Raw genomic sequence first — 230,686 nt, 5'->3', positions numbered from 1 at the left:
GACGGTCCAGAACGGCACCGCCTGCCCGTCGATCGTGACGGTCGTCTGGTAGGCCGACTTCACCGTGACGACGTCGTTGTTCGTCAGGTTCTCGCCGTTCGTCGCCTTGACGACGTCGTGCGTCTTCGTCGTGATGCCCTGTTCCCGCAGCAGTCCGTAGACGGTCGTCGCGTACGTCGTCACCGTCGTCTTCTCGCCGTTGACTTCGAGCGCCACTGTCTTGCGGGCCGTCGCGAAGAAGGTCACGCAGCTCGCGAGCACGAGCGCGATGACGACGATCATCACGCGGATCCGGCGCATGACGACCATGTGCCTCGGTGTCCATCGCTTGGCCATCTGTCCTTCTTTCGTTGACGGCAGTGTTACGCACCATCTTCCCACAGCCTGCTGAACGCCGTCGAGGGGGCCGGGGTGGAATTGGAACGATTCTTCCCGAACTCGGGTGGCGTGCTGGCTGCCCGTCGACGTCGTCGATGTCGCGAAGCCGCCGTACCCGGGAACCGCGGATGGGGCGCAATGACGCCGCCGTCCCCGGTCGGCGCGGGCCGCCGCGCCCGGAGATGTTGGCCCGCTATGCCGGAGGCGGAAAATGCGGTAACATAGTTGACTATTAGCGATCCTTGGTTTTGCAAGGTCGGCTTCGCCAACGACGGCGATTGTGACAAGATGTTTTGCAAAATCGACACCGCGAACAATTTCACATGACGGATTTCCATGCCATTCGTAATCCCGTGACGCGGGAGGCATGGCGGCAGGCAATGGGGCTGGGCGGCCGGACGGTTGGGCGGCCGGCGGTAAACAAGGGAACGGCCACGACCTGCGGGGATCGTGGCCGGAACGCGGAAACGGAGCCGATGGACAAGATGCAGTGGGGGAGCGGGCTGGAAGGAAAACGCTCGGTGTCAATCGGCTCGTAGCGAACGCGTCCAAGAGCAAAAAGAGGGGGCGAGAGAGAAGGGGATGTTCTCGCCCCCGGGCAGGCAAGGCTGGTTGGGGGATTGCCTCGCCTGAACCGGAAGCCTATGGTTGGGGGAAGGCTTCCGGATACTTACACACGGTAAGACTTCTTCTTGCGCCAAAACGTCATTGGCTTGCCGCAACTTGTATGGTTCCAAGTATACGACGCCTCTTTTTTGGGCGCAATGGAGCCTCTTGTCGGGATCGAACCGACGACCTGCCGCTTACAAGGCGGCCGCTCTGGCCATCTGAGCTAAAGAGGCAAATAACCATGAAATGTTGAATTTTATGGAGTTTGTCCGACGTTCGCGGGCACCGAAATCCGCTCGCGGATGCAGCAAACGTGCAATAGCATAGCAGCACCAACCGAACGTTTTGGCGGGTGTGTCTTTGTGTACGGGGGTAACTATGCCGTCCCCGGGCCGCGACACGAAAAATTGTGAAGATTTTCAAAACCAGAGTTTCTCGCCAAATCTGTCGAGTTTTTCTATCGTCGCATCGAGTTTGATCGAGTTCGGAATCTTCTCTCTTCGGGCGAGGATCCTTCCTCCCGGTGTCCCGGATGTCACGATCCCGGGATCCGATCACGGGATCGTGACATCAAGAGACATCAGGAAAAAGCAAGAAAGAGCGAGAACCTACTTGCTGGAGCTGCTGGCCGTGCTGCTCGACGACGCCGTGCTGCTGGCCGACGACGAACTTTCCTCCGTCGACTGCGGCTCGCCGGTGGCGACGTTGATCGGGACGCCGGTCGCGCCGATGCCGGGCAGATCGCCGGCGACGCCGACTTCGTTGGCCGGCAGCTCGATCGCCTCGAGGAACGCGTCGGCGATCGTCATGTTCGCGAGCGTGATGTTGTTCATGTCCCAGAAGTAGCCGTTGATCGTCACCGTCGGCGTCGACATCGAGCCCTTGAGCGAGCCGGAGACGTTCCACAGCTCCTCGCGCTTCGGCGTGTAGGTGTTGATCGCCGTCAGCCAGTCGTCGTAGGTGTTGTCGAACGCGCCGTCGGCGACGCTCTCGGAGACGCCGGCGGCAATCGCCTGCTCCTTGATCTTGTCGTCGGAGACGGAGACGTACGACGATCCCTCCTCCGGCTGGAAGTCCTCGGCGTACAGGTTCGTGATGAACTGCAGCAGGTGGTCGGGATTGTCGTCGTGATCGGCGATCCACAGCGCCGCGTTCGCCGCGCGCGACGAATAGTTGTCGGTCGAGTAGCGGTCCATGAACGACATGAAGTGCAGCTCGAGGTTGACCTGGCCGGCGTTCATCATCTTGATGAGGTCCTGGTCGAGCTGGCGGTTGAGGTTGCCGCAGCCCGGGCACAGGAAGTCCATGTAGATCGCGACGGTCGGGACGTCGTCGACCGACGTGCCGTAGCCGTCCTTCGAGATCAGGATGCCGCCCTTGTCGTCGGCGCGCGTCGGCTTGACGGACACCTCCTGCAGCTCCTCGTACGCCTGCTCGACGGTCTCCGACGACGCCGTCTCGCTGGCCGACGGATGCGTCTTGTTCCAGACGACGACGCCGGCGACGACGAGGATCGCCACGACGACGACGGCGACGATGATGCCGATGATCGTCTGCTGCTTGCGCTCCTTCGCCGCCTTCGCGAGCCGCGCCTCCTGCATCCGGCGGTCGTACTCGCGCCGCTCGGCCCGGCTCATCCGCTTCGCGTCGCGCGCCGCCTGCTGGCGGTTGGCTGCGTTGGCGTTGCGCTTGTCGGTCGCGCCGTTCTGCTTCTTCTGATTCGGCTGATTCGGTTTGGCGTTCGAATTCGGAGCTGCGTTCTTCGAATTCCTCGAATTCTTGGGATTCTGGGCCATCCCAGTCCTTTCCTGGATGAACGCGGCGGTCTCTCCCGCGCGCCGGTGTCCTGTTTTCTGTCTCTCAAATATACTGACAGCCGTTCCGCAAGCGGAACATCATGCCGAAGCAAGTGTGTGGGCGCTTGCTGAAGGAATCATGGGAATCGTTCGTCGCCCGCCCAATTTCCGCCATTTTTTCACGATTCGCCCGGGGTTCAGGCGAGGAACGGGGTCCAGTCGACGGTGGGGGTGGCCAGGGCGGCGAGAAGGATGAAGGCGGTCAGGGCCAGCCAGATGCCGAGCATGACGGCGACATAGAGGCGGGTGGAGGAGCGCGTCGAGCCGGACTTGCCGCGCAGGGAGCCGGCGCCGGTGCGTACGATCTCGCCGCCGGGGCCGTGGCACGCGACCAGCCAGCCGCAGCCGCACGCCAGGCCAAGGATACCGGCCGTCAGCGAGGCGGTCGAATCGTACGGCAGCTTGACGGCCACGGCGAGGCCGGCGACGTCGAGGCCGACGGATTCGAGCGGCAGCTGGCCGAGCACCGTGCCGATGACGGCGACGCAGACGGCGATCAGCGTGTCCAGCAGCATCGCCGGAATGGCGCGGCCCAGTCCCTTGAGCAGGTGGGCCGGGAACGAGACGACGCGCAGCGCCGCGTCCGATCCGCGCGACTGGCCGCCGCGGCGCATCTCGCGCTGGCGCTGCGCGTTGACGTTGAGGCCGGCCGCCATCAGGATCCACAGCAGCACGAACGACAGCGTCAGCCCGGCGAACGGCATCGCCGCGCCGAGCAGGAAGATCGGGATCGCCAGCAGCCAGCATGGCAGCGCGCCTCGGCGCGGATAGTCGGCCCGCGAGTCGACGGGCGGTTGCGTGTACGGATTCTGCGGGTACGATTCGGCGCCGTACGGCTGCTGGCCGTACGGATTGTACGATTCGCCGGCGCCGGTCGGCTGCATGGGGACTTCGTTCCATTCGGGCTGCGTGGCGACCGGCTGCGGCTGTACCGCTGTCGGCGATTGCACGGCCGTCGCGCCGACTTCGTCCTGGCCGGCGACCGCGGTCGGCGCGATCGCCGGCGGCGCGGCGCCCCCGTTCCGGGCCGCCTCGGTGTTCGTGACGAGCCGGCCAAGCGCCGGCGACTGGTAGTAGTCGCCGACCGGTTCGGCGATCGTTGGCGGTTCGGCGGCATATGGTTCCGGCATGCGCGTGGTTGGCGGTTCGGCGGCATGCGGCTCGGCGACCGTCGGTTCAGCGGCCTCGTCGAGACGCGTCGTCGGCAGCGCGGTCAGCATCGGGCGGGTCGGATTGGCGGCCGTGTGCCGCGGCGGAGGGGGCGGCAGCGGACGCCGCCAGGCCAGGCGCGGATTGGCGATGGCCGCAGTTGACCCCCGGCGCGGGTCAGGAGAGCCAAAAGGGGGCATCGCCGCCCCGCTGGTGGACGACGGCGATGATGTTGCGGACGACGGCGACGTCGCGGACGGGGCCGCGGCGGCCGAATCGTCCAGGAATGACAAATCGTTCGAACTGCTCGACGCGGCCGGCGCGCCGAGCAGCGACGAGCCGCCGGCGTCCTGCCAGGCCGTCGAATCCCATGCGTCCTGCGTGATCGCGTTGAGCAGCTCCTGCGGCGAGCAGCGCTTCGAGCGGTCGGGGTTGAGCGCCGAGCGGAACGCCGCCATCGTGCGCGGCGGCAGGCCGGCGAGGTTGGCGTTGCCGCTCGCCTCGCGCTCGAGCACCGCCATCATCGGCGACTTGCCGAAGACCGGCTGGCCGGTCGCCGCGAACGCGAGCACCGACGCGACCGACCACCAGTCGGTCTCGTCGTCGCTTTCGGCGCCGTCGATGATCTCCGGCGCGATGAAGCCCGGCGTGCCCATGACGAGGCCGGTTGTTGTCACGTGGCTTTCGCCGGCGCCCATCGCGATGCCGAAGTCGACGAGGATCGGCCCCGACAGCGAGACCATGACGTTCGTCGGCTTGATGTCGCGGTGAACGATTCCCGCGTCGTGGACCGCCTGCACGGCGGCTATCAGCTTGCTCGCGAGCCGCTCGAGGTCCTCGGCGACGTACTTGCCGTTGTGGGCGACGTCCTCGCGCAGGTTTTCGCCCTCGATCAGTTCGGTGACGATGAACGCGACCGAGTCGTCGAGCTCCATGTCGTCGATCGCGCAGACGCCCGGATTGCTGATTTTCTTCAGCGCCATCGCCTCGCGGCGCAGGCGCTCGCGAGCCGTCACACGGCTGCGGTGCTCGGGGCTGTCGGGATCGTCGGCCGCGTCGTCGCTCAGCGAGTCGCGCAGGATCTTCATCGCGTGCGCCTGGCCGCCGTCGTCGACGACGCGCCAGACAGAACCCATCGCGCCGGCGCCCAGGCGGGACACCAGCGTGTATCCGCCGACGACGTCCCCCGGTTCCAGATTCAGCGCATGGATTTCACTCATGGCCACCATCGTAATGTTTCCCGCGGAAACAACACGGTCCGGCATGTGAAGTTTTCTTTCGGATCTGCCGCTGTTCCAATATGTCGGTGGCAAATTGTATGAATACTTATTGTTTGAATACTTACAGTTTCGTTCGGGAAGGCGGTAGCGACAGATGGCAAGCGACGTGGAGACGCCGGATTCCATCCACTACCTGCTGATGCGCGCGCACCTGGCGCTCTACCACCGCGTCACGGCCCGCGTGACCGAGCTCGGACTGACGCCCGGCCAGCCGAAAGTGCTCGATTTCCTGCAGTCGGCCGGCGAGGCCGACCAGACGACGATCGCGGAGGGCTGCCAGCTCGACCGCGCGACGATCGGCAGCATCCTCGACCGCATGGAAAAGGGCGGCCTGATCGTGCGTCGCCATCACGAAGGCAACCGGCGCTCGCTGTTCGTCTCGCTGACCGACGACGGCCGCGCCGTCGCCGCGCGGCTGACGTCGGTGTTCGCCGACGCCGAGCGGCCGATCCTCGGGGCGCTGGGTCCCGCCGAACAGGACGAGTTCAAGCGGCTGCTGCGCGAGTCGATCGACGCGATGGCCGCCGCGGACGAGCCGTCCGGCAAATAGGACGACAGCGGGAACGATTCGCCCGAAGAATTCGGGGAGCATCGTTTCGGCATCAACGTAAGTAGCAACACCCCACCAACGATGCGATGACGCCGTGCCGGGCGCAGGACCGACTGCGCCCGGCGAACCGCGCCTGCGCAGCCATGCGCGGCGGCGGCCGCCGGCGGTGGGGACAACGACGAAGAGACGACTATATAAAGGAGCACCCACGGAAACGGTGAACAAGGCGGCCGTCGCGGCCGGCGAACTGGAAGCGGAACTCAACGGGCTGGAAGCCGAAATCGAAGCCGGGCTGGAAGCCGGCGTGGACAAGGCGACGCGACGCCGCCGCAAGCCGGCGCTGGAAGGCGAGCATTTCGTCAGGCGCGGCATCCTGCTCGTCGCCGGCCTGATCATCTCGGCGCTCGGCGTCAGCCTGTCGATCAAGGCGGCGCTCGGCACGTCGCCGATCTCGAGCGTGCCGTACGTCACGTCGCAGATCTCCGGCCTGTCGGTCGGCACGACGACGATCATCATGAACACCTGCTTCGTCGTCCTCGAGCTGCTGATCCTGCGCCGAGACAGTAACTGGACGCACGTCGCGCAGATCGCCGTCGCCTTCATCATGGGCTCGATGATCGACGTGTGGGACGCGATCCTGCCGTTCTCGACGCCGTCCAGCTACCTGCTGCAGTGGGCGATGTGCGCGTGCGGCGTCGTGTTCGTCGCGCTCGGCATCTCGATGGAGGTGCGCGCGAACATGTTCCTCAACGCCGGCGAGGGACTCGTCATGGCGATGTGCCGCGTGCTGCCGTGGAAGTTCGGCAACATGAAGGTCGCGTTCGATGTGTGCTGCGTGCTGTTCGCCGTCGTCTCCGGCCTGCTGTGCCTGCACGGCCTGATCGGCGTGCGCGAGGGCACCGTCGCCGCCGCGATCTGCGTCGGCCTGTGCGTCAAGGTCTTCAACAGGATCATCCACAAGATCGACCTGCGCCGCTGGGAGCTGGCGGACTGAATCATTCCAAAGTAGAAAATCGCCGCGGGAAAAACCGGCGATTTCCTACAATGCTGTCCATGACCTTGACTCTCAAGAAATGGAACCACTATACCGACGGTCCGCTGCTCGTGCTGTCCGTCGTGTTCCTGTTCGCCTACTCCTGGGAGATTCTCGCCGAGACGCACGTGACGCTGTGCAACCGCGTCATCGACGTCATCTGGGCCATCTATGCCATCGACTACGTCGTCGAGCTGCTGCTCGCCGAGAACCGGAAAGTGTGGTTCCGCAAGAACCTACTGCTGCTGGTCTCGATCGCGCTGCCGATGTTCCGGCCGCTGCGGCTGCTGCAGCTCGTCGCGATGCTGCACATGTTCAACCACGGCGCCGGCTTCGCCGTGCGCGGCAAGATCACGCTGTACGCCGCCGTCATGATCTGCCTCGTGCTGTACGTCGGCGCGCTCGCGGAGTATTCCGTCGAGCACAACGCGCCGGGCGCGAGGATCACGAATTTCCCGACGGCGATGTGGTGGGCGTTCGTGACGGTGACGACGGTCGGTTACGGCGACATCTATCCGGTCACGTCGATGGGCCGGCTCATCGCGATCATCCTGATGCTGACCGGCATTGCGTTGATCGGCATCGTCACGGCGATGATCGCGTCGTGGATCATCGACCAGGTCAACCGCGAGTCGGTCACGGAGACAAACGCCGACATCGCCAACACCGACGCGCAGACGAAGCTGTTGCAGGGGCAGATGTACGCGCTGTCCGACAGCGTCGCCGAGCTCAACCACGAGATCGAGCGGCTGCGCAAGGACTCGAAGAAAGTCGGCAAGCGCCTGCGCGCACACGAATCCGGCCAGCCGATGCAGGCCGAGCTGCAGCATGCATCGCAGCATGCGCAGCAGCATGCCGAATCGCAGCATGCCCCGCTGCCGAATCCGCAGCATCCGACAATCCCGTTCCAGCCGCTGACCTACGGCCACGGCGGCTATGGCGCCTACGGCGGCTACGGTGCCGGTGGCGCGGGCCGTCCCTCGCGCCGCTACCATCCGAGCCAGCCTCACTACACCAGCCCGCGTAGGAAGAGGGGGGGGTAAATAAGCGGGATGGACGCACTGGATTTTTTGTCCCGAAAAATCCAGTGCGTCGCATTTTCTGGGACACCCTGAAAACGTTGGAATCACAATAGTCCCGATGTTGGGTTTTGTGCGAAAGCGCACTGGATTTTGTCGGGGCAAAAATCCTGTGCGTCCTTTCCCGGAAACAACGGTCCCGCGCCGCCTGAAGGACGATCCGGCGCCTTACCGCGTCGCCGGGGACGGCGTACAGTGAGAAGCAGCAAGCTTCAACGAGGAGAGCGAGCCGCAGACGGATGCGCGTGACGCATGCGCGAGGCGCACGTGAAGGGGGGATGCGATGGGGCTGGAAGACGACTTGAGGAAATGCTCGCCGATCGAGCTGGCGGCGCTGCTCAGCGGCGAGGACATGTGGACATCGCGCGGCAACGTGCGGGCGGCCGTGCCGAAATTCGTCATGAGCGACGGTCCGCACGGCGTGCGCTGCGCCGTCGGCATGGCGTCCGACCTGCCCGGCACCGAGTGCGCGAAGGAGGCGACGAGCTTCCCGTGCGGCGTCAACCTCGCGATGAGCTGGGACCCCGACCTCGCGAAGACGGTCGGCGCCGCGATGGCCGACCAGGCCCGCGCGCTCGGCGTCAACGTGCTGCTCGGCCCCGCCGTCAACATCCAGCGCAACCCGCTATGCGGCCGCAATTTCGAATATCTGTCGGAAGATCCGCAGGTCTCCGGCCGCATTGGCGCCGGCCTGGTCAAGGGCATCCAGTCGCGGGGCATCGCCGCGTGCCCGAAGCACTTCGCCGTCAACAGCCAGGAGCTGCGCCGCCAGGCCAGCGATTCGGTCGTCGACGAGCGCACGCTGCGCGAGCTGTACCTGACGGCGTTCGAGCTCGTCGTGCGGCTGAGCGGCCCGCTGACGATGATGACGTCCTACAACCAGGTCAACGGCGTCTACTCGCACGAGAACCGGCACCTGCTCACCGACATCCTGCGTAACGAATGGGGCTTCGACGGCATGACGATGTCGGACTGGGGCGGCTCGAACACGGCGGTCGGCGCGGCGCTCGCCGGCGGCTCGCTCGAGATGCCGTCGCCGGGCCTCACGTCGCTGCGCGAGCTGGAAGCGGCGTTCCGCGCCGGCACCGTCACTCACGACGACCTGCTCGCCCGCGCGCTCGAGGTCGCGAAGGTCGCGCGCGAAACGTACTACGACGTGCCCGGCGACGCGCCGGACCTGATGAGCCGCAAGAAGAAGCTGCAGATCGGCGACGACCTGCTCGACCGCGGCCACTCGCTCGCCTTCGACGCCGCCGTCCAGACGCTGACGCTGTTGAAGAACGATTCGGTCGCGCCATACGGCGGCAATACGCTGGACGATTCGTCCGCCGGTTCGTCCGCGACCCCGGAGCCCGGTGCGACTGGCGATTCGACCGGTGATGCGACTGGCGACACGACTGGCGCCGCCGCCACCACCGTCCCGGCCCTCCCGCTCCGTCCCGGCTGCCGCGTCGCCGTCGTCGGCGACCTCGCCGTGCACGCCCGCTTCCAGGGCGGCGGCTCGTCGGAAGTCACCACGCATCGCGCCGACACCATCCTCGACGCGCTGGACGCGCTCGCCGAACAGCCGCGCGAATCGTCGCGACTTGACGGGCGGGCCGCCGGCCAGCCCGGTCACCGCTTCACCGTCGTCGGCTACGCGGACGGCTACCGGCGCGACGGCAAGCCGGACGCCGGCAAGCTGCACGAGGCGACGAAGCTCGCGCGGCGCGACGACGTCGATGTCGTCGTCGCCGTCGTCGGCCTGACCGAAGCCGACGAGTCGGAGAGCGTCGACCGCGCGACGATGGCGCTGCCGAAGGCGCAGGACAACCTGATGGGCGCGCTCGCCGCGCTGCGCAAGCGCACCGGCAAGCCGGTCGTCGCCGTGCTCGTCGCCGGCGGCCCGGTCGAGCTGCCGTGGGCGGACGACGTGGACGGCCTGCTGTACACCGGCCTCGCCGGCGAGGCGGCCGGCGCCGCGACGGCCGCCGTGCTCGCCGGCGACGTCAACCCGTCCGGCCACCTCGCGCAGACGTGGCCGCTGACGTATGCCGACTGCCCGAATGCCGCGTGGTTCCCGGCGCCCGGCCCGCACGCCATCTACCGCGAGGGCCCGTTCGTCGGCTACCGCTACTTCGCGACGGCCGGCCGCCCCGTCCGCTTCCCGTTCGGCTTCGGCCTGTCCTACTCCCGCTTCACGTTGTCGGATCTCGAGGTCAACCAGTGGGGCGTCGCCTGCATTGTCTCGAACGATTCGCCCGTCGATGGCAAGGCCGTCGTGCAGCTGTATGTCGCCGCGCCGACCGACGGCGGCCCGCATGTCGCCCGCGAGCTCAAGGGCTTCGCGAAGGTCGACGTGCCGGCCGGCGGCCGGCGGGAAGCGCGCATCGAGTTCGACGAAATGACGTTCCGGCACTTCGACGCCGGCGACGGCGCCTGGCATGTCACGAGCGGCGCGTGGACCGTCATGGTCGGCACGAGCTGCGTCGACCTGCCGCTGTCGTCGCTCGTCCACATCCACGGCGACCGCTCGCCGCACCCGACCGATCCGGCCCTCGGCTCCCTTGCCTACGCCGACGTCCATCACGCCACGGCCGACGACGTCCGCGCGATGTTCCGGCTCGCGCGCACGCCGCTGCCGGGGGAGAGGGGGACGGCGCCGGACGTCGAGGATGCGGGCGGCGCCAGGACGGGCAAATCGTTCCGGGCGACCTCCGGTAGCGCGACAATGCCGCGGCCCGAGCACCGCAACCCGGAAGTCAACGGCGAGAACCTCGTGCCGAACGAGGATCCGAAGCCGTTCGGGCCGAACGTGCCGCTGTCGAGCTGGACGCGCGCCGACGGGCGCCTGGCGAGGCTGTTCGCCGGGTCGCTGCAGCGCAAGGCCTCGAAGCCCGACCAGCATGGCGCCCCGGACATGGGCGCGCTGTTCGTGCTCAACATGCCGCCGCGCGCGATGCAGAAGATGGCCGGCGGCAAGGTCGACCGCGCGATCGTCGACGACCTCGTCGACTTCGCGAACGGCCACGCCCTGCGCGCCGCCGCCCGCCTCGTCCACGACGTCCCGGCCAATATGTGGACCAATACGCTCGCGGCGAACAAGCTTCGCCGCGCCGGCCGCCGATAGCGGCGCCCCGTCTTGATGTCGCAAACCCGGGCCAGCGGCCCGGGTTTGCGACATCTGGCGGGAGAGAAGGACGGCCGAATCGTTTCAGTCAAAAAAATGAATTTAGTCTGTTTATTTTTTCGGGGCGGTTTGAAAAAAAGTGGAGAACGCGCCGGGTGCTGGCGAAATTCGGGGGGTGATGTATAGTAATCCACAGCTCAATGAAGAGACACCTCTCCACTGAACGAAACTCCTTCCGGAGAAAATTTTTCACGATCAGGAAAATTTGTTTCGGCCGGAGAAAAATTAAGAAAAATGTTGAACTCTGCAGCCGAGTCGAAGTGGACGGCCGTAGACGACGACACCACCAAAGTAATCCCCTCACAACGGATCGTTCGGCACGTACCTGCCGATGAAAGGATGAACAATGGCAGAAGTCATTTTCGATCACGTCACCCGTATCTACCCGGGCAACGACAAGCCGTCGGTTGACGATCTCAACCTCGACATCAAGGACGGCGAATTCCTCGTTCTCGTTGGCCCGTCTGGCTGCGGTAAGTCCACCACGCTGCGCATGCTGGCCGGCCTCGAAGAGGTCAACAAGGGCCGCATCCTGATCGGTGATAAGGATGTCACCACCATGCAGCCGAAGGACCGCGACATCGCCATGGTGTTCCAGAACTACGCGCTGTACCCGCACATGACTGTCGCCGACAACATGGGCTTCGCCCTGAAGATCGCCGGCACCCCGAAGGACGAGATCCGCAAGCGCGTCGAGAAGGCCGCTGAGATCCTCGACCTGACCGAGTTCCTGGACCGCAAGCCGAAGGCCCTGTCCGGTGGCCAGCGCCAGCGCGTCGCCATGGGCCGCGCCATCGTCCGCGAGCCGAAGGTCTTCCTCATGGACGAGCCGCTGTCGAACCTCGACGCCAAGCTCCGTGTCCAGACCCGTACGCAGATCGCCGCCCTGCAGCGCCAGCTCGGTGTCACCACGCTGTACGTCACCCACGACCAGACCGAGGCCCTGACGATGGGCGACCGCATCGCCGTCATCAAGCTCGGCATCCTGCAGCAGGTCGGCGCCCCGACCGAGCTGTACGATCGCCCGGCCAACGTCTTCGTCGCCGGCTTCATCGGCTCCCCGTCGATGAACATCAACACGCACCCGGTCGTCGACGGCAAGGCCAAGGTCGGCGAGGACACGATCGACCTGCCGAAGGACGCCGTGGCCAAGCTGACGCCGGAAGACAACAACGAGATCATCGTCGGCTTCCGTCCGGAAGACGCGACGCTCGCCACCCCGGACGACGAGAACGCCTTCTCGCTGAAGGTCGTCAACGTCGAGGACCTGGGCTCCGACGGCTACATCTACGGCAACATCCTGTCCGACGACGCCGTCTCCGACGATCACAACGCGATGATGTCCGACCAGAACAAGCTCACCACCATCCGCGTGAACCCGCGCGCCCTGCCGCAGGTTGGCGACGTCGTCAAGATCAAGATCAACCCGGCCAAGATGCACCTGTTCGCTCCGTCGACCGAGCTGCGCATCAACTGAGCCCCGCGGGAATCGTTCCCGCCAGCCGGCGGCGGTCGCTCCGACCAGCCGCCGGGACTCGCGAACGATTCGTCCGGCCCGGCCCAGATGGAAGATTTGGCGGGGTTGCTGTTCCCCGCCAGAGAGTAAACGAGGTTTTTCTTCCTCTCTTGTCGCCTCGTTGACAAAGACCCCGCATGGCTGCGGGGTCTTTGTTTTTCCCGCACGGGAACGTGGCGGTTTGTGGAAAACGGAAGCCGCGAGCGCAGAGCGACGGACACCCTGAGGTAAAGTGACGACTATGAGTATTGACGTTCCGCACATGGACCCCCGCGCGCTCAAGGCGACGTCGGTCAAGGCCGAGGACCCGGCCGCGCAGTCGCCGGAGCCGGCGTCGCTGAAGATCACCGCCGCCGCCACCGACCCGAAGATGTTCTCGCTGCCGTGGGAGAAGCCGCTGTCGACGTGGCCGGAAGACCTGCTCGTCAACTTGCCGCGAGGCATTTCCCGCCACGTCGTGCGATTCGTCCACGTCGGCGACGAAGTCTACGCGATGAAGGAAATCACGCGGAACGTCGCCGAACGGGAGTACGAGATCCTGCGCCAGCTGCAAAAGCTCGACCTGCCAACCGTCCAGCCGATCGCCGTCGTCACCGGCCGCCACGACAACGAGGGCGAGCCGCTCGAGGCGATCCTCGTCACGAAGCACCTGCGCTTCTCGCTGCCGTACCGCGCGCTGTTCTCGCGCACGCTGCGTCCCGACACCGCCGAGCGCCTGATCGACGCGCTGGCCGTGCTGATGGTGCGCCTGCACCTCGCCGGCTTCTACTGGGGCGACGTCTCGCTGTCGAACGTCCTGTTCGAGCGCGACGCCGACGCGTTCTCGGCCTTCCTCGTCGACGCCGAGACCGGCGAACTGCAGGCCCAGCTGACCGAGGGCCAGCGCGAATACGATATCGACCTCGCGCGCACGAACATCATCGGCGAACTGATGGACCTGAGCTCCGGCGAGCTGCTGCCGCCGGAAGTCGACGAGATCGAGATCGGCAACCGCCTCGTCGACCGCTACCACTCGCTGTGGAGCGCGCTGACCGACACCGAGGACTTCAACCCGAGCGAGATGTGGAAGATCGAGCAGCGCGTCAACCGCCTCAACGATCTCGGCTTCGACGTCGACGAGCTCGAGATGAACACGACGGAGGATGGCAAGCGCGTCCTCGTCCGCCCGCGCGTCGTCGACGCCGGCTACGCGAACCGCAAGCTGCTGCGCCTGACCGGCCTCGACGTGCAGGAGAACCAGGCCCGGCGCCTGCTCAACGACCTCGAATCGTACCGCGCGTCGACGTGGCGCGAAGGCGAGGACATCGAGATCGTCGCGACCGACTGGATGCGCGAGGTCTTCGAACCGACCGTCCGCATGATCCCGAAGGACTACCGCACGAAGATCGAGCCGGCGCAGTTCTTCCACGAGGTGCTCGACCACCGCTGGTTCCTCGCCGAGAACGCCGGCCACGACATCCCGATGGGGGAGGCCGTCAAGAGCTACATCAAGAACGTGCTGCCGAAGTACATGATCGATTCGGAAACGCTCGAGGAGCTCAACGCCGAAGCCGACTCCGGCGTCGTCGATGACACCGCCACCTACAACGCCCCGGCCGCCGGTCCGGCCGACATGCCGGACAGTCCGGACGATCCGTCCGCGTTCGGCGTCCCCAACGACGGCACCGACGAGGACGGCTACAACGCCGAAGACGACCCCGACGCCGCCGTCTGGGCGCAGTAAGTCGCAAGACCAGAAAGAGCTCCCTGGAAGGGAGCTCTTGTCTTTTGATGTCACAAACCCGAGTGAGTTGCCTAAATGAACCTGATAAGCTGGAAGGCACTACCGGGTCGCCTGTCCCTGTCCCCAAATGGCGGCGTTGGTGGGGTGGAACGTGGGCATTCAATGACGAATGCCCGAGGAGAACGTTCCCGAGGAGAATGGCAGTACATCACGTTGGCAGACGTGCATGGCGTCGGAGGAGGGCGTTATGCATCGGCACCGTCGGGGCGCGCATGCCGCGCAGGAACCCGCCGCGCTGCCGCGTCGGCCCGCCGAATGGTTGGGCTGCGCCCGCAGCGGCGGTACCGGCCGTCACCGCAATGACGCGGCGACGGCGCTTTTCCATGCCTCCGCATCGTCCCGCTCCGGCACCCGGGGTGCCGCTGTGTCGCCGTCCGGCGCGGCTGCCACGCCGTCCCGCCCCGCAAGCGCGGCTTCCGCGGCCTCCGCAACCGCCGTTCCGCGCCGTCGTTCCCGTGCCGTTGCGGCCGTCATTGTCGTCTTCGCGCTGCTGCTGGGCTGCCTGACGACGCTGGCGGCGCTGCCGGCGACGGTGGCGATGGCGGCGGAATACGACATCGGCGAGCTCGGCTGGGTGGACACGTCGTCGACCGAGCTGACGTTCGCCGGCCAGCCGTACAGCTCCGGCATGACGCTGCAGTACGGCGACGACGTCACGCTCAAGCTGCACTGGACCGTGCCGAACTCGGTGACCATCCACGACGGCGACACGTTCGTCTACGACCTGCCGGCGAACATCGAGTTCGAGGAAGGCAAGACATACACGCTCTACGACGCCGATGGCAACGCCTGCGGCACGTTCGTCGTCACCGGCGGCCAGGTGATCGTGACGTACAGCACCGCCGACGGCGGCGTGCTCGGCTCGAACGTCTCGGCCTACGTCACCGTCACCGGCACCGTCACGCAGGCGGCGACCGGCGGCGCCAACGGCGGCGGCGCCGTCTTCGAGTTTCCCGGCATCGGCACGATCGAGGCGACCGTCGAGCAGCAGCACTCGCTCGAGGCGTCGAAGAGCGGCGCCGTCAGCACCGACGACAACACGGTCTTCTATTTCGTCGTCGACGTCACGTCGACCGGCACGAACACGAACGTGCGGCTGGAAGACAGCATGGGCGACCTGCTGACATTGCTGGACGATCCTTCCATCGCGATCTATGCCGACGCCGACCTGACGCGGCAATATGCCGGAAGCTGGTACGTCGAGACGCAGGACAGCCATTCGTTCACCCTCAACATCGATTCGATGACGGATGGCCAGACGCTCTACGTCGTGTACTACGTCCGGATCGACCGGCAGGACGTCACGGCCGTCACGAAGTCGTACCAGAACTACGATCGCATCCGCAACACCGTGACGTTCTCGAGCGACGAGGACACGACGTCCGGCACCACGAGCCGCGAACTGTGGCTCGACAGCAGCTGGTCGGTCACGAAGTCCGGCGAGGCCAGCGACAGCGGCGTCATCACGTGGACGATCACCGTCGTGCCGGACGCCGACGCACAGGTGACGACGGCCTCGCTCGTCAAGGACACCGTCGGGTCCGGCCAGGACGTCGACGGCTCGGCGAGCGTCACGATCACGTGCATGCACTCGCGCTGGTGGGACGGCAGCCCGGACACCGTCACCGTCACGCTCGCCGACCTGCTCGCCGGCAACGTCTCGCTGCCGCTACAGTCGGACGGATCGTTGTATCCCGAATATCGGCTGAGCTACACGACGCAGGCGACGTCGGTGCCGGAAGCCGGCAGCGGCGAGAAGGCGACGTATTCGAACGCCGTCACCGTGACGCCCGGCGACGGCAACTCGCCGGTGACGACGACCGGCACCGTGACGGTCGGCAGCGACGCCGTCTCGCTGGCCAAGCGGTACGCCGGCTCGGCGACGGCGACCGACCAGCTGCAGTGGATCGTCACGTTCACGGCGCTCGTCGACCTGCCGGCCGGCAAGACCGTCGTCGACAGCGTCGACGTCGATTCGTCCGGCAACACGCTCGGCACGCAACAATACTTCGCCTCCAATGCGCAGGCTGTCGTCTACACCGACGCGAACTGCACGCAGCCCTATTCGGGCGGCTACTCGACGGCCGTCTCGGCCGGCCAGAAGACGCTGACCGTCACGTTCGACGACGCCATTGCCAGGAACACGACGCTGTATATCGCGCTCGTCAGCTACGTCAACGGCTCGCTCGCGACGAACGCGACGCTCTATAACACGGCGACGTCGATCAACAAGTCGGTGACGGCAACCTATTCGCCGGTCAGCGACAACATGACGAAATCGACGCTGTACTACTACAACCAGTGGAACACGGCGGACTCGTCGGCGAACGGCATCCTGGCATGGCAGCTGTGGGTGCACGACGTCGCCGCCGACGCGACATCCGTCACCATCGCCGACACGTTGCCGGCCGGCACCGCCTACGTGGCCGGCTCCGTCACCGGCTACGGCAACACGGCCACGTGGAACGGCAGCGCCAACGTCTATCCGGCCTACGACGGCGTGAGCGCGACCGTCAACGCCGACGGCACCGTGACGTTCACGATCGCGCCCGGCTCGGCCGCGTTCGCGCAGGCGCAGACGTCGTCCGGCCTCTACCTCGTCTACAACACGACATTCGACTACACGACCGGCTACGGCGAATACGGGAACACGGCCGTCATCAGCGTCTCCGGCACCGCGCAGGGGCCGGATACCGCGTCGGTCTGGGCCGGACCGTCGAACATCGTCGACAAGTCGTCGGTCTACGACGGCACGACGGCGCCCTACGTCACGTACACCGTCACCGTCAACGCGTCCGGCGCCACGCTCAACGGCGGCAAGACGCTGACGCTGACCGACGTGCTCGGCGACGCGCTCGAACTGCGCATGGACTCGGTCTCGATCGCGTCGAAGACGACCGGCGCCGAGATCGAGTCGGCCGCCTATTCCTACGATCCGACGACGAAGACGATCGTCTTCAAGGTGCCGGACGCCACGCCGATCGTCATCAGTTACAAGTCGCTCGTGCTGCTGCAGGCTGGCGAATCGATGGAGGGACTCGCGACGAACTCGATCGCGCTGGCGGGCTACGCCGACTACGGCAGCGACGCGACGACGGAAATCGACGACGTTATCGAGGCGAGGGCCGGCATCACGTCCGACAGCGCCGCGCTGCAGATCTACAAGTACGCCGACGGCGACACGACGAAGCCGCTCAACGGCGCCGTCTTCCAGGTCGACGAGCTCGACTTCGGCCTCGGCGACGAGGAGAGCGGCGCGGCGGTCGTCTCCACGTCGCTGTTGCCCGGCACGGCGCTGTCGTCGGCCGACGCGACCGTCTCGACGCTGACGAGCACGCTGACGTCGTCGACGAGCGGTTACGCGACGATCGGACTGGCGACCGACGTCATCTACCGCATCACCGAGATCACGGCGCCGGAAGGCTACTGCGACGTCGGCGCGGCTGCCGACAGCGGGAACGATTCCTCCGGCGATGCCGATTCCTCCGACGCCGCCGGCGCCGACGATCCGTGCGCCGACGTCACGCAGCCGGTCATCTATCTCGTCTTTCCGAAGAGTACCGAGGCCGCCGTCTGGACCGGCGTCACCGTCGACGGCGTTCCGGTGACGCTCGCGATGGCGACGACCGGCGCCGGCAAGACCGTCACGCTGCAGACATACCAGTGGTCCGTCAGCAACACCGGCAAGGTCAATGCGTCGTTCACGCTGAAGAAGACCGATCTCAACGGCACGGCGCTCGCCGGCGCCGTGTTCGAGCTGACGAAGGACGGCGATGCCACGTTCCTGGAGACGTGGACGTCGGCCGACTGCACCGGCAATGACGCCGGGAATTCCGACGATTCGTCCGGTTCGGACGCTGCCGCCGATGCCGCCGGGATGGCCGATGTCGATGATGGCACGGCCGTGACGTCGTGCACCACGACGTCGGCGACGTTCGCCGGACTGACGGCCGGTACCTACACGCTGACCGAAACGACGGCGCCGGACGGCTACGCGGCGGCCGATCCGGTCACGGTCGTCGTCACCGAATCGGGCGGTGTCATCGTCAATGGCCAGTCGATCAGGACGGACGATGGCAACGTGCTGACCATCGCCGACCAGCCGCTGACGACATCGGTGACGACGACGAAGACGTGGGACGACGGCGACAACCAGGACGGCGGCCGCGGCACCGCGACGTTCGTGCTGAGCCGCTCGACCGATGGTGGTTCCACGTGGAACGTCGTCACGAACCAGTCGAAGACCGTCCCGAATACCGCCAACTCGACAGTCACGTGGAACAATCTGCCGGTCAAGGACGGCGATCTTGACGTCATCTACAGCGTGTCCGAGGTCTACCGCGAGGTCGATGGCGTCGAATACGGCGTCGTCAAGGAATGTTTCACGGGGAACAGTGCGGCAGGAGACGGCACTGGCGGAAGCGCTGGCGGCGGCAATAGCACGGGAAACACTGCCGACCCGACCACGTCCGGCACGGTCGCGCTGACCTGCTCGTTCACGAACGTTCACGAACCGGCGACGACGTCGGTGCCGGTCACGAAGGTCTGGGCCGACGACGCCGACGAGGACGAGCTGCGGCCGGACAGCATCGTCGTCGAACTCTACGCCGACGGCGTCGCGACCGGCAAGACGCTGACGCTCGCGGGCGGCACCGGCAGCGGCACCGCCGACAACAGCTGGACCGGCGAATTCAAGGATCTGCCCGCATATGACAACGGCGTCATGATCTCGTATACGGTCCGCGAAACGAACGTTCCCGACGGCTATGTGGCGACCGTCGCCGTCGACAGGACATCCGGCGCCGTGACCGTCACGAACACGCACCACCCCGACAGCGACTACGTCTGGATCTCGAAGCGGGACGTCGGCGGCAACGAGATCGCCGGCGCCGAACTGACTGTCACCGGCACCGTCACGGCGACCGGCGAGGCGATCGATCCGATCTCGTGGACGAGCGTGGCGGACGAATCGACCCGACTCGAGCTCGAACCGGGCACCTACACGCTGGCCGAAACGGCGGCGCCGACCGGCTACAAGACGGCCGACCCGGTGCAGTTCACCGTCGTGCGCGCCGACAACGGCGGCCTGATCGTGCTCGTCGGCGGCAAGCAGGCCGACGACAACACCGTCGCGATGACCGACTACTTCACGACGACGACGGTCAAGGTCAACAAGACGAGCCTGACCGATGGCGTCGGCGAGATCGCCGGCGCGACGCTGACGCTCGGCGGCGTCACGCTCGCCGGCGAGACAATCAATCCGCTGACGTGGACGTCGACCGGCACGGCGAAGACCGTCACGCTCGTCCCCGGCACGTACCGGCTGCACGAAAGTGCGGCGCCCGACGGCTACGCGACCGCGACCGACATCGTCTTCACCGTCAACCTCGACGGCACCGTCAGCGTCGACGGCGAGCAGCTCGCGACGAACACCGTCACGATGACCGACGAGCCGAACCGGACGAACGTCGTTGTCTCGAAGACTGCCGTCGGCGGCTCGGCCGAGCTCGCCGGTGCCGAATTCGCGGTGACCGGCACGACGTTCGAGGGCGACGCGATCGCGCCGGTCGCCTGGACGTCGACGGCCGACGGGCCGGTGACACTGGCGCTCGCCGACGGCACGTACATGCTGACCGAAACGAAGGCGCCCGACGGCTACGACGTCTCGAACTCGCCGATTGCCTTCACCGTCTCCGGCGGGCAGGTATATGTCGGCGAGACGGCCGTCGCCGGCAACACGATCGTCGTCGAGGACGCCGTCAAGCAATACACGGCCGTGACGGCGACGAAGCGCTGGGAAGACGACCGCGACAACGACAACTACCGCTCGAGCCTCGTCGTCACGGCGCAGCTCTACCGCAACGGCACGCTCTACGCCGAGCAGGTCCTGAGCGACATGAACAACTGGTCGGTCGACTGGGCCGGTCTGCCGGTCTATGACGACGAGGGCGTGCGCATCAGCTGGACCGTCTCCGAGACACTGTCGACCGTCGACGGCGGCCGCAGCGACGCCGTCGAGGCCTACCGCATGTGGATCGCGAAGCGCACGGCGCTCAACGGCGCGAGCTACACGATCTACAACCTCCATTCGCCCGACAGCGTCGACCTCGGGATCGTCAAGGAGTGGGACGACGCCGACGACCAGGACGGCGTGCGGCCGGCGTCGATCGGTGTCGTCGTCTACGGCACGGCGACCTGCACGGTCGCCGGCAAGGAAGCGACGTGCACGGACACGCTCGTCACGACGATGCTGCGGCCGGACGACGGCGAGTGGCAGTGGACGATCGAGAACCTGCCGGCCAACAACGCGTACGGCAACCCGTACGGCTACACCGTCGTCGAGTCGCCGGTCGCCGGCTACAACGGCTACGATTCGTCCGGCACATGCTCCGCCGATTCCTGCTCGCCGGCCGTCGAGACGACCGACAACGACGACGGCGACACCGTCGTCACGTTCACGAACACGCACGTGCCCGAAACGACCGAGGTCGAGGTGACGAAGGTCTGGGACGACGCCGACGACCACAACGGCACGCGGCCCGAGTCGGTGACGGTGTGGCTGCTGTCGAGCCTGTGGGCCGAATCGAACGGCTGGCCGGTGCCGCAGTCGACCGGCGTCAGCGACGCCACCGGCCTGTGGACCGACGGACTGCCGTCGACGTTCGACGGCGACTGCGTCGACAGCGACGTCGCGACCGTCGTCGGCGTCAGCTGCGTCGTGCTCGGCGCCGACAACGACTGGACGTACACGTTCACCGGGCTGCCGAAATACCAGGACGGCTCGCTCGTCGCATACTCGCTGACCGAGCAGTTCGACGATTCGGCCGACGCCTCGGGCCTGGCCGCGGCTCGCTCGCTCGCCGAGTACACGGCGACATTGACGAACCTGACCGGCACGCCCGTCGTCGACGACGACGGCAATCCGGTGACCGGCGCCGACGGCTCCGTCGTCGTCCTCGGCTCGACCGACCACTACGTGCTGCGGCTGACGAACACGACGACGCCGCGCTACGGGCTGCCATCGACTGGCGGCGACGGCATCGGACCGTGGATGGTGGCCGCGGGAGCGCTCGCCGTCGCCATCGCGCTGGTGCTCGCGCTCGGCGTCCGCGACGACCGGTGGAGGAGGCTTGTTGCACGTGAAACTATCTCTCTTGACCGCAACCTTGGCCGAAAAGCACGTGAAACTACTAGCGTATTTCGAGAAGCACGTGAAACACCGATAGGTCATGACGGAAACGGCGAGGCCGGCGACAGCGGAAGGAGGGCCGCACGATGACGAGGATCAGGATCGACATGGCGCGCAAGGCCCACCACGCCGCCCGTCGCGGGCACCGGCTCGCGGCGCTGCTGTTCGGGTTCCTGCTCGTGCTGACGGCGACGGTGCCGGCCGAACTGATCGGCGTCGTGGCGGCAGCCGGCGAATCGCCCAACAGCACCGCCGAATCGTCCAGCAGCACCGCCGAATCGCCCAATACTTCCTCCGGATTCTCGACGACCGTGACGGCGACGAGAGACGTCACCGTCGTCGCCTTCCAGCAGTCGTGGAACACGATTGCCGACGAATGCGAGCGCGTCTACGGGCCGGAGGGCGTCGGGTACGTGCAGATCTCGCCGCCGCAGGAGAGCGTGCGCGGCACCGAATGGTGGACTGTCTACCAGCCGGTCTCCTACGAGGCGAACTCGCGATTCGGCACCGAAGCCGAATTGCAGTCGATGATCGAGCGGTGCAACGCCGTCGGCGTCGACATCATCGCCGACGTCGTCCTGAACCACACGACCGGCACCGACGTCTCGTGGGTCGACGACCAGCTCGGCGTCAACGGCACGGCCTACAACGGCACTTACGGCCGGTACCTCGGCATCGGCATCACGCAGTACGAGGAGAGCGGCAACAACTACCAGTACGGCGTCGCGAGCGGCGACTTCCACAAGTGCCGCTCGGCCATCGTCGACTATTCGAACGCCACCGAGGTGCAGGAATGCCGGCTGTCGACGATGTGGGACATCAACACCGGCAGCGAGAAGGTCCGCGAAATCCAGGCCGACTATCTCGCGTACCTGTGGAATCTCGGCGTGCGCGGCTACCGCGTCGACTCGGCCAAGCACATCTCGACGACCGACCTCGCCGCCATCAAGGCGAAACTTGCCACGAAGATCGGCGTCGACGCCGACGACATCATGTTCCAGCAGGAAGTCATCTACCACGACACCGACGCGGCATCGCTCGCGCCGTCGACGTACACCGGCACCGGCCAGGTCAGCGAATTCGAGTTCGCCTACCGCATGCTGCACTACTTCACCGGCTCGGTCTCCTCATTGCAGTCGATCGGCACCGACGGCGGCATGCTCGACTCCGACGACGCGACGGTGTTCGTCGCGAACTGGGACACCGTGCGCGGCTCGGAAACGCTGAACTATTCGTCCGGCTCGCGCTACGAAATGGCGACGGCCTTCATGCTCGCCTACGGCTACGGCCAGCCGCAGATCCTGTCCGACTACTATTTCCTCGACTACGACGAGGGCGCCGCCGGCACGACCGAGACCGGGGTGATCGACGTCGACCTCGACGCGGCCTGCGCGGCGATGGACGGCACGACGAAGTACACCGACGTCGCCGACGGCCAGTGGCTTTGCCAGCAGCGCTGGACGTCGGTGCGCGGCATGATCGGCTTCCACAACGCCGTCGGCGACGCGACCGTCTCGTCGTGGCAGGAGCCGGCGAACGCCAACGCCGGCTTCGCCAGGACCGACGCGGACGGCCAGGATGTCGGCTTCTTCGCCGTGAACAACGCGCTGCAGGCGCACGAGGTCACGTACGTGACGAACCTGCCGGACGGCGTCTACTGCGACGTCTACAACAGCTCGGACTGCTCGGCGACCGTCACCGTCGAGGGCGGCCAGTTCACGACGACGGTCGCCAGGCGCGGCGCCGTCGCGATCTACTACTCGGCGACCGTCGACAACTGGGCGACGCTGTGGGGCGCCGATTCGGCCGTCGGCGCGGACGGCGTCGACAGGAGCGCCGAGCCGGGCTACGACGACCAGCCGGCGCTCGAGCGGATCGCCGACACGTCACTGACGATCTACTTCTACCTGCCCGATTCGTACGGCTGGGACGCCGTCTACGTGCAGGTCGCCGACGAGGGCACGCTGCTCAACGACGAGCCGGTCCGGATGACGAAGTCGGCGGAGGTGGTTGGCGCCGACAGCCTGACCGGGAACGATTCGTCCGCCACTGTCTGTTCCGGTGTCGACGACGATGACGGCAGCTGGTACCAGGCGACGGTCACGGGCGTCGGCACGTCGAAGACATTGTTCAGGTTCACGAACGATCCGTCCGGAGGATCGGGCACCGCGGGCGCGGGCGGCACCACCGATGGCGCCGGCACCGATGACGATGGCACGCAAGTCGCCGGCGATGTCGCCGACGACGTTGCCGGCGACACGGCGGCCGGTGCCGGGGACACCGGCGTCGCAGTGGCCGACGTCGAGGATATTGACGACGAGGACGGCGCGACCGGCGTCGTCTGGGATTACGCGGACGGACTGTCGACGGAGGGCGGCTCGACGCCGTACGAGGCGGCGGCCGGCACGACGGCGATCGCCGTGCGCGGCCACGCGACGACGCTTGGCGTCCCGTATAGCTGCTCGACGGCCACGACGACGCTGTTCACCGTCCACTTCAAGGCGACGAGCGCGGCCGCCCAGGCCGGCGCGACCGGCGTCGTCGTCCGGGGCACCGACGTGTCCGGCGCCGAAATGCCGGCCACCTACTATCCGTTCGACGCGACCGCCGACTCGTGGGGCCGGCGGATGACGGCGACATTGCCCGGCGACTTCCTCGAGGTGAACTACCGGATCGTCAATGCGGACGGCCTGGCGCTCGCGGCCGGCGCGACCGGCGAGGACGTCGACAGTCTTTCGGCCGTGGCCGGGACGGGCGAATCGTACAACGCCGCCGTCCTCGACAATACCGACGACGAGAGCCGCCGCTGGACCGAGAAGGTGCGCGGCGCGATCGAAAGCTGGCTCGACGGCACCGTGACGACCGACGGCGCGGCGACGGCGTACGACCATTCGGAGGAGTACCGCAACGCCGCGAGCACGCCGTCGCCGAACGACGTCAAGAATCCGCAGACCGTCACCGTCATCGTCCACTACATGCGGCCCGACGGCGACTATCAGCAGTACGACCTCGACGCCGACACGTGGAACGGCTGGGACCTGTGGATGTGGACGAACGAGACGACGTCCGGCTCCGCGATCCAGTTCACCGGCCACGACGACTTCGGCGTCGTCGCGACGGCGACGTTCACCGAGCCGGCGAAGGGCAACCGCAACGTCATGTTCATCGTCCGGCAGGGCGCCGATTCGTGGACGGCGAAGGATCCCGACGGCTACAACCGCGCCGTGCCCGAGTCGGCGATCCGGGTCGCGGCCGGCGACTCGTCGTCCGGCGTCGCCGAAATCTGGGTCGTGTCCGGCGACCCGACCGTCTACACGTACCGGCCGGCCGTCGCCGGCGTGACGTTCGAGACCGGCTGCGACGGGTCGTGTGCCGACGTGGCCGGCCGCGCCGTCCCCGTCGGTGGCACCGTCGCCGGACTCGACGCCGACGAGACGCCGGTGCGCGACGGCTACCTGCTTGACGGCTGGAACACGGCCGCCGACGGCAGCGGCGACTGGTTCGTCTTCGGCGACGGCGGCACCGTCGTCACCGCCCGCACCGTGCTGTACGCGCAGTGGACGAAGGGCATCGTCGTGACGTTCGATGTCGGGGACGATTCGTCCGGAACAAGCGCGTCCGCGGGCGCAACCGGGTCCGGCGGGGCGAGTGCGGCGCCGGACGCCCAGACGATCCGCGTCGGGTCGACGGCGACGGAGCCCGTGACGCCGACGAGGACCGGGTACGAGTTCGTCGGATGGACGGTGGCAGACGGCACCGGCGAGTCCGGCGGGTCCGGGGCCGGCGGCTCCGGCCAGTCCAGCGATCTCGGCACCGTCGAGCTGTTCGACTTCTCGACGCCGCTGACCGAGGACACCGTGCTCGTCGCGGTCTGGGAGCCGTGCGAGTACGAGGTGAAGGTCGTGGTCGGCGACGGGACGGAGGAATCGTTCACGGTGAAGTACGGCGAGACCGTCGACGCGACGGCGCTCGCGAAGCTGGCCGACGGCGCGAGTGTCGACGGCCGGAAGTTCGTCGGCTGGACCGTCGACGCCGCCGGCACGACGCCGTACAACGTTGCCGCGGCGGTCACCGGCGAGCTGACGATCTACGGCAAGTGGGTCGACGACGACGTCGACGTCACGCTCGTCACGTTCCATGCCGCCTACGAAGACGGCGTGCTCGACATGTCCGGCGACGTGCAGCTGTACGCGGTGGTCGGCGAGACGATGGGCGAGCCGGTGCCCGACCCGGTGCGCGACGGCTACCGGTTCGCCGGCTGGACGACCGACTTCACGTCCCTCGAGCACCTGTTCGACTTCGGAACCGACGTCGTGACCGAGAACCTCGAGCTGTACCCGCTGTGGGTGAAGACGTGGCCGGTGACGTTCGACCTCAACTACGACGGCGCGCCGGCCGCCGTCGACGCCTATCCGGCGCTCGCGACGCAGACCGTCGATGACGGCGCCTGCGTCGCCGACCCCGGCGTCGAGCCGGCGCACGGTGACGACGCCGACCGCTACGAATTCCTCGGCTGGTACGTCGACGCCGGCCTCACGACGCCGTTCGTGTTCTGCACGGCGGGGAGCGGCGAATCCGACGGCACCGGCGGCTCCGGTGCCGAGTCCGGTGCCGAGTCCGGTGCCGATGATGACGAGTCCGGCGGCACCGCGACGTCCGGCTCCGGCGGCACCGCGGTGACCGGCGACCTGACGCTGGTCGCGAGGTGGGAGAAGGCCGGGTCGGTGTGGACGATCAAGTTCGACCTCAACGGCGGCTCCGCGCCGGCCGGCCATGACGCGGCGTTCGCCGACCAGAAGGTCTTCGACGGCGAATACCTGACGAAGCCGGCCGTCAACCCGGTGCGCGACGGCTATGTCTTCCAGGGCTGGACGACCGTCAAGAACGACATGCTCGCCCTGTCCTTCGCCGGCTCCGGCTCCACCTTCGGCTTCGACAGCTCCGGCCGCAGCCTGATCCCGATCGACCGCAACGGCACGCTGTACGCGTTGTGGAGCAAGGCATGAGGGTTGTACGTTGTACTGTTCCGGCACGAGGTGGCTCGGTTGAACTGTGCTGCGTGGGCTGAACGGACGCGGACATGTTGGAGGAAACCGGGGACGGGGGTTGAACTGTGCTGCGTGGGCTGAACGGCAAGAATCGTGCCAAATTGGCGGTGGCCTCACGCTGACCCAACGTCGGCGTGAGGCCACCGCCAATTTACGTCCCCTGTGGCAGCTGCCTCACGCCAAGGCGACCCTGGCATGTGACAGTTGCCAAATAAGCCGCCAGTTGGTAGCTGCCTCACGCCAAGGCGCCCCTAGCGTGAGGCTGCTGCCAATATTGCCTTCAAAATGTCAGGTGCCTCACGCTGGCGGCTTGCCAGCGTGAGGCACCCGACTGGAATGATTCGTCCGCGTCACCTCAGACATGGACGAATCGTTCCTGATAACGGAAGGATCGTTCCAACTACTCGTACGATTCGTCCGGGGCGATCACTCGCCGACGGCTTCGCGGCGGGCGCGGGCGACGGCGTAGAGCGTGATGCCGGCGGCGACCGACGCATTGAGCGACTCGACCATGCTGCTCATCGGGATGCCGGCGATCGCGTCGCAGGCCTCGCGGGTCAGGCGGCTGATGCCCTTGCCTTCCGAGCCGAGCACGACGACGAGCGGGTCGGTCTCGAATCCGGTCTGGCCGACGAGCTTGTCGCCGCCGCCGTCGAGGCCGACCGAGTAGAAGCCGCGTTCCTTGAGCGCCTCGATGGCCTTCGTCAGGTTGACGACGCGGGCGACTGGCATGTGCGCAGCGGCGCCGGCCGAAACCTTCCATGCGGCCGCGTTGACGGACGCCGAACGGCGCTCCGGAATGATGACGCCGTTCGCGCCGAACGCCGCGGCCGAACGGATGACGGCGCCGAGGTTCTGCGGATCGGTGACGCCGTCGAGCGCGATGAACAGCGGGCGCGACTGGATCTTCGCCTTTTCGGAGACGTTCTCCATCGCCTTCGCCTTGCGCTCGGCCTTGTCGACGAGCTGGTTGAGCGGCGTGTACTGGAACGGCTGGGCCTTCATGATGATGCCCTGGTGGTTGCCGGAGCGGGCGATGCGGTCCATCTCGAGCCGGTCGGCCTCGAGGATGTGCAAGCCCTGGATGCCGGCGAGACGGATGATCTCGCGCGTGCGGTCGTCGTGCTCCAGGCGCGCCGCGACATACAGCGTGCTCGCCGGGACGCCGACGCGCAGCGCTTCCAGCACGGCGTTACGGCCGATGACGAGGTCGTCGGAGTCGGACGTGAACTTCGCCACGCGGCGGGCGGCCGCGAGGCGCGGATCGGAGCGCTTGCGCTTGTCGGCGGCCTTCTTGTCGCGATAGGCCTTGTGATAGACGCGGTCCTCGGCCTTCGGCGTGGGGCCCTTGCCGCGCAGTGCATTACGGTGCTTGCCGCCCGACCCCTTGGTCGGGCCTTTCTTCTGTGCCATAGGTTCCATCATCCCTGTCGCGCCGGACTTCGGCAAGCCTGTTCACGGCCTCTTCGCGTGACCGTCGCGCCATTTCTTTCATGAAATTGACGCGGCGGTCACGCGCTGGCGAGTTGCCAGCGTGAGGCACCTGCCAATTGGGTGTCGCTATAGTCGGCCAGCTCACGCTGGCAAGCCGCCAGCGTGAGGCACCTGACATTTTGAAGGCAATATTGGCAGCAGCCTCACGCTAGGGGCGCGTTGGCGTGAGGCGCCTGCCAACCGGCGGCTTATATGGCAACTGTCACACGCCAAGGTCGCCTTGGCGTGAGGCAGCTGCCACAGGGGACGTAAATTGGCGGTGGCCTCACGCCGACGTTGCGTCAGCGCGAGGCCACCGCCAATTTGACACGATTCCCGCCGTTCAGCCCACGCAACTGCGTCAGGGGCCGTTGCCGGGCGGGGTTCGTTTCGGCTGCTTCGGCCCGGCTGCTTCGGCCCGGCTGCTTCAGCCCGGCTGCTTCAGCCCAGCTACTTCAGCCCAGCTGCCTCAGCTCAGTTGCTTCAGCCCAGCTGTGGCCTAGTCGAGCCGCTTCATGCCGCGGCGGGCGCGCAGGTAGATCTTGCGCAGCTCGCTGGCGATGAGGACGAACACCGACAGGCAGATGCATTCCAGCCAGGCGCCCGGCTCCAGCGGCACCGTGCCGAACGCCGTGTTCAGGAACGGCACGTAGATCACCAGCAGCTGCAGCACGATCGACAGCAGGATGGCGCCCCAGAGCCACTTGTTGGCGAAGAAGCCCTTGAAGGCGCTCTCGTAGTGGCTGCGGGAGGCGAGCGCGTTGAACAGCTGGGCGAACACCAGGATCGTGAAGCCCATCGTGCGGGCTTCCGTCATCTGGGCCTCGTGGCCGACGGCGTCGAGCGACCGGTCGGTGAACAGGCCGCCGGACAGGTGCATGTCCATGCCGATCAGCGTCACGAGCGCCATGACGATGCCGATGAAGATGATGTCGCTCCACATCTCGCCGTCGATGACGCGGTCGGTCAGCTTGCGCGGACGCCGGTTCATGACGTCTTCGGTGGACGGGTCGACGCCCATCGCGAGCGCCGGCGCCGCGTCGGTCAGCAGGTTGATCCACAGCAGCTGCGTCGCCAGCAGCGGCACCGTCACGCCTTCGGAGCCCGGCACCGAGATGCCGAGGAAGCCGGCGAGCATGACGCCGCCGAACACGGTGAACACTTCGCCGACGTTCGAGGACAGCAGGTAGCGCAGGAACTTGCGGATGTTGTCGAAGATGTTGCGGCCTTCGCGGACGGCGGCGACGATCGTCGAGAAGTTGTCGTCGGCGAGGATCATCTTCGCCGACTCCTTCGTCACTTCGGTGCCGGTGATGCCCATCGCCACGCCGATGTCGGCGGACTTGACGGCCGGGGCGTCGTTGACGCCGTCGCCGGTCATCGCGACGATGTTGCCCTGTCGCTGCAGCGATTCGACGATCTTGAGCTTGTGTTCCGGCGCCACGCGGGCGTAGACGGAGACTTCCGACGTCGCCTTGTCGAACGCCGCGTCGCCCCTGGCGGCGAGCTCGTCGAGCTCCTCGCCGGTGAGCGCCGCGCCGTCGCGCCTGATGATGCCGAGGTCGGACGCGATTCGGGCGGCCGTGAGCGGGTGGTCGCCGGTGATCATGACGGTGCGGATGCCGGCGCGGTGGGCTTCGGCGACGGCGTCGCGCACTTCGGTGCGCGGCGGGTCGATGATGCCGACCATGCCGTTCCAGACCAGTCCGGTCTCGATCGCGTCGGCCTGGTCGGCGATGTCGGTGACCTGGCCGGCGGCGTTCGCCCTCACGCCGGGGACGTCGGCGAGTCGGTTCGTCTCGAGCGGACGGAACGCCTCGCCGAGCGTGCGGTAGGCCTCGCGGGAGAGTCGTTCGACAGTGTCCAGGATGGTCTGCCGGTCGCCTTCCGTCAGCGGACGAATCGCGCCGCCGTCGACGGCGATCCTGTTGCAGTAGCTGAGCAGGACGTCCGGTGCGCCCTTCGCGAAGACGGTGAGTTCGCCGCCTTCTGTCGTGTCCTGGCAGATGACCGACATTCGCTTGCGTTCCGACGTGAACGGAATCTCGGCGACGCGCTGGAAGTGGCCGTACTGGCGGCCGGCCCTCACCTTCTTGCCGGCGACGATCAGCGAGACTTCCGTCGGGTCGCCGACGACGTCCCACTTGCCGGGCCGGTCGCCCTCGCGCAGTTCGCCGTCGTTCGCGAGGATGCCGGCGCCGAGCGTCGCGATGACTTCGTGGCGGACGTCGTCGGAGACGGGGCTGCCGTCGAGGTTGATCATGCTGCCTTCCGGCGCGTAGCCGGTGCCGGTCAGCTCGACCTCGCCGGACGGCGTGACGACGCGCTCGACGGTCATCTCGTTGCGGGTGAGCGTGCCGGTCTTGTCGGAGCAGATGACCGAGGCCGATCCCAGCGTCTCGACCGAGTGCAGTTTCTTGACGATTGCGTGATGGGCGGCCATCCGCTGCACGCCGAGCGCGAGCACGACGGTCAGGATGGCGGCGAGGCCCTCCGGCACGGCCGCGACGGCGAGCGAGACGGCGAGCAGCAGCGAGTCGATGACATCCTGCGCGCTGTGGAAGCCTTCCATGCAGGCGAGGGCGATGAGCACGACGACGGCGATGATGCAGACGGCGATGCCGAGCACCTTCGAGACGCGGTTCATTTCCTTCTGCAGCGGGCTGGTGTCGTCCTCGGTGCTGGCGAGCAGGTCGGCGATCTTGCCGACCTGCGTGTTCATGCCGGTGCCGGTGACGATCGCGCGGCCGGTGCCCTGCGTGACGGACGTGCCGTTGAAGACCATGTTGGCGCGGTCGCCGAGTGCCTTCGCGGACGCCAGCGTGTCCGGCTTCTTGCCGACCGGGACCGATTCGCCGGTCAGGCTCGCCTCGGCAATGCGCAGGCTCGCGGCCGCGAACAGGCGGCCGTCGGCGGAGACGGTGTCGCCCTCGCCGAGGACGAGAATGTCGCCGGGCACGACGTCAACGGTGTTGATGCGCTGGACGTGGCCGTCGCGCAGGACATTCGTCTGCGGCGCCGTCATCTCGCTCAGGGCGTTGACGGCCTGCTCGGCCTTCGCCTCCTGGATGTAGCCGAGGATGGCGTTGACGATCAGGATGATGACGATGACGATCGCGTCGAACGGGAGCGCCTCGGCTCCCTCGCCGGTCGCGTCGCCGTGGAAGCGCTCGATGAACCACGCGACGAGCGAGATGCCGGTGGCGACGAGCAGCAGGTAGACGAGCGGATCCTGGAACTGCTGGAAGAATTTCTTCCACTTCGGCACCGGCGGCGCGCTCGCGAGCTCGTTCGGCCCGAATTTCTCCAGGCGGCGACGGGCTTCCCCGGACGCGAGGCCCCTGCGCGGGTCCACGTCGAGGAGCCTGGCGACGTCGGTGGCGTCCGTCAGCGACGGATCGACGTCGCCGAGCAGGCGCTGCTGTTCATGGACTTCGTGTTCTTCGTGCGGATCGATCGTGCCGACCGGCATCGGATCGGCCGGTTCGGGCTCGGCGACGGTGACCGTCTCGACGGCGGGCCCCTCCCGCTGATCGTCGGCGAATCCGTTCCCCTTCATACGTTCGCTCATGGTGTTCTCCTGGTTCGGCCGCGGAGTAGTCAGTCCTCGCGCCCGGGCGAACGTTCCCAGCCTCGCGATGCCGCCTGCCTGGTGCGTCGGCGTTCCCCGACGTCGGCGCCGGCGGCCATGGACTGCGCGGTTGTGGACATCCGGGCGGCGTGCCGCGGATGCATACAGCAGACATTATTCCATATCGGGGGGTTCCGGCCTTTGCCGAGGGGGGAATGGTCCGCTCTGCCTGCATGTCACCAGCCGGGGCTTGCAGCCCGGCTTGGCAACATGCGGGAAGAACAAGAGAAGCCCCAGCGGCGACTTGTCGCTGGGGCTCAAGGAGAGAGAAGAAGAAAGAGGAAATGTTCAATTTTGTTTGTCGGGAACGGACTGGGTTCCTGATCAGCTTGGCTGATGTCACCTAGTATGGCGGCGCTATCTGGGTGATATGCCCCCGATTCACTGGAAGTTTCCTGAGAATCTTTGTCGCCGTCGCCAGCCCGTGCTGCAAGCCGGGGTCGGCGACGGCAAGAAGGACGAATCGTTCGGATTCTTGAAGATCCTGAACATAGGTGAGATTTGCCGACGGGAACCAACCACTTTCCGGGATAATGGTGGTTTATTCATGGTCGGCATGACGGCACGATTCTTCCGGCGGGAGGCAGGCCGGACAGATCGCGATTGGCGAGGCCCGCGACGGTGCGGTGCCGACGACGGCAGTGGAAAGCGGAACACGACGACAGGAGCCCACGATGAGCGGACTCGACAGCAATAACGACGACAGGTTTGACTTTCCGTCCTTCGACGACGGAAACGGCGACAGTAGGGGCGCGGCGCGGCCGGCCGGCCATGGCGCGGCGACCGGGCTGACGGCCGGCGACGTCGAGCGGCTGTCGTTCGACGGCGTCGGCACCGGCCCGGACAACGGGGCCGGGCCGGGTGGCGTAGCCGGCGGCGGGGCCGCTGGCCTGCCGCACGTGCGCCGCGTCGTCAGCAATCCGGTGGAGTTTCCGGCGATCGACGCCACCGGCAGCGGCGAGATTCCGGGGGAGATGTCCGACGAATTCATCGAGCGCGCGCTCGGGCACCGCCATGATCGCGACGGGAGCACAACGGGGCCTGGTGGCCGGTCGGCGGGCGGATCGTTGCTCGACGGCCGCGGCGCGACCGCCGGCACGCCGGCCGCGCCCGGCGTCGTCACCGACGAGGACGGCGACGATCCGTTCGCGGCGCTCGGCGGCGGCGCGGGCGGCCACGGTAGCGGCTGGCGCAGGCCGGGAGAATCGTTCGACAATACCCGCCGTAACGGCCGCGGAAGCGAAACGGTCGGATGGAGCGGGCGCCGGCGCGTCGCCATGATCGGCATCGCGGCGCTTGTCGTCGCGGGACTCGTGGCCGGCGGGGCCGTCGTCTGGCACCAGTATGCGGAGCGGCAGCGGCGGCAGCTGTTCGAGGTGACGATGGCGCAGTGCGAGTCGGCGACGGCCGACTATCACACGGCGATCGAGGACCTGCGCCGGCAGATCGACGAGCATTCGTCGCTCGCGCAGACGCCGGTCGACGAGGTCACCGACGCCGCCGTGCTGGCCGCGCTCGTCGACGTCATCGCCGACGGCACGGCGATCGCCGACGATGCCGAGGCGCCGAGCCGCCAGGTGCTGACCGCGTGCTCGGCGGCGCAGACGGAAGAATCGTTGCAGGTCGCGATGGCCGGCTACCGGTCCGCGAAGGGCGACGCGGCCAGCGCGGCGAGCGCGATCGCGCAGGCCGCCGACGACGTCGCCGCGTCGATCACGGCGAAGGCGGCCGACGGACGGCGCGCGACGCTGCGCGACGCGATCGACGACGCGCAGTACGTCTACGACACGACAACCGACGAGCTCGTTGCCGACGCAACCACGCGCGCGACGCTGCTCGGGGCGATCCAGTCGGTGACCGCGCTCGCCGACGGCGAGGACTCGGCATTGACGGCCGACGCCGTCGACGATGCGCTGACCGCGCTGTCGACGGCCTCGGTCGCCGTTAAGGCCAGCGAAACCGAGCAGGCCAACGCGGAACTGGCCGCCCAGCAGGCTGCCGCGGCCGCCGACGTGTCCGCCGCGACCGCCGATAACGGCACGGCGGCGGCCGACTCGACTGGCACAACCGACCAGTACTCCTACGCCGGCGCCGACGGCCTGTACTGAGCCGAATACATGCATGAAAAAGCTCCCTGGAAGGGAGCTGGCGAGCGTAGCGAGCCTGAGGGTCGACTTACGGAACGTAACCGGTTGCGCTCCGTAAGTCGACCCCTCGCTTCGCGGCCATGCCGCTCAGCGATCCCCTTCCAGGGGATTAGTCTCCAAGATGTCGCAAACCCGAGCTACCAGCTCGGGTTTGCGACATCAACAAGGGGCGACGGGTCCCGGAGGAAGGCCGGAACTCAGCTGGCGAGGCTCCAGCGCTTGAGGTCGATCTTGTGGATGACCTTCGTGACGACCTTGACGACAAGGCCGACGCAGATCATCGCGGCGACGGTGCCCTCGCGGACGCCGGCGGGAGCGCCGAGGCAGAAGATGGCCGACAGCAGGGCGATGATGACGCAGGACGAATCGAACACGATCTTGACGTTCGAGAACTTCTTGCCGAGCACGCGGGCGATCGTCTGGACGGTGCCCTCGCCCGGGTTCATGACGAGGTCGGCGCGGACCTCCATCGCGACGCCGATGCCGACGACGATGATGCCGCAGACGCACACGCCCCACTTGCCGAGGTAGGTGGACGGGGTGTCGAACTGCAGGACGGCGTCCCACATGTCGATCGACGTGCCCATCGCGAGCGCGAGGACGAGCTGCGCGATCTGGTTCCAGCGGGTCTCGCGACGCAGCAGCGCGATCTGCAGCAGCACGAGCACGACGTTCATGATGATCGTCGTCTGGCCGACGGTCAGGCCGGAGATCTGGCTCGTTGCGTACGGGATGCTCGAGATCGGCGACGTGCCGAGGCTCGCCTTGATCGACAGCGAGACGCCGAGCGCCATCAGCACGAGGCCGGCGAACATCAGCACGGCGCGCTGGATGACGTGCCGCTCGACGACCTTGCGGCCGAACATGCGGACGACGGACTGCCCGGCCCGGTCGACGGCCTCCTCGGCAGCCTGCTCGACGGTCGCGACGGCTTCTTCTGCGGCCTCGACCGCTCCGGCCGCCATCGTCGCCGGGCTGGCCACGGTGGCCTCCTCGACGGACGAATCGTTGAAATTATGGGAATTATTGCTGTTTGAAGTCGTTCCTAGCGTAACGACATCACTTCCTTTTTTCTGTTTCTCTTGTCTTCGCCGGTCAGTCGGCGTTGGCGAGCGCCGCGCGCAGCCGCGTGAGCAGGCTGTCGAGCTCGGCGATCTGCTGGTCGGTCAGTGCCTCGCGGATCGGGCGCTCCGATTCCTCGAAGGCGGCGTGCACGTCGACGGCGAGCTCGCGGCCACGGTCGGTGAGCGACACGAGGATGGCGCGGCGGTCGGCGTCGCTGCGGCGGCGGCTGATCAGGCCGGCCTGCTCCATGCGCGCGAGGATGCCGCCGATCGTCGCCTTCTCGATGAGGCAGCCGGCGGCGATCTGGCTCTGGTCGGCCTCGCCGTGCGCGTTCAGGAACTCGATGACTTTCGGCTGGCCCGGCGTCAGGCCGAGCTTGCGCGTGACATCGTTGACGCGGCGCATCAGTGTCAGATGGGCCGCCATCAGCTGGTAATGAACCGAATCCATGCTCTCTCTTGTCCAGTTTCGGTTGGTTGTCGGCTTGCCTGATTAGTAAGCAAGCAAACAGTATGCATGTTTACTTTTTAGCGTGGACAAGTGTGACGTCCACATCCTCGGCTCCCTTCCAGGGAGCCGAGGTCTTTATGACATCTTGCGGGCGAAAAGGGGTGGCCCCCGTTAGACTGACGGAAGAATCGTTCCGAATTGACGACCAAGGAGCTCCAGATGCTGCTGTCCGACCGCGATATCCTCGCCGCGCAGGCCGCGGGCCATGTTTCGCTGGATCCGTGGACGCCGGAGATGGTGCAGCCTGCGTCGATCGACGTGCGGCTCGACCGGTTCTTCCGGCTGTTCAACAACCATGCCTATACGTATGTCGACCCCGCCGAGAACCAGGGCGAGCTGACCGAGCAGTTCGAAGTCGAGCCCGACGAGCCGTGGATCCTGCACCCCGGCGAGTTCGCGCTCGGTTCCACGTGGGAGTATGTCAAGCTCGACTCGACACTCGCCGCGCGCCTCGAGGGCAAGAGCTCGCTCGGCCGCCTCGGCATCCTCACGCACTCGACGGCCGGCTTCATCGACCCCGGCTTCGAGGGACACATCACGCTCGAGCTGTCGAACGTCTCGACGCTGCCGGTCAAGCTGTGGCCGGGCATGAAGATCGGCCAGATGTGCTTCTTCCAGCTCAGCTCGCCGGCCGAGCATCCGTACGGCTCGCGTGGGACCGGTTCGCACTACCAGGGTCAGCGTGGCCCGACGCCGTCGCGCAGCTACGTCAACTTCTACAAGGCGGAGATCAAGGACTGACACCGTACATACCCCCTCTTCAGAGGGGGTCGAAATTGCGCAGCAATTTCGGGGGGAGTCCGCAAGGCCACCGGAACATGACGTTGCGTTCCAGCGCGCACTCGTCGCTGCGCGACGTCGTGCGAACTCCCACCGCTTCGCGGCTACGCCGCTCGGCGACTCCCTCTGAAGAGGGAGTCCACATTTCTCGACACGCCTGTAACTCGGCCATTTCGGTCAGCCGTTAGGCTTGAATTTACATGGTTTTTGGCGAGTGATCGTTCGGGCGTGACGGCCGGGTGAGCGCACCCCCGAACGTCGCCGGACGAAAGGGGCGGCCCGTGCAGATTTTCGAAATGGTGCTCTACATTATCGCGGCGGTGGTGCTGTCGTCGTTCCTGAGTCGCTTCATTCCGAAAGTCTCCACGCCGCTCGTCCAGATCCTGCTCGGCATTGTCGCCTCGCAGCTGTCGTTCGTGCCCGACATGGAGCTCGACCCGGAACTCTTCATGGTGCTGTTCATCGCGCCGCTGCTGTATCTCGAGGCGCACGACATCGACAAGTCGCAGCTCATCAAGTCGTTGAAACTGTCGCTGTCGCTGGCGATCGGCCTCGCCGTCGCGACGATGGTCGCCGTCGGCTTCGTATTGCACGCCATCTGGCCGGTGGTGCCGCTCGCCGCCGCGCTCGCGCTCGGCGCCGCGCTCGGCCCGACCGACGCCGTCGCCGTCAGCTCGCTCGGCAAGGAAGCGTCGTTGACCCAGCGCCAGGCCGGCATATTGAAGGGCGAATCGTTATTCAATGACGCTTCCGGCATCGTCGGCTTCCAGTTCGCCATCGCCGCCGCGCTGACCGGCGTCTTCGAAGTCGGCCAGGCCGTCGGCGAGTTCGCGATCTCGTTCGTCGGCGGCGCGCTGTTCGGCATCGTCGTCGGCATGCTGGCGAACTGGCTGTTCGAGACGATTCGTTCGTTCGGCTGGGAGACGACGACGACCCGCATCCTGATGGAGCTGTTCCTGCCGTTCCTGCTGTACCTCGGCGCCGAGGCGATCGGCGTCTCCGGCATCCTGTCCGTCGTCGCGGCCGGCCTGCTCATCCGGTTCGACCGCACCGGCATCGGGCCGAACGTCGCCCGCACGAACATCGTCTCGTCGTCGGTCTGGAGCGTGCTGTCGTTCTCGCTCAACGGCACCGTCTTCATCATGCTCGGCATGCTGCTGCCCGACGCGATGGAGGCGAGCTGGGAAGACCCGGGCATCTCGAACTTCACGCTGCTCGGCACGATTCTCGTCGTTGCGCTCGTCGTCATCGCGATGCGGTTCCTGTGGGTCTCGGCGATGCTGCGGCTGACGCGCGACCAGAAGACCGGCAAGCGCCGCAAGATGACGAAGGAACGCTGGCGCTCGGCCGCCGTCATGACGTTCGGCGGCCCGAAGGGCACGATCACGCTGTCGCTAATGTTCACGATTCCGTACACCGTCGCGTCCGGCGCGTGGTTCCCGATGCGCGACGAGCTCATCTTCATCGCCGGCGGCGTCATCGTCGTCACGCTGGTGCTCGCGAACTTCCTGCTGCCGATCGTCGCGCCGAACAAGGCGACGGACGATTCGAACGAAATCAACGAAATCTCGATCGAGGTGCTTCGCCGCACCGTCGAGGAGATGGCGGAACGCACGACGCCCGAGAATCGTGGCGCCATCATGCCGATCATCGACTCCTATACCAAGCGGATCACGCGACTCAAGCACCGCATCGGCGAGTTCGACCCGGCGAGCTTCCAGGAACTGCAGCTCGCCGCGTTCGACTGGGAGAAGGAGTACGTCAAGCACCGGCTCGCCGAGACGAAGGCGCATCCGCTCGAGAACAAGAAGGACCAGGAGCAGGAGATCGAGGCGTGCGAGCGGCTGCTCGACCAGATCATGAAGTCGCTGCGCCACACGATGAAGGACCACGATTCCGACCACATGGTCTGGATGATCAAGGGCCGCATGCGCGCGCTGCAGCGCCATACCGTGCAGGTCACGCGGCGCGTGACGAACAAGATCCGCCGCGACAGCCCGCTCGCCAACGAGGACGAAGTCTACGTGCGCACGCGCGCCATCCAGATCGACGCGATCGACTACGTCATCGACCGGTTGTACGAGGAAATGGCCGGCGACAAGTACAGCACCGAGGCCTGCTCGTCGCTGCTGCTCGACTACCGCCGCGCCGAGGCGTCGCTGAAGTCGCGCCCCGACGTCGTCAACAGCGCCCAGCTGGTGCGCCAGATCGAGGACTACAAGCGCGAGAGCTACGGCATCGAGCTCGGCGTCATCCAGGACATGTACGAGAACGGCGACATCACCCGCGCCCAGTCGCGCGCCCTGCGCCGCAACGTCTACATCATGAGCGTCGACGCCGACGCGAGCTTCTAGCGGGCGAGAGGTCCCTGGAAGCGAGGCTGGTGGTCGACTTGCGGAGTGCAGCTGGTTGCGCTCCGCAAGTCGACCCCTCGCTTCGCGGCCATGCCGCTCAGCGATCCCCTTCCAGGGGATTAGTCTGGGCGGCTAGACTGGACGGCATGGATCGGCAACGGATGGATGTGGCGATGGGGGAGGCCATCGCGCTGGCGAAGCGGGCGGCGCGGGCCGGAGACGTGCCGGTGGGGGCCGTCGTGCTGGACGCCGACGGAGCCGTCATCGGCCGCGGATTCAACACCCGCGAGCAGGGCGGCGGACCGCTCGCGCACGCCGAGGTCGAGGCGATGACGCAGGCGGCCGCGAGCCGCGGCGGCAACTGGAATCTCGACGACTGCACGCTCGTGGTCACGCTCGAGCCGTGCCCGATGTGCGCGGGGGCGTGCCTGCAGACCCATGTCGGGCGGATCGTCTTCGGCGCCTGGGACGCCAAGCTCGGCGCCTGCGGATCGGTCTGGGACTTGCCGCGCGATCCGCACGTCGGATCGTTCCCGGAAGTCCACGGCGGCATCCGCGAACAGGAGACGGCGGCGTTGCTCGCCGACTTCTTCCGGAGCCGGCGTGAGGCTACATCAGGCCCGACGTGAGGTCCTGGGCGAGGAGCCACTCGCGCAGGTCGGCGAATTCCTGCATGCTGACGGAGTGGTCGAGGCCGCGGTAGCCGCGCTCGGTGAGCCACGTGTGCTCCTCGAGCCACGCGACCGTCTCGAACAGCATGTACTTCGGGATGACGGTGTCGGCCTCGCCGTAGCCGAAGAACGTCGGGATGTTCAGTTCGGCGAGCTCGTCGTCGCCGGGGCATGTCGCGGCGACCTGGCCGGGGGCGAGGAAGCCGGACAACGAGATGGCGGCGCGGTAGCGGGTCGGGTTGATGCGCAGCAGCTGGATCGCGAGCATGCCGCCCTGCGAGAAGCCGAGCGGCACGACGGCGCGGTCGGCCGGCACGTGCTCGCCGACCCACCGGTCGACCGCCGTCGCCGCCGCGTACGCGTCACGGTCGAGGTCGGCGCCGGTCGGCACGGCGTCGTGCAGCCAGGAGTACGCGCCGGGCACCATCTGCCCGAACTGCGTGCCGGGATTCTGCAGGGTCAGCGGCGCCCGCAGCGCCACGAAGTCGTTGTACGGCGCGACATACTGCATGATGTCGGCGAGATCGTCCTCGTTCGACCCCCAGCCATGCAGCAGCACGAACAGCGGCCGGCGGGGATTCGCGGCGCCGTCGCCGCGGGAGAATCGTGCAAAAGGAACGTCGAGCGGCTCGCCGAACCGCCCGGGCACGACGGCCGACTCGCCGCCGATCAGCTCGTTATCTTCGCTCATGGCTCCCACTGTAGCGGCCCTCCGCAGGTTACGCCCGCCGGTGTCTTGCGAGCCGCGGCTGGTCATGTTCCCCTGGACGTCACCAACCCGGGCCGACAGCTCGGGTGGGTGACATCCAAAGACCGCTATCAGGCGCACAGTGCGCCGAGCGGCACGACTGCGACGTCCGGTTTGCCGTCATCGCGGAGGACAGTGGCCATCGTGCCGCCGGTCAGGACGAGCAGGAACGACGGTGCGCCCATGTTGGCCTGATCGACCTGCCCGGCGACGCGACGCAGGCTGTCGGCGCCGACCTCGGCCTGACTCTCGCCGAGCTTGACCTCGACAAGTCCCCACCGGCCATCCGGCATGACGACGACGGCGTCGGCCTCGAGATTGTTGGCGTTGCGGAAGTAATAGACGCGGCCGCCGAAGGTTTCCGCGTAGACGCGCAGCTCATGCACACACAGCGATTCGAAATACAGGCCGAACGTGTTCGCGTCCTTGAGCAGGATGTCTGGAGTGATGCCGCTGACGGCGCAGCCGATGGACGGATCGGCGAAATGGCACTTCGGCGACGTGCGGGCGGCGACCTTCGAACGCAGCGACGGTTCCCAGCCCGGCAGTCCCTCGATGACGAAGGCGCGGTTCAGGACGTCGAGATAGTCGGAGAGAGTCGGTCGCGACGGGGCCGAATCGCCCATGTCGAGGCGGATGGTGGTCTGTTTCGCTGGCTGCGCGGTGGTGCGCGCATACGACTTCATGATGAGCTCCATCCACTTGCGGTTGCGCTGTGTGCCGTCCATGCGGGAAATGTCGTTCTCCAGCAGAAGCTCGACGTATTGGCGTGCCATGTCGAGTGCCGTGTCCTGCGACGACGCGAGGACAGCTTCGGGCCAGCCGCCGCGGCAGATGATGAAGGCGAGATCCTCGAAGTCGAGCTTGGACGTGGCGCCAGCGAAATCGCCGCCGTCGAACAGTGCCTGCAGCGATACTTGCGCCGTGGATTCGCCGGTTTCGGCGAGGCTCATCGTGCGCATGTCGAGAATGGAGAATCGTCCCACTCCCGAATGCGCGGGATGTACGGACGGCGTAGCCGAACCGGTGAGGATGTACTGACCGGCCCCCGAGTGCCGGTCGATCGCGAACTTGACGGCATCCCACAGCTTCGGTTCCATCTGCCATTCGTCGATGAGCAGTGGCTTGTCGCCGGTCAGCAACAGGCTTGGCGTCTCCTTCGCCGTTCGCAGCCGCATCTCGAGGCCGTCGGGGTCCTGCATGAAGAGGACGCTGTTGGCCTGACGCTCGCCAGTGCTCGTCTTGCCGCACCATTTTGGGCCGCGAATCAGGACGGCTCCGGTAACGCCGAGCAGGTGCTCAAGCTGGCTGTCAGCGTAGCGGGGCAGGTAGTTGTCTTCCATGCCAGATCTCCTTGACTTTACACTTTGCGTAAAGTTCAGTTTACACTTTGCGTAAATTTAAGTTTACACCTTGCGTAAGATTGGACTGTTGGCAGGCACGATTCGTGCGACGGGCGCAGTTTTCTTGGCAATATGCCAATATTCAATCCTCCCCCGGAGGTCGGGGCTTTTGCAGTTTGCGCAGGGTTGATTTTCCGTCTTGCGTAAAGTGGACTGTATTGTATGTGGTTCGCGGAAAGGACGGGACGATGGTGGGGATGCGCGACGTGGCGAAGAGGGCCGGGGTGTCGCTGAGCAGCGTCTCGCTGGTCGTCAACGGCACCGGCTACGTCTCCGACGAGATGCGCGAGCGCGTCGAGCGGGCGATGGCCGAGCTCGACTACGTGCCGAACCAGCTCGCGCGCAACTTCCACCGCAACCGCGCCGGCATCATCGGCGTCATCGTGCCGACGATCCGTCATCCGTTCTTCGCGACGCTGACGGCGGCGATCGAGCGGGAGCTGTCGGCGCGGGGGCTGCGGGCGATGCTGTGCTCGACGGCCGACGCCGCCGAGGGCGAGGCCGACTACGTCGACATGCTCGAGCGGCGCACCGTCGACGGTCTCATCGTCGGCTCGCACACCGCGCACAATCCCGACTACTGGTCGTCGATCGGCCGGCCGATCGTCGCGTTCGACCGCGTGCTCGGCGCCACGATTCCCGCCGTCTGTTCCGATCACGAGGCCGGCGGCCGGCTTGTCGCCCGGCAGCTCGTCGAGTCGGGCTGCCGTCACGTCGTCATGGTCGGCGGTCCGCGCGAGCAGTTTCCCGTGAAACAGAACGATTCTTCCGTTGATCATGTGAAACAGTCTGGCGCCGCCGCGGACGAATCGTTCGATGACAAGACTCGTGAAACCGCCGGGATTCCGGGAACAACCGGCACGACGACGTTCCCGACGGTGCGCTACTACATGACGCTCGAGCGGCTGCTCGACGAGGCCGGCATCCGGCACGACTACATCGAGGCCGGCGAGGTGAGCAGTCTCGAGGGCTATCAGGAGGGCGTGATGCGGGCGTTTCGCGAGTTTCCGGACATGGACGCGCTCGTCAGCTCCGACATCGGCGCCGCGACGGCCGTGTGCGAGGCGAGGCGACGCGGCGAATCGGTGCCGGAGCTGCTGGAAATAGTCGCCTACGACGGCACCTACGTCGCCGATGTCGCCGGCGTCAGCTGCGTGCGCCAGGACTTCGACGCCATTGCGAAGGCGCTCGTCGGCGAGATGGTCGCGCTGATGGACGGCGCCGACGGTGACGGCGACGAGGGCGCCGGTGACGGCGGTGCCGCCGCGACCGCGCCGCTGCAGACGATCATCCCCGTCATGTGGCGCCCCGCCTCGACGACGAGATGACGCGGACAGGGCGCGGATGATGGACGCGGGCGGGCTGCGGACATGAAAGGGCCCGCCCTCCGGAGTCAACGCTGCATGGGAGGACGGGCTCACCCGAAAGAGAAAAGAAGAGGTAAAGAAAATCTAGATTATGACCATAAGCGCCTCCCAGGGGTCGAGCAATGATGTGGATAGCCTGACCGCACTGCCTTCGGCGGTGTAGTTGGTCAGGACTATCTCGTCCGGGTTGCAGCCGTCGGCCGGCAACAACCTCCTCGTCGAGGCCGGTAGCGGCTGCGGGTCCCCGGACAGATTGACGGCGACCAGGATCTCGAGGTCGCCACGGCGGCGCGTGAACGCGTAGACATGCGGATCATCGTCATCGACGAGATGCCACGTGCCCGCGGCCACGACATTGCTGATATGACGCAGCGTGATCAGCTGCTTCGTGAACGAATAGACCGATTCCGGATCGCGCGTCCTGCCGGCGGCGTCGATCATGTCGGCGACAAGGCCGTCGGGTTCGGCGAGATGCTGGGTGCCGGCGAGGTCGCCCGCATCGACGCCGTCGGCGGAGCCGGTGGATTCGGCGGAGTCGGCGGCCTGCTCCGATTCGCCGGGGCAGCCGCAGCCGCCCACCTCGGCGCGCCGGGCCTTCGGATCGGCCAGACCGAGTTCGTCGCCCTGATAGATGATCGGCGTGCCGCGATGCATCTGCAGCAGCATCGCGAGCGCCTTCGCCGAATGCACGCGCATCGTCTCGTCGCTGTCGTCGCCCCAGCCGCTTACCGGCCGGCACTGGCCGGGACCGCCGGCGAACAGCGCCGTCCATCCGCTCGAGCGCACGGCGGCCTGTCGTGCGGCCAGCTCGTGGCGCAGGGATCGCACGGAACAGGGAACGGTGCGCCACCGGCCGGCCGGCAGGTCGATGCCGAGGTGACCGGGCAGCAACAGCATGTCGAGCTCGTCGCTCGCCGGATCGGTGACGATGCCGCTGCGGGCCGGCGAGATGCCGGGCCCCTGGCCGATAAGCAGGCAGCCGTCGCGGCCATCAACGGTCGCCCGGCGCAGCTCGCGCAGGAAGCCGTCGAGCCGCGGGCCGTCGGAACAGAACGGGAACGGCGACGAGAAGCCGTCCTTGCCGCGCGGTCCCTCGAGAAAGTCGGAGCCGGGCTCGCCGGGCAGCCGGCCGCGGATGTCGGTCGCCTTCGAGATCTGCGTGACCGCGTCGAGGCAGAAGCCGTCGACGCCGCGGTCCAGCCACCAGTTCATCGTCGTCGCGATCGCGTTGCGGACGGCGGGATGCTCCCAGTTGAGGTCGGGTTCGTGGACCGAATACTGGTGCAGGTAGTACTCGCCGCGTCTCGGGTCGAACTGCCAGGCCGAGCCGCCGCAGTACGATCCCCACCCGTTCGGCTCGGCGCCGGGCGTGCCCGGTTCGTGGCCGGGCCGTGCCGGCCGCCACCAGTACCAGTCGGCGAGCTCGCCGTCGCGGTCGCGCGAGGCCTGGAACCACGGATGCTCGTCGGACGTGTGGTTCGCGACGAGGTCCATCATGACCCTGATGCCGCGGCGATGGGCCTCGTAGATCAGCTTGTCCATGGCCTTCATCGTGCCGAAGATCGGGTCGATCGTGCGGTAGTCGGCGACGTCGTAGCCGTCGTCGCGCTGCGGCGACAGGAAGACCGGGCCCGGCCAGACGACGTCGACGCCGAGGTCGGCGAGATAGTCGAGACGCCGCACGATGCCCTCGAGGTCGCCGATGCCGTCGCCGTTCGAGTCGGCGAACGTCGCCGTGTCGATCCGGTAGATGACGGCGTTTGCCCACCACGGATTCGGCGTCGCGCCGTTCGTGTGGATGAAGTCCGGAATCCGTGCCCGCCGGCAACGGCGGCTCGTCGCCGTCGGGCGGTCGCCGATGCCGCGGATGCCGGCGGCCGCGAGCCGCGTGCCGTTGTCGGCAGGGGTACTGTCGGCGGCGCCCTCATTGGTGGATTCCGTGCCGGTGGTGCCTGTACTGTTCACGATTGATATTCCTTTCGATCTTGTCTGGTCGAGCTGTCCGGTTGAGTTGCCCGATGTCCGGTCTGTCTGGCCTGTGTGTCCCGCGCGCCGGCCGCCTACTTGACGGCGCCGCGCATGACGCCGCCGACGACCCACTTCTGGGCGAAGACGTAGACGATGAGCACCGGGGCCATCGCCATCAGGTAGCTGGCGAACGCCATCGGATAGTTCGACGTGAACTGGCTCTGGAAGACGTACTGGGCCAGCGGGATCGTCTGGTTGTCGGAATCGGTCAGGACGATCAACGGCAGCAGGAAGTCGTTCCACGCCCACAACGCCGTCGTGATCGCGATCGTCGCGTTGATCGGACCCATCAGCGGGAAGACGATGCGCCAGAACACGCCCCACGTGGTGGCGCCGTCCATGCGCGCCGCCTCCTCGAGGGACGGCGGGATCGACTTGATGAAGCCGATCGCGATGAACAGGTTCGTGCCGAGGCCGAGGATCATGTACAGCAGGATCAGGCCGACCTGGTTGTCGAGATGCAGCACGCCCATCTGGTGCGCCAGCGGCAGCATGACGACGGTGAACGGCACGAACATCATCGCCAGGAAGAAGTAGTAGAGGAAACGGAAGAACCGCTTGTCCATGTTCCTGGCGACCGCATACGCGACGAACGTGTTCGTCAGCAGCGTCAGCACGATCGCCGCTACCGTGACGATCGCCGAATTGAGGGCCGCCCGCGGGTAGTCGACCTTGTTCCACGCGTCGGCGAAGTTGCCCCATTGCCACGACGTCGGCAGGCTGAACGTACCGGCTTCGGCCGGTGTCTTCAGCGCCGTGACGATCGTGAAGTACAGCGGGATCAGGATGGTCAGCGACAGCACGGCGACGACGGCCGTCAGCCACCAGTTGACGTGATGGTCGCGGCGTGCCTTCCCGTCGCGGTTCCTGCGGGAATGCCCGAGATTCGACGATTCCCCGCGTTCCATGTGTTCGTCGGCGATGATGGCCGCTTCCGGTTGTGCAGTGGACATGACGACTGTCTCCTCAAGTAGTGTTCGTTTCGATTGACGATTCGTCCGCCCGGACGAATCGTCGCTGCTGATGACGGGAACGATTTGCGCTCAGACCTTCTCCCTGCCGCTGAAGAACTTGAGCTGGACGAACGCGAGCACGGCGAGCACGACGAAGAACGTGACGGCGTTCGCCATCTGGTAGGCGTACTCGCCATTGCCCAGGCCGTTCGTGAAGATCAGGTACGAGACGGTCTCGGTCTTCGAGTCCGGGCCGCCGCCGGTCAGCGCGACGACCTGGTCGAACGTGCCGAGCGAGTTTTTCAGGCTCAGGACCATGTTGATCGTGAAGAACGGCCCGATCAGCGGGAACGTGATTCTCCAGAACCGCTGCCACGCGTTCGCGCCGTCGATGTCGGCGGCCTCGTAGACCTCGGCGTCGATCGTCTGCAAGCCGGCCAGGTACAGCAGCGTCGAATAGGCGACACCCTGCCAGATCGACAGGAAGACGACCGGGAACCACGCGAGGTCCGGATTCGTCAGCATCGACGTCGACATCCAGTCGATGCCGAGCCGCTGTCCCAACGCCGGCAGCGGCACCATGAAGATGTACTTGAAGACGTAGCCGATGACGAGCACCGACAGGATGTACGGAATGAAGTAGATCGCGCGGAAGCCCTTCTTGAACGCGATCTTCGAGTCGAGCAGCACCGCCAGGAACAGCGCGATGAAGTTCACGAAGACGGTGACGAGCACGGCGACGAAGACCGTGAACAGGTAGGCGTGGCCGACACGGGCGTCCTGGAACATCGCGCCGTAGTTCTTCAGCCCGATGAACTTCCAGCTGCCGTAGCCCTGCGAGTTCGTCAGCGAGTAGAACGCGCCTTGCAGGAACGGCCAGTACAGGAAGACGCACACGAGGATGACGGCCGGAACGGTCATCCAGTAGTAGGCGTGGTCCACCTTGCGCGACGAGAAGCGGGAGACGCGGTGCCGTCCCGATGATGCGGTGCCGGGCTCCGGCGCCGGCGTCTTCGGGAATTCCGACGTCCGCGGCAACGCCGCGTCGCCCGGGTACGACGACAGGACCGGCGAGCCGGACATCGTCCCCGATACCGACGGGAAGGGGCCGTCGAGGATCGGCGCCGACTGTAGGTTGCGTGAGGCCTGCATGATGGTTGTCTCCTTGGTGCTCTTGCTTGCCATGACTCTTTCCGTACCCTTTCCACTTCCACGGGCTGGATGGTTTCTTTCGCTGGCGTTCCGCGGGTTTTCGGGAGTTTCCGCGGGTTTTCGAGGCTCGTTTCGCGGTCCGTTCCGCAGTGCCGCCTCCTACCGGAAGTTGCGCGCCTCGATCTTCTCGTAGGCGGCCTGCAGCGAATTCAGGAAGTAGTTGACGTCACGGGTGGTGGCCAGTGCCTGCAGATAGCCGTTGAGGTTAATGCTCGCCGGCACGAAGTGGTCGCAGAAGTCGGTGATGCGCGACTGCTCGAAGAACGGCAGCACGTTCGTCAGCGCGTCGTTGCCGACATAGGTGTCCCTGTACGGGCCGAATGCCGACTGGTTCTTGCAGTAGTCCTCGATGTTGTCTTCCTGGTACAGGAAGTCGACGAACTCGCGGGCTTCCTTGTAGTGCTTCGTGTTGGCGCCGATCGTGATCAGGACGTCGTCGCCGGCCGTCAGCTGCTGTTCGTCCGCGTTGTCGGAGGCCGGCATCTGGGCGAATTCGAAGTCCATGTCGGCGTTGATCAGCTGGACCTGCGGGATGGCGTACGTGCCGAGCGGCAGGATGGCGGCCTTGCCGTTCGCGAAGTCCTGCGTGGCCTGCTGGTAGGTGATGGCCGGATTGGCCTGCGCATAGTCGCCGAACAGCGTGGCCAGCTCGTCGGCGCACGGTTTCCACAATGTCTGCAACGTGGTGTCGCCGCGCGCCAGGTCGGTGTATTCGCTGACCGGCACCAGCGTGGAATTGAGCGAGCTCAGCGGCGCGGCGATCGTCCACGAGTCGGCGTAGCTGAACTCGAGCGGTGCAATGCCGTCGTCCTTGAACTTCTGGAGGACCTTGATGAATTCGCTCCACGTCTTCGGCGGATCGGTCGGATCCAGGCCCTCCTGGCGCCAGAGCTCGGAGTTGATGATGTAGCCGGAGGCGTTGCCGGCATACGGCAGCGCGTAGAGCCGCTTCTTCGATTCGTCCTTCGTCTGGACGAGCGACCTGGCGATCTCGACCATGCCCGGATTGAGCTCGTCGACAAACTCGTCGTCGGTGAAGTCGTGGAAGACGCCGGTCTCGGCCAGCAGGCCGTAGTTGATGTCGCCATTGACAGTCATGACATCCGGTACGCGATCCTTGACCAGGCGCGTGCGCAGGTCGGTCGTGGCGTCGGACGAATTGTTGACCTTGATCTTGATGTTCGGATGGGTCTTCTCGAATTCCTCCGCCTTGGCGGTAAACCAGCTGGCCGCCTCCGCCTTGAACTGGAAGAAATCCAGCGTGATGGTCTGGCTGGCCGATCCGCAACCGGCAAGGCCGAATCCCATGGCCAGCGCGCATGCGACGGCGCAGGCGCGGACGACCAATCCCTGTCTCTTCTGTGTCATCTGTGTCATCTGACGGCACTCCTTGTGGTTCTCTCCGGATCGTCTCGCCCGCGGGTCATACCCCCGCGAATCGTTCTCCCCGACGGCTTTCCGAAGCCGTTTCCCTTCGTCGCCATTGATCGTACGGGGTGGTATTTTTCATTCCCACCGCCGAGCGAGTCCCCCGCATAGCACAGGAAAAAGGAAGGATTTTGCTTTATAGTGAAGGAAATCAGGGGGGTATGTGTCCTGAGGGGGAGAAAACACGATGACGAGGGAAAATACCATTCCTCGATGGTTCGACGGTTCCGACAACATGCACCGGACGGCCCGGGCCATTGCGAAATACGGACCTGTCGCGCAGGCGCCGCTGGCGCAGCTGGAAGGGCTGACGTCGGGCACACTGTCCCGGATCGTCGGCGATCTCGAGGAGCTGGACGTCGTCGTCGAGGGCGGCGAGGACGGCTTTGGCGAGGGCGACGGCGGCGAGCGCCGCGGTCGCCCGCAGACACTGCTGCAGCTGAACCGGCAGGCAGCGACGGCGATCGGCATGAAGGTGACCGGCGACGAGATCGTCGCGACGGCGATCGACTTCGGCGGCGACGCCGTGACGGCGGCGTACCGCCGCCAGATCGTCGACCGGCAGCCCGACGCCGTCGTCGCGCTGATTGTCGGCCTCGTCGACGACTGCGAGCGCGAGCTGGCGCTGCGCTCGCTGCCGCGGCCGGTCGGCGTCGGCGTGGCGTTCGGCGGCCACGTGGTCGACGGTTCCGTCGTCGACTACGCGCCGTTCCTGCACTGGAACGATCCTGTCGACGTCGGCGCCGTCGTCTTCGAGCGCACCGGCCTGCCATGCGCCGCCTTCAACGACGTCAACTCGCTCGCCTTCATGGAGAGCTGGTTCGGCGAGGGGCATGGCCTTGGCAGCCTCGCCGTCGTCACCGTCGGCGCCGGCATCGGCTACTCGCTGACGGCGAGGGGCGAGCTCGTCGACGGCTCGAACGCCAGCTACGGACTCGCCGCCCATGTGCCGCTCGATTCCCGCGGGCCGCTGTGCACGGCGGGACATGTCGGCTGCTCGCAGTGCCTGACCGACGAGTCGCTCGCCACGCAGTACTCGGAACTGCGCGGCACCGCCGAGACATTCGACGACTTCGTGCGCGACGCCCGCGACAACGTGCCGCAGGCGACATTGCTCGCGAACCGCATCTGCTTCCGGATCGGCACGCTGGTCGCCGCGATCGCGAACCTGGCGATGCCGGAGAAGGTGGTGCTGTCCGGCGAATCGGCGTTCGTCGCCAAGTTCGACGCCGAGTCGGTGCGCGAGGGCATTGCGCAGTTCCGCCACACGCAGGCCGCTCCCGTCGACTTCGCCGTCGTCGACCACCCCGCCTCCGACTGGGCCCGCGCCGCCGCCACGAGGGTGATCGGGGAATACCTGAGGTGAGGGATGTCGGCGACGTCAGTGCTCGCCGAACATCGTTTCGGCCTGCACGACAGTCACGCCATCGATCGACGGGACTTCGCACTTGGTGAACAGGTAGAACTGCCGGTCTGTCGGACCGTCGATCAGTTCGGCTCGGTGCCGCAGCAGGTCGGCGGCTTCGGTGGCGTTCAGCGAGTTGCGCCACTTGCACTCGCCGAAGATCATCTTGCCATTGATGTCGTCTTCGATGATCAGGTCGATATCGGCTTGCTCGCGGAGGGCCGGATCGTTCCCCCACCACTTGCCGACCTGCGACGGCAGGATGTCGAGTCGCCCGGCGCGACGTTCCGTCAGCATCCATTGCTGGCAGATGCCCTCGAACTGCTGGCCGACGTACGTGTCGAAGACCTCGCCTTCCGTACCCAGCTGCGCTGCCGCGTCGCCGTCGCCGCGCTCGATCGCGCCGATCGACGGTGCGACGAACCGGAACCAGTACGCGAAGAACGGCTCGGTGATGTAATACTGGCTCTTTTTCGACTTCGCCGACCGGTCTCCGAATGGCAGGTCGCGGCGCGCCAGGCCAAGCTCCTCGAGCGTCTTGAGATAAAACTGCAGGCTGGTGGCGGCGATGCCGGCACGTTCGGCGATGCCCTTCGCCTTCGTCTCGCCATGCGCGATTGCTTCCAGCACGCTGCGATAGACATTCGGCTCGCGCAGTTCCTCGCGCAGCAGCATGGCCGGCTCGTCGAACAGCGGGCCGAGCTCGTCGAAGCACAGTGCCGTCATGTTTCCCGCGAACGATTCGCCCTCCGCGAGCTGGCGCAGATAATACGGCGTGCCGCCAAGGGCCGCGTAATACTCGAATCGTTCCTGCCATGCGGCGTTGGACGGCATCAATTCGATGGCTTCCGCCATCGGCAGCGGCTTGAGCTTGATCTGCGCCGTGCGGCGGCCGAACAGCGGACTCGACGATCCGAGCACCTCGCTCTCCATGAAACCCTGGTTGCTCCCGCACAGGATCGTGAAGACGCCGGCTTCGGCGAAATCGTGATCGAGGACGATCTGCATGGCCGACGGCAGGGACGGCTCGGCCTGTGCGGCATATGGGAATTCGTCGAAGACGAAGATGAACTTGCCGAAGCTCCTGCCCTTCTCGGCAATGTAGCGCAGCAGGTCCAGCCATGCCGGAGGGGCACCGATCGGATCCGGCTCGCCAAAGAACCGTGCCGTCGCCAGCGCCAGTTCGCGCCGGTTGTTCTCGTCACTGCGCTCGCTCGCCGTGAACCACAGTGTCGGCTTATCCTGGCTGAACCGGCGGATCAGCGACGTCTTGCCCACGCGCCGGCGTCCGTAGACGACGATCGTCTGCTGGTCGTCGCGCCCGTACCGCTCGTCCAGCATCGCCAGCTCGCGCTCGCGTCCCACAAACCGATTGTCCGCCATGCCGTCTCCTTTCGCCTCCGTTCTGCCTAACAGAGTTACGACTATTATAGTCACGACTATAATAGTCGTGACTCTGGCTTCTCTTTTATCATGGCACCATCCTGTGGCCGGACCACGGGACGGTGCCATGACGAGGTGGAACTGATGGGCTTAATAAAGCCAATTTTTCAATCTTGCATTTTCTTTCTTACACGTAAGATTGAAAATGTAAGAAAGAAAGATTGGGGCGAATCGTGACGACTGCGATCATGCCGCCGACGGCGGCGCTGCCGGCCATCAGGAACATCGTGGCCGCGTCGAAGCCGCTCGCGCGCCAGCACGGCGTCACCGCCCTCTACCTGTTCGGTTCGATGGCGAAGGGAACGGCGACGGAAACGTCCGATGTTGACTTGATCTACGAGATGGACGATTCGCGCGACTGGAGGGAAACCGAAGCCTTCCGCGCCGACCTGCGCGCCGTCCTGCACCGCGAGATCGATCTCGTCAGGAAAAGTTACCTCGAGATTCCCAAGACCGATCCCTACGAACGCGAGCTGCAGGACCTCTTCATCCGCAGCGTCGCCAAGGGGCCGCTGATCAGGATCCTGCCCGACGACGGCGATGCGCGATGAACGACGTCGAAAGGGATCTCTCGCTGCTCCGGCAGGTGCAGCATCATCTCGAACAGGCCGTGGAATTCCTGGGCGACTTGTCGCTGGAAGAATTCCTCGACGACCAGATGCGCCAGTATGCCATAGCGAAGGCGTTGGAAACGGCCGGCGAACAGGCCAGCAAGGTGTCCGCCGAATACGCCGGTCGGCATCCCGAGGTGCCGTGGGTCGGGCTGCGTGGACTGCGCAACCGCATCGTGCACGATTACGAAGGCGTCCTGTTCGCGGTGGTCTATGAAACCGTGCGCCGCGACATTCCTCCGCTCGTGGAGATGCTGGCGTCTCTCGTGGACGAGTTGCGTGCGGAGGTGAAGGAATCGGACGACGACGGTCGGGGCAGCCTCTTCGACCACACCGTCGATGGCAACCGGCTGTGACGTCCAGAGAAGCGGCAGGGAGAGGTTCGAGAAGAGAAAGAAGCGGTCAGACTGTCATCAGCACCCGTACGCGTCGTAGCTCGCGCACAGCATGTTCATGGCCTTGAACAGGCGGTAGGTCCAGATGAACGGGCCGACGATGATGAGCGAGCCGAGCACGTCCCACAGCCAGAAGTCGCTGGGACCGAAGACGTATGGAATGCCGCGGCGCCGCAGCTCGTCGCGGATCCGCGAACACAGGTTGTGGCCCTACACCAGCGGCAGGATGCCGAATGTCAGCCAGGAAAAGATGAAGTAGACGAGGCAATAGTTCATCGTCTTGCGGTTGTCGTAGCGGCTCGCGATCGTGTTGATGTTCGTCGAGATGACCGTCATGACGTAGATGCCGTAAATGCCCAGCGTCACGATCGACAGCAGCACGAACTTGAGCAGCGACCGGTTGGTCGGCAGCTGTGCGTTCGGCGGCAGCGGGCTCCAGCCGCCGTTCATCGCGGGCGTCGGCGCGCCGTAGTACGTCATCGTTGGTTTCCTTTCGCACGATTCTCGCGGCTCTCCGTTTCCTGATGATCAGGACGATTCCCGCCGCTTCCGGCCAGTCTCGCACATTCTGCCTTGCTTGTAAACGATTTTCCGGTCTCTTCCTTCCCTCTTCCCTTCCTGTCGACCTGATCTTTTTGCCGGTACAAACCCGAGCTGCCAGCTCGGGTTTGTAACGGCTATGAAGGAAAGGGCGAGCGGGCAGCGCCATGCTTTCTGCCTCATGGGATCGGTTTTCTGCATCATATTCAGCTAGAATGATGCAGAAAACACGGGTGGTGAGGCAGGAAATCATGGAATCGTTACGTCCATACGATCAGCGCGCGGAAAGCGTGCTTTCCTCGCGAATCGTCGCATTGCTGACAGCCATTCACGCCGCGCAGGCCCGCACATCGCTGCTGTCCGAACGCGAAGGTGCCCAGCTGGACCGACTGGTCGAGGTCGCGAAGGTGCAGAGCACTGCCGCCTCCAACAGCATCGAGGGAATCCGCACGTCGGACGCGCGCATGGCGGCGCTGATGGCGGAGAAAACCACGCCGCACAACCGCGACGAGGAGGAAATCAGCGGCTACCGCGACGTGTTGAATACCATCCACGAGCAGCATGACTATATACCGGTCACGCCGAACGTGATCCTGCAGCTGCACCGTGACCTGTTCCGTCATACGCCGCTATCATTCGGCGGCCATTTCAAGGACACCGACAACGTCATCATGGAAGTCGGTCCGCAAGGCGCCAACCGCGTCCGTTTCCGGCCGCCTTCCGCACTGGTCACTCCCGACCTCGTCGAGGAGATCTGCCGGAACTACCGACAAGCCATTGCGCTGGAATCGGTCGACCCGCTGCTGGCGATTTCGATGTTCGTGTTCGATTTCACCTGCATCCACCCGTTCAATGACGGCAACGGGCGCATGAGCCGGCTGCTGACGTTGCTGCTGATGTACCAGAGCGGCTTTACGGTCGGCAAGTACGTGAGTCTGGAGCATCTGATCGAGCAGTCGAAGGACACCTACTACGAGGCGCTGGCGGCCAGTACCGCCGGCTGGCCGGATGCCAACGACTATGCACCGTTCGTCCAGTACCTCCTGTCGGTCATGCTCGATGCCTACAAGGAGCTGGAAGACAGGCTCGGGCCGCAGACCAAGGCCGAGCGCATCCGGCGACAGCTGCGGCAGACGGTCGGCACGCTCTCGAAACGGGAGCTGCGGGAACAGCTTCCCGACATCAGCGAAACGACGATCGAGCGCGAGCTCAGGCGCCTGCTCGACGAAGGAGAGATCGAGAAGGTCGGCAAGGGGCGCTCCACCCGATACCGTTACGTCGCGATGCTGCCATCATCGCGGCAAGATGACTGACAAGAGCGTCGGCTTTTCGTCTGCCTTGACGATCGGTCTTTTTCGTTCCGGTAGCTTGCTGCCGTTACTCCACTCGCCACTCCATGTCCATGACCTCGTCGAGCATCATCTCCAGCTCGCTCCAGCCGTCACCGACGCGAAGGGCATGGCGGCGCTCGCCGTCGACGAGCTGTCCTCGTCGGACAGCGTCAATGACGGCGGCGGCGATCGCGTCGTAACCGCCATCCTCGATCTCCGTCCTCGTCATCGCCGCCAGATCGTCATCGGCGAGCGCCGTCCCGCTCCCGTAATTCGTTGTCAGCCAGTCGGCCACTTCCTCACTGTTTCCGGTGAACGATTCATCCGCATTCCTGTTGCGGAGGGTCAGAAGCGGCGGCTCGTTTAGTCCCTCCTAATGGACATGCATCACGACCGTGAACTCGTGTCAAATGCCTCTGGCTTCCTTCAGTGCGACCGGAACGGTCTTTTTGCGGGTTGTCTAATTTGCTATTCACCCGCAGCTGTGCGCCGATTGGTGTTTATCGCCGTGACGGGTTTAGCATGACCAATGAATACCCCCGTTAATTGTGAAGGGCGATTGCGGTGGGTGAAGAGAAGAAATCGAGAACAGAGAAGAGGCACTCATGGGGAAAGTACGCCAAATTTTAGGGATTGCTGCGTGCGCCGTGCTGACGGTCGCTGTGGCTGGCTGCGGTAGTCAGGGGAGTATACCTGCCGATAGTGAGAAGGTCTATACAAACGAAGAAGTAATCGGGATGCTGGAGGACGGCCTCCGAGCTCGTTTTGCTCTCACTGCTGGAGAAGATGATGCTCCCAAGGGAGATCAGCAAGTGTGCGAGGAATGTGACAATGTGGAGTATGACAAAATTTCCGGCTTGCGGTATGCGAAGTTCGAGGACAGCAAGTTACAGGAAAAAGTGATTTCATACCTCAATACGCTCGAGGAATCTAAGGAAGTAATTAGCCATTATTCATTCGATGACCTGCAGCTCTACTCCGACTGGGATGCCGTATATGACAATAAAACAGTTCTCTTGAAGGATTTCGTCAACGACTACGGATTGAAGCTCGGTGGCAATGATCAAAAGGTGTTGGATGAGCTAGTTGCCAATGGCAAGACGGTGACGAAGGCAAACGAGGTCAAGAAGGCCTTGACTGCCATTCTCGAGAAAGTGCAGTTCACGTGCCCCAGTGAGGAGGATTCGAATACTGATCCATGGGGATTATTTGACTCTGATTGTGAAGCGGTCATCGATAACTCCACTCAGTATTCTTTTGCCGACTTGTATTTGACGGCCTCTCTCTACGATGCTGACAACGTCAAGACGGAGAAGACGGTTTCGATTGATTCAATGAAGGCAGGAGAAAAGGTTAAGGTGCAAGTGGCCCCTGACGCCAATACGAAGGACATCAAGCTATCGATTTCGTCCTACACATTGGTGAAATAATTCTTCCTTCGGTTGTCATGTATCCCGCGCTTGAATTTCGGGATACATGACAACCGAAGGGAGAATTAGGGCAGTACGACGAAAGAGCTAGCTGCCGATTGCGCTATGCCCATCGGATTGATCATTCAGCTGATGAGACCGTTGCGGCATGGGCCCTCGTTGGAATCATCGCGTTGGCAAAACTGTCTGTGCGTCAGTTGTGAATGAGCTGTAATTGCCGAAATATGCAGGTCTTGGTCAAGGTAGATCTAGGCAAGCGGCACGGGGATGTAGCCGCTTCCAATACAAGCTTTCATTAAGGATTACATTGAAGTCTCTTCGTAAGATTGTGGCCGTTTCGCTCGGTCTGCTGATTCCCATGACAATGGCTGCCTGCGGTTCCGAGGCCGCCGAAGACAAGGTGTACTCAGATCAGGAAGTCATGAAGGTTGTTTCCAAGGGCCTGGAGAGCCGTTTCGCTTTAGCCGAGCAGGGAAACGAAGCCAGCCGTGAGTACTATCAGGCGCTGATCGATGCCGAGTATTCGCATACCGGCTCGCTGAAGAACGTGCAGTTCGAGAACGGCAAGCTGCAGGAGAAGACGATTTCCTACGTCAATGTTCTTGACGATTCTCGTGATGTTCTCGACGAGTACGCTTTCAATTCGTTGGACTTCTCCACTGCATGGACCGAGGCCTACGACTCTCGCACTGCGATCATTAAGGAATTTGTGGAGGACTATGGTCTGACTGTGAGCAATGGTTATCAGTCCACCCTGAACGAGCTTGTCGCTAACGGCACTGCTGCCGCGAAGAGCAAGCATGCTGAGGAGACGCTGGAATCGTTGCTTTCGAACGTCGAATTCTCGTGCACACCTGATGAGTGGAGTGATTACTGCACGTATGAGGCAGTAGTGGAAAACACATCTGAGCTGTCGTACAAGGACATCACTCTCAGCGTAAGCGCCTACGATTCCGACGGCATTAAGACCGAAGAATATGCCGGTATCACCACATGGGCTCCCGGGGAGAAGGTGAAGCTCACCTTCTGGACTGACGTTGATGTGCAGAAGACCGATATCTCCATCTCTTACTACTCGGTTGCCGACTGATGGTCGACGTTGGCAATGAGGTGGGGCTCATGCACGATGCGTGAGCCCCACCTCATTGCCAACGGCCACTATTACTTCAGGCGTCTAGGCGGTATGGACACCAAACAAACGCGAGTTCGGGCCCCGCAAAAACGAAAGACCCGGCCCCAAACGAGACCGGGTTCACCACTTGCCTAAATCACTGGAATCAACAAAATTAGGCGACTCTCAGTGTAGCACACGCACTTACTGCTCGGTTGTCGACTGATCGCCAATGATCACTGTTACTTCAGGCGTCTAGGCGGTATGGGCACCCAACAGATTCGAGGCGCTGCAGGCATCCGAGTACGACTTTGCTCTGGTGATCCGTGAGTACCTTGCCTTGTGCCGCGAGGTGGATGCAGTTGCGTTCTTTCTCGCTGCCTTCGGCTTCTGCACGTAGCCAGTTCTCTACTTCCTTCCAGAACGTGGTGCCCGCGTTGACGACAGTGCGTACATTTTCGATACCGGTATCTTCACGCTGCTGACGACGGCTCTGCTGCCTTTCCTGGTACAGTTCTTCCGGAGAAACGAGCTTGGCGAGCCATACGGAGTCCCAGACGACATCGGCTTCCTTGATCCGTGCCCAGCATTTCTCCTGCTTAGCCCACTCCGAAATGTTCCGATAGCCGGGTGCCGGATGCATCAAGACATCATGGACGACGTCAGCTGCCTGCTCAATGGCGTGGGTGAAAGATTCGTCGATTCCCTGGTTCTGCCAGATAGCACCGAAATTGACTTGCTTTCCCTGACTCTTGGCTGCGTGAGCCAAAAGCCCGATAGTAAATGCCACATGTTGTGCACGGTAACCGCCGATTTCATACCACTCCATCCGCGGTACCTGGTGTTCGGTGGCGTCCCAAACGATCTTCTTGGCCACGAGCGTCTTGAAATACATCTCGTTGAACTGCAGATCATCCTTTTCCCATTGGGAATCGACGATTCTGGCAAACTCGGCAAAGTTTTTCTGGGCACCACGATTGACGAAGTTGGGCCTATCTGTCCACGACATTTCGTACTTCGCCAGTTGTGTCTTATCGAAGCGCTGATTCTTCGGATACTCCTCGAGGAACTTGCGCTTTTCCGCACTGGAAAGATAGGCCTGTGCATCGTTGTACTGGCCACGAGCACGTTCATAGAACCACTTCGTCTGGGTGAACGAGCCTTCCTTGGCCGGGGCGAGAATGCGGCGCGAAAATCCTTCGATCTTCGTATGGAAGGGATGGTTGGAGAACAGGTCGGCCTTGGAAACGGCATTCTGGCTGTTGGCATACTCGGAAATCAGAGGGACCAAGCTCTTGGCTTCCTTGGGCTCGATGATGCTCAGCTTCATCTGGACGAAGACTTGGCTCAGATCCTTGCCGGCACGGTAAGCGGCATGGATAGATGCGGTGGTCTGTCCGCCATTGACGATCTGCAGGTTGTCAAGTGCGAGAATCTTGAGCCCCTCGGGAGTTTGCTTGGTCTCGATCTGCTCGGCAGTTGCAGTAATGCCGTTGTTGAAGGAAAAGAACATGCCAGGCTGATAGAGCAGCGTGTTGCGAATCCCCTTGTTAACCTTGCTGCGAGCCTGCAGGAAGACACGAACGTTTTGTTCAAGCAGACGAGCGCCCCAACGGTCATAGATACGAGCCAAGTCTTCGCCCGGAATGGCGGCAAGATACACGTCATTGTCGGAATCGGGCGCGCTCGCCAGCAGCGTCTTCACCGGTTCGAGTGGTTTCTGGTCAAACCGTACTTCCAGAGGCTCCCTCTCGCCGGAAGCGGAGACTAGTGCGGCAAGACGGCGCAGATCCCAGACGCTATACGCAATCGTCTTTCCCTCGTACAGGCCGGCGCTCTTGCCGTCAACACGACTGCTGAGTTCCTTGTTGGTCACCAAGTAGAGCGAGATTTTGGAGATCTGGTTCCACCTGGTGCTGATCATTTCAGCTAGGCCAAAAGCCGGGTCCGTAGGCGTAAGAGAGCGACGCCAAGAGGTATCGCGTGCTTTTTCGAGGAACCTCATGAGGCGCTGGAACCGAGAGTTCATGTCACGGGCATTCAGCTTCTCCAAGTCATTCCCCTGATGAAAATCAAGAATGATGAGGCCAAGCGTCAACGGCTCCGACGGATCTGCTGTGGAGCGGCTTTCAAGCGGATCTCCGCAATATCCGTCCACGCGTACGCGTCCGTCTAGTGACGCGTACGGTGCGTATTCGGCATCGTTGATTTCACCGGTGTCGATGAGCAAGTCAGTGGTGTACCAGAAGAAGGCTTCCTCCTTCCAGATTCCCTTGCTGTCGCTTTCGCTGGTGACTTCGTGGAAAAGCTCTTCTGCGAACTGTTCGAGTGGTGTTACATCTGCCATGGGGTTTCTGCTTCCTGCGTCAGGTCCTGATTGGTGCGGTTACGTGTGCGCCATCGCGAGTAGCATTGCGTTTCGTCTATTTGTCAGGTGTATCTTCATCGTATTCATCCTCGATGTCCTCGATATTGTTGCGCAGAGAGCGAAGCATTACGTCGTTGTACATGTAGGTATCTGTTGCAGGAATACCAATTGCAGGGAAACTAATGCTCCAGCCGATAGCTTCCTCAAAGTAGTCAAAGGATGGCCACAGACTCTTGTCGATGACGCTCGGATCGTCAACCCAGCTCTGCCGGTAATCCTCCTCGTTCTTGAACTGAATGGCTACGGGATGAACGACCAACATGGGATTGCGGTCGGGAATTTGGCGGTAATAGAAGCTCGGCATCCGATCTTTGTCACCATTCTCCTGCCGGAACCTAGCCTCGGCCATTTCGCGCTGCTCCTTGGAGAGCGGCACTACCTCGATGTCCTTGCCCGAAAGCTGGCCATGGCTGATGAAGAAATCGGCTTTGGTCATTTCCGCTGTGGGGCGGCGACGTTCGCGGTACTGACGTTTTCCGAACACGTCAATAGTGGCAGTCGTTTCGTTGGCACTGCCGCCCGGGATGAAGATGTCCCAGCTGTCACGACCGTATGCCTTCATCTGATCGATGTGACTCAGAATGTACGTCTTCTCGGTGTTGAACGAGCGGGGAGAGTTGCAATAATCGCGAATGAAGCGACGAACGATGTCGGCATCGACGTTGCGCACCAAGATGCCGTTGCCCGAATAATTGGGATCCGGATAAGACTGATGAGCGGTCAGGTCAGTGAACAAGCGCTGTGTAAGCTGCTCGTTCTTTGCGCGCGAGTTGGCATCGCGCAGTATGACGCGGGTCTCAACATGGGCACCATCAAGCCTGACAAGGGTCTCGTGGACGATCTCGCCGGCACCCATCTTATTGCGAGCGGTAATCATGAGAGTGTCCGGGCTGCTCTTGATGCGCAGGCCGTATTGCTCCGGCGTGGCATCGGCATGGCGCATTGCCCGCAGCTCGGTGATCAACTCGCTAGTAGCATCTGTGACATAGGCGTACCAGTCCGCAGAGTGCCTCGTCATCCAGATGCGGCAGAGTTCCTCATATCCCATGCGATAACCAAACCATCGCGCCATTTGCATCAGCGAATCATAGGCGCTGGCATTGCGGTCGTAGTAGGAGATCATCAGCCCCTCGAGTGTGAGCCCTCGCGACAGGCGATAACCTCCGATTGCGATGACGCGCTGTGGCGCGGAGTGATAGTTCAGGGAATCCGAGGAGAGCGAGTTGATTTCCTTGACGCTCATCGGTTTGACCGTCTCTACCAATGTCTGCCGGATTTGTTCCCACGTATAGGGGCGAACGGAACGGTATTCCCGTTCCCATGCCTTCTTCAAACGCTTGAGGTGCGGGGATGCGCTTAGCATCATGCCGCTCATCGATGCGGGGAGACCGACATAGGTCTTGATGGCATTTTGGATGTCTCTGAGGTAGTTCTCCACGAGAGCTCGGATGGATTTCTGGACAGTGGTGTACGGCGACGCATTGATCATCATCGTCATGTGTTCGTCTGCCAGCCCATCGAGAATCCTGATTGCGCAGGCAACGATAAAGGTGTCGATGGCATCTTCCATTTCCGGTGGCATTTCGTTCATCCAGTCGCCACTACGCAGCTTCTTCGCGTTCTCATCGGGAATGATAAAGCGGATATAGCGAGGATTCTTCTCGTCGATATCACCGAATACCTTCGTGGCCCCGAAATATTCCGGCGAAGCCTCCAACGTATAGATGAAGTTGCGCGGGAAAATGTCGTCGCCGGCCTGATCGTTGGATGCACTGGAGTCAATGAGGACATTGGCAAACGGGGTAGCTGTATAGCCCACATAGGCGTGACGCGGGAACAACTGGAGCATCTGTCGGATCTGACCGTTAATCCTTGAAATATTGCCCTTGTCGTACTTCACGTTGATGGAAGCGTTATCGGCTTCGTCGTCGATAAGGAGGAACGGGAGGTCTTGCCGGCAGTTGGTTTCCAGCCAAAGTGTCAGCTCTTTGAGGACGCTCGCGTTTTTCTTGATGACGAAGACAAGGGGGTCCTCCACGTGTGCAGAAGTAATACCCCGCATGACTTCCTGCGTGGCCTTGTTGAAATCCCGGATGCGTGATGTGCCGAGCAATGGCCGGCGTTGACCCGGCCTGCCGATGCCGACATAGCGTTCGTCGACCTGATCGTAGCCGATGAATCCCTCCTCAAGACGTTCCTGAGTCTGGTCGCGCAATGCGTTGTATATGCCGGCCATGATGACGATGACCTTGTATCCGGCATCTGAGGCCTTGGCAATAAGGCCGGTGTAGTTGGCTGTCTTGCCTGACTGCACGGCCGCTACTACGAGACCACGGCAGTCGAAGGGCTCGTCCATGCGAGGATCCGGCAAGCTATCGAGAATGTTGTTGGTATCGATATCAAGTGTGGAGATGGTCTGGCGACGCCACATCTTTTGTGTCCGTAGGTACTTTTCGTACCGGTTCCAATATGTCCAGTCGATCTCGCTGTGTGCGGCATTCAGCCATGGCTTAAACTCGTTGGTCCGGTAATTGAAGCCCGTACGATGTTCGAATTTTTCATCGACGAGGAACTTCGCCGTCACTTCCTGTGCGAGTTTTTGTACGTCCACATTTCGCATATCATCGGCCAGCGGTGGAAAGTTCCGTGCTGCCATAGTCCAGTTGTTAATGGCGGAGGCGATTTCTTCCTGGGAGACGTTGCCGCCATTTTCATTGCGCTTTTTCTCAATATCCTGTTCGGCGAATTCGTAGATCCACTGCTTCACATTATCGATTGTCATTGTTCCTCGATTCCGAGTGCATTCAGGGTGCGACTCCATTGACTGCTATAAGGTTCCATGCTCCTGAGCGTTGCCAACGCCTCGTCTTCCGTTTGGAACTGTTTCAGCGTTGCAAAGAAAACCCTTGTGTTGCTAATGAATTCGGCGTCTTCCATCGTTCTCGTAGAAACGGCATCTGCATCATTCGCGATGTCGTAGAACAAGGCCTCCGTAGGCAGCATGGAACTGATAAGGGAGACAATGGCGTCGAATTGGTGTTGCTCTGCAAGGTCTAGTTCCGAGCGGAACGCTTGAAGAATGGGATGGTCGGCGTTGATGCCGTACACGGTCTTGTCTCCGTTGACAGCGCGTGTCCAGACGGGATAGCGGTTGGGGTCTGTTAGCCGGGTGCCGCGACGACGGTAGACCTTACGGGAAGGGGCGCCGATTGTTTGGATGAGGTTGCTTAGGCGCTTTCGAACAGACTCGGGTAACTGCGCCGAAACCTTCTTGACGTCAATTTTCCATTCCTCGTCCCGGTCGTTACCGATATCGATCTTGACGCGAGTGAGCTGGGTCAAAGCTGTTTTCTTAGTTAAGCCGAACCATGTTCCATGGATGATAAGGCGCTTGGCTCGGTATAGGTATACGCCTTGATTGCGCAGATAGCCACCGGGAAGACCGAAATGGTCATATTCGTTCTTGTCGTCATATGCGGAAATGTGGGGGAGCGTGAAGGACCGCAATGTCACGCCGGGGCAAACCACTTCTTCCGGTGAGGCCTGAGTTGCACTATTACCGGTGTTGAACGGGTCGATAGGTTCCAAGGCGATGCCGTTTAGGGACATTTCAATACGTGCCAGTCCGGGTTCTCCCGACAGGAACCGGTGGAAAACAAGCGACAGGTGTCCTCGAGCGTCGGAGACGACCCGATCGTAATCAACCTTGCCGGATCCGTTCTGACCGGTCAAGCGGTCCACTTTTTCCCAAAGGACCAGCGTGCCTTGCTCTGGAAGCTGGTCGATGGCGAAAATATTGCCGAAGTCTGTGCGCTCAATGACGGTCCAGCAATTTTCCCGTACGACGACGTCGAGATCCCATGTAAATGCGCTGGTCACGCTATCCTTGCGGGACACCACTGTGAGCTTGCGGCATTGTGAGAACGATGCCGTCTTGAGACCGAGGCCAAAGCGTCCAAGGTCTTCCATCGTTCTCTCTTCGCGCGGATTAGTGCTGCCAAGTTTCATGGCTTGAAGCAGCGAGGCGCGGTCGAGACCTTCACCGTTATCGATAATGGCGACTTTGAATGGATCGTCGTCGTCTTCGATCGGGACGGCATAGATCTGAATATCGTTTGCATGAGCGGTGATGGAATTATCGACGATATCGGCCAAGGCGCTTTCGAAGGAATATCCTATGTCGCGCAGACTCTCGATGAGAATGCCGGGTTCCGGCATGAGCTCGATTTCGTCGCTCACGAGTTCCCCCTTCCACCCCCGTTGCTGTACGCGAGTTGATTATATGCATATTCGCTAGGTAAAAGGGGCCTGCTGTCTACTCTGGGGATGGACAAATTGTGGTATTTTGCCATTAGTCACTCGTCCTTTTCCGATGTAGTCTCCGCATCGATATCGACTTCACGTACGGTTTGGTAGATCGCGGCGATGTCACTTAGATTGATTCGGAACTGACTGCGGGCATGAGGTTTCCATTTGCCATCGGCGGTCCGGGAAATTTTATGGCCCGGGTCGAAGACGATCTTGCCGTCGTTGAATGCTTGCAGGAATAGTCCGAAGCTGGTCGATATACCAAGCGTTACCAGCGGACCGTAGGTGATGTGTGTTCCTTCGTCGCTATCCGTGCGCACGTAGGGAACATAAGCTGCTCGATTGTGTTTGCGTTGCCAATGCTCGAGCAGCTTCATATAAGACCATCCGGCGATGAGCTCGTTCGTATCCGGAGTGAACAAGCCAATCTCGCCTGCCGCATCGAAATGACGGGCATCCTTGAAGCCCGTCAGCTTCAATATGAGTTTGGCGTTAGGCTTATCTTCGTCTGGACGTCGGAAGTCCCCGGCTGTGAAGTAGTAGCTCAAGGGTTCGCCATTCTCATCGCGCCGATTGACATGGCCAAATTTCAATACGAATTCTGTGAGTGAGTGTTCCTTGACCCACCCGCGGTCTGGTTGTGGCGTAAACAATGTGACGCGATGATTCTGGCGCTTGTCCAATGCCGTTTGCTTAACAGCCTTGAGCTCCCAAATGTCGAAGTCTGGACCAGGAATGGCGTTCTCGCCTACACCTAACTCCGCTTCCAGTGTGAGACCCGGTGCGTTCGGCGCAGTATAGGGACGTTCCAAGGAGCCGTCGGTATTGAGGCGCCACGGTGTGAGTTGCCGCATGACAATGCTTTTCAGTGCGATCTCGAGTGTGGAGAATTCGTCATCTCTGGTCATCGCCTCGTAATTCACCGGACATAGACGGCCACCAGTGAAGTTCTCCATTGCCAACACGTATTGGGAGGCTGGCGCGTCTGCTCCCGTAACTAAGGCAACGACGTGATCAGGCTCATGCTGTTTGTCGTGAACGATTCCAAGAAATAGGCACCGGTCTTCTTCATGTCCGCGCTGCGTATTGCTCATGAGTGCGTTTGGTGCTGTCCGGCATCCTTGGAGAAAACCGGAGAGCCTCACCTCGGGATATTGTGGATAAAAGCAGAGCTTCGTCTTGGGTGCGGATGCTTCGCCCTCCGGTGTCACCCAGGACCAGTTGACAGGAATTTGGATGACGTCGCCTCCGGCTGTTTTCTTCTTTGATTTGCCGGGCGTCAGCGACGGCTTGCCCAGTGGGAAAAATGATAGGTCGGATGGGTCTCCGCCAAGATAAACCTGCTGTTTGGAATTGTTGTTGCGCACTAGCCTCTTCACCCAGATGGACTCGGCGCCGGCATTCGTCAGTAATTCATGGACTTGGTTTATGGTCGCCGTGTCATACCATTCGGCGTCCTTGCTTTCCTGGGTTTCGCTCATACCGTCACGATACCTAGAAGCAGACCGCCGTTGCCTAGGTTATTTCTCCTGGGGAACGACGGTCTTGCTAGACAGTAATGGCTTGTGACGCCTATGTTCAGTTGGTGCTTGCGCCGTCGATAGCGGACTGGCGAGCCTTCTGTATAGCTTCGGCAGATTCCTCGGCTTGCTGAACATCGACCTGGTCATCACCTTGGGCCATGACTCGCAGAACGTGCGGCCGCATAATGCGTGCGACTTCGGAGATGACGGGGACGACCACTGAATTACCAAACTGACGATAGGCCTGCGTATCCGAAACCGGAATCCGAAACTCATCGGGATATCCCATGAGGCGGGCGCATTCGCGCGGCGTCAGCCGGCGCGGTCGTTGTCCTTCCTGCTCGATCAGGATTTCCGAGCCATCCTTGTAGTAGCGGGCAGACAAGGTGCGAGAAACGCCATCCGGCCTGGCAATGCCGTATCCAAAGCCGTGACCCAGTGCCTCGTGCTTGGCTTTGTACTCCTGAAGGTATTCCCAGAGTCGCGGTGTCAGCGTGTACTTGTCCTGCACCTTATTGTGCTCAAAGTCGAAGAAGCGGTCGCCGTCCCAAGGAAGATAGGGTTCGGACCCGTCGGTTTTGTGCAGGATATCGGCGATGACGGGCTTGCGTTTTGGATATTGCAGATCATCCCACGTGAAGTCGGTCTCGGAGCGGAAGCCGGCAATATAGATGCGCTCTCGATGCTGCGGTACGAAGTTCTGGCCGTCAATGACTTTCCAGTGAATCTCGTAGCCAAGCTCGTTTTGAAGAGTGTCGAGAATGACTTGAAATGTACGTCCCTTGTCATGAGAGGTCAGATTCTTGACGTTTTCTAGCAGGAAAGCGGCAGGACGTTTCTCGGCGATGATACGGGCAACGTCGAAGAACAGCGTGCCCTGCGTCTTGTCACGAAAACCGGTCTCGCGACCGAGACTCCGCTTCTTGGAAACGCCTGCCACGCTAAAGGGCTGGCAAGGGAAGCCTGCCAGCACGACATCGCATTCGGGAATATCAGCTGCATCGACTTGGGTGATGTCGCCGGCAACTTCCTCGGCGAAACCGTAATTAGTTCGGTACGTGCGCATGGAGTACTGGTTCCATTCGGACGCGAAGACGGCGTGGCCGCCGGCGCTCGCAAAGCCTCGGCGAATGCCGCCGATGCCGGCGAACAAATCAATGGTTCGAAAGTTGGTGCCATCCTCGTGCGTGGTGCCGTAATACAGTTCTTTCAGCGCGGGGATGTAGCCGGCCTTGCACTTGATCCGGCCTTTCTCCCACCGCTCGACTGTCTGCGAATCTACCTTGAGCGCCTCGGCAAGTTGACGACGGGGCATGGTGCTCCGCAGCTTGGTAATGAGTTCAAACGCTTCGTCTTTGGATTCGTCGCCATGGGGGCTGGTGAGGATGGGATCTAGCATAGGGACAAATATACCTCAGAATGATAACTAAAATTCCCAGGCATGTCTGTGGTGGAGTGCCTGGAATTGGTGCATCGCAGAGCAAAAGTATAGAACAGATGTTCGACCTCTGAGGTGTTTCACGTGCCTATATTGGCATGGCGAATCTGATTCACGTGAAACTGATGGTGAGTTTTGGAGTTGGCGGTTTGCATTGCTCCAATTACTGGCATTGCAAGTTGGCTGCGACTCCCATCGGCTCGGCTTCGCCTCACCGGCTCCCGCTGAAGAGGGAGTGAGGGATGAGACGGATGAATCGTTCGAAGTATTGCTGTCCGACCACACGCGAACTTCGATGCCGGTTTCTTTCTGCAGGTGCAGCAGCTGCCAGAAGGCGCGGGGCGAGTTGAAGTAGTTTTTCGTCGACGTGATGATGCGGCTCGTGCGGCCACCGGCGTCGCGGTGATCGTAGAAGTCCTGCAGCAGCGACTGCACGGCGCCCGGGGAGACGAAGGCGACCGGCATGTCGAACGAGTCGCTGTGCGTGATCTCCTCGCTCAGCGAGTCGGCCATCGTCGAGGTCGTCGGGCTGTTGGCGATCAGCGCCGGCGCGAAGTTGCCGGTCGCCTGCGGCTGCGGCGTGATGAAGCCGGTGAGGACGTCCTGCAGGATGGAGGCGGTGGCGTCGTCGGTGGCAGCCGGATCCGTGGGTGTAGTGGGTCGATTTGCTGGAATGCTTCCCTCCGCTGCCATGGTCCCCTCCGATCTGCCCGGCAAAACTGGAACCAGGATAACGTGATCGGAGCGTGGAGCGGTGGCGGATATTCGAAGAGGGGAAGGGTGATTTCTCCGTGATGTCTTCGGTGTTCAGAAGGTCATGGCGCTCAGCCGCTCTACGGCTTCGTGGTCGACGGGAGCCCAGTCCAGCGACGGCATGTCCTTCGGCGCGACCCAGCGAATTTCCTCGTGTTCGGTCAGGTGCGGCGTGCCGTCGACGAGGCGGCAGATGAACGTCGTCAGCTGGACGGTGCCGAAATCGTAGGCGTATCGGCTGGTGCAGACGCGCTCGCCGACGGTGACTTCGCAGAGCAACTCCTCCTCGATTTCGCGGCGGAGTGCCTGTTCCGGCGTCTCGCCGGGCTCGATCTTGCCGCCCGGAAACTCCCAGTACCCGGCTAGCGACTTGCCCGGTCCGCGCTGTCCGCACAGCACTTCTCCATGCTGATTGACGATGGCGGCGCCGACGACGTCGATGAGCTTTGTTGTTGCTGTGGCTGTTGCGTTGTCCGGCATGATGGAGTCCTTTGTCTTGTGCGGTCTGGCTGGGCGGATTGCTGTTGCCAGGATACGCGTGGGACTCCCACCGGCTCGCGCTTCGCGCTCGCCGACTCCCTCTAAAGAGGGAGTTCGCACGATGGGGCTGACACGAGTGATTAGAGGACCCTATCTATGCGACATGAAAAAGAGTCTGAAATGTGAAGGCAGGAATAGCTCCCGGTGGACTGTCATTGATCATCATGTGGTGAGAGAAGTGCGTTGCCACGATGAATGAAACACTTCTATTTTCAAGGAAAATATGACTCAGAACAACGTTGCTCCGCAGGGGTCGCCGCAAGGAGACGGCGATTGGAATCAGGAGCCGCTGAACAATGACAACTACTACGTGATGAACGAGAATGCTGGCGTTCCGCAGGAGCCGTTCAATATGCAGGGACAGTCAGATTATGGACAGTCGCAGGGCAGCCTGAACGGCATGCCTCCGGCGAATCCATATGGCAATGTCACGCCACCCGTAGGCAACGAGCCGAAGCGCAATCCGCTGAAGGTTGTCGGCGAGGTCGTCACGAAGCAGTTGCCGTTACAGGTATGGCATCTAATCGCAATTATCGTGGCCGTTGCACTTGTCGCCGTCGGTGTGACGACGGTCGTGAATCGGGAGCCGGTGGAAGGCTTCGCGGTCGCTGGGGCGCAGGAATCGTTTGAGCCCGAAGCTCCGGCGACCGGCGAAGAAACCGACGAAGAGGAAGAAGAAGTCGTCGCCGAGCCGCAACTGGTCAGCATTACCGTCAGCTACGCCGGTACGACGGAGGCTGGCGCGACGATCGATACCGATACCGACGGAATTGCCGTCCGGGCGCAGTACGACGACGGCACGAGCAAGCAAGTCTACGACTTCAAGGTCGTCACGCCGGTCACGCTCGAGGAAGGCAAGACGTCGGAGGTGACGGTCAGTTATGAAGGCTGTACTGCCAAGTTCACCGTCACCGTGCCGATGTCGGAAGCGACGTTCAAGTCGAAGGTGACGGGTGCGACGTATGACGATCTCGCAAGAAATCCCGACTCACACACCGGCGAGATTGTCCATTTCAGGGGAGAGATCAAGCAGGTCATCGAGGGCGATTCCGAGACGCAGTACCGCATTGGCGTCTCGCAGAGCAGCTCCGGCCGTTGGACGAGCGACGACGTTATCTACGTAAGCTTCGCCACCGACAGCAACGCGCGGTTCCTCGAGGATGATGTCGTGGAGTTCTGGGGCTACTCGGCCGGTCTGGTTTCCTATACCTCGACGCTCGGCAGCAAGATCACGATTCCGTCGGTGCTGGCGAAGTACATGGAACTGGTGGAGTAGGAGAACGCGGGCCCAATTGGTTCCCATGCAATAGCATGAGAACCAATCATCTATTCTGGAGCTGTGGCAACTTTTAGATGCCACAGACTGCCAGATTCGTGACTATGCCCAATTCGGAACGTATTTCATGTACCGGGGCGCCGTGCTGGGATCAAGTGGTTTGATGAGTCCTCTTTCCACGGCATGCTTGATAAGTTTAGAGATGGTGGGTTGGGCCTTTTTATCCAGGCCGAATCTTTCCCTAAGGCTAGCGTTTGTCATGTAAGTCGTTTCTTCATCTTCGTTGAGATACCGCAAGCAGGCGTGCATGTAACATGCCCACTCGCGATCCTCCATGGAGATTCGGGAGAAGGGACGCGCGGAAAACAGCGTGACGCGAGTGCCTGTGTCATAGCCGCGAATACGCGGCGATGGCAATTCCATGTGTTCGCATGACATGGCAATCTTGTCCCACCCGGTACCGCGTTCCTCACATATTTTCATTCGACGCATCAGGGCTGCAGTGTCTTCGTTGCGTGATTGTGGAGGCGCGTCGATTATGCGCATCTGATCAACCATGAGCGTACCGGGACTGGTGATTTCCATTCGGTGGTCAAAAATCTCTACCATTGGGCCGGCACCGGTCACAGTAAAGTCTTGATGGATGAGTGCATTAGCGATCACCTCGCGAATGGCTAGCTCGGGATAGGCGCCATGCTCTTCCCTGAGCGCCATGCCGATAGTCTCGTGGGATGGCGTCATCGCGTTGATGAGCTGGATAAGTCCGTCAAAGTCGACGGCATAACCGGAACTGTACTCCTCTTCCTTGCTTGCGCCGATCTTATTGTCTCCCTCATATCGAATAACTCTGACCGTTTTGCGGCCTAAACGAGGGAAATCGGAGAGCCTTTTGGCGAAGAGAAGCGCTCCCATGTTGGAAATCGAATATTGACCATTGTCTTGCCTCATGACGACGCCTTCTTCTTCGAAATAATCTACGACTAGTTGAGACGTCGAAGGATAGGGACGGTTGAGGCGATCGAAGCAGGATTGTGAATCGAGTAACGAGAGGATGTCGGTTACAGATAAATCGTTCTTAGCGACACCATTTTCGAAACGACTTGCTCGGAGACGATCCCACAGAGCGGTTTGTTTTGATGGCACATCGTGTAGTTTTTTGGTGTAGCTACCAACGCGAATGTATTCCGTTTTGCCGAACGATACTGGACGATTTACTGCGCTGCCGATTTTCAAGAGCAAGACATGCCGATTTTCGTCGATTTCGGTTCGGAGAAAATCAAGCTCGGTATTGCCTGATAGCTGAGTGCGCACCCAATTTTCAATTTCCTGCTTGCCGCGGCGCATCGCATACCATTCATTAGTGGTGCCGACAATGTCGTGCGTGGCGTCATCGACGCCCCATACCAGATAGGCGAATGGTCTGCCGGCAAGAGCGGCGCTATTGGCCAGGGCACTGATGTCTTCCCCGATCATCTCCGGCGTATATTTATTGTGTTTGAATTCCAACCATTCGGTCTCTGCCGGGTTTTTGCGGAGCTCGTGAACTAATAGCGTCAGGTTTTCCATATCAGCATTATGCCTCAGAGGAAAGTTAAGGAAAGTTAGATTGTACTGAAAGTGTTGAGGTTGAATCGTTGATATTCCAAGGATGGCGGATTAGGGAGATAGTCCGATAGCTGTGATGAATTGACTGGAAGGAAAGTTAAGGAAAGTTAGAATGTGGCAGCTTCATGTATGAGGGGCGCAATGTGATGTCTGCGATTATGCGATTGAGTAAAAACTGATTTTCTAGCGATTGAGAAAAAGGACTGAAGGAAAGTTGAAGAAAGTTACTTCATCAGGAGTGAGTGAAGTAAAAACGTTGCAATTCAGCCAAACCTAGAGAAACGAGGAGAGGGAGAACAGGGAAAAAGAAAGTTATGGAAAGTTAGCGAGAAGGAATGCTGAGTGAGAGCTGTTGTCAGCTCGTGCTTTCATACCGCGTGGGGATGCATCCACTTTTTGTCTCCAAAAAGCGGATGCGTTTTCGCACAAAAGTAAACATCAAGAAATGGTGGGATTCCAACGTTTTCGTGGTGTCGTGGGAAAGGGGCGACGCATCCGATTGGTTTTGGGCCGAGAATCGGATGCGTCCACTCCCGCTATGACCGTGGCTGGCCTTGGATTTTGGTCTCGAATCACTTGCAATTCCCTGTTCGACAGGCTGATCTGGTCTGCTCGCGTTGCCAATCGGTTGCCGAAGGCGGCTGCAATCGGTGGAATCGTGCTGTTCCTCGTGATGGTCAATCGGTGCGCTGTCAAGTCGTTGACGGATGCGTGGGAAGTGTCCAGTATGGATGGTGTCTAGTTCGGGCTCGCCTATAGTGAGGCCTAATGCGTCCGCGAACGAGGAGGTCCGCACATGCCGTCGCAAGAACTCCAAAGCTGGCCCGGCCAGCGCTATGTCAACGTCAAGGTCGAGTACGCCACCGAACTGCGTCCTGTCGATCCGGGCCGCGACAAGGAGTTCGACGAGCGTAGTTTGCCGTTCGATGACGGCGTGCGCGTGGAATGGATAGAGGAGGACAGTGACGAGGAGGGTGTCTTCTCGGGGGATCGTATCGATTATCTTCTGGCTGCGGGCTGTGGCGTTCTGTCGGGCGTGATCGATTCGTTCATAGGAAAGATCGACCTGGGGCGCGCGGACAAATGGGGGTCGGAGCAGATCAACCAGTTCGTCATCAGGGTCGCAAAACTTAACCCCGAATTCAAGGGGAAGAGCCTGCAGGATGCCATCCATTCGCTAGAGGAGTCGGCGCCGTTTATCGGTGATCAGGTTACTAACTTGTTCGGAGGCGGCCGTCAGCATCATTTGCGCGACTTCTCGCATCATTGCGGCCTGTCCGGTCTGGCGTTCTCGTTGCTTGGCCAGTTCACCGGCAACGGCTATGGAGCGGACGGCAATGGCAATTTCATCGTGACTCCCTTGCCCGACGGCACGCGCATTGGCAAGACCTTCGTGGATAAAGTGCTCATGGGCACGATCAGATGGGGTATCCACATGGCCAGTGACATGGCCGGATCAAGTTCCACGCCGGGCGCGGGCATGGGAGTGCCCGGACCACTGCTGTCCCTGCTGCAGAACCTGTCCGCCACGCCGTTCTTCAAGGATGGAGCCCATGGCGGCGACGAGCTTGCCGATTGGCTGTGGAAACTGTTCGACGGCAAGATCCTGACCAAGGATGACGGTACGGGAATGAGATTTAATCTGCGTCAGGAGATTGGCTTGACGGGCGAGCTGAGCCGCCAGATGATACCGGTCATGATCAACGAGTGCCTGGTGCGCGCCTGCTACACCATCCACCAGTTGGTCAAGCAACTCAAGGACCGTGACATACACGGCCCCGGTGACCTGCATAAACTGGATGGGCGGGCGTTGCTGCCGTTCTCCACGCCGCTGGTATGCCGCATGGTCACCATCGCCACGGGCACGTTCACGACCATCGACCTGGCCGATGCTGCGCTGCGTGCGTGGTGGTCTGCAGGTCTCGTGGGATTCTCTGCCAAGGAATTTTTGCTGCGCATCAACTATCCGGGCATGGTTCGACTCGTGTTCGCCATCCGCGCCGACTGGCGCATCCATCACAAGGCAGGAGATGCCGGTGAAACCAAGGCGGTCGCGTCCGGCCGCGAGTTCGGTGATGACGAAGACATGCTGGGATTCTTCACCCTCGACCGGTATGGCATGAATGTGCTTGTGTCCATCGAACACGCCGCGATGTGCGCCGACATCGAACACACCAAGGACGCTACCGAGCGTTCCGTCAAGGAACGCTGGCTCGACCATTGGGTCGAGCAGGTCACCCGGGAATACGAGATCTATTCCGATCGTCAACTCATCGAGGCTGCCGACACCATCTGCCTGCATGCCGGCGACGAATGGACCGAACTCGTGGCCATCGAGGCCTCCCAGTTCCGGCCCTACAGACAGGACGGCAAGAAGAAAGCGCCAAGCTTCGACCTGAAGCGCATGGACATCGTGTGCAACCGGCTGTCGGGCTTCACCAAGGACCGGCCAAGTTTCTACCACAACGCCATCCGCTCGCAGGAGCGTGCCATCACCGGCGCCAACCGGCGTCTGGCCGTCGGCATCGGCGGCACTGTAGTGCTGGTCGCCGCGCTTGGAACGGGCGGCATCGCATTGGCGCCGGCCATCGCGCCGGTATTGGCGGGCAGCTCCGTCGCTGGCCTGTCGGGTGCCGCCCTGACCAGCGCCTCACTGGCAGCCGTCGGCGGCGGAGCGCTGGCTGCGGGCGGCATGGGCATGGCCGGCGGCGTGGCTGTCATCGCCGGTGGCGGCGCGCTGCTGGGCGTCCTGACCGGTGGCGGGGCGACCGCATTCGGCACCGTCATGGCCCTGGCCCAAGACGCCTACGTGCTGCAGACCAGCGCCAAGCTTGTCGTGTTCTGTCGGGAAACGCTGTTGCAGCGTGATCGCGAGACCGTGGTACATGTGCAAAGGCAGGTCGCTGTCCAACTGCGCGATGCGCGCGACATGCTCGCGTTCATGCGAAGCCTCGAACAGGCCGCCAAGCGTGACTCGACCAGCGGGGACAAGGCTGCCAAGGAGCAGGTCAAGGCCTTGGGAAGAATCGTGTCCAACATGACCAACAGCGTCAAGTACATTGCCGCGTGCAATAAGCAACTGTGCACAATGCTCGGCATCGACGCCGACGAGCGCGCCCCCAGAGGCGAGATCGGAAAATAGCCTTCGCAGCGGCGACCGCTCAACACGCACTAAGTGACGGCTTGCGGGAGCGGCTGCATGCTCGCTGTGTTTCAGTGCGTCTGTATGTGCGATTGCAAGGGCTCGAATTTGTGATTGCTATACCGCGTTTTCTTGAAAAACACGGTATAGCATTGTTCGATATCGGATATAGTGGCCGGAAAGAATCGGATTCCGGGTTTAGCGAGGTGTGCGGACGGGAGAATCGTTCATGAATGACGGGTACGCGAGCATCGAGCGGATGTTTCATATGTCCGACTCGTCCGAGCGGGCGCAGGAGTTTGCAGAACGGGAGTACCTGAACCGGCTGAATGGTTATTCGACGTTCCGCACGGGTGTCGAGCTTGACGGGCACGAGGTGTTCGCGCTGGCGTTCCGCGAGCTGCAGACGCAGATGGACGCCATTCGCGACCGCGAGCTCGTCATCGCCGACTTGTGGCGGGGCGTGCCGGCCCGCGGCAAGGGACTTGTGCTCTACGAACTCATCGCGGCAGAGATCGTGCAGACAAACAGCATCGAGGGCATTCACACCACGCGGCGCGAGGTCGACGAGGCGTTTGCGGCGCGGGCGGATGAATCGTCCCACAAGAGGCTTGTCGAGTTCGTGCGGCTGTATGTCGAGCTCGTCGCCAAGGAGACTGCGGAGATGCTGGCGCCAATGGGCGTGAAGGTGACGGATGAGCGCGGTGTGGTCGCCATGCCGACGACGCTCGCCGGCATCCGCGAGCTGTACGATCGCGTGACGGCAGGCGAAATCGACGCGAAGGACCTGCCCGACGGCGAGCTGTTCAGGAGCGGCACGACCGGCATCTATGACGGCGCCGGACGACTGGTGCGACAGGGCGCAGCGACCGAATCGCAGATTCAGGTACTGCTGACGCAGTGGCTGCAGCTGGCGGCGAACGACAACATACCGATCGTGCTGCGGGCGTGTCTGTGCCATTACATTTTCGAATCGATCCATCCGTTCTACGACGGCAACGGCAGAACCGGCCGGTTCCTGCTGGCGCTGCAGCTGAGGGATCACCTGTCGCTGCCGACGACGCTGTCGCTCAGTGCGGCCATCGAGCGGCAGAAGGCGAAGTACTACAAGGCGTTTGACGAGACGGCCAAGCCACTGAACTGTTCCGATGCGTCGCTGTTCTGCATGACGATGGTTGAGCTGATCCGGGATGCGCAGGAGACGCTCATCGGCGAGCTTCAGGAGCACGACGGGGCGATGCGGCGCTCGCGAGGGGTACTCGACGAGATGGTGGCCGGCGGCGAGATTTCCGCGTTGCAGCGCAAGATATTGGAATGGCTGGCGCAGACGGAGATGTATTCCTCGGAGGTGGCCACCATCACGCGGACCGAGACGCGGGAGACCCTCGGAGTCGGCGAAGATCGGGCCGTGCGGGTACTTGAAGGGCTGGTTGATGCCGGCATGCTGATCCGCAGCGGTGCGCGGCCGATCAAGTATGCGCTGAGCGACGAGATGCGGGAGCGGCTGCTGGTGGAGTAGTGGCGACTTGAATCGCTCCTACGCGGTCATCGTTATCTGCCTTGCGGAGCGGCGTGCGGCGGCAATATGGGCTTCAAGGGACTCGATGTCGCGTGGAGACGCACAAGATTTTTGTCTCCGGGAAATCTGGTGCGGTTGCGCACAAGAGCAAACATTGGGGAATGGTGGAATTCCAACATTTTCTGGGTGCTTCGAGAAAGGTGTGACGCACAGGATTTTTTCGAGACGAAAATCCTGTGCGTCCATCCTTGATATGCCGCTGCCGGACCTCGCATTTTGGTGCCGGATCGCGCCTGGCCTGGGGAACTCCCACCGCTTCGCGGCTACGCCGCTCAGCGACTCCCTCCAAGGAGGGAGTGCGCGGCGTTTGGCTGGGTATCCGACCTGCGGGGTTTACGACGTCGCTGAACAGCGTCGGGCAAAACTAGCGGACAACAAAAGCGAGCTGATGGCATGACTGATCCAATGAAAGCTTGACCATAACAAAAAGATCGGCCCAGTATTACGGCTGCCAGCATTTCCTATAGGCTGGCAGCCCGGTTCCAGGCCGATTCTCTCCGGAGAACTGGAGCTATGCGCATGACTGAAACGCCTACTATGAACGTAACGAAAATTAGGGAGTGTGACTTTTATGGGACTAAAAGAACTGAGATTAAAAAAAGGGCTAACGCAACAGCAACTAGCCAAAAAAGTCAGCAGCGCCAATCAGCAGCGTATTTCAGCATATGAAAGCGGTTTGTTACCCGTTGAGAATATGACTCTGAAAACTGCGTTACAGATTTGTGATGCTCTTGGAGTGTCTAACCCTCGTAAGTTGCTGCCCGATTCCAAGCCGGACAGCAACGAATAAGCTTTACAGCGCGGGCGCGTCTAGCCCTAAGCCTTCATAAGGATACCTGCGCACTATGCTTCATGGCGGGACACATGTGTAGCGACATGTTGAAAACGCTAGTCGAAAGCGGCCGATCGGATTATTCTGGTCGGCCGCTTTCGCATATCGGAAGGAGAGTGCCATGGCACCACCGCCGAAAAACGTGCCGCCGTCCTCAAAGAGGACGGCGGCACGTTCAAGGTAATGACGAATCGCGATGGAGCTACCGACTACACGCGAATCGCCATTGACACCGATAACGGAGTCTGACTATTCAGGACTCCGCCGGTCACTCGGCTACGTACATTGTCACCACGTGGCGTGAGATCGCCGAGCGCTACAGGTTGTTCCAGAGCGCCTACCAGAGCACCTAAAACAGCCCCGAGCGTGCCGTCGTTCCAAGACGCCGGCACGTCTTGTTTGCAATCATCCCAAGATTATCGGCGCAATGCAAGCGCGGCGACGTTTTTGGAATGAATACAAAGGAAATGTGGCACAACAATGTTTGCAGCCAAGGGCACCAACTGGCATTGGCACGGAGATTGCGAACATGCCGGCCGGCCGGAAACGGGGTTGTGCAGAGGGTAAAGGGATTCCCTCCGGGGAGAGAGTGCCCTCCAGATCAGAGCTCGAGGTAGTCGCCGGTGGAATCGGGGTTTGTCAGGAAATCCTCGAGGGAAGCGAGGAGGGCGGAGGCGGATTCGGTGTCGGTGCGGCGCATGGCGCGACGGATCGTGCATTCCCAGATGACGATGACGCGGACATGATGCTCGTTGCGCAGCTCGTCGTGTACGCGGCGGTCGCGGGCGGTGTTCGCGGTGAATTTCGCCGTCCAGAACTCGACGTTGCTTTTCGGGCTGGTCGCCATCTTGCAGCCGGGATGCCGATGCCAGAAGCAGCCGTTGACGAAGATGGCCGTGTGGTACTTGCGCAGGTAGAGGTCGGGATGACCGGGCAGCCGCGACTTGAGCCCGTAGCGGTAGCCGGCATGCCACAGCAGGTGACGCACGAACACTTCCGGCTTCGTGTTGCGGCTCTTGATCGTCGCCATGAGTCGGCTGCGATCCTCGGGCGTCATGATGTCCGTCATGGATCGGCGCCTCCTTCCTGCTTCCGTCGAGTATATCCGCGAGGGCCTGGCATGGGGAGATTGGCGGCGATTGGTAAGGTGGATAGACGTTTGGAAACGGGAAGCGTAGAGAGAGGGAGAATCGTTCATCATGGCGAAACGGCGAATTTCGAAGACGAAGCAGCGGGCGATCGCGAAGAAGCGGCAGAAGGCGCGCGAGCGCGAGGAGCTGCGCGCCGTCGAGTTCGGCGGCCAGTATTACACGCTCGGCGACCTGCAGCAGGAGATGGCGGCATACGGCGTGCGCGGCGAGCTCGACGAGCTGATGGAGCTTGTCGAGCAGCCGTGGGACGAGGCGAGCGGCAACGTGTTCAGCGGGGCGATGGGGTCGTTCGGCGAGGCCGACGGCGAGAACGCTGCCGAGGCGGCCGATGACGCTGTCGCAGCCGCGTCCAAGACCGTGACCGAAACGGCAGCAACCGAGGGCGCCGAAGTCTCTTCCGAGACCGCGACCGAGTCCGCCGACGCCGGCGCTGTCGGGTCCGTGATTACCGAGTCCGCCGCTGCCGAGATTGCCGACGACATGGCCGAAGCCGACAACATCGCCGCCCGACTGGGCGTGGAGGATGTGCTGGAAGCCGGGATCGTCGAGGCGCTCGCGGCCGAGGCGAAGCTGGCGGCCGCCGATGGCGAACAGTACGAAGGCAAGATGGGCGACCGATTCCCGAGGCTGACGAAGCGCGAGATTCGCGTGTACGCCGAGCGCTACGTGGCCGGTGCCACCGGCACTGCTGCCGCTGTCGCTGCCGGCGATGACGCGACAGTCAGTGATCACGCGTTCGAGGCCGCCCTGAAGGCAGCCCGCGACGCCAACCTCGTCGAATACCACCGCACGAAGCCCGCCGGCTACGAACCCGTCGGCAGGCTCGCCGAGGCGCTGGACGACTGATAGCCGACCAACATGTCACGACCCCGAGCTGGCGGCTCGGGGTCGTGACATGCAAAGGTAGCGAATTCGGTGATGGTGCCGATAGGTTCGAGTCGATTCGAAAGGGATTGATTGTCATCGAAAGATTTTCGTGAACACGGCAACATTGACGCGAACACGGCAACATTGACAGAGTCCGCGTCAATGTTGCCGTGTTTTTTGCCGTGTTTCCTATGTTTTTGTCAATGTTGCCGTGTTTTTTGCCGTGTTTTCGTCAATGTTGCCGTGTTCATTGCCGTGTTGCCGAGTAGAGTGTCAATGCTCCTGAGTCGACTGCAGTACGGACTTGAGAATGATCGCCATGGTCTGTTATCCACGGGAGCGTGTTTTCAGCGTGTTTTCGTGGCGCCGAAAATGGCGTCCGGGATATTTGTTGATGAGCGTTATCGGTAGGAACGTGTTTTGGGGCTCCCGTACGTGTCATCGCCGATAATCGCTGGAAACCATTATCGGAAAGAAGCCGTTTTAGGACCACCGGATAAGGGCTAAGTCCATGATCCAAGAGGATTGGGCGTCAAGGACATGACGACGGCAGTCGGGAGGGCATGCAACCGCACATGCTGGCCTGACTGCCGTCGTCATTGCGTCGGTGATGCTTGCAGTTGATGCGGTCATCTCCCTTCGGGTCGAACAGGAAAGCGTGTGAGGCATGATCCGGCGGCGCGGACGGGTCGAGGGATGTGGCTCGTCCGCGGCCGCGCCGCGGAACCATGTGCGTAACGGAGCGAGGAGGCGCTCCGTACGGGTGAATCGTGACCGATGCCTTACTTGATGACGGCGTCGAGCTCGTTGACGGTGCGCAGGGCGGCGGCGACGTCGGCCGGGGTGACCTCGAACGGCATGTTGCCCATCGTGTCGTCGGGGGCGCAGGCGAGCTCGCCGACCTTGAGCAGGTCCTCGTCGGTCGCGTCCTCGATGCCGATGCCGGCGAGCGTGGTCGGCAGGCCGACGGCGCGGAAGAAGCGGTACGCTTCCTCGAAGTCGGCGGTCGGGCGGTCCTCGAGCACGAACTGGGCGAGCGTGCCGTACGCGACCTTCTCGCCGTGCAGGTATGCGTGCGTGCCCTCGAGCACCGTCAGGCCGTTGTGGATGGCGTGCGCCGCCGCGAGGCCGCACGACTCGAAGCCGATGCCGCTGAGCAGCGTGTTCGCCTCGACGATCTGCTCGACCGACGCGGTGCGCAGACCCTGCCTGACGGCGGCGAGCGCCTTGACGCCGTCCTCGATCAACAGGTCGTGGCACAGCTTCGCCATCGCCTGGGCGGCGTTCGTGGCGTGGCCGCCGGTCATCGTGATCGCGTTCGACTTCACGCAGGCGAGCGCCTCGTAGTAGGTGGCGTACGCGTCGCCGAGGCCGGCGACGAGGAAGCGGGCGGGCGCCTTCGCGATGATCGCGGTGTCCATGATGACCTTGTTCGGATTCGCCGGCAGCGGCAGGTAGCGGTCGAACTGGCCGTCGTCGGTGTACAGCACCGACAGTCGCGAGCACGGCGCGTCGGAGGACGCGGCCGTCGGCGAGATGATGACCGGCAGGCCGGCGTAGTAGGCGACGGCCTTCGTCGTGTCGAGCGTCTTGCCGCCGCCGATGCCGATGACGGCGTCGCAGTCGCCGAGCAGCGCGCGGTGGCGGTCGACTTCCGTCATCGAGCATTCGCCGCCGAAGACTTCGTAATGGTACGGCGTATTGGATTCGTCAAAGCTGGAAACGATCTCGTCGTGGTACATCTTGTCGATGAATCCGTCGACGATCAGGTATGCGCCCTTCTCGCCGAGCTCGCGATATTCGTCCGCGAGCGACGCGAGCGCGCCTTCCTGCTGAATGTAGCTTCCCGGCGAGCACAGAACTTTCCTCATCGTGATACCTCCTCGTATTCGTGTGTCGCGTCCACGCGGGCTGGCCGGCGCTCGCCGTCGACAATGACGGCTGTTCGTTTCGTTGGCGGCAGTGTTGAAATCGGCAAACTTCATGCACTGCGGTGTGCGCTGGCGTGAATCGGTGAACACTGATAAATAGTACGATTCGCCACGCATGGCCGGCACGGAATTCTATGGAAATCGAATGGCGTATTATCAAAATCGTGTCAAACGACGATGTGCTTGTGAATGCCCCCTCGAATGTTTCCCCGAAGAATCCGCTGACGGTCTTTTCGGACCGGTCGGAACGGCCGCACTACAACGTGCCCGGCCTGGCGCTCTATGCGAGGCGCGACCGGCTGAGCCGGTACGGCTACCACATGGCGTGCCACTGGCATCGGGACCTCGAGTTCATCCATGTCGTCGGCGGCCGGACCAGTGTCTTCGTCAACGGGGAAGTGCGGGTGCTTGGCGCGGGCGAGGGCATCGTCATCAATTCGCGGCGGCTGCACTACCTGTTCTCCGACGACGGCGAGGAAGCGCAGTTCGTGTCCGCGGTCATCGATCCGGCGCTGTTCGGCGCGATGCACCCGCAGCTCGAGCGGGCGATGCGCGAGCATGACGGCGACGACCGCGCCGATTTCGTCCTGCTGACCGCCGACGACGAGGAGGACCGGCGGCTGCTGTTCGGCATCGACGAGTTCGAGGCGACGCTGGCGGGTGCGCGGCGTGGCGCGGGTGCGAACGCCGGAACGAATGCCGGCGGTGCGGGTGGCGTGGGCGATGCCGGTGGCGCGGATGACGTGGGTGGTGTGGACGATGCCAGTGGCGCGGCCGGTGCAACGGACGCGAGCGGAGACGCGGAGGCGTCGCTGGACCTGCTGCGGGCCGTGTCGCAGGCGGCGAGGCTGTGCCTGCTGGGACTGGAACGGATGGAGAAGAGGCCGGAGGCCGACGGGAGCGGGGCCGGATCCGGTGGCGCGGACGGCGCGACGATTGGCCAGGCGGCCGCGGTTGATGCCGAGGTCAGGGGAAGGTCGCGCGAATCGTTCCTCAACATGGTGGCGTTCGTCCGCGAACATGTCGCCGGGCGGCTGTCGCTCGACGCGATCGCGCGCGCCGGCGCCGTCGGCCGCAGCGAGTGCTGCGAGCTGTTCCGCACGCACGCCGGCCGCACGCCGAACGATTACGTGACCGACTACCGCATTGCGCGCGGGCGGCGGCTGCTCGGCGACAGCGCGATGTCGATCGGCGAGATCGCCCGCGAGTGCGGCTTCGCGTCGCCGTCCTATTTCAGCTACGTCTTCCGCCGTCGCATGGGCTGCACGCCGCGCGACTACCGCGCCCGCGAACGGGCCGGCGACGACGGTGCGCGGGAATGACTGGTGCGTGTGGGTTCGAGTCCCATCTCGCACACGCTGGCAACGGCCTGACGGCCTGTGGGATGCCGGCGGCCGTCAGCCGAGCAGGCCGGCCTGGGTCAGGTAGTCGCGGGCGACGTCGGCGGCGGCCTTGCCTTCCACCTTGACCTCGTAGTTCATCCGGCTCATCTCGTCGTCGGTGATCTTGCCGGCGAGCTTGTTGAGCGTGGCCTCGAGCTCGGGGTGCTCCTTGAGGAGCGATTCCTTCATCAGCGGCGCTCCCTGATAGGGCGGGAAGAGCTGCTTGTCGTCCTCGAGCACGGTCAGGCCGTACTGGCTGATCTCGGCGTCGGTGGAGTAGGCGTCGACGATCTGCACGTCACCTTCGGCGATGGCCTGGTAGCGCAGCGACGGCTCCATCGTCTTGACGGTCAGGTCGAGTCCGTAGAGCGACTTGAGGCCGCGGCCGCCGTCGTCGCGGTCGTTGAACTCGAGCGTGAAGCCGGCGACGGCGCTGTCCTGGACTTTCGCGAGGTCGCTGATTGTCGACAGGCCGTACTGCTGGGCGTAGTCCTTCGTGACGGCGACGGCGTAGGTGTCCTGGAACGCCATCGGCTTCAGCAGCACGAGGTCGTCCTGGGCGAGAATGCCGTCGCGGGCCTGCTGGTAGACGGTGGCCGGATCGGTGGAGCGTTCGGGCGCGGTCTCGAGCAGGCTTTCGGTGATCGTGCCGGTGAATTCGGGATAAATGTCCACGTCGCCGCGCTTGAGCGCTTCGTAGACGAACGTCGTCTTGCCGAAGTTGGGCTTGACTTCGGTGGCGAGGTCGGTGTCGTGCTCGATGAGCTGCGCGTACATGTTCATCAGGATCTCGGGCTCGGGGCCAAGCTTGCCGGCGATGACGATCGTCTCGCGGTGCTGCCAGCTGGCGACCATCTGCGGCACGAACGATCCGGTCAGCGCGACGACGAGCGCCACGAGCGCCGCGAGCATCGTGCGCAGGGAACGATGCTCGAGCCAGCCGATGCCCCAGTTGAACAGCAGCGCGAGCACGGCCGACGAGATCGCGCTGATCAGGATCAGGTCATTGTTGTTGCGGTCGATGCCGAGCAGGATGAACGAGCCCAGGCCGCCGGCGCCAATCAGCGCGGCCAGCGTCGCCGTGCCGATGATCATGACCGCGCTGGTGCGCACGCCGGAGACGATGACCGGCATCGCGATCGGCAACTCGTACTTGCGCAGCCGTTGCCAGCGCGTCATGCCGAACGCGGTGCCGGCCTCGACGAGCTCGGGGGTCGATGCCGTCCAGCGCGGTGACCGTCGCCTGCATGATCGGGAACAGCGCATACGCCGTCAACGCGGTGACGGCCGGACCGGTGCCGATGCCCATGATGGGGATGAGCAGGCCAAGCAGCGCCAGCGACGGGATGGTCTGGATGATGCCGGTGACCTGCAGGACGCCGGAGGCGAGCTTGCGGCGGCGCTGGATGGCGATGCCGAGCGGCACCGCGATGACGATCGCGATCAGCAGCGACAGCAACGAGACCTGCAGGTGCTGCAGCAGCGCGGTGCCCCAGTCGCCCCAGCGGTCATGCCACGTAGTGATCAGCGAAGTCATAGGCGCCCCCTGTGATCGGGTCGGCGCCTGGCTGCCGGCCCGGTGTCTTGCGAAGTCCGGCCGGTACGACCGGCGTGCCCGGCTGCATGGTCGACGGCGTGCTTGGTGGCGTGGTCGGTGGCGCGGTCGGCAGCGTGATCGGTGGCGCGGTGTGCGAAGAATTCCCTGACGAAGCCGTCGGCCGGGGCGTCGGTCACCTGGGCCGGACTGCCGACCTGTGCAATGCTGCCGTCATGGATGACGGCGATGCGGTCGGCGAGCAGCAGTGCCTCGTCGATGTCGTGCGTGACGAACAGCACTGTCGTGCCGGTGCCGTGCTGCAGGCGCTTGATCAGGTCCTGCAGCTGGGCACGCACGATCGGATCGAGCGCGCTGAACGGCTCGTCCATCAGCACGATGCGCGGATTGGCCGCCAGTGCGCGCACGATGCCGACGCGCTGCTGTTCGCCGCCCGACAGCTGCTCGGGCAGCCGGTCCATGTAGTCGTCTGGATCGAGGTCGACCTGCCGCAGCAGGTCGCGCACGCGGGCGGTCCGCTTGTCGGGCGCCCAGCCGTTGAGTTCTGGAATCAGCGCCGCGTTCTGCGCGACGGTGAGATTCGGAAACAGCGCGCCCTGCTGGAGCACGTAGCCGATGGACAGTCTCAGCCGGCGCATGTCCTGTCCGGCGATGTCCTGCCCGTCGACGAGGACCGCGCCGTCGTCGGGCTCGACAAGGCGATTGACCATCTTGAGCATTGTTGTCTTGCCGCCGCCACTGGGGCCGACGAGCACGAAGAATTCCCCGTCCTTCACTTCCAGCGACACGTCGTTGAGGACCGGCGAGTCGTCGTAGCGCTTGATGACATGGCGGAATTCGATCATCGCGCCTCCCGGCTGCCGGCGCCGCGCGCACGCTGCCGGTCGTGGTCCGTTGCCGCCGTCGTGGACGGCCTGGTATGTGAGCTGGCCATGACACATAGGGTGGCACTCATGTCCAATGTCGGCACGCTTTGCGGGCATGTCACGACGACATGCGGCGTTTCCATGGACCTCTGGAGACCTCCGGAACCCCTTGAAAATCCCCGGAAAACAGAAAACCGGAACCGATTTCCCGGTTCCGGCCTTGTCTGGTGCGAGTGGGGGGAGTTGAACCCCCACGAGCATACACTCACTGCCACCTGAAGACAGCGCGTCTACCATTCCGCCACACTCGCAGACAAGTGAATAAATTACACCCTCCCTCCCAGATGTGCAAGAAAGACGAGAATGTCGGCGTGTCGCACGGGTCTTCTTCCCCGATGACGAGCGGAATGGATCCCCTGGAAGGGGATCGCTGAGCGGCACAGCCGCGAAGCGAGGGGTCGACTTTCGAAGCGCAAGGGAACATCCCGGCGCGCGCTCGCTGCCTTCGGCAGCGTCGGCGGTCGACCCTCAGCCTCGCTACGCTCGGCAGCTCCCTTCCAGGGAGCCTGCCCCTCCTCTTATGCCATGCAAATAGGCAAACGGGCCCAATCGTGGTCGACTAATAGAGTGGTGGGCATGACTGAAATGGATGAATCGACGCAGGAGAATGGCGTGACGGACGGCGCGACTGGCGGCGCCAATGTGAACGGAACGGCGGCGCACGGGGTGCCGTGGGGACTGCTGGACAGGCCGCGGGGCGCGGAGCCGGGCAAGCCGGGGGATCGTTCGCAGTTCTATTTCGAGCAGAAGACGCGACTGGAAAGCCGGGCCGACGGCCTCGGACGCGACGGCGCGCGCTACGGGCGCACCGGCGTCATCCACACACCGCACGGCGACATCAGGACGCCGGCGTTCGTGCCGGTCGCCACGCAGGCCGCGATGAAGGCCGTGCTGCCCGAGTCGATGAAGGACCTCGGCGCGCAGTGCCTGCTGTCGAACGCGTTCCACCTGTTCGAGCGGCCCGGCGAGGATGTCCTCGACGCCGCCGGCGGCCTCGCCAAGTTCATGAACTGGGACGGCCCGACGTTCACCGACTCCGGCGGCTTCCAGGTGCTGTCGCTCGGCGCCGGCTTCAAGAAGACGCTCGCGATGGACGTCACCGGCATGAAGTCCGACGACGTCATCGCCGACGGCAAGGAACGACTCGCGTTCGTCGATGAGGACGGCGTGACGTTCAAGTCGCCGCTCAACGGCTCGATGCACCGCTTCTCCGCCGAGATCTCGATGGGCATCCAGCACAAGATCGGCGCCGACATCATGTTCGCGTTCGACGAGCTGACGACGCTGATGAACACGCGCGGCTACCAGGAGGAATCGATCGAGCGCACGTACCGCTGGGCGCAGCGCTGCGTCGCCGAGCACAAGCGGCTGACCGAGGAACGCGTCGGCAAGCCGTATCAGGCGCTCTACGGCGTGGTGCAGGGCGCGAACTACGAAGACCTGCGCCGCCGCGCGGCGTCGCAGATCGCGTCGCTCGACTTCGACGGCGTCGGCATCGGCGGCGCCATCGAGAAGCGGATCATCGGCGACACCTGCGCGTGGATTTGCGACGAGATGCCGGAAAACCGCCCGCGGCACGTGCTCGGCATCGCGGCCGTCGACGACATCTTCGCCTGCGTGGAGAACGGCGGCGACACGTTCGACTGCGTCGCGCCGGCCCGCTGCGGCCGCAACGGCGCCATCTACACGCGCCGCGGCCGCTACAACGTCAAGCGCGCCGAAAACAAGTTCAACTTCGAGCCGCTCGAGGAAGGCTGCCAGTGCTACACCTGCACGCACTACTCGAAGGCGTACGTCGATCATTGCCTGCGCGCCCGCGAAATGGACGGCTTCACATTGGCGACGATTCACAACGAGTATTTCTTCGTCCACCTGCTCGACGACATCCGCGCCTCGATCGACGGCGGCTACTTCGACGAATTCCGCGACGAGACAATGGCCCACTTCTACGAAAACGGCAGCCGCGGCTGAATCGCAAGGACGGAGCTCCCTTCCAGGGAGCTCCGTCCTTGCGATTTGGGGAATAAGTGAGGACCGGAACTGCTTTTTACGAATCGTACGAACAATTCATTTCCCAGACTAAGAAATCTCTCAGCAATCTGTCAGCCGACTGATTTTTACTTCTAGGAAGAAACTTCAACCGCTGGCAAAATCAGCGCGGGCGCGCCCGCGAAGAGATCGATGAAGGAGAAAGCAATGGCTGAAGAAGAGAACGGCCTCGGAACGCCGTCGTCGGGGCCGAACACGGCTTCGAATTCGAACGATTCTTCCGTTTCTGCCCATCAGTCCGAGACTTCCGCGGCGCACTCGACGACCGCGAACGATTCGACCCGCACCGGAGCGGCCGCAGGGGATGGCGGCTCTTCCTCCACCGCGGACACCCATGTCATGCCGCCGGCCGGCACCGCCCACACCGCTACCCACGCCGCCGACGCGACCCAGCCGATCGCGCACCCGACGTCGGTGACCGGCGAGGACCGGACGGCGTCGCCGTACCGTCTGGCACCGCAATATGGCGCCTATGATCCGAACCGCACGGCGAACATCCACGCGAACGGTGCCGCCAACGGTGCAGCCAACACGAACGGCGCTTCCGCCAACGGCAACAACGGCACGAACGGCGCCCGCACGCCGTACGGCCAGCAGTATGGCAACGCCGCGAATGGTGGCCGAGCACAGTACGGCCAGTACGGCGCGAACAACGGCAGCAACAATGCGTATGGCAACAACGCCAACCCGAACGCCGACATCAACCGCGGCTTCGGCAACCCGTATGCGACCGGTGCGAACGGCGCGAACGGTGCCAATGGTGCGAACGGCGCCAATGGCCCCGCGAACGCCGCCAACGGCGCGACCGGCAATGGCTCCGGCGCGAATGGCAACGGAACGCCGAACGGCCCGACGGGCGGATCGTTCAATACCATGCCGAACAACCCGAACGGCCCGAACAACCTGAACGGCCCGGCGACCACGAAGGCGAAGAGCGGCCACCCGGTGCTCGTCGGCGTCGTGTCGGCAGTCGTCGCCGCGGCGCTGTGCCTCGGCGTCGGCTACGCGGCGATCACGGAGGGCTGGGTGACCGGCCCGGCGTCGAGCTCGCTGACGTCGGTCAGCTCGCGGACGTCCGCGAGCGGCACCGCCGTCGTGCAGGGCACCGACGCCGACTGGACGAGCGTCATTTCCGCCGTCTCGCCGTCCGTCGTCTCCATCCAGAGCACGCTGAGCGACGGCACCGCGAAGGGCTCCGGCGCCATCCTTGACACGAGCGGCCACGTCGTCACGAACAACCATGTCGTCGAGGGCGCTTCCGAGATCCAGATCACGCTCGACAACGGCGACATGTACGAGGCGACCGTCGTCGGTACCGACGCGACGACCGATCTCGCCGTGCTGCAGATCACGAACCCGCCGTCCGACCTGACGCCGGTGACGTTCGCCGACTCCGACCAGCTGACCGCCGGCGAGGCGATCATGGCGATCGGCAACCCGCTCGGCTACGAGGGCACGGCGACGACCGGCATCGTCTCGGCGCTCAACCGCCCGGTCTCCGTCATGGACGAGGACTCGAGCACGACGATCGTCACCAACGCCGTCCAGATCGACGCGGCCATCAACCCCGGCAACTCTGGCGGCCCGACGTTCGACGCGGCCGGCCAAGTCATCGGCATCAACTCGTCGATCGCCTCCACCGCTTCGTCGTCTGACGAGGCCGGCTCGATCGGCATCGGCTTCGCGATTCCGTCGAACCTCGTCAAGCGCGTCGCCGAGGAGATCATCAAGAACGGCTCCGCCACGCACGTCGCGCTCGGCGTCACGATCACGTCCGACACGGTGACGGCCGACGGCGTCACGCGCGGCTCGGCGAAGGTCAACTCGGTCGTCTCCGGCAGCCCGGCCGAGACGGCGGGCCTCAAGGCCGGCGACGAGATCGTCGCGTACAACGGCAACGCCGTCACGAACAGCTACTCGCTGCTCGGCTTCGTGCGCGCCGCCGCGATGGGCGACACCGCCAAGCTCACCGTCGTCCGCGACGGCAACACGATCGAGCTCGACGTCACGCTCAACCAGGAGGAAAGTGACGTCAACGGCTCGTCGAGCTCGTCGAACGATTCGTCCGGCAACTCCGGCAACTCGGACAACGGCTCCGGCTCCAACGGGTCCGGCAACGGCTCGAACGGCTCCGGTTCCGGCAACTCCGGTAACGGCTCCGGCAACTCCGACGACAACGGCGGCGTGACCGACCCGTTCGGCCTCTGGTAAACCGCGCTTGGAAAAGAGCTCCCCTGACGGGGAGCTCTTTTTCGTTGCGCTCTGATACGATCGGGGGTTGTCGTTGAAGACGACAAATTGGATTCGGTAATCCGGATCACTGATAACTGAAGACTGATCAATCTTTTTACGCCGTGTGTCGGATGCCAAGGTGCCTTAATCAAGCCGCCTTGCGGGGACCAACCGGAGTCGCAGGGAATTCGATGGGCTAACAAGGCGTGAAGCAAACCTGGACCGACTGGTCTGGGCCGATACTAGCGTAAGGAGATTCGATGAGGAAAATCATCGATCTTTGCGGGGAAGTGCCGCTGCTGCCGATCTCGATCGTCGCCGCGCTGCCGCTCGCCCTCATTCCCGACTGGCGACCGTGGCTCAATCCCGGCCAGACCGTCGCCGCCGGCGGGTTCCACCCCGGCGTCGGCGAGTGGATCATCATCATTCTCGTCGCGTACACGGTGCTGCTGTCGATCAGGAACATGGTCGAGGAGCTCAAGGAAGGCCACGTCGGCGTCGACCTGCTCGCCATCGTCGCGATCATCTCGACGGTCGCCGTCCAGCAGTACTGGGCCAGCTGGGCCGTCATGCTGATGGTCGCGTCCGGCGACGCGATCGAGTCGTACGCGCAGTCGAAGGCGAAGTCGAGCCTGACGGCGCTGCTCAACGCCGCGCCGCAAACCGCCCACGTCGTCACGCTGCCGGGCGTCAATCGTCGTCATTCGAACGATGCTTCCGCGTCGGACGATTCGTCCGACGGCAGTGTTTCACGTGCTAATGGCGATATTTCCCGTGAAACACCGGGTCTGGGCGCCGCGGGAGCCGCAGTGCAGCAGGCGACGGCGGCCAATACGTCCGGCGACGGCCGTGCCGCAGCGGCAGGTGCCGGCGCGCAGGCCGATGGCCACGCGGACGGCGGGAAGGAAGAATCGTTCCCGTCCTTCCGTCACGTCGACGAACTGCTGACGAATCCGGAGGCTGGCGAAACGCCGGATGCCGTGCCGATCCTCAACGGCGTGGCGCAGGCGAGCGACGACGATCTCGACCAGGCGGCCCATCATTTCGAGACGGTGCCGGTCGGCGACGTCGGGATCGGCGACGTGCTCGTCGTGCTGCCGGGCGAGACGGTGCCGGTCGACGGCACGCTGATCAACGGCACGGCGACGCTCGACCTGTCCAACATCAATGGCGAGCCGGTGCCGCGCACCGTCTACGCCGGCGCCGAGGTGCTGTCCGGCTCGGTCAACGGCTCGACGGCGATGCTGATCCGCGCCACGCGATTGGCGAAGGACTCGCAGTACCAGAACATTCTCGAGCTCGTGAAGTCGGCGCAGGATTCGCGGTCGGCCGCCGTCAAGACCGCCGACATGCTGGCCGTGCCGTTCACGATCGTCTCGTTCATCATCGCGTTCGTGGCCTGGGGCGTCTCCGGCTCCGGCATGCGATTCGCGCAGGTGCTCGTCCTCGCCACTCCCTGTCCGCTGCTGATCGCCGCCCCGGTCGCCTACGTCGCCGGCACCGGCCGGCTGGCGAAGCACTCGATCCTCGTCAAGACGCAGGACGTGCTGGAGAACCTCGGCCGCGTCACCCATATCTTCTTCGACAAGACCGGCACGCTGACCGTCAAGCAGCCGCAGGTCGTGCGCATCGAGCGCGTGCGGTCGGCTCGTGGCGCTGCCGAGTTCACCGAGGACCAGCTGCTGGTCATGGCTGGCATTGTCGAGAGCTACTCGGTCCATATCCTCGCGAAGGGCATTGCGCAGGCCGGCAAGGCGGCGATGGTGCGGATGGGCAAGCTGACGGCGCCGACGGCCGGCGTCGATCCGGCCGCGTCGAAGCGCGTGCCGCAGCACGAGGACTATCCGGTCGTCAAGAACATCGCCGAGGAAGCGGGCCGCGGCGTCTACGGTGTCGTCGACGGACACGAGGTGCGCGTCGGCCGGCTCGCGTTCGTCACCGAGACCGGCCCGGTCGCCGTGCGCAAGCAGTCGGACAAGTCGGCGGCCGGCGAGGCCGCGAAGGATGCCGCCGACCGCGCCGCCGCGCAGAAGGCCGCCGAGGCCGCGCAGTGGCCGACGACGCTCGAGCCCGACGAGATGGCGACCTATGTGTCCGTGGACGGACACCTGGCCGCGAGAATCGTCCTGCGCGACATCCCGCGCGAGAACGCCGTCGCCTCGATCGCCGAGCTCAAGCGGATGGGCGTGACGAAACTGACGATGCTGACCGGCGACAAGCGGGCGTCCGCGGAGCTGATCGGGCGCGAAGTCGGCATCGGCGACGTGCGCTACGAACTGCTGCCGGAAGACAAGGTCAACGCGGTGCGGTCGGCGGAGGCGCACGACCGCGACCGACAGCCGTGGTGGGACAAGGTGTGCGAGAAGTTCCTCGGCGAGTCGATGACGCGGCCGATCACGATGATGGTCGGCGACGGCGTCAATGACGCCCCGGTCCTCGCCGTCGCCGACATCGGCGTGGCGATGACGGACGGCACGTCGACGGCGGCTTCCGAGTCGGCGCAGGTCGTCATCATGGACGACGACATCGGCGCCGTGCCGCTCGGCATCTCGATCGCCCGGCACACGAAGAAGATCATGCTGCAGGCCGTGTTGCTCGGCATCGGCCTGGCGATCATCGGCATGCTGTGCGCCGCGTTCAACCTCATCCCGGTCGTCGTCGGCGCCTTCCTGCAGGAATGCATCGACGTCGTCTCGATCCTCTGGGCCCTGACCGCGATGTTCGACAGGAACTAGTAGTACAAGCTCCCTGGAAGGGAGCTGTCGGCGAAGCCGACTGAGGGTCGACCGCCGACGTGCTCCGAAGGAGCACGAGAGCGCGCTGGGACGCGAGTGCTTGACGGAACGTGAGTCACGTCGTACCCGATCGTCCCAGCGCGCACGCGTCGCTTCGCGACGACGTGCGGTCGACCCTCAGTCTCGCTACGCTCGACAGCTCCCTTCCAGGGAGCTCTTTTTCTTTCCTTGGTGACATCTCAGCGGTGCGGTAAATTGGGAAGGTGACTCAAGATTCTGAACTTCGCATTGCCGTTATTGGCGCCGGCCCGGCCGGCGTGTATTCGTCCGATATTTTCCTGCGCCAGCTCAAGAAGCTGGGCGACGAGCTCGGTGTCGGAACCGAGGCGCGAATCGACCTGTTCGAGAAGCTGCCGGTGCCGTTCGGCCTCGTCCGCTACGGCGTGGCGCCCGATCACCCGTCGATCAAGTTCATCTCGTCGGCGCTCGAGAAGACGCTCGACAACCCCGACATCCACCTGTACTGCGACGTCGAATTCGGCAGCGACGTCACGCTCGACGAGCTGCTCGACCGCTACGACGCCGTGCTGTTCGCGACCGGTGCCGTCAAGGACAAGCCGCTGAAGCTGGAAGGCGCCGATCTCGACGGCGTCTACGGCGCGGCCAAGTTCGTCGAGTGGTACGACGGCTATCCGACCGGCGCCCGCGAGTGGCCGCTGGAAGCCGAGGAAGTCGCCGTCATCGGCGGCGGCAACGTCGCCATGGACGTCGCGCGCGAGCTCATGCGCAACGCCGACGACCTGAAGAATCGTACCGACATTCCCGACAATGTGTACGAAGGCATCAAGGCCAACAAGGCCAAGACGCTGCACCTGTTCATCCGCCGTGGCGTGGCACAGGCCAAGTTCAGCGTGCAGGAGCTGCGCGAGATGGAGAAGCTGCCGGGCGTGCAGCTCATCATCGACGAGGACGACTTCGAGCTCGACGACGAGACGATCGAGGAAGCCGGCAAGGACAAGCTCACGCGCCAGATGGTCGAGGAGCTCTTCGCCATCCGCGAGATGGCCGAGGACATGGAGGACGACGGCGACGTCGACTTCGAGGGCAACCCGGCCGACCGCCAGTACTTCATCCACTTCAACTCGGCGCCGGTCGAAATCCTCGGCGAGGACGGCAAGGTGCGCGGCATCAAGGTCGAGCGCACGCGCACGTCGGCCGACGGCAAGATGACCCGCACCGGCGAGTTCGTCGAGTACCCGGTGCAGGCCGTCTATCACGCGATCGGCTACAAGCCGGAAGCGGCGCCGGGCATCGCCTACGACGAGAAGGGCGCGCACCTGGCCAACGCGAACGGCGACGGCCGCATCACCGTGTCCGCCGAGGACGGCGAAATCCGCGAGCGTCTGTACGCTACCGGCTGGGCCAAGCGTGGCCCGGTCGGCCTGATCGGCTCGACGAAGTCCGACGCGCTGCTCATCGTCACGAACATGCTCGAGGATCTCGCGAAGGCCGCCGAGGGCGGTCGCGTGGCGCCGGATCGCGATCCGGAATCGATCGACCGGCTGCTCGAGTCCCGCGGCGTCAAGCCGATCGACTTCACCGGCTGGAAGAAGATCGACGCCTACGAGCGCTCCGAAGGCGCGAAGGAAGGCCGCGAGCACAAGAAGGTCATCGACAACGAGAAGTTCCGCGAGCTCGCGCACGCGGAGTAGGTGATAGCTCCCGGAAAGGCCGCAAATGCTCGCTAGCTCGCATTTGCATATTTCAGCGGCGGGCGCCAGGGAGCTCGCGGTGCTTGCGACTCGAAAAGTGTGGTAATTGGTCGCATTCCCAGCATTCATCCACCCCTAGCCGGTAAGGTGGGATGAATCGTTCCAAATTCCAGACTCAGATTCGCAGGTAGGCCATGCCGCATAACAGCAGTCACCGGTCGCGGGCGAGGCGGATTGTCCGCAAGCGCCTGCAGATCGCCCGGATCCTCGGGCTCGTCACCGTCGCGCTGATCGTCGTCGACCTCGTCGGCATCAGCAACTACTACCGCCGGCTGGACGGCCCGACGTCGTCGGCGTACGCGGTGGCCGCGTCGGACACGGAGACTGCGCAGGCCGTCGAGGAGCTCGAGAGCGATTCGTCGGACGGATCGTCCAATGCCTCGACGGCCGACGTCGACAAGTCGGCGGCGACGACGGCCGTCGACCCGATCGACCTGACGCTCGAGAACCTCGCGAAGGTGAGCGGCGACGCGACGATCTCGACCGAGGGCTTCCAGCTGTCTGACGCCGACAGCCAGGAAATCCAGGCGCAGATCGACGACTTCACGGCGGCCGGCTACTCGGCGGCGTTCGTCGTCGCCGATCTCGACACCGGCGCCGTGCTCGCGTACGACGGCGGCGAGGCGAAGTATTCGGCGAGCTCGATCAAGGGGCCGTATGTCCTGTCGCTCGCGGCGACCGGCACGATCGACCTCGACGACGTGATGAACGAGACCGATTCGGCCGCGGCGACCGACAACTACTACATCACGAACGCCATCCAGATCTCCGACAACGACTGCTACTACGGGCTGTTCAACGAGTACGGCAAGGATCCGATCAACACCTGGATGGAAGGCACCGGCATCCAGCACAATGTCGGCGACCTCGGCGACGACGTGCCGTATGTCAACTTCTCGGCGATCGACCTCGCGATGATGTGGACGAAGGGCTACCAGTATCTCTTCACCGACACGACCGACGAGGCCGCCGAAGCCGCCGGCAAGGCGTCCGTCGAGGCGCGCGAATGGCTCGCGTCCAACTATCAGGACACGCTGAACTCGTCGATTCACATCGCGCTCGGGGACGAGGACCGCGTGATGTCGAAGGCCGGCTGGATTTCCGAAGCCGGATACTACGCGCTGAACGACGGCGGCATTGTCTTTCCGGGGCTCGACGGCACGTCGTCGTACGGCGGCGTGGCTGTGACGAGCCGGCCGACGGCATACGTGATGACGCTGCTGACCGACGCGTGCGGCGAGTACGACATGGTGTCCGGCCTCGCGAAGACCCTCGACGCCGTCTACCAGAACTCGATGGGCGGCTCGACGGAGGGATCGTCTTCTTCTTCTTCTTCCTCCTCCTCTACTTCTACTTCGTCGGACGATTCGTCGGCTTCTTCTTCGGACGATTCGTCCTCCTCTTCGTCGGCTGACGGCACGACCGCCGCGACGGACGATTCGTCCGCAGCCGACTGACGCGAGCTTGTCGGCTGGGCGCGGCGGCTGCTATAGTGAGGTTCTGTTGCCATCGGCGACGATTGCGGATGTAGTTCATCGGTAGAATGGAAGCTTCCCAAGCTTCAGAGGCGGGTTCGACTCCCGTCATCCGCTCCGGCGGAAAGCGGGCGATCGCGGAATTGCGATCGCCCGCTTTTCTTTTCTTTATTTCTCTGTCTTCCTGTCTTCCTGCTCTTCTGTCTTCCTGTCCTTCCTGGTCGTCGGCGCCGATGCCTCGCCCTCCCCACATGGCTGGCGATTTGCTGGAACGTTATTGGGCGGTATGACGAATAATAAAGACAAACAATCAACTATTGTTGATTAATTTTTATTAGATTTCGCCTATTTATGCCTAAAAATTGTCTTTAGTAAAGCGTTTTATCCAGTTACATTTCCCCGAATTTGACTTACCCTGAAAGCAACGTTCTCCGGGATCCGGGATCGCAATGCCGCGTCGCGGGACCGAAGGACGGTGTTTTTCCATGGCAGCGTAGCTAGGGCGTCGCCAATCCCGCATCCGGCGGGATCCTCACGGCGTCTCCCGCGGCAACGAAGCCGGGACGGGAGAGATGGCGAAGTCGGCGGCGATGCCGGCGGCAATGCCGGAAACGAGAGGTTGAACGATGGCCGATCTGGATAGGTTCCTGCCGGATGAATCGTTCCTGCTGGACCGTGAGGCCGCCGACTGGAGAGACGCGATCCGTCTCGCCGGCCGCGGACTGGTGAATGCCGGTTTTACCACCGACGCCTATACCGACGAGATGATTGCGACCGTCGAGAAGATGGGGCCGTATATCGTCATCGCGCCGGGTTTGGCGCTGGCGCATGCCCGTCCGTCCGACGCCGTGCTCCGTACCGGCCTGAGCTGGGTGCGCCTGAGCACGCCGGTCGAATTCGGCAACAAGGACAACGACCCCGTTTCCCTGGTCATCGGGCTCGCCGGTCATGACGAGAACGAGCATATCGAGGTCATGTCGGCCATCGCCGCGGCCCTGATGGACCGGCGGAAAACGCAGTCGCTGGCCACGGCGAAGACGCCGGCGGCCATCCGGACGATTCTCGGCTCGTGACGCTGCGGGGGCCGGTGTCTGGGAGAGAGGGGCGTCCAGTGGGTGGCCTCCCGGAGGACACCGCCCGGGATATCGGGAACGTCCGAATCGCCTGAATCGTTCGAATCGTCCGAATCGTCCGAATCGTTCGAATTATCCGGAAGAAGTTCCGTCCATGGAAGGAAACAACCCAGAAGAAAGAAGGGAACTACCAATGAACATCCTATGCGTATGCGGCAATGGCATCGGCACGTCCGTGCTGCTGAAAGTCAACGTGGAGACGGTTGCCGAGGAGCTTGGGCTCGATGTCAACGTGACGACGTCCGATGCGGGCAGCGCCAAGGGCACCGCGAACATGAACGATCTCGTGCTCACGTCCGCGGAACTGGCTCCCGAACTCGAAGGCACGACCACGCCGGTCGAGGTCATCCACAATTTCGTGGACGCCGACGAAGTGCGGGGCGTGCTCGAGCGCTACATGTGATTCGCTGCCAATTTCCGCTGCAGCCCCTATTTGCGGCACGGCCCTGATTTGCGGACAGCTCCAATTCGCGGCACGGCTCCGATGCCCGACCAATTCACGACCAATTCACGACCGGTCCGCGACCGGTCCGCGACCGGTCCGCAACCGGCCGCGGAAGCAATACCAAGACCAACATGACAACGAGACCAATGAGATAAATAGCAGATATAGAAAGAAGGGGATTCAACGATGAATGTCCTTGTCACGATCCTGAACTTCATTAGCCAGGAAATCCTGAACGTGCCGGCGTACCTGATCGGCATTATCGCGGCGATCGGCCTGGCCGCGCTGAAAAAGCCCGCCGGCCAGGTCATCTCCGGTGGCCTCAAGGCCGCGCTCGGCTACCTGATCCTCGGCGCCGGCGCCAATGTCGTCACTGCCGCGCTCGACCCGTTCGGCCAACTCGTCTTCCACGCCACCGGCGCGCATGGCGTCGTCCCGACGAACGAGGTCATCACGGCGCAGGCCGCCGCCCAGTTCGGCGCCACCAGCGCGTACATCATCGTGCTGAGCTTCGTGTTGATGCTGCTCGTCGCACGCTTCACGCCACTCAAGTACATCTTCCTGACCGGCCACCACATGGTGTTCATGTCGATGATGCTGGCGCTCGTGCTGTCCGTCGGACTCGGCGCCAAGCATCAGCTGCTGATCGTCATCATCGGTTCGCTGCTGATGACGGTCGCGATGGTCGCGATGCCGTCGTTCACCCAGCCGTTCACGAACCGCGTGACCGGCAACGACCAGATCTCGGTCGGCCATTTCAACTCGCTCGGCTATGCGCTGTCCGGTGCGCTGGGCTGCGTGGTCGGCAAGAAGTCCAGGTCCACCGAGGACATCAACTTCCCGAAGGGCCTGAGCTTCCTGCGTGATTCGATGGTCTCGACGACCGTCCTCATGGTCGTGCTGTACCTCGTCTTCGCCATCTGGGGCGCCATCGTCGTGCCCCGTGACCAGCTGTTCGCGATCTTCAGCTCGCAGGCCCCGACCGACTATGGCGGCTACATCATGGCGGCATTCGCCGAGGCGCTGCAGTTCGGCATCGGCGTCAGCATCATCCTCTACGGCGTCCGCATCATCCTCGGCGAACTCGTCCCGGCATTCCAGGGCATCGCGAAGAAGGTCGTCCCCGGCGCCAAGCCCGCCCTCGACATCCCGATCGTCTTCCCGTACGGCCCGAACGCGTCGCTGATCGGCTTCCTGGCCTCCTTCGCCGGCGGTCTCGTCGCCCTCGGCATCATCGCCGTGTGGCTCGGACCGGCCTGGGGTGTGGCGCTGATCCTGCCGGGCATGGTTCCTCACTTCTTCGACGGCGGTGGCGCCGGCATCTTCGGCAACGCCACCGGTGGCCGGATCGGCGCGATCGTCGGCGCGTTCGTCAACGGCATCCTGATCACGTTCCTGCCTGCCGCGCTGATGGGCGTCATGGGCTCGTATGGCGTGGCGAACTCCACGTTCGGCGACGCCGACTTCTGCTGGTACGGCACGATCGTCGGCCACGTCGTCCAGCTCGGCTTCACGCCGGGCGTGATCGGCTCGATCATCGTCGCGGCCGTCCTGTTCGCGGCCGCCTGGATCTGGCAGGTCAGGGTCGTCGACACGGGCTGGCTGCCGGCGAAGGCTCACGCTGCGTTCATCGACGAAGTCAAGCGTGAGGAGAAGGAAGCCGCCCGCGCGGCCCGCGCCGCCAAGAAGGCCGCCTCCGACGATCAGCCCGCCGCCTGAGTCGTCCGGGATTCACATACCCCGTCAAAAACCCGAGCCATCGGCTCGGGTTTTTTGTCGTCCAGTCACGTCATCCGCGCCGTTTCCCTCGCCTCTTCTTTTCCGGGAATTGTTACTAATCGTCCGTCCCTTTTCGGAAGGGGATTTTTGTAACGATTCGGGACCCGGAATCGTTACTGATTTTCCGTTTCGTTTCGGAACGTACGGTTTGTAACGTTTCTGCGCCCTGGATCGTTACTATTCGTCCGTTTCTTTTCGGAAGGGGATTTTTGTAACGATTCGGGGGTCGGAATCGTTACTGATTTTCCGTTTCGTTTCGGAACGTACGGTTTGTAACGTTTCTCCGCCCTGGATCGTTACTATTCGTCCGTTTCCTTTCGGAAGGGAATTTTTGTAACGATTCACACGACGGATGACGGACTGGCTGGCTCTGAACCGGCCGGCCCTGCAATATGGCGGAACGACTTGGAAACGCCGGTGAGCCCCCTTGGTTTTGCACTTGTTCAAACATGTATTATCCTGACTTGTGCAAACAAGTTGATGCGGTTGTCAATTTGGTTGCAATGACATTGTTTCCGTCAGCGAGGACGCTGAGAAATGAGGAGTTGAACGTGGCTGATCTGAACAAGTTCCTGCCCGACGAGGCCTTCGCGCTCGATGTCGAGGCCGCGGATTGGCGGGACGCGATCCGCCTTGCCGGTCGTGGACTGGTGAATGCTGGCTTCACTACCGACGCCTACACCGACGAGATGATCGGGACCGTCGAGAAGATGGGTCCGTATATCGTCATCGCGCCGGGCCTGGCGCTGGCACATTCCCGTCCGTCCGACGCCGTGCTCAACACTGGCCTGAGCTGGGTGCGCCTGAGCACGCCGGTCGAATTCGGCAACAAGAACAACGACCCCGTTTCGCTCGTCATCGGTCTCGCCGGCCGCGACGAAAACGAGCATATCGAAGTCATGTCGGCCATCGCGTCGGCTCTGACCAGCAAGGACAAGACCGCCGCGCTGGCCGATGCGAAGACGCCGGACGACATCCGTCGGGTGCTCGGCGCATGACCGCCCGGTACGGCGGCCGACATGGGAGCCGCCGTGCCGCGGCAGACCCGGTGCGGTCGCCGGATCCTCCCGCTACGTCGGGACGGACGAATCGTTCCATCGAAGGACGCAGCTTGCCGCTCGACGAGGCGACGGAACCGGAAATCAGGGTCACCGGCCGGCCGACTGCACGGCCAGGGACCCTTCCATCATTCGTTATCAATCGCATACCCATTCCAACATCACCCAATCCACCATCTGGAGGCAAAAAATGAACATCCTGTGCGTCTGCGGCAACGGCATCGGCACGTCGGTCCTGCTCAAGGTCAACGTCGAGTCGGTCGCCAGCGACCTCGGCCTCGACGTCACTGTCACGACGTCGGACGCCGGCAGCGCGAAGGGCACCGCCAACATGAACGACCTCGTGCTGACGTCGGCCGAGCTCGCTCCGGAGCTCGAGGGCACCACCACGCCGGTCGAGGTCATCCACAACTTCATGGACACCGACGAGATCCAGGAAGTGCTCGAGCGCAACATGTGATCGGCGGCGGGCGGCCGGCGCGGTCGCCCGCTTCCCGCGTTTCGCGGAGCCGGCAAGCGAGCCGGGGGCTGGCCGGGCGGACGAATCGTTCGAAACGATTCTCCCGGCCGACGGCGAGACGAAACCAATACGACAACCCAACCAAACCAAGTAGAGACAGAAGTAGATAGGGAAAAGAGGACTCGACGATGAATGTCCTTGTCACGATCCTGAACTTCATCAGTCAGGAAATCCTGAACGTGCCGGCGTACCTGATCGGCATCATTGCGGCGATCGGCCTGATCGCCCTCAAGAAGCCCGCCGGCCAGGTCATCTCCGGCGGTCTGAAGGCCGCGCTCGGCTACCTCATCCTGAGCGCGGGCGCGAACGTCGTCACCGCCGCGCTTGATCCGTTCGGCGAGCTCGTCTTCCACGCCACCGGCGCGCAGGGCGTGGTCCCGACGAACGAGGTCATCACGGCGCAGGCGGCGGCGCAGTTCGGCGCGACGAGCGCGTACATCATCGTGCTGAGCTTCATCCTCATGCTTGTCGTCGCGCGATTCACCCCGCTCAAGTACATCTTCCTGACCGGCCACCACATGGTGTTCATGTCGATGATGCTGGCGCTGGTGCTCTCCGTCGGCCTCGGCACCGACCACCAGTGGCTGATCGTTGTCATCGGCTCGCTGCTGATGACCGTCGCGATGGTCGCGATGCCGGCCTTCACCCAGCCGTTCACCAACCGCGTGACCGGCAACGACCAGATCTCCGTCGGCCACTTCAACTCGCTCGGCTACATGGTCTCCGGCGCCATCGGCGCGGCCGTCGGCAAGAAGTCGAAGTCGACCGAGGACATCAACTTCCCGAAGGGCCTGAGCTTCCTGCGCGATTCGATGGTCTCCACCACCGTCCTCATGGTCGTGCTCTACATGGTCTTCGCCGTCTGGGCCGCGATCGTCGTCCCGACGCAGGAACTGTTCGCGATCTTCCCCGACCAGGCTCCGACCGACTATGGTTCCTTCATCATGGCCGCGTTCGCCGAGGCCCTCCAGTTCGGCATCGGCGTGAGCATCATCCTGTACGGCGTGCGCATCATCCTTGGCGAGCTCGTGCCGGCGTTCCAGGGCATCGCGAAGAAGGTCGTTCCGGGTGCCAAGCCGGCGCTCGACATCCCGATTGTCTTCCCGTACGGTCCGAACGCCTCGCTGATCGGCTTCCTGGCCTCGTTTGCCGGCGGCCTGGTTGCGCTGGGTGCCATCGCCCTGTGGCTCGGCCCCGCGTGGGGCTTCGCCCTGATCCTGCCGGGCATGGTTCCCCACTTCTTCGATGGCGGTGGCGCCGGCATCTTCGGCAACGCCACCGGCGGTCGTCGCGGCTGCATCCTCGGCGCGTTCGTCAACGGCATCCTGATCACGTTCCTGCCGGCTGCCCTGATGGGCGTCATGGGTTCCTACGGCGTTTCGAACTCGACGTTCGGTGACGGCGACTTCTGCTGGTACGGCACGATCATCGGCCACGTCGTCCAGCTCGGCTTCACGCCGGGTGCCATCGGCTCGATCGTCATCGCCGCCGTCCTGTTCGCCGCCGCCTGGCTGTGGCAGGTCAAGGTCGTCAACAAGGGCTGGCTGCCGGCGAAGGGCCACGTCGCGTTCATCGACGAGGTGAAGCACGAGGAGAAGGAAGCCGCCCGCGCGGCCCGCGCCGCCAAGAAGGCCGCCGACGCCGCCAAGGCAGCGAAGGTCGCCGAGAAGGCCGTCGCCTCCGACGAGCAGGCTGCCGCCTGAGTCGTCCAGGATTCATTCACCACGTCAGCAGCCCGGGCCATCGGCCCGGGCTGCTGACGTTCGGTCGCGTTATTCTCGTCGTTTTCCTCCTCTCTCCTTCTTTCTTCTCCTGAATCGTTACTAATCGTCCCTTTCTTTTTGGGACGGTGATTTTGTAACGATTCGGGACCCGGAATCGTTACTGATTTTCCGTTTCGTTTCGGAACGTATGGTTTGTAACGTTTTTCGGCCATGAATCGTTACTATTCGTCCGTCTCTTTTCGGAAGGGGATTTTTGTAACGATTCGGGACCCGGAATCGTTCCTTATCGTCCCTCTCTTTTCGGAACGTAATGTTTGTAACGTTTCTCCGCCTTGAATCGTTACTATTCGTCCGTCCCTTTTCGGAAGGGGATTTTTGTAACGATTCGGGACCCGGAATCGTTACTGATTTTCCGTTTCGTTTCGGAACGTACGGTTTGTAACGTTTCTGCGCTCTGGATCGTTACTAATTTTCCGTGTTTTTCCGGGACGGTCGTTTTGTAACGGTTGGCGAACGGGGGTGGGGCAGGGGAAGTTCTACCGTCAGCGCAAAACGGGAGAATCGCGCGAAATTCAAGATCTTCACAGCAAAAACGGCGTATTCTCGGACAGTAACAGTCTGAAGTTGCAGCGGGGATCGTCAACTTTGGAACGATTCTCCCGGAACTCGAAGGAGCGAGCAATGAGCCAGTACTTGGCAATGAGCAATGGACGCCAGATTCCGACCGTGGGCCTGGGAACCTGGCTGATCGACAACCGCGAGGTCGGCAAGGTCGTGCGCGACGCGATCGACCTCGGCTACCGCCACATCGACACCGCCGAGGCGTACGACAACGAGCGCGGCGTGGGCGAAGGCATCAAGGAGAGCGGCCTCGAGCGCGAGAACATCTTCGTCACGACGAAGGTCAAGGCCGAGTACAAGACGTACGACCTGGCCGCCGAGGCGATCGACAAGTCCCTCGAGGACCTGCAGCTCGACTACGTTGACCTGATGCTGATCCATTGCCCGGAGCCGTGGGACCAGTTCCGCGGATCGCAGCGCTTCTTCCAGGAGAACCAGGAAGTGTGGCGCGCGCTCGAGGACGCCTACAAGGCCGGCAAGGTCAAGGGCATCGGCGTCGCGAACTTCCTGCAGGACGATCTCGACAACCTGATGGCGGGCGCCGAGATCAAGCCGATGGTCAACCAGATCCTGTGCCACGCCGGCAACACGCCGCTCGACCTGATCGACTACTGCCACGACCAGGGCATCGTCGTCGAGGCCTACTCGCCGATGGGCCACGGCGAGGTGCTCAACAACGACGACCTCGCCGCGATGGCCGCCAAGTACAACGTCTCCACCGCCGACCTGTGCATCCAGTACGACCTGCAGCTCGGCACGATCGCGCTGCCGAAGGCCCGCTCCACCGAGCACCTGCGCAACAACCTCAAGCCGTGGAAGGAAGGCTTCGTCATTTCCGACGACGACATGGCCTACCTCAAGGCGCTGAAGCTCAATGACTACGGCGAGAGCGCCCAGTGGCCCTGCTACAAGGGCAACGACAGCCGCTCGCGCTGAGTCGGCTGACGACTGCACGACCCTGACGGACCCCGCCAGCTCCGCATCCCGCTTCCGCGGGCACGGAGCTGGCGGGGTCTGTTGTCATCGGACGGCACCTTTCTTCCAGTTTTGGAGGCTGGCTGGAAGGAAAGTATTGCGAGAAAGGGTGCGGGCGGTACCTTTCTTCCAGTTGCGGGAATGAATTTGAATGGACGAATCGTGCACGATTCTCCCGCGGAAAAAATGCCCGCGGTCGGGGGCTGCTGCCGATAATGGAAGCATGACTATTGCAACACCTGAACGATACGCCGAAATGCTCGACGCCGCGCGGCGCGGCGGCTATGCCTACCCGGCGATCAACGTGACGAGCACGCAGACGCTGAACGCCGCGCTGCAGGGCTTCGCCGATGCCGAATCGGACGGCATCATCCAGGTATCCGTCGGGGGAGCGGCATACCTGTCCGGCCAGCGGGTGAAGGACCGCGTGGCCGGGTCGCTGGCGCTCGCCGAGTTCGCCCACGAAGTCGGCAAGCACTATCCCAACGTGACGATCGCGCTGCACACCGACCACTGCGCGCGGCAGTATCTCGACGAGTGGGTGCGCCCGCTCCTCGACATCGAGGCCGAGCAGGTGCGCCGCGGCGAGGATCCGATCTTCCAGTCGCACATGTGGGACGGCTCGACGGTGCCGCTCGCCGAGAACCTCGACGTCGCCGAGGAGCTGCTCGCCAAGTCGCGCGCCGCCCGCACCGTCCTCGAGATCGAGATCGGCGCCGTCGGCGGCGAGGAAGACGGCCAGTCGGCGGAAATCAACGAGAAGCTCTATTCGACCGTTGACGACGCGCTTGCCGTCGCCCGCCGGCTCGGCCTGGGCCAGGACGGCCGCTACATCGCTGCCTTCACGTTCGGCAACGTCCACGGCGCCTACAAGCCCGGCGTCGTCAAGCTGCGTCCGGAGCTGCTCGGCGAGATCCAGCACGGCGTGTGGGAAGCGCTGGAAACCGGCCAGCTGCCGAAGTCGCCGGACATGAACGTCATCCCGGACAAGCCGTTCGAGCTCGTCTTCCACGGCGGCTCGGGTTCCACGCCGGAGGAGATCGCGCGCGCCGTCTCGCACGGCGTCGTCAAGATGAACATCGACACGGACACGCAGTACGCGTTCACGCGCGCCGTCGCCGGCCACATGTTCCGCGACTACGACGGCGTGCTGAAGGTCGACGGCGAGGTCGGCAGCAAGAAGGAGTACGATCCGCGCTCCTGGGGCCGCGAGGCCGAGGATTCGATGGCCGCGCGCGTCGTCGAGGCCTGCAGGCAGCTGGGCAGCGCCGGCAAGGCACTGAAGTAGCGACGCAGTCGGTTGCTCGCCGGTTGCGTCGACCTCCAGCCTCGCCTCGCCCGGCAGCCCGCTTCTCTTGTCATGTCACGAACCCGGGCCGGCGGCTTGGATTCGTGACATCCAAATACACACGGATGATAGGGACCCCGCGGTAGAATCCGGGCTTGGAGAGGCTCGATTTTTCAGGGATTTCAGGGGACCCATCGTGACCAGCGAGGACAAGAACAGCGCCAGCAGCGACAACACTGACAACGTCGACAACACCGACAACGCCGACAACACCGATAACACCGATAACACCGGCAGCAGCAACAACGCCGACAACACCGACAACACCGCGCATGCCGGCAGGACTGCGCGGTCGGACAAGGCGGTCGGATCGTCCGACGACAGCAGCCGGCGGCAGCTGGAACAGCACGGCACCGACAGCCGGCGGCAGCTGGAACAGCACGGCACCGACGGCAAGCGCGGCGGGAGCGCGCACGGCGACGGGTCGGCGACGTTCGGGAGCGAGCCGGTCGAGGAAATCTCGATGGCGGGAGTCGTGTCGGAAAAGAAGCTGCGCTGGCGACGGCTCGCGACGATCGCCATCGCGGCCGTGCTCGCCGTCGCGATCGTCGCCGGCGGTCTCGGTTGCTGGTGGATGTGGCGGTACCGCTGGCGCAACGTCACCGTCACCGTCGACGGCAAGTCGCTGACGCTGCCGGCGCGAACGACCGTCGCCGCGCTGCTCGCGGCGAACAAGTACTTCGGCAAGAAGTCCGGCGACCTGCTCGCCGTCGACGGGTCGGTCATCACGGCCGGCAAGGGAAATCCGGTCGCCGTCAGCATCAATGGTCGAACGATCCCCGCGTCGGACGAATCGTCCACGACGATGACCGACGACGCGACGATCACCGTCGGCGACGGCGGCAACGTGACCGAAAGCTACACCGTCAAGCAAGTCGCCGTGCCGTACGGCTACGATCTCGACGTGACCGGCGGATCGATCCAGATCATGACGCAGGCCGGCGTCAACGGCGTGCGCAACCAGTGGGTCGGCGACGTGTCCGGCAAGACCGTCGACAAGGAAATCGTCAAGCAGCCGGTCGACATGGTCGTCAAGGACTACAACCCGCGGCCCGACGGGAAGAAGGTCATCGCGCTGACGTTCGACGACGGCCCGAGCCAGTACACCGACGACATTCTCAAGATCCTCGTCGACAAGGGCGTCAAGGCGACGTTCTTCGACCTCGGCACGCAGGCGCTCGCGTACGCCGACCAGGAGCAGGCGATGCTCAAGGACGGCATGCAGGTCGCCTCGCACAGCAACACGCATCCGTACCTGCCGTCGATGTCGAAGGACGACCTGCGCGCCGAGATCCAGGCCGGCTTCGCGAACATCGAGAAGGCGTCCGGCGTCCAGACGACGGTGTTCCGCTCGCCGTATGGCGCGTTCGGCGCCGACCAGTGGAAGGACGCGGCCGGGCTGATCTCGATGAACGTGCTGTGGGACATCGATTCGGAAGACTGGCGCAAGCCGGGCGTCGACCAGATCGTCGCCAACGTCGTCAACTACGCCCACAACGGCGCGATCGCGCTGATGCACGACGGCGGCGGCGACCGGTCCGAGGACATCAAGGCGCTGCCGACGATCATCGACAAGCTCAAGGCCGACGGCTACACGTTCGTCACGATCGACGAACTCGTGCAGATGTGCGGATACACGGTGGCCAAGGCGAGCTGACCCATGCCCCCATCGTGGGCGTGTAGTAGGGTGGGGTCCGGAACCGAGAGAGCGGAGGTGCTTGAGATGCCGGGAATCGTGTTGGTCGGAGCCCAGTGGGGCGACGAAGGCAAGGGCAAGGCGACGGACCTCATCGGCACGTCGGTCGACTACGTCGCCCGCTTCAACGGCGGCAACAACGCCGGCCACACCGTCGTCGTCGGCGACGAATCGTACGCATTGCACCTGCTGCCCAGCGGCATCATTTCCCCGAACACCATCCCGGTCATCGGCAACGGCGTCGTCGTCGATCCGGAAGTGCTGTTCGAGGAGATCGACGGCCTCGAGAGCCGCGGCATCGACTGCAGCCGCCTGCTGGTCAGCGACTCGGCGCACGTCATCGCGCCGTACCACCGCACGCTCGACAAGGTCACCGAACGATTCGCCGGCAAGAAGAAGATCGGCACGACCGGCCGCGGCATCGGCCCGGCCTACGCCGACAAGATCAACCGCGTCGGCATCCGCATCGCCGACCTGTTCAACGAGGAGCACCTGCGCGACAAGGTCACGAACTCGCTGCACCAGAAGAACCAGATCCTCGTCAAGCTCTACAACCGCCGCGCCATCGACATCGACCGCACCGTCGACGAGCTGCTTGCCCTCGGCGAGCGCCTCAAGCCGTACGTCGCCAACACGTCGCTGATCCTCAACGACGCGCTCGACGCCGGCAAGACCGTCCTGTTCGAGGGCGGCCAGGCGACGATGCTCGACGTCGACCACGGCACCTATCCGTTCGTCACGTCGTCGAACCCGACGGCCGGCGGCGCCTGCACCGGCACCGGCGTCGGCCCGACGAAGATCGACCGCGTCATCGGCGTCTCGAAGGCGTACGTCACCCGCGTGGGCGAGGGCCCGTTCCCGACCGAACTGTTCGACGAATCCGGCGACTGGCTGCGCGCGCAGGGTCACGAATACGGCGTGACGACCGGCCGCCCGCGCCGCTGCGGCTGGTTCGACGCCGTCGTCAACCGCTACGCCACGCAGGTCAACGGCCTGACCGACATCGTGCTGACGAAGCTCGACGTGCTCACCGGCCTGAAGGAAATCCCGGTCTGCGTCGCCTACGACGTGGACGGCGTGCGCTACGACGACATGCCGACCGACCAGGTCGCGTTCGCCGCCGCCAAGCCGATCTACGAGATGATGCCCGGCTGGACCGAGGATATTTCGCAGGTCCACTCGTTCGACGAGCTGCCGGCGACCTGCCAGGCCTACGTCCGCCGTCTCGAGGACCTCTCCGGCTGCCGCATCTCCGTCATCGGCACCGGCCCGCAGCGCGACCACATCATCGAGATTCACTCGCTGATCGACTAGCACCCCGTTGGCACGACCGCCGGCCGGACACTGTCGCCCCGCCGGCGGTCGCGCCGGTTGAGGACACAGATGGAACACAACAGCAGTACTTCCCCGAACGATTCGTCCCTGAACGGTTCTCCGGACCATGCTCCGGACGATTCCCCCGACAACGGCGTCAACCCCGGTCATTCGGCCGGTGCCGCCGCTCCCGGCACCGGCGGCACCGGCACCGCCGGCATTTCCGGCGCTTCCGACGCCCTCGGCCACATCGTCGCGCCCCACGGCGCGTCCGCCCCGCGCGACACGTCGGCGTCGTCTCCGCGCCGCCCGATGCACGCCGCGTCCTCCGACTGGACAGAGGACGACATCCGCCACGACATCGAGGACCACGAGGGCCATGAGGATGCCGGCGACCGTGCGTCTTCGGACGACATGCCCGATGTCGAACCGGATCACCTCGTGTACAGCACCAGCACGCCGGACGAATCGTCCGGGCATCATGCCGGTCGCCACGCGCGCCAGCCGCTGCCGGGCGAGGAGCAGTGGCCCGTCAGTTGGGACGAATCGTACCGACAGGCCGTCGAGGAGGAGCGGCGCGAGGCGACGGCGGCCGCCGAGTCGCCGACGCCGGCGATCGGCCTGAGCGACGAGGAGCGCGCGCTCGCCGACGAACTCAGCCACGCGCACCCGACCGGCGCCGCCGCGATGCGCCGGCCGCCGAAGATCCCGCTCGCGCCGGCCAAGCGGCTGCAGGCGAAGTTCAACCCGCTCGCCGACTGGGCGAACTACGTCGTCGTCTTCCTCGGCGGCACCGTCGGCACGGCGCTGCGGTACTGGCTGTGGGTGCTGATCCCGTCCGCCGTCGGCGACGGCAGCCTGACGATGGCGTTCCATCCGGCGACGTTCGTCGCGAACATGATCGCCTGCTTCCTGTTCGCGGCGATCACGACGTTCTGCGCCGTCGCGATCTGGATCCGCAAGCGAACACGCCAGCTGCTGAGCCGATGTCTCGGCATGGGCATGTGCGGCGGCCTCTCGACGCTGTCGGCGATGATGGTCGAGGACATCACGGCGCTGCATTCCGGCCTGTACGGCGGATTCCTGCTGTACACGGCGCTCTCGTTCCTGTGCGGCATGCTCGTCTCGTGGGCCGCGTCGGCGCTCGTCATGAAGCTGTCGGCGGGGCGCGCCGCCCGCGCGATGACGGAGGTGACGCCGGACCGCGTGGCCAAGCCGGCGATCGGCGTGCGCGTGCCGGTCGACCCGGAGGTCGCCGCCGCCGGCTCCGCTCCCGGCACGATCTCCGTCGTGCCGATGACGCCGGAAGGCGAGGCGACGCCGCACGTGCCGGCGGGCTTCGCGGCCGGCGACGAGCCGCAGCCGAGCACCGACGAGATTCCCGTCGTCCGCAACCAGCACACCGGGGAGGTGAAGCTGTAATGCTGAGCACGATTCCCGCGTGGATTGTCGTCTGCGTCTTCCTGAGCGGCGGCCTCGGCGCCGTCGTCCGCTTTGTCCTCAACACGTCGATCCAGCGCTGGTGGAACCGCATCTTCCCGCTGTCGACGTTCCTGATCAACTGCATCGCCGCGTTCTTCGCCGGCATCGCGGCCGCCGCCTACTTCTACGAGACGGTGAGCTACTCGACGTACCTGCTGTTCGTCACCGGCTTCTGCGGCGGCTTCTCGACGTTCTCGACGGCCATCAACGAGATGGTCGGCCTGCTGCGCGGCCGGCACGTGCTCGCCGCCGTCGCCTACTTCCTCGTCACGATGTTCATCCCGATCCTGTGCGTCATGCTCGGCTGGGTAGTCGGCTCGCTGAACAGGTAGGACGATTCTTCCGCCGGAATGAATCCCCTGGAAGGGGATCGGCGAGCGCAGCGAGCCGAGGGGTCGACTTACGGAGCGTAACCGGGTGCGTGCCGTAAGTCGACCCCTCGATTCGCGCTATCGCGCTCATCGATCCCCTTCCAGGGGATTACATGAATGTCCACCATGTGAACAGGCGGTGGAATCGTTCCGGTTCGGGGGCGTAGGTTATCGCCTCGAAAGCTCAAGTGTTGACGCGAAAGGAGGCAGCCATGACGACGATGGTCCTGTGTGGCGCCGCCGGAGCGCGAATTATTAGCCCGTCGTTGGCGGGCTGATTCGAGCGACATTCGAGCGAAATCGATCAAGCAACCCCGCCGACGATGGCGGGGCATGGATCCGTGAACGATCCTTCCACATGGAACCCCGCCACAGACGCGGGGTTTTCCGTTAGGAAAGGAACCCACGGGAATGAGCACAGCAGAAACTTCGGCGGCCGGCGAGACGCTGGCCGAAGCCGTGCCGTCGGTCGGCGCGCTCGCCGACGCGGGCGGCGCGACCGGCGCGACCGCCGGTGTCGGCAGTACGGTCGGCGGCGCCGTCGGCAGGGCGGCGGCGCAGGCGGCCGGCAAGGCGGCGGACTCGGTCGGCACGATCATCGCGGCGTCGATGGTCGGCACGACGATCGAGTTCTACGACTTCTACGCGTACGGCACCGCGGCGGCCAACTACTTTCCGCAGGTGTTCTTCTCGAACAGCACGAACCCGACCGTCGCGCTGCTGCTCAGCCTCGTGACGTTCGCCGTCGCGTTCCTCGCGCGGCCGCTCGGCTCGCTCGTCTTCGGCCACTTCGGCGACTCGATCGGCCGCAAGACGACGCTCGTCGTCTCGCTGATGACGATGGGCGTCGCGACGTTCCTGATCGGCTGCCTGCCCGGCTACGATTCGTGGGGCGTCTGGGCCGTCGCGGCGCTGTGCCTGTGCCGGTTCGTGCAGGGCATCGGCCTCGGCGGCGAATGGTCGGGCGCGGCTCTTGTCGCGACCGAGAATGCTCCCGCGAACAGGCGTGCATTGTACGGATCGTTCCCGGAGCTTGGCGCGCCGATCGGCTTCTTCCTGGCCAACGGCACCTACGTCGTGCTCGAGCTGTTCACCGACAACGCCGGCATGCTGCAGTGGGGCTGGCGCGTGCCGTTCCTGCTGTCGGCCGTGCTCGTCGTCGTCGGCCTGCTCGTCCGCGTGCACATGGAGGAGACGCCGGTGTTCCGCGAGGCGCAGCGCCAGCAGCGCGTCGTCAAGGCGCCGATGGTCGAGGTGCTGCGCACGAGCTGGAAGCAGCTCATCGAGGCGACGTTCCTCGTCGCCGTCACCTACACGCTGTTCTACATGCTCGCGACGTGGTCGCTGGCGTGGGGCACGAAGACGAAGGCGCAGGGCGGCGGCGGCCTCGGCTTCTCGACGCAGGAATACATGGCGATGCTGATGATCGCCGTCTGCGTGTTCGCGCTGTTCATCGTCATCTCGTGCGTCTATGCCGACCGCGTGGGACGGCGCCGCGTCATCATCGGATCGTCGATCGCGCTGCTCGTCTTCGCCGGCCTGTTCCCGGTCCTGCTCGACCCGGACGTCGTCGGCGTCCACAACACGTTCGCGACGATGCTGTTCCTGTGCCTCGGCTTCGCGCTGATGGGCATCGCGTTCGGCCCGATCGGCGCGCTGCTGCCGGAACTGTTCCCGGCGACGGTCCGCTACACCGGCTCCGGCGTCGGCTACAACCTCGCCGCGATCGTCGGCGCCGCCTTCGTCCCCGCCGTCGCGACGTGGCTCTCGTCGCACTGGGGCGTGCGCTCCGTCGGCCTCTACCTGGCCGTCATGGCCTGCTGCGCCCTCGTCGCGATCCTCTGCTGCCGCGAAACGAAGGACGTCGACTACATGAAGTGACTTCCGCTATACATGAAGTGACTTCCCCCTGGTCTTCCCGCCTTTTTGGATGTTGCGAATCCGAGTCGCGAACCCGACTTCGTGACATCCGGAGGAGGCGCGAAGAACAGAACGAGAACGGGCTGTCAAGAGGCGGTGTCCATATTGCGGACGAATCGTTCGACGGTTATGGACAGCGACCCATGACGATTCCCGACGATGCAGAATTACTGAAATTTCAACAAAAACAAACAATGATTCGTCCCGGCGAATCCGCTCGCGAAATCCGGCGACGCAGCGAAGATTTCCGAAACGTGGACAGGCGAGAACCGGCCCGGCGCTTTTGGATAAACTGAACCGCAGTTCGGGGACACAATCCCCTGGCGGCAATGCAATCCCCCTGCAATCTGGAACACAAACGAGCGGTTGCACCAGGACAAACTGACGGTGTTTCCGCGGCAGAAGAATACTGCGGAACAAGAAAGGTGTGCACCATGGCAGCACAGATCTGGTACGAAAACGACGGCGATCTCTCGGTCCTCGATGGCAAGAAGGTCGCCATCATCGGCTACGGCTCGCAGGGCCACGCCCACGCGCTGAACCTGCGCGACTCGGGCGTCGACGTCGTCGTCGGCCTGCGTCCGAACTCCAAGTCGGTCGAATTCGCCAAGGAGCAGGGCCTCGAGGTCAAGAGCGTGCCGGAGGCCGTGGCGGAAGCCGACGTCGTGATGGTCCTGGCTCCCGACCAGTACCAGAAGGGTATCTGGGAGAACGACATCGAGCCGAACCTCAAGCCGGGCGCGGCGCTGGCCTTTGCCCACGGCTTCAACATCAACTACGGCTACATCAAGCCGTCCGAGGATCACCCGGTCTTCATGGTCGCGCCGAAGGGCCCGGGCCACATCGTCCGCCGCGAGTACGTGGCCGGCCGTGGCGTCCCGGTCGTCGTGGCCGTCGAGCAGGATCCGCGCGGCGATGGCTGGGACCTGACGCTTGCCTACGCCAAGGCCCTCGGCGCGCTGCGTGCCGGCGCCATCAAGACGACGTTCAAGGAAGAGACCGAGACCGACCTGTTCGGTGAGCAGAACGTCCTGCTCGGCGGCGTCAACAAGCTCGTCGAGATGGGCTTCGAGGTCCTGACCGACGCCGGCTACCAGCCGGAAATCGCCTACTTCGAGGTGTGCCACGAGCTCAAGATGATCGTCGACCTGATGAACGAGGGTGGCCTGAACAAGGATCGCTGGTCCTGCTCCGATACCGCCCAGTACGGCGACTATGTCAACACCTGCATCGACGAGCACGTGCGCGAGCGCATGGAGTATCACCTCAAGCGCATCCAGGATGGCTCGTTCGCGAAGGAATTCATGGACGACCAGGCCGCCGGCGCCCCGAAGTTCAAGCAGCTCCAGGAGGAGTACTCGAACGTCCGCATCGAGACCGTCGGTCCGAAGCTGCGCGCGATGTTCTCCTGGAACAACGAGGCCGCGAAGGACGCCGACGAGGCCAACTCCTTCACCGGCAAGATCGCCCGCGCCCAGGTGCAGTGAGCCTCGCCTGATTCCTTTTCCCGATTTCCCTGTCGAAGCCGTCTCCGTCACCCCGGAGGCGGCTTCTGCCTTTGAGGGTTGCTTTTTCATGTCACAAACCCGAGCTTTCGGGCTCGGGTTTGTGACATGAAAGGGGAGGGAAGAGAAGAAGGGGAGGAGGAAGCGGGAAAAGAGGGCCTGACGGCGGGAAATATTAGTCAGAATTGAGGTGAATGTTTAAGGAGGGTGGTTCTTTGGAGTGTGATCCCAGAGGCGACTTCGCACTTTTCGGAGGGGCATTTGGAAAGTGCGAAGTTCTTCCTTGATGGACATGGACGTCCGGACGGCGTGGAAGGCCTGAAGGGCCATCTGGAGGGCCAGGAATGGCCGCAAATAAATAGGTAATAAATGGTCGGGGTCCTGAGGTCTTGGGTCGGGTGGTTTTCAAACTTCGCACTTTCCAAATGGCCTCCTGGAAAGTGCGAAGTCGTCTCATCATATGCCCCCTTCACCTCGGGCAAATTGCCTTGGCCGGACCCTTTCGGTAGCGTGGAAACCAACACAAGGGGGTCGACATGGTGGATAACACGATGGCTGGGCGGGACGACGCGGTCCCGGACGATGCATTGACGGAGCAGTTCGTCGACGACATGCTGAAGAAGGTCGCCGAGGGATCGGACAGCGCGGTGGCCGAGGTCGACGTTGACGCCATGCTGGCGCAGATGGAGGAGTGGCCGCAGGTCGAGGCGATCGCGCTGGGAGGATCGCGTGCGACCGGCGTCGACGATCCGAAGTCCGACTACGACTTCTACGTCTACATCAGCGAGGACGTGCCCGAGGAAGAGCGCCGGCGCGTGTTCGGCGAGTACTGCAAGCGCCTCGAAATCGGCAACTCCTACTGGGAAAACGAGGACAACGGCACGTTGAAGAACGGCGTCGACATCGACGTCGTCTGGCGCAACCTCGACTACTTCACCGGCGAGGTCGCGGCCGTCGTCGAGGGCGGCCGGGCATCCAACGGCTACACGACGAGCCTGTGGCACAACTTGACGACCTGCAAGATCCTCTTCGACCGCAACGGCCGCCTGGCCGCCGCGAAGGAACGATTCGCCGTCGACTACCCCGACCAGCTGCGCCACAACATCATCGAGCGCAACATGAACCTGCTCACCCGCGCGCTGCCGGCATACGACCGCCAGATCTCGAAGGCCGCGGCCCGCGGGGACATCGTCGCCGTCAACCACCGCGTGGCGGCGTTCCTCGAATCGTACTTCGATGTCATCTTCGCCCTCAACCGGCAGCCGAACCCCGGCGAGAAGCGGTTGATCCCGCAGGCGCTGCGACGCTGCGAGCTGCTGCCGGAGGGCTTCCGCACGAACCTGCTGATGCTGTTCGCGTCGATGTTCACGAGCGACCCGCACGACGTCGACGCCGCCGTCAAGACGCTCGTCGACGGCCTCGAACAGCTCGTCGACGAGCACGAGTGACGGCTACAGCTCCAGCAGGAACGGGAACGCCGGATTGCCGGCTTCGCTGAACAGCGGGGCGGCCGTCCAGTCGCGCCATGCGTAGCGGATGGCGGTCGGACGGAAGGCGCCATCGGCGATGCCGTCGGCGGTCTCATTGTCAACGTTGCACGATTCTTCCGCACTGTCCGGAAGCCAGGCGCGGACCATCGCCTCGTCGTCGAGGTCGCTCGAGTCGGCGATGGCGACGCAGGCGCGGTACCAGCGGCCGTCGGCGCCGGCGAGCTCGAAGCCAGACCTGAGCGGGTCGAGAATCGTGCTGACATACGCCGTCATCAGCGATTCGCCGAAGATCCGCTCGGCGAACGAGAACGTCAGCGGCGTGAAGTCGCCGGTCTCGGAGATGTCGCCGCTGACGGTCGGGTTCTCGGCGAGATGCAGCCCGACGGCGTCGGAGAAGCGCACGAGCACGGCGCCGTCGGGCGTCGCGAACGCCTCGCGGGCGCGCGGGCAGCCGGCCTCGTTGACGATCGCGTTCGAACCCCTGAACTCGGCGAGCTCCTCCGGCGACGTCGGCGCCAGCATGTCGGCGATGTCGTCGAGTTCGTCGTGGTTCACGCCGAGGACGCTTGCCAGCGTCGGGTCGAGGTCGTCGAGATCGGCGGCCATCTCGTCGGCGAGGCTGCCAGTGGCGTTGTTGCCGGAGTCGCCGGGCATCTCGATGAAATCGTCCGCCATGTCGGCGGCGGCACCGTCGAGCTCGGCGAAGCCGTACCACCGCTCGAGCGCATACGCGGCGGCGCGGATGCCGACGGTCGTCTTGTCGGTCGGATGGATGTCGCCGAACGTGCCGCAATCCATCGTCGAGACGATGCCGACGTTCGGCAGCTCGTCGGCGACGGCCAGCTGGGCGGCGCGGATCGCCGGCCACTGGAACGATTCATCCGTTTCACGGGAAACCACGGCCTCGCCGGTGGCCTTCAGCTCGACGATGTCAGCCGCGGAAGCGGCGGTATACTGCGGAAGCTGGATCAGCATGAACGGCAGGCGAGGGGAGTTCCACGTGGAACGCCACTGGTTGATGAGCAACGTCAGCAGCTCCTCGTAGCCGTCGGCATAGGCCGAATCCTCCTCGCCCTGGTACCACAGCACGCCGGCGATCGAGTATGGGGCAACACGTGAAACCATGTTCATGTACGGACCGGTCACGTGCCACGCCGACTGCGGCACCTGCGGCGGCGGCCACGGGCAGCAGCCGTACTCGGCCTCGAGATCCCACGGCGTGATGTCCGGACGCTCGCGACGCACGGCGTCGGTGCGCTCGCAATAGGCGAGGTTGTCGGCCTGCCAGTCGGCGAACAGCTGTGCCTGCTCGGCTTCGGACTTGCCGTCGCATGTTTCGTGGAAGCGTTCGAGATACTGCTTGCCGACAGCGGAAGAATCGAGCCAATCCTCCGAAATCCAGGCCGACGCCGACGTGCCGCCGATGTAGCAGTCGACGATGCCGACCGGCACGTCGCGATACCGCTCGATGACGGCGGCCGGCAGCCGCTGCGGCAGTCGATGTTCCGCCTGCTTGCGAACGTTGTCATACAGGCCGGTGTCCTGCAGGTATTGCAGGACGGTGTCTTCGTACGTCGGGTCCTCCGGCGGCACGAAGACGCCGACGCGGCGGCGCAGCTCGGCGGCGCCGAGCTCGAGCACGACGTCGGCGAGCAGCTGGTCGTAGCGGCCGGACAGCGACAGCGCGAGCGTGCTCGCGAAATAGTAGCCCACGGCCGACATGCTACCGGCGGTCGCCGGATTGACCGGCTGCCAGCGGGCGGCCGACTCGAGCTGCTCGAGCGTGCCGTCGGCGAGATCGCTGACGGCACCGGATTTCGGCACGTTGTAGAAGCGCACCTGGCCGGCGAGCGATGCCGACTCGGCGATCTGCTCAGCGCCGAGGAAGCTGTTCTGCAGCTCGAACTCCATGTTGCTCTGGCCGCCGCACAGCCACACCTCGCCGATCGCCACGTCGGAGAACGTGACGGAGGAGCCGCCGTCCAGCGTGACGGTCAGCGTGCAGCCGTGGGCGGCGTCCTGGGCGGGAAGGGTGACGGAGAAATGGCCGTCGGTGTTGGTCGTGAAACTGGCCGAGACGACGTCCGGCTCGAGCGCCCGAGCGGCGCGGGCGGCCGACGCGGCCTCGGCGGCCGCGGCCTTCGCCGGGTTGCCGGACTTGCGCTTCCTGTTCTTGCCCTTCTTGTTCTTCTTGCCGCCGCCATGGCTGGAGTTGCCGCCATGTCCGGAGCCGTTGCCGTGACCGCCGTTACCGTCGGCATCGCCTGGGCCGCTGTCGACGGCACCGTGACGCGGCGGGATCGTCAGCGTGACGGTGCCGGTCGATCCGGCCGGCGCCTCGCCGAAGACGGCGATCGGCTGGTGCCGCTGCAGCACCATGCCGTCGTCGAAGATCGCCGCAACGGCCAGCTCGCCGTCATGGTTGCGCGGCGGTGTCGTTGCGCTGGCCTGGTCGGACGAATCGTTCATGGTATCGACGTCGGCGCCGATGCCGGCGCTGCCGGGCGCGAGTCCTGTTGCGCTCACGGATGGCCTCCTTGCGTTGGATGGAAGAAAAACGGGAAATGTCTAGAAGAAAATCGTACCGTCCCGATCCCGCCGGCACGCTGCCTGCTGCCTTGCATGTCACAACCCGAGCTTGCGGCTCGGGTTGTGACATGCAAGGCAGCAGGGGACGGGGGAAGCGAACGGCAGGAAACGGCGACTATGCGACTGCCCGCGCGCTTACTGCCGGTGAGCGGCGATGAAGTCGCGGTACCAGCGGTAGCTGTCCTTCGGAATGCGCTCTTCGGTCGGGTAGTCGACGTAGGTCAGGCCGAACCGCTTGCAGTAGCCCTGCGCCCACTCGAAATTGTCCATCAGCGACCACGCGAAGTAGCCGCGCACGTCGGCGCCGTCGTCGATCGCGTGCTCGACGGCCGCCAGGTGGTGCGTCAGGTAGTCGATGCGGTCGGCGTCGTGCACGCGCTTGACCGTCGCCGGCTCGGTGTCGGTGTCGGTTGCGGCGGTCGCGTTGCCGGTTGCGGCGGTGGTCTCGGTGTCGGTTGCGGCGGACGAATCGTTCAATAGTGACGATTCCGCCGGCTCCTCGACGACTTCGTCGGCGCATGCCATGCCGTTTTCGGTGACGACGAGCGGGACGCCGTAGTCGTCGTGCAGGCGCACGAGCGTTTCGTAGAGGCCGGCCGGGTCGATGTTCCAGCCCATCTCGGTGTGCGGGCCGGGCGTCGGCAGCCAGTCGATGTCGGCGGCGCCGGGAGCCGTCGTCGAAATCTGCATGTCGGCGGCGAGCTCGGCGATTTGTTCTGTACGATTCTTGCCTTCGATGGCGCCTTCCTCGCCCTCCGGCAGCCGCGAGAAGTCGGCGAGTTCCCAGAGGCGGGTCATGTCGGCCGGATCGCCCGGGTACTGCGGGAACTGCGGGCGGTCCGAGAGTTTCACGAGTGACGTCGAATAATAATTGAGGCCGAGCGCGTCGATCGGCTGGTGGATGGTCTCGAGATCGCCGTCCTCGACGAAGCTCCAGTCGCAGATGCCGCGGGTGAGCGCCAGCAGTTCGGCGGGGAAGCGGCCGCGCAGCATCGGGTCGAGAAAGACGCGGTTGCCGATCAGGTCGAGACGGTGTACGGCCGCTTCTTCTCCACGTGAAACCTGAAGGTTCAACGTCACGTCGATCTTCGGTGTTTCACGTGGCACAGACGCGCGAATGGCCTGCGTCATCAGGCCGTGAGCGAGGTTGAGGTGGTGGGCGGCCTTGAACGCGAGCGGTCCGGCGCCGAGGCCCGGCGCCTGCTCGGTGGCGCCGTAGCTCAGGTGCGCGGCGCACCACGGTTCGTTGAGCGTGATGAACGTGTCGACGCGGTCGCCGATCCGGTCCGCGACAATCCCCGTGTAGTCGGCGATCCGGTACGCCGTCTCGCGGTTGAGCCAGCCTCCGCGGTCGCCGAGATACTGCGGCAGGTCCCAGTGATACAGCGTGACGACCGGCGCGATGCCGTATTCTCGCAGCCGGTCGACGAGCCGTTCGTAGAAATCAAGGCCGGCGGCGTTCGGCTTGCCGTCCGGCGTCGGGATGATGCGCGGGATGCCGATCGAGAAGCGGTACGCGTTGGCACCGAGATCGCGCAGCAGCTTGAAATCGTCTTCCCAGCGGTGATAGTGATCGTCGGCGATGTCGCCGGTGTCGCCGTTGAGGATGTGGCCGGGCTCGTGCGTGAACGTGTCCCAGATCGACGGCGTGCGGCCGTCCTCGTTCACCGCCCCCTCGATCTGGTACGCCGCCGTCGCCGTGCCGAACTGGAATCCCTCGGGAAACGTCATGTCAGGTTCTCCTTCGAATCGTCTTGGTGCAGTGTGCTCGCTCGCGGCGTCCTTCCCTCCATTGGCCCGGTCGTCTTAAGCGCTTAATTCTCTACTGTACTCCGCCGACTCGCCTTCCGTCATCCGTTTCGAGCCGTTTCGGCGTTACAAATTTCCCCGCCGTCGCCGACTCGGAATATTCGTAACGGTTCGGGGCCCGTTTCCGTTACGAATCGTTCCATTGTCTGCGGTTCGGAGAATTTCGAACGATTCTGCCTGTCTTTGCGTTATGAATTTTTCCGCCGCTGCCGCTCAGAAAATTTTGTAACGGTTCGGCGGCAGGAATCGTTACAAATTTTCCCGCCGTCGCCGACTCGGAATATTCGTAACGGTTCGGGGTCCGTTTCCGTTACGAATCGTCCCATTGTCTGCGGTTCGGAGAATTTCGAACGATTCTGCCTGTCTTTGCGTTATGAATTTTTCCACCGCTGCCGCTCAGAAATTTTTGTAACGGTTCGGCGGCAGGAATCGTTACAAATTTTCCCGCCGTCGCCAACTCGGAATATTCATAACGGTTCGGGGCCCGATTTCGTTACGAATCGTTCCGCTGTCTGCGTTCGGAAAAATTTGTAACAATTCTGGCCTCCAAACCGTTACAAAACCGGCCGCACGGCGGCAAACGGAAAAATAATAACGTGACCGACCGTGCGAACTGAACATAGTTGGCACGGTCGGTCACGTTTGGCGGCCGGAAATCGTGACTGACTGTACGATTCTTGCGAAGTTCGAATAGTCAGTCACGATTCAGATGGTCGGGGAGGGGCCGGGCTGGTTCGGCAATCACTCGGCTGGTTTGGGAAACGGACGACTAATCCATAGACCGGTGCGCCGGTCCCGATCCAGTCCGCCGGTCCTGTCCCAGTCTGCCGGTCCTGATCCAGTCCGCCGGTCCCGATCCGGCCGACCGGTCCCGATCCGGTCCTCCGGTCCTGATCCAGCCGGGGGAGGAGGACTATTCGTTCTCCTCGACGGCGGCGGACCACTTCTGGTCCCATTCGGCCATGATCTGGTCGATCGTCTTGCCGTTGTTGGCGGCTTCCTCGACGATGTTCTGGATCTTGGTGCCGCCGGAGTTCTGGATCGCGAGCTCGGAATCGGAGTTGACGTCGGCGAGCAGGTCCTCTTCGCCGTCCTTCGCCGGGGCATTCGTGATCAGCGTGACGTCGGAGAAGTTCGAGTAGATGTCCGGCATGGACGAATCGTCCGCGGCGATCGGGATACCGCCCTCGTTCATCGCGAAGCCGGACTTCTCGGTCATCCACTTGACGAAGATCATCGAGGCTTCCTGGTTTTCGGCCGAGATGTTCTTGTTGATGCCGTAGCTGTAGTCACCGGCGATCGTCGCGTACTGCTTGCCGTCGACGGTGATCGGGAACGGCATGTAGCCGACATCGTCGGCATTGTCGCCGGCCTGCTGCATCTGCGGCACGGCCCACGCGCCGAGGACCATCGTGGCGATTTCGCCGTCGTTCATCTTCGCCTTCGAGGACTCCCAGTCGGTGGTCGAGTAATCGTCTTCCGTCAGGCCGTCGGCGACGGCGTCATAGAGGATCTTGTAGACGGCGTACGCGTGGGTATCCGGATCGGAGGAATCCTTTTCGAACGGATCCTTCGTGTGGGGGAGGACCTGGTTCATGTACGTCGAGTCGCCGGTCGCGATGCCGCCGATGTAGTCGTCCCACGCCGCCATTGCCCAGCTTTCGACATAGTTCGTGTACAGCGGGATGGCGTCGGTCTTCTCCTTGATCAGCTTGAGGTCGGCGATGAATTCCTCGGGCGTCGTCGGCAGCTCGGTGATGCCGGCTTCCTCGAAGACCTTCTTGTTGTAGACGATGCCGCTCGTCACGCCGTCGTTCGGCACGCCGTACGTCTGCCCGTCGTACGCCTTCTCGTCGGCGAGCTTGATGACTTTCTCCATGTCCTCGACGGAGCCGTAGGAAATGAAGTAGTTCGAGTATTCGGAGGCGTCGACGGAGGGAATCATCATGACGTCCCAGCTGTCGTTGTTCGCCTGCAGTCGCGTCAGCGCCGTGTCGGCGTAGTTCGAGTCGGTCTGGACCTTCACCGTGATGTTCGGGTACAGCTTGTTGAATTCGGCGACGTAGTCGGCCCAGCTCGTGCCCGGGTAGGTATCGAGATTCATGTCGGTGCGATTGTTGAGCACGGTGATCGTCGTCGTGATGTCTTCGCCGGTCGTGCCAAGCTCGATCTCCGGATACGTGAGGTCGGAGGACGACGAGGACGAGGAGCTTCCGCTGCCGCAGGCTGCCATGCTGACCAGGCACGCGGCGGCGATGCCGGCCCCGATCACTTTCTTCAGCGTCTTCATTGCTGTGATGTTCCTTCCTTGGAATTATCGGCGAACGATTCGCGCGTCCCGTCCCCTCCCGAGAACAACTCCTCTCGCCCGGTTCTGCCTGCCGGTCTACCTGGATGTCACCAACCCGAGCTTGCAGCTCGAGTTTGCGACATCCAGGACACCGGCCTTTCGAATGCTGTTTGTTCGGTGTCGCGAACCCGGGCATCGAGTCCGGGTTCGCGACACCGAACAAGCAGCACGGAAGCAAGGGAACGGTGCGGGCCTCTGTCGTTGTGGGGTCGCTGGATCCCCGGGATTCGGGGTGACCGGGTCCTGGGATCCGTTGGATTGTAAGTAGGTGTGGGTTGTGGGTATGCGCGGAATTTGGTTGCCGATTCGCTTCTCTTCGCTGAGAGCGTCGCGATGGGGCCTCTCTGCCTGCCATCACCGCGGACGGTGATTCCACTGTAGAGCCCGGAATTCCGGTTTGTCAAGCGCTTAAGTAGAAATGAATCGTCAAAAGTAGCCGGAAAGCCTTGGAAAACCAGACATCGCGACGATTCTGTCCGCGAGTGTCGTCGGCCTGCAATCTCACTATTTTGCTGAAATTCGCGGCGTTTCGCGGTTTTTGGTATGCTGTCGGCAAAGAGAAAAGGTTGGAATTCCGCGCTTTCGAAGGGTGGCGGGAATCGTTCGACATGACACGACAACTTAAGCGCTTGACATACTGAAAATTCAACGTTATGCTCAAGGTACTTGCTTATCCATGGCAGGCAGAGAGGCCGAGGATGAGCACTCGTTACCGACTCACGGAAGAGACACTAGCGAGAACGCACGTTCCCGGAACCGGGCGGCGGCGGCGATTCCCGGCATCGCCGGACATGTCGCGGCAACGTCGCACGGCACGGAAGAAACGTCACACGGCACGGAAGAGAAGTCGCACGGCATCGTTTCCGGACCGGACTGGCGCGGGCATGTGCGGAGAGCCAGAAAGGAAAGAACACTCCCATGAACGTCAAGAAGATCGTCGCGGCCGGCATCGCTGCCGTCTGCATGGTCAGCATGGCAGCCTGCGGCAGCAGCTCCAGCTCCGACGGCAACAAGACCGACATCACGTATCCGGAAATCGAGCTCGGCACGACCGGCGAGGACATCACCACCACGATCACGTTCTTCAACGGCCGCACCGACATGGCGCTGGACACCTACCCGGGCAAGAACTGGGACTCCTACATCGCCGATTTCAACAAGCTGTATCCGAACATCACCGTGAAGGTCCAGACCGACTCCAACTACGCCGATTCCGCGCTCACCCGCCTCCAGGCCAACAACGACAGCTGGGACATCATGATGATTCCGGCCGTCGACGCCTCCGAGTTCGCGAACTACTTCATTCCGTACGGCGAGACCGAGCAGATGGAGAAGGAAGTCAAGCTCGCGACCGAGAAGTCCTACGACGGCCTGACCTATGGCATCGCGACCGACGGCCAGACGAGCGGCATCGTCTACAACAAGAAGATCTTCGAGGAAGCCGGCATCACGACGCTGCCGACGACGCCGGAAGAGTACATCGCCGACCTGAAGCTCATCAAGGAGAAGACGGACGCCATCCCGCTGTACACGAACTACGTCGAGGAGTGGGCGATGGCCGCCTGGGATGCCTACATCGGCGGCACGGCGACCGGCGACTCGACGTACATGAACCAGGTCCTGCCGCACACGAAGGATCCGTTCGAGAAGGACACGAAGGATCCGGACACCCACGCCTACGCCGTCTACAACACGCTGTACACGGCCGTCGCCGACGGCCTGACCGAGGACGACTACTCGACCACGGATTGGGAATCGTCCAAGACGAAGATGAACAACGGCGAGATCGCCACGATGGCGCTCGGCGCCTGGGCCGTCACGCAGATGCAGCAGGCCGGCGACAACGGCGACGACGTCGGCTACATGCCGTTCCCGATCACCGTCGACGGCAAGCAGTACTCGACGATGGCCGGCAACTACTCGATGGGCATCAACAAGAACATCTCGGCCGAGAACCAGGAAGCCTCGATGATCTTCGTCAAGTGGATGACCGAGAAGTCGGGCTACGCGCTCAACGAGGGCGGCATCCCGATCGCCGCCGGCGACACCAGCATGCCGGATATCTACGCCAACTTCACGAACGTCTCGCTGATCACCGACGACCCGGCCAAGGACGGCGAGGAGGACCTGCTCGCCGACGTCAACTCCGACTCGGAGCTCGGCATCAACAACGGCAACGGCAAGAAGATCCAGAACATCGTCGAGCAGGCCGCGAACGGCGGCGAGACGATCGACCAGATCATGGCCGAATGGGACCAGAAGTGGTCCGCCGCCGTGGAAGAGAACGAGTGACGGTCCGGCTGCCGGACCTCCTCCCTCCGCAATAATACGGACGATTCTCCCGTCACATCCCGTCCCCTTGTCGACGGGAGAATCGTTCTCCTTCGCATGATTTCCCGCCGGCGACGATTCCCGGCGAAACACCACGGACTTACCCTTCCCTTTCCTCATCACTCCGGCGGCTGGAGGCTCTAGCCGGCCGCCGGAACCTACTTTTCACCCCACCCCCACTTCCGAACGCCCGGAAACACAGTCGAAAGAAGTCATCATGACCAGCGCAACAGCGACGGCCGTCGCGGAGACGAACGGCTCCCCGGCCGACGAGATTCCGTACAACAAGCAGCCCAGGGATTGGAAGAAGATCGGCGTCATCGTTGGCTTCTGCGCCGTGCCGATCATTCTTCTCGTCGTGTTCACCTACCTGCCGTTCTTCCAGATGTGCGGCTACAGCTTCTACAAGATGAAGTACATCGGCACGCCGAAGTGGGTGGGTCTCAAGAACTACATCGACGTGTTCACGCGTCCCGACCTGCTCGCCACCCTGAAGCTCAGCCTCTACTACATGGTCGGCGCCATCGTCCAGGTCGCGCTGGCCCTCTACCTGGCCACCGTGCTGGCGTTCAAGGTCCGCGGCGGCGCGTTCTTCAAGGGCGCGATGTTCTTCCCGTACCTGATCAACGGCATCGCGATCGGCTTCATCTTCAAGTTCTTCTACACCCGCGGCTATGTTCTCGACACCGTGCTGCAGTGGTGCGGCTTCCAGCTCGACAATCTGCCGTACTGGCTCAAGGACCAGTCGATCAACAACTGGTCGCTCGTGTTCTCGTCGGTATGGCGATACCTCGGCCAGACGATGATCCTGTTCATCGGCGCGATCATGTCGATCGATGGGTCGTTGTACGAGGCGGCCGAGATCGACGGCGCGAACAAGTGGCAGCAGTTCAAGCACATCATCCTGCCGGGCATCCAGACCATCCTCGTCCTCAACATCATCCTGTCGATCACCGGCTCGCTGAGCGCCTTCGAGGCCCCGTACGTCATCACGTCGGGCGCCAACGGCACCGGCACGTTCTTCGTCCAGATGGACAAGATCGCCCACACCGACCAGAAGGTCGGCCTGGCTTCGGCCATGGCCGTCGTGTTGCTCTGCATCATCATGATCTGCGCGCTGTTGCAGAAGATCATCATGGGCTTCCTGTTCCGCGACGCCGACGACGGCACCGCCAAGGCCCGCAAGCACGCGAAGAAGGTCGAGAAGGCCCGCAAGAAGGCGATGCGCCAGGCCAACCGCGTCCGTCCGGGCGCCGCCCCGGTCTTCACGAAGCGCGCGAAGCGGCCGGCACGGGCGAATCGTGCCGTCCTGGCCGCCGGCAACGTGGTCGGCAACGCAGCCGGCAGCGCGACCGTCGCCGCCGCCGAAGGGAAGTGAGCGCGATGACCACCGCAACCATGAATGCCAACAACACCGGAAAGGGTACCGAGATGGAAGCGACTGTCAACGGACGCGAGGCCAAGTCGGCCGGCGTGCTCTACCATGCGAAGATCTGGCTGCTCACGTTCCTCAAGTATCTTTCGCTCGTCTTCATCGTGTTCTGGATTCTCGTCCCGCTCGTCAGCTGCGTGTTCACGGCGGCGAAGACGGACAGCGAGTACCGCAGCACGTCGGTGATGACGCTGCCGGAGAACTTCTTCAACTTCTCCAACTATGTCGAGGCCTTCAAGCTGTCGAACATGGGCGTCGCGTTCCGCAACAGCTTCATCGTCCTCGTCTGTGTCTGCTTCTGCACGACCGTCATCGGCACGATGCTCGCCTACGTGCTCTCGCGCTTCCAGTTCCCGGGCAACGGCATCATCCGCGGCGCGTTCATGATGGCGTCGCTGCTGCCGGGCATCGCGATGCAGGTCGCCGTCTACAAGATCATGTCGGTCCTCGGCCTGATCAACTCGCTGCCGGGCTACATCATCATGTCGATGGGCACCGACGTCATCTCGATCTACATCTTCATCCAGTACTTCGAGAACCTGTCGATCTCGCTCGACGAGGCCGCGATGATCGACGGCGCCGGCTACTTCACGATCTACTCCAGGATCCTGCTGCCGCTGCTCAAGCCGGCCATCGTCACCGCGCTGATCCTCAAGGGCGTCGCGATCTACAACGAGTACTACGCGGCGAACCTCTACCTGCAGGACAAGTCGAAGATCGGCACCGTCGCGATCGCGCTGTACGCGTTCACCGGCCCGCAGGGCTCGAAATACAACCTGATCTGCGCGGGCGTCATCGTCACGCTGCTGCCGGCCCTGATCCTGTTCCTGTTCTTCCAGAAGCAGATCTACAACGGCGTCGCCGCGGGTGCCGTCAAGGAGTAAGACGTAAGATCCTCCGCTAGTGGGGGATCTTCTACGAAGAAGAAGGATTTCGATATGACTCACGTACCATCGACGTTCCGGCCGCTCCACGACGGGTGGACGCTCAAGGCGCTCAATCCGGCCGCCGCGCCGGAGGAGCTGCGGGCCGCGCTCGCGGCCGGCATTCCGGCCACCGTGCCCGGCGAGGCGACGCTCGACCTGCTCGCCGCCGGCCTCATCGACAACCCGTTCGACGGCGACAACGAGACGAGGCAGCAGTGGATCGGCGACGTCGACTGGAAGTTCAGCTGCCGGTTCGACTGGAATTCGGACGATTCGTCCGAACGGACCGACCTCGTCTGCTACGGCCTGGACACGGTGGCGACGATCATGCTCAACGGACGGCCGGTCTGCAGCTCGCAGAACGCGCACCGCTCGTACCGCTACGACGTGCGCGAGCTGCTCGTCGACGGTGCCAACGAGCTCGTCGTCAGCTTCATGTCGCCGGTGCGGTTCTCCGACCAGGAGGAGCAGCGCCGCGGCTACTATCCGCACACCGAGCACCACGCGTTCAACCAGATCCGCAAGGCCTGCTACACGTTCGGCTGGGACTGGGGCATCGACGTCGCGAACGCCGGCATCTGGCGCGAGATCGGCCTCGACTGCTGGTCGGGCGTGCGCGTTGCCGAAGTGCGGCCGCTCGTCGACGTCGCCGCCGACGGCACCGGCATCCTGACGGCGCACGTGGCTATCGAGCGCGCGGGCGTCGGTGCCGGCGAGGCCGGACGCGTGATGAACCTCGACGAATCGCGCAAGAACCTGGCCGATCCGGTCGCCGTCCATGTCGCGCTGTCCGGTCCCGATTGCGAGCTCGAGGCCGTCGCCGAAATCCCCGCCGGCCGCAACGACACGACCGTCACGATCGCCGTCCCGGACGCGAAGCTGTGGTGGCCCGTCGGCTACGGCGAGCATCCGCTGTACGACGTTGCCGTCACTGCCGCCGTCAAGGACGCCAAGGAGTCCGGCGAAGGCAAGTGGACCGGGCGGGTTGGCTTCCGGACTGTCGAGGTGGATACGCGGGCGGACGAGGTCGGCAGGCCGTTCCAGATCGTCGTCAACGGCGTTGACGTGCATGCGCGCGGCTACAACATGATTCCGGACGACGCATTCCCGAGCCGCGTGACGCTGGCCGACTACGAGCGCGCGATCGACGACCTGATCGGATCGAACTCGAACATGGTGCGCATCTGGGGCGGCGGCATCTACGAATCGGACGAATTCTACGACCTGTGCGACGAGCACGGCGTCATGGTCTGGCAGGACTTCATGCTGGCCTGCGGCGCGTTCCCGGAGGACGAATCGTCCAGAACCGAAATCGAGGCGGAAGCCCGCGAACAGATCGTCCGGCTGTGCCCGCACCCGAGCCTGACCGTCTGGAACGGCAGCAACGAGAACTGGCAGGCGTACGCCGAATGGGGCGGCTTCAAGCAGGCGCTGCGCGACGACGACCTGCGCGCCAACGAGTTCGGCTACGGCGAGAAGCCGTGGGGCGACTATTACTACAGCGAGCTGTTCCCGAGGCTGCTCGCCGAGCTCGACCCGACGCATGTCTACCTGCCGAGCTCGCCGATGAGCTTCACGAAGTACGTCGGCGCGAACGCCGACGGCGACGGCACGATGCACATGTGGGAAGTCTGGAACCGGCAGGATTACCGCACGTTCCGCAACCACGTGCCGCGCTTCGCCGACGAGTTCGGCTACCAGGCGCCGCCGGCATGGTCGACGCTGACCGGCGCCGTCCACGACGAGCCGATGGATCCGTTCGGCAAGCAGATGCTCGTCCACCAGAAGGCGTCCGGCGGCAACGTCAAGCTCGCCCGCGGCATGCGCTCGCACATCACGCCGGGGCGCCTTTCCGACGTCGCGTTCGGCGGCGTCGTGAATGGCCGCCCGTCCGACGGTCCTCACTCGTGGCTGCTGCCGACCGACACCTGGCCGGCGCTCGAGGACTGGCACTGGGCGTGCCAGCTGCAGCAGGCGCAGGCGATGAAGTTCGGCGTCGAGTACATGCGTTCGCTCAAGCCGGTCAACGCCGGCACGCTGATCTGGCAGCTCAACGACGACTGGCCGGTCGTCTCGTGGGCCGCCGTCGACTTCTCCGGCCACCGCAAGCCGTTGTGGTACGCGAGCCGGTCGTTCTTCGCGCCCCGCCTTGCCACCGTGCAGCCGCGGGTCTCCGACGAATACAAGGCGACGCACGACTGGGAAGGCACGTCGTACGGCGACCCGGCCGGCCCGGATTCGCAGGCCGGCGACCAGCTTGCCGTCGTCGTGCTCAACGACACGCTCGCGCCGTGGCGCGGCGACTGGACGGTCAGCCGCGTCGCGCTCGCCGACGGCACCGTGCTCGCGTCGCAGACGTTCGCCGGCGTCGTCGTCGACGCGAACTCCTCGCTGGAACTCGTGCTCGACGAGTCCGTCGCCGACTTCGCCAACGCTGCCGGCGAGCTGATCGTCGCCGTGCCGTCCGCCGCCGCGGAGGCCGGGAACGATTCGTCCGGTGATGACGTTCGCGAGACCGACGGGGAAGCACGTGAAACCGGTACGACAGCACGTGAAACGGCGGAGGCTGCACGTGAAACCGTCGTGATGCCGGGCACGCCGGCGACGCAGGTCGGCTCCGACGAGATGCCGCGATTCGCCCGCGTCGTCTACGACATGGCCGAGATTCTCGACCAGCGGTTGGCTTCGCCGGACGAATCGTTCGAGGCAACGGCCGTCCGCGACGGCGAAACCGGCCATGTGCTGCTGACCGTCACGGCGAAGTCGTACGTGCGCGACCTGTTCGTCATGGCCGACAAGGTCGATCCGGCCGCCACCGTCGACTCCGGCATGGCGAGCCTGCTGCCCGGCGAATCGCTGACCTTCGTGATCGCCGACACCGGCACCGCCGACCCTGCCGCCTACACCGCCCCCAACGTCCTGCGCAGCGCCAACGACCTCAAGCGCGAGTGGTGACCACTACAAGCCCCCTGGAAGGGGGCTGCCGAGCGCAGCGAGGCTGAGGGTCGACCGCACGTCGTCGCCGAAGGCGACGCGTGCGCGCTGGTACGCGAGATGTTCCGTCGAACGCAAGGAACGCCGTTATCAGACGTTCCGGCGCGCTCTCGCCGCCTTCGGCGGCATCGGCGGTCGACCCTCAGTCGGCTTCGCCGACAGCTCCCTTCCAGGGAGCTTGGACTCGTCCTTGTTGTCATCACCAACCCGGGGCTGCGAGCTCGGGCTGGTGACGGCGAGGGGGAAGGGGCACGATGTTCAACGGGGAGGATCGTGCCGAATAACTGAAGATAACTGAAAATTAGTCGAAAAAACTGAAATTGACGCCGTGTTGGGCGCGACGGAACTTAAGATTTTCAGTAGAATGTTGTGAAGTTTACTGAATCATCGAAGACTGCTCGCCTGCAACGCTGGGGACGGGGCGCAACCGACGGAGACAACAATGGCTGGAAATAAAGGGAAAGTAACGATCTTTGACGTCGCGAAGGCGGCGGGAGTATCCAGCAGCGCCGTATCTTATGCGCTTAACGGCAAGCCGGGCGTATCGGAAGCCACCCGCGCGAAAGTGCTTCGCGTCGCCAGCGAGCTCGGCTGGAAGCCGAACGGCGCCGCGCAGTCGCTCGCCGAGTCGAAGACGCGCAGGATCGGCCTCATCCTCGGCTACGATCCGAAGCTGCTCAGCGTCGAGCCGTACATGATGGGGCTCATTTCCGGCCTCGGCGCCGAACTCGAGGAGCACGACTACTCGATGCTCGTGCGGCTGTCGATCGGCGAGGAGGACGAGCGCGCGATCATCGAGGACTGGATCGCGACCGGCAACGTCGACGCGCTGCTGCTGACCAACCTCGAGATCGGCGACCCGCGCGTCGACCTGCTCAAGGAACATCCGACGATGAAGGCGCTCGCGATCGCCGACGCGTCGCTGACCGGCGGCCTGCCGACGCTGACGTCCGACGACGCGGCCGCCTGTGGCATGGCCGTCCAGCACCTCTACGAACTCGGCCACCGCAACATCGCGCGCGTCGCCGGTCCCGAGGAACTCGGCCACTCGTACATCCGCGACGCCGCGTTCTCCGAAATCACCAGCGAACTCGGCATCAAGTACCGCTGCCTGCACGCCGACTACACGCCGGAAGCCGGCGCCGACGCGACGCGGCGGCTGCTGTCCGTCAGCCCGCGGCCGACGGCGATCATCTACGACAACGACGTGATGGCGCTTGCCGGCGAATCGGCGGCGAACCAGCTCGGCGTCTCGGTGCCGGGTGACCTGTCGATCATGAGCTGGGACGATTCGTTCATGTGCACGGCCGCCCACCCGAACATCACGGCGCTCAACCGCGACATCGTCGAGGCCGGCCGCATGGCCGCCGCGCTGATGCTCAAGCTCATCGACGGCGAGGAAGTCGGCGTCGTCGAGGAACCGCCCTATCACCTCCGGGCCAGGGAATCCACCGGTCCGGCGCCGGCGGAGGCGTGATCTTCTTGCGTGTCACACAACCCGAGCTGCGAGCCCGGGTTGTGTGACACGCAAGAGACGGATGAATCGTTCGATCAGATGCCGAACGAGCGACGAACTAGCAGCATGATCAGCCAGTAGCCCAGGCCGCCGCAGAGGACGAACCAGAGGAGCGGGACGAACGAGGCGGCGCCGGGGACGAACAGCAGCAGGACGATCGGCAGCACCTCGATGACGAAGGCGACCAGCGCGACGAGCGGCTTGGCGAGCGCCATGCGGGAGGACCGGCGGATCTGGCGCCACGGGCCCTTTTCGGCGCGGCCGGCCATCGGGAAGACGAACGCCGTCAGCATGCCGACGACGACGCAGACGGCGATCGTCACGCCGAAGATCAGCGAGCCGGCATCGCTCGTCTGCGAGCCGGTGAAATAGAGATCGAACGCGGCGAGCAGCCAGAAGACGGCGAGGATGCCGGTCATCGCGACGCTCGTGCCGAAGCGCCGCCTGAACGCGCGCCAGTAGCCGCGGAAGATGCCGTCGTCGGCGCCCTCGAGCATCTCGAGCGCCACCTCGCTCGCGGCGGCCGTGCTCGCGCCGATTGTGAAGACCGGAATGCAGCCGACGAACCACGCGACTGACAGCATCGCGAGGTCGCCAATCCTGCCCATGACGACGTTGTACGGGTTGTCCTGCCGGAAAATCTTGGCGGCCATCGGGAGTCCTTTCGGGAAGTGAGTGGAGATGGTGGGGATGCCGGTGCCGTGCGACATCGGCGGTCGGCTAGTCCTGTGCCTGCGTTGTCGCGGAGTCGTTCGCCGGTGAAGTCGCCGCCGGCGCGGCGTAGAGATAGTCGAGGAAGTCCAGTGACACCGAGGCGTCGTCGACGTTCGCAACGATGCCGGCGATCGCCGTCGTGCTCGCGTCGTCGAGCGCCGTCCAGCTCGCGGCGTGCTCGAGCGCGAGGCCGTAGGGGAGCGACTCGCCCTTGCCGGAGCCGGACTGGTCGTAGGAATCGTACTGGTCGTCGTCGCTGTAGCCGGCGAACGAGACGGCATACGTTTGCAATGCGGCATTCGTTTGCGACGATTCGTCCTGCTGTGACGATTCATCCGATGACGACTGGTCCTGGGAAGTGGCGCTTGCGGACGAATCGTCGGCGCTGTCCGACGACGCGGCGTCGAGAAGCTCGACGACGTTGCCGAAGTAGCCGTAGCCGGCGAGCTCGGCGAACGTGTCCTTCGGCGCGATGACGACGTCGATCTGCTTGTTCGAGATCATCGTCTGCAATTTCGACAGCCCGTCGTCGCTCATGTCGAAGTAGTCGTCGACCGTGACGTCGGCGCCGAGCTTTGCCGAGTACTCCGACTGCAGTGTCTGCGCCGAGCCGATCGGCAGCGCGTCGTCGAGCACGGCGACGTAGAGCGCCGGGCGCGGCGACGGCACGAGGAACTTGAAGACGAGAAACGCGGCGAGGCCGGCCACGACGAGCGCCGCGACGAGCGGCAGCAGGAAGTGCGTCTTGAAATACGCCGGCTTCTGCCTCCACGGCAGCCGCAGGAACGTGCGGATCTTCGAGTCGCCCGCGTACTTCGGCGCGCTTGTCAGCTCGTCGATCGCCGCCTGCTGCGACTCGGTGAGGCGGACCTGACCGCCGTCGTGCCTTGTTGTCATCGTCCTCGCCTCGTTGCTGTTCGTTGTTCGTGCCCTGCGGCGTTGCCGGCGACGTCGTCCTCGTCGACGAAGGCCACGCCAGGCTGCCGCCGGCCGGGTTGGCCGGAGCGCTCCGGCATCGGGTTCACATCGAAACGCACATGGAAAATGGTAGGGTTCCGCTGTGTGTCGCCGTTGTTCTACTTAAGCGTTTAATATATACTCTTTGCTGGGAAAAGTCAATCGCCCGGCATGTGTCGCCACGGCACTATGATGGGGGATTGCACTGCTCAAGTCAAGATCGTCGCGGACGGCCCGACAGCGGCTGGCGGCGCGACGGTCGGTCAACGGAGACGGACAGGAAGGACGAGACGACGATGTTCGACAACGGTTCCCATGTGATGCTGCGGCGCGACGGCACGACGATCGTGCTCAAGACGCCGGAGAACGAAATGCCGCAAGTGGAGTACTGGGGTGATAGTTTCACGTGCTGCGGTAATGAATGTTCCACGTGCGACAACGGCGGTTCCGTGGCCGATGGCTCTGGTTTCACGGGTAGCGGCGCAGGTTCCGCGGGTTCCGCAGATGATAGTGATGGCTGTGCGTACGGTACCGATGGTGTCGCGAACGCCGATGGCGACATCCTGCGGGCCCTCGACATGATGACGCTGAAGGTGACGCCGCCGGCGGAGAAGCCGGATTCGTCGCTGCGGCCGTCGCTGCTGCCGCAAGGCGCGGAAGCGTACGGCGGCCGGCCGGCGCTCGAGGCGTATCGCGGCGGCCGTCCGGTCTTCGTGCGCTGGACGAGTGTTTCCTGTGAAACAAACGCCGACCGGACCGCCATCACGATCGTTTCACGTGACGAAGTGAATGCCATCGAGCTGACGATCACGCTCGAGATCGCCCCCGGCGGCCTCGTCATCGTCAGGCAGAAGATTGTCAACATTGGTTCCGGTGAAACAGCGCCGCTCGTCGTCAACTGGCTCGAATCGACGCTGCCGGTGCCGAAGCGGGCGAACCGGCTGACGCAGTTCACCGGCCGGTGGGCGCTCGAGAAGCAGCCGTCGACGACGCCGATGCCGGTCGGCGCGACGACGCGCGAATGCTGGCACGGCAAGACCGGCCACGAAAGCCCGTGGCTGTTCATCCTCTCCGACGGCGAGCCGCAGTGGAGCGACGGCGATGTCTGGGCCGTCCACCTCGCCTGGAGCGGCAACCAGCGCTACCGCCTCGACAACCTGCCGCACTACGAGCCGCTGCTCGGCGCCGGCGAGCTGCTCGGTCCGGCCGAGGTCCGCCTCGTCCCGGGCGAATCGTACGAAACGCCGCAGGTCTGCTTCTCCCACTCGAGCCGTGGCCTCGACGGCATGGCCGCCCGCTTCCACCGCTGGCTGCGGTCGCTGCCCGGCCACGTGAACAGCGAGCGGCCGGTCACGCTGAACACGTGGGAAGCCGTCTACTTCGACCACGACGAGGCGACGCTGACGAGGCTCGCCGACGTCGCGGCGGCCGTCGGCGTCGAGCGGTTCGTCCTCGACGACGGCTGGTTCCACGAACGGCGCGACGATTCCCGCGGCCTCGGCGACTGGGTCGTCGACCCGGACGTCTGGCCGAACGGTCTCGACGGCCTCGCCGCGCATGTCCACGATCTTGGCATGCAGTTCGGCCTGTGGTTCGAGCCCGAGATGATCAACCTCGATTCCGACCTCGCGCGCGAACATCCCGACTGGATCCTCGCGGCGCCCGAGGCCGTGCCGTACCGCGGCGATGTCTCCTACCGCAACCAGTACGTGCTCGACCTCGGCCGGCCGGAAGCCTATGCGCACGTGCGCGGGCAGATGGCGGCGCTGATCCGCGAACTCGGCATTGACTACATCAAGTGGGATCACAACCGCGACGTCACCGAGCCGGTCAGCGGCGTCGACGGCGGCTACGGGCTGCACCGGCAGACGGAAGCCTGCTATCGGCTGTTCGACGACCTCAAGGCGGAGTTCCCGACGCTGGAAATCGAGAGCTGCTCGTCGGGTGGCGCGCGCACCGACGCCGGCATCCTGCAGCACGCCGACAGGATCTGGGCGTCGGATTCGAACGATCCCCGCGACCGCGTCGACATCCAGCGATTCACCGAGCTTGTCGTGCCGCCGGAAATGATCGGCGCGCACGTCGGCCCGTCGCCGGCCCACTCTACCGGACTGGCGACCGACCTGTCCTACCGCTGCGCGATCTCGCTGACCGGCTGCCCGGGCTTCGAATGGAACCTGCTCGAGCTGGGCTCCGATGAGCTCGAGCAGGTGCGCGGCTTCGTCGGCCTCGTCAAGGAACTGCGCGGCCTGCTGCACTCCGGCACCGTCCATCACAGCGATTTCCACGATCCGATGCTGCGCGGCCGCGGCGTCGTCTCCGCCGACGGCCTTCACGCCGTCTGGACCGTCGCCTCCGTCGGCAACCCGGCTAACGTCCTCGCCGAGCGGCTCAGGCTGCCGGTCATGTGCGCAAACACGGATAACTGTGGAACGGGGCGCGACGGTACTGCGGAGGGTGCCGAAACCGCGGTGAATGCCGCGGACGGTCGGGGCCGTGATGGCGCAGGTTCCGGCATTGACCCGAACCGCTGGTACCACGTGAAACTGCGCGAGGAAGCCGGCGCCGCGAAGATGTTCTGGAACACGCCAGCATGGATCGGTGCCGCTCGCACCGCCGACGGCTTCCGCGTCCCCGGCTTCCTGCTGGCCGAAGTCGGTCTCCAGCTGCCGCAGCTCTGGCCCCTCCAGGCGATGACGCTCGAGTTCGTCGCCGAATAAGTCGCAATGGCAGGAGCCTGATCGCCTGCGAGCCTCACGAGACCCCATTTGGATGCCGCAAACCTCAGCTGACAGCTCGGGTTTGCGACATCCAAGAAGGGGGAAATAAGAAATTCGAGTGTACTCGAAAATCTTCGTAAGAATCGTTAAAAATTCGAGTATACTCGAATAATCAATGATTCTGCGAGAAAAATTCGAGTATACTCGAATTTTTCATTTCGAAGGAGACGGCGATGTACATCGAGCGAACGGCGCTGATGGAGACGCTCGCGGGCCACCGCGATACGCCGGAAATCAAGGTGCTGACCGGCGTGCGGCGATGCGGCAAGAGCACGCTGCTGACGAAGTTCGCGGAGATGCTGCTGGAAGACGGCGTGCCGGAAACGAACGTTTTCGTGCGCCGGCTCGACGACTTCGGACTGCCGCTCGACTACTCGGCCGAATCGCTCTACGCCGAGCTGCAGGAGGCGGCGGCGCAGGCGGACGAATCGTTCCCGTTGTATGTCTTTCTCGACGAAGTGCAGGCGCTCGCGGGCTGGGAGCAAGTCGTGCGGCGCCTGCACACCCGCGACAATACCGACGTCTTCATCACCGGCTCGAACGCAAGCCTGCTGTCCGGCGAGCTCGCGACGCTGCTGACCGGCCGGTACGTCGAGATTCCGGTCTTTCCGCTGTCGTTCGCGGAAGTGGCCGCGTTCATGGCACGACTCGAGTCGCCGCTGGCCGCCAACCGGGACCGGCTGTTCCGCGAATACCTGCGGATCGGCGGCATGCCGGCGCTGTACGAAACGCTGACCGACGCCGAACCTCCGACGACGCTGCTCGGCACCGCCGGCGAGACGGTTGCGGTGGCCGGCGGCGCCCGTCGCGTGGAGGAAACACTGACGGCGATCTTCGACAGCGCCGTCATGCGCGACGTCGCAAGTCGCTGCCAGCTGCGCGACGTCGCGACACTGCGCAAGATGTGCCGGTACCTCTTCTCGACGTCCGGCAACCTCGTCAGTGTCAGCGGCCTGGTGAAGTCGCTGAAGGGGCTGGGCGTGCGCACGTCGTTCGAGACGCTCGACGGCTGGCTCGACGCGCTGCGCAACGCCTTCATCATGTACGACGCCGAACAGGAGCGACTGCGCGGCAAGGCGATGCTCAACCCGCTGCGCAAGTGGTATCCGGTCGACAACGGCTTCCGCAACCTCGCGAGCGCACAGCCCGATTCCGACCTCGGCGCCCAGCTGGAAGGCGTCGTCTACATGGAGCTGCGGCGCCGCGGCTACGACGTGACAATCGGCAGCCTCGGCGGGGACGGCGGGTCGGCCGGAGGTCGCAACGGCGGGTCGGCCGGCGGCGGCCGCGAGATCGACTTCGTCGCCCGGCGCAACATGCTGCTGTCGGAGGAACGCGAGTACATCCAGGTCACGCTCGACATGGGCTCGGCGACGACCCGCGAGCGCGAGCTGGCGCCGCTGCGCGAGCTGACCGACGCGTTCCCGCGCACCGTCGTCACCGACAGCTGGAAGGACGTCGGCCAGACGCCGGAAGGCGTCCGGATAGTCCACGTGACCGACTGGCTGCTCGAGTAGCGGCCAGCTTGGCGGCGGCTTGCGTGCGGTTGGCGGGAACGATTCGTCCGGCTCCCGCCGACCGCACGGAAATGGGCTGGTTTGCGTGCGGTTGGCGGGCAAAGTTGGCGCGATTCCCGCGGGCCGCACGCTGGAGGGGTTGTTTGCGTGCGGTTGGCGGGATGGTCGGAAACGATTCCCGCGGACCGCACGCTAAGGAGGCTGTTTGCGTGCGGTTGGCGGGAACGGGCCGGGCGGAGCCCCGCGATTCGCACGCCGGGCGGCTGGCCTGCGCGCGCGCCGGTATACGGTGACACGCGAGTGGGGAATGGGACAGCTGCCGGGGGAAACGCCGGTTGTAACTTAAGCGCTTAACTGATACGCTGGGAATGGATTCGCGGCAGTCGCGAAGAAGCTGGCCGCGGATGAATCGTACGCAACCGTGCGCACGGACTGCACGGACTGCACGGGACCGTGCAGGGCGCGCGAATCGTGCCAAATTGCGCAGGTTGCGCACACAGACATCGAAAGAAGCGTGGTCATGATGACTGAACCCAAGTACACACTCGGCACGCCGGAGAACGCGGCGTTCCTGAACGCCGGTCGCGACGACCTGCTCGATTTCGGCCACCGGTTCCCGTCGCCGGACGGCAGCAGCTACTGGCTCGGCGACGACGGCACGCCGTGGACCGACCGCAACCGCGCGACGTGGATCACGTGCCGCATGACGCATGTCTACGCGCTCGGCACGCTGCTCGGCCACGAAGGCTCCGAGGAGCTCGTCGACGCCGGCCTGAAGGGCCTCAGGGGCGCGCTGCACGACGACGCGAACGGCGGCTGGTATCCGGAAATCCGTCCGGAAGGCGGCTTCGAGCCGACGAAGCAGGCATACGCCCACGCGTTCGTGCTGCTCGCCGCCTCCTCCGCGCTGCTCGTCGGCCGGCCGGGAGCACAGGAGCTGCTCGACGACGCCGAGGAGACGTTCCTCAAGCGTTTCTGGGACGACGAGACCGGCCTGTCGGTCGACACGTGGAACACCGAGTTCACCGAGCTCGACCCGTACCGCGGCCTCAACGCGAACATGCACTCGGTCGAGGCGTTCCTCGCCGTCGCCGATGTCACCGGCGACGAGGAGTGGCGCCGCCGTGCCGGCCGGATCATCGACCACGTCATCGGCTGGGCGCGCGAGAACGACTGGCGCATCCCGGAGCACTTCACGTCCGACTGGCAGGCGGACCTCGAGTTCAACGCCGACAAGCCGGACGACCAGTTCAAGCCGTACGGCGCGACGCCGGGTCACGGCATCGAGTGGGCGCGGCTGATCACGCAGTGGGCGCTGTCTACGTTCGGATTTGAAGAGTCGAACGATTCGTCCGCGTCGTTCCGCACCGTGATTCCGGCCGCCGCGGCCGAACCGTACATCGACGCCGCCGAGCACCTGTTCAACCGCGCCGTCGAGGACGCCTGGAACGCCGACGGCGAGCCGGGCCTCGTCTACACGACCGACTGGAACGGCAAGCCGGTCGTGCACGACCGCATGCACTGGACGCTCGCCGAGGGCGTCAACACCGCCTCGACGCTCGCGCACGTCACCGGCAAGCAGCAGTACGCCGACTGGTATGCGACGTTCCTCGAGTACATCGACCGGTACCTGATGGATCACGAGCGCGGCTCGTGGTTCCACCAGCTCGACCGCAACAACAACGTCATCGACACCGTCTGGCCCGGCAAGTCCGACCTCTACCACGCCACGCAGTCGATGATGATTCCGCTGCGCGACCCGTCGCTGTCGATCTCCGTCGCCACGAAGAAGAGCGAGGGAAAGTAAAGACTCCCTCTTGAGAGGGAGTCGAGGAGCGGCGCAGCCGCGACTCGGTGGGAGTCGCACGTCGCCGCGCCAGCGACGCGTGCGCGCTGGTACGCAAGAAGTCCCGTAGAACTTGTGTTGTACGGGACTTCTTGCGTACCGTCCCGCTTCGCGGCTCCGCCGCTCGCGGACTCCCACCGAAAACGCTTCGCGTTTTCGACTCCCTCTGAAGAGGGAGTTTTTATTTTTGTATTCGTTGATCACGTGCCGAGATTTGTGCGCATTTCGCGAAAGTGTTCGCCAGTGCTCGAACTACACTGAATCATGTCCGCGGCCATGCCCTGGCGCGGACATGATTCAGTAAGGAGCAGGGTTCATGAAATCGGAGCAGAACATCGGCAAGCAGACGGCCAACGCAGCATCGCGCGCCGCTGCCTGGCGTGGCACTGCGGCCGACCAGACCGGCCCCGGCCGGTCTACCGGCCTCTGGTGGCACAGCCAGGATACTGACAACACATCGTCGAACGATTCGTCCAACACATCCTCTTCCGCGGCCTCGGCCCAGTCCGCCATCGACGCGGAGGACGCCGTCGTCGACACGCCGGCCAACGTGGCGCCGGCCGTGGACGCGGGCCATCCATCGGCGGAAGAATCGTTCAACCATGCCGCCCACGACGGCGACGAGGCGCCGACGCTCAAGCGGTCGCTGAAGAACCGGCACATCCAGCTCATCGCGCTCGGCGGCGCGATCGGCACCGGCCTGTTCTACGGGTCGAGCGAGTCGATCAGCCTCGCCGGCCCGTCGATCCTGCTGGCGTACATCGTCGGCGGCCTCGCGATCTTCATGATCGTGCGCGCGCTGTCCGAAATGTCGGTGGAGGATCCGCGCGCCGGCGCGTTCTCCTTCTACGCGACGCGGTACTGGTCGAAGCGGGCCGGCTTCGTGAGCGGCTGGAACTACTGGTTCAACTACATCCTCGTCTCGATGGTCGAGCTGTCCGTCGTCGGCAGCTTCGTCAACTACTGGTTCCCGAACATTCCGCAGTGGGTGTCGGCGGCGTTCTTCCTCGTCCTCATCACGATCTTCAACCTGCTCGGCGTCAGCAAGTTCGGCGAGTTCGAGTTCTGGTTCGCGCTGATCAAGATCGTCGCCGTCATCGCGATGATCGTCGGCGGCGCGGCCGTCATCGTCATGAACCTGCCGACCGACTCCGGCATCCGCGCGAGCTTCGCGAACTGGTTCGACGTCGGCGGCGGCTTCCTGCCGAACGGCATCATGCAGCGGTCGGCCGACGGCCAGTGGACCGGCCTGCTGATGGCGCTCGTCGTCGTCATGTTCAGCTTCGGCGGCACCGAGCTCATCGGCATCACGGCCGGCGAGACCGAGAACCCGAAGACGACGATCCCGAAGGCGACGAACGGCATCATCTGGCGCATCCTCGTCTTCTACGTCGCCGCGCTCGGCATCATCATGGCCGTCGTGCCGTGGAACACGATCGACGGCACGATGTCGCCGTTCGTCCAGATCTTCGATTCCGTCGGCGTGAAGGTCGCCGCCGGCATCTTGAACTTCGTCTGCCTGACCGCCGTCATGAGCGTCTACAACTCCGGCCTGTACTCGAACTCGCGCATGCTGTACTCGCTCGCGAAGCAGAAGAACGCGCCGGCGTACCTCGGCAAGATCAACTTCCGCGGCGTGCCGGTCGCCGGCGTGCTCACGTCGGCCGCCATCACCGTGCTGGCCGTCGTCGTGGTCTTCCTGTGGCCGGAATTCGCGTTCAACTACCTGATGTCGATCGCGACGATCGCCGGCATCATCAACTGGACGATGATCCTGATCACCGAGCACAAGTTCCGCAAGGCCGTCGCGCGCGGCGAAGGCCCGAACGAGCTCGCCGGCCTCACCGGCAAGGCGGCGCTCGACAAGATCCAGTTCAAGCTGCCGGGCGCGCCGGTCATGGAATGGGTCGTCATCGCGTTCATGGCGCTCGTCGTCGTGCTGATGCTGTTCTCCGCGAGCTACCGCATCGCCGTCATCGCCGGCGTCATCTGGCTCGCCGTCCTGCTCGTCGCCTACGAAATCGTCGAGAAGGTGCGGCTGCGCAACGCCGGCCGCGACCAGCTCCGCCTCCCGGTCGCGATGCCGGAGAAGACGGAAGAAGAGTAAGCCCCAAACTCCCTCTTCAGAGGGAGTCGAGGAGCGCGAAGCGCGACTCGGTGGGAGTCGCACGCCGCTGACGAAGTCAGCGCGTGCGGTACGGAACGCAAGTGGTCCCGTAGAACTCGAGTTCTACGGGACCACTTGCGTTCCGTACCGCTTCGCGGCTACGCCGCTTGCGGACTCCCACCGAAAACGCTTCGCGTTTTCGACTCCCTCTGAAGAGGGAGTTTTTATTACTCGGCCAGGCCGGTCTGGTAGTCGCTCTTCTCCTTGGCCGCGGCTTCCTCGGCGCGCTCGGCGTGCGTCGTCTTCGCGTGGGCCTCGTGGGCGTCGCGCTCGTCGCGCTTCTTGCCGTATTCGAAGCGCTCCTCGCGGCGCTGCGCCTCGTACGCCTCGTTCTTGTCGACGATTTCCTCGTCGTGCTCGAGAATCTCCTCGCGCGCCTCGTCGAGCGTGATCGGCTGGCCGTCCGTTGCGTCAGTCATGATGTGTCCTTTCCTCCGGTAATTCAAGATATTGCTGAGGAAATTCTGGCACGATCCCCGCGCCCTCCGCCGAGCGCATACAATCGGGCGGCTGCAACCGGTCCTCTCGCGGAGGTTGCCTCCTTGTTGGTGGCATCAACGACAAAGCTCCCTGGAAGGGAGCTGGCCGCGAAGCGGCCTGAGGGTCGACCGCACGACGTCGCGAAGCGACGAGTGCGCGCTGGAACGTTCGGTCACGACGGTTCTCAAGTTACGTCGTAACCGAACGTTCCAGCGCGTCCGCGCGCCTTCGGCGCGACGGCCGGTCGACCCTCAGCCTCGCTCCGCTCGGCAGCTCCCTTCCAGGGAGCTTCTACCTTGGATGTCGGATGTCAGATCGTCAGCCTGACATTGACCTCTTCGGTGCCGGCCGGGGCCTGCGGAATGACGTTGCCGTCCACGGGCTGGCCGTCGACGACGAGGGAGCGCTCGCCGGTGCGCTCGATGTCGATCAGGTAGCGGGTGCCGCGCCACAGGCGCTCGACGTGGAGCTGGCCGAAGCGCGACGGCATGTGCGGATCGAGACGCAGGCCGTCGAATGTCGGCTGGATGCCGAGCAGGAACTGCGAGACGTCGACGAACGTCCAGGCGGCCGTGCCGGTCAGCCACGAGTTCTTGCCCTGGCCCGGCGTCGGCGACTCGGGGCCGGCGACCATCTGGCAGTAGACGTACGGCTCGGTCAGGTGGATGTCCGAGTACGGCTCGAGATAGGCCGGGCACGTGCGCCGGTAGACCTCGAACGCCTCGTCGTCGTCGCCGACCTTCGTCTCGGCGATCGAGATCCACGGGTTGTTGTGGCAGAAGATGCCGCCGTTCTCCTTGTAGCCGACCGGATACGTCGAGATCTCGCCGAGCTCCACGTGATAGGTCGTGTACGCCGGCGCGAGGATCGCCGTGCCCCAGCGGCACGTCAGCCGCTCCTTGACGGAGGCGAGCGCCGTCGCCGCGCGGCCGTCCTGCACGCCGAGGCCGGCCATCACGCACATGCCCTGCGGCTCGATGTAGATCTGGCCCTCGTCGTTGACGTGCGAGCCGACCTTCTCGCCGAGCGCGTCGTAGGCGCGGACGAACCAGTCGCCGTCCCAGCCGGCCGTCATCGCGGCCTCGGTGACCTCGGCGACGGCGGCGCGCACGTCGCGGACTTCGTCGGCGACGGAAGAATCGTCCATGTTCAGGTCGGTCGCGCCGTACCGCTCGAGAATCTGGCAGTACTGCTCGCCGTACAGCACGAACATGCCGGCGATGAAGACCGACTCGGCGACGCCGGTGTCGTTGTTCTCGACCGTCTGGAAGCTTTCGCCCGGCGTCGTCGAGAAGCAGTTGAGGTTCAGGCAGTCGTTCCAGTCGGCGCGGCCGATCAGCGGCAGGCCGTGCGGGCCGCGGTGGGTCATCGTGTAGTGGACGGAGCGGCGCAGGTGCTCGATCAGCGGCTGTTCGGAGCCGGCGGCGTTGTCGAACTGGACCGATTCCCGCAGCACGGACGCGTCCCCGGTCTCGTTGAGGTACGCGAAGACCGACGCGACGAGCCACAGCGGATCGTCGTTGAAGCCGCCGCCGATGTCGGCGTTGCCCTTCTTCGTCAGCGGCTGGTACTGGTGCCATGCCGAGCCGTCCGGCAGCTGCGTGGCTGCGATGTCGAGAATGCGCTCGCGGGCGCGCCCCGGGATCATGTGCACGAAGCCGAGCAGGTCCTGGTTCGAGTCGCGGAAGCCCATGCCGCGGCCCATGCCGGACTCGTAGTACGAGGCCGACCGCGACAGGTTGAACGTGACCATGCACTGGTACTGGTTCCAGATGTTGACCATGCGGTCGAGCCGCTCGTCGCCGGTCGTCACCTGGAAGCCGCCGAGCAGCTCGTCCCAGTAGGCGCGCAGTTCCCTGAACGCCGCGAAGACCTTCTCGCTCGTGTTGAACCGGTCGAACAGCTCGTGCGCCGGCTGCTTGTTGATGATGCCGGCCTTCGCGTCGCCGTCCTGCCACTTGACCTCGGGGTGCTCGGCGGCCTCCGGGAACTCGACGTAGCCGAGCAGGAAGACGAGCATGCGCTCCTCGCCGGGCTGCAGCGTCAGCCGCACGTGGTTGGCGGCTATCGGGTACCAGCCGTAGGCGATCGAGTTCTTCGATTCGCCGCTGGCGATGACGTCCGGGGTGTCCCAGCCGTTGAACTTGCCGAGGAAGTCGGCGCGGCACGTGTCGAAGCCGACGGTCGGCTCGTTGACCGAATAGAACGCGTAGTGGTCGCGGCGTTCCTTGAACTCGGTCTTGTGGTACAGCATCGTCGACGTTTCGGTCTGCTCGACCTCGACCTCGCCGGTCGACAGGTTGCGCTGGAAGTTCGACGAATCGTCGACGGCGTTCCACAGGCACCATTCGACCGAGCCGGTCACGTCGACGACGACCTCGCGGCCGGTCGTGTTCTTCACGGCGAGGTGGTTGATTTCCGCGGTGGTGTGCAGCGGCACGAACGCCGTCAGTTCTGTCTCGATGCCGGCCTTCGCCGCCCTGAACACCGTGTAGCCCATGCCGTGGCGGCACTCGTAGGCGTCGAGCGGCGTCTTCGACGGCAGGAACGTCGGCGACCACGTCAGCGCCGGCCTGAGCGTGCCGGCGGAGGCCGGGGCCTCGGCCGGGGCGGAAGAATCGTCCGCGGTATTGTCGGTGACCGGCTCCATCAGCGAGATGTAGTAGTTGCGCGAGCCGCTGTCCTCCGGCACCGAGTTGTAGCGGTAGCGCGTGATGCGGCGCAGCTTGGCGTCGCGGTAGAACGAGTAGCCGCCGCCGGTGTTCGAGATCAGCGAGAAGAAGTGTTCGTTGCCGAGATAGTTGATCCACGGCAGCGGCGTCGCCGGCGTCTCGATGACGTATTCGCGGGCGTCGTCGTCGAAGTGTCCGTACTGTACCAAGGGAGGTCCTTTCTGTTCCGTCCGTCCGTCGCGTGCGTCGATGCATGCGACGGGCCGGTGTCGTTGAGCCGTCAGCGTAGGCGTCGCCGGAGGATGGCCGGACGGTTTGCGCCCTTGCGGTCCGCTGTTCCACGACGCCGACGACCCTGTGTGGTCATCCGGAGCCGCGATGGCCGGCTCCGATGCCGCTCCGGGTCGACCGGTGCGTTGAACATGAGTATAGACGAAACCGTGGAAACGTTTCCAATACTGTGTCGTATATAATGAGGCAAACCGACTGGACAGCGACGGCCGACATGGCCGGACGCGAACGGCGCGGCGGTGGCCGGTCCCGCTATCATGGGGCGGCATATGGCGAGGAGGATGATGGCGATGGGCGATAACGGCGCGGCGACTATCCGCGATGTCGCCAAGTTGGCCGGGGTGGCCGTCTCGACGGCGTCGCGCGCGCTCGGCGGCGGCTCGGCCTCGTCCCGGACCCGCGCGAAGGTGCAGGAGGCGGCGCGCCAGCTCAATTTCGTGCCCAATCAGTCGGCGCGTCGCCTGACGGGGCGCCGGAGCGGCGTCGTGGCCCTCGTCGTCGACGAATCCACGAACGCGCTGTTTCAGGACGACTTCATTTCGGCCCTTCTCGGACAGCTGGGAGTGTCGCTGGCGGGAGCCGGACTGCTCCCGTTCCTCGTGCTCGCGCCGCCGGACGACGCCGAGGGATTCCGCGAACTGCTGGGCCGGTCCGAGGCGGATGGCGTGATCGTGGCCAGCATGCACGAGGGACACCATCTCGCCGGCATGCTGGAGCACCTCGACAGGCCGGTGGTGTTCATCGGCCGGCCGCCCGGAAAGATCAAGTGCCCCTACGTGGACGTCGACAACTACGGCGGCGGATACCTGGCCGGTCGCCGCCTGCTGGAGCGCGGATGCCGCAGGATGGCCGTCATCGAGGGACCGAAGGACATGCCGACGCCATACGACCGGACGGCCGGATTCACCGACGCGCTCGCCGAGGAAGGCCTGGAGCCGGTCATGAAGATCAGCGGCAGCTACGACATGGAGCATGGCCTGGCGGCCATGGCCGCGGTGCTCGAGGCGGTGCCGGACGTGGACGGCGTGTTCGCCCATTCCGACAAGATCGCCGCCGGCGCGCTGCGCGTCCTGCACCAGGAAGGGCGCCGCGTGCCCGAAGACGTTGCGATCATTGGGTTCGACGACTTGCAGGCGGCCCGGTTGCTCACGCCGCAGCTGACCACGCTGGCGCAACCGCTTCCGGACATGGCGCAGGCCGCGACGGAGATGCTGGAACACCGTCTGGAGCACGGGGAGTGGAAAGTGTCGGCCCAGCGATTCCCGGTGCACCTGACTGTCCGCGACTCGGCATGAGGACGACCGGCTCGCCACGAACTGCCTCTTTTCGCTGGAAATATTGACTTTCCGTGCATCATGCACAGGTTCATGCGACCATGCCCGGGGTGCGACAGGCCGGGGGCATAGTGCCGTCGACGAAACGACACGCCGATGGTTTCGCGGTTTGCGCCGGTGTACTGTTGAAGTAATGATGGAAACGGTTCCATCATGATTGCCTAGTATGGGGTGTCTGTCAACGACGACGGGGCACGCTTGCCGTCCGGGTTGCATGACACCGGCACGGAGCCGCCAAGGGGAGGTGGCTCCTCCGCAGGGAGAAGATGCAGGGTCCGCCACGTCACCGACGACGATGGCGGCCAGGAGAAGAATCACACGCTGTTGTGTGGCACGGCGCATCGCTGTGTGGGGAAAGAGCAAGCCATGAACAAGTTCAAGTCGGTTCTCGCTTCGGCGGCGGCGCTGGCGCTGCTGCTCGGAACGGCGGCATGCGGATCGGGCTCGACGGGCAGTTCCGGCGGCACCGTCACGCTGAAGATCCAGACATTCAACAATCCGGGCTACGGCGCCCCGACCTCCGAGAGGCCCGGCGCCGACCTGTGGAGCAAGTACGAGGCGGCCAATCCGGGCGTCAAGGTCGAGGAAACGGCCGCCGCGTCCTCCGACGACGCCCGCGCCGCCTTCAATACCGCCATCTCGACGGGGTCCAACGCCTACGACGTCTACGTGGTCGAGGTCGACTGGATGCCGTCGCTGATGGCGATGCCGGACAAGTTCGTGGACCTCTCGTCCTATATCTCGTCCGACAACGACTGGGTGAGCTGGAAGACCGAGAACGCCACCGTCAACGGCAAGCTGATCGGCGCCGGCACCGACATCGGCCCGGAGGCCGTCTGCTACCGCGGCGACCTGCTCGAGAAGGCCGGATACGACGCGGATCCCGAGGCGGTCGCCAAGTGGCTGGGCGGGGACAGCGCCACGTGGGATTCGTTCTTCGCCGCGGGCAGGGAGTACACCGCCAAGACCGGGCTGCCCTGGTACGACTCGATGGCCAGCAACTGGCAGTCGATGATCAACCAGGTGGAGGAATCGTTCGTCTCCAAGGACGGCGAGGTCATCGCGACGACCAACACGAAGATCAAGGAAATGTACGACCAGCTGACGTCCACGAAGGACCTGTCCGCCCACCTGTCCCAGTGGTCGGACGACTGGAACGCCGCCTTCAAGGCCGATGACGGCTTCGCGACGATCCAGTGCCCGCCCTGGCTGATCAACAACATGAAGGGCAACACCGGCGAGGACTTCTCCGGCTGGAGGATCGCCGACGTCTTCCCGGGCGGAGGCGGCAACTGGGGCGGCTCCTACCTCGTCGTGCCCGAATCGTCGCCGAACAAGGAGGCCGCCGCCAAGCTCGCGGCATGGCTGACGGCTTCCGCGCAGCAGGTTGCCGTGTTCACGACCGCCAACAACTATCCGAGCTCGGTCAGCGCGCAGTCCTCGTCCGAGGTCTCCGGCAAGACCGATTCCTATCTGGGCGGAGCCAAGGTGGGCGAGATCTTCGCCAACCGGGCCCAGGCCTACGACATCGTGCCGTACAAGGGCAGCCAGTATTTCGACATCGAGACGAAGCTGACCGACGCCCTCAACCGCGTGGACGTCACGCAGGAACAGACGGCCGAGCAGTCCTGGAACCAGTGGCTCGAGGACGTGAAGGCGCTCTCGTAGCCACGGTGTCGCGGGGAGGGTCGCCGCGACGGCGCGGCGACCCTCCTCCGGCCCCCGGCGAAACCGGCCGGGGCGGCGATGTCGCCGGCAGCCATGCCGCTGGCGTCGCCGTCCCCGCCCTAACAAGGTGGGTAATCTCATGACTGTTGTCCAATCAAGGGCGGCAACGGACAACTGGCGCACGCGGCTCGGACGGTTCGAGTGGAAGGCGTCGCCGTATCTCTACGTTGCCCCGTTCTTCCTGCTGTTCGCCGTCGTCGGACTGTTCCCGCTGCTGTACACGATGTACATCGCGACGAGACAGTACAACACGCTGACCGGCGATTCCGGCGTGGCCATATGCGGTGCCACCTGTGGTGCCGGCGGCGCCGATGCCAGCATCTGGGCGAATTTCCAGTGGGTCCTGCACCAGCATTCGTTCTGGATAGCGCTGCGCAACTCCTTCTCGATCTTCCTGCTGAGCACAGTTCCGCAGATGATCCTCGCGCTGTTCCTCGCCTGGGTGCTCAACGCGAACCTCAAGGCACGGACGTTCTGGCGCATGGGCGTGCTGCTGCCGTACGTGGTGGCCCCGTCGGCGGCCGGCATCATTTTCTCGCAGATCTTCTCCGACAAGATGGGCGTCATCAACGTCGCGCTGTCCGCCATCGGGCTGCAGCCCATCATGTGGCATGCCAGCGCGTTCTGGTCGCACGTGGCCATCGCCACGATCGTCAATTTCCGGTGGACCGGCTACAACTCGCTGATCCTGCTGGCCGCCATGCAGGCCATCCCGGACGACGTCATGGAGGCGGCCGTCGTCGACGGCGCGGGCAAGTGGCGCACGTTCTGGTCCGTCACGCTGCCGATGCTGCGTCCGACGCTGATCTTCGTCATCATCACGTCCACGATCGGCGGCCTGCAGATCTTCGACGAACCGCAGATGTTCCACAACGGCACGTCCGGCTACGGAGGCCCGAACGGCCAGTACCTGACGCTGTCGCTCTACCTGTGGGACATGGGCTTCAACAAGGTGACGATCGGCCAGCCCAACCTCGGCCGAGCCGCCGCCGTGGCGTGGCTGCTCTTCCTGATCATCGTGGCCATCGCCGTCCTCAACTTCTTCCTGACGCAATGGCTGGCCGCCGGGTCGCACGCGAAGACCGACCGCGCCAGGCTGGCGGAATACCGCGATCGCCAGCGCCGCGAATACGAATCGGCGAAACGCGCGGGCCTCGACGCGCGGCAACGTGCCGCACGGGAACGGAGCCGGATGGACGCCGCCGCGGCGCCACAGGCCGGGGCGCAGGCCGGGGCACGGGCCGAAGGGAGGGCATCATGAGCGGACAACCGCGCAATGCCGGGCGCCGGAACGAGCTGAGCGGCGCCGCGCTGTCGCAACTGTACGGCGCGGGAGTGGGCCGCGCCGCCACGAGAACACGCCGCAGGAAGGCGCTCGCGATGACAAGCGAGGGGCGCCGTGCGGGCGCCGGCACCTACATCGTCCTCGTCGTGACGATCCTGCTCTTCCTGGTTCCGCTCTACGTGGCGGTCTCCATCGCCTCGCAGGACAGCTCGGCCACGCAGTACGGCGTGCAGGCGCTGATTCCGGGCGGCGGACTGTGGCGGAATCTCGTCCGCGCATTCGGCGCGATCAGGTTCTGGCAGGCGCTCGGCGGCACGTTCTTCGTCGCGACGGTCGTGTCGCTGTCGACGGTGTTCTTCAGCACGCTGGCCGGCTACTCGTTCTCGAAGCTGCGCTTCCGCGGACGCGGCGTGCTGTTCCTGATCGTCATCGGCACGATGACGATCCCCCAGCAGCTGAGCGTCGTGCCGCTGTACATCATGGCGAACAAGGCCGGACTGTTCGGCTCGCTGTGGGCCGTCGTCATTCCCGGCCTAGTCAGCGCGTTCGGCGTGTTCTGGATGACGCAGTACCTGCGGGATGCGCTGCCGTACGAGCTGATCGAGGCCGCCCGCGTCGACGGGTGCTCGATGTTCCGCACGTTCCTGTCGGTCGCGATGCCGGCGGCGAGGCCGGCCGCGGCCATGCTGTTCCTGTTCACGTTCATCGCCCAGTGGACGAACTATTTCTGGCCGATGCTGATCCTCGGCCCCAACAAGAACAGCATGCTGACGGTGGCGGCGGCCGCGCTCAAGGGCGCGTACTTCACCGACTACACCGTCGTCATGGCGGGCGTGTGCCTGACGACGGCGCCGTTGCTCCTGCTGTTCTTCTTCGCCGGCAAGCAACTGGTGTCCGGCATCATGGCCGGCGCCGTCAAGGGATAGGCCGGAATGGCCGCTACGCGACCTTCGCGATGCCGACGGCCTTGCTGGTGTCGGTGATGACGCCGTCGACGCCTTCGGACAAGAACTTCGCGATCCTCGTCGGCGAATCGACGGTCCAGACCCAGATCTCCTTGCCAGCGCCGTGGATCTGCTTGATGACGGCCTTCGACGCGACTTTCTGGTTGACGCCGAACGAGTCGACGAAGTAGAGGCCGGCGTCCGCGTTGATCTCCTCGCGGCTGGAGACGAGCAGCTGCTTGAACATGTTCGGCAGCAGCCTGTCGAGCTTGGCGAGCGGCTCGGCGTAGAACGAATGGACCTCGACGTGGTCGATGATCGTCGGATACTGCTCGAGCAGCCTGTAGAACGCGTCGATGTCGACGTTCTTCTCCTTGAACTCGATCAGGTAGATCAGGTTGCTGCCATAGCGGTCGAACAGCTCGGACAGCCGGTGCATCTTCTCGCCGTTCTTCTGCGTGATCTGGTCGATCTGCGTGCTGGTCAGCTCGGAAATCTTCTTGTTGACGCCGGCGACGGCGCGCATCGTCGCGTCGTGGCTGATGTAGAAGACGCCGTCCTTGCTCGTGCGGATGTCGAGTTCGACCTGCGGGTTGCCGGCGGCGATTGCCGCGTCGAACGCCTGGAACGTGTTCTGCAGCTCGTGCTTGTCGGTGAAGCCGCGGTGGGCGAAGATCTTCGTGCGCGCCTGGTAGTCGAGCGGCTCGTTGAGCGCCGCCGACAGCGGCTTGCTGATGCCGTGCGCCGCGCTGCACGCCGTGCCGCCGGTGAACGAGAACGTGCGGGTCGCCGTCGTCGCCGCCCCGGCTGTCGCCGACTTGGTCGCGCTCGACGTCGACTTGGCCGCGCCGGCGCTTGCCGTCGAGTTGGTCGCGCTCGCCGAGGAGCTCGCGCTCGCGGACGCGGATGAATCGTCCGAAGAAGAAGCGCTCGCGCTCGCGGACGAATCGTTCGAGGAATTCGAGGAAGCGGCGGTGGTGCCGCTCGCCCACGTGCAGCTGTCGGAGGTACCGGACGATCCGCCCAGCAGGTCGCCGACCGTCGGGCTGACGGTGGCCATGATGTCTTTCTGCACGACCTTCGTCGAGGCTGGCGCGCCTTCCGTCGGCGTCGACACGGACGGCGCGTACTTCGTCTGCGCTGCCTGCGCGACCGTCGTCGCCGCCGTCGCGGTGCCGACGGCGATGGCCAGCCCGAGTACGAACGTGATGATTCGCTTCAGCATGGTCTCTCTTGCCTGTCTACGTCTGCGCGCCGGCTGTTGCGTCAGCCGGCGTCATCCTGTCTTGTCTCTCCGCGGCCTTGTGCCGCAACTACCGTCACAATACGGGCTTCAAGATGGGAGTTTCCCGAATATTTGCGCTGTCGGGGGCAGATATAGCTAACTGCGAAACCGGTCCGCGCCCCCGTTCGCCGGAGGAGGTGTCGCTTGCCCAGAGTTCTGCGGTACACTGAGGTTGTTTACAGCGTAAACTATTTTTCCCCGGTGAAGTATTTCGGCGGCGACGACGAGGTCGGGCGGCCGGAAGCGGAGCAGGGGGACGGTGGCCGGATGCCGTCGGTCGCCGCGGACGGCAAGCAGTGCAGTCAAGCAGTGCAGTAAGGGGTGCGGCCATGGCCTACATCGAGTTCGACCACGTCGTCAAGGAGTATCCGTCGGGCACGTCGGTCATCCGCGCGCTCGACGAGGCGAGCTTCACGGCCGAGCAGGGCAAGCTGACCGTCATTCTCGGCCAGTCGGGCGCCGGCAAGACGACGGCGCTGAACATCCTCGGCGGCATGGACACGGCGACGAGCGGCCACGTCGTCGTCGGCGGCACCGACATCACCGGCTTCAATCACAAGGAGCAGATCACCTACCGCCGCAACGACATCGGCTTCGTCTTCCAGTTCTACAATCTCGTGCCGAACCTGACGGCGCTCGAGAACGTCGAGCTCGCGTCGCAGATCTGCGCCAACCCGTTCGACCCGGCGGACACGCTGCGGAAAGTCGGCCTCGGCGACCGCCTCGACAACTTCCCGGCGCAGCTGTCCGGCGGCGAGCAGCAGCGCGTCTCGATTGCGCGCGCGATCGCGAAGAATCCGAAGCTGCTGCTGTGCGACGAGCCGACCGGCGCGCTCGACTACGAAACCGGCAAGGAAGTGCTGCAGTTGCTGCAGGACATCTGCCTGCGCGAGGGCATGACGGTCGTCATCATCACGCACAACTCCGCGCTCGCGCCGATGGCCCATGCCGTCGTCCGCTTCCGCTCCGGCAAGGTCGTCAGCCAGGACATGAACGAGCACCCGACGCCGATCGCCGACATCGAGTGGTGACGTCGGCGTGACGGTGACGGCAATGGAGACGGCAGGCAGGACGGCGACGATTCGCGCGACGGTAACGGTTCTCACGGCAGGACGGAGGTGACGGGCATGGGCAGGCATATTCGGCGCCCGAATGGCGGCGCGGGCGGCGCGACCGGCGACGAGGCGCGCGACATGGGCTCGCTCGCGCCGCGAAGCCGCACGCACGCGTTCGGCAAGGCGTTCGCGCTGGACACGCTGCGGTCGTGGAAGGGCGCCTGGAAGCAGTTCCTGTCGATCGCCGTCATCGCGCTGCTCGGCGTCGCCGTGCTCACCGGCATCTATGCCGGCTGCCGCGACTGCCTGCTCGCCGCGAATCGCTACTACCAGCAGCAGGGGCTGCACGACCTGCAGGTGCTGTCGACGCTGGGCCTGACCGACGACGACGTCGCCGCGCTCGAGAAGGTCGACGGCGTCAAGACGGTGCAGGCGACGCGCAGCGAGTCGGTCACGTTCGCCGTCGACGGCTCGACGAAGTCGGCCACGCTGCAGGAACTCGGCGACAAGGGGCTCGACGAGCCGTACGTCGACGAGGGCACGATGCCGACGAAGGCCGGCCAGGTCGCCGTCACGCAGAAATTCGCCGACGACACCGGCCTGACGATCGGCGACACGTTCACCGTCACGCCGGACAGTTCGTCGGACAGTTCGTCGGACAGCTCGGACGATTCGTCCGGCATATCCACGGACGAATCGTCCGGCATTTCCTTCCCGACCACGCTGACGATCACGGCGATCGTCACGCCGCCGGACGACCTGACGAACTCGAGCGGCTACATGGCGAAGTCGTCGTTCCGCTCGACGGCGACGAGCGACTACACGTTCTATGTCCCGGACGACGGCGTCAGCGGCGACGTGTACACGGCGATCTCGATCGCCGTCGAGAACGCCGACATGTATTCCACGTTCGACGACAACTACGACGACCTCGTCGAGACGGTCGCCAACCGGATCGAGAACACCGTCGAGAACGAGCGGCAGCAGGCGCGCCGCCAGCAAATCGTCGACGACGCGACGAAGAAACTGGACGACGCGAAGGCCGACGCCGAACAGCAGTTCGCCGACGCGCAGAAACAGATCGACGACAACCAGACCACGCTCGACGACAAGAAGCAGGAACTCGCCGACTCGAAACAGGAAGTCGAGGAGAACGCGGCGACCGTCGCCGACGGCGAACAGCAGCTCGCCGACGGCCAGTCGCAGCTCGACAGCGCGAAGCAGCAGGTCGCGGACGGCAAGACACAGCTCGCCGACGCGCAGGCGCAGTGGGAGAGCGGCAACGAGCAGCTGACGAGCGCGCGCTCGCAGCTCGACAGCGGCATGAAGCAGGTCGAGGACGGCATCGCGCAGGCGCAGAGCGGCCTCGACCAGCTCGATTCGGCGATCTCGACGGTCAAGGCGACGCAGTCGCTCGTCGCGCAGGCGCAGGGCATGCTGCCCAGCAACGGCTCCGGCGACAGCGACGGCAGCGACGATGGCGAAACGTCCGGCACCGACGGGTCGTTCGACGACGCGACGTGGGCGCGGATTGCGCCGCTGCTCCAGCAGCTCGGCATCTCGACGTCGCCGACGCCGTCGGTGAGTTCGGTGCGCACGCAGCTCGCGGCGATGAGCTCGCAGCTCGCGAGCCAGCTGTCGAGCCTGCAGTCGCAGCGCGCGACGACGGCGTCGACGCTGGGCGACCTCCAGTCGAAGCTTGCCGACCTCCAGGCGCAGGACAAGACGCTCAAGGAGAAGGAGGCCGAGTCCGCCTCCGCGAAGCAGCAGCTCGACGAGCAGTCGGCGAAGCTCGCCGCCAGCGAGCAGCAGATCGCCGACGAGCAGGCGACGCTCGACGAGAAGTCGGCCGAGCTGGCCAGCGCGAAGCAGCAGCTCGAGGACGCGCGGCAGCAGATCGCCGACGGCGAGACCGAGCTCGAGGACGCGCAGAAGCAGATCACCGAGGCGCAGGACGAGCTCGACTCGAAGCGGCAGGAAGCCGAGGACGAATTCGCGAAGCAGCAGCAGACGATCGACGACATCGGCACCGCGACCTGGTACGTGCAGGACCGCTCGTCGCTGAGCGGCTTCAGCTCGCTGAAGTCCGACATCACGTCGATCGAGTCCCTCGGCAACGCGTTCCCGGTCGTGTTCCTCATCGTCGCCGTCATGATGAGCCTGACAACGATGGCGCGGCTCGTCGAGGAGGACCGCGGCGTCATCGGCACGTACCTCGGCCTGGGCTACTCCGGCCGCACCTTGTCGGCGCGCTACCTGCTGTTCGCGCTGCTCGCCTGCCTGATCGGCGGCGCGCTCGGACTGGTCGCCGGATTCGTCGGCATTCCGGCGTTCCTCATCGTCGTCATCAAGGGCCTCTACGTCATTCCGGACATCACGCTGCAGTACGACTGGGTGTACGGCACGCTCGGCATCCTGCTGTTCGTCGTCGGCGTCGGCATCGCGGCGGCCGTCGCGTCGATGAACGAGGTGCGCCAGATGCCGGCGACGCTGATGCGGCCGAAGGCGCCAAAGGCCGGCGCGCGCATCCTGCTCGAGCGGATCAGGCCGCTGTGGAAGCGGCTCAACTTCCTCAACAAGGTCACGTGTCGCAACATCTTCCGCTTCAAGTCGCGGCTGATCATGACGGTCGGCGGCGTCGCCGGCTGCACGGCGCTGATCGTCTGCGGCCTCGCGATCAACGACACCGTCGCCGCGCTCGGCACGTCGCAGTACCTCGGCGTCGACCAGTACTCGATGATGGTCGTCTCGTCCGACGACGACGCGGCGACGACCCGCAAGACCATCGTCTCCGACGGCAAGACGACCGAGATCCTCGACGCGAGGATCGTCTCGGCGACGATTTCGTCGGCCGCGTCCCACTCGGAAACGGTGCAGCTGACGGTCGTGCCGGAAGACGAGCTCGCCACGCTCAACGACATGATCGACCTCAAGGCCGTCGACACGACGTCGTTCGTCGACAAGGTCGAAAGCCTGCTGTCCGGTCACGGCTGGCCGAAGACGACCGTCGATGTCGGCTCGACCGTCCAGCTCGGCGACACGGGCGTCATCGTCTCGCAGTCGGCCGGCCAGTCGCTCGGCATCGCCGCCGGCTCGACGGTCTCGCTGCGCGCCGAGGGCGGCTCGCCGGCCAACGCGGACGTCGCCGCCGTCACGCGCAGCCTGATCGGCTCCGACGTCTTCATCAGCGAGAACTACTACGAGTCGCTGTTCGGCTCGTCGTCGACTTCCTCTTCCTCGAACGATTCGTCCGGCAGCTCGGCGTCCGCGGACGGCACGACGGACGAATCGTCCGGTTCCTCGGCGCTGACGTGGAACGCGATCTACGCCAAGCTCGCCGGCAGCGACGACGAGAACACCGCATACGTCAACCAGCTCAAGGAAGAGGCGTCGGTGATGACGGCCGTCAGCACGGCGCAGGAAGCGGAGGACTTCAAGTTCGACCTGATGGGCGCCGTCGTCGCGCTGATCGTCTGCCTCGCCGGCGGCCTGGCGCTCGTCGTGCTGTTCACGCTCGCGCAGACGAACGTGTCCGAACGCACGCGCGAGATGGCGACGCTCAAGGTGCTCGGCTTCTACGACCGCGAGGTCCACCACTACGTCAACCGCGAGATGATGGAGCTGACCATTGCCGGCATTGTCATCGGCCTGCCGATCGGCCGCTTCATCGCCGGCCTGCTGACCAGCGTGCTCAACATGCCCGGCATGTACTTCGAGGTGCGCGTGGACTGGACCAGCTACGTCATCGCCGCCGTCGCGACGCTCGTGTTCGCCTTGATCGTCCAGCTCTTCGTCAACCCGGTGCTGGACCGCATCGACCCCGTCAGCTCGCTGAAGTCGGTGGAGTGACAGGAGCTCCCTTCCACGGGCTTCTTGCCGGCAAAATACGCTGGAGGCGAGCTTCACGGGGGAATCGTTACGATCAAGATGATCAACTGTTCCCCGACGAAAAGAGGCGGCAATGGGCGAGTGGATGCATACGGGGGAGGAACACCGGCGCGACGTGCGCGAACGCGAGGAGCGCGAGCGCAACGAGCGGCACGATGACGGCGAGCGGCACGATGGCGGCGGCGAGCGGCCGACGATGACGATCGTGCCGCACGGGCCGTATGTCGTGCGCGGCAAGGTCAGGATCGTCGAGGACGCGATCGTGCCGGCGGCCGACGGAACGCATCTCGAGTACGACCGTGTCCGCGAAATCGAGACGAAGGACGACGAGGAGGTGGCGCTGTGCCGCTGCGGTCACAGCTGCCACACGCCGTTCTGCGACGGCACGCACGCGAAAGTCGGCTTCGACGGCACCGAGACGGCGTCGCGCGCGCCGTACGCCGAGCGCGCCGACGAATACGAGGGACCGCTCGTCGACCTCGACGACGACAACCGCTGCGCCTACGCGCGCATGTGCCACCAGGCGCACGGCGACGTCTGGACGCTGACCGAGGAAGGCAACACGGTGCCGCTCGAGGACGAGGCGATCGCCGGCGCATGGAACTGCCCGACCGGCAGGCTCGTCTCGATGAACGCCCATACCCGCGAGGTCTACGAACAGCATTTCGAGCCGACGATCGTGCTGCTCGAGGACATCCAGGAAGGCGATTCCGGCCCGATCTTCGCGGCCGGCCACATCCGCCTGGTCGGTGCCGACGGCAAACCGTACGAGGACCGCAACCGCTACGCCGTCTGTCGCTGCGGATCGTCCGAGAACGAGCCGTTCTGCGACGCGATGCACATCAACGTGCAGTTCCGCGACGCCAGCCCCGCTTGGGCCGGCGCGATCGGCTCCACCGACCCGCTGTTCGACTACCATCCGCACGCGTAGTAGGAAGAAAGCGCCCTGGAAGGGAGCTGCCGAGCGTCAGCGAGGCTGAGGGTCGACCGGCCGCCGCGCCGAAGGCGCGCGGACGCGCTGGAAGCCGAAGAGTCCCGTAGAACTTAGGTTCTACGGGACTTCTTGCGTTCCAGCGCGCACTCGTCGCTACGCGACGTCGTGCGGTCGACCCTCAGCCTCGCTTCGCTCGGCAGCTCCCTTCCAGGGCGCTTTCTCTTGATGCCGCAAATGTGCGGAAGGCGGAGGTTCTAGTCCTCGTCGGGCATCGGCAGGTCGGGGATGTCTTCGGGGGCGAAGAAATCAAGGGACTCGCCGTGGGCGGGAAGGGACTCGCCGTGGGCGGGGGAGGACGCCGTGCGGTTGGGGGCGCCCGTTGCGGCGGCGTGGGCCTTCTTGGCTTCGAACTTGGCGGCGGGCAGGGGACTGTCGCCAAGGGCCAGGCTCGGGATTTCCTCCGGGGTCACGTTATTGCGCAGGCCGTCGCGGTCGAGTCGGGCGGCGGACTTGCTTGCGGAAGGCAGCGGGCCGGGAGAATCGTTCAGTTTCATTTCGAGATCGAACGATGCTTCCTCCGCACGCTCGGCAACGCTGGCGCCGCGGCGCTCCCGCACGGTGCAGTACGTGCCGAAGCCGACGAGCCAGATCAGGCCGATGATCGCCGGCCAGCGCGTGCCCGAGCCGATGAACAGCGTGAAGTAGACGAAGCAGAAGAAGATGATCGCGACGGTGTTCCAGAGCCGGTAGCACGGCAGCTTGAAGCCGTCGGCCATGAAGTCGGGCGAACGGCGGTAGCCGCGGTGCGCGAGCATCGTCAGGATGTAGATGAAGATGATCACCGCCGACGAGGCCGACGCGAACGTCTCGAACGCCGAGCTGATCTGCGGCACGAGCGAGACGATCGGGCAGATCAGGATGACGATGGCCGACGCGACGATCGCCCGGCCCGGCACCTTGCTGGCGCTGACCTCGCCGAGCTTCGCGAACTTCGGGTTCTCCGACTCCGACGCCTTCTGGAACAGGTGGCGGCCGGCCGAATACAGCAGCGAGTTCAGGGCCGACGCCGACGCCGTCAGCACGACGAAGAAGACGAGCGCGGCCGCCCAGTTCAGCCCCGCGTACTCGAAGACCATGATGAACGGCGACGTGTACGTGCCGTCGGCGTTCTGCTTGAAGTTCGTCCACGGCACGATGCACATGATCGCCAGCAGCGCGCCGACGTAGAAGATGAGCACGCGCACGATGATGTTGTTGATTGCCTTCGGCAGCACCTTGCGCGGGTTCTTCGTCTCCGAGACGGTGACGCCGACGAACTCGATGAGCTGGTACGCGAAGAACACCATCTGGAAGCTCATCAGGACCTTGAGCCAGCCGTTCGGCGCGAACGAGAAGTCGATGAGCAGGTTCTTGACCGACACGGCGCCGGCGGGCGAGACGCCGGTCTCGCCGGGAATCTGCACGGCGGCGTAGTGATAGCCGATGACGAGCATGACGATGGCGGTGACGATCATCGCGACGATCAGCGTGATCTTGATCATCGAGAACCAGAATTCCGCCTCGCCGAACGCCTTGACTGCCTTGAGGTTGAGCAGCACGAGCGCGACGAGGAAGATGAGCTCGATCAGCGCCTTCCAGCTGCTCAGGTCGATGCCGAACGTCCCGAAGAACGTCACGCAGTAGTCGCCGACGGCCGTCAGTTCCGTCATGCCGATGAGGATCAGCGCGATCCAGTACGTCCAGATCGCGAAGTTGCCCCACCCCTTGCCGAGGTAGCGGCCGATGAAGTTGATGAACGTGTGCTGGCTGGGGTCGCGGTACATCATCTCGCCGATCGCGCGCATCATGATGAACATGACGAGGCCGACGAGAATGTAGACGAGGACGATGGCTGGTCCTGTGTAGGAAATCGATTCGCTTGACCCGAGGAAAAGCCCCGTGCCAATCGTCCCGCCGATCGCGATGAACTGGACGTGCCGGTTGGACAGTCCGCGGTCCATCGAGTTGTTTTCGTCAAGCTTGGCGAGCGAAGCTGAGCTGGGTTGCTGGTCAGTCATAGTGTTTGGCACCGTACTATTGCCCCCCGTGGACACTCTCGTGGACACGCGACCGTTCCGCGGGCGGCGGAGAAATTCATATACAGGGGTAAACTTCGGCGACACTCCGATCGGCGATTTTTGGCACGATTCCCCCGTGGAAGGGTGATGACGGGGGGTATTGACGTCGGACCGTGACGTAAACTATTTACATCTATCAACCAGTTTGTTGACCAATTTGTCGACCGGATCCGAAGGAGCTTCGATGGCCGAGCCCAACTATGCACAGCAGGCGCTCATTGACCTGATGGCGGTCTTTGGTAGCAGCCATTCGAAGGTCGGCGCGACGATGCAGCGCACGATGCACGGCGAGGCGTTCGTCATGCGGACATTGGCGCTCAAGGGACCCCAGACGCCGTCGCACCTGGCCGTCGCGATGAACGTGACGCCCGGCCGCGTCTCGTCGGTGCTCGCGTCGCTGACGAAGAAGGGGTGGATCGAGCGCGTCGAGGACGAGAAGGACCGCCGCAGCGTCCATGTCCGCCTCACCGACGCTGGCTACGAGAGCTTCCGCGACCACAGCGTCGAGATGCGCGACGACATCTGCTGGATCTTCTCGCAGATGGGCGAGCGCCGCACGAAGGCGTTCGTCGACCTCGCCACCGAATTCATCACGTACCTGTCGCTGATCGGCCCCGGCAAGGAGATGCCGCCGACCCAGCAGGCGATCGAGGCCGCCTTCGAGGAGCGCGACCGCCGCATCGACGCCGCCCGCGAGGACAATCCCGACTCCCCGATGCGCAAGCTGTTCGGGCTGCTCGAGGACGAGGACTGACTTGACGATTAACACCCGTCAATTATTCGTGGCAGTGTAGTAATTCCCAGCGAATTCCCAGCGTGCTGCGCCGGTTCATATCATCCCTCAGGATGATCATCTGGCCGTTTTCTCATTATTCGACACGCCGACCAGTGACGTACTGTTGTCAAAATATAGTTCATAGTGTAAATAATTAGTTCAAGATCAATTTCGTCAGGATCCTGACAAAACAGCACAATTCACGGGATCCAGTGCAAGCCAGAACACACAAGACAGGAAAGAAGTAAGCGACATGCTTCGCATCATGAAGTACCTCTCCAGGACGGAGTGGGCGCAGATGGTGGTGGCGCTCGTCACCATCGTCGGGCAGGTGTATTTCGATCTGCAGCTGCCGACGTACATGTCCGAGATCACGACGCTCGTCGAGACGCCGGGCAGCCACATGCACGACGTGTGGATTGCCGGCGGCAAGATGCTGCTCGTCGCGCTCGGCTCGATGGTCTGCGCGATCATCACCGGCTGGATCTACGCCCGCGTCTCCGCGAGCTTCGGCCAGCGGCTGCGCTCGATGGAGTTCCGCAAGGTCGAGAGCTTCGGTCCGCCGGAGATGAACCGGTTCTCGACGGCCTCGCTGATCACCCGCTCGACGAACGACGTCACGCAGATCCAGATGTTCATCACGATGGGCCTGCAAATGCTCATCAAGTCGCCGATCATGGCCGTCTGGGCCGTCTGCAAGATCGCCGGCGACGGCTTCGAGTGGACGGTAGCGACGGCGATCGCCGTCGTCGTGCTCATGGTCGCGATCGTCGTGCTGATGATCTTCGTCATGCCGAAGTTCAAGGCCATGCAGCGCCTGACCGACAACATCAACCTCGTCGCCCGCGAGAACCTGACCGGCATGCGCGTCGTGCGCGCCTACAACGCCGACGCCTACCAGGAGAAGAAGTTCGCGCACGCCAACGACGAGCTGACCGACACGCAGCTGTACACGCAGCGCGGCATGGCGATCATGATGCCGCTGATGAACACGATCATGAACGGCCTGTCGCTCGCCGTGTACTGGATCGGCGCCGCGCTGATCAACGCGGCCGGCATTGCCGACAAGCTCACGCTGTTCTCGAACATGGTCGTCTTCTCGAGCTACGCCGTCCAGGTCATCATGAGCTTCCTGCTGCTGTCGATGGTCTTCGTGCTGTGGCCGCGCGCCGACGTCTCCGCGCAGCGCGTCATGGAAGTGCTCGACACCGAGCCGCTCGTCCAGTCCGGCACGCAGCGCGACGGCATCACGGCCGGCGAGGCCGTGCGCCAGGGCATCATCACGGCCGAGGAGGAAGTCGACCGCTACGCGGGCGAATCGTCGCAGCCCATCCGCGGCGAAGTCGAGTTCCGCGACGTCACGTTCACCTATCCCGACTCCCGCGAGCCGATGCTCGAGAACATCTCGTTCACGGCGAAGCGCGGCGACACCGTCGCGATCATAGGCGCGACCGGCTCCGGCAAGTCGTCGCTGATCAACCTCGTGCCGCGCTTCTACGACGCGACCGACGGCCAGGTCATCGTCGACGGCGTCGACGTGCGCGAGTACGACGTGCAGGCGCTGCGCGACAAGATCGGCTACGTGCCGCAGCAGTCGTACCTGTTCGAGGGCACCGTCGCGTCCAACGTCGCCTACGGCGACAAGCCCGGCGGACCGGAAACCGTCCCGGTCTTCGACACCTCCACCCGCAAGGGCCGCGAGGAAGAGCACGCGATGATCCACAGGGACCCCGAGCTCGCCGTCTCGGCCGAGGACATGAAGGTCGTCGAGGAATCGTGCGCCGTCGCCCAGGCCACCGAGTTCATCGACAAGATGCCGAAGAAGTTCGAGGCGCCGATCGCCCAGGGCGGCACGAACGTCTCCGGCGGCCAGCGCCAGCGCCTGTCGATCGCCCGCGCCGTCTACCGCCGGCCGGAAATCCTGATCTTCGACGATTCGTTCTCGGCGCTCGACTTCAAGACCGACCGCCAGCTGCGCGACGCGCTGAACAGGGAAGCCGCCGACACGACGAAGATCATCGTCGCCCAGCGCGTCGGCACGATCATGGACGCCGACACGATCCTCGTCATGGACAACGGCCGCGTCGTCGGCCAGGGCACCCACAAGGAACTCCTCGAGAACTGCGACGTCTACCGGCAGATCGCCCGCTCCCAGCTCAGCGAGGAAGAGCTGACGGCCTGAGGATTGCCTCGGCACGCAAGAATCGTTCAACGAAAGCATTAAGAAGGTAACCATGCCAGGACCCATGGGGCACGGCGGGCGGGGACCCGTCGAGAAGCCGGAGAATTTCGGCGACGCCATGAAGAAACTCCTCAAGTATTCGAAGAAGTACGTGCCGGTCATCGCGATCGCGCTGATCCTCGGCATCGCCGGCACCGTCTGCCAGATCATCGGCCCGAACATCCTCAAGGACATGACGAACGTCATCACCGAGGGCCTGCCGGCGATCGTCGACGGCAAGGCGATCGACCGCTCGATCGACATGACGCAGATCGTGCGCTACGGCTGGACGCTGATCGCGCTGTACGTCGGCTACGCGCTGCTCGGCTACGTCCAGGCGTGGCTGATGGCCAACGTCACGCAGCGCACGGCGCAGAACCTGCGCACGTCGATCTCCGAGAAGATGAACAAGCTGCCGCTGCGCTACTTCGACAACCACTCGACCGGCGACGTGATGAGCCGCATCACGAACGACGTCGACGCCATCGGCCAGACGCTCGGCCAGTCGCTCGGCTCGCTGATCACGTCGATCACGCTGTTCGTCGGCGCGTTCGTCATGATGCTCGTCAACAACGTGCTGCTCACCGTCTGCGCCGTCGTCATCACGATCATCGGCCTCGTGCTGATGATGGTCGTCATGAAGGTCTCGCAGAAGTACTTCACGCAGCAGCAGATCGCGCTCGGCGACGTCAACGGCCACGTCGAGGAAATGTACTCCGGCCACACCGTCGTCAAGGCGTTCAACGGCGAGTTCGACTCGATCCGCCGCTTCGAGCGCTACAACGACTCGCTCTACGAGTCCGGCTGGAAGTCGCAGTTCCTGTCCGGCCTGATGATGCCGATGATGAACTTCGTCGGCAACCTCGGCTACGTCGTCGTCTGCGTCGTCGGCGCCGCGCTCGTCATCAACGGCAACATGGAATTCGGCGTCATCATCGCGTTCATGATGTACATCCGCTTCTTCACGCAGCCGCTCTCGCAGATCGCCCAGGCGTTCCAGAACCTGCAGCGCTGCGCCGCCGGCACCGAGCGCGTCTTCGAGTTCCTCGACGAGCCGGAGCTGTCCGACGAGTCGCACAAGCCGGCGCTGCTCGGCAAGAACGCCCCGGTCAGGGGCGACGTCGAGTTCTCCCACGTCCGCTTCGGCTACACGCCGGACCGCACGATCATCCACGACTTCTCGGCGCACGTCAAGCCCGGCCAGAAAGTCGCCATCGTCGGCCCGACCGGCGCCGGCAAGACGACGATGGTCAACCTGCTCATGCGCTTCTACGAGATCGACGACGGCCAGATCCTCATCGACGGCGTCGACACGAAGTCGGTCCCGCGCTCGAACGTCCACGACCAGTTCTCGATGGTCCTGCAGGACACATGGGTCTTCAACGGCACCGTCAAGGAGAACATCCGCTACTCGAAGCAGGGCGTCACCGACGGCCAGATCTACGACGCCTGCCGCGCCGTCGGCCTCGACAAGTACATCGAGTCGCTGCCGGACCAGTATGAGACCGTCATCGACGACAAGACGTCGCTGTCGCAGGGCCAGCGCCAGCTGCTGACGATCGCCCGCGCGATGGTCCAGGACTCGCCGATCCTGATCCTCGACGAGGCCACGTCGTCGGTCGACACCCGCACCGAGGAGCTCATCCAGACGGCGATGGACAAGCTGACCGTCGGTCGCACGTCGTTCGTCATCGCGCACCGCCTGTCGACGATCCGCGATGCCGACATGATCCTCGTCATGAAGGACGGCGACATCGTCGAGCGCGGCACCCACGACGAGCTGCTCGAGCGCGGCGGCGCCTACGCCGACCTCTACAACAGCCAGTTCGCGCTGGCCGAGTAGGTCCGCAGGCTCCGCCGTCGAGGGCGGGAATTATTTCCCACCCTCAACAATTCAATGCTTACCCGTGTGCTCTCTCCAGTGGCGACGCGGGAGCCGGCGGCCGTTCCGGTCTCTTTGGCCCCGGCTTCCCGTCGCCTTCCTCTTTTGGAGAGTTTCCGGCGTTTTGTCGGCATGCTGCCGGCCGTATTGGGCACGATTCGTCCGTCCGTGCGCCTGTCTAGACGGATGGATCGTGCATAATTCATCCATCCGGATGATGGCAGAAATAATTTACAGTAATAAAATAAAACTCAACAACTGAACGGCCGCGCCGGCCGGCGAGCACACGGCGGCGCGGACAGGTCGAATATCCGGACTTACCCCTGTGCTCTCTCTCACCGGCCGGGCCCCGCATTTTTTCTTCCCTTTTTGGCGGGGCCGGGTCACTTCTTCCCAGGCTCCCTTCGGGGAGCTTTTTCCTTATGCGCCGACGGTCGGCCATAGCAGCGACGTCATCCGGGCGGCCCAGGCGGAGGCGCGGGCGGCGGAGTCGTCGGCGGGTTCGCCGAGCGCCTGCGTGGCGAGCATCGAGCCGAGGACCGTGTTGAAGACGAACGCGACGTCGATGTCGGCGCGGAACTGGCCGCCGTCGATGCCGCGGCGGACGAACGACGCGAAGCGCTCGCGGGCCGGATCGATGACGTTGTCGGCGATCGCGTGGACGTATTCGCTGCCGCTCGACAGCACGATGCCGACGGCCTTGAGGCCGAGCTGGCCGTCGAAGCTGCCGACGATCCGGCCGAGCAGCTCGCGCAGCCCGTCGCGCGACGCCGGCAGGTCGTCGATCTCGAGCGGCTGGCCGACCGAGAACGACAGCCGGTGCAGCAGGTCCTCGGCGTTGCTGTAGCGTCGGTAGATCGACGTCTTCGCGACGCCGGAGCGCCGCGCGACCTCCTCGATCGTGACGGCGCCGACGCCCTCCTCGATGATGATCTGCAGCGCGGCGTCCATGATCTTGCGGTCGGTCGCCTCGCGCCGCCGCTCGTGCCGGTCGCGGTGCGCCTGCACGGCGCAGGCAATCTTGTTGTCGGACATGAACGATTCCTCCGTTGGAATGTGATGTGGAAAAGTGGTGCGGCGCGGACTACCCGAGCAGCTTCGTGCTCTCGACCTTGGCGGCGTACCAGCGGTTGAAGCCCATCAGCGGCTTGCGGACGAGCAGCCCGAGCAGCAGCAGCGGCGGGATGAACAGCGCGAGGTGGCCCATCGCGATCCAGTAGTCGTTGGCGTAGATGCCGGCGATCGCGCCGCGGATGGCCTTGATCGAGTACGTCATCGGCAGCCACGGGCTGATCTCCTGCGTCAGCGTCGGCAGCAGCACGAGCGGATAGGCGCCGTTCGAGCCGGATATCTGCATGACGAGCATCAGGACGCCTATGGCCTTGCCGATGTTGCCGAAACTGAGCACCATCGTGTAGACGAACAGCGAGTACACGAGCGCGCTGAGCCAGCCCGAGCAGAAGAACAGCAGCGGATGGATGGCCTGCACGCGCAGGAACAGCAGCGTGCCGGCCATCGAGAACGTGACCTGCAGTTCGGCGAGCAGCAGGAAGAACAGGTAGTGGCCGATGAACAGCTGGTGCGGCTTCGGGTTGCCGAGTTCCTTCTGGCGGCGGCGCGAGACCGACGTCTTCAGGCACACGACGAGCAGCAGCGAGCCGGTCCACAGCGGAATGAACGTGTAGTACGGCGTCATCGACGTGCCGAAGTTCGCGACCGGATAGATCGCCTTCGTCTCGAGCGAGACCGGCGCGGCGAGCGTGGCCGCCAGCGTCGAGGTGTCGGTGCCGATGATGTCCTTGACCTTTTGCAGGTCGCCGGACTTGAGCGCGTCGTCGAGCTTCGTCTGGAAGTCGGTGAGCTTCGACGCCGTCTGTGTCATCGACGACGCGGCGTCGGCGATCGCGCTGCGGGCGTTGGCGAGCGCCGTGTCGGCGTCGGCGGTCGTCGAGTCGAGGTCGCCGAACGCCGACTTGAGCTCGCCGACGGCCGTCGACAGCTCGCTCGCCGCCGACGTGAACGCCGTGTTCATGCTCGTCAGGTCGGGCTTGACGTCGCTGTCGAAGTCGGAGGAGATGCCGTCGATCGCGGCCGTCGCCTGCGAGATCAGCGACTTGACGGCGGCCTTGTCGTCGGCGGCCGCGGAGGTCTTGTCGGTGATCTTCTGCGACGCCGTCGTCAGGTCGCTGCTCACCTGCTTGATCAGCGAGATCGCCGAGTCGAGCCGGGTGACGACGGATTCGAGCGTCGACTTCGCCGTGCTCGCGACCGTCGTCGCCGTCGAATTGTCGGACGATTCGCCCGAAATGTTGCCGGCGAGCGTGTTGATCGCGTCCCTGACCGACTGGAAGTCGGAGGCGACGGTGTCGACCTGCGTGTCCAGCGACGTCAGCGACGTGGCCGCGTCCGTGGCCGTCGTGGACGAATCGTCCAGCAGCGTGTCCAGCTGCGTGCTCACCGAGCCGAGGCTCGTCGACGCCGCCGAGATCGCGTTGCCGAGCGTCGTCACCGTCGTGTCCAGCGCGCCGGTCAGGTCGTCGACCGACGACTTGGCGTCCTTGAGCTCGTTGACGGCGTCCTGCGCCGACGAGTCGGCGTTCTTGACGAGCGCGACCGACGAGTCGAGCAGCTGCTGCGTGGCGGTCGTCAGGTCCGAATACGTCGTCAGCGCCGTCGCCGAGTCGCCGAGCGACGACGCGAGGTCGCCGATGTTGCCGCTGAAATTCTGCAGCCGCGTCTGCGCCTCCGGCGTGCTGAGCTGGTCGATCAGCGACGACATGATCGACAGCGCCGACGACGTGATCGTCTTCGCGAACATCTCGTTGATTTCGTAGGCGATCTCGTCGGCGCCCTGGCCGGTGATCTTCGGCGCGAGCGCGTTGAGCTTCTCGTTGTCGTAGTAGTCGAGCGTCGCGTGCGTGGCGTCGGACGTGAAGAACGTCATCAGGTCCTTGCTGAAGTCCTTCGGGATGACGACGGCGCCATAGTAGGTGCCGGACTTCGTGCCGTCGATGGCCTGGTCGGCCGTCGTGAACGTCCAGTCAAGGTCGGAGTTCTCGTGCAGCGTGTTGACGATATCGTCGCCGACGTTGATTGTCGTCGGCAGCAGGTCGCTCGTGTAGCCCTCGTCCTCGTTCGCGATCGCGAACTTCAGGTTGCCGGTGTTGGCGAACGGGTCCCAGCAGGCGCCGATGTTGAACCACGCGAACAGGCCCGGGATGACGACGAGGCCGATCGCGATGATGATCGAGACGACGTTGCCCGTCATGTGCCTCACGTCGCTGACGAAGAGTTTCCAGGTCTTCACCGCTCAGCGCTCCTTTCCGTTGTGGTCGTTGCCGTTGTGGTCGTTGCCGTTGTTGCCGTTGCCGTTGTTGCCGTGGCTGCTGCCGTTGTTGCCGTTGTTACCGTGGCCGTTGCCATGCCCGGTGAAGTCGTCGGGCACGGCATTGTCCGTCCTGACGGCGGGAATCTGCCGCGTGTCAGGCTCCGGTTCCCCGTGACGCCCGTGCTTCCCCGTGTGCTTCGCGCGCTTGTCGGCGAGCTTGCTGGCCCGCTTGGCGAGGCGGACGTGATGCCGCCGCTGTCTCTTCGCTTCCCGTTCGTCGCGGGCGACGGAGCGGGCGTGGTTCGACTTGTAGAGCAGCCCGACGATCGCGTCGTCGTTGAGCGTCGACAGCTCGGCCTGGCGCGACAGCGAGTCGCGGATGTACTCGACGATCATCAGGAACGCGATGATGATGAGCAGCCAGATGCACCAGGCGGCCAGCGCGACCATCTTCTTGCCGTCGTTGACGACCGAGAACACGATGAACAGCGCGAACGGCACGATGATGCCGGCGATCAGCGCGCCCTTGAGCAGCTTCGGATAGCGCTCGGCGAACCGTTGCGCGCGGCCCTGGATCTGCTTGCGGTAGCCGCCGCGGTCCGACAGCGCCTCGAGCGCCATCGCCGCCGAGTAGCGGCGTTCGGGCAGGTAGATCTTCTCCGAGTTGATCATGTCGCTTTCCTCGGCCTCGCGGGCGAACAGCCGGATGAGGTTCGTCAGCAGCGGCCGCAGCAGCAGGCCCATCGCGAACGCGATCGCCGCGAACAGCAGCAATGTCAGGATGTCCTTGATCCAGTGGCCGTCGTAGAACCCGCCGATCGTCTCGCGGAACGCCGCGATCGCGTAGGTGAACGGGAACAGCGGATGGAGTTCCTGGAAGAACTTCGGCAGCATCTCGATCGGGTACAGCCCGGAGGCGCCCGGAATCATCACCATGACGAACACGATGATCAGCGCCTTGCCGACATGCATGAACACCGTCGACAGCATGTAGCAGATCGACAGGTAGCACAGCGATATGAGCATCGCCGTCAGCACGAACACGGGCCGGTTGACGCACTGCACGCCGATGATCAGGTCGCCGATCGAGCAGAGGATGCCCTGCAGGGCCGCGATCGGCGCGAGGAGGAGGAATCGTGCCCAGTATTTCTGGCCGGCCGTCACGTAGCGGTGCTGCAGGCCCTCGTCGTCGACCTCGAGCTTGAACAGCGCCATCAGCATGAAGACGCCGACCCACAGCGACAGCGACGTGAACAGCGGCGCCATGCCGGAGCCGTACGAATTGATCGGGTAGAGCGTCGTCGTCTTGAGCACCGTCGGCGACATCATGAACTCGGCGATCGCCGACGTGTCGAGCGTGCCGTCGTTGCCGAGCAGCGTGGCGAGCGTGTTCGAGCTGGCGAGCGCCGTCAGGTCGGTCGACAGCTGGTCGATCTTGTCGACGAGCCGGCCGAGCAGCGTGTCGGTCGACTCGAGCGCCGTCGTGCCGGAAGACGCGACGGTGTCGAGCTGGTCGAGGACGGCCGACGTCTGCGAGATCAGCGCCGTCGAGCCGGCGGCCGAGCCGGACAGCGAGCCGGCCGCCGTCGCCAGCGAGCTCAGCCCGGAGTTCAGCTGCGGCAGCGCGCTGTCGGCGAGCGTCGAGCTCGCGGAGTCCAGGTCGTCGACGGTCTTGTCGGTCGCCGAATTGAACGTGTCCATGAAGCCGTCCAGGCTCGTCGCCGTCTTGTCGATGCTGGAGCTGAGCGTCTTGAGGTCGCTGATCGACGTCGCGGCGTCGGCGTTGCGGCTCTCGAGCTCGCTGATCAGCGACTGCAGCTGCGTGTTCGCCGACGTCGAGACCGACGACAGGTCGATGCCCTTGAGGTCGGTCAGGATGCCGTCGACGGTCGAGTTGACGGTCGACAGCGTGCCCAGCGCGCCGCTGACATAGCCGTTCGCCGTCGTCACGCCGCTCGTGATCGCGGACACGTCGGACGTGGCGTTGCGCGCCGCCTTCGTCAGCAACGATCCGCCCGTGTTGAACGCCTGCTGCGCCTGGGCCTGGAAGTCGTTGACGGCGCCCTGCGTCTTCGTGAGCAGGTCGCTTGCCGTCTTGAGGCCGCCGGAGGCGTCCGTCGCCGCCGACTGGACATGGTCGAGCGCGTCGCGGGCCGTGGCCGTCTTGCCGGGAATCGACTCGAGCTTGCCCTCGAGTCCCTCGAGCGTCTTGCGGGCGTCCTCGAGCTTCGTCTTCGTCTCCGTCAGCGTGTTGACGGCCGTCGAGACCGTCGTGCCGGTCTGCGTCTGGATCTGCGTGTTGGCCTTGTTGAGCAGGTCGGTGACAATGCCGCTGACCGTCGAGACGAACGTGCTGTTCACCTCGCGGTCGACCGTCGTCGCGCCGACCTCGGTGATGCGCGGCGCGATCGCGTTGGCCTTCTCGTTGACGTAGTACTCGAGCGTCGGCTTCGACGACGTGTCGGTCAGGATGTTGGCGACCTTGCTCGAGAAGTCGGACGGAATGACGATCGCCGCGTAGCATTCGCCGCTCTCGACGCATTGCATCGCCGTCGACTCGTCGTCGAACTGCCAGCCGAGCTCGTCGTTGGTCTTGAGCTTCGCGACGATCTGGTCGCCGAGGTTCATCTCGCCCATCAGCGAGCTGTCGGCGCCCTTGTCCTCGTTGGCGATGGCGACCTTGATCGCCGACGTGTTGCCGTACGGATTCCAGAATCCGTAGATGTTGAACCATGCGTACATGCACGGGATCACGATCAGGCCGATCGTGATGACCCACGCGCTCGGCACCCTGATCAGTCGCTTGAAATCGCGGCGCAGTATGGCCAGTATGTTCCCCATGCGCTCTCTTCCGTCGCCGTCCTCTGTCTTGTCTGGCGCACTATCATAAACGCAACGCTGTACGTAGCGCTACGGACTGCGTTTCGGAATACAAAAAGAGCGCCCTGGAAGGGAGCTGCCGAGCGCAGCGAGGCTGAGGGTCGACCGCCGATGCCGCCGAAGGCGGCGAGCGCGCGCTGGAACATAAGCGTCTGACGGAACTCGAGTCACGTCGTAAGCGAACGCTCCAGCGCGCACGCGTCGCTTCGCGACGACGTGCGGTCGACCCTCAGGCCGCTTCGCGGCCAGCTCCCTTCCAGGGCGCCTGGTATTGCGGACGAATCGTCCTACAGATCCTTCTCGAGGAAGATCGCCGACTTGACCGGGTTGCCGTTGTAGTTGCCGATCTCGTGGAAGCCGTAGCGTTCGTAGAGCCTGACGGCCGACTTCATCGACGGCAGCGTGTCGAGGCGCATGTGCTTGTAGCCGATGTCGCGGGCGTCCTCGCAGGCGCGGTCGAGCAGCGCCCGGCTGACGCCCTGGCCGCGGTACTCCGGCCGCACGTAGAGCCGCTTGACTTCGCAGTGCTCGTCGTCGTTCTTCGTCAGCGCCGCGCAGCCGGCCGGATGGCCGTCCTCGATCGCGACGTACATGCGGCCGTACGGCATGCCGTACTTGCGGCCGACGTCGCTGAGCTCGGCGTCGAGATCCTGCGACGCGAACAGCTCCTCGGCGTCGACGCCGTCGCGCCGCGCCTGCTCGGTGTACTCGCGCACGAGTCCGACGAAATCCTGCGGATCGTCGTGCGCCGGCACGATCTCGATGACGTGCCTCGCATGCTTTTCGACTTCCGGCGAAATGGCCGCCGGATCGGTATTGGTTCGCTTCTCCATGCCTCCAATATGGAACGATTCCTCCGGTTGCGCCCAGCGCCGATCAGTACGGGACTGCCTTCCCCGATGTCAGAGGCGGCCGGCCGACTTCGGGTTCAGGCTCATCGTCTGGAACCGGTTCGCCATGAAACTGTTGTCGAAATAGCGGGCGAAGAACTCGGCGACCGGCGTGTTCTGCGAGATGTCGGCGAGACGCGAGTACCAGGCGTCGAGCGCCAGCAGCGTCATGACGCCGTCGAAGAGCAGCAGGACGAAGCAGACGATCGTCAGCCAGTAGCGCACCTTCCACGGGATCTTCTGGATCAGTTTCAGCAGCGGTGGCAGGATGATCTTGAGCCACGCCAGGCCCAGCAGGCCCCAGCAGCACATGAACGCGACCGACGTGCGGCCGTCGATGTTGCCCCATTCGTTGCTGTAGTTCCACGCCGTGATGCCGAACGCCGTCTGCATGAACCAGCTCGTGAAGTACTCGAACGCGCCGCCGATCACGGCCGAGGCGCAGAAGATCAGGAACCAGTTCGACTTGTACAGGCGGTTGAGGAAGACCGTCATCAGCACGGCGCCGAAGCCGTAGATCGGCGAGAACGGGCCCCACAGCATGCCGGCGCGGTCCTGATAGGCGCCGAAGACGATGAGGTGGAAAATCGTCTCGAGGATCAGGCCGACGACCGACGCGACGACAAACATCCAGAAGATGTTGAAGAAGTTCAGCGAGACATAGCCCTTGCCAGTCAGGTCGCGGCCGGCCATGTTCTCGGCCTTCGCCTTCTCGTATTCGGCGTGCCGGTCCATTTGCCTGAGCTGGTGCTGGACCTGGCGCTCGCGGCGCAGCTGCGGGTCGACCGTCACCGACAGCACGACGAGCACGACGAGCTGCACGAACGGCAGGATCAGGTGGTAGTCGAGACCATGCAGGCAGACGACGAGCAGCCCCTTCGCGATGACGAGCGGAATGAGCACGTACGCCCAGTACATCGCGTAGCGGCGCTTGCCGACGATGAGCAGGAAGCCGAAGACGACCATCGCGAGCGCCGTGACGATCTGCACGACGATGTGGATGGCCTCGAGCAGGAACGTCAGGCTCTTGACCTCGACGCCGACCGACCCGTCCGTCACCTGCTGCGTGAACTGCATGATCTGCATCGCGAGGAACGGCAGCGCCGCCAGTCCGCAGATCGCGATGACGCCGCCGAGGATCCTGACGAAGACGTTGAGCTTGTGCTGGCTGGCGTCGACTTCCTCCTCCTCGTCGTGCCACTCCTTGTCGAGCTTGCGGTGCCGCCGCCGGTCGGCCTCGAGGTCGGCGACGTCCTGCTTCACCGTCTTCGTGGCCGTCGCGGCCGCCGCCTGTCCGGCCGCTACCGCGTTCGTGACGGCCTGCGTGACGGCCGTCTTGCCGGCGGCGTCCTTCTCCCTCTGTGGTTCCTTCGGCGCGCGGGCCTGCCTGTCCTCGCTCATCGTTCCCCATCCCTGTCGATCGATCTCGGTACCTCCAGTTTCAGGCACCTTGCCGCGACGAGTCCAACCAGCCCCCCGTTTTTTCGTCGCCGGCTGAACGGCGCTCGGTCCGGCATCAATCGGGAACGATTCTTCCGGGACGGATCACTCGCCGAGAAGGACATCAAGGGCGCGCGCGTCATGCAGCCCCTGTTCGTAGAGGCGCCCGATGGCGGGAATGTCCTGCTTGAGCGTGTGCATGCCGGCGATGCTCGACGGCGCGAGAATGGTGACGCGGCCCGCGGCGGCCAGCCGCTCGGCCTGGTCGACCTCGCGGTTGTAGGTGGCGGCCCGCTGCAGCAGCGCGCGGGCGGCGTGCGGATAGGACAGCGCGAGCAGGCCGCTGGAGGCGACGTCGTGGGCAGCCGACCGGCGGAAGGCGCGGGGCCTGGTCAGGATGACGACGACGTGCGTGCAGCCGTCGGCGAAGGCCTGGCCGATCGGCACCGGGTCGCTGATCGTGCCGTCGAAATACGGGATGCCGTCGATGACATAGGGCTTGTCGAGCACCGGCAGGCAGCTCGATGCCTTGATGACGTCGTAGTTATCCTGTCGCAGGTCATCCTCGCGGAAGAATCGTGGCCGTCCAGTCCGTGCGTCCGTGGCGCACACGCGGATGTCGGCGCCGCTGGCGACCATCGCCGCATAGTCGAGCGGATCTTCGCCGTCGTGATTCATCAGCGTGCCGTAGATGTAGTCGAACCCGAGGTAGGAGCCCGTGCGCAGGAAGTTGCCGATGCCCATGTACTCCGGCCGCACGAGATACTTCGTGTAGAAGCGGCGCGCACGACCGCGCTGGCCGGCGAAGAACGACGTGACGTTCGCCGAGCCGGCGCTCACGCCGAGGCCGTAGTCGAACCGGATGCCGCGATCGAGACAGTGGTCGAGCACGCCGGCCCCGTAGGCGCTGCGCATGCCGCCGCCCACGTCGATGACTCCGATTTTCCGCCGCATTGCCCACCTCTCCGATAGCGTGTCCGTCCCTCAATTCCAGCGGATCGGAGGCAGGCGACACGGGAAGGGGAGACTACAACAATGGCGAAAGTGTTCACTACGATGGGGCGGTAGCGATCGCGAGCGGTGGTGGGCGATCGCGAGCGGTGGCGGGCGGCGGCGAGCGCCGATCGGGGCACAACGGCCTGCGGTCGCGGGCGGCGGCCGACGCGACGGCCACGAATGGCGGAAAGGAGACCCACGTGAAGGACGACGAATCCTCGTTCAGCGGCAGCTCCGCCAATCCTTACGCCGACGCGCTGCCGCGGCCCATGCCCGACCGCACGCCGGCACGCGCCGCAATGGAAGACGCGCTCGTGCAGTGGATGACCGGAAGCGGACGCCGGCCCGGAGAACTGACAGTCAGCGACCTGTGCCGTCGCGCATTCGTCGCTCGCAGCACGTTCTACGCCAACTATGCCCGCGTGGAGGACGTGCTGGGTGCCGTGGAGGAACGGCTGATCCGCGAACTCGCCGCCGCCGGTCGCGCCATGGAAGACCTGTCCCGGGGCGGCGACGGCGTGCTCGAATCGTACGACGCGTTCGTCGCCGTGCTGAAAACCAATCTCGGGACGTTCCACCTGCTGCTCATCCAGACACCCGACGTCCAGTTCATCGAACGGTGGAAACGGCTGCTCGAATACCATTTCTGGCAGCGGCTCTTCTCGCGCGGGAGCACGGGTGACGAGATTCGCCGGCACGACCGGCCAAGCACCGTGAATCGCGCGCTCGTGCTGGAGATGATCGCGAGCGCCTTCATCGCCGGCGTGCGCCTGTGGCTCGTCGACGAGGAACAGGTGGGCACCGCCGAACTCAAGGCGCTGATCCTGCGGCTCATTCACGACATCGACGAGGTATGGTGACGATTCGCGCGGCATGTCGATGCGGGAATCGTGCACAAGACGAAACGGAACGAGGAAAAGACGGAACGATTCGTCCGCCGGAATGGCGGCGCGTAACCGAAGAGGAAAAGTGCCCCCCGTGGGATTCGAACCCACAACCCACGACTTAAAAGGACGCTGCTCTAACCGTTGAGCTAGAGGGGCAACAAGGTGCAACTATACAACGAGGGGGAACTTTTTCCAAGTCGTGTCGGTCGCTTCCTGCCCCTGTCCCGGATGTCGCAAACCCGAGCTCCCGGCTCGGGTTTGCGACATCCGGAAGAAGACGCGAGCCGAAGCGGGAGGCAGCGAGGAGAGCGGGACAGGGGAGCGGGGACGGGGCGACTTACAATGTCCGGTAGTTTTTGTCCCCAATCGTCCAGCTGTCAGGAGAGTCCCCGGCCATGGCCAAGCTGTACTTCAAGTTCGGCGCGATGGGCGCGTCGAAGACCGCCAATGCGCTGATGGTGCGCTACAACTACCTCGAGCGCGGCAAGCGGCCGCTGCTGCTCAAGCCGCGGCTCGACTGCCGCGACGGCAAGACGATGATCCGCTCGCGCATCGGCCTCGAGGCGGAGTGCGGCTTCGTCGAGGACTTCCTGGACGAAATGGCGGCCTACGAAGCCGAAGTGGACGGCGGCGTGGTGACCGGCGACGGTGCGGTGGCCGGTGACGTGGCGGCGACTGGTGACGGTGCGATGGTCGGTGACGGTGCGGTGGCCGGTGACGTGGCGACGGATGGCGTGACCGGCGGTGCGGTTGACGACGGCGCGCGGGCACGTGAGACGCGCAAGCCGCTCGACTTCGACGCCGTCATCGTCGACGAGGCGCAGTTCCTGACGGCCGAACAGGTCGACGCGCTCGCGAGGATCGTCGACGAATTCGACATTCCGGTGATGTGCTACGGCCTGCGCACCGACTTCCGCGGCGTCGGATTCGAGGGGTCGACGCGGCTGCTGCTCATCGCCGACAAGATCGAGGCCATCAAGACGGTCTGCTGGTGCGGCAAGGCGGCCTGCTTCAACGCGCGCCTCGACGCCGACGGTCACGTCATGCGCGAAGGCGACCAGATCCTGCTCGGCGGCAACGGCACCTACATCTCGCTGTGCCGCAAGCACTACTACGCCGGCCTGGCCTCCCGGCCCGAATAATCCGTAGGATCCGTGGCGTGCGCTTGACCGCGGGTGTAGTTGTAGTTGGTGACGCGGGAAAACGCACGCCACGGGACTGCTTTGTGTGCGTTTGATTGCGGCATGGCCGGTGGCGTAACCAAACGCACGTTGTAAGACTGTTTTGCGTGCGTTTGACTGCGGGTGTGGTTGGTAATGCGGGAAAACGCACGCTGCGAGACTGTTTTGTGTGCGTTTGATTTCGGCATGGCCGGTGGCGCAACTAAACGCACGCTGCGAGGCCGCTTTGTGTGCGTTTGACTGCGGCGTGGCCGGTGGCGTAACCAAACGCACGCAAGACACCGGCTACTTCGTCCAGTGGTCGCTCATCGCGAAGCTGTTGTGCATCAGGTTGCTTGTCGTGTAGAGGACGTCGAACAGCAGCTTCGACGTGCGCTTCCGCAGCCACGCGGCCGTCGACTCGTTCGCCTGCTCGAGGATGTCGCGGACGGCGTCGGCGCCCGCGGCCGGCTCGGCGGCCGGCTCGGCATGCGAACCGGCCACCGAGCTGGCGGACAAATTGACGGATGGACCGGCGGCCGGCTCGACGGCCAGCTCAGTGGCCAGCTTAGTGGACGATTCGGCGGACGGTTCGTTGGACGATTCGGCGGACGAATCGTTCCTCTTGCCGGCGCGACCGGCCGACTGCGCGAGCCTGTCGGTCTCGGCGACGGTGCGGTGACCGTGGGCCTGCACGTCCTCGATGTACTGCTCGACGAGATTGCTCGTCTCGAAGTAGTGGGCGTCGGCGAGCGCGGCGATCAGGCGGTTCGACCAGTACAGGCAGTCGGTCGAGACCTCGTCGACCGGCGTCTCCCGCAGGTATGCCGGCGTGGCGGCGACGTTCGCGTAGAACGGCGCGGCCGTCGTGAACGGGCCGGAGCCGTACGCGATCCACATGACGGAGCGGTAGGCGTCGGGCACGTACGGGCGGATCTGCATCGCGACCATCTGGCCGGTGCGGTTGACGCCGATCGGGCGGTAGCGGTGGCGGCTTTCCGGCGTGCCGGTCGTGCCGTACGGGTCGTACGGCGTGCCCTCGAAATGCGAGCTCATCAGGAAGTCGACGTCCTCGATCGTCACCTTGTCGTCGGGCACGCGGCACCACGGGATGTCGTTCGACTCGGGACGGAAGACCTGCCGGTCGACGTCGACGGCGGCCGGCGACGCCGCCGAGCCGAGGCCGATCTCGTAGGCGGCCGCCGACGACGCGGCGCCGCCGCCGTCGCACTCGGCGAGCTCCCACTGCGACGACGGGTTGAGATGGCGCTGCATGTACCAGGCGCGCGGCGTGTTGTAGATATGGTCCTTCGGCGTCGCCGTGCCGAACGCGCGGCGCGGGTTGAACGCGTTGATGCGCGCCGGCGACGGGTTCATCTCGCGGGCGAGATGGTGCTCGGCGATGAAGTCGACGAGGTCGGCGGAGCACATGAACTCGCGCTGCTGGCCGAACGCGTCGTCGATGTCGAAGAAGTCGATGCCGAGCTGGTTCGGCACGACGGCGTACGCATCGTCCGGCACGCGGCGGGCGATCCAGTGGTGGCCGCCGATCGTCTCGACATACCAGATTTCGTCGACGTCGGCGATGATGATGCCGTTCGATTCGTACGTGCCGACGCTCTCGAGCAGGTCGGCGACGCGGCGCACGCCCTCGCGGGCCGTGTGGACGTACGGCAGCACGAGCGTGATGATGTCCTCCTCGCCGAAACCGCCCGGCTGCTCAGGTTCGTAGCCCGGCTCGCCCTCGGCGCCGGTGGCCGGCCGGTACTCGACGAACGGATCGGCCGCGAGGACACGCGAGTTCACCGAGATCGTCTCGGTTGCCGACATCGCGACGTTCCTGACGGAAACGGCCGACTCGGCGAGGATGCCGCGGTCGGGGCCGGCGTTCGGCACCATCGCGTAGGCGCACGGATCGTCCGGCAGCGTCAGCGTCATCCTGCTGATGACGCTGTGGTATTCGCGCGGCTGCTCGGCCGGCGAGACGGCGACGAACTTCTTCGGATCGTAGCGTCCGGAGCCGGAGTCGTCGTTGCGGGCGATGATCGTCGAGCCGTCGTAGCTGGCGTCCTTGCCGACGAGGATGGTGGTGCAGGGCATGGTTCCTCACTTTGCAGAATTGTCGAACGATTCGTCCGACGGAACGATTCAACCAATGCAGCCATTGTATTTCCCTCATGACATGTGAGGACGAGCTCCCTGGAAGGGAGCTGCCGAGCGCAGCGAGGCTGAGGGTCGACCGCCGATGCCGCCGAAGGCGGCGAGAGCGCGCTGGAACGGTCGGTTACAACGTGACTCGAGTTTCCGTCCGGCCGCTCACCTTCCAGCGCGCACTCGTCGCTTCGCGACGTCGTGCGGTCGACCCTCAGGCCGCTTCGCGGCCGGCTCCCTGGAAGGGAGCTCGATAGGTCAGTTGAAGCCGAGGATCATGTTGGCGATGCGGTAGCCGACGCGGACGCAGAAGCGGCCGGCGGGGCCGGGGAGGTTCATCGCGCGCGAGACGAGCTTGCCGCGGGTGTCGCGGTAGATCGTGGGGGAGTACTCGCGGATGTTGTTCCACAGCTCCTTCTGCACGCGGTAGTTGTTCGAGTCGCGCGACAAGATCAGGAACACCGTCGTGATCGAGCTCTCGATCGCGAGGAAGTGGATCATGTACCGGTACAGGCCCGGCGTCACGCCCTCGTCGGTGGCTTCCGGCGTGGCGGTGAGCATCTGGCGGTTGACGCGGCACAGCTGCTGGACGCGGCGGATCATGACGTCGGTCTGCACCGACTGGCCCTCGCGGCCGATGAAGTAGTGGTAGAACGGCGTCGACAGGTAGTAGATCGACTTGACCCACGGGAACGGCTGGTAGGAGTAGATGAAGTCGACGTAGAACGTGTGCTCGGGCAGCGTCATGCCGGACATGCGCACGACCTCGGTGCGGAACGTCAGCGCGTGCATGATGATGTACTGCGCGATGCCGAAGTCGCCCAGGTCGTCCCACGTGATGCGCCTGTTGGCCTCCATGACCTTCGAGAAGTCGACGACGTGCTTGTGCTTGCGGCCGACCTTGTCGTAGACGTAGTCGGTGACGAGCATGTCGAGCGGATCGTCCGAATCCCTTTGCCGGCGCAGGACGTCCAGCACCTCGGCGAGCGACGACGCGCCGACCCAGTCGTCGGCGTCGACGACCTTGACGTACATGCCGGCCGCCTCGGCGATGCCGGTGTTGACGGCGCCGCCGTGGCCCTTGTTCTCCTGGTGGATGGCCCGCACGATGCCCGGGAACCGTCGCTGGTAGTCCTGCGCGACGGCGAGCGTGCCGTCGGTCGATCCGTCGTCGACGACGAGCACCTCGACGTCGACGTTGTCGGGGGACGCGAGCAGTGCGTTGAGGCAGCGCTTGAGGTAGGTCTGCATGTTGTATGCGGGTACGACGAAGGTAAGGATCTTGTCCTGATCCATCTTTTCCCCCAGGGGTCGGCTGTCCGGCCGGCGACGTGCGGTCTCTCTTGGTTCCTCGCATGGCCGGGCAGGGATAAACGGTGTCTAGCAAGCTATCTTAGACACGACTCGCCGAACTGTGCGCGCGTCGCCCTCCCGAATCGTTGCAGGCTGAAACTTTTTACGGGAAAAGCTCCCTGGAAGGGAGCTGGCCGCGAAGCGGCCTGAGGGTCGACCGCCGATGCCGCCGAAGGCGGCGAGAGCGCGCTGGAACGGTCGGTTACGACGTGACTCGAGTCTCGTCCGGCCACTCACCCTCCAGCGCGCACTCGTCGCTTCGCGACGTCGTGCGGTCGACCCTCAGTCTCGCTACGCTCGACAGCTCCCTTCCAGGGAGCTCTTGCCTTGCATGGCGCAAACCAATAAGCGGCGTCAGTCGTCGAGCAGGGCGTCGACGACGGCTTCGGTCACGGCGTCGTCGCCCGGCTCGGCGTCAGACTCCGGCCTGACGTCCGGTTCGGCGGCGTCTGGTTCGGCGGCGTCTGGTTCGGCGTTGGCGCCCGGCTTGGTGTCGGCGCCCGGCTCGGTGTCAGCGCCCGGCTCGGTCTCGGCGGCTTCTTTCTTCGCGGCCTTGCGCTGCTTCGCGGCTTCCTTCGCGGCGAGCCTTTCTTCCTTCGCGGCCTGCTTTTCCTCGCGGGCGGCTTCCTTCTCGGCCTGCTTGCGGGCTTTGCGCTCGGCTTTTTCGGCGGCCTTCTCGGCGGCCTTGTCGTCGGTCTTCTCGGCGGCCTTGCCGTCGGTGACGCCGGTGGCCGCGGTGGCGGACGAATCGTGCGAATCGTTCTTCTTCTGCGACGATTCCCGCGACGATTCGCCGACCTCGGCGATGATCTCGACGCCGGCGTCGGCTTCCTTCCCGGCGGCGTTCTCGAAGACGAGCTGCGGGCGCGCCTCGAGCCTCGACAGGCCGTGCCAGCCGAGGTTGACGATCAGCGCGGCGAGCTGTTCCTTGCTCATCTTGCGGTTGCTGGCCCAGTACTGGCCGGTGAACACCGTCATGCCGACGAGCATCTGCGCGTAGTAGGAAACGCCCTTGAGCGGCAGCTTCTGCTTGCGGAACCAGACGGTCAGGATGTCCTCGACGCGCAGCGAGATGTCGCCCCACAGCGACGAGAACGAGGAATTCGGGTCGGTGATCGGCGAGTCGCGCACGAGGACCTGGAAGCCTTCCGAATTCTCCTCGATGTAGGTCAGCAGCGCGAGCGCCGTCCGCTCGACGATCTGGCGCGGATGGACGTCCTGGTCGGACAGCGCCGTCAGCAGCGTCTCGGTCAGCGCGCGCATCTCGCGGTCGACGACGACGGCGTACAGCCCCTCCTTGCCGCCGAAATGCTCGTAGACGATCGGCTTGCTCACCTTCGCGTGGGCGGCGATCTCCTCCACGCTGACGGCCTCGAACCCCTTCGCGGCGAACAGCGACCGGCCGATCTCGATGAGCTGCTCGCGGCGCTGATACGCCGACATTCTTCCAGTACTAGCCATGCGCCCAGTTTCGCACGATTCCCCCGACACTGCCAATGGCGGGAGTTTTAACTGATTCCTTGCATGTGTCCGTTTTTGTTTTTAGGCTTGAAAGCTATGGAAAACAATACGATCATTGCCATCGTTGTCGTCGTGATCATCGCCGCGGTGCTGATCATCGGCGGCATCCTGATGGACAAGTCCCGCAAGCGGGCGATTCGCCGCGCCGACGAGGCCGCGAAGGCGAAGGCCGACGAGCGGCTCGCGGCCGAACGGGCCGTCAAGGCCGCCGAGGCGAAGACGAAGCAGGCGGAGGCCGAGGAAGCCGAAGCCCAGGCGCAGGCGGCGAAGCAGTCGCCCGTCGCGACGAACACCGCCGCACAGGCGCCGCCAACGCAGGCCGCCGAAACCGCTACCAAGGCCGGAACCGGGGAACTCCCCCCGGCTCAGCCTTCGGCTTCGCCGACCCCCTCTGAAGAGGGGGTCAAGGAGGAATCGGCTTCAACTCCCTCTGCAGAGGGAGTCGGCGAGAGCGAAGCTCGAGCCGGTGGGAGTCCCCGGGCCGTCGAGGAAGTGCCGGTCCCGGCGAACGAGCAGATCGAGAAGCCGGCCGGCCGCAAGACCCGCCTCGAGACGCTGCGCGCGAAGCTGTCGAAGTCGAGCAATCCGTTCGGCAAGGCGCTGTTCACCATCCTGACGAAGGACAACCTGACCGAATCCGACTGGGAGGACGTCGAGGACACGCTGCTGATGGCCGACGTCGGCGCCGAGGCGTCCGAGGAACTCACCGAGAAGATGCGCACCGACGCGCGCGTCACCGGCAAGTCCAATCCGGCCGAGGTCAAGGAAGCGCTGCGCGGCGAGCTGGTCGCCATGGTCGGCAAGGACACCGACCGCCGACTCAACGCCGACAAGCCGGACGCGCACCGTCCGAGCGTCATCATCATGGTCGGCGTCAACGGCACCGGCAAGACGACGACGGCCGGCAAGCTCGCCCGCCTGTTCGTCGGCCAGGGCAAGTCGGTCATGCTCGGCGCGGCCGACACGTTCCGCGCCGCCGCCGCCGACCAGCTCGAGACGTGGGGCGCGAAGGTCGGCGTGCCGGTCGTGCGTTCCGACCGCGACAGCGCCGACCCGGCGTCGGTCGCGTTCGAGGCCTCGCAGAAGGCGAAGGAAGCCGACGTCGACGTGCTGATCATCGACACGGCCGGCCGCCTGCAGAACAAGGCCAACCTGATGGACGAGCTCGGCAAGATCCGCCGCGTCACCGAGAAGAACCTGCCGGTCGACGAGGTACTGCTCGTCCTCGATGCGACAACCGGCCAGAACGGCATGGCGCAGGCCAAGGTCTTCGCCGAGGCGATCGGCATCACCGGCGTCGTGCTGACGAAGCTCGACGGTTCCGCGAAGGGCGGCATCGTCATTTCGGTACAGAAGGAGCTCGGCGTGCCGGTCAAGCTCGTCGGCGTCGGCGAGGGTCCCGACGACCTCGCGCCGTTCGAGCCGGCCGCCTTTGTGGACGGCATTCTCGAATAGTCCGGCGGTCGGTCGCGCGAATCGTGCCGGCCATTTCCGCATGTCGGGCACGATTCTCGCGCCGGTTGGGCCGCGGGAATCGTGCCATATTTACACGATCGAAACAACCCTTACACAGCCGTAACGGCGTGTAACGAAACGAAAACGTCAATGGCGTTCGATTGGCAACCGTGAAGTTCCGCCGGGGCACGGCCCGACGGCGCGAACCACAACGCCAAGAAGAAAAAGGAAGCGCACGGCGCGGCGCAGGGCAAGGAACGCCGGCCGGCGCGAACTGGAAAAGGGAGGTAGACGCATGGGACAGCTTGATTCCGGAAATGCCGCGTGGATCCTGACATCCGCGTCGCTGGTGTTCCTGATGACGCCCGGCGTGGCGTTGTTCTACGGTGGCATGGTCCGCGCCAAGGCGGTGCTCAACATGCTCATCATGGAGGCGGCGGCGCTGTCCGTCACGATGATCATCTGGGGCCTGTGGGGCTGGTCGATCGCCTACGCGGGCCAGGACGTCGGCGGCATCTTCGGCGATCCGGCCACCGGGTTCCTACTGCGCGACACGATGGTCGCCGACAACGGAGTCTTCACGTCCGCATCGATCAACGACGACAACTATCCGGTCAGCTGCGACGTGGCGTTCCAGGCGGCGTTCGCGATGATCACCGTCGCGCTGATCTGCGGCGCGATCGCCGAACGCGTCAAGTACTCCACGTGGATGATCTTCGTCGCCCTGTGGGTGACGTTCGACTACGCGCCGATGGCGCACATGGTCTGGAACGGCGGCCTGCTGTCCGCCGAGGGCGCCATCTCGCAGGCGCTCGGCGCCCAGGCCCACGACTTCGCAGGCGGCACCGTCGTCCACATCAACGCCGCCGTCGCCGCGCTCATCATCGTCCTCATCATCGGCAAGCGCAAGGGCTTCGGCACCGAGCCGATGCGCCCGCACAACGTCCCGTTCGTCATGCTCGGCGCGTTCCTGCTGTGGTTCGGCTGGTTCGGCTTCAACGCCGGCTCCGCCTTCGCCGCCAACGGCACCGCCGGCTACGCCTGGGTCTCCACGTCGCTCGCCGCGGCCGCCGCCATGCTCGCCTGGGGTTTCACCGAAAAGATCCGCACCGGCCACTACACGGCGATGGGCGCCGCCTCGGGCATCGTCGCCGGCCTCGTCGCGATCACGCCGGCCGCCGACGTCGTCTCGCCGATCTGGGCGATCGTCCTCGGTGCCGTCGCCGGCGTCGTCACCTGCCTGGCCTGCGGCCTCAAGTACAAGCTTGGCTATGACGATTCGCTCGACGTCGTCGGCGTCCACGGCGTCGGCGGTCTCGTCGGCACCGTCGCCCTCGGCTTCGTGATGGAAGGCACCGGCCTGTTCTACTCCGGCAGCTGGCGACAGCTCGGCGTCCAGGTCATCATCGCCCTCCTCGCGATCGTCTTCTCCGCCGTCATCACGGCGATCATCGCCTTCGCGCTCGAGAAGACGATCGGCTGGCGCGTGACGCCGGCCCAGGAAGTCGCCGGCATCGACATGGCCGACCAGGGCGAACGCGCCTACGATTTTGCTGGCACCGCCAGCTCCGTCCTCAAGGAGATGAAGTGACATGAAGCTGATCACCGCTATCATCCAGCCCCATAAGCTCGACGAGGTCAAGGAAGCGCTCGCCGCCGCCGGCGTCCACGGCCTGACCGTCTCGGAAGCCAACGGCTACGGCCGCCAGCGCGGCCACACCGAGATCTACCGCGGCGCCGAATACACCGTCGACCTGATCCCGAAGATCCGCGTCGAGGTCATCGTCGACGACGCCGACGCCGAAACGCTCGTCGACGTCATCGTCAAGGCCGCCGCCACCGGCACGATCGGCGACGGCAAGGTCTGGGTCACGCCGCTCGACATGGTCGTGCGCGTGCGCACCGGCGAAACCGGTTCCGCCGCGATCTGATGTTTCGCGATCCCGCCGCCCGCCGGCGGGATTTTCGTATCCGGTGGTCCTGTGAACGGGCAAGCCCCTGGAGGGGGGGGCTGTCGAGGACGGCCGCTGATCGATGAATTACACGCTCGAGGCAAGCCCCCTGGAAGGGGGCTGTCGAGCGAAGCGAGACTGGGGGTCGACTTACGGAACGTAACCGCCGGCCCTGCGCAAGCCGACGTCCCGGTCTCGTCGCCTCTCGGTCTTTCTTTCGGGAAGTTTTTCTTTACAGGTACCAACGGCATCAAGGCAAAGGAAGGTGACGATGACTGCTCCGGCTTCTCCTTCGGTCTCCCTTGCATCCCTCGGGCAGACGCTGCTCGACCTGAGCAGGCCGGATACCGACGGCGTCTACCGCGACGGCCCGGCGAAACGGGCGGCGCGGACGGACGCGGCGATGACCGCGTTGCGGGGCCTGTGGGACGATGCCGTCGCGGCATCCGCCGACGCCGGCGCCCCGGTGCCGGAACGCGGCGTCGCGCTCGCGGCCGTCGGATCGCTGGCGCGCGGGCAGCTCGGGCCGTGCTCCGACCTCGATCTCGTGCTCGTGCATGCGGACGGATCGTTCGAAAGCGACGAACGACTCGCCGGATTTGCCAACCGGCTGTGGTATCCGGTGTGGGACGCGGGGCTCGGGCTCGACCACGCCGTGCGCACGCCGGCCGAGTGCGTCGGCGTGACCGGCCGCGACCTGCCGGCGGCGATGGGCTGGCTCGACGTCGTGCCGGTCGCCGGCGACGCCGGGCTCGTCGGCCGCACGGCGACGGCGATTCTCGACCGGTGGCGCAAGTCGGTGCGCAAGCGGCTGCCGGAACTGCTCGCGTCGGTGACGGCGCGGCAGGAACGATTCGGCCGGCTCGCCTACGTCAACCAGCCCGACGTCAAGGAGACGCGCGGTGGGCTGCGCGACACGGTGCTGCTCGCCGGCATCGCCGCGTCGTGGCTCGCCGACCGGCCGCACGGCCGCTACGACGACGCCGTCGAGCGGCTGCTCGACGTGCGCGACTGCATTCATCTGGCCACGCGGCGCGACACCAACCTGCTGCTCGCCGGCTACCAGCCGGCCGTCGCCGCGATGCTCGGCCTCGCCGACCCGACGCTGCCCGACGGCATGCGGGAAGCCAAGTCGATCGACGACCTGCAGACCCTGCTCGCCCATCTCGGCCGCGCCATCGCGTTCGGCCTCGACTCGACGGCCTCGCGTGCCGCCCGCACGCTCGTGCACGACAGGCCGCGGTTCTCGTTCTTCCAGATACGATCCCCGCGTGCCGGCGGCCGCCGCGAAGCCCCGAAATTCGACGTCGTCGCCCCGGGCGTGGCGCTCCACGAAGGGGAAATCGTGCTGGCGCCGGGCGTGAGCGTGGACGGTTCGGCGGTCGGCGGAGCCGTTGCCGTTGGCTCGGTCGGGACGGCCGCCGAGGCCGCCGTCGCGCCGGCGAAGGGGCTCGTGCTCGAACGGGAGCCGCTGCTGCCGCTGCGGGCCGCCGTCGAGGCGGCGAAGCGGGGGCTGTCGATCAACACGTCGACGCTCGTCAACCTGCGGCGCGCGCTGGCCGGCGGCGTGACCTGGAACGACGAGGCGCGCCGGCTGTTCGTCGAGCTGCTCGGGTACGGCCCGGCGCTGCTGCAGACCTGGGAGGAACTCGATTTCGTCGACATTCCCTCCCGCTGGATGCCTGAATGGTCGGCGATCCGCAACCGTCCCAGCGCCAGCGCCGCCCACCGCTTCACGATCGACCGCCACATGGTCGAGGTGACGAGCCGGCTGGCTTCCTCTTCAGATACTCACTCTCCAGGCACCCCGTCTTCAGATACCCACTCTCCAGATACCCGTTCTTTACGTATTCCCTCTTTAAATACCCATTCTCCAGATATTCATTCTCCAGATACCCATTCTCTAGGCGCCCACTCTTCAGCCACTCCCTCTTCGACCATCCGTTCTTTACACACCCCCTCTTTAGAGGGGGTCGGAACTGCGAAGCGGTTCCGGGGGGAGTCCCCGGCGGATCGTTCCAATTTCTCTTGCCGTACCGCCTACGATTCCTTCCACCGTCAGGCCCTGCTGCTCGCCGGCATCCTGCACGATATCGGCAAGCGGCCCGGCGTGACCGATCACGCCGCCGAGGGCGCGAAGCACGCCCGCGCCATTCTGCGGCGCATGGGCTTCGACGGGGCGACCGTCGATCTCGTGACATTGCTTGTCCGCGAGCACATGACGCTGTCGCAATGCGCGCAGACCAGGTCGCCGGCCGAGGGCGGCCGGATCGTCGCCGACGCCGTCCGCCACGATCCGGTCGTCCTTGACATGCTGTTCGACCTGACCCGCGCCGACATGTGCTCGCTCGGCGCGACGTCCGGCGAATCGATCTCCGGCCAGCTGGGCTGGAGCAACTGGCACGCCCAGCTCGTCACCGCGATGGCCGCCGCCGCCCGCGACGCGCTGTGAATCGTCACCGCGATGGCCACGAGTCGCCGATGGTCACGAGTTGCCGGTTGGCTGCGAGGCGCTGGTTGTCTGCGAGGCGCTGGTTGGCCGCGAGTCGCTGGTCGGCCGCGAGACATGGTGACTTGACGCCCGCGATCCGTGAACTTCCTGATCTGGCGGTCGTCGCGGCGGCAGCCTTTCCGGTAACGGCGGCCGTCGGCGCCGATACCCCCGTGCGATTTTGGAAATGCGACAGTCATGTCTAAACACGCGCGGAGTGGAGAATGTGGATGGAGAATTCCCCAAAAACACCGACTTATCCACAATCTGGGGATAAGGACGTGGAAAACTTTCTCATTTATCCACAATGCGGGGATAACTATGGGGAAAACTGGGGGATAAGGTTATCCACACCTTCCAGTTCCCGTCATCCCGATTTGCAGATTTGAAGAAACGGTGTTACAAGCTGCGCTTTCAGTTTCTCAAGTGTCGAGAAATGAACACTGATCTGTCCGCAATCGTTATGGACACAACATGGATAAAACTCGGTCGCGTCGATTCGCTCAACTCCGGCTACGACCTGTTCGCAATCGTTATGGATAAAACCGTTTCCGTAACTCGGCAATATTTCGAACGACAATCGGCCAGTTGCCGTTATGAATGAGCCCGTGCTGAAAGGACGGCAGTATTTCGAACGAAAAACAGCCTTCCTGCGTTATTGACGGGGCCGCAGTGGCTGACTGGAATTTTTTTGAACGAAAAACAACTGGTTGGTGTTACTTATGAAGCCAGGGGACGGCATCGGAAATATTTTGAACGATTCTTCGGGAAGAATCGTTCAAAATATTGCTGTCGGTACGAGGCGGCGTTTTATGTAACAGTTTTATGTAACGACGGGGTGGTGCCGAGTAGGGGCAATGTCGGGTGACGGGGAGCCGGCGTCGGGTACGTGGGAACGAGGTCGGGTGACGGGAGCCGGCGTCGGGTACGCGGGAACAAGATCGGGCAGGAGAGACAGAGGTAAACAGCGGTAAGCTGCCATCTCGTTTCATCCTGTGACTTCTCGTCTCGTCGCTCGTCCTCCCACGTCGCTCTGCGCCTTGCGCTCGTCACCCGCGGTCACATCTCATTGCGCAGCAGGGCGAGTTCGGTGTCGACGACCAGCAGCCGCGAGCCGACCGGCGCCGACAGCCGGGGAACGCCGGCGGCGAGCATCTTCGCGATCATCGGCTGCCGTTCGAAGACTTCCTTCATCGTCAGCCGGAAGATCGTCGTCACTCCCCAGCCGTACAGTTGCCGCTCCCGCTCGACGACGTCGTGGGAAATTTCCTCCGTCGACCGGCCGCGCGTCATCGTCGGGTCGGTGAGCTTGACGGCGCCGTCGAGCTCGCCGACGATGATGACGCCGTTCGGCAGTTCCCAGCAGAAATCGACGTCGCGGTAACCGCGCGTGCAGCTCGCGTTCGGGAACCGCCGCTGAAGCGTTGGCGGCGGGAACCCCTCCTCGATCATGACGGCGCGGGTGAACGACTCGCCGCCGTTCATGCTCCTGCCGTCGACGTACCGGAGCAGCTGCTCGACCGCCGGCATCGCCGCGCGAACCTGCTGTGCTTCGCGGAGAACGGCGGAACGATCGAGCTTGCCGGCCCGTTCGGCCGAGTCCCAGATCGCGAGCGCGTTCGGGAACGGCTCGAGGACGGCGGCGTCGACGAGCGTGCGCGTCACCGTCGTCGCGTGGCGTCCGTCGCGCGCGGTGACGGTCACGTCGCTCCATCGCTCCTTCGGAATGGCGATTCGCACCTGTCGGCGCCCGAACGGCGTGGCGTCGGCGTCGTGCAGGTGCGCGAGCGGCGTGCCGTGATCGGGTACCAGCGTGAAGATGCCCGGCCGCTGAATATCGAACTGGTATTCGAGATGGTGGAGCGCGACGGCCGTGGGGCCGGCGAACACGGTTTCCGGCCGCCGCAGTGCGATCGCGCGCGTGGTCCACTCGATCTGTTCAGTGACCGTCAGCGACGACCAAATCGCCGGCGACGTGAACAGCGAGCGGTACGGTGACGTCAGCTCGCCCCTGGCAAGGCGCCGGCTGACGGCCATCCGGTCCGCCTCCGTCTCGGTGTACGCCAGTCGGCGCTCGCGCCGGCTCGTTTCCAGCATCCGCTGGATGCGTGCGTCGCAACCCATCTTGGCGCTCCTTTCTCTCTTTTTCGAATGATCCTCACGCTAGGATCATTCCCGTCGCCACGCCGACTTCGTGGATCGATGTGTGCGGATGCGTCGGTTTCCACAATGACTGCCTGTTCCCTGCCGCCATTGACGTCCACCGACGCTGACGATGGGCTGTGACATGGCAGGCGGCTGGCTGGTGTTACGGATGGTCCTGTGCCGTTGGAATGGAAGATTATTGAACGATTCTGGCGGGAGAATCGTTCGGAATTCTGCCGGGTACATGTCGGCGGGACTTATGTAACGGAACGGAACCGGTTTTTGTTCGGAATTCTGCCGAGTGCATGTCGGCGGGACTTATGTAACGGAACGGAACCGGTTTTTGTTCGGAATCGTTCCGCCCGTCGATGACGGAATTTTGAGTAACGAAAAACGACTGTTTGACGTTACGGATTGGTCCTCGAGAGGGACTCGGAAATATTCTGAACGATTCTGCCGCAGGAATCGTTCGAAATACTGCCAATAAGGCGGAGCGGGAGAACGCTGAACGAAATTGACGGCGCGGGCATGACGATGGGACGGTGGTGACGGCGCGGACGTGACGATGGAACGGTGGTGACGGCGCGGGCATGATGGTAGGGACAGTGGTGATGGTGCGGGCGCGACGGTGGTGACGACGGGGGACGGCGGTGACGGTGGTGACGGCGGGGACGGCGGTGACAGTTGGTCACGGTTCCTGCTTGCGGAACGTGACTGATCATCGGTTCCGAGTTGGGAATGACGGTCGGTCATGATTTTGACGGGAGAATCGTGACAGATTGTCGGTTGTAAGTTGGGATTGACAATTGGGCACGATTCCCGCGGAGAAATCGTGGCCGAACGTCATCGCAACCGTCCGCCCGCTCATCCGCCCAACCGTCCACCCAACCGTCCACCCAACTGTCACATCGGCGAACTGTCGGGTCAGCAGGCTGATCGCTATACTCGAACGTATGGCTGATTCCTCCTTTACCCCCAGGTCGTCGTATGCCCGCGACGACGGCGCGTACGCCGGCGGATCCGGCGCCCGTGCCGGCCGCGGCGACGGTTCCGCGAACAACGCGACGCTGTTCGACCGCGTGCCGCCGCACGACGACAACGCCGAGATGGCGGTGCTCGGCGGCATGCTGATGAGCAAGGACGCAATCGGCGAAGTGACGCAGATGATCGAGGTCTCCGACTTCTACCAGCCGAAGCACCAGACGATCTACGAATCGATCATCGACATGTTCTCGAAGTCGCAGCCGGTCGACGCCGTCCTCGTCGCGAACCGGCTCGCCGACGAGGGCAACCTCGAGAAGGTCGGCGGCACCGATTACCTGCAGAGCCTGCTGTCGTCGGTCCCGACGGCCGCCAACGCGACCTACTACGCCGAGATCGTCCACCAGCGCGCCATCCTGCGGCAGGTCATCGCCGCCGGCACGAAGATCGCGCAGCTCGGCTACAGCGCCGAGGGCGCGCAGGCCGAAGACATCGTCAACCTCGCGCAGTCGGAAGTCTATGAAATGGGCGCCGGCCGCGTGCGCCAGGATTACTCGCCGATCCAGTCGGTCGTCGAGGAGGCGCTCGAGCAGATCGACAAGATCCAGAAGGGCGAGTTGCAGAAGGGCGTGCCGACCGGCTTCCGCGACATCGACGAGGTGACGCAGGGCCTGCAGCCGGGCCAGATGATCGTCGTCGCCGGACGCCCGGCGATGGGCAAGTCGACGCTCGGCATCGACTTCGCGCGCGCCGCCGCGCTCCATCACGGCATGACGTCGGTCGTCTTCAGCCTCGAGATGAGCAAGGTCGAGCTCGCGCAGCGCATCATCTCGGCCGAGACGAACATTCCGCTCGCGGCCATGCGCCACGCCGAGGACATCACGATCGAGCGCTGGGACACGCTCAACAAGTTCTTCACGAAGCTCGAGAACGCGCCGCTGTTCATCGACGATTCGCCGAACATGTCGCTGATGGAAATCCGCGCGAAGTGCCGCCGGCTCAAGCAGACGAACGACTTGAAACTCGTCGTCATCGACTACCTCCAGCTGATGAGCTCCGGCAAGCAGGAGGAAAGCCGCGAGAAGGAAGTCTCCGGCTTCTCGCGCGCGCTCAAGCTGCTCGCCAAGGAGCTCGAGGTGCCGGTCGTCGCGCTGAGCCAGCTCAACCGCAATTCGGAAATGAGAAACGACAAGAAGCCGCAGCTGTCCGACCTGCGCGAGTCGGGCTCGATCGAGCAGGACGCCGACGTCGTCTTCCTCGTCCACCGCCCGGATTTCTACGACAAGGAAGACCGGCCCGGCGAGGCGGATATCATTATGGCCAAGCACCGCAACGGCCCGACGGACACGTTCCATCTCGCCTTCCTCGGTGCGAACTCGAAGTTCAAGGACATGCCGCAGGATTATCAGCAGGGAGTGTGAGTCACGTTGGCAAAGTCTTCGGAAACGACCGGGAACGATTCCCGCGACACTGGCGAGCCGCGAAACACGGCCGGTTCGCGTGACGGCGCGGCCGCCGGCGCCGGCCAGTCCGCCGCCGGCAGCGCGGCCGACGCCGCGCTCGAGGCGCGCCTGAACCGCCGCCCCTGGCACATGTTCGCCACGCCGCTGATCGGCAAGGCCGTGCGCGTCGCCTCGCGACTGACGCATCACGGCGGCTCGGCGTTCCCCGGCAAGGTCGTCGAGCGGATCGACCCCGGATTCCTGCGCCGCACGCTCGGCCGGCTGCCGCTCGGCGTCGTCCTCGTCTCCGGCACGAACGGCAAGACGACGACCACGCGCATGGTCGCGACGATGCTCGAGGAACTCGGCCTCAAGGTGTTCACAAACCCGACCGGCTCGAACTTCACGCGCGGCGTCGTCTCGTCTGTCCTGGAACAGTGCTCGCTGGCCGGCCACGTCGACGCCGACATCGCCGTCCTCGAGCTCGACGAGGCCTACGCCGTCCACTTCGTGAAGCAGGCGAAGCCCCGCTACGCGCTGCTGCTCAACGTCATGCGCGACCAGCTCGACCGCTTCGGCGAGATCGACAACACGGCCCGGCTGCTCGCCCATGTCGCCGCCGCGACGACCGGCACCGTCGTGCTCAACCGCGAGGATCCGCGCATCGCCGCGCTCGAGGCCGACGTCCACGACGGCGTCGACGTCAAGTGGTTCGGCCTGTCGGACAAGCTGCGGCCGTTCTTCCCGTCCGACGACGAGATGGCGACGACGGTCGCCTCGCAGGCGGCCGCCGCCGACCGCGCGGCCGGCGAGACGTCGGTGCTCGCCAACTCGGAAGAGGCCGGCTCGGCTCCCGAGCTCGTGAACGATTCCTCCGTCGACATGGTGCCCGCGGACGTGACGCTGCTCGACGTCGGCGACCACCGGGTCACGCTCGACATCGACGGCGAGACCGAGACGACGGCCGTCAGGCTCGAGGGCGTCTACAACCTGTTCAACGCGGCCGCCGCGCTGACCGTCGTGCGCGCCGTGCAGCACGATGTCTACGATGCCGCCGTCGTGCGCAAGGCGTCCGGCCGCCTGCCGCGGCGTCGCGTCGCCGCGTTCATCGAGCGCGCCCGCAAGCTCGCGAAGGCCACTGTCGCCGATGAACTCAAGGCATTGTCGACGGTGACGCCGGCGTTTGGTCGCGGCGAGACGATCGACGTCGACGGCACGCCGGTCGAGCTGCTGCTCGTCAAGAACCCGATGGGCTTCCGGCTGTCGCTCGCGTCGTTCCCGCCGGACGGCGCCGAGACGATGATCTGCATCAACGACGAGTACGCCGACGGCCGCGACATGAGCTGGCTGTGGGACGTCGACTTCACGTCGCTCAGGGACACCGGCGTCGCCGCCGTGTCCGGCGTCAGGGCGTACGACATGAAGCTGCGCCTCGAATACGACCAGGTCGCCGTCGCCCGCGCCGGCACCGAACTCGAGGACGACGTCGTCATGTTCGTCAAGTCGAACCCCGGCGTCCCGAAGCACATCTACTGCACGTACACGGCCATGCTCAGGGCCCGCGCCGCGCTCGGCCGGATCGCCAGCGTCAGCGACGCCGGCGTCGGCAAGTGAGCCGGACGGCCGGATCCCGAGGCCGGATCGCACGGTCGAATCGTGCAAATTTTCCAACCAATGAAGAGAAGGTGGGCGGATGACGAACCGCGACATTGACATCGTCTCGCTGTATCCGAAGGACATGAACATCTACGGCGACTCCGGCAACGTGCTGACGGTGAGCCGGCGGCTGGAGCTGTACGGCTACGATCCGCACATCCATGCCTACAACCAGAACGATCCGTGGCCCGAGCACGTCGACCTCATCCTCGGCGGCGGCGGCCAGGACACCGGCCAGAAGAAGATCACGGCCGACTTCTTCCGCCGCGCCGAGCTGCTGCGCGGCCTCGCCGGGGACGGCGTGCCGATGCTCGTCATCTGCGGCCTGTACCAGCTGTTCGGCGACTTCTTCGAGACCGTCGACGGCGCGCGCCTCGAGGGCATCGGCATCATCCCGTCGTTCACGAAGGGCCGCGACGTGAGGATGATCGGCAACCTCGTCGAGCAATCTGACGAGTTCGGACAAATTGTCGGCTATGAAAACCATTCCGGCCAGACGTTCCTGCGCGAGGGCGTCCAGCCGCTCGGCCACGTCGCCGGCGAGGGCATGGGCAACAACGGCGAGGACCATACCGAAGGCGCCCGCGTCCACAACGTCATCGGCACCTACATGCACGGCTCGCTGCTGCCGAAGAACCCGAAGATCGCCGACTTCCTGATCACGACCGCCGCCGAACGGCGCTACGGCAAGTTCGAACCCGTGCAGACCGACGACCAGAAGGCCGCCCTCGAGGAGCTCGACCGCACCGCCGAGCAGGCCCGCTCCGTCGCCATCGGCCGTCCGCGGTAGCCGCCGCCCCGCTCGCGTGGCCGCCTGGCCGCCTCTTGCATGTCACAATCCCCGGGATCCGATCCCGGGGATTGTGACATGCGGGGGAGAAACGTGGGGGCGGGGTCGTCGTTCGCCGGTGTTGAAACGGTGGGCGAGGGGGACCGCTGGCGGCCGATTTCGGGTAGAGTTGGGGGCGTGCGGCATGCCCGCGCACAACCTTTGGAAGGGGCTTGAGATGGCAGATAACAACAACGACGTGTTCGGCGGCCTCGGCGAAGGCCTGCACAAGGTGTTCCTGGCCGGTGTCGGCGCGCTCGCGACGAGTGCCGAGAAGGGCCGCGAGATCATCGACGACCTGGTCAAGAAGGGCGAGCTGACCGTCGAGCAGGGCAAGCAGCTCAACTCCGAGCTGCAGCACAAGGCCGACGAGAAGAAGGACACGCTTCGCGACAAGGCGAAGGACGCCAACGAGACGATGAAGAACGCGGCCGCCGGCCTGCGCGAAACGGCCAAGCCGACGAAGACGGCCGAGGCCGAGGGCGACGAGCTCGCCGAGGAAACCGAAGAGGAAGAGAACCTCTGAGCTTGGCGAAGCGCAACCACAGGCACCACGTCTCCCGGCGCAAGCGCCGGGCCGAACAGGCCGCTGCCGAGCAGCGCGCCGAGGAACAGGCCGAGAAGGACTCGCTCGAACGGTATGCCGACAAGATGGGCATGCCGGTCGACATCGATCGGGAGACGAAGCCGGTGGCCGGCATTGACGTCGAGTCGTCCGCGGACGACTCCGGCGTCGACGCCGGACCGCTGCATGTCGCGGACGACGCCCTGCGCGGTGCCGTCCGCGGCGTGCGTCATGACGCCGACGACCTCGAGCGGGCCGTCGGCGACCTCGTCGACGATCTCGACGGCCACCGGCGCGAGAACGGCCCGCTGTCGTTCGACCGCGCCGCCGACGAGGGGACGCTCGACGACGAGGCCCGCGACCCGTCGTCGGATTATCGGGACTGGGACGATCCGTCCTACTGGGCGAAGCGCGAGGCCGAATCGAAGGCCTCGGCCAGCGGAAAAGCTGGCGCGAAGACCGGCAAGAAGACGGCCAGGAAGGCGAAGGACGGGGACGCCTCGGCGGCGGATGAATCGACGGACGAATCGTCGCAAGCTTCCGCTCCGCCACGCCAGCCGCAGCCGTACATGACCGGCATGCACGACACGTCCGGCGACTCGATTCCGCGGCGCGGCGAGGCCAACGAGACGATCGGGCTGTTCGGCACGCACCGCCAGTCGTTCTCCGAGGAATACCACCTGACCAGGCTCAGCAAGGCCAAGCGCCTGCGCCAGATCATGCACATCGCGATGCACTACGACGTGCTCAAGGGCCTGACGCCGGTGCGCATGCGGCTCATGCTCGAGGCGCTCGGCCCGACGTTCGTCAAGGTCGGCCAGATCCTGTCGATGCGCTCCGAAATCCTGCCGCAGTCATTTTGCGACGAGCTCGCGCTGCTGCGCGCCAACGCCGACCCGATGCCGTACGGCGTGGTGCTGCAGACGCTCGAGCACGAATACGGCCGGCCGGTCGGCGAGATCTTCGAGCACATCGACACGACGCCGCTCGGTTCCGCGTCGCTCGCGCAGGTCCATCGCGCCACGCTGAAGACCGGCGAGGACGTCGCGATCAAGGTGCAGCGCCCCGGCGTGCGCGAGACGATGGCCGAGGACGTCTCGATCATGCGCTCGATCGCGAGGGGTGCGACGAAGATCATGCACAACGCGCAGATCGTCGACTTCCAGGGCGTCGTCGAGGAGCTCTGGGAGACGTTCGAGGAGGAGACCGACTTCCTCAACGAGGCGCGCAACCTGTGCGAATTCAAGCGGTTCTGCCGCGACTACTCCTACATGGACTGCCCGACGCCGTACGTCGACCTGTGCACCGAGCACGTGCTCGTCATGGAATACATCGACGGCATCGGCATGGCCCGCACCGCCGAGCTCGAGGCCGACGGCTACTCGCTCAAGGAAATCGGCACGAAGCTCGTCGACAACTACGCCTCGCAGATCCTCGACGTCGGCTTCTTCCACGCCGACCCGCATCCCGGCAACATCATGATCCGCGGCGGCAAGATCGTGCTCATCGACCTGGGCATGACCGGCCGGCTCGACGCGCCCACGCGCGGCGCGCTGAAGCAGATGCTGTTCGCCGTCGCCAAGCAGGACTCGCCGCAGCTCGCCAACGCGCTGCTGCGATTCGCCGGCACCGGCGCCGACGCGGCCGACTATCCGGAACTGCTCGCCGACCTCGACGGCATCGTCAAGGAATTCGGCACCGTCGACCTCGCCGACCTCAACCTCGCCGACTTCCTGCAGTCGCTGACGTCGCTGGCGCGCCGCCACGGCATCGAGGTGCCGAGCTCGGTGACGACGGTCGGCCGCGCGCTGGTGACGCTGGAAGGCACGCTCGACGAGTTCATTCCGGACGTCAACATGATCCAGATCATTTCCCGGCACATCGCCGGCGCCAAGTCGACGAAGCAGCGCGTCGTCGACGACCTGAAGTCGCTCGCCGTCGAGAGCCACGAGGCCCTGCACAGCTCGCTGCGCACGATGAGGGAGACGGAGACGGCGCTGCGCATGCTCACGCGCGGCGAACTGCGGCTCAACGCCGAGGTCGTCGGTTCCGAGGAACCGATCCAGCAGCTCTCCGACATGGTCAACCGCCTGACGATGGCGCTCATCGTCGTCGGCCTGTTTGTCGGCTCGTCGATCGTCTACTTCGCCGGCATGAAGCCGATCATCTTCGGCATCCCGGTCGTCGGGTTCATGGGCTATGTCGTCGCGTTCGTGCTGTCGGTGTGGATCGTTCTCGACATCATTTCCAAGAGTCGTGCCAACAGGAAACGTCGAAAATAACCGGCTTACGCTGTAAGCCGGCCTTCACCCGACGCCATGGTTTCCCGGCTACGCTACCAAATCAGGCAACCGTGGCGCCCTGGAGAATGGAAACGAGGACACAGATGGCGAAAACGATGAAGAAACTGCTGATCGGCGGCACTCTGGCCGCCGGCGCCGCGCTGTGGGCGACGATGCCGCGCACCCATGGCAACAAGCGCGCAAACTACGTTCCGACGATGCCGAACGTCATGTACGCCCACCGCGGCCTGCACGACGCCGGCAGCGGCCTGTCCCAGCAGTACGCCGGCGAAAGCGGCGCCTACGTGGCGCTCGCGCGCCGCATGGCGATGAAGGCAGGCTTCGGCACGCCGGACGAGCCGGGCCCGATCGCGCCGGAGAACTCGCTCGCCGCGTTCGCGGCGGCCGCCGAGGCCGGCTTCGGCATGGAACTCGACGTCCAGCTGACGCTCGACGGCAAGGTCGTCGTCTGCCACGATCCCGACCTCGCCCGCGTGGCCGGCGACCCGCGGCTCATCCGCGACCTGACCTACGACGAGCTCGTCCGCATCCCGCTGTTCCCGACCTGCGCGCCGGGCGCCGAGAAGGCCCCGCTGCTGCCGGGCGCCGACGAGAATCCGCCGCTCGTGACGACGCCCGACCAGGCGCCGACAGGCTACTACCAGCACGTGCCGCTGCTCGAGGACGTCCTGCAGGTCGTCGCCGGCCGCACGCCGATCATCGTCGAGTTCAAGTTCGCCGACCCGCGCCAGTGGGACGACCGCGACGAGGAGCTCATGGAACACGCTTCCGACCTGCTGCACGCGTACAGCGGTCCGTACGTTGTCGAATCGTTCAGCCCGATCGCGATGAACTGGTACCGCACGCACTATCCGGAAGTCTGCCGCGGCCAGCTCGCCGAGGACACGAGCTTCACGAAGAACCCGGGCGAATGGCTCGCCGGCATGCTCGGCTTCAACTGGCTGTCGCGGCCGGACTTCGTCGCCTACGACTACCGCGACGGCGACAAGACGCCACTGCGGTTCGACCGCTCGATGGGCGCGCTCGCCGTCGCCTGGACGGTGCGCTCGAGCGACGAGCTCGACTACGCGTTGCCGTACTTCGACCGCTACATCTTCGAGGCGTTCGTGCCGACGATCAAGCCCGACGAGGTGAAGATCGAGAGCTGAGCCGCGAACCGCCGACGGGGCCGGCGTGGAATTTCCGCGGGACGGCGGAACCGTGGCGGCCGGACCGGATGGCCGGACCGTGACGGTTGGACCGGATGGCCCGGCTACGCGAATGCATTGCGCGACGGAGCCATGCGACCGAACCATGCGACCGGCGCGGCCGACGCCGTGAAGATCGCGCGGGGGAGAGGCATGCCGGAGCGGAAGGGACTTCCGCTCCGGCATGTCGCATGTACAATGGAAGGTCGCGTCGGGCCGTGCATAGCCCCGGGCTCCATTTTCTGCCGCTGCGAGCGGCCTGTGCGCCGACATGGCGCTTTCTCGGTCCGGCGCTTTTCCTTTCCCTTTCCTTTTCTTCCTTCTTTTTCTTCTCTCTTTTCTTTCCCGTTCACGATCCGCCTTCGGCGTGTCTTGGCCGCCGATCCGCCGGCACGGGTGTCCGATTTTTCGCGCTTCGTTTCTTCCAGTCGTGGGCTTACTCTGGAAGACATGGAACTTCAAGTTTTGGATCACCCGCTCGTCGAGCACAAGCTCACGATTCTGCGCGACAAGAACACGTCCTCCTCCACTTTCCGCAATCTCGTCTCCGAGCTCGTCATGCTCGAGGCCTACGAAGCCACCCGCAACCTCGACGTCGTCGACAAGCCGATCGAGACGCCGGTCGCCCCGATGGTCGGCAAGGCCATCGCCAAGCCGGTCCCGATCATCGTCCCCGTCCTGCGCGCGGGCCTCGGCATGCTCGACGGCATGATGAAGATGATGCCGTCCGCCGAAGTCGGCTTCCTCGGCATGAAGCGCGACGAAGAGCATCCGACCCAGCAGATCACCTATGCGAACCGCCTGCCCGAAGACCTCAGCGGTCGCCAGTGCTTCCTGATCGACCCGATGCTGGCCACCGGCGGCACGCTCGTCGCCGCCACGCACTACCTCGCCGAACGCGGTGCCAAGGATGTCACCGCCGTCTGCATCATTGCCGCGCCGGAAGGCATCGAGTACGTCCAGCAGAAGATCGACCCGTCGATCGACTTCAAGGTCGTCGTCTGCGCCGTCGACGAGAAGCTCAACGACAAGAGCTACATCGTCCCGGGCCTCGGCGACGCCGGCGACCGCCTGTACGGCGTCATCGACTGACCTCGGCCGGACCTCCGGCTCGTCCAGGTCCGGGTTGCCGGGCGGCGACCGTCCGGTCGGCTCGACCGGTCCAGGATCCGGTCCAATGCGAAGCGGCGCCCCTCCTTCGGGAGGGGCGCCGCTCGTCGTGGACGCCGCCGGGACGATGTGTGACGGCCCGGACAGCGGAAGACCCGCCGGAGCGGGTCTTCACTACAAGTTCAACTCGGCAGAATCTCTGCACAACTCCATCGTTGTAACGGTAAGTCCTTCCAATACCCGCCCAACGTAATAATCTTGCTGACCATATACTTTTTGTGGGTCTGCTCTTGAGTTGTTCTTGTAGTTGATAAATATAGTCGAGAATCCCCGGCTTGCCAACTTTCACGAGGGCGAAACGGGGGTATGTTCGCAAATTGTTTCATTTGCTCGATTCGCCCCTCGAACGCACATGCCATTGAGCTCTTGGAGGGCCAAGCGAACAGGCAAATGTGCAAGTGAACATGTTCGCCGACGATCATTGGCGTGTTGCTCCCATGTGCGCCAATTGTCCCGGGGATCGGGCCGCGTGGCCCCTACACTTCGTAATGCTCGTGATCGAGGGCGTAGCAGTAGAGCTCAACCGACGACCTGCACTTCAATTTGCGTTGCAGGCGCTTCATGCTCTTGCGGACTGTGTCCCGGGAAATGCCGAGCTCCTGGCTCATGGCGTCGAGATCGGCCTTGTAGAACAGGAAGCAATGGAGCAATTCGCAATCGTGCGCGGTAAGGACCGGATCATTGGCTTCCTGCCGGGCGCATATCCTGGCGTGGGCAAGTTCCGGCATCCTGAAGTCGGGCATCACCATTCCCGACGCCATGGCCAGAACACTGCGGATGACGGTGCCCGCGGCCGTCTTCGACGCGAGCCCCTGCGCTCCCGCGCTCACCATGGCGGCGTGAAATCGTTGCAAGGGAAGCGCGGTGATGCCAAGGATCGGCGTGGTGCCATTGCGGCGCCGAATGGCCTGGCAGAAGGCCGGTCCGCTTGTGCGGTCGAAGACCATGGATACCACGATCACCTGGTAGGCGCCGCATCGGGCCAGGTCGTCGAGGATCAGGGGTTCGTTGCCCCTGAATGCCCGTACGGTTGCCTGGAGCTTTCGCTGGAGCAGCGCCGTCAATGCCTGCCGTGCGAAGTCATCCGGTTCCACTATGGCGATGTGTAGCTTCGGTCGGCGCATGGTGTGTACGCCACCTTCTTTCGTTCCCTCCGTTACCCGGCTCTCCGTGCTACGAACATCTTAGATAGCGCCCCCGTGGCGATGTGCGCTGCCGATTCATGATACGGACATGGACGAAGGCGTGGTTACGAACCGCTCACATTGTCGTACTTGAGGCGCATCTCTCGTGGGGATAGAGTGAACGCTGGTCACTTGCTCTCCCCGGGAGTACTGCTTTGGTCTTCTCTGCGTACGACCGGTTAGGAAGCGCGGTGGTGCGACATCTTTCGCAAGCACCGCGCAGCCGTCAGGGCGTCGTCGCATGGAGGGAGAAGATTTAAGCCGTGCTGTGCCATCACAATCCAAAACAAAGAAGAGCCAGACATGGCCCCCAGCCACAGCGCTGTCATTGCTCCCGCACAGGGTCCGGTGACGGCACAGAGAAGGCCGCGACCTACAGGAAGACATTTCTGGCAATGGATGCCAATGCTCAATATATGGGAAGAGACGATTAATTCTGTTGTCGTCTCTCCCCACGCCAAGATTATTGCGTGTGCCAGTTCGTGTGTAACGGTTGCGGTAAACGCTATGGTTGCTAGCTTTATCAGACCTCCGAAGAGTCCTGGACATTCGGGGAGTTGGTTCATGACGATCATGAGGAGATCCACGAACAGTAGTGACGGCATACAACCTGCCATCACGATCCTCTTGAGGAGCAGGAGCCATGAAAACGGCGATGCTGGGTGAAAGACGACGACATGCGTTGCCGTTTTTCTCTCCGTCTTGTGTCTCATAGACTTCTATTGGACGCAAACTGCTTGTGATGACAATGATTCACCAGAAGCCCTACTCCTGTGCACGCCAGTATGCACGTCAGTAAAAGAATATAGGCTACCTGCACATTTCCGAGACCGATGACCATGTCTGCGTAAGTGTCATGTTGGATGGTCTCAAAGTACACTGCGCCCCATAGTGCGGATGTGCGTTGATTCACGTAGCCGGGTGTGGTGAACATGGCATATAGGAGGCCTCCTACCAATAAGGTTGCCCACAGGACCGCTCCGATTCCTGCTCCTATGACAGCAGCTTTAAAAGCTTTCATATTTTTTCACTTTCCAAAAGTTTTGAATTCCAAAAATAGAATATATAACAATAAAAATAATGGACAATAATGAAAATAAAATAACGAAAATAAAATTAATATTGAGAATACATAATGCAAAAATAAATACTATTGCCATAAGGAAAAATGATAAAATTCCCGCAATGGATGTCAGTGGATTGTCTTTAAAGGCGGGGAAAAGTATCCCTATCATCGTGAGGATCAGGGTTGTTCCCACTAGGGCCGCATAAGTACCCAGCCGTGTCAGGCCTGTCAGGGGAGTCCAAACCAAGCTGATCGCAAGCAGTATCCCCCAGAATGTCGTATATACGACGAGCTGTGACCCCAGCATGCAGCAATACATGTATGTTGCGGATCGTCTTACTGCGGCCCATGCAGGTACAATGCCATTTGCGAACTGAGACATACCGGTAAACGCCAATACGCAAGCATATGCCGGCGCAATGTCTGCGTGCCCTCCCATGCAGGAAATGAGCGCGAAAGCTATTGCAACGACTATGGAAAGCATAGTGTCGCGAGATCGCATTATGTATGTCGTGAACATGCACAGGTCGTTGCGTTCCGAGTACGGAATGGGAATATGGATGAAGTTGGCCTGTCGACAATACTGGGAGGGTGTGATGGCGATGTCAAGGGCTGTCATCCCGAGCAGTGCCAGAATCGACAACAGCGCGGTCGGAAGGGCTCCGAGATAATGTGATAGATCTGGCACGATGGTTGCCCAAAAGAGTGAGTAGTCCTGCTGTATATACCTTTCACTTATGTCGGATATCAGCTGGAACTGCAAGGCGGAATAGCTCATGAGTATTCCGGCCGTTACGAGCAGTGCAACAGAGGAGGCAAACTGGGGGATGCCTATCATATGCATACTGCGATTAATTCCATCCCATACCAGACTGAGAGCTATATAGAGTAGCAGGGCGGGCACGAGAAGATGGAGGAAAGCTAATTGAAGGACGCCGGCACTGTGGAGAACGGCTGCCGAGACGAGCACCGCGCATGCGGTTCCTACAGTCAAGATGAGTACGATGCATGCCTCGCATGCCTTAAGGGCCAGATTCCTCATCATGCTTGAAACGGGAAGATAGCTGATGCATCTGGTGGCGGAATCTGTCTTCGAGAAGAGAAGCTTGACGATGAGAAAGAATGCAATGACTATCCCCGACAGGGAGATGGACTCGATGTTGAATATGAAATCCCACATTCCCTGTTGCTCGCCTATGGAGCGAAAGAACGCCACGGCGATAAAGCTGCTGAACGCCATCCACAAGAGGGCCAAGGCTATTAGTGCCAATCTCACCGATCGCTTTCGCAGGACGCCATACTGCAGCATCGTCCGCTTGAAAAGTTTCGCTAGAAACAAGAATGTCTCCGTGAACTGACAAATGCGCCTCTCGAAGTTGATCGTCACGAGGCTTCTTCTAGTAGGGTAGTTCGATACCATTCGGCGATGCCTCCGTATTCGTCCATGAGATCCGTTAATGTCACCTGCTGTCCCATGTACCCATTGCGGAGCAGGGCCAAGCTGTCGGCGGTCTTTTCTAGTAACGCGAAATCGTGGCTACAGAGCAAGATGGATAAACCGTTCTCTCGCATCCTGTGAAATTCATTGATGCATGTGTACCATGCGTCAATATCGATGCCGTTCAGTGTTTCATCGATGATGGTCAGCGGACGCTTCAGTAGAAAAGCGCAGCCCAGTTGCATCTTTTTCTTCATGCCGTGGGAATACGATTCGATGAGCCGATGCTCTGCTCCGCCCATTCCGAAGTGCTCGAACATCATGGCTAGTTTTTGGTATTCAAGAGAAACACCATATAGTCGCGCCAACGTTGAGGCATATTCCCAGCCGGTAAGGAAAATGGGCATGTCGTCGTTGCTTCCGATATGCATGACCGCAGCCTTTGCGTCAGGTGAAGAGGAGGAAAATCCTTGAATGTCTATGGTTCCTGTCTGCAATGCGTACAGATCGCATATCAGCCTGATAAGCGTAGTCTTCCCGGAGCCATTTGGTCCAATGAGGCCAACTATTTCTCCAGAGGCAACGTCAAAGTCTATCGAATGTAAGACGGCATTGTGCCGTCCGTACCTAAACGAAACTCCGTGAACCTGTAACATGGTTATCCTCTCGCCAAATAGGGCGTTCCTCCGTATCGGCGAGGAACGCCCCGGAAATCCAATCAAGCCGTGCACCTGATGGATGTTGAGATGCCGAACGTCACCCACCTCCATTCACCGGTGAATGCACCATGCTGATTGACCACGCACCAAACAGCCATGCCGGCGATCATGACGGCGCCTAGGGCAATGAGGACGGCGATGAAAACTAGAAACCATCCGGCGTATTGGAGTTCCTCGTCTTCTTCCCTCCTACCGCAGGCGAGAACGAGTGCCTGTGAGAGCAAAGCCCAAATAGACATGCAAGCATTGTCGTATGCCTGATGACACTGTTGGATCATTTTCTGGAACATATTTTTCCCCCTGGTAATTTGATATGCGTATTTCCCGCTAGGGGAGGGGAGGTGTAATTCAGCGTACGAGTCGCCGAGGCAAATGGGAAAGCTGTCTGCCGGATCCGGCATGCGTGCCCGGCGAGGCCATGCGGAACATGGCCGACGGCCCCGATAATTGCGGGAACGAGGTGGCTCCCGGCCCGGTTCGTGCTTCACGAAATCTTCACGTCGAACCGGTGGCATCGCGGTCGGTGGGCGATCCTGGAGGCCGTCTCGATTCGGCATGGCGGGCAGGAAGACACGGGCGGTCCGGCGGCCCCCCCATGGCGTCGCGGAACGCGACGTCGACGGCGCACGGATCGGCACGGACGAATCGTGCGTAAATTATTCGAAAAATCAATGGACTTTTCGATGACTTGCAGCAATGAAACAGTGAAAACCCCGTACAGTAGTGACTATGAGTCAGATTTTTGATGCACCCTCGAAGGCGTTTCTGCGCAGCCAGATCGCCGAACACATCGCGGAGACCGACAAGCCGGACAAAAGCGACGTCCAGGCCGACGCGGCGCCGCTGCCGCCGGACCGGTTCTTCGATCGCGAACTGAGCTGGCTGAAGTTCAACAAGCGAGTGCTGGAGCTCGCCCAGGACGAGGACCTGCCGATCATCGAGCGCGCAAGCTTCGCCGCGATCTTCGCGAGCAACCTCGACGAGTTCTTCATGGTCCGCGTCGCCGGCCTCAAGCGCCGAATCGACACCGGCATCGCCGTGACTGCCGCCTCCGGCCTGAGTCCGCGCCAGCAGCTGCGCGCGATCGGTGAGCACGCCCACCAGCTGCAGGACGAGCACGCCCACTACGTCGTGGACCACATCCTGCCCGACCTGGCCAGGGAAAACATCGTGCTGCTCGACTGGGACAAGCTCACCGTCTCCGAGCAGGAACGCCTGTCGCGCTACTACCGCCAGCAGGTCTTCCCGGTCCTGACCCCGCTGGCCGTCGATCCGGCCCACCCGTTCCCGTACATCTCCGGCAACTCGATCAACCTCGCCGTCCTCGTCGAGAACCCGACGAGCGGCAAGTCGCACTTCGCCCGCGTCAAGATCCCGGACAACCTCAACCGCCTCGTGCCGGTCGACGACATGACGGCCGACGAGGCCCACGACGTGCGCTACGGCTTCATCACGATGGAGAACCTCATCATCGCCCACCTCGAATCGCTGTTCCCGGGCATGATCATCAAGGAGGCGCGCTCGTTCCGCGTCACGCGCAACGAGGACATCGACGTCGAGGAGGACGACGCCGAGAACCTGCTCAACGCGATCGAGAAGGAACTGCTGCGCCGCCGCTTCGGACCGCCGATCCGCCTCGAGATCTCCGACGCGACGTCGCCGTTCCTCTCGCAGCTGCTCGCCGACCAGCTCGGCGTGACGGCCGACGAGGTGTACCGCCTGCCGACGCCGCTCGACGCCACCGTGCTCTACGAACTCGGCGCGATCGACCGGCCGGACCTCAAGTTCCCGCCGTTCGTGCCGACGACGAACCGCCAGATCGCCGAGGTCGAGTCGAGCCGCGCGCAGGACATCTTCGCCGCCATCCGCGAGCACGACATCCTGCTGCACCACCCGTACGATTCGTTCTCGACGTCGGTCCAGGCGTTCCTCGCGCAGGCCGCCGCCGACCCGAAGGTCCTCGCCATCAAGCAGACGCTGTACCGCACGTCGTCGGACTCGCCGATCATCGACGCGCTGATCGACGCCGCCCACGCCGGCAAGCAGGTGCTGGCGCTGGTGGAGCTCAAGGCCCGCTTCGACGAGGACGCCAACATCGCGTGGGCCCGCAAGCTCGAACGCGCCGGCGTGCACGTCGTCTACGGCATTGTCGGCCTGAAGACCCACTGCAAGCTCTCGCTCGTCGTGCGCCAGGAAGCCGACGGCCTCAAGCGCTACTGCCACGTGGGCACCGGCAACTACAACCCGAAGACGGCGCGCATCTACACCGACCTCGGCCTGCTCACCTGCGACCCGGTCGTCGGCCAGGACATGACGCGCCTGTTCAACCAGCTGTCCGGCTACGCGCCGAAGTCGAGCTTTCACCGCCTGCTCGTCGCGCCGCGCACCGTGCGCACCGGCCTGATCCAGCGCATCCAGCGCGAGGAAGCCGCAGCCCGCGCCGGCAAGGAAGCGTGGATCAAGATCAAGGTCAACTCGATCGTCGACGAGAAGACGATCGACGCGCTGTACCGCGCCAGCCAGGCCGGCGTCAAGATCGACATTGTCGAGCGCGGCATCTGCGCCCTCAAGCCCGGCGTCCCCGGCCTGAGCGAGAACATCCGCGTGCGCTCGATCCTCGGCCGCTTCCTCGAGCACAGCCGCATCTACGCGTTCGCGAACTCGAACGGTCCGCAGATCGGCGAGGGCCCGATCGCCGGACCGGAAGTGTGGATCGGCTCGGCCGACCTGATGCACCGCAACCTCGACCGCCGCGTCGAGGCGCTCGTGCGCATCACCGCCCCGGAGCAGGTCGAGGAGCTCATCAACTACGTCGACCTGCAGATGGCGGACACGACGGCATCCTGGCACATGCAGCCGGACGGCACCTACGAGCGTCATTCGAAGGACGCCGAAGGCAAGCCGCTCGTCGACTGCCAGGAGTTCCTGATCAAGAAGCACATGCGCAGGCCGCGCTCGAACAGCTGAGCGCCGTGCGGCTTGTCGCCGGGAAGGCACGTTGGCGGAGGGATCGTTCCGGATTGGCGGAACGATCCCTCCGCCTTTCCGAGCGCGAACACGACGCCGACGCCCCCTTAAGATGGGTGGCATGAGCAAGACACGAACAGTGGAAGCGGCCGGAGGCATTCTCTATCGCTGGCGCAAGGACGGCCCGGGCACGAACGGCGCGACGGGCAGCCGGCCGGCGGGATGGACGGCCGACGTCGACCCGCTGAACGGGCTGGAAGTGTGCCTCGTGCACCGGCCGAAATACGACGATTGGAGCTGGCCGAAGGGCAAGCTCGAACCGAACGAGACGTTCCGTCACGCCGCCGTGCGCGAGATCGGCGAGGAGACCGGCTGCCACGTGGCGCTCGGTCCCTACCTTGGCGACGTCGCCTATCCGATGTCCTCGGAAGGCAAGAAGACGCGCGGATCGTCCGCGAAGTCCGGACAGGTCAAGCACGTCGAGTACTGGATGGCGACCGTCATCGACTCCGCCGACGCGCGGCACCTGCGCGACGCGTTCGGACCGGTCCATCCGGCCGACCTCGGCGAGATCAACGACGTCGAATGGCTGCCGGTGACGGCGGCCCGCAGGAAACTGACCCACTCGACCGACCGCGACATCCTCGCGCTGTTCGTCGACCGGATCGAGGAAGGCGCGGCGGCCGCGCACACCGTGCTCATCGTGCGGCACGGCAAGGCCGAATCGCGCAAGCTCTGGGACGGCACCGAGGAGAACCGGCCGATCACGCCGAAGGGAGCGGCCGATGCGTACGCGCTCAACCGCGAACTGGCCTGCTACAACCCGACGAGGCTCGTGACGTCGCCGTGGATGCGCTGCCAGCAGACGATCCAGATGCTCTCGTGGCAGACGAAGCGGCCGATGGAATACGTCGAGGCGCTGACCGAGGACTCGTTCGCCGCCGACCCGGCCGAAACGTGGGCGGCCTTCTTCGCGCAGATCCAGCAGACCGTCGGCTCGTCGTCGACGACGGCAATCTGCATGCACCGGCCCGTCATCGGCGGCATGTTCGACCGCCTGCGGCCGATGTGCGCCACGCGGACGCTCGGCAAGCAGCTCGCCGCGAAGTCGCCGTACATGCCGACCGGCAGCGCGCTCGCGCTATTCTGGATAAGCACGCCGCACGGTCCGCGGATCATCGACATACAGAAAGTCCTGCCTCTTGTCTACTAACTCGATGCATTTTGGCTCCGGCTCGATCGTCTCGTCCGGATCCGGATTCACGCATACCGGCTCGCCGCGCCCGTCGCGGCCGGGCCAGCTCGACCAGGCGATCGCCGACAACATCGTCGGCGGCCTCGACCCCGAATACGTTACCGAAATGAGCCACGCGACGGCCGCCGCGCTGCTCGACCACGTCCACTCGACGGCCGATCCGGCCGTCGTCGAGCGCGTGCTGACGATCGTCGACCGCGAAGGCGTCGACGTCATCGCCGAACTGTGGAGCCACGCCGAACCGGACTCGCTGCCCGGCGTGCTGTGGCGCCTGTACTGCCTGCGGTCGTGGGTGCGCCTGCACCGCGAGGCCGTCACGAGGCTGTGGCGGCTCGGCGAGCCGATGGTCACGAGCGCCTCGGCCGTCGCCGGCGTCGATTCGGCGCCGACCGAGGACGACCTCGTGCGCACCGCCGACTCGATCCTGCGTGGCGCGTTCCGCGGCGACTTCGCGATGGCGCTCGACCGTGCCGCCGCGTTCGTCGAGGTCATCGTGCTCGGACTGCGCATCCAGGCCAGGCGGCTGACGTCCCGGGCGGCCATCGCCGAACACGACGGCGACCTGCGCACGAAGGCCGCGCGGCTGCTGCACACGGCCGGCAACCTGACGCAGACGGCGAAGGACCTGCGCGGCGGCGCTCACCTGTGGAGGATTGGCAAGCTCGAATAGGCCACCCTGTGGAATCCGGGGCAGCCGTCCACAACGGCGTGGAAAGTTGCCCGGCGCGTAGCACCGCCGGTTGAATCGAACCATGACCACGATGCCAACACTGCCAACAATGTCAACGACGCCCGCGACGCCGATGGCGCCGACGATGCCGATGACGCCGACCACGCCGGCCACGCCGACGCGAGCCCGGAAATCGCCGTCCCCGGCCATGCCGTCCCCGAACATGCCGTTCCCGGATACGCCGTCACCGAATACGCCGTTTCCGGACATGTCGTTTCCGGACACCATGCCGGCCATGCCGGCCGCGCCGGCCGCGCCGGACGACGGGACATCCGGCAACGTCGTCGTGCTGACGTCGGCAACCGGCGGCGCCGGCACGTCGACGTTCGCGGCAATGCTCGCGACAGCGCTCGCCGACCGGCCTGGCGACGAAACGGTGCCACGCGTGGCGCTCGTCGATGCCGACATCGGCACCGCCAGCGGCGGCCTCGACGTGCTGCTCGGCGCCGAACGCGAAAACGGCCTGCGCTGGCACGACGTCCACGCGCCGCTCGGCACGCTCGACGGCGCCGCGCTCTGGCACGACCTGCCGGTCTGGCACGACGGCGTGCGACTGCTGGCGTTCGGGCCCTGGCAGTCCGGCGAGCCGCCGGCCTGGTGGGACATCCACGCGGCCGTTACGGCGCTCGCCGGATGGTGCGCCATCGTCGTCGTCGACGCCGGCCGCGGCGCGCTGCTGCGCGAAGTGCCGGCGCTCGCCGCCGCCGTCCAAGTGCCCGTCGTCCAGCTGTCGGTCCTCGGCGCCGCCCGCGGCCGCATGCAGCTCGAATGGCTCGCTGCCGGCATTCCCGACGCCGTCGTCCACCGCGCCGTGCTGGCGGAGGCGGAGCATGACGGGAAAGCGAGACACGCGGGGAACGCGGCGAGCGGAGGCGGCGGCCGCGACGGACATGACGATCGTGACGGCCGTGCCGGCCGTGCTGGCCGTGACGACCGCAACGGAATCGGTGACCGTGACGGGACGGCGAGGCGCATGCTCATCATCGGCGCGGAACCGTTCGGGTCGTCGCGCGGACGCGGCGCGCTGTCGCCGGACGCCTTGGGCGACTACCTCGGCCACACCGTCCACGGCCCGCTGCTGGCCGACCCGCAGCTCGCGCTCGACATGCTCGAGGGCCGCGGACTCGCCGGCATGTCGCGCCGGCAGCGCCGCGTGCTCGACGGCATTGCCGGCCTCGTCCTGGACCTGTGCGGCATCGAGGGCGGCCGGCGATGAGCGCGCTCGAGCTCGGCCCGCTGTCGCAGCTGGCCGCCGACGGCGTCGTCACCGACATCGTCGTCACGTGCGAGGGGACCATATGGATCGACCGCGGGCGTGGCATGGAGGAGGTGCGGACGCCGATTCCGCTGACGTCGGCCGCCGTGCTGCGCCGGTTCGCCGTGCAACTGTGCGCCCAGCTCGGCTGCCGGCTCGACGACGCCAGCCCGATCGCCGACGCCTGCGCGCCGGACGGCACGAGAGTGCATGCCGTCATCGCGCCGATCGTGCCCGCCGGCGCCGCCATCTCGATCCGGCTGCCCGACCGCGTGGCCGCCGACCTCGCGTCGCTCGGCATGGCCGGCCTGTGTCCGCCCGCGTGGATGGAACTGCTGCGCGCGCTCGTCGACGGCCACGCGAACATCCTCGTCGCCGGCGGCACAGGCAGCGGCAAGACGACGCTGCTCAAGGCCCTGATGCTGGAATGCGCCGCCAACGAGCGAATCGTCACCGTCGAGGAAGTCCGCGAACTCGGCGCCGTCGGCCATCCCCACACCGTCTCGCTGATGGCGCGGCAGCCGAATGTCGAGGGCGCCGGCGCCGTCGGACTGTCCCAGCTCGTCAAGGCGACGCTGCGCATGCGGCCCGACCGCATCGTCGTAGGCGAATGCCGCGGCGAGGAAATCGCCGACCTGCTGCGGGCGCTCAACTCCGGCCACAGCGGCGGCATGACGACGCTGCACGCCGACGGCGTCGGCCGGGTGCCGGCCAGGCTGGCGGCGCTCGGCCTGCTCGCCGGCCTCGAGCCCAATGCGCTCGAATTGCTGGCGGCCGGCGCCTTCGACGTCGTCTGCTTCATGAGAAGGTCCGGCGCCCACCGGTTCATCGGCGAACTCGGCGTCCTCGATCTCGACGGCGACGAAGAACGGCTGACCGGCCACGTCGTCGCGTCGTGGGACGGTCACGGCGCCTTCTCGATCACCGACCGCTGGCAGCCGTTCGCCGCCCGCTGGGGCGGCACGATGGCCGCGTGACGGCCCGGCCGCGGCGAATCGTTCCCATCCGGATGCGACGAATCGTTCCGGTCCGGTCACGGCGATCCGGTCATTGCCCCGTCACGAGGAGACACCATGGAAACAATCGCGATGGCGCTCGCCGTCTTCGGCATCGTGGCGCTGGCACTGACGACGGGCTCCGGTTCCGTCGCCGAACGCAGGCTCGGCGACCTCGGGCGGCCGGAGCAGGGCGGGGCGGACGATGGCGAGTCGGGCGGGAGTGGCGGCGGCATCGTCGTTAGCGGGGTCGCCGGCGGGGTCGCCGGCGGGGCTGCTGGCGGGGCTGCTGGAGGGGTTGCCGGCACGGGTGGCGGTCGTTGGACGCGATGGCCCGGACAGAACAGGCAGCGCCGGCCGGACGGGATCGGTGTCGACGCCGTGCTGATGGCGCTCGTCGCCCACCTCAAGGCCGGCTCGTCGGTCGGCGACGCATTGCGGCGCGCGATGCCCGCGGATGCCGCGGTGCCGGCGTCCGGCTTCGTGACGCTGACAGGCGACCTCGACGCCGACGGCCTCGGAGAGACGCTCGAATCGTGCCGCCGCCGCGACGAGAAACCCGCCCTCGCCCGGCAGGCGGCGAGCGGGCTGGCGGCAGCGTGCCGGCTGTCGGCGGCGACGGGTTGCCGTGCCGCCGATGCCGTCGCGGCCGTCGCGCGCAGCTGCCGGCGCGGCAAGCTGCGCGACGACCTGCAAGCCAGCGCCTTCGCCGTGCCGAAGGCGACCGTCCAGATGCTGACAGTGCTGCCCCCGGCCACGCTGCTGCTCGCCGGCCTGCTCGGCGCCCGGCCGCTCGCCTTCCTGTTCGGCTCACCGTCCGGCTTGCTGTGCCTGTTCGCCGGCGCCGGCTGCTATGCGCTCGGCCTGGCGTGGATCCGCCTGCTCATGGACGATTCGTCCGGCTCCCCGTCCGGCGCGCTCCATCTGGGCCCGGCACTCGTCCTCGAGCTCGTGGCCGTGACCATGCGGCAGGGCGCGTCCATCCCCGCCGCGCTGCAGTCGGTCGGCGACGTATGCGGCGGCCCGGTCGGCGCGGCCATGCGGCACGCCGCGCATGCGCTGCTCGCCGGCGCTACCTGGCACGAAGCGTGGCGGCCGTGCCGTCGCGACGGGATCGGCGAGCTCGACAAGTCCGACGACGGAGAAGAACCGGGGGCCGACGGCGAGGCGACGCTGGCGGCCGAGACGACGACGATGCTGTTGCGGGATGCGCTGCGCTCGCCGTGGGAAGACGGCTGCGGCGCCGACATCCAGCTCGACGCGGCAGCCGAACGACTCGACGCGGCCGAACGCATGGCGATCGAGCAACGCGCCTCGCGCCTGTCGGTCAGGTTGCTGATGCCGATGGGGCTGTGCTTCCTGCCGGCGTTCCTGCTGCTGGCGATCGTGCCGGCAATCGTCTCGTTCGCCATGCAGGCGTAGGCGCCGCGGCGGCCCGTGAAACAACGGTGGCCTGCGAAAGGCGATGGCCTGCGAAAAGCGATGGCTGTGGAAAACCGGTCATCCGCCCACAGCCCCCGGAAAAGTTGGCTCCGGCTTGCCGCCGGGAGCACAGTGGAGGGTATCCGGTCACCGCCGGAACAGATGTTCGGCCGACATCTCCCATAACCGAAGATCGATCCCGTCCATGACGACAAGAAAGGAATCAACGACACATGACACGCATGGTCCTCAACAACGATGTTGGGCGGCCACTCTTGGAACCGAAGGTCGGTGACCGGATGGAACGCCTGACGCAGACGGTACGCCGGGGCCTCGTGGCCCTGGAGCTCCGGATGCGTTCGATTTCGGCGGAACCGGAAGAAGGTGCCGCGACCGCGGAGTACGCCGTCGTACTCGTGGCCGCCACCGGATTTGCAGCCGTGCTGATGGCGATATTGAAATCGGATACGGTGAAGACCACCCTGACCAACATCATCCAGAACGCGCTGAGCGTGAGCTAGATGATCGCGACACACGGGAACCCGGACCGCGGTCGCCGCCGGACAGGCGACGACCCGGACGGTCGCCAACGTTTCCGCGACGCCCCGCGCCGCGAAGACGACGGCGCCGCCACCGCGGAATTCGCGGTGGTCATGCCGATGGTGATCGTCCTGGCCTCGTTGCTGCTCTACATGGCCCGTGCATCCGTCGTCTCGATGGAATGCCAGGAAGCGGCGGCGAACGTGGCCCGGGTTCTTGTCCTCCAGGGCGACAATGCCGACGTCGAGGGCATTGCGCAGTCCTCGACGTCGACGGACGTGCAGCTGGCCATCGCCACGGCGCAGGACACCGTGACGGTCACGACGACATGTGCCGTCGTGCCGGATCCGCTGCACGTCCTGCCCACCACCGTCACCGTCACCGCCGTCAACGTACGGCAGTGACGGCGGTCGGTGCTGCCCGCGGGCCGGCACCGTGAACCGGCACCGCGAACCGGCACCGCGAACCGGCATCACGAACCGGCATCACGAACCGGCATCGCGAAGCGGACGACGCACACGAACGGCACGGCAACCGCGACATGACACGAGAGACACGGGAGAAAGGAACGGCGCATGGGCGACCGACACGATGACGAAGGCACCATCACGGTGGTGGGCGTGGCACTCGTCGCCGCCGTGGGCCTGTTGCTGACGGTGCTGGCCGCCGGCGCCGACATCCTGCTGTGCCAGCACCGGGCGAGAACGGCGGCCGACCTGGCGGCCATCGCCGGGGCGACCGCCGTCCTCGGGGGAGCGTCGTCCAGCGCCGGCTGCCTGGCGGCGCAGCGGACAACGCAGGCCAACGGCGCCGAACAGACGGAGTGCGTCGTCGAGGACGGCGACGTCCAGGTCGGCGTGCAGGTGGCCACCGGCATCCCGCTGCTGGCGAATGCCAACGCGATGTCGCGGGCCGGACCCGTGCCATGCCAGTGAGGTCCCGGGCGCCGGGACATCGCTGGCCGGGGAAGTACCCGGGAGAGTGCCCGGGAAGGAGGGAACGGGGAATCGTCCTACGTCAGCCGGTAAATCAACACCACGAAGTGAGCCTGACCTATTACTGTTACAAGCATGACAAGCGAACGCAAGACAGTGGCCGTCATCGGCAATCCTTCATCGGCGAAGGGCGAAGGCGCCAGGGCCAGCGAACGGGTGCTCGAGCTGCTGCGGGACCAGGGCGACGTGCACGGGTTCGACGTCATCGACCTGACCGGCGACAGCTTCGACGGCTCGACGGCCAATGCGCGCGAACGCTGGGACGACTACGACTATCTCGTCGTCGTCGGCGGTGACGGCATGATCTCGCTCGGCGTCAACGTCGTCGGCGGCACCGGTCGCCCGCTCGGCGTCGTCGCCATCGGCTCCGGCAACGATTTCGCCCGCGGACTCGGCCTGCCGGTCAACCGGCTCGACACCGCCGTCGAGGGCATCGTCGGCGCGATCGTCCACGACTGCCACGTCGAAGTCGACCTCGGCCATGTGCGCTCGCTCGCCGGCGGCACCGCCGTCGACACGACGACCGGCGACGCCTACGACGAGCCGAAACCGGTGAACCGCTACTACGCCGGCATGCTGTCGTGCGGACTGGACGCGCGCGTGAACGACCTGGCGAACCATTCGCACCTGCCAAACGGCTCGCTGCGCTATCTCGTCGCGCTGATCCGCGTCGTGCTCCACCTGACCAACTACGGCTTCCACATCCGGACGACGCTTGCCGACGGCTCGGCCAGCGAATACGACCTGGCCACGCCGCTGCTGACGGTAGCCAATTCGCGGCATATCGGCGGCGGCATCGAGGTCTCGCCGTATTCGCGGTTCAACGACGGCATGCTCGACCTGGTCTGGCTCGAGCGCAAGCCGACATTGCGCGAGGTGGCCGTGGCGATCAGGAGGGCGTATTGCGGACGCATCCTGAGCTGCCCGTTCCTCGGCTGGCAGCGCGTGCGCGACGTGCGCATCTCCCGCGGACCCGACGGCGACGAGCCGCCGATCCTGATGGCCGACGGCGAATACGTCGGCACGGTGCCGGTCGAGGCGTCCGTCGTGGCCAACGGGCTGCGCCTGCTCGTGCCGCCGGCAGTCAGGGAGGTCTACGACCACACCGACGAGGCGGACACGATCGCGGCCATCCACCGCGACGGCCGCGATCCGCTCACCGGCAAGTTCCTGGCCGGGACGGAGGGAGCCCCGGCTAGGTAGGAATCCGCAGGCCCGGAGAGAGCCGGGAGACCCAACGAGAGTCCGGGAACCTGGCGGGAATCCGGGAACCCGACGGGAACCCGGAAAGGAGGACGGTCAGCTGTACTGCATGCCGCCGTCGACGATGATCGTCTGGCCGGTCACGTAGTCGGCGTTGTCGCTGGCCAGGAAGGACACGATGCCGGCGACGTCGCTCGGATACTCGCAGCGGCCCAGCGCGATGGTGTCCACCATGTCCTTGAAGTTCTGGCCGATCGGCTTGCCGTTGAGCTTGCTCATCTCCTCGTCGATGTACGTCCACATCGGGGTGTCGACGATGCCCGGCGCGTAGGCGTTGACGGTGATGTTGCGGGCGGCCAATTCCTTGGCGGCGGCCTGCGTGAGGCCGCGGACGGCGAACTTCGTCGACGAGTAGGCGGGCAGGATCGGGAAGCCCTCGAAGCCCGCGATGGAGGAGGCGGAAATGATCTTGCCCTTTTCCTTGCCGAGTTCGCCGAACTTGGCGGCCGCGGCCTGGATGCCCCAGACGACGCTGAACAGGTTGATGCGGTAGATGGTTTCCAGCTGCTCTTCGGTCACGTCGGTGATCGGGACGATCTGGCAGATGCCGGCGTTGTTGACCATGACGTCGAGCGTGCCGAGTTCCGCCACCGTGTCGTCGACGAGGCCGAACACGGCATCGCGGTCGGAGACATCGGTGGGGCGGAAGAACGCGCGGCGTCCAAGCTTGGCGATCTCGTCGAGCGTGGTCTGTGCATCCTCCCGCTGGGCGGGCAGGTCGGCGACGGCGACGTCGAAGCCGTCCTGGGCGAGCTTGAGGGCGATGCCGCGGCCAATACCGCGGGCGGAACCGGTGACGATGGCGACTTTCTGATCGGACATGATTGCTCCTTTGCCCATCGCGGCGGCGAGGCGGCACATCCTTGTCCGCCGGGGAGCGCCGGACGCGATTGGCCAACATTGTAGACGATTCATCCCGGACGACGTCAATATTTGCGGATTGTCGGCCGTCGGATGACCGGCGGCGACCCGCGGACACGTCGCGGTTTGACACGAATTCCGCGGCATTCACTCGTGTTGCCGGCGGGGTTGGCAGTAGGTTAGATAACACGGAAAGGCATGGCCGTGCGCTCCCGGCGGAGCGGTGGCCATCACGAGGCAGTCGCCCTGGCGACTGCGGAAACGGAACGGAACACGATGGCACTAGCGCTATATCGCCGGTACAGGCCGGACACGTTCGAGGGAGTGATCGGGCAGGACCAGGTCACGGTACCGCTGATGCGCGCCCTCGACGACAACAGGCTGACGCACGCCTACCTGTTCTCCGGTCCCCGCGGCTGCGGCAAGACCAGCTCGGCGCGCATCCTCGCGCGCTGCATCAACTGCGTGAACGGTCCGACGTCCACGCCGTGCGGCGTGTGCGACAGCTGCCGCGACCTGGCGACGGGCGGTCCCGGATCGATCGACGTCGTCGAGATCGACGCGGCGAGCCACAACGGCGTCGACGACGCCCGCGAACTGCGCGAACGCGCCGGGTTCGCTCCGGCCCGCGACCGCTACAAGATCTTCATTCTCGACGAGGCGCACATGGTGACGCAGCAGGGCTTCAATGCGCTGCTCAAGATTGTCGAGGAACCGCCGGAGCACGTGATGTTCATCTTCGCGACGACGGAGCCCGACAAGGTCATCGGCACTATTCGCTCGCGCACCCATCACTATCCGTTCCGCCTGGTGCCGCAGGAAATCATGGGTCCCTATCTCGAGGGCATCTGCGAGCAGGAGCACATCCAGCCCGAACCGGGCGTGCTGCGCCTGGCCATGCGCGCGGGCGGCGGCTCCGTCCGTGACACGCTGTCGGTGCTCGACCAGCTGATGGTCGGCGCCGTCGACGGCTCGATCCAGTATTCGTCGGCCGTCGCGCTGCTGGGATTCACGCCCGACGTGCTGATCGGCAATGCCATCGACGCCATCGTCGACCAGGACGGCGCCGCCCTCTACGGCGTCATCCAGAAAGTCGTCGTCGGTGGCTTCGACCCGCGGCGCTTCGTCGAGGACCTGCTCGCCCGGACACGCGACCTGCTCGTGCTGACATTGAGCGGCGACCAGGCCGAATCGGTTCTCGGCGACGAGGCCGCCACCGAAGACCTCGACGACATGCGGCGCCAGGCCGCCGCCCTCGGCCTGGCGACATTGACCGGCATGGCGAAGACGATGGACGACACGCTGGCCGAGATGACCGGCGCCGTCTCGCCGCGCATGCGCCTGGAACTGCTGGCCGCGCGCCTGATGGCCGGCCGCGAGCTCGGATTCGCTCCCGTCGCCATGCCGGTCGGCGCGGCCCCCGCCGCTGCCGGAGCCGCCGTGGCCGGTGCCGGGCTGCCCGACGACGGCAGCGCCAGCGCCAAGACGCGGTCGATGGCTGCCGCGCAGTCCGGTGGCGGTTTCGTCGGTTCGCGCAAGCAGGCCACGGCGACCGCGTCGACGGTGCCGACCACGTCGGCCGCGCCGACCACTGCTCCTGCGCAGGCTGCGGCGCCGGCTGCCGAAGCTCCGGCTACCGTTGCCCACGGCCTGCATGACGAGGCCTTCGTGGACGACGGCATTGGCGGATTCGGCGCCTCCGCGCATGCGGGCGACGCCGCACCGCGTGCCGGGAAACAATCGCATGCCGGCGGACAGGCGCCAGCGTCGGCCGCTCCGGCTGCTCCGGCCACCGGCGGACATGGCGCCGTGACCGTCGGCGCGGACAAGGCCGACGAGACCTGGGACAGGCTCGTTGCCAGCCTGCCCGAGGACGTCGCCCAGTACGTCAACCGGACGAAGGTGCCGCGCGTGCTGCTGTCGATGCACCGGCCTTCCGGTCACATGCGACTGTGGATCAAGTTCGACAAGCCGCTGAGCAAGTATGCGTTCGCGCTGGCCGTCGCCAAGGAAACGGTCGACAACACGAACAGCGTCCAGAAGATCGTGCGCGCCAAGGTCCGCGAATTCTTCGGCGACGGCGTCCAGCTGGCACCGACCGAGAAGATGGCCGACGGCCAGGCCGCGCCGCCGTTCGGCAAGCTCGACGCGGCCGCCCAGCAGAAAATCAAGGCCGAACTGCTCAAGGAAAACCTGCGCAACAGCCTCAAGGGCCAGGCGCCGGTCGGTGTCGCCCCGACAACCGCGGACAGCGGCTCCCGCAGTGACGGCCAGGCCACTGGCGGCCAGCATGCATCATCCGACGCTTCGGAAGGAGGTGACGAGGGCCGCGAGCCCTCGGACAGTGGACGCTTCGTATCCGGCGTGAGCGACGACGGCGTGGACCCCTGGGCCACGCCCGCGGGCGCCCGGTCCGTTGCCGGCCTCTTCGACCACCAGCAGGAAACGGACGCTCCGGCGCAGGCCGCGGCAGAGACCACCCATCACCGCAAGCAGGTGGCCGTGCCGGATCCGGACGACGACTTCGATCCGTGGGCCAACGCCCCGGCGCCGGCCGAACCGTTCCCGGACCCCCGCGATGCCGAACCGGCCCCGGAAGAATCACCCTTCCATCCCGACATGGCTCCCGGCATGGATGCGGAAGCATCGTTCCATCCCGACGAGGCCGACTCGCCGTCCGGCGACGCCGAACAGGACCGACCGTCCGGCGACGTGCGTCCGGAAGACGACAGCTACTCGCTGGCCGACCAGTCGCTGGACGCCGCCGGCGACGTGGGAATTGACGAGCTCAAGAAAATGTTCGACGTCAGGAAAGTCGAGGAATTCTCCGCCGACGATCCCCACAATCCGAAGAACATGCATGCCAAGAAGGAGGAGGCGTAACCGTCCATGGCCCTTGCATATGACGGCGCCATCCAGCGCCTGATCGATTCGTTCGCGTCGCTGCCCGGCATCGGCCCCAAGGGCGCGCAGCGCATCGCCTTCTACCTGCTGTCCGCTCCCGACGAGGAATCCGACCGGCTCGTGGAGGCCATCCGCGAGGTCAAGGACAAGGTCATGTTCTGCGAAGTCTGCGGCAACGTCTGCGAGGCCAGCCCCTGCACAATCTGCTCGGATCCGCGCCGCGACCGGACGACGATCTGCGTCGTCGAGGAGCCCAAGGACGTCATGAGCATCGAGCGCACGCGCGAATACCGCGGCCTCTACCACGTCCTCGGCGGTGCCATCAACCCGATGGCCAACATCGGACCGTCCGACCTCAACATCGCCGGCCTGCTCAAGCGCCTCGATAACGACGAGGTGAAGGAAATCATCGTCGCCCTCAACCCGAACATCGAGGGCGAGGCGACGACGACCTATCTCGGCCGCCTGTTGCTGCCGCTCGACCTCAAGGTCACGAGACTGGCCAGCGGACTGCCGGTCGGCGGCGACCTCGAATACGCCGACGAAATCACGCTGTCCCGCGCACTCGCCGGACGCCGGGCCGTCTAGCAGCCGGCTCGCCGGAGTGTCGACGCGCCGTGTCCCGTCGGGGACGACGCGGGACGGTTCAGATCGTGGGAGTCACGGCATGCGGCGGGGGTACCTGTTCCTATAATCGTGGTGCTTGCGTACTTTCGTGAAGAGAGAGAACGCCATCCCCGCAATACAGATTGGATTACCGTGGCTCTTATTGTCCAGAAATACGGTGGATCGTCGGTTGCCGACGCCGACTCGATCAAGCGCGTGGCACGACGGATCATCGAAACCAAGAACGCCGGTCACGACGTGGCCGTCGTCGTCTCCGCCATGGGCGACACGACCGACGACCTGATCGACCAGGCCATGAGCATCGATTCCGATCCGCCGGCCCGCGAAATGGACATGCTGATGACGGCGGGCGAACGCATCTCGATGAGCCTGCTGGCCATGGCCATCCACGCCGCCGGTTCCCATGCTTACTCCTTCACCGGTTCCCAGGCCGGTTTCATGACCGACACGCTGTTCGGCGCCGCCCACATCAAGGCCGTGCGACCCGATCGCGTGCGCCGCGCACTCGACAAGGGCAGCGTCGCGATCGTCGCCGGCTTCCAGGGCCGCGACGACAACGGCGACGCGACGACGCTTGGCCGTGGCGGCTCGGACACGTCCGCCGTCGCGCTCGCCGTCGCCCTCGGCGCCGACATCTGCGAGATCTACACCGATGTCGATGGCGTCTTCACGGCGGATCCCCGCATCGTCCCGACGGCCCGGCGCATTCCGGTCATCGACTACGAGTCCATTCTCGAGATGGCGTCGTGCGGCTCGAAGGTGCTGGCGCTGCGGTGCGTCGAATATGCCCAGCGATTCAACATGCCGCTGCATGTGCGCAGCTCCTTCTCGCACCGCCCCGGCACGCTGGTCATTCCCGCCGGCGTCGATCCGCGCGAGCTGCCGAACATCTGAGCGCACCGCCCATTCAATCCCAACCACTTCAGGACGTTTCATCAAGCAGGAGAGAGCAATGAACGACAATCAGGACAAGTCGATGGGCGATCTGTTTCCCGATCTGGGACAGGAAACGCCGGTCATCTCGGGCGTGGCCCACGACGGCAGCGAAACGCTTGCCACCGTGCGCGGCGTGCCGGACGAGCCGGGCATGGCCGCCAAGGTCTTCAAGTGCCTGGCCGAGGCCAACGTCAACATCGACATGATCGTGCAGGCCAGCGCCTCCACCGGCACCGCCGACATTTCCTTCACGCTGCCGGGCTCCGCCGCCGCCAAGGTGCAGGACGCGCTGTTCGCGAACCAGGACGAACTCGGCTACGCCTCGTTCGACGTCAATCCGAACGTCGGCAAGGTCGCCGTCGTCGGCGTCGGCATGAAGACACATTCGGGACTGGCTTCCAAGTTCTTCCAGGCGCTCAGCGACGAGGGCATCAACGTGCTGATGATTTCCACGTCCGAAATCCGCATCGCCGCGCTGGTGCCGCTGAACCAGCTTGACGACGCCGTCCGGGCGCTTCATACGGCCTACGGCCTCGACGCCGACAAGGTGGAGGCGGTCGTCTACGGCGGCACTGGTCGCTGACCGGCATCCTGCCGGCGGCCGACCGGTCGCCGGGCGGTGACGGACACGATTCACGGCGCATTACGCGCCACCACGACGGAACACAGACAACGACGGGCCTCCGGAGAGGCCATCCGCAAGGAGATGGACAGATGGTACAGATCAACGAACGCGGCGTGAACGTGGCGGTGCTGGGCGCCACGGGCCAGGTGGGCATGGTGATGCGTCGCGTGCTCGACGAGCGCGACTTCCCGGTCAGGGACCTGCGATTCCTCGCCTCGGCACGCTCCGCGGGCCAGGTACTCGACTGGCGAGGCCACGCCATCGAGGTCGAGGACGTCGCCAAGGCCGACCTTTCCGGCATCGATATCGCGATCTTCTCGGCCGGCGGCGGCACGAGCCGCGAATGGGCGCCGAAGTTCGCCGAAGCCGGCGCCTACGTTATCGACAACTCCTCGCAGTGGCGCATGCACGACGATGTCCCGCTCGTCGTCGCCGAGGTCAATCCCGACGATCTCGACGAGATCCCGTCCGGCATTGTCGCCAACCCGAACTGCACGACAATGGCCATCATGCCCGTGCTCAAGCCACTGTCCGACGCGTTCGGTCTCAAGCGACTGATCGTCAGCTCGTACCAGGCCGTGTCCGGCGCCGGCCGCGCCGGCGTCGAGCAGCTGATGAACGAGGCCAAGGCCGCCGTCGACCAGGGCGCCGACAAGCTCGTGTTCGGCGGCGACGCGATCGACTTCCCGGAGCCGACGAAGGTCGTCCGCACGATTGCCTTCAACGAGGTGCCGTTCATCGGCGACATCGTCGACGACGGCTCCGAGGAAACCGACGAGGAACAGAAACTGCGCAACGAGAGCCGCAAGATCCTGCACCTGCCCGACCTCAAGGCGTCCTGCACCTGCGTGCGCGTCGGCGTCTTCACCGCCCACGGCATGAGCGTCAACGCCGAATTCGAGCGTGACGTCACGCCGGACGAGGCCCGCGCTGTCCTGCGCGAGGCCGAGGCCGTCGAGCTCGTCGACATTCCGACGGCCCAGCTCGCCGCCGGCAAGACGCCGAGCTTCGTCGGCCGCATCCGTCAGGACCAGGCCGTCGACGGCCACAAGGGCCTCGCGTTCTTTGTCACCAACGATAACCTGCGCAAGGGCGCGGCGCTCAACGCCGTCGAACTTGCCGAGATCATCGCCCGCAAGCACTTCCCCGACCAGCTCTGATCACCGGGCCGGCGCTACGCCGGTCCACATGCACGGATCCGGTTGCGGCCGTACGGCCGCAACCGGATCATGTTGTTTGCGGGGCTTGCCGGCCGGTTGCCGCCCCTCCCGTTCCGTACGCCACGGCGGTTGTGTCCGTCGAATGGCCTTGCGCTGTCGGTCTGCATCGCGACGACATGCGCCAGCATCCACGCTAAGCTGGAAGACATGTCAGAGGCATCACGTGAAGCGCAAAAACAGCTGGACCGCATTGTCGCGTTGGGTTATCCCGACGTGGCCGACATGAGCGCGGCATCCTTCCGCGCGCTGGCGCGGCCGCTGATCAGGGCGCTCGAGGACAGCGATCTCGGCTCCGACATCCTGCTCGTGCCGACAAGGGAACTGGTCTCGCCGGAATCGCTGATTGCCCGAACCTCCATCAACCGCATGGCCGGCTTCACGACGATGCCCCCGCGCGACATTGCCAGCTTCCTGCCGCAAGGCGGTTTCGAACCGCCGGAAGGACCGTTCTACCTCGTCATCGAACCGCATACCGGCACTTGCTACGTCAACCGCGAACCCGACGTGGCCCGCAAGCTCATCGACTCCGACGAACGCATTCCTCTCACGCTCGAGGAGGGTCTCGCCATCGCCACGCAGCATCCCGAATGGCTGCTGGAGAAGAACGGCTTCAACCTGCTCGGCTCGCGCAGCAACGACGGCCGCGTGCCGAGCATCTGGATGAGCCAGAACGCGCCGCGACTGGGCGCGGTATGGCCGAATTCCAGGCATACGTGGCTCGGCAACGCCTTCTGCATGGCGCGCCGTGGCATCTCGCTGTTCTGCTGACGTGCCGCCAATGTTCCCGTCGCCACCGTCTCACCGAGGCTCCCGGCGTCGCCATCGCACCGAAGTTTCCGATGTCGCCGTTTCCTCCCTTTCCGTGGGTTCTTCTTCGCTGGCCCTGCGTTGTCCGCATTCCAAGTTTTTCGTTGACATGTGGACTACCCATGTCCTCCCCAAACCGTTGCCGTTAGGATGAAGGCAGCCGTCACGTCGCCGGCTCCAGCCAGCCAACGGAGGACGGCCGCCCATGTCCGGAACAGCGTTCCGGCGGGGCCATGACAACCATCGCGGATAACACATGAAGAAGGAGGAGTGATGGGTCAGGGTCAATCGTCGGTTTTTGATCTCGCTGCGGTCGCCGCGGCATCCAACGGAGGGAACAACGACCCGCTGCTGCCTCCGGCACGTTTTATTGGCGCTCCGCAGAAGCCCAGTTCCATGCCCTACACGAAGTACGTGGCGTATGACAAGCAGGTGCCTTTTGACTACCCGGAGCGTACGTGGCCGGGCAAGCGACTGCAGCGGGCGCCTCGCTGGTGCTCCGTCGACCTGCGCGACGGCAACCAGGCACTGGTCAATCCGATGGACGCCGAACGCAAGCTGCGCTTCTGGAACCTGCTCGTGAAGATGGGGTTCAAGGAAATCGAGGTCGGCTTCCCGAGCGCGTCCGAAACCGACTACGATTTCATCCGCATGCTGATCGAGCGCGAACTCATCCCGGACGACGTCACGATCGTCGTGCTCACGCAGGCGCGCGAGCACCTGATCCGCAAGACCTACGAATGCCTGAAGGGCGCCAAGCGCGCCATCGTCCACTTCTACAACTCGGTATCGGTCCTCCAGCGCGAGGTTGTGTTCCGCAAGGACCGCGACGGCATCAAGAAGCTGGCCACCGACGCCGCCGAACTGTGCAAGGAACTCGAGGGCGACGCCGGCGACATCGATCTCTATTACGAATATTCGCCCGAATCGTTCACCGGCACCGAGCCGGAGTATGCCGTCGAGGTCTGCAACGCCGTCATCGGCGTCATCCGGCCCACGCCGGAGCATCCGATGATCATCAACCTGCCGGCGACCGTCGAGATGACAACGCCGAACGTGTTCGCCGATCAGGTGGAGTACGTCTCCAACAATCTCGACGACCGCGACGCCGTCGTGCTGTCGCTGCACCCGCACAACGACGAGGGCATGGGCGTGGCCGCCGCCGAACTCGGCATTCTCGCCGGCGCCGACCGCATCGAGGGCTGCCTGCTCGGCAATGGCGAGCGCACCGGCAATGTCGATCTCGTCACGCTCGGCCTCAATTTCCTGACGCAGGGCATCGATCCGCAGCTCGACCTGTCCGACGTGCCGGAAATCCGCCGCACCGTCGAGTACTGCAACCAGATCAAGATTTCCGAGCGCCATCCCTACGCCGGCAACTTCGTGTTCACGGCCTTCTCCGGCTCCCATCAGGACGCCATCAAGAAGGGACTCGAGGCCCGCGAGATGGCGGCCGAGGCCGCCGGCGCCGAGCTCGACCGGTTTGTCTGGCTCGTGCCGTACCTCCCGATCGACCCGAAGGACGTCGGCCGTTCGTACGAGGCCATCATCCGCGTCAACTCGCAGTCCGGCAAGGGCGGCATGGCGTACCTGCTCAAGGCCAACCACAACCTTGACCTGCCCAAGCGGCTCCAGGTCGAGTTCGACAAGGTCGTGCAGGCCCATGCGGACGCCACGAAGAAGGAAGTCAAGGACGAGGACATCTGGCGCCTCTTCAAGGACGAGTACCTGCCGGTCGAGGAGACCGGCGCCACGCTGGCCGGCGATATCGTCGGCGACGTCCACGACGATTCGCTCGAGCAGTGGGGCCGTCTCAAGCTGCTCAAGGTCGCCGTCTCGTCCGGCGAGGACGGTTCGGATACCGAGATGACGGCGAAGGTGCTGGATCGTGGCCTCAACGTCGGCACCGACGAGGAGGTCGTTCGCGAGATTTCCGGTACCGGCAACGGTCCGATCGACGCGTTCCTCCATGCCGTCCAGTCGTTCGGCATCGAGGCCCGCGTGCTGGACTATGCCGAACACACGATGTCCGTCGGCACCGACGCGATGGCCGCGTCCTACGTCGAATGCGAGATAGGCGAGGACGCCGAGAAGCGCGTGCTGTGGGGCGCCGGCATCGACTCCTCGATCATCACCAGCTCGCTCAAGGCCATCATCTCCGCCATCAACCGTTCGCAGCGATGATGCCGTAACCCAGAAGATGATATGGAAGGGCCCCTCCGGAGAATCCGGAGGGGCCCTTCCATATGCACCCGAATGACGTCTATCTGACCGACGAAACACTGTCATCGGTCAGATTGTCAGCGCATACTCACTGTCCGCTGGAAGACGTCGAGGAGTTGCCGGACTTGGCGTTGCCATTCGCGTTAGACTGCGATTGCGGCGTCGCCGTGCCGGTGTCGGTCGGCTCGCTGGTGGATGGCGTTGTCGGAGTCGTTTCCGTCTCCGGGGACGCTGTCTGCGTCGGCGCCGGTGTTGTCGCAGTCGCCGTGGGCTCGGGCGTTTCAGTCGTCGTGGTGGTGGACTCGTTGTCGTCGTCACCACTGCCACTGCCACCGCTCGTCGTGTTGGTGTCCTGGTCGGTGTAGTCGTTGTTGTTCTCGGTGCTCGGCGCAGTGGACTGCGTGCCCGAGCTCGAGGACGACGTCGAGCCGCCAAGGCCCCAGTCGCCGTCCGGACCGCCGATCTTGCCGGTGTCGGTCGGCTTCGTGAACGTCTCCACGTCGTAGTTGGCCAGCGCCTGCGACATGAATTCCTGGAACAGGTGCGACGGGTAGCCGGTCGACGAGACGCCGTAGCCGGAGAACGACGGCACCACCTGGGCGCTGCCGTCGTCGGCCGGATTCCAGATGGCCCAGACGTTGAGCAGCTGCGGCGTGTAGCCGACGAACGACGCCGCCGTCTCGTCGTTGGCGGTACCGGACTTGCCGGCGACCTCGCGTCCAAGCGCGCTCTGGATCGTCGGCGCGGTGCCACCGGTCGTCGTCGTGCCCAGCATGGCCTGCTGGACAAGTTCGCAATCGTTCGCGTCGAAGACTTCGGTGGTGTTCGGATTGGCCGTGTACATCGTCTTGTCGTCCTTGGTGACCTTGTCGACGACGTGCAGCGTGTTCTTCGTGCCGTTGTTCGCGATCGTCGAGTGGCCCTGGGCGAGATCCCAGACGGTGATCGAGTTGATGCCGAGGATGTTGTAGAGCGTGTCGGCGTCGATGTCGCTGGTGATGCCGGCTTCCTTGGCGATCTCGGCGAACTTCTGCGAGGTCAGGTGCTCGTTGACGTTCATGAAGACGGTGTTCACCGACTTGGCCGTCGCCGTGTAGAGGTTGATGTAGCCGTAGCTCTTGTTCAGCGCGTTCGGGACCTGGGCGTAGACGCCGTCCTGCGTCTCGAACGTCAGGCCCGAGTTGCCGTTGAACAGCGTGCTGAAGCTGACGTCGTCCTGGGCCGCGCCGAGCAGGCCGAACGGCTTCATCGTGGAGCCGGGCTGGAACGTGGCCTGCGTGGCGTTGTTCAGCTGCTTGGTCAGGTAGTCCGAACCGCCGTACATCGCCTTGACGCCGCCGGTGGTCTGGTCGACGGCTATGCCGCCCACCTCGATGCTGTCCGGCATGTCGTCGGGCCGGTTGTCGCCGACGGTCTGCATTTCGGACTGCATGTCCTTGTCAAGCGTCGTGACGATCTTGTAGCCGCCGGTTTCCAGCTCGTCCTTCGTGAAGGCGCCACTGTTGACCAGTTCGTTCTCGACGGTGGTGAGCAGGTAGCCGTTCGGCCCCGAGAAGTCGTTGCTGACGGTGTAGTCCTTCACCTCCGGGAACTTGGCGTCCGAGGCCTGCTCGTCGGTGATGTAGCCGTCTTCCTTCATGATCCTGATCACGCGCTCGAAGCGGGACTCGGCCTGCTTCTCGTTGATGGCCGGATCCCACGTGCTCGGCGACGGAATGATGCCGGCGATCATGGCCGCCTCGGAGACGGTCAGGTCCTTGGCGTCCTTGCCGAAATACGCCTGCGCGGCGGCCTGGATGCCGTAGGCGCCACGGCCGAGGTAGATCGTGTTCATGTAGTTGCACAGCACGGTGCTCTTGTCCTGCTGCTGGGCGATCTTGATGGCCAGGATCGCCTCCCTGAGCTTGCCCGAGTAGCTCGTCGTTTCGCCCAGGTAATACCGTTCGGCATATTGCTGGGTGATTGTCGAGCCGCCTTGCCGGGAGCCCGTGGTCAGGTTGTTGTAGAGCGCGCGCATGATGCCGCCGAGATCGATGCCCTTGTTCGTGTAGAACGTGCGGTCCTCGGACGAGACGATGGCGTCGCCGACGTAGCTCGGCAGCGTCGAGCAGTCGATGATCTCGCGATTCTGCTCCTCGAAGGAACCGATCTTCGTCGTGCCGTCGGAATAGTAGACGCTCGTCTTCTCGGACAGCGCGATGCTTTCGGGCTGCGGGATGTCGGTGGTGATGTACAGGTACGCGAACAGGGCGATGCCGGCGACCAGGATGACGCCGATGACGCCAAGCAGGATCTTCCACCACAGACCCTTCTTCTTGGACTTCTTCTTTTTCCTGTTCGGCTTCTTCTTGAGATTCTTCGGCTTGACCGGCTTGCGATGCGAAGTGGACTGCCGGTCGCTCCGGGTGCCTCCGGAGTACTGCGTGGTTGCGTCGTCGCCGCTGCGGGTGGTGCTGGAACCATCCCCATCAGGACGCGAGCTTGCGGTTCGTGTCTTAGAAACCATGCCATCAACGGTAATCGTCACACCAGAAAAACTACCGGGATATCGGCTTCGCCGACATGCGTCAAGGATTTTTGTCACCAGATTTACATATCGGAACAATTCGTCCCATCGTCGGCGCCGTGACGACGGGCATGCGTGCCGACAGGGAACCGCACATGGCCGGACGTGAACATCGATGTGAGAAGAACGGGACGTTTTCCAGCACTTCGACTATCTTTCCTGTATAACCCCGATGGTTCATCGAGGTATAGGAATGTATGCTTAAGGATTGAAAACACGCAAGCAACGTAGAGGAGTCGTTTTAGATGAGCATTCGCGTGGCTATCGCCGGTGTGGGCAATTGCGCCTCGTCACTGGTGCAGGGTGTCGAGTACTACAAGGGCACCAAGGACGAGGACAAGATCCCCGGCCTCATGCATAACAACTTCGGCGGATACCGTGTGCGGGACATCGAGTTCGTCACCGCGTTCGACGTCGACGCCGACAAGGTCGGCAAGGACCTGTCGGAAGCCATCGGCGCCTCCCAGAACAACACGATCAAGTTCGCCGACGTGCCGAACCTCGACGTCGAGGTCCTGCGCGGTCCGACGTACGACGGTCTCGGCGAGTACTACCGCCAGATGATCACCGAATCCGACAAGGAGCCGGTCGACGTCGCCCAGGTTCTCAAGGACAAGAAGGTCGACGTGCTGGTCTCCTACCTGCCGGTCGGTTCCGAAGAGGCCGACAAGGCCTACGCCCAGGCGGCCATGGACGCCGGCTGCGCCTTCGTCAACTGCCTGCCGGTGTTCATCGCCTCCGACCCGGTCTGGGCCCAGAAGTTCCGCGATGCCGGTGTCCCGATCGTCGGCGACGATATCAAGTCGCAGGTCGGCGCCACCATCACGCACCGTGTCATGGCCCGCCTGTTCGAGGACCGCGGCGTGCGCCTCGACCGCACCTACCAGCTCAACGTCGGCGGCAACATGGACTTCATGAACATGCTGCAGCGTTCCCGTCTGGAGTCGAAGAAGATCTCGAAGACCCGCGCCGTCACCTCCATCGTGCCTCACGAAATGGATCCGTACAACGTCCACATCGGTCCGTCCGACTACGTGGCCTGGCTCGACGACCGCAAGTTCGCGTTCGTCCGCCTCGAGGGCACCACGTTCGGCGATGTTCCGCTGAACCTCGAGTACAAGCTGGAAGTCTGGGATTCCCCGAACTCCGCCGGCATTGTCATCGACGCCGTCCGCGCCGCCAAGATCGCCCTTGACCGCGGCCTGGCCGGCCCGGTGCTCGCCCCGAGCTCCTACTTCATGAAGTCCCCGGCCGTCCAGCACGAGGACAACGAGGCCCGTCAGCTCGTCGAGGAGTTCATCGCCGGCGACGTCGAGGCCAACGAGGAGCAGCTCAACGCCGATGTCGCGGCCGCCAAGGCCGCCGGCAAGGACGTGTGGAAGGCCTGATTCTTCCGGACATGCAGCCCGTCAGTGCCGCATGCCATCGGCATGGGACCGCGCATGACCGCCGAAGGCGTTACGCCTTTGGTGAACATGCGCGGTCTTTTCGTTGACTGACGACAATGTCAGCTCGACGGGGGCGTTTCGTCGGGTGTCCGACGATCCGCCGACTTGCGCGAAGGGAAATGTGGTGTACACTGGGCAGAGCCTCCACGCGGCGCTATGTCACCCAATCCCCCCAGGGCAGGAATGCAGCAAGGGTAAGTGGCCTCTGGCGGGTGCGTGGAGGTTTTTCTATATGTTCGCGCGGCGCGTGCCGGCGGCGGTACAGTCGGTGCCGGTACAGTCATAGCCATGAGCAGTAGCGAGGAAACACAGATGGCACAGCAGAAGGACGAATCGCCGAAGTCCGGCGCCCCTGCGTCCGGAGATTCGACGTCCGGCGCGCCTGCGCCGCTCTGGCAGCCGATCGAGGAACGGCACGACGCGCGGACTGAAGTCGATCCTTCCGCCGACGCCTCCGTGTCCGGCGGCTCGGCGTCCGATCGTTCCACCGGACAGCCCGGACCTGATCGTTCCGTATTCACCGACGAATCGCTCGGTGACGATCTCGACGAGGGACTGGCCCAGGTCGATCCGCTGGCGAACCGGCCGCGCGTGTCCAGCATCGTGCTGTGCGCGGTGTTCGCCGTGCTGTTCGCCGCGCTCGCCGCGCTGGCGTACTGGCTGGGCATTCGCACCGTCACCGGCCAGTCGTACGAAGACGAGGTCATCACCACGTATGCCGGCATCGTCCCCGATTTCCTTGCCGTGCCGCAGGCCATCGTCGGCAAGTCGGCCGTCGTCATCGCCGCCGCCACGCTGCTGGGATTGATTGCGCTGCTCGTCGTGCTGGTGCGCCGTCGCTGGTGGCTGCTCGGCCAGCTCATTGCCTTCGCCGCCGTGTGCTTCATCGCCGCGAAGGTGCTCAAGCCGCTGCTGCCGCGACCCTTCCTGATCAACGTCGAATCGTCCACGGTAAACTCGGCGCCTTCCGGGCACACGATGCTGGCCGCCGCGGCGGGACTGGCGCTGTTGTGCGCCGTGCCGCATGCGTGGCGTGCCGCATGCGCGGTCATCTCGACGCTCGTCGCCGTGTCCGTCGGATGCTCGGTCATCGTCGACCAGTGGCACCGGCCCGTCGATGTCATCATGGCCATGCTGATTACCGGGGCGTTGATGATGGTGGCGCTGGCGTTCACCCGGGGCAGCGGCATGGACCGCCCCGGCCAGCGCGTCTCGTCGCCGAGCATCCAGATTGTCGCGGCGGCGCTGATCACCGGAGGACTGTGCTGCTGGGCATACGCGGCCTACATCATCTGGCAGATCCAGATTGGATTGCAGCTCAGCGCCAGCTGGACGGCGTCGGGCGCGGCCAGTTCGGCCACGGCCCTCGTCGTCGGCACGGCCTGCGTGGTCAACGGCATGGTGCTGATGATGCGCCAGATCACGGCCGCCCCGCTGACACGGCTCGGTCTGCTGGGCGCCCCGCCGGCACCTCCGCGCCGGTAACGGCGCACGCGTCCGTGGACGGCCTTGACGCCGACGCCGCGACGATGCTGCCGGCCGGTCCCTGTCCAGTTCGCAACGCGGGGAAATGGCGCCTGCGCGGGCGTATTGAGTAATATGACGTCCGAAAGCTTGAATGGGATCAAGCGCGTAAGGAGAAAGCATGACTAAAGGCAGCAAGCTCGTCATCGTTGAGTCTCCCACGAAGGCCAAGAAGATCGGCGGTTATCTGGGAGATGACTACACCGTGCTGGCGTCGGTGGGGCACATTCGCGACCTTGCACAGCCCAGTCAGATTCCGGCGGCCGACAAGGAGAAGTTCGGTCGGTTTGGCGTGGATGTCAACGACGGATTCGAGCCGTACTACGTCGTCGGCGCCGACAAGAAGAAAACCGTCGCCGAGCTGCGTGCTGCGCTGAAGCATGCCGACGAACTCTACCTCGCCACCGATGAGGATCGCGAAGGCGAGGCCATTGCCTGGCATCTGGTCCAGACCCTCAAGCCGAAGGTACCTGTCAAGCGCATGGTCTTCCACGAGATCACGCCGGAAGCCATCCGCGCCTCGTTGCAGCACACCCGCAATGTCGACGACGACATGGTGGACGCGCAGGAAACCCGTCGAATCCTGGACCGCCTGTACGGCTACGAGCTCTCGCCGGTGCTGTGGCGCAAGGTCGGTCCCGGCTTGTCCGCCGGCCGTGTGCAGTCCGTCGCCACGAGGCTGATCGTCGAGCGCGAACGCGAACGAATGGCGTTCGTGCGTACCGCCTACTGGGACGTCGTCGCCACGCTGGCCGCGAAGGATGCCCAGGGTCGTGACGCACAGTTCGACGCGCGCCTGATCTCCCTCGACGGTCACCGCGTGGCGGCGTCGAAGGACTTCACCGACCGTGGCGAGCTGACCGACGCGGCCGTGCGCGACGGCGTCGTCCGCGTGGACGGTCATGTCGCCGATGCCGTCGCCGCCGAGTTGAAGGGGCATCGTTTCCTCGTCGACTCGCTGGACACGAAGCCCTACCGTCGCCGTCCCCAGCCGCCGTTCACGACCTCCACGCTCCAGCAGGCAGCCGGCAACCGGCTGGGCATGAGCTCGCGCCAGACGATGCGCGCCGCCCAGGGCCTGTATGAAAACGGCTACATCACCTACATGCGTACCGATTCGGTGACGCTGAGCCGGGAAGCCATTGCCGCTGCCCGCGAATCGGTGGCGAAGACCTATGGCGACCGGTTCCTGTCCGAGAAGCCGAAGCAGTACGCCACGAAGACGGCGGGCGCGCAGGAAGCTCACGAATGCATCCGCCCCGCCGGCGCCCATTTCCGGCACCCGTCCGAAATCGCCGCGCATGTCTCGCCCGAGCAGCTCAAGCTGTACAAGCTGATCTGGCAACGCACGCTCGCCTCCCAGATGGCGGACGCCACCGGCTCGACGGCCGTCGTCAAGCTGTCCGCCGGCACGGACGGCTATGGCACCGCGCTGTTTCAGGCATCCGGCACCGTCATCGAATTCCCCGGATTCCTGATGGTCTACGGCGACGGTTCCAAGTCGGACGGCGACGACGCTTCGCTGCCGCCGATGGCTCCCGGCGAACAGCTGCAGTCGACCGACGTCGTGGCCGACGGCCACGAGACGCAGCCTCCGGCCCGCTACACCGAAGCATCGCTGGTCAAGACGCTCGAGGCCAAGGAAATCGGACGCCCGTCGACCTACGCCAGCATCATCTCGACGATCATTGACCGCGGATACGTCTACGAACGTGGCCGCGCGCTGATCCCGTCGTGGCTGGCCTTCGCCGTCGTCAAGCTGCTCGAGACGAAGTTCCCGAAGTACGTCGACTACCAGTTCACCGCGGACATGGAAAGCGGCCTCGACCAGATCGCCCACGGACAGGAAACCGGACGCGACTGGCTGACCCGGTTCTACTTCGGTTCCGGCGACGGCGCCGCTCAGTCCGAGGACGAGGCGCACGCCGGCCTGCAGCAGCAGGTCGCGCAGCTCGGCGAA

General features: G+C 64.5%; 147 protein-coding genes, 4 tRNA genes, 1 other RNA gene and 4 pseudogenes (2 of these 156 only partly in view). 102 read left to right on the top strand and 54 right to left on the bottom strand.

From position 1 onward, the window contains the following. From F6S87_RS05015 to F6S87_RS05000, 4 genes are all read right to left on the bottom strand, one after another. Positions 1-336, bottom strand: partial view of an aggregation-promoting factor C-terminal-like domain-containing protein gene (locus F6S87_RS05015; RefSeq protein WP_163227463.1) — the 5' portion only. The gene continues 1,326 nt to the left of window position 1, outside the view; 336 of the gene's 1,662 nt are visible here — the first part of the coding sequence; the start codon lies at positions 334-336; its stop codon lies off the left edge, out of view. An 807-nt stretch (positions 337-1,143) separates the two neighbouring features. After that, positions 1,144-1,220: transfer RNA gene (locus F6S87_RS05010), tRNA-Thr, on the bottom strand. Between the two features lie 375 nt (positions 1,221-1,595). Then, positions 1,596-2,624, bottom strand: a complete 1,029-nt coding sequence (locus F6S87_RS05005; RefSeq protein ID WP_163227611.1) for a DsbA family protein — start codon at positions 2,622-2,624, stop codon at positions 1,596-1,598. Between the two features lie 356 nt (positions 2,625-2,980). After that, positions 2,981-5,212, bottom strand: coding sequence for a serine/threonine-protein kinase (locus tag F6S87_RS05000; protein ID WP_331270753.1), 2,232 nt, complete (start codon positions 5,210-5,212; stop codon positions 2,981-2,983). A gap of 154 nt (positions 5,213-5,366) precedes the next feature. Here F6S87_RS05000 and F6S87_RS08600 point away from each other — a divergent pair, with 154 nt between their 5' ends. The 8 genes from F6S87_RS08600 to F6S87_RS04960 all read left to right on the top strand — a co-directional run bounded on the left by F6S87_RS08600 (position 5,367) and on the right by F6S87_RS04960 (position 26,597). After that, the gene (locus F6S87_RS08600; RefSeq protein WP_196779084.1) at positions 5,367-5,822 is read left to right on the top strand and encodes a MarR family winged helix-turn-helix transcriptional regulator; all 456 of its coding nucleotides are present in this window, start codon (positions 5,367-5,369) and stop codon (positions 5,820-5,822) included. 217 nt (positions 5,823-6,039) lie between these two features. Beyond that, positions 6,040-6,816 (top strand): YczE/YyaS/YitT family protein, encoded by a 777-nt coding sequence (locus tag F6S87_RS04990; protein ID WP_196779083.1) that lies wholly within the window; start codon positions 6,040-6,042, stop codon positions 6,814-6,816. A 59-nt stretch (positions 6,817-6,875) separates the two neighbouring features. Continuing rightward, the gene (locus tag F6S87_RS04985) at positions 6,876-7,898 is read left to right on the top strand and encodes a potassium channel family protein (RefSeq protein ID WP_407925103.1); all 1,023 of its coding nucleotides are present in this window, start codon (positions 6,876-6,878) and stop codon (positions 7,896-7,898) included. 319 nt (positions 7,899-8,217) lie between these two features. Further along, positions 8,218-11,043: a glycoside hydrolase family 3 C-terminal domain-containing protein gene (locus F6S87_RS04980; protein ID WP_163227461.1), complete on the top strand. Its 2,826-nt coding sequence runs from the start codon at positions 8,218-8,220 to the stop codon at positions 11,041-11,043. A gap of 406 nt (positions 11,044-11,449) precedes the next feature. Next, positions 11,450-12,580 carry an ABC transporter ATP-binding protein gene (locus tag F6S87_RS04975; RefSeq protein WP_163227460.1) on the top strand — a complete coding sequence of 377 codons (1,131 nt, stop codon included), beginning with the start codon at positions 11,450-11,452 and terminating at the stop codon, positions 12,578-12,580. A 280-nt stretch (positions 12,581-12,860) separates the two neighbouring features. Further along, positions 12,861-14,342: a DUF4032 domain-containing protein gene (locus F6S87_RS04970; protein WP_163227459.1), complete on the top strand. Its 1,482-nt coding sequence runs from the start codon at positions 12,861-12,863 to the stop codon at positions 14,340-14,342. Positions 14,343-14,589: 247 nt separating this feature from the next. Continuing rightward, a complete protein-coding gene (locus tag F6S87_RS04965) occupies positions 14,590-21,681 on the top strand; it encodes a Cna B-type domain-containing protein (RefSeq protein WP_163227458.1) in 7,092 nt (2,363 codons plus the stop codon). Further along, positions 21,678-26,597: an InlB B-repeat-containing protein gene (locus tag F6S87_RS04960; RefSeq protein ID WP_163227457.1), complete on the top strand. Its 4,920-nt coding sequence runs from the start codon at positions 21,678-21,680 to the stop codon at positions 26,595-26,597. The genes F6S87_RS04965 and F6S87_RS04960 overlap by 4 nt, the downstream gene beginning before the upstream one ends. A gap of 468 nt (positions 26,598-27,065) precedes the next feature. On the opposite strand, the gene rlmB is transcribed toward F6S87_RS04960, so the two are convergent. Both rlmB and F6S87_RS04950 read right to left on the bottom strand, forming a co-directional pair. After that, positions 27,066-28,052, bottom strand: coding sequence for a 23S rRNA (guanosine(2251)-2'-O)-methyltransferase RlmB (gene rlmB / locus F6S87_RS04955; RefSeq protein ID WP_163227456.1), 987 nt, complete (start codon positions 28,050-28,052; stop codon positions 27,066-27,068). A 559-nt stretch (positions 28,053-28,611) separates the two neighbouring features. Then, complete coding sequence (locus tag F6S87_RS04950) at positions 28,612-31,584, bottom strand: cation-translocating P-type ATPase (RefSeq protein ID WP_163227609.1); 2,973 nt, start codon at positions 31,582-31,584, stop codon at positions 28,612-28,614. 833 nt (positions 31,585-32,417) lie between these two features. On the opposite strand from F6S87_RS04950, the gene F6S87_RS04945 reads away from it, so the two are divergent. Further along, a complete protein-coding gene (locus tag F6S87_RS04945; protein ID WP_163227455.1) occupies positions 32,418-33,851 on the top strand; it encodes a hypothetical protein in 1,434 nt (477 codons plus the stop codon). 236 nt (positions 33,852-34,087) lie between these two features. Here F6S87_RS04945 and F6S87_RS04940 read toward each other — a convergent pair whose 3' ends face one another. Continuing rightward, positions 34,088-34,873 (bottom strand): YczE/YyaS/YitT family protein, encoded by a 786-nt coding sequence (locus tag F6S87_RS04940; RefSeq protein WP_163227454.1) that lies wholly within the window; start codon positions 34,871-34,873, stop codon positions 34,088-34,090. Between the two features lie 112 nt (positions 34,874-34,985). Further along, positions 34,986-35,405 carry a MarR family winged helix-turn-helix transcriptional regulator gene (locus F6S87_RS04935; protein WP_163227453.1) on the bottom strand — a complete coding sequence of 140 codons (420 nt, stop codon included), beginning with the start codon at positions 35,403-35,405 and terminating at the stop codon, positions 34,986-34,988. Positions 35,406-35,624: 219 nt separating this feature from the next. On the opposite strand from F6S87_RS04935, the gene dcd reads away from it, so the two are divergent. From dcd to F6S87_RS04920, 3 genes are all read left to right on the top strand, one after another. Next, positions 35,625-36,206 carry a dCTP deaminase gene (gene dcd / locus F6S87_RS04930; protein WP_163227452.1) on the top strand — a complete coding sequence of 194 codons (582 nt, stop codon included), beginning with the start codon at positions 35,625-35,627 and terminating at the stop codon, positions 36,204-36,206. 320 nt (positions 36,207-36,526) lie between these two features. Further along, entirely contained in the window at positions 36,527-38,599 is a 2,073-nt protein-coding gene (locus tag F6S87_RS04925) for a Na+/H+ antiporter (RefSeq protein ID WP_163227451.1), read from the top strand. A 146-nt stretch (positions 38,600-38,745) separates the two neighbouring features. Beyond that, entirely contained in the window at positions 38,746-39,228 is a 483-nt protein-coding gene (locus tag F6S87_RS04920; protein WP_231129342.1) for a nucleoside deaminase, read from the top strand. Here F6S87_RS04920 and F6S87_RS04915 read toward each other — a convergent pair. Beyond that, positions 39,209-39,961: an alpha/beta hydrolase gene (locus F6S87_RS04915; protein WP_163227450.1), complete on the bottom strand. Its 753-nt coding sequence runs from the start codon at positions 39,959-39,961 to the stop codon at positions 39,209-39,211. The genes F6S87_RS04920 and F6S87_RS04915 overlap by 20 nt on opposite strands. Before the next feature lie 128 nt (positions 39,962-40,089). After that, the gene (locus F6S87_RS04910) at positions 40,090-41,361 is read right to left on the bottom strand and encodes an ATP-binding protein (protein ID WP_163227449.1); all 1,272 of its coding nucleotides are present in this window, start codon (positions 41,359-41,361) and stop codon (positions 40,090-40,092) included. Positions 41,362-41,609: 248 nt separating this feature from the next. Between F6S87_RS04910 and F6S87_RS04905 the strand changes: the two genes are divergently transcribed. Then, positions 41,610-42,749, top strand: coding sequence for a LacI family DNA-binding transcriptional regulator (locus tag F6S87_RS04905; RefSeq protein ID WP_163227448.1), 1,140 nt, complete (start codon positions 41,610-41,612; stop codon positions 42,747-42,749). 123 nt (positions 42,750-42,872) lie between these two features. On the opposite strand, the gene F6S87_RS04900 is transcribed toward F6S87_RS04905, so the two are convergent. The 4 genes from F6S87_RS04900 to F6S87_RS04885 all read right to left on the bottom strand — a co-directional run bounded on the left by F6S87_RS04900 (position 42,873) and on the right by F6S87_RS04885 (position 48,358). Beyond that, a complete protein-coding gene (locus F6S87_RS04900; protein WP_331270752.1) occupies positions 42,873-44,753 on the bottom strand; it encodes an alpha-amylase family glycosyl hydrolase in 1,881 nt (626 codons plus the stop codon). Between the two features lie 95 nt (positions 44,754-44,848). Further along, a complete protein-coding gene (locus tag F6S87_RS04895) occupies positions 44,849-45,724 on the bottom strand; it encodes a carbohydrate ABC transporter permease (RefSeq protein ID WP_163227606.1) in 876 nt (291 codons plus the stop codon). 135 nt (positions 45,725-45,859) lie between these two features. Next, positions 45,860-46,954 carry a carbohydrate ABC transporter permease gene (locus tag F6S87_RS04890; protein WP_231129341.1) on the bottom strand — a complete coding sequence of 365 codons (1,095 nt, stop codon included), beginning with the start codon at positions 46,952-46,954 and terminating at the stop codon, positions 45,860-45,862. Between the two features lie 126 nt (positions 46,955-47,080). Next, positions 47,081-48,358 (bottom strand): ABC transporter substrate-binding protein, encoded by a 1,278-nt coding sequence (locus tag F6S87_RS04885; protein WP_231129340.1) that lies wholly within the window; start codon positions 48,356-48,358, stop codon positions 47,081-47,083. Between the two features lie 238 nt (positions 48,359-48,596). Here F6S87_RS04885 and F6S87_RS04880 point away from each other — a divergent pair, with 238 nt between their 5' ends. Next, positions 48,597-49,775, top strand: coding sequence for an ROK family protein (locus tag F6S87_RS04880; protein WP_163227447.1), 1,179 nt, complete (start codon positions 48,597-48,599; stop codon positions 49,773-49,775). A gap of 15 nt (positions 49,776-49,790) precedes the next feature. Here the strand turns inward: F6S87_RS04880 and F6S87_RS04875 are convergent, their stop codons facing one another. Continuing rightward, the gene (locus F6S87_RS04875) at positions 49,791-51,197 is read right to left on the bottom strand and encodes an ATP-binding protein (protein ID WP_163227446.1); all 1,407 of its coding nucleotides are present in this window, start codon (positions 51,195-51,197) and stop codon (positions 49,791-49,793) included. A gap of 233 nt (positions 51,198-51,430) precedes the next feature. On the opposite strand from F6S87_RS04875, the gene F6S87_RS04870 reads away from it, so the two are divergent. Beyond that, a complete protein-coding gene (locus tag F6S87_RS04870; RefSeq protein WP_331270751.1) occupies positions 51,431-51,808 on the top strand; it encodes a nucleotidyltransferase family protein in 378 nt (125 codons plus the stop codon). Further along, complete coding sequence (locus tag F6S87_RS04865) at positions 51,805-52,224, top strand: HepT-like ribonuclease domain-containing protein (protein ID WP_163227445.1); 420 nt, start codon at positions 51,805-51,807, stop codon at positions 52,222-52,224. Before F6S87_RS04870 ends, F6S87_RS04865 begins: the two co-directional genes overlap by 4 nt. A gap of 249 nt (positions 52,225-52,473) precedes the next feature. Here F6S87_RS04865 and F6S87_RS08735 read toward each other — a convergent pair whose 3' ends face one another. Continuing rightward, positions 52,474-52,743 carry a DUF4234 domain-containing protein gene (locus F6S87_RS08735; protein WP_231129339.1) on the bottom strand — a complete coding sequence of 90 codons (270 nt, stop codon included), beginning with the start codon at positions 52,741-52,743 and terminating at the stop codon, positions 52,474-52,476. Between the two features lie 311 nt (positions 52,744-53,054). Here F6S87_RS08735 and F6S87_RS04855 point away from each other — a divergent pair, with 311 nt between their 5' ends. From F6S87_RS04855 to F6S87_RS04840, 4 genes are all read left to right on the top strand, one after another. Beyond that, a complete protein-coding gene (locus F6S87_RS04855; protein WP_163227444.1) occupies positions 53,055-54,116 on the top strand; it encodes a Fic family protein in 1,062 nt (353 codons plus the stop codon). After that, positions 54,109-54,501 carry a hypothetical protein gene (locus F6S87_RS04850; protein ID WP_163227443.1) on the top strand — a complete coding sequence of 131 codons (393 nt, stop codon included), beginning with the start codon at positions 54,109-54,111 and terminating at the stop codon, positions 54,499-54,501. The genes F6S87_RS04855 and F6S87_RS04850 overlap by 8 nt, the downstream gene beginning before the upstream one ends. Positions 54,502-54,739: 238 nt before the next feature. Then, complete coding sequence (locus F6S87_RS04845) at positions 54,740-55,564, top strand: hypothetical protein (protein WP_163227442.1); 825 nt, start codon at positions 54,740-54,742, stop codon at positions 55,562-55,564. Positions 55,565-55,871: 307 nt separating this feature from the next. Then, positions 55,872-56,654 (top strand): hypothetical protein, encoded by a 783-nt coding sequence (locus tag F6S87_RS04840; protein WP_163227441.1) that lies wholly within the window; start codon positions 55,872-55,874, stop codon positions 56,652-56,654. A 268-nt stretch (positions 56,655-56,922) separates the two neighbouring features. On the opposite strand, the gene F6S87_RS04835 is transcribed toward F6S87_RS04840, so the two are convergent. From F6S87_RS04835 to F6S87_RS04805, 7 genes are all read right to left on the bottom strand, one after another. Continuing rightward, positions 56,923-59,022, bottom strand: a complete 2,100-nt coding sequence (locus F6S87_RS04835) for an AIPR family protein (protein WP_163227440.1) — start codon at positions 59,020-59,022, stop codon at positions 56,923-56,925. Positions 59,023-59,098: 76 nt separating this feature from the next. Next, the gene (locus F6S87_RS04830; protein ID WP_163227439.1) at positions 59,099-61,885 is read right to left on the bottom strand and encodes a Z1 domain-containing protein; all 2,787 of its coding nucleotides are present in this window, start codon (positions 61,883-61,885) and stop codon (positions 59,099-59,101) included. Beyond that, positions 61,882-63,342: an ATP-binding protein gene (locus tag F6S87_RS04825; RefSeq protein WP_163227438.1), complete on the bottom strand. Its 1,461-nt coding sequence runs from the start codon at positions 63,340-63,342 to the stop codon at positions 61,882-61,884. The genes F6S87_RS04830 and F6S87_RS04825 overlap by 4 nt, the downstream gene beginning before the upstream one ends. Before the next feature lie 116 nt (positions 63,343-63,458). Further along, positions 63,459-64,892, bottom strand: coding sequence for an MvaI/BcnI family restriction endonuclease (locus F6S87_RS04820; protein WP_163227437.1), 1,434 nt, complete (start codon positions 64,890-64,892; stop codon positions 63,459-63,461). A 97-nt stretch (positions 64,893-64,989) separates the two neighbouring features. Continuing rightward, on the bottom strand, positions 64,990-66,333 hold the full coding sequence (gene dcm, locus F6S87_RS04815) for a DNA (cytosine-5-)-methyltransferase (RefSeq protein WP_163227436.1): 1,344 nt from the start codon (positions 66,331-66,333) through the stop codon (positions 64,990-64,992). Positions 66,334-66,360: 27 nt separating this feature from the next. Then, positions 66,361-67,065, bottom strand: a complete 705-nt coding sequence (locus F6S87_RS04810) for a phospholipase D-like domain-containing protein (RefSeq protein ID WP_163227435.1) — start codon at positions 67,063-67,065, stop codon at positions 66,361-66,363. Positions 67,066-67,179: 114 nt separating this feature from the next. Continuing rightward, the gene (locus tag F6S87_RS04805) at positions 67,180-67,605 is read right to left on the bottom strand and encodes a (deoxy)nucleoside triphosphate pyrophosphohydrolase (RefSeq protein WP_163227434.1); all 426 of its coding nucleotides are present in this window, start codon (positions 67,603-67,605) and stop codon (positions 67,180-67,182) included. Positions 67,606-67,888: 283 nt separating this feature from the next. On the opposite strand from F6S87_RS04805, the gene F6S87_RS04800 reads away from it, so the two are divergent. After that, the gene (locus F6S87_RS04800; RefSeq protein WP_163227433.1) at positions 67,889-68,941 is read left to right on the top strand and encodes a hypothetical protein; all 1,053 of its coding nucleotides are present in this window, start codon (positions 67,889-67,891) and stop codon (positions 68,939-68,941) included. Between the two features lie 102 nt (positions 68,942-69,043). Here F6S87_RS04800 and F6S87_RS04795 read toward each other — a convergent pair whose 3' ends face one another. Continuing rightward, positions 69,044-70,507 carry an ATP-binding protein gene (locus F6S87_RS04795; RefSeq protein WP_163227432.1) on the bottom strand — a complete coding sequence of 488 codons (1,464 nt, stop codon included), beginning with the start codon at positions 70,505-70,507 and terminating at the stop codon, positions 69,044-69,046. An 835-nt stretch (positions 70,508-71,342) separates the two neighbouring features. On the opposite strand from F6S87_RS04795, the gene F6S87_RS04790 reads away from it, so the two are divergent. The 3 genes from F6S87_RS04790 (at position 71,343) to F6S87_RS04780 (ending at position 76,057) form a co-directional block, all read left to right on the top strand. Continuing rightward, a complete protein-coding gene (locus F6S87_RS04790) occupies positions 71,343-73,688 on the top strand; it encodes a hypothetical protein (protein WP_163227431.1) in 2,346 nt (781 codons plus the stop codon). A gap of 229 nt (positions 73,689-73,917) precedes the next feature. Further along, the gene (locus tag F6S87_RS04785) at positions 73,918-75,207 is read left to right on the top strand and encodes a Fic family protein (RefSeq protein ID WP_163227430.1); all 1,290 of its coding nucleotides are present in this window, start codon (positions 73,918-73,920) and stop codon (positions 75,205-75,207) included. 631 nt (positions 75,208-75,838) lie between these two features. After that, positions 75,839-76,057, top strand: coding sequence for a helix-turn-helix transcriptional regulator (locus tag F6S87_RS04780; RefSeq protein ID WP_163227429.1), 219 nt, complete (start codon positions 75,839-75,841; stop codon positions 76,055-76,057). 643 nt (positions 76,058-76,700) lie between these two features. Here F6S87_RS04780 and F6S87_RS04775 read toward each other — a convergent pair. Beyond that, on the bottom strand, positions 76,701-77,168 hold the full coding sequence (locus F6S87_RS04775) for a very short patch repair endonuclease (RefSeq protein WP_231129338.1): 468 nt from the start codon (positions 77,166-77,168) through the stop codon (positions 76,701-76,703). A 130-nt stretch (positions 77,169-77,298) separates the two neighbouring features. On the opposite strand from F6S87_RS04775, the gene F6S87_RS04770 reads away from it, so the two are divergent. Beyond that, the gene (locus F6S87_RS04770) at positions 77,299-78,096 is read left to right on the top strand and encodes a hypothetical protein (RefSeq protein ID WP_163227428.1); all 798 of its coding nucleotides are present in this window, start codon (positions 77,299-77,301) and stop codon (positions 78,094-78,096) included. A gap of 803 nt (positions 78,097-78,899) precedes the next feature. Here the strand turns inward: F6S87_RS04770 and F6S87_RS04765 are convergent. Beyond that, complete coding sequence (locus F6S87_RS04765; protein ID WP_163227427.1) at positions 78,900-79,988, bottom strand: glycerol dehydrogenase; 1,089 nt, start codon at positions 79,986-79,988, stop codon at positions 78,900-78,902. Between the two features lie 224 nt (positions 79,989-80,212). Here F6S87_RS04765 and F6S87_RS04760 point away from each other — a divergent pair, with 224 nt between their 5' ends. After that, complete coding sequence (locus F6S87_RS04760) at positions 80,213-81,370, top strand: AraC family transcriptional regulator (protein WP_331270750.1); 1,158 nt, start codon at positions 80,213-80,215, stop codon at positions 81,368-81,370. 75 nt (positions 81,371-81,445) lie between these two features. Here F6S87_RS04760 and F6S87_RS04755 read toward each other — a convergent pair whose 3' ends face one another. The 3 genes from F6S87_RS04755 to F6S87_RS04745 form a co-directional block, all read right to left on the bottom strand. Beyond that, positions 81,446-82,609, bottom strand: coding sequence for an ABC transporter permease/substrate-binding protein (locus tag F6S87_RS04755; protein ID WP_269202066.1), 1,164 nt, complete (start codon positions 82,607-82,609; stop codon positions 81,446-81,448). A 354-nt stretch (positions 82,610-82,963) separates the two neighbouring features. Then, positions 82,964-83,830 (bottom strand): ABC transporter ATP-binding protein, encoded by an 867-nt coding sequence (locus F6S87_RS04750; RefSeq protein ID WP_163227425.1) that lies wholly within the window; start codon positions 83,828-83,830, stop codon positions 82,964-82,966. A 246-nt stretch (positions 83,831-84,076) separates the two neighbouring features. Beyond that, positions 84,077-84,162, bottom strand: a tRNA-Leu gene (locus F6S87_RS04745). Between the two features lie 325 nt (positions 84,163-84,487). On the opposite strand from F6S87_RS04745, the gene tgt reads away from it, so the two are divergent. The 22 genes from tgt to F6S87_RS04635 all read left to right on the top strand — a co-directional run bounded on the left by tgt (position 84,488) and on the right by F6S87_RS04635 (position 113,513). Next, positions 84,488-85,882 (top strand): tRNA guanosine(34) transglycosylase Tgt, encoded by a 1,395-nt coding sequence (tgt, locus tag F6S87_RS04740; protein WP_231129337.1) that lies wholly within the window; start codon positions 84,488-84,490, stop codon positions 85,880-85,882. 225 nt (positions 85,883-86,107) lie between these two features. Continuing rightward, positions 86,108-88,171 (top strand): S1C family serine protease, encoded by a 2,064-nt coding sequence (locus F6S87_RS04735; RefSeq protein WP_163227424.1) that lies wholly within the window; start codon positions 86,108-86,110, stop codon positions 88,169-88,171. 281 nt (positions 88,172-88,452) lie between these two features. Continuing rightward, positions 88,453-90,927 carry a heavy metal translocating P-type ATPase gene (locus F6S87_RS04730; protein WP_231129336.1) on the top strand — a complete coding sequence of 825 codons (2,475 nt, stop codon included), beginning with the start codon at positions 88,453-88,455 and terminating at the stop codon, positions 90,925-90,927. A gap of 263 nt (positions 90,928-91,190) precedes the next feature. After that, positions 91,191-92,639, top strand: a complete 1,449-nt coding sequence (locus F6S87_RS04725; RefSeq protein WP_163227423.1) for an FAD-dependent oxidoreductase — start codon at positions 91,191-91,193, stop codon at positions 92,637-92,639. 194 nt (positions 92,640-92,833) lie between these two features. Beyond that, positions 92,834-94,156, top strand: a complete 1,323-nt coding sequence (locus tag F6S87_RS04720; protein ID WP_163227422.1) for a serine hydrolase — start codon at positions 92,834-92,836, stop codon at positions 94,154-94,156. A gap of 64 nt (positions 94,157-94,220) precedes the next feature. Beyond that, positions 94,221-94,291 (top strand) — tRNA-Gly (locus F6S87_RS04715). 509 nt (positions 94,292-94,800) lie between these two features. Beyond that, positions 94,801-95,247 (top strand): PTS sugar transporter subunit IIA, encoded by a 447-nt coding sequence (locus tag F6S87_RS04710; protein WP_163227421.1) that lies wholly within the window; start codon positions 94,801-94,803, stop codon positions 95,245-95,247. Between the two features lie 193 nt (positions 95,248-95,440). Continuing rightward, positions 95,441-95,710, top strand: a complete 270-nt coding sequence (locus F6S87_RS04705; protein WP_163227420.1) for a PTS sugar transporter subunit IIB — start codon at positions 95,441-95,443, stop codon at positions 95,708-95,710. Positions 95,711-95,938: 228 nt separating this feature from the next. After that, positions 95,939-97,471 (top strand): PTS ascorbate transporter subunit IIC, encoded by a 1,533-nt coding sequence (locus F6S87_RS04700; protein WP_163227419.1) that lies wholly within the window; start codon positions 95,939-95,941, stop codon positions 97,469-97,471. Positions 97,472-98,082: 611 nt separating this feature from the next. Beyond that, the gene (locus tag F6S87_RS04695) at positions 98,083-98,529 is read left to right on the top strand and encodes a PTS sugar transporter subunit IIA (protein ID WP_331270749.1); all 447 of its coding nucleotides are present in this window, start codon (positions 98,083-98,085) and stop codon (positions 98,527-98,529) included. A 250-nt stretch (positions 98,530-98,779) separates the two neighbouring features. After that, positions 98,780-99,049, top strand: a complete 270-nt coding sequence (locus tag F6S87_RS04690; protein WP_163227418.1) for a PTS sugar transporter subunit IIB — start codon at positions 98,780-98,782, stop codon at positions 99,047-99,049. A gap of 188 nt (positions 99,050-99,237) precedes the next feature. After that, positions 99,238-100,812 carry a PTS ascorbate transporter subunit IIC gene (locus F6S87_RS04685; RefSeq protein ID WP_163227417.1) on the top strand — a complete coding sequence of 525 codons (1,575 nt, stop codon included), beginning with the start codon at positions 99,238-99,240 and terminating at the stop codon, positions 100,810-100,812. 702 nt (positions 100,813-101,514) lie between these two features. Further along, positions 101,515-102,390, top strand: a complete 876-nt coding sequence (locus tag F6S87_RS04680) for an aldo/keto reductase (protein WP_163227416.1) — start codon at positions 101,515-101,517, stop codon at positions 102,388-102,390. Positions 102,391-102,652: 262 nt separating this feature from the next. Continuing rightward, a complete protein-coding gene (gene fbaA, locus F6S87_RS04675) occupies positions 102,653-103,717 on the top strand; it encodes a class II fructose-bisphosphate aldolase (protein ID WP_163227415.1) in 1,065 nt (354 codons plus the stop codon). Between the two features lie 196 nt (positions 103,718-103,913). Then, positions 103,914-105,434: a polysaccharide deacetylase family protein gene (locus F6S87_RS08860; protein ID WP_163227414.1), complete on the top strand. Its 1,521-nt coding sequence runs from the start codon at positions 103,914-103,916 to the stop codon at positions 105,432-105,434. A gap of 66 nt (positions 105,435-105,500) precedes the next feature. Further along, positions 105,501-106,787: an adenylosuccinate synthase gene (locus F6S87_RS04665; RefSeq protein ID WP_163227413.1), complete on the top strand. Its 1,287-nt coding sequence runs from the start codon at positions 105,501-105,503 to the stop codon at positions 106,785-106,787. A gap of 69 nt (positions 106,788-106,856) precedes the next feature. Next, positions 106,857-108,209, top strand: coding sequence for a fluoride efflux transporter FluC (locus tag F6S87_RS04660; RefSeq protein WP_163227412.1), 1,353 nt, complete (start codon positions 106,857-106,859; stop codon positions 108,207-108,209). Next, on the top strand, positions 108,209-108,601 hold the full coding sequence (locus F6S87_RS04655) for a fluoride efflux transporter FluC (RefSeq protein WP_163227411.1): 393 nt from the start codon (positions 108,209-108,211) through the stop codon (positions 108,599-108,601). The genes F6S87_RS04660 and F6S87_RS04655 overlap by 1 nt, the downstream gene beginning before the upstream one ends. A 450-nt stretch (positions 108,602-109,051) precedes the next feature. Continuing rightward, the gene (locus tag F6S87_RS04650; protein ID WP_163227410.1) at positions 109,052-110,521 is read left to right on the top strand and encodes an MFS transporter; all 1,470 of its coding nucleotides are present in this window, start codon (positions 109,052-109,054) and stop codon (positions 110,519-110,521) included. A 182-nt stretch (positions 110,522-110,703) separates the two neighbouring features. Beyond that, entirely contained in the window at positions 110,704-110,856 is a 153-nt protein-coding gene (locus F6S87_RS04645; RefSeq protein ID WP_163227409.1) for a hypothetical protein, read from the top strand. A gap of 138 nt (positions 110,857-110,994) precedes the next feature. Further along, positions 110,995-112,047: a ketol-acid reductoisomerase gene (gene ilvC, locus F6S87_RS04640; RefSeq protein ID WP_163227408.1), complete on the top strand. Its 1,053-nt coding sequence runs from the start codon at positions 110,995-110,997 to the stop codon at positions 112,045-112,047. A gap of 554 nt (positions 112,048-112,601) precedes the next feature. Then, positions 112,602-113,513 carry a DUF4037 domain-containing protein gene (locus F6S87_RS04635; protein WP_231129335.1) on the top strand — a complete coding sequence of 304 codons (912 nt, stop codon included), beginning with the start codon at positions 112,602-112,604 and terminating at the stop codon, positions 113,511-113,513. Between the two features lie 3 nt (positions 113,514-113,516). Here F6S87_RS04635 and F6S87_RS08725 read toward each other — a convergent pair whose 3' ends face one another. The 3 genes from F6S87_RS08725 to F6S87_RS04615 all read right to left on the bottom strand — a co-directional run bounded on the left by F6S87_RS08725 (position 113,517) and on the right by F6S87_RS04615 (position 120,243). Continuing rightward, entirely contained in the window at positions 113,517-116,081 is a 2,565-nt protein-coding gene (locus F6S87_RS08725; protein ID WP_163227407.1) for a sialate O-acetylesterase, read from the bottom strand. Between the two features lie 198 nt (positions 116,082-116,279). Continuing rightward, positions 116,280-117,875: a glycoside hydrolase family 1 protein gene (locus F6S87_RS08720; protein ID WP_231129334.1), complete on the bottom strand. Its 1,596-nt coding sequence runs from the start codon at positions 117,873-117,875 to the stop codon at positions 116,280-116,282. Between the two features lie 991 nt (positions 117,876-118,866). Continuing rightward, entirely contained in the window at positions 118,867-120,243 is a 1,377-nt protein-coding gene (locus F6S87_RS04615) for an ABC transporter substrate-binding protein (protein WP_163227406.1), read from the bottom strand. Positions 120,244-121,221: 978 nt separating this feature from the next. Here F6S87_RS04615 and F6S87_RS04610 point away from each other — a divergent pair. The 5 genes from F6S87_RS04610 (at position 121,222) to F6S87_RS04590 (ending at position 129,463) form a co-directional block, all read left to right on the top strand. Further along, complete coding sequence (locus tag F6S87_RS04610) at positions 121,222-122,595, top strand: ABC transporter substrate-binding protein (protein ID WP_163227405.1); 1,374 nt, start codon at positions 121,222-121,224, stop codon at positions 122,593-122,595. Positions 122,596-122,851: 256 nt separating this feature from the next. After that, entirely contained in the window at positions 122,852-124,012 is a 1,161-nt protein-coding gene (locus F6S87_RS04605; RefSeq protein WP_163227404.1) for a carbohydrate ABC transporter permease, read from the top strand. Between the two features lie 5 nt (positions 124,013-124,017). After that, complete coding sequence (locus F6S87_RS04600) at positions 124,018-124,950, top strand: carbohydrate ABC transporter permease (protein WP_231129333.1); 933 nt, start codon at positions 124,018-124,020, stop codon at positions 124,948-124,950. A 54-nt stretch (positions 124,951-125,004) separates the two neighbouring features. Then, complete coding sequence (locus F6S87_RS04595) at positions 125,005-127,947, top strand: glycoside hydrolase family 2 protein (RefSeq protein WP_231129332.1); 2,943 nt, start codon at positions 125,005-125,007, stop codon at positions 127,945-127,947. A gap of 481 nt (positions 127,948-128,428) precedes the next feature. Beyond that, positions 128,429-129,463, top strand: coding sequence for a LacI family DNA-binding transcriptional regulator (locus F6S87_RS04590; protein ID WP_163227403.1), 1,035 nt, complete (start codon positions 128,429-128,431; stop codon positions 129,461-129,463). 74 nt (positions 129,464-129,537) lie between these two features. On the opposite strand, the gene F6S87_RS04585 is transcribed toward F6S87_RS04590, so the two are convergent. Continuing rightward, entirely contained in the window at positions 129,538-130,155 is a 618-nt protein-coding gene (locus F6S87_RS04585; protein WP_163227402.1) for a YesL family protein, read from the bottom strand. A gap of 67 nt (positions 130,156-130,222) precedes the next feature. Beyond that, the gene (locus F6S87_RS04580; protein ID WP_196779081.1) at positions 130,223-131,113 is read right to left on the bottom strand and encodes a hypothetical protein; all 891 of its coding nucleotides are present in this window, start codon (positions 131,111-131,113) and stop codon (positions 130,223-130,225) included. 356 nt (positions 131,114-131,469) lie between these two features. Between F6S87_RS04580 and F6S87_RS04575 the strand changes: the two genes are divergently transcribed. The 4 genes from F6S87_RS04575 to F6S87_RS04560 all read left to right on the top strand — a co-directional run bounded on the left by F6S87_RS04575 (position 131,470) and on the right by F6S87_RS04560 (position 139,423). After that, complete coding sequence (locus tag F6S87_RS04575; protein ID WP_231129331.1) at positions 131,470-133,893, top strand: alpha-galactosidase; 2,424 nt, start codon at positions 131,470-131,472, stop codon at positions 133,891-133,893. Positions 133,894-134,126: 233 nt separating this feature from the next. Further along, complete coding sequence (locus F6S87_RS04570) at positions 134,127-135,470, top strand: ATP-binding protein (protein WP_163227401.1); 1,344 nt, start codon at positions 134,127-134,129, stop codon at positions 135,468-135,470. A 520-nt stretch (positions 135,471-135,990) separates the two neighbouring features. Further along, entirely contained in the window at positions 135,991-137,277 is a 1,287-nt protein-coding gene (locus tag F6S87_RS04565) for an AGE family epimerase/isomerase (protein WP_163227400.1), read from the top strand. 355 nt (positions 137,278-137,632) lie between these two features. After that, a complete protein-coding gene (locus F6S87_RS04560) occupies positions 137,633-139,423 on the top strand; it encodes an amino acid permease (protein ID WP_231129330.1) in 1,791 nt (596 codons plus the stop codon). Between the two features lie 227 nt (positions 139,424-139,650). Here F6S87_RS04560 and F6S87_RS04555 read toward each other — a convergent pair whose 3' ends face one another. Both F6S87_RS04555 and F6S87_RS04550 read right to left on the bottom strand, forming a co-directional pair. Next, on the bottom strand, positions 139,651-139,902 hold the full coding sequence (locus F6S87_RS04555) for a hypothetical protein (protein WP_163227399.1): 252 nt from the start codon (positions 139,900-139,902) through the stop codon (positions 139,651-139,653). Positions 139,903-140,273: 371 nt separating this feature from the next. Continuing rightward, on the bottom strand, positions 140,274-142,844 hold the full coding sequence (locus tag F6S87_RS04550) for a GH36-type glycosyl hydrolase domain-containing protein (RefSeq protein WP_231129329.1): 2,571 nt from the start codon (positions 142,842-142,844) through the stop codon (positions 140,274-140,276). Between the two features lie 366 nt (positions 142,845-143,210). Between F6S87_RS04550 and F6S87_RS04545 the strand changes: the two genes are divergently transcribed. From F6S87_RS04545 to F6S87_RS04530, 4 genes are all read left to right on the top strand, one after another. Beyond that, positions 143,211-144,221: a LacI family DNA-binding transcriptional regulator gene (locus tag F6S87_RS04545; RefSeq protein WP_231129328.1), complete on the top strand. Its 1,011-nt coding sequence runs from the start codon at positions 143,211-143,213 to the stop codon at positions 144,219-144,221. A gap of 405 nt (positions 144,222-144,626) precedes the next feature. Beyond that, positions 144,627-145,928 (top strand): ABC transporter substrate-binding protein, encoded by a 1,302-nt coding sequence (locus F6S87_RS04540; protein ID WP_196779080.1) that lies wholly within the window; start codon positions 144,627-144,629, stop codon positions 145,926-145,928. Positions 145,929-146,067: 139 nt separating this feature from the next. Then, on the top strand, positions 146,068-147,249 hold the full coding sequence (locus F6S87_RS04535) for a carbohydrate ABC transporter permease (protein ID WP_163227396.1): 1,182 nt from the start codon (positions 146,068-146,070) through the stop codon (positions 147,247-147,249). Then, positions 147,246-148,199 (top strand): carbohydrate ABC transporter permease, encoded by a 954-nt coding sequence (locus F6S87_RS04530; protein WP_231129327.1) that lies wholly within the window; start codon positions 147,246-147,248, stop codon positions 148,197-148,199. The genes F6S87_RS04535 and F6S87_RS04530 overlap by 4 nt, the downstream gene beginning before the upstream one ends. A gap of 13 nt (positions 148,200-148,212) precedes the next feature. On the opposite strand, the gene F6S87_RS04525 is transcribed toward F6S87_RS04530, so the two are convergent. Beyond that, positions 148,213-149,442: a glycerophosphodiester phosphodiesterase gene (locus tag F6S87_RS04525; protein ID WP_163227395.1), complete on the bottom strand. Its 1,230-nt coding sequence runs from the start codon at positions 149,440-149,442 to the stop codon at positions 148,213-148,215. Positions 149,443-149,831: 389 nt separating this feature from the next. On the opposite strand from F6S87_RS04525, the gene F6S87_RS04520 reads away from it, so the two are divergent. The 3 genes from F6S87_RS04520 (at position 149,832) to F6S87_RS04510 (ending at position 155,376) form a co-directional block, all read left to right on the top strand. Further along, a complete protein-coding gene (locus F6S87_RS04520; RefSeq protein WP_163227394.1) occupies positions 149,832-150,533 on the top strand; it encodes an ABC transporter ATP-binding protein in 702 nt (233 codons plus the stop codon). A 96-nt stretch (positions 150,534-150,629) separates the two neighbouring features. Further along, entirely contained in the window at positions 150,630-154,406 is a 3,777-nt protein-coding gene (locus F6S87_RS04515; protein WP_407925102.1) for an FtsX-like permease family protein, read from the top strand. Positions 154,407-154,518: 112 nt separating this feature from the next. Then, entirely contained in the window at positions 154,519-155,376 is an 858-nt protein-coding gene (locus tag F6S87_RS04510) for a CDGSH iron-sulfur domain-containing protein (protein ID WP_231129326.1), read from the top strand. Positions 155,377-155,984: 608 nt separating this feature from the next. On the opposite strand, the pseudogene F6S87_RS04505 reads toward F6S87_RS04510, so the two are convergent. Further along, positions 155,985-157,436: pseudogene (locus tag F6S87_RS04505) on the bottom strand (amino acid permease); the annotation flags it as partial. 244 nt (positions 157,437-157,680) lie between these two features. Between F6S87_RS04505 and F6S87_RS04500 the strand changes: the two are divergent. The 4 genes and pseudogenes from F6S87_RS04500 to F6S87_RS04490 all read left to right on the top strand — a co-directional run bounded on the left by F6S87_RS04500 (position 157,681) and on the right by F6S87_RS04490 (position 162,335). Then, complete coding sequence (locus tag F6S87_RS04500; protein WP_163227393.1) at positions 157,681-158,250, top strand: MarR family winged helix-turn-helix transcriptional regulator; 570 nt, start codon at positions 157,681-157,683, stop codon at positions 158,248-158,250. A gap of 274 nt (positions 158,251-158,524) precedes the next feature. After that, positions 158,525-159,340: pseudogene (locus F6S87_RS08950) on the top strand (ABC transporter permease); the annotation flags it as partial. 267 nt (positions 159,341-159,607) lie between these two features. Next, positions 159,608-160,453, top strand: a pseudogene (locus tag F6S87_RS08945) (ABC transporter ATP-binding protein); the annotation flags it as partial. A gap of 52 nt (positions 160,454-160,505) precedes the next feature. Beyond that, positions 160,506-162,335, top strand: a complete 1,830-nt coding sequence (locus F6S87_RS04490; RefSeq protein WP_163227391.1) for an ABC transporter ATP-binding protein — start codon at positions 160,506-160,508, stop codon at positions 162,333-162,335. Positions 162,336-162,794: 459 nt separating this feature from the next. Here the strand turns inward: F6S87_RS04490 and F6S87_RS04485 are convergent, their stop codons facing one another. From F6S87_RS04485 to F6S87_RS04460, 6 genes are all read right to left on the bottom strand, one after another. Then, positions 162,795-163,409 (bottom strand): TetR/AcrR family transcriptional regulator, encoded by a 615-nt coding sequence (locus F6S87_RS04485; RefSeq protein WP_163227390.1) that lies wholly within the window; start codon positions 163,407-163,409, stop codon positions 162,795-162,797. Positions 163,410-163,458: 49 nt separating this feature from the next. Further along, on the bottom strand, positions 163,459-165,642 hold the full coding sequence (locus F6S87_RS04480; protein WP_163227589.1) for a YhgE/Pip family protein: 2,184 nt from the start codon (positions 165,640-165,642) through the stop codon (positions 163,459-163,461). A 42-nt stretch (positions 165,643-165,684) separates the two neighbouring features. Beyond that, positions 165,685-168,543, bottom strand: coding sequence for a YhgE/Pip domain-containing protein (locus F6S87_RS04475; protein ID WP_163227389.1), 2,859 nt, complete (start codon positions 168,541-168,543; stop codon positions 165,685-165,687). Between the two features lie 326 nt (positions 168,544-168,869). Further along, positions 168,870-169,415, bottom strand: a complete 546-nt coding sequence (locus F6S87_RS04470) for a GNAT family N-acetyltransferase (protein WP_163227388.1) — start codon at positions 169,413-169,415, stop codon at positions 168,870-168,872. A 69-nt stretch (positions 169,416-169,484) separates the two neighbouring features. Next, positions 169,485-170,873: a putative ABC transporter permease gene (locus F6S87_RS04465; RefSeq protein WP_163227387.1), complete on the bottom strand. Its 1,389-nt coding sequence runs from the start codon at positions 170,871-170,873 to the stop codon at positions 169,485-169,487. 144 nt (positions 170,874-171,017) lie between these two features. Beyond that, positions 171,018-171,866: a patatin-like phospholipase family protein gene (locus F6S87_RS04460; protein WP_163227386.1), complete on the bottom strand. Its 849-nt coding sequence runs from the start codon at positions 171,864-171,866 to the stop codon at positions 171,018-171,020. A gap of 242 nt (positions 171,867-172,108) precedes the next feature. Here F6S87_RS04460 and F6S87_RS04455 point away from each other — a divergent pair, with 242 nt between their 5' ends. Further along, a complete protein-coding gene (locus F6S87_RS04455) occupies positions 172,109-172,768 on the top strand; it encodes a TetR/AcrR family transcriptional regulator (RefSeq protein WP_163227385.1) in 660 nt (219 codons plus the stop codon). Positions 172,769-172,878: 110 nt separating this feature from the next. Here the strand turns inward: F6S87_RS04455 and F6S87_RS04450 are convergent. After that, positions 172,879-172,951, bottom strand: a tRNA-Lys gene (locus F6S87_RS04450). 239 nt (positions 172,952-173,190) lie between these two features. Between F6S87_RS04450 and F6S87_RS04440 the strand changes: the two genes are divergently transcribed. Further along, positions 173,191-173,937: a thymidine kinase gene (locus tag F6S87_RS04440; RefSeq protein WP_231129325.1), complete on the top strand. Its 747-nt coding sequence runs from the start codon at positions 173,191-173,193 to the stop codon at positions 173,935-173,937. 324 nt (positions 173,938-174,261) lie between these two features. Here F6S87_RS04440 and F6S87_RS04435 read toward each other — a convergent pair whose 3' ends face one another. From F6S87_RS04435 to F6S87_RS04425, 3 genes and pseudogenes are all read right to left on the bottom strand, one after another. After that, a complete protein-coding gene (locus F6S87_RS04435; RefSeq protein WP_163227384.1) occupies positions 174,262-176,055 on the bottom strand; it encodes a C69 family dipeptidase in 1,794 nt (597 codons plus the stop codon). Positions 176,056-176,364: 309 nt separating this feature from the next. Beyond that, entirely contained in the window at positions 176,365-177,402 is a 1,038-nt protein-coding gene (locus F6S87_RS04430; RefSeq protein WP_163227383.1) for a glycosyltransferase family 2 protein, read from the bottom strand. Positions 177,403-178,284: 882 nt separating this feature from the next. Next, positions 178,285-178,902: pseudogene (locus tag F6S87_RS04425) on the bottom strand (TetR/AcrR family transcriptional regulator); the annotation flags it as partial. Between the two features lie 114 nt (positions 178,903-179,016). Here F6S87_RS04425 and ftsY point away from each other — a divergent pair. From ftsY to F6S87_RS08715, 4 genes are all read left to right on the top strand, one after another. After that, entirely contained in the window at positions 179,017-180,435 is a 1,419-nt protein-coding gene (gene ftsY, locus F6S87_RS04420; RefSeq protein WP_163227382.1) for a signal recognition particle-docking protein FtsY, read from the top strand. A gap of 295 nt (positions 180,436-180,730) precedes the next feature. Beyond that, positions 180,731-182,026 (top strand): ammonium transporter, encoded by a 1,296-nt coding sequence (locus F6S87_RS04415; protein ID WP_163227381.1) that lies wholly within the window; start codon positions 180,731-180,733, stop codon positions 182,024-182,026. Between the two features lies 1 nt (position 182,027). Beyond that, positions 182,028-182,366: a P-II family nitrogen regulator gene (locus tag F6S87_RS04410; protein WP_163227380.1), complete on the top strand. Its 339-nt coding sequence runs from the start codon at positions 182,028-182,030 to the stop codon at positions 182,364-182,366. A 292-nt stretch (positions 182,367-182,658) separates the two neighbouring features. Next, positions 182,659-184,839 (top strand): HD domain-containing protein, encoded by a 2,181-nt coding sequence (locus F6S87_RS08715; RefSeq protein ID WP_231129324.1) that lies wholly within the window; start codon positions 182,659-182,661, stop codon positions 184,837-184,839. Positions 184,840-185,937: 1,098 nt separating this feature from the next. On the opposite strand, the gene F6S87_RS04400 is transcribed toward F6S87_RS08715, so the two are convergent. After that, a complete protein-coding gene (locus F6S87_RS04400) occupies positions 185,938-187,002 on the bottom strand; it encodes a hypothetical protein (protein WP_163227379.1) in 1,065 nt (354 codons plus the stop codon). 974 nt (positions 187,003-187,976) lie between these two features. Between F6S87_RS04400 and dnaB the strand changes: the two genes are divergently transcribed. The 7 genes from dnaB (at position 187,977) to upp (ending at position 197,078) form a co-directional block, all read left to right on the top strand. Further along, positions 187,977-189,425 (top strand): replicative DNA helicase, encoded by a 1,449-nt coding sequence (gene dnaB, locus F6S87_RS04395; protein WP_163227378.1) that lies wholly within the window; start codon positions 187,977-187,979, stop codon positions 189,423-189,425. Positions 189,426-189,596: 171 nt separating this feature from the next. Beyond that, positions 189,597-191,060: a Mur ligase family protein gene (locus F6S87_RS04390; RefSeq protein WP_163227586.1), complete on the top strand. Its 1,464-nt coding sequence runs from the start codon at positions 189,597-189,599 to the stop codon at positions 191,058-191,060. A 79-nt stretch (positions 191,061-191,139) separates the two neighbouring features. Beyond that, positions 191,140-191,892 (top strand): type 1 glutamine amidotransferase, encoded by a 753-nt coding sequence (locus tag F6S87_RS04385; protein ID WP_163227377.1) that lies wholly within the window; start codon positions 191,140-191,142, stop codon positions 191,890-191,892. Positions 191,893-192,109: 217 nt separating this feature from the next. Continuing rightward, a complete protein-coding gene (locus tag F6S87_RS04380; RefSeq protein ID WP_163227376.1) occupies positions 192,110-192,457 on the top strand; it encodes a phasin family protein in 348 nt (115 codons plus the stop codon). 608 nt (positions 192,458-193,065) lie between these two features. Beyond that, positions 193,066-194,778, top strand: a complete 1,713-nt coding sequence (locus F6S87_RS04375; RefSeq protein WP_163227585.1) for an ABC1 kinase family protein — start codon at positions 193,066-193,068, stop codon at positions 194,776-194,778. Positions 194,779-194,882: 104 nt separating this feature from the next. Continuing rightward, on the top strand, positions 194,883-195,947 hold the full coding sequence (locus tag F6S87_RS04370) for a glycerophosphodiester phosphodiesterase family protein (protein WP_163227375.1): 1,065 nt from the start codon (positions 194,883-194,885) through the stop codon (positions 195,945-195,947). Positions 195,948-196,436: 489 nt separating this feature from the next. Next, positions 196,437-197,078 (top strand): uracil phosphoribosyltransferase, encoded by a 642-nt coding sequence (gene upp / locus F6S87_RS04365; protein WP_163227374.1) that lies wholly within the window; start codon positions 196,437-196,439, stop codon positions 197,076-197,078. 554 nt (positions 197,079-197,632) lie between these two features. Here upp and F6S87_RS04360 read toward each other — a convergent pair. The 3 genes from F6S87_RS04360 to F6S87_RS04350 all read right to left on the bottom strand — a co-directional run bounded on the left by F6S87_RS04360 (position 197,633) and on the right by F6S87_RS04350 (position 201,500). After that, on the bottom strand, positions 197,633-198,280 hold the full coding sequence (locus F6S87_RS04360) for a response regulator (RefSeq protein WP_163227373.1): 648 nt from the start codon (positions 198,278-198,280) through the stop codon (positions 197,633-197,635). A 1,067-nt stretch (positions 198,281-199,347) separates the two neighbouring features. Continuing rightward, positions 199,348-200,793, bottom strand: coding sequence for a YfhO family protein (locus tag F6S87_RS04355; protein WP_163227372.1), 1,446 nt, complete (start codon positions 200,791-200,793; stop codon positions 199,348-199,350). After that, positions 200,790-201,500 carry an ATP-binding cassette domain-containing protein gene (locus tag F6S87_RS04350; RefSeq protein WP_163227371.1) on the bottom strand — a complete coding sequence of 237 codons (711 nt, stop codon included), beginning with the start codon at positions 201,498-201,500 and terminating at the stop codon, positions 200,790-200,792. Before F6S87_RS04350 ends, F6S87_RS04355 begins: the two co-directional genes overlap by 4 nt. 792 nt (positions 201,501-202,292) lie before the next feature. Here F6S87_RS04350 and F6S87_RS04345 point away from each other — a divergent pair. The 10 genes from F6S87_RS04345 to F6S87_RS04300 all read left to right on the top strand — a co-directional run bounded on the left by F6S87_RS04345 (position 202,293) and on the right by F6S87_RS04300 (position 212,925). Beyond that, on the top strand, positions 202,293-204,530 hold the full coding sequence (locus F6S87_RS04345; protein ID WP_163227370.1) for an RNA degradosome polyphosphate kinase: 2,238 nt from the start codon (positions 202,293-202,295) through the stop codon (positions 204,528-204,530). Between the two features lie 121 nt (positions 204,531-204,651). After that, positions 204,652-205,743, top strand: a complete 1,092-nt coding sequence (locus F6S87_RS04340) for an NUDIX hydrolase (RefSeq protein ID WP_163227369.1) — start codon at positions 204,652-204,654, stop codon at positions 205,741-205,743. A gap of 4 nt (positions 205,744-205,747) precedes the next feature. Beyond that, positions 205,748-206,455, top strand: a complete 708-nt coding sequence (locus F6S87_RS04335; RefSeq protein ID WP_163227584.1) for a hypothetical protein — start codon at positions 205,748-205,750, stop codon at positions 206,453-206,455. A 109-nt stretch (positions 206,456-206,564) separates the two neighbouring features. Beyond that, the gene (locus F6S87_RS04330) at positions 206,565-207,731 is read left to right on the top strand and encodes a hypothetical protein (protein WP_163227368.1); all 1,167 of its coding nucleotides are present in this window, start codon (positions 206,565-206,567) and stop codon (positions 207,729-207,731) included. Then, positions 207,728-208,747, top strand: a complete 1,020-nt coding sequence (locus tag F6S87_RS04325) for a CpaF family protein (RefSeq protein ID WP_163227367.1) — start codon at positions 207,728-207,730, stop codon at positions 208,745-208,747. Before F6S87_RS04330 ends, F6S87_RS04325 begins: the two co-directional genes overlap by 4 nt. A gap of 96 nt (positions 208,748-208,843) precedes the next feature. Then, the gene (locus tag F6S87_RS04320; protein ID WP_163227366.1) at positions 208,844-210,187 is read left to right on the top strand and encodes a type II secretion system F family protein; all 1,344 of its coding nucleotides are present in this window, start codon (positions 208,844-208,846) and stop codon (positions 210,185-210,187) included. 299 nt (positions 210,188-210,486) lie between these two features. Then, positions 210,487-210,708, top strand: coding sequence for a DUF4244 domain-containing protein (locus F6S87_RS04315; RefSeq protein ID WP_231129381.1), 222 nt, complete (start codon positions 210,487-210,489; stop codon positions 210,706-210,708). Further along, on the top strand, positions 210,709-211,131 hold the full coding sequence (locus F6S87_RS04310; protein WP_163227365.1) for a TadE/TadG family type IV pilus assembly protein: 423 nt from the start codon (positions 210,709-210,711) through the stop codon (positions 211,129-211,131). Positions 211,132-211,302: 171 nt separating this feature from the next. Then, complete coding sequence (locus F6S87_RS04305; RefSeq protein ID WP_163227364.1) at positions 211,303-211,662, top strand: Rv3654c family TadE-like protein; 360 nt, start codon at positions 211,303-211,305, stop codon at positions 211,660-211,662. Between the two features lie 120 nt (positions 211,663-211,782). Further along, positions 211,783-212,925, top strand: coding sequence for a diacylglycerol/lipid kinase family protein (locus F6S87_RS04300; protein ID WP_407925110.1), 1,143 nt, complete (start codon positions 211,783-211,785; stop codon positions 212,923-212,925). Between the two features lie 96 nt (positions 212,926-213,021). Here the strand turns inward: F6S87_RS04300 and F6S87_RS04295 are convergent, their stop codons facing one another. Continuing rightward, positions 213,022-213,807, bottom strand: coding sequence for an acetoin reductase (locus F6S87_RS04295; RefSeq protein ID WP_163227362.1), 786 nt, complete (start codon positions 213,805-213,807; stop codon positions 213,022-213,024). 315 nt (positions 213,808-214,122) lie between these two features. On the opposite strand from F6S87_RS04295, the gene dnaX reads away from it, so the two are divergent. The 7 genes from dnaX (at position 214,123) to leuA (ending at position 223,149) form a co-directional block, all read left to right on the top strand. After that, complete coding sequence (gene dnaX, locus F6S87_RS04290) at positions 214,123-216,729, top strand: DNA polymerase III subunit gamma/tau (RefSeq protein WP_163227361.1); 2,607 nt, start codon at positions 214,123-214,125, stop codon at positions 216,727-216,729. Between the two features lie 6 nt (positions 216,730-216,735). Next, complete coding sequence (recR, locus tag F6S87_RS04285) at positions 216,736-217,338, top strand: recombination mediator RecR (protein WP_163227360.1); 603 nt, start codon at positions 216,736-216,738, stop codon at positions 217,336-217,338. Between the two features lie 171 nt (positions 217,339-217,509). Further along, positions 217,510-218,271 (top strand): aspartate kinase, encoded by a 762-nt coding sequence (locus F6S87_RS04280; RefSeq protein WP_163227359.1) that lies wholly within the window; start codon positions 217,510-217,512, stop codon positions 218,269-218,271. 58 nt (positions 218,272-218,329) lie between these two features. After that, positions 218,330-218,896 (top strand): ACT domain-containing protein, encoded by a 567-nt coding sequence (locus F6S87_RS04275; RefSeq protein ID WP_163227358.1) that lies wholly within the window; start codon positions 218,330-218,332, stop codon positions 218,894-218,896. 131 nt (positions 218,897-219,027) lie between these two features. Beyond that, complete coding sequence (locus F6S87_RS04270; protein WP_163227357.1) at positions 219,028-220,098, top strand: aspartate-semialdehyde dehydrogenase; 1,071 nt, start codon at positions 219,028-219,030, stop codon at positions 220,096-220,098. A gap of 207 nt (positions 220,099-220,305) precedes the next feature. Beyond that, positions 220,306-220,926, top strand: coding sequence for a DUF5701 family protein (locus F6S87_RS04265; RefSeq protein ID WP_163227356.1), 621 nt, complete (start codon positions 220,306-220,308; stop codon positions 220,924-220,926). Positions 220,927-221,238: 312 nt separating this feature from the next. Next, positions 221,239-223,149, top strand: a complete 1,911-nt coding sequence (gene leuA / locus F6S87_RS04260) for a 2-isopropylmalate synthase (protein WP_163227355.1) — start codon at positions 221,239-221,241, stop codon at positions 223,147-223,149. A gap of 127 nt (positions 223,150-223,276) precedes the next feature. On the opposite strand, the gene F6S87_RS04255 is transcribed toward leuA, so the two are convergent. Next, positions 223,277-225,694 carry a transglycosylase domain-containing protein gene (locus F6S87_RS04255; RefSeq protein ID WP_163227354.1) on the bottom strand — a complete coding sequence of 806 codons (2,418 nt, stop codon included), beginning with the start codon at positions 225,692-225,694 and terminating at the stop codon, positions 223,277-223,279. Between the two features lie 305 nt (positions 225,695-225,999). On the opposite strand from F6S87_RS04255, the gene F6S87_RS04250 reads away from it, so the two are divergent. The 4 genes from F6S87_RS04250 to topA form a co-directional block, all read left to right on the top strand. Continuing rightward, positions 226,000-227,142 (top strand): inositol-3-phosphate synthase, encoded by a 1,143-nt coding sequence (locus F6S87_RS04250; protein ID WP_163227353.1) that lies wholly within the window; start codon positions 226,000-226,002, stop codon positions 227,140-227,142. A 195-nt stretch (positions 227,143-227,337) separates the two neighbouring features. Next, positions 227,338-227,434, top strand: an RNA gene (ffs, locus tag F6S87_RS04245) — signal recognition particle sRNA small type. Between the two features lie 80 nt (positions 227,435-227,514). Continuing rightward, on the top strand, positions 227,515-228,687 hold the full coding sequence (locus tag F6S87_RS04240; protein WP_231129323.1) for a phosphatase PAP2 family protein: 1,173 nt from the start codon (positions 227,515-227,517) through the stop codon (positions 228,685-228,687). A gap of 160 nt (positions 228,688-228,847) precedes the next feature. After that, on the top strand, positions 228,848-230,686 hold the 5' portion of the coding sequence (gene topA / locus F6S87_RS04235; RefSeq protein ID WP_163227351.1) for a type I DNA topoisomerase. The gene runs 1,125 nt beyond the window's last position; 1,839 of the gene's 2,964 nt are visible here — the first part of the coding sequence; the start codon lies at positions 228,848-228,850; its stop codon lies off the right edge, out of view.

The sequence above is a fragment of the Bifidobacterium choloepi genome, from assembly GCF_010667615.1.
Classification (GTDB): domain Bacteria; phylum Actinomycetota; class Actinomycetes; order Actinomycetales; family Bifidobacteriaceae; genus Bifidobacterium; species Bifidobacterium choloepi.
The sequence above is the reverse complement of the archived record's forward strand: the minus strand, read 5'-3'. Positions and strand labels throughout refer to the sequence as shown.

Bases quoted from the DNA above. Each gene is read 5' to 3' on its own strand.
- F6S87_RS05005 (WP_163227611.1), bottom strand. From the start codon at position 2,624: ATGAGCCGGGCCGAGCGGCGCGAGTACGACCGCCGGATGCAGGAGGCG.
- F6S87_RS05000 (WP_331270753.1), bottom strand. From the start codon at position 5,212: ATGAGTGAAATCCATGCGCTGAATCTGGAACCGGGGGACGTCGTCGGC.
- F6S87_RS08600 (WP_196779084.1), top strand. From the start codon at position 5,367: ATGGCAAGCGACGTGGAGACGCCGGATTCCATCCACTACCTGCTGATG.
- F6S87_RS04985 (WP_407925103.1), top strand. From the start codon at position 6,876: ATGACCTTGACTCTCAAGAAATGGAACCACTATACCGACGGTCCGCTG.
- F6S87_RS04980 (WP_163227461.1), top strand. From the start codon at position 8,218: ATGGGGCTGGAAGACGACTTGAGGAAATGCTCGCCGATCGAGCTGGCG.
- F6S87_RS04975 (WP_163227460.1), top strand. From the start codon at position 11,450: ATGGCAGAAGTCATTTTCGATCACGTCACCCGTATCTACCCGGGCAAC.
- F6S87_RS04970 (WP_163227459.1), top strand. From the start codon at position 12,861: ATGAGTATTGACGTTCCGCACATGGACCCCCGCGCGCTCAAGGCGACG.
- F6S87_RS04965 (WP_163227458.1), top strand. From the start codon at position 14,590: ATGCATCGGCACCGTCGGGGCGCGCATGCCGCGCAGGAACCCGCCGCG.
- F6S87_RS04960 (WP_163227457.1), top strand. From the start codon at position 21,678: ATGACGAGGATCAGGATCGACATGGCGCGCAAGGCCCACCACGCCGCC.
- rlmB (WP_163227456.1), bottom strand. From the start codon at position 28,052: ATGGCACAGAAGAAAGGCCCGACCAAGGGGTCGGGCGGCAAGCACCGT.
- F6S87_RS04950 (WP_163227609.1), bottom strand. From the start codon at position 31,584: ATGCCGGTCGGCACGATCGATCCGCACGAAGAACACGAAGTCCATGAA.
- F6S87_RS04945 (WP_163227455.1), top strand. From the start codon at position 32,418: ATGAGCGGACTCGACAGCAATAACGACGACAGGTTTGACTTTCCGTCC.
- F6S87_RS04935 (WP_163227453.1), bottom strand. From the start codon at position 35,405: ATGGATTCGGTTCATTACCAGCTGATGGCGGCCCATCTGACACTGATG.
- dcd (WP_163227452.1), top strand. From the start codon at position 35,625: ATGCTGCTGTCCGACCGCGATATCCTCGCCGCGCAGGCCGCGGGCCAT.
- F6S87_RS04920 (WP_231129342.1), top strand. From the start codon at position 38,746: ATGGATCGGCAACGGATGGATGTGGCGATGGGGGAGGCCATCGCGCTG.
- F6S87_RS04915 (WP_163227450.1), bottom strand. From the start codon at position 39,961: ATGAGCGAAGATAACGAGCTGATCGGCGGCGAGTCGGCCGTCGTGCCC.
- F6S87_RS04910 (WP_163227449.1), bottom strand. From the start codon at position 41,361: ATGGAAGACAACTACCTGCCCCGCTACGCTGACAGCCAGCTTGAGCAC.
- F6S87_RS04905 (WP_163227448.1), top strand. From the start codon at position 41,610: ATGGTGGGGATGCGCGACGTGGCGAAGAGGGCCGGGGTGTCGCTGAGC.
- F6S87_RS04895 (WP_163227606.1), bottom strand. From the start codon at position 45,724: ATGGAACGCGGGGAATCGTCGAATCTCGGGCATTCCCGCAGGAACCGC.
- F6S87_RS04890 (WP_231129341.1), bottom strand. From the start codon at position 46,954: ATGGCAAGCAAGAGCACCAAGGAGACAACCATCATGCAGGCCTCACGC.
- F6S87_RS04885 (WP_231129340.1), bottom strand. From the start codon at position 48,358: ATGACACAGATGACACAGAAGAGACAGGGATTGGTCGTCCGCGCCTGC.
- F6S87_RS04880 (WP_163227447.1), top strand. From the start codon at position 48,597: ATGACGAGGGAAAATACCATTCCTCGATGGTTCGACGGTTCCGACAAC.
- F6S87_RS04875 (WP_163227446.1), bottom strand. From the start codon at position 51,197: ATGGCGGACAATCGGTTTGTGGGACGCGAGCGCGAGCTGGCGATGCTG.
- F6S87_RS04865 (WP_163227445.1), top strand. From the start codon at position 51,805: ATGAACGACGTCGAAAGGGATCTCTCGCTGCTCCGGCAGGTGCAGCAT.
- F6S87_RS08735 (WP_231129339.1), bottom strand. From the start codon at position 52,743: ATGACGTACTACGGCGCGCCGACGCCCGCGATGAACGGCGGCTGGAGC.
- F6S87_RS04855 (WP_163227444.1), top strand. From the start codon at position 53,055: ATGGAATCGTTACGTCCATACGATCAGCGCGCGGAAAGCGTGCTTTCC.
- F6S87_RS04850 (WP_163227443.1), top strand. From the start codon at position 54,109: ATGACTGACAAGAGCGTCGGCTTTTCGTCTGCCTTGACGATCGGTCTT.
- F6S87_RS04845 (WP_163227442.1), top strand. From the start codon at position 54,740: ATGGGGAAAGTACGCCAAATTTTAGGGATTGCTGCGTGCGCCGTGCTG.
- F6S87_RS04835 (WP_163227440.1), bottom strand. From the start codon at position 59,022: ATGGCAGATGTAACACCACTCGAACAGTTCGCAGAAGAGCTTTTCCAC.
- F6S87_RS04830 (WP_163227439.1), bottom strand. From the start codon at position 61,885: ATGACAATCGATAATGTGAAGCAGTGGATCTACGAATTCGCCGAACAG.
- F6S87_RS04820 (WP_163227437.1), bottom strand. From the start codon at position 64,892: ATGAGCGAAACCCAGGAAAGCAAGGACGCCGAATGGTATGACACGGCG.
- dcm (WP_163227436.1), bottom strand. From the start codon at position 66,333: ATGCTAGATCCCATCCTCACCAGCCCCCATGGCGACGAATCCAAAGAC.
- F6S87_RS04810 (WP_163227435.1), bottom strand. From the start codon at position 67,065: ATGGCAGCGGAGGGAAGCATTCCAGCAAATCGACCCACTACACCCACG.
- F6S87_RS04805 (WP_163227434.1), bottom strand. From the start codon at position 67,605: ATGCCGGACAACGCAACAGCCACAGCAACAACAAAGCTCATCGACGTC.
- F6S87_RS04800 (WP_163227433.1), top strand. From the start codon at position 67,889: ATGACTCAGAACAACGTTGCTCCGCAGGGGTCGCCGCAAGGAGACGGC.
- F6S87_RS04795 (WP_163227432.1), bottom strand. From the start codon at position 70,507: ATGGAAAACCTGACGCTATTAGTTCACGAGCTCCGCAAAAACCCGGCA.
- F6S87_RS04790 (WP_163227431.1), top strand. From the start codon at position 71,343: ATGCCGTCGCAAGAACTCCAAAGCTGGCCCGGCCAGCGCTATGTCAAC.
- F6S87_RS04785 (WP_163227430.1), top strand. From the start codon at position 73,918: ATGAATGACGGGTACGCGAGCATCGAGCGGATGTTTCATATGTCCGAC.
- F6S87_RS04780 (WP_163227429.1), top strand. From the start codon at position 75,839: ATGGGACTAAAAGAACTGAGATTAAAAAAAGGGCTAACGCAACAGCAA.
- F6S87_RS04775 (WP_231129338.1), bottom strand. From the start codon at position 77,168: ATGACGGACATCATGACGCCCGAGGATCGCAGCCGACTCATGGCGACG.
- F6S87_RS04770 (WP_163227428.1), top strand. From the start codon at position 77,299: ATGGCGAAACGGCGAATTTCGAAGACGAAGCAGCGGGCGATCGCGAAG.
- F6S87_RS04765 (WP_163227427.1), bottom strand. From the start codon at position 79,988: ATGAGGAAAGTTCTGTGCTCGCCGGGAAGCTACATTCAGCAGGAAGGC.
- F6S87_RS04755 (WP_269202066.1), bottom strand. From the start codon at position 82,609: ATGACGCGCTGGCAACGGCTGCGCAAGTACGAGTTGCCGATCGCGATG.
- F6S87_RS04750 (WP_163227425.1), bottom strand. From the start codon at position 83,830: ATGATCGAATTCCGCCATGTCATCAAGCGCTACGACGACTCGCCGGTC.
- tgt (WP_231129337.1), top strand. From the start codon at position 84,488: ATGACTGAAATGGATGAATCGACGCAGGAGAATGGCGTGACGGACGGC.
- F6S87_RS04735 (WP_163227424.1), top strand. From the start codon at position 86,108: ATGGCTGAAGAAGAGAACGGCCTCGGAACGCCGTCGTCGGGGCCGAAC.
- F6S87_RS04730 (WP_231129336.1), top strand. From the start codon at position 88,453: ATGAGGAAAATCATCGATCTTTGCGGGGAAGTGCCGCTGCTGCCGATC.
- F6S87_RS04720 (WP_163227422.1), top strand. From the start codon at position 92,834: ATGCCGCATAACAGCAGTCACCGGTCGCGGGCGAGGCGGATTGTCCGC.
- F6S87_RS04710 (WP_163227421.1), top strand. From the start codon at position 94,801: ATGGCCGATCTGGATAGGTTCCTGCCGGATGAATCGTTCCTGCTGGAC.
- F6S87_RS04705 (WP_163227420.1), top strand. From the start codon at position 95,441: ATGAACATCCTATGCGTATGCGGCAATGGCATCGGCACGTCCGTGCTG.
- F6S87_RS04700 (WP_163227419.1), top strand. From the start codon at position 95,939: ATGAATGTCCTTGTCACGATCCTGAACTTCATTAGCCAGGAAATCCTG.
- F6S87_RS04690 (WP_163227418.1), top strand. From the start codon at position 98,780: ATGAACATCCTGTGCGTCTGCGGCAACGGCATCGGCACGTCGGTCCTG.
- F6S87_RS04685 (WP_163227417.1), top strand. From the start codon at position 99,238: ATGAATGTCCTTGTCACGATCCTGAACTTCATCAGTCAGGAAATCCTG.
- F6S87_RS04680 (WP_163227416.1), top strand. From the start codon at position 101,515: ATGAGCCAGTACTTGGCAATGAGCAATGGACGCCAGATTCCGACCGTG.
- fbaA (WP_163227415.1), top strand. From the start codon at position 102,653: ATGACTATTGCAACACCTGAACGATACGCCGAAATGCTCGACGCCGCG.
- F6S87_RS04665 (WP_163227413.1), top strand. From the start codon at position 105,501: ATGCCGGGAATCGTGTTGGTCGGAGCCCAGTGGGGCGACGAAGGCAAG.
- F6S87_RS04660 (WP_163227412.1), top strand. From the start codon at position 106,857: ATGGAACACAACAGCAGTACTTCCCCGAACGATTCGTCCCTGAACGGT.
- F6S87_RS04655 (WP_163227411.1), top strand. From the start codon at position 108,209: ATGCTGAGCACGATTCCCGCGTGGATTGTCGTCTGCGTCTTCCTGAGC.
- F6S87_RS04650 (WP_163227410.1), top strand. From the start codon at position 109,052: ATGAGCACAGCAGAAACTTCGGCGGCCGGCGAGACGCTGGCCGAAGCC.
- F6S87_RS04645 (WP_163227409.1), top strand. From the start codon at position 110,704: ATGACGATTCCCGACGATGCAGAATTACTGAAATTTCAACAAAAACAA.
- ilvC (WP_163227408.1), top strand. From the start codon at position 110,995: ATGGCAGCACAGATCTGGTACGAAAACGACGGCGATCTCTCGGTCCTC.
- F6S87_RS04635 (WP_231129335.1), top strand. From the start codon at position 112,602: ATGGTGGATAACACGATGGCTGGGCGGGACGACGCGGTCCCGGACGAT.
- F6S87_RS08720 (WP_231129334.1), bottom strand. From the start codon at position 117,875: ATGACGTTTCCCGAGGGATTCCAGTTCGGCACGGCGACGGCGGCGTAC.
- F6S87_RS04615 (WP_163227406.1), bottom strand. From the start codon at position 120,243: ATGAAGACGCTGAAGAAAGTGATCGGGGCCGGCATCGCCGCCGCGTGC.
- F6S87_RS04610 (WP_163227405.1), top strand. From the start codon at position 121,222: ATGAACGTCAAGAAGATCGTCGCGGCCGGCATCGCTGCCGTCTGCATG.
- F6S87_RS04605 (WP_163227404.1), top strand. From the start codon at position 122,852: ATGACCAGCGCAACAGCGACGGCCGTCGCGGAGACGAACGGCTCCCCG.
- F6S87_RS04600 (WP_231129333.1), top strand. From the start codon at position 124,018: ATGACCACCGCAACCATGAATGCCAACAACACCGGAAAGGGTACCGAG.
- F6S87_RS04595 (WP_231129332.1), top strand. From the start codon at position 125,005: ATGACTCACGTACCATCGACGTTCCGGCCGCTCCACGACGGGTGGACG.
- F6S87_RS04590 (WP_163227403.1), top strand. From the start codon at position 128,429: ATGGCTGGAAATAAAGGGAAAGTAACGATCTTTGACGTCGCGAAGGCG.
- F6S87_RS04585 (WP_163227402.1), bottom strand. From the start codon at position 130,155: ATGGCCGCCAAGATTTTCCGGCAGGACAACCCGTACAACGTCGTCATG.
- F6S87_RS04580 (WP_196779081.1), bottom strand. From the start codon at position 131,113: ATGACAACAAGGCACGACGGCGGTCAGGTCCGCCTCACCGAGTCGCAG.
- F6S87_RS04575 (WP_231129331.1), top strand. From the start codon at position 131,470: ATGTTCGACAACGGTTCCCATGTGATGCTGCGGCGCGACGGCACGACG.
- F6S87_RS04570 (WP_163227401.1), top strand. From the start codon at position 134,127: ATGTACATCGAGCGAACGGCGCTGATGGAGACGCTCGCGGGCCACCGC.
- F6S87_RS04565 (WP_163227400.1), top strand. From the start codon at position 135,991: ATGATGACTGAACCCAAGTACACACTCGGCACGCCGGAGAACGCGGCG.
- F6S87_RS04560 (WP_231129330.1), top strand. From the start codon at position 137,633: ATGAAATCGGAGCAGAACATCGGCAAGCAGACGGCCAACGCAGCATCG.
- F6S87_RS04555 (WP_163227399.1), bottom strand. From the start codon at position 139,902: ATGACTGACGCAACGGACGGCCAGCCGATCACGCTCGACGAGGCGCGC.
- F6S87_RS04545 (WP_231129328.1), top strand. From the start codon at position 143,211: ATGGCGATGGGCGATAACGGCGCGGCGACTATCCGCGATGTCGCCAAG.
- F6S87_RS04540 (WP_196779080.1), top strand. From the start codon at position 144,627: ATGAACAAGTTCAAGTCGGTTCTCGCTTCGGCGGCGGCGCTGGCGCTG.
- F6S87_RS04535 (WP_163227396.1), top strand. From the start codon at position 146,068: ATGACTGTTGTCCAATCAAGGGCGGCAACGGACAACTGGCGCACGCGG.
- F6S87_RS04530 (WP_231129327.1), top strand. From the start codon at position 147,246: ATGAGCGGACAACCGCGCAATGCCGGGCGCCGGAACGAGCTGAGCGGC.
- F6S87_RS04525 (WP_163227395.1), bottom strand. From the start codon at position 149,442: ATGCTGAAGCGAATCATCACGTTCGTACTCGGGCTGGCCATCGCCGTC.
- F6S87_RS04520 (WP_163227394.1), top strand. From the start codon at position 149,832: ATGGCCTACATCGAGTTCGACCACGTCGTCAAGGAGTATCCGTCGGGC.
- F6S87_RS04515 (WP_407925102.1), top strand. From the start codon at position 150,630: ATGGGCAGGCATATTCGGCGCCCGAATGGCGGCGCGGGCGGCGCGACC.
- F6S87_RS04510 (WP_231129326.1), top strand. From the start codon at position 154,519: ATGGGCGAGTGGATGCATACGGGGGAGGAACACCGGCGCGACGTGCGC.
- F6S87_RS04500 (WP_163227393.1), top strand. From the start codon at position 157,681: ATGGCCGAGCCCAACTATGCACAGCAGGCGCTCATTGACCTGATGGCG.
- F6S87_RS04490 (WP_163227391.1), top strand. From the start codon at position 160,506: ATGCCAGGACCCATGGGGCACGGCGGGCGGGGACCCGTCGAGAAGCCG.
- F6S87_RS04485 (WP_163227390.1), bottom strand. From the start codon at position 163,409: ATGTCCGACAACAAGATTGCCTGCGCCGTGCAGGCGCACCGCGACCGG.
- F6S87_RS04480 (WP_163227589.1), bottom strand. From the start codon at position 165,642: ATGACGGGCAACGTCGTCTCGATCATCATCGCGATCGGCCTCGTCGTC.
- F6S87_RS04475 (WP_163227389.1), bottom strand. From the start codon at position 168,543: ATGGGGAACATACTGGCCATACTGCGCCGCGATTTCAAGCGACTGATC.
- F6S87_RS04470 (WP_163227388.1), bottom strand. From the start codon at position 169,415: ATGGAGAAGCGAACCAATACCGATCCGGCGGCCATTTCGCCGGAAGTC.
- F6S87_RS04465 (WP_163227387.1), bottom strand. From the start codon at position 170,873: ATGAGCGAGGACAGGCAGGCCCGCGCGCCGAAGGAACCACAGAGGGAG.
- F6S87_RS04460 (WP_163227386.1), bottom strand. From the start codon at position 171,866: ATGCGGCGGAAAATCGGAGTCATCGACGTGGGCGGCGGCATGCGCAGC.
- F6S87_RS04440 (WP_231129325.1), top strand. From the start codon at position 173,191: ATGGCCAAGCTGTACTTCAAGTTCGGCGCGATGGGCGCGTCGAAGACC.
- F6S87_RS04435 (WP_163227384.1), bottom strand. From the start codon at position 176,055: ATGCCCTGCACCACCATCCTCGTCGGCAAGGACGCCAGCTACGACGGC.
- F6S87_RS04430 (WP_163227383.1), bottom strand. From the start codon at position 177,402: ATGGATCAGGACAAGATCCTTACCTTCGTCGTACCCGCATACAACATG.
- ftsY (WP_163227382.1), top strand. From the start codon at position 179,017: ATGGAAAACAATACGATCATTGCCATCGTTGTCGTCGTGATCATCGCC.
- F6S87_RS04415 (WP_163227381.1), top strand. From the start codon at position 180,731: ATGGGACAGCTTGATTCCGGAAATGCCGCGTGGATCCTGACATCCGCG.
- F6S87_RS04410 (WP_163227380.1), top strand. From the start codon at position 182,028: ATGAAGCTGATCACCGCTATCATCCAGCCCCATAAGCTCGACGAGGTC.
- F6S87_RS08715 (WP_231129324.1), top strand. From the start codon at position 182,659: ATGACTGCTCCGGCTTCTCCTTCGGTCTCCCTTGCATCCCTCGGGCAG.
- F6S87_RS04400 (WP_163227379.1), bottom strand. From the start codon at position 187,002: ATGGGTTGCGACGCACGCATCCAGCGGATGCTGGAAACGAGCCGGCGC.
- dnaB (WP_163227378.1), top strand. From the start codon at position 187,977: ATGGCTGATTCCTCCTTTACCCCCAGGTCGTCGTATGCCCGCGACGAC.
- F6S87_RS04390 (WP_163227586.1), top strand. From the start codon at position 189,597: ATGTTCGCCACGCCGCTGATCGGCAAGGCCGTGCGCGTCGCCTCGCGA.
- F6S87_RS04385 (WP_163227377.1), top strand. From the start codon at position 191,140: ATGACGAACCGCGACATTGACATCGTCTCGCTGTATCCGAAGGACATG.
- F6S87_RS04380 (WP_163227376.1), top strand. From the start codon at position 192,110: ATGGCAGATAACAACAACGACGTGTTCGGCGGCCTCGGCGAAGGCCTG.
- F6S87_RS04375 (WP_163227585.1), top strand. From the start codon at position 193,066: ATGACCGGCATGCACGACACGTCCGGCGACTCGATTCCGCGGCGCGGC.
- F6S87_RS04370 (WP_163227375.1), top strand. From the start codon at position 194,883: ATGGCGAAAACGATGAAGAAACTGCTGATCGGCGGCACTCTGGCCGCC.
- upp (WP_163227374.1), top strand. From the start codon at position 196,437: ATGGAACTTCAAGTTTTGGATCACCCGCTCGTCGAGCACAAGCTCACG.
- F6S87_RS04360 (WP_163227373.1), bottom strand. From the start codon at position 198,280: ATGCGCCGACCGAAGCTACACATCGCCATAGTGGAACCGGATGACTTC.
- F6S87_RS04350 (WP_163227371.1), bottom strand. From the start codon at position 201,500: ATGTTACAGGTTCACGGAGTTTCGTTTAGGTACGGACGGCACAATGCC.
- F6S87_RS04345 (WP_163227370.1), top strand. From the start codon at position 202,293: ATGAGTCAGATTTTTGATGCACCCTCGAAGGCGTTTCTGCGCAGCCAG.
- F6S87_RS04340 (WP_163227369.1), top strand. From the start codon at position 204,652: ATGAGCAAGACACGAACAGTGGAAGCGGCCGGAGGCATTCTCTATCGC.
- F6S87_RS04335 (WP_163227584.1), top strand. From the start codon at position 205,748: ATGCATTTTGGCTCCGGCTCGATCGTCTCGTCCGGATCCGGATTCACG.
- F6S87_RS04330 (WP_163227368.1), top strand. From the start codon at position 206,565: ATGTCAACGACGCCCGCGACGCCGATGGCGCCGACGATGCCGATGACG.
- F6S87_RS04325 (WP_163227367.1), top strand. From the start codon at position 207,728: ATGAGCGCGCTCGAGCTCGGCCCGCTGTCGCAGCTGGCCGCCGACGGC.
- F6S87_RS04320 (WP_163227366.1), top strand. From the start codon at position 208,844: ATGGAAACAATCGCGATGGCGCTCGCCGTCTTCGGCATCGTGGCGCTG.
- F6S87_RS04315 (WP_231129381.1), top strand. From the start codon at position 210,487: ATGGAACGCCTGACGCAGACGGTACGCCGGGGCCTCGTGGCCCTGGAG.
- F6S87_RS04310 (WP_163227365.1), top strand. From the start codon at position 210,709: ATGATCGCGACACACGGGAACCCGGACCGCGGTCGCCGCCGGACAGGC.
- F6S87_RS04305 (WP_163227364.1), top strand. From the start codon at position 211,303: ATGGGCGACCGACACGATGACGAAGGCACCATCACGGTGGTGGGCGTG.
- F6S87_RS04295 (WP_163227362.1), bottom strand. From the start codon at position 213,807: ATGTCCGATCAGAAAGTCGCCATCGTCACCGGTTCCGCCCGCGGTATT.
- dnaX (WP_163227361.1), top strand. From the start codon at position 214,123: ATGGCACTAGCGCTATATCGCCGGTACAGGCCGGACACGTTCGAGGGA.
- recR (WP_163227360.1), top strand. From the start codon at position 216,736: ATGGCCCTTGCATATGACGGCGCCATCCAGCGCCTGATCGATTCGTTC.
- F6S87_RS04275 (WP_163227358.1), top strand. From the start codon at position 218,330: ATGAACGACAATCAGGACAAGTCGATGGGCGATCTGTTTCCCGATCTG.
- F6S87_RS04270 (WP_163227357.1), top strand. From the start codon at position 219,028: ATGGTACAGATCAACGAACGCGGCGTGAACGTGGCGGTGCTGGGCGCC.
- F6S87_RS04265 (WP_163227356.1), top strand. From the start codon at position 220,306: ATGTCAGAGGCATCACGTGAAGCGCAAAAACAGCTGGACCGCATTGTC.
- leuA (WP_163227355.1), top strand. From the start codon at position 221,239: ATGGGTCAGGGTCAATCGTCGGTTTTTGATCTCGCTGCGGTCGCCGCG.
- F6S87_RS04255 (WP_163227354.1), bottom strand. From the start codon at position 225,694: ATGGTTTCTAAGACACGAACCGCAAGCTCGCGTCCTGATGGGGATGGT.
- F6S87_RS04250 (WP_163227353.1), top strand. From the start codon at position 226,000: ATGAGCATTCGCGTGGCTATCGCCGGTGTGGGCAATTGCGCCTCGTCA.
- F6S87_RS04240 (WP_231129323.1), top strand. From the start codon at position 227,515: ATGGCACAGCAGAAGGACGAATCGCCGAAGTCCGGCGCCCCTGCGTCC.